The sequence below is a fragment of the Streptomyces sp. NPDC002817 genome (assembly GCF_053592055.1).
On sequence record NZ_JBSFUY010000002.1, the window covers coordinates 222,359 to 447,974 of the forward strand.

Genomic DNA, 225,616 nt, shown 5'->3' on the forward strand with positions numbered 1-225,616 from the left:
ACGTGAAGTAAGCAGAGCCCCTACGACACGCCGGTCCCGGAAGCCGTCCGGGGCCGGCGTTCGTGCTTGGTCATGCGGAGCCCAACGGATTCCCTCGGAATCTCTCCAAGATTCAAGCATTGTGCAGGCTAGGACAAAATCCGGACCCACTCGTACAACTCACCCCGGGTGTCACGGATCTGATCGCGTGGGTCAACAGACTCCTAGATCACTTCTCCCCCTGGGGAACGCACATGCGCAACAGAGCCACTCTGGCCGCCGTCTCCGCCGTGACCGGCGCCCTGGCCCTCACCGCCCTCGCCGTCCCGGCCGCGCAGGCCGCCACGACCGCCGGGCCCGCCGTCACCTTCTCCGAGCTCAAGGTGAACAGCGGCAAGAACATCGTGGTCGGCACCACGACCCAGGTCACGGTCTCCGCGACCTACACCGTGACCAAGCCCGCGACCCTGGCCGCGAGCTCCTTCCAGACCGGCCCCGTTCTCTACCGTGGCGACACCATCGGTGTGAACTCCGACGACCTCCTCCTCGGCGACGACCCCGGCACCTGCACGGCGTCCTCCTCGACGGTCCTGAAGTGCACGGCGAAGATCCAGTTCCGTCCGGACGGCTCCGAGGAGGACGGCGACCTCGTCAACGCCGAGGCGGGCAGCTGGAAACTGGGCGCCCTCGCGGCCGACGACAACGGCGGGCTCACCTGGCAGGGCGGCCTCGGCACCACCAAGCTCCAGCGCAAGTCCACCCTCACCGTCAACGCCTCGCCGGAGCCGGTGAAGAAGGGCAAGACCATCACGGTCACCGGCAAGCTGGCCCGCGCCAACTGGGACACCGCCAAGTACGCCGGCTACACCGGCCAGTCGGTGAAGCTCCAGTTCCGCAAGAAGGGAAGCACCACCTACACCACGGTCAAGACCATCAAGACCAACTCGACCGGCAACCTCAGCACCACGGTCACGGCCTCGACCGACGGCTACTACCGCTACAGCTTCGCGGGCACGACCACGACCCCGGCAGTGAGCGCAACGGGCGACTACATAGACGTCCAGTAGAGCGCCCCGTAGGGGGCGTGGGGAACTGCGCGACCAGCCACAACGGCGCCGCACCCGGCACACAGCAGCAGCCCCCACCCCCCTCGGCTCCAGCCCAGCGCTAAGCGGACACGCGGCGGTCGACCCACTTCCACGTCAACTCCAGGACGGCCGCCGCCACCACCGAGATGCCCACCGCGATCCACGGCATCGTCACCCCCACCAGCTTCAGCGCGAAGAAGTCCTGAAGCCACGGCACCACCAGCACCAGCAGGAACCCCGCACCCATCGACGCCACCAGCGCCACCCGCCACCAGGTGTAGGGCCGGGCGATGATGGCGAGCACCCACATCGAGATCAGGAACAGGGTCAGCGTGGCGACGCTCGTCTCCGCGTCCAACGCGCCCTTGCCGGTGTAGTGGTGACGGGCGATCAGATAGGTCACGAAGGTCGCGACCCCGGCCAGCAGCCCGCCGGGGATGGCGTACCGCATGACCCGCCGCACGAAGTGGGGCTTCGCCCGCTCCTTGTTGGGCGCGAGGGCGAGGAAGAAGGCCGGGACGCCGATCGTCAGGGTGGACAGCAGCGTCAGATGCCTCGGCAGGAAGGGGTACTCCACCTGCCAGCACACCACCAGCACCGCCAGCAGTACCGAGTACACCGTCTTCACCAGGAACAGCGTCGCCACCCGCGTGATGTTCCCGATGACCCGGCGCCCCTCCGCGACCACCGAGGGCAGCGTCGCGAAGCTGTTGTTGAGCAGCACGATCTGCGCCACCGCCCGGGTCGCCTCGGAGCCGGAGCCCATCGACACCCCGATGTCGGCGTCCTTCAACGCCAGCACGTCGTTGACCCCGTCGCCCGTCATCGCGACCGTGTGCCCGTGGGACTGGAGCGCGCCCACCATGTCCCGCTTCTGCTGCGGGGTGACCCGCCCGAACACCGTGCCCTCGTCGAGGGCCTTCGCCATGCCCTCCTTGTCGGCGGGCAGGGCGCGCGCGTCGACCGTCGCCCCGGTCAGCCCGAGCTTCCCGGCCACCGCGCCCACCGACACCGCGTTGTCACCGGAGATGACCTTGGCCCGGACGTTCTGCTCGGCGAAGTACCGCAGGGTGTCGGCCGCGTCGGGCCGCAGCCGCTGCTCCAGGACGACGAGGGCGGTGGCCCGAGAGCCCTGGGCCACCTCCGGCTCGTCCAGGTCCCGCACGGTCCGCGTCAGCAGCAGCACGCGCAGGCCCTGCTCGTTGAGCCGCTCGGTCTCGGCGAGGGCGGGGTCGTCCGCCGCGAGCAGCACGTCGGGCGCCCCCAGCAGCCATGTACTCGATTCCCCGTTGCCCTCGCTGAGGGTCGCCCCGCTGTACTTGCGGGCGGAGGAAAAGGGCAGCGACTCGGTGCAGCGCCAGTCCTCGGCGTCCGGGTAGGCGTCGATGATCGCCTTCAGGGACGCGTTCGGCCGCGGATCCGACTCGCCCAGGGCGCCCAGCACCTTGCGTACATACGACTCGTCGCTGCCGTTCAGCGGCCGCAGCTCCATGACGTCCATGCCGCCCTCGGTCAGCGTGCCCGTCTTGTCGAGGCAGACCGTGTCGACGCGGGCGAGACCCTCGATGGCCGGCAACTCCTGGACGAGGCACTGTTTTCGGCCAAGTCGGATGACTCCTATCGCGAAGGCGACCGACGTCAGCAGGACGAGCCCCTCGGGCACCATGGGGACGATGCCGCCGACCGTGCGGGCGATGGAGTCCTTGAGGTCGTTGCTCTTGACGACGAGTTGGGTGATGACCAGGCCGGTCGCGGCCGGGATCATCATCCAGGTCACGTACTTGAGGATCGTGGAGATGCCGGAGCGCAGCTCTGAGTGGACGAGGGTGAACCGGGAGGCCTCCTCGGCGAGTTGGGCGGCGTACGCCTCACGCCCCACCTTGGTCGCCCGGAACGCCCCGCCGCCCGCGACGACGAAGCTGCCGGACATGACCTCGTCCCCGGGCTGCTTGACCACGGGGTCGGCCTCGCCGGTGAGCAGCGACTCGTCGATCTCGAGACCGTCGGCCTCGACGCACACCCCGTCCACGACGGCCTTGTCGCCGGGGCCGATCTCGATGAGGTCGTCCAGCACGATGTCGGAGGTGCTGACCTCCAGGGCCACCCCGTCCCGCCGTACCGTCGGCTTGGCCTCGCCGATCACCGCGAGGGAGTCGAGGGTCTTCTTCGCCCGCCACTCCTGGATGATGCCGATACCGGTGTTGGCGATGATCACGTACCCGAACAGGCTGTCCTGGAACGGCGCGACGAACAGCATGATCAGCCAGAGCACACCGATGATCGCGTTGAACCGGGTGAAGACATTGGCGCGGACGATGTCGGCCATCGACCGGCTGCTGCGCACCGGGACGTCGTTGACCTGACCGTTCGCGATCCGCTCGGCCACCTCGGTGGCGGAGAGCCCGGTCGCCGCCGTGGCGGGGACGGGAACGGGATGCACAGGATCGAGTTCGGCGCCCGCGTCGATGTGCGTCATGCGTTCGACGGTACGTGCGGATTTACGGCTTCACACGCCGAGTGGCCGGAAGATCCGACCTGGGTAGGACGGACCGGCGGGGGAGTGGTGCCGTGGTTGTACGGGACGCCCCTCACTCCGCCGCAGGAGCCTCGGCGTCCTCGGCCGCTGCCGCCGCCCGCTTGATGGCGGTGTCGCGCCTCTTGACGAAGTAGACGCCGTACAGCCCCAGCCCGGTGCCGGCCAGGCAGGTCCACACCCACCAGGCGTGTCCGCGGTCGTCGAACCAGCCGTAGAAGGGGAGCTGGACGAGGAAGAGGACGAACCAGAGGATCGTGCCGCCGATGATGGTCGGCACGATGGGCCCCTCCAGGGGCTCCGGTGCCTCGTGCTTGGGGGTCCACTTCGCCATGGACCACAGCTTACGAGGTGATCAGTTCTACGCGCGGAGATGGTGGAGTGCCGCCTTATATGTTCATACTGAAACGGTTTGCCTCTGACCACTTCTCATCGTAGGAAACACCAAAACATGTCCACCTCGGCCCCCGCCAAGGTCCCCGCGCCCGATCAGCCGGGTGGTGCGCCCGCATACGGCGCCCTCGACCGTTACTTCAAGATCTCCGAGCGGGGCAGCACGCTCCCCCGCGAGGTCCGCGGCGGTTTCGCCACCTTCTTCGCGATGGCCTACATCATCGTGCTGAACCCGATCATCCTGGGCAGCGCGAAGGACATGTACGGCAACCAGCTCGACAACGGTCAGCTGGTGACGGCCACCTGTGTGACGGCGGCGTTCACCACGCTCCTCATGGGCGTCATCGGCAACGTCCCGATCGCGCTGGCCGCCGGCCTCGGTGTGAACTCGGTCGTCGCCCTCCAGCTCGCGCCCCGGATGTCCTGGCCGGACGCCATGGGCATGGTGGTGCTCGCCGGCTTCATCGTGATGCTGCTGGTCGCCACGGGTCTGCGCGAGCGCGTCATGAACGCGGTCCCCTTCGGTCTGCGCAAGGCCATCAGCATCGGTATCGGCCTGTTCATCATGCTGATCGGCCTCGTCGACTCCGGCTTCGTCTCCCGTATCCCGGACGCCGCCCAGACCACCGTCCCGCTCCAGCTCGGCGGTAACGGCCACCTCGACGGCTGGCCGGTCCTCGTCTTCATCCTGGGCGCCCTGCTCACCCTGGCGCTCATCGTCCGCAAGGTCTCCGGCGCGATCCTCATCTCGATCGTCGCCATGACCGTCGTAGCGATGATCATCGAGGCCGTCGCCAAGGTCCCGTCCTGGGGTCTGACGACGCCGAAGTGGCCCGGCAACCCGGTCGCCACCCCTGACTTCGGGCTGCTCGGCAAGGTCAGCCTGTTCGGCGGCTTCGACAAGGTCGGCGTGCTGACCGGCGTCCTCTTCGTCTTCACGGTCCTGCTGTCGTGCTTCTTCGACGCGATGGGCACGATCATGGGCGTCAGCGACGAGGCCAAGCTGACCGACGCCCAGGGCCAGATGCCCGGCATCAACAAGGTCCTGTTCGTCGACGGCCTCGCGGTCGCAGCGGGCGGCGCCAGCTCCTCCTCGGCCACCACCGCCTTCGTGGAGTCCACGGCAGGTGTCGGCGAGGGCGCGCGCACCGGTTTCGCGAACGTCGTCACCGGTGGCCTCTTCGCCGTGGCGCTGTTCCTGACCCCCGTGGCCACGATGGTCCCGTCCCAGGCGGCGACCCCGGCGCTGCTCGCGGTGGGCTTCCTGATCCTGTCCAACTCGGTCAAGGAGATCGACTGGGCGGACTACACGATCGCCATCCCGGCCTTCGTGACCATGGTGATGATGCCGTTCACGTACTCGATCACCAACGGCATCGGCATGGGCTTCATCACCTTCGTGGTGCTGCGGCTGGCGGCCGGGCGGGGCAAGGAGATCCCCGCCGCGATGTATGTCGTCGCCGCCGTCTTCGCCTTCTACTACCTGATGCCGGCCCTGGGCCTCACGTGATCCGCAGGGGTCACGTGACCCCGTAGAACTTCTCCGTCTCCTCGACGGCGGTCTGGAACCGCTCGTCGAAGTCATCCCGGATGAGCGTTCGGACGACATAGTCCTGGACGCTCATTCCCCTTTTCGCCGCATGGTCCCGGAGCCGTTCGAGCAGCTCCCCGTCTATCCGCAGGCTGAGCACGCTGGTCCCCATGTACACGAGGGTCGCGGGCGTCGGCGGGTGGCGTTCACATTCCGCTGCCGTCTCACTCGTACGGGTGATGATCCTGTTTTAGTGGCCCGCCTCACGGGAATCCTCGCGCGCGCCAGCTTGTTTAGCGAGAGTAATGAGTTACGCTAAAGAGATGCCGGACCTTACGCATGGCGACGACGCTGCCGCCGTGAACTCCCTACGCTCCGCCGTGATGCGACTCTCCCGTCGGCTCAAGCACCAGCGGGTCGACGAGTCGCTGAGCCCCACCGAGATGTCGGTCCTGGGCACCCTCTCCATCTGCGGCAAGGCCACCCCGGGCGAGCTCGCCCGCAAGGAACATGTGCAGCCGCCCTCGATGACCCGCATCGTGGCGCTGCTGGAGGGCAAGGGACTGGTCCGTCTCGAGCCGCACCCCGAGGACCGACGCCAGAAGGTCGTCACGAAGACGGAACAGGCCGAGGCGATGCTCGCCGAGAGCCGCGCCAAGCGCAACGCCTTCCTGGCCACCCTGGTCGACGGACTGGACGAGGACGAGTGGGCCAAACTGCGTGCCGCCGCCCCCGTGCTGGAGAAGCTCGCACACCTGTAATCCGTCCTGAGGAGGCGAATCCTTTTGAGTACGGGATCCGGAGCAGACTCCGCCCCCGCACCGTCCACCTCTACCCCCGAGGATCCCGTCAGGTCCTCGAAGTCCTCGATGTTCAGCTCCCTGAAGAGCCGGAACTACCGGCTCTTCTTCGCCGGTCAGGTCGTCTCCAACACCGGCACCTGGATGCAGCGCATCGCCCAGGACTGGCTGGTCCTCAGCCTCACCGGCTCCTCGACCGCCGTCGGCGTCACGACCGCGCTCCAGTTCCTGCCGATGCTGCTCTTCGGGCTCTACGGCGGCGTCCTCGTCGACCGTCTGCCCAAGCGGCCCACGCTGCTGGTCACCCAGTCCGCGATGGCCGTCACAGGTCTGGCGCTCGCCTTCCTGACCCTCTCCGGGCATGTGGAGGTCTGGCACGTCTATCTGGCGGCCTTCGCCGTCGGACTCGCGACCGTCGTCGACAACCCGGCCCGTCAGACCTTCGTCTCCGAGATGGTCGGCCCCGACCAGCTGCAGAACGCGGTCAGCCTGAACTCCGCGAACTTCCAGTCCGCCCGTCTGGTGGGCCCCGCCGTCGCGGGCCTCATGATCACCGGCGTCGGCACCGGCTGGGCGTTCCTCGCCAACGGCCTGTCGTTCGTCGCGCCCATCGCGGGCCTGCTGCTGATGCGCACCCGCGACCTGCACGTCGTCGAGCGGGCCCCGCGCGGCAAGGGCCAGCTGCGGGAGGGACTCCACTACGTCGCGGGCCGCCCGGACCTGATCTGGACCATCGTCCTGGTCGGGTTCGTCAGCACCTTCGGCTTCAACTTCCCCGTCTACCTCTCGGCCTTCGCCGACGACGTCTTCCACGCGGGCGCCGGCTCCTACAGCCTCTTCAACACCCTGATGGCGGTCGGCTCCCTCGCAGGCGCCCTGCTCGCCGCCCGGCGCGGCACCGCCCGGATGCGGGTGCTGGTCGCGGGCGCGGTGGCCTTCGGCACGCTGGAGATAGTGGCCGCGCTCGCCCCGTCCCTGTGGCTCTTCGCCCTGCTCATGGTCCCGATCGGCATGTTCGGCATGACGGTCAACGTGACCGCCAACAGCAGCGTCCAGCTGAGCACCGACCCGGCGATGCGGGGCCGGGTGATGTCCCTCTACATGATGGTGTTCATGGGCGGCGCTCCCCTGGGCGCCCCGATCGCCGGCTGGATCACCGACGCGTACGGCGTCCGGGCGGGCCTCGCGGTCGGCGGTGTGATCGCCGCCTCGGCGGCCGTGACGATCGGTCTGTTCCTGGCCCGCGTCGGCAACCTGCGCCTGTCGGTGGGCTGGCACCACGGGCATCCGCGGGTGGGCCTGGTCCCACGGGAGCGGGAGCAGCTGGCGACGGCCGCGTAAGGGGTTCCGGCTGGTCGGCCCGGAGGGCCGGAGTGCCTCGACGCGACTCCCTCCCTCCGGGCCGACGGCTGTCCGGGCCACCCCGACTCCGCGTTCCCTGCCTGGTGACAGGCTGGCCTCATGAGACTCTTCGCCGCCGTGCTGCCCCCGCAGGAAGTCGCTCGGGAACTCGCCGCGGAGGTGGACGAGCTGAGGAGGCTCCCGGGCGCGGACGGACTGCGCTGGACGGGTCGGACCGGATGGCACTTCACGCTCGCGTTCTACGGCGAGGTGGCGGACGACGTCGTGGCGGACCTGTCGGCGAGGCTGGAGCGGGCGGCCGCGCGCACCGCTCCCTTCGAACTGGCGGTGCGGGGCGGCGGGCAGTTCGGGCACGGGCGGGCGCTGTGGGCGGGTGCCTCGGGCGATGTCCCGGCGCTGCGGCTGCTGGCGGACCGTGCGGAGGCGGCGGCCCGGAAGGCGGGAGTGCCGATGGGGGAGCACCGGCGGTACAAGGCCCACCTGACGGTGGCGCGCAGCCGGTCGGACGTGGACGTAGGGCCGTACGTCTCCGCGCTCGAGGGGTTCACGAGCCGTGTGTGGACCGTGGGCGAGCTGGCGCTGGTCCGCAGCGACCTGCCGAGGTCGGGGGTGCCGGGGGAGCAGCCGCGGTACGAGGTGGTCGCCCGGTGGGCGCTCGGCAGGGCCGGTTAGGCTCGGGGGGTGGACCCGAAGAGCCGTAACCGGATCATGGCCGTTGTGCTGGTGCTGATGTTTGTCGTGGTGGCGGTGGCGTCGGTGCTCGGCAGGTAGGTGCTGAGCGGGGAGCCCGGGGAACTGCGGCCGGCTTTCGGCTGCGGGCCGTGTGCGGCTGGTCGCGCAGTTCCCCGCGTCCCTAAGGGCGCCTCGCCTCGGGGCGTTACCAGGCGAAGGCCTCCGGCGACGGGCCCGGGCCCGGGAAGATCTCGTCCAGGCCGGTCAGCAGTTCCTCGCTCAGCTCCAGCTCGACGGCCCTGATCGCCGACGCGAGCTGTTCTGCCGTACGCGGGCCGACGATCGGGCCGGTCACGCCGGGGCGGGTGAGGAGCCAGGCCAGGGCGGCCTCGCCGGGTTCGATGCCGTGCTTCTCCAGGAGATCCTCGTACGACTGGATCTGGGCGCGGATGGTGGTGTTGGCGAGGGAGTCGGCGGCCCGGCCACTCGCCCGGCGCCCGCCCTCGACCTCCTTCTTGATGACACCGCCGAGCAGTCCGCCGTGCAGCGGCGACCACGGGATGACGCCGAGCCCGTACTCCTGCGCGGCAGGGATGACCTCCATCTCGGCGCGGCGCTCGGCGAGGTTGTAGAGGCACTGCTCGCTGACGAGCCCGATGGTGCCGCCGCGCCGGGCGGCGATCTCGTTGGCCTGGGCGATCTTGTACCCGGGGAAGTTGCTGGACCCCACGTAGAGGATCTTGCCCTGCTGGACGAGGACGTCGATCGCCTGCCAGATCTCCTCGAAGGGGGTGGCGCGGTCGACGTGATGGAACTGGTAGACGTCGATGTAGTCGGTCTGGAGCCGCTTGAGGCTCGCGTCCACCGCCCGCCGGATGTTGAGGGCGGACAGCTTGTCGTGGTTCGGCCAGGAGGGGCCGTCGCCGGCCATGTTGCCGTAGACCTTGGTGGCGAGGACGGTCTTGTCGCGATGCGTGGGGCTCTTCGCGAACCAGTTGCCGATGATCTCCTCGGTACGGCCCTTGTTCTCGCCCCAGCCGTACACGTTGGCGGTGTCGAAGAAGTTGATGCCCGCGTCGAGGGCCGAATCCATGATCGCGTGGGAGTCGGCCTCATCGGTCTGCGGGCCGAAGTTCATGGTGCCGAGGACGAGTCGGCTGACCTTGAGTCCGGTGCGTCCGAGCTGCGTGTACTTCATGACTCCCTAGCCAACGGCGTGGAGTGCGCTCTAGGCAAGGGTGATCTTGCGCCTTGAAGGAGTGACGGGCGGGTGCGGGACGTGGAGTACCCGACCCGCTTCCTGCCGCCCCCGCACACCGCGACGCCCTTCGTGGCAGAGGAGTTGTTGTGCGACGTCGTGGGCACTATGACCGGCAACGCACAGTGATGAGTCGGTCGGGGGGCGGGCTTGCCGGGAAGTCGGGCGTGGGCGGCGGTCGTGGTGGTGGTCGTGTGGGTGCTGTTCTGCCCCGGTTCCGCGCGTGCGGCGGATGCGGCGGACCCCGCGTGCGTGAGCGCCGGCCTCGCCGAAGCCAGGGTGTCGGCCAGTCTCGAACTCCTCCACGATGACCGTACGTACACGAAGATCGTCACCAGGCAAACCGTCGACGTACCCGGTGACTGGGTCTTCGCGGAGGCCCTGCTGCTCGGTCGGCACAGCCCCGCACACACCACCGCGATGGCCTGCCTCACCCGGCAGGCGACGGGCTGGCAGGACCCGTTGCGCTGGTGGGAGTGGCGCCCCGGTGCGCCGGAGGTCACGGCGGAGAAGGGCGGCCGTGTCCGAGTCGTCTACGAGGCCCATTCCTGGGTCAGTCAGTACGACAAGGACCTCGACGTGGGGATCTGGCGGCTGCGGGCCGGAGCCGGCACCTGGTCCGTGACGCTCCGGCCACCGCTCGCGCTGAGCGGTGCCCGGTGGGACAGGATCACGGTGGACCCGGCCGCACCCGGGGTCGAGAGCGCGCAGCCGTGGCCGACAGCCGTGGAGGACGGCTCCCGGCTGGTGTGGCGTCCCGAGAACCGCATGACGGGGTCGCGCTCGGCTCCCGCCGTGAACGTCGTCGTCAGGCCGTCCTGGCAGCGTCTGTGGGCCGCACAGAACGAGCGCCTGACCGCCCAGGGCCTCGGCTGGGCCGGCGGGTTGCTGTGGACGGTGACGACGTCCGCCCTGCTGCTGTGGGCGGCGGCCCGCTATCGTCCGCGCCGCCGCAGGCCGGATCCCGTCCTGCACAACCTCGAATGCTGGGCCGTCATCGCCGTCGCCCTCTTCGTGTTGACGTACACGGACGATCTGATCCATGAGTACGACGAGAGGCGCAGCGCATGGTGGTTCGAGGACGCGCTGCTGCGGGGACATGTCTTCGCACTGGCCACCGGGGCTCTGCTGCTCGCCTTCGCGAAACCGCCCCGGCGCGTCCGGGTCGTCGGTGCCTTGTCGGCGATCCCGCCCGCGGTGACCATGAGCCTGCCCAAGGAGTTCGACCTGTACCAGTGGTGGGACGACCAGCCGATGACGTCGGATCTGGCACTCGCCGCCGAGACGACGGCCTCGTGCTGTCTGATGGCCCTGACAGTTCTCGGATTCGTCGCCGTCGCGTGGCGGCTCGGCGTCGACGGGGAGCTCATCCCGAAGACCCGTAGAGGTGTTCCTTCCGGTGGGCAACCGAGGGCCCGTGAGCTGCGGTTGCGGATCGTCGTACCCGCCATCGCCCTGTGGACTGCCGTGGTGGCCCTCTGCTACGCGCTCACGGAGGAACGCAACTGGCAGCGCGCCTCCTGGCTCAGCGACCGTGGCGACCCCTGGTACGGGATCCAGCATCAGAACGACTTCGTCTGGGAGGCGATGTGGTCCGCCTCCAACGGCCAGGAGTGGATCCTCACCTACTCCTGGATTCTGACCGCCCTCGCCATGCTCGCCGTACTGCACACCAGGCGGGCCCCGAAGCACTCGCCCTTGGAGGACCCGGCGGACCGTCTGCTGTTCCTCGCGTTCTTTCCGGTCGCCGTGTCCATCAGCGGTGGCCGTCTCGCCAACTCACTCGTTGAGGCCCTCTGGATCCCCGTCTACATGCTGGCCCTGTACGCGGCGGTGGCCTCCTTCCGGAGCCTCGCTGTCCTGGAGCAACGCTTCGAGGTCTCCGAGTGGCCCCTCGCGGCGGCCGCCGCCGCCCGCCGCGAGCTGATGGAGAAGTCACGGGTCTACCGTGAGACCCACGCGGAGCTGCGCCGCCTGGACCAGGGCCTGTTCGGCGACGAGCCGCCCGAACGGCAGGTACTGGAAGGGCGGTTGGACGCTCTGCACGACTGGCCCGCGGGTGGACCACTGCCGTTCCCCGACCGTCTTCCCGCACAAGTGTCCGTGGTCGACGCGGCCTTGGCGCTGGGGCCGAGGAACACCTGGTGGGACAACGGCATCCGTGGTGTCCGCTGCGCGCTGGTCCCCGGCCTCCTCGCCGCCGTCCTCTCCACCTGGGTGGGCTTCGTCCGGGGAGAGGCCTGGCGGGACACCCTGCTGGATCTGTTCGGCCTGCCCGGCATGGCGCTCGGCATCGTCTACTGGCTGTCCACCTGGGTCGGCGGCGGGTTCTTCCTGGGGGCGCTGTGGCGGGTGCTGCCCGGGCGGCGCGGGGCGGTCAAAGCGATCCCGGTCGTGCTCGCCTTCGCTGTTCCGCTGGCTCTGGACGCGCTGTTCGGTTGGTTCACCCAGGAGGGCGTCGCCAACCTTGCGCTGTACGCCGCGACGATGCTGCTCGTCCTCACCGTCACGGGTATCGCGCTGGACCTGGACACCTTCCGCGGTGAACGCCGGTACTGGCAGAGCCGCCTGGGGCTGCTGCTGTCCATCTACCAGATGCGCTACTACTCCTTGCAGGTCGCCTACCTCATCGGCCAGCTCATCGCCGTGATCACGATCTGGCAGTTCTTCGCGGAACCCGCGGCGACACCACCCGCCGGCGGCAAGTGACCCCCTGCCCGTCTCGGTCGCGGGGGAACCCGTCGGTCTTGAGAGTGAGGCCGACCACTGTGTCGGTGAGGTCGACGGCGCTGCCGAAGTCGACCCTCGTCTCGGTGGCGTAGTCGCCTTCCTTGGGATCGGTGAAGACGTGGCAGCGGCCCTGATAGGGATCCGCGATGAGGTAGACGGGGATCTCGGCGGTGGCGCAGGCGATCCGCTTGGGGCCGTGGTCGTTGGCGGCGGTGCCTCGGGAGATCACCTCGGCGACGAACTCCAGGTCCTGGTGGGACCAGAGATTCTTGGAATTCTTCGTGGCACCCTCACGGACCTTCGCCACATCGGGAGCGTAGCCGTTCAAGGCGCCCGGAAAGTCGATGCGAACGTCTGAGAGGACGTGACGCGAACAGTTTGTCCAGCGTCAGCTCGTCGTCTTCCTCAGCCATCGCGATCCTGTCTTCAATGACGGTCATCGTGGCGTTCCTCCCCCCCTCGGGGATGAGGAGACGTAGGGCTCCCCGACCCCCCACCCCTGATGCATCGCCTCCGCGAAAGCCGCCGCGATCTTGTGTTCGCCGCTCGCGTTCGGGTGGGTGCCGTCGTAGGTGTCGTGGTTGATGTCGTACGACTCCGGCGGCGAGGCCAGCAGCAGGGGGGAGCGGGGCTCGTCCAGGTCGGCCACCGCCTTGGCCAGGAGTTCGTTGAAGAGGGTGACCTGGGTGCCGAAGGGCGGGTCGTCCTGGGCCCGGACGTTCGGGATGACCGGGAGCAGGACCATGCGGATGCGGGACTTCACCGCGCGCGCCTCCGCGACGAAGGCGCGGACGTTCTCCGCCGTCTGTTCCGCGTTCGTGTAGAAGCCCAGGTCGATGAGGCCCAGCGACACCAGCAGGACGTCGGCCCGGCAGGAGCGGACCGCGTCACCGATCAGCGGAGCCATGTGCAGCCACCCCTCGCCCCAGCCGGCGAGGTGGGCGCGGGGGAAGTCCGGGTCGGCGTACTCGTACGACGTGGGGGTGTCCGTCGCCTTGTCGTGGAGAGCCTCCCGCGGGCCGACGAGGGCGAAGGGGCGGCCGTGGGTGTCGCGCAGGTGCTGCCACATCCGGTAACGCCATGTGTGTTCGCCCGCGCTTCCGATCGTCATGGAGTCGCCGACGGGCATGAACCTGAGCATCCGCTCATGATGAACGATCAGCGGGAGCGGTGGGGTGTGAGGCCGGACACGTGAACGCCCCGCGGGGGATGGCAAGCTTGGGCTCATGCGCGCGCTACTCGGTGTCGTCGGAGCCACTGCCCTGCTCGTTCTCACGGGCGCGAGCCCCGCGACCGCCGCCGACGGGGACGGCGACAACGGGTTCACCATCAAGGACTCCCGCATCATCGAGTCCAGCGGCCTCGCCGCCTCCCGCCAGCACCCCGGCATCTACTGGACCCACAACGACCAGGACAGCGGCAGCTATCTCTACGCCGTCGACAGCAGCACCGGCGAGACCGTCGCGCGGATCACCCTGAGCGGGGTGGGGCAGCAGCGGGACGTCGAGGCCGTCGCCATCGGCCCGGACAACCAGATCTACGTCGGTGACATCGGCGACAACGACGGCGTGACCTGGCCGTATGTCTGGATCTACCAGCTGCCGGAGCCGAAGAACCTCACCGACCAGACCATCCGCGCCAAGCAGTACGTCGTGAAGTACTCCGACGGCTCCCGTGACGCCGAGTCGATGATCGTCCACCCCAGGACCGGGCGCGTGTACATCATCGACAAGCAGGAGGACGGCGGGCATCTCTACGAAGGGCCCGCCAAGCTCTCCACCTCCGGCGCCAACGTCTTCAAGCCCGTCGCCCCCGTCGATCTGTGGGCCACCGACGCCGCCTTCTCGCCCGACGGGCAACAGCTCGCCGTACGCGGCTACTTCGGCGGTATCTGGTACGACTGGAACGGCGGCGACATCAAGCGGGAGGGCCGGCTCGACGTGCCCCTCCAGGGGCAGGGGGAGTCCGTCACGTACTCCGTCGACGGGACCAAGCTCATGTACGGCAGCGAGGGCTCCGGGAGTTCCGTGGAGGCCGAGGACGCGCCCGGCGACAGCGGGTCCAAGTCGCCCTCCGGCAGCGGGAGTTCGGCGCAGTCCGAGGACGGCGGCGACGGCGGCGGCAACAGCGACGTCAAGGTCGGTGCCTTCGCCGTGGCCGTCGTCGTCGCCGCCGTCCTCGGCTTCCGGCGACTGCTGCGCCGAAGGTGAACTACCGCGCCCAGTGACCCCGGATGTGCTCGTCCACCGCGCGCGTCCACGCCTCACGGTCGAGGTCCTTGGCGGACAGCGTCACCGGCGGATAGCCGCCCGGGTGCACGTCCAACTCGTCGTGGCGGGTGATGAGCACGGTCTCCAGCTCCCCCCTGCCCGGCCCGTAGGACGAGGGGAAGTGGAAGTCCAGCTCCTGCCAGTACGGGGCGGTACGGCGGTCCCGCATCCGCTCGGGCCAGGGCTGGGCCATCACCTTGACCTCCGACTCGTGGAAGCGGAAGCCGAGCTCCCCGTAGATCTCGAAGAGCAGGTCCTGCGCGGCCAGCGCGTGCACCTCGATCTCGTCGAAGTCGCCGCGGTCCACCGCGCCGTCGACGGCGAGCTCGGTACGGACGGCGACCCGGCTGCCCGCCAGCCGGACACCGTTCGCGTGCGTGAGCGGCATCTCCCACGGCACGTCGAGCGACACGGCCAGGTGCAGGGTCTCCCCGGCCGGCAGCGGGAAGGACTGGGCCGGTGAGACCGTGATGACGTACGGGTTGTTCCAGGCCGCCGAGCCGTCCGCCTCCATGTCCTCGGCGCGGACGACGAGTTCGAGGCGCAGTCGCTCGACGTGCAGGTCCACGGCCCCGCCCTGCACGGTGACCGTGCACTCGAGGGGTGCGCCAGGCTGGACGCGGGCCGTCCTGACGGCCGTGTCGACGGACGGCGCGCCGGAGCCGAGTGTGCGCAGGAACGTACGGAGTGCCATGTGCGGGTTCCCCTCCCTGGCGGCTCACCGCGAACCGCCCGGTGGAGCGTACGACGAAGATCAGTTGCCGGCGCCGCGCCGTGACACGATCACTTCCAGGCCGTCGAGGATCCGTTGCAGACCGAACTCGAAGTGGTCGAAGTCGGTGCCGAACGCGTCGTCCGAGAGGGCGGCCAGCACCGGGTAGCGGCCCGTCGCCATGACCTTCTCCAGCGTCGGCACCTGCGCCTGCCAGAACTCCGCGTCCGTCAGGCCCGTGCGGCGCTCCACCTCCTGCGCGTACAGCTGGGTGCGGGCGGCGCCGACGACGTAACCGTCGATCATGACGATCGCCGAGACCAGCTCGGGGTCGGTCAGGCCCATCGGTTTGATGAGGGTGAGGACCTTCTCCATGCCGTCCAGGGCGCTCGGGCCGAGGATCGGGCGGGACTGGTTGACCTGGATCAGCCAGGGGTGCCGGCGGTAGAGGGCGAGGGTCGCGCGGCCCATGGCCTCCAGGGCCGAGCGCCAGGTGCCGTCGCCGAGGTCGGCCGGGTTCTCGGACGGCCTCTGCACCCGGTCCAGCATCAGGTCGAGCAGCTCGGCCTTGCCCGGGACGTACCGGTACAGCGACATCGCGCCGGTGCCGAGCTCGCCGGCGACGCGGCGCATCGACACCGCGTCCAGACCGTCGGCGTCCGCCACCTGGACGGCCGCTTCCACGATCCGGTCCAGGGTCAGGGCCGGTTTGGGCCCGCGGCTGGGGCGCCGGCCCGTGTCCCACAGCAGCTCAAGGGTGCGGACGATGTCTCCGCCGCCGCTGGTCTCCGAACTGCTCGTCATGGGTGCAGCTTAGTTCCCCGAAAATTAATTGGGTACGACGTACGCGCAATCGGGTACGGTGTACTCAGTTAAGGAGACCAAGGGGGAACCCATGACCGACGGATACGCGGTGCGCGCCGAGGCACTGGAGAAGCGGTACGGCGAGAAGCGCGCCCTCGACGGATTCGACCTGGCCGTCCGCGAGGGCACGGTGCACGGACTGCTCGGACCGAACGGCGCAGGCAAGACCACGGCCGTCCGCATCCTGGCCACGCTCCTGCGGCTGGACGGCGGACATGCGACCGTGGCCGGCCTGGACGTGGCCCGGCACTCGCGCGAGGTGCGCGCCCGCATCGGGCTGACCGGGCAGTACGCGGCCGTGGACGAGGTGCTCACCGGCCGGCAGAACCTGGAGATGTTCGGCCGGCTCTTCCACCTCGGCGGCAGGCGGGCCAAGGCGCGCGCCACCGAGCTGCTGGAGCAGTTCGACCTCACCGACGCCGCGGACAAGGGCGTCGGCAAGTACAGCGGCGGCATGCGGCGCCGCCTCGACCTCGCCGCCTCGATGATCCTCGCCCCGGCCGTCCTCTTCCTGGACGAGCCGACCACCGGGCTCGACCCCCGCAGCCGGGGCGAAGTCTGGGACTCGGTGCGGGCGTTGGTGGCGAGCGGCACCACCGTGCTGCTGACCACGCAGTATCTGGAGGAGGCCGACAAGCTGGCCTCCCGCATCACCGTCATCGACCAGGGGCGCTCCATCGCCGACGACACCCCGGACGGACTGAAGAGCAGGGTCGGCGGCGACCGTATCGAGGTCGTGGTCGCCGAACGGGCCGACATCCCACAGGTGGTGAAGGTCGTCGCCCGCGTCTCGGACGGCGAACCCGAGGCGGAGGAAGGCGAGTTGCGCGTCCACGCCCCGGTCGTCGACCGCGTCTCGGCGCTCACCGAGGTGGCCCGCACCCTCCAGGACGAGGGCGTCCGCGTCGAGGACATCGGGCTGCGCAGGCCCAGCCTCGACGACGTGTTCCTGCGCCTGACCGGACACCGCACGGAGAAGGAGGAGTCAGCCGCATGAGCACCGTCGACCCGACCGGCCCGGCCACCCGCGGCCGCGCCTACTGGATCCTCGCCGACGTCTGGAACATCGTCCGCCGAGGCCTCACCCACTACCAGCGCCAGCCCATCAACATCGCCTGGCAGCTGGGCTTCCCGATCCTCTCCGTCCTCCTCTACGGCTATGTCTTCGGCAGCGCCATGCAGGTGCCCGGCGGCGGGGACTACAAGGACTTCCTGATGCCCGGGATGTTCGTGATGACGATGGCGTTCGGCTTCATCAACACCGCGACGCTCGTGGTGTACGACGCCACGAAGGGCGTGATCGACCGGTTCCGCTCCATGCCGATGGCGTCCTCGGCGGTCGTGGCCGGGCGCGGGGTCACCGATCTGCTGGTCGCCTGCGCCGAGTTGGCCATCATGATGCTGACCGCGATCGCCATGGGCTGGCGGCCGGACGGGGGTCTGGGCTTCCTCGCCGCGTTCGGGCTGCTGCTGTGGCTGCGGTTCTCGCTGATCTGGATCGGTGTGTGGCTGGGGCTGATCGTGCCCAACCCGGAGGCGGCGGGCGGGCTGTTCGCGGTGGCCTTCCCTCTCACGATGATCTCCAGCATCTTCGTCGCACCCCAGCTGATGCCCGACTGGCTCGGCGCGGTGGCCTCCTGGAACCCGATCTCCTCCACGGCCGCCGCCACCCGCGACCTGTTCGGCACCCCGGTCGGCGGCGGGGACTCCTGGGTCGAGCAGCACGCGCTGCTCATGGCGTACGTGTGGCCCGTGATCCTGACGGCGGTCTTCCTGCCCCTGGCGGTGCGTCGCTTCCAGAAGCTCAGCCGCTGATCCGGCTGGGGGCCCGGGGGGCGTCCCCCAGGAGACGCAGCTTGGCGTCGGCGGTGCGCGGGTTGGTGGTTCCAGAAGCTCAGTCGTTGACTTGCTCCTCGGGCTTCAGCCCGAGGATTCCGGCCTTCCCGACTCGATCCCGTGCCGTTACGCGGCACGGGATCGAGTCGGGAATCCGTGGCTTCCTGTTTCTGCACGCTGTGCCGGGGCTGCTCCTGGTCCTACCGGCGCTCCGCAGGCCGATACCGCCGGTCCGGCGGCCGTCTCGATGTTGAGTGCGGCGTTGGTGTCCCGGTCGTGGACGGTGCCGCAGGCGGTACAGGTCCACTCCCGGACGTCCAGGGGCTTGGGTCCGTCCTTGACGCCGCAGGTCCGACATCTCACGCCCGCCGATGATCGCCGTGCGCGTGTGGTGCGGGCCGGGAAGGAGACGGGCGAGGATGCTCCGCTCCGGCACCCCAGAGACCGCACCACCCTGCTCCGCAGGGCAGGGCAGCGCGACACTCCGCGTGGCGAACGTGCGATTCGCCTCATCATCGGGTTGAAGCCCGATGCGCTACGAATGAACTCCCGTAGCGTCCAGTGTCTTGACGTGTCCATGTGACCTGACTTCCATGGGAGGTGCGGGTGTGGGAGCGCTCCCAGCCAGTTCCGGGCCCGCGCCTCCCGAGAGGAAGCAGCGACATGTTCCGCAGCTTGCGAAGAGCGCTGTGTGCGGTGGCCGCGGCCCTTCTTTTACCGCTGGGTGCCCAGACGGCGCAGACCGCCCAGGCCGCCGAGGCCGCGGCCGGCGCCGGTTACTGGCACACCAGCGGCCGCCAGATCCTGGACGAGGCCGGGCAGCCGGTCCGAATCGCCGGCATCAACTGGTTCGGCTTCGAGACCGGCAACTACGTGCTCCACGGCCTCTGGTCACGCGACTACAAGAGCATGATCGACCAGATGAAGACGCTGGGCTACAACACGATCCGCATCCCGTTCAGCGACGACATCTTCAAGTCGGGGACCGTCCCCAACAGCATCGACTTCTCCAGCGGCAAGAACGCCGACCTGCAAGGACTCAACTCCCTCCAGATCCTGGACAAGATCGTCTCGTACGCCGGTCAGGACGGCCTCAAGGTCATCCTCGACCGGCACCGCCCGGACGCCGGCGGCCAGTCGGCGCTCTGGTACACCTCGGCGGTCCCGGAGTCGACCTGGATCGCCAACCTTCGTGCGCTGGCGACCCGTTACCTCGGCCAGGACACCGTCGTGGGCATCGACCTCCACAACGAGCCCCACGATCCCGCCTGCTGGGGCTGCGGTGACACGACGAGGGACTGGCGCCTGGCCGCCCAGCGGGCCGGCAACGCGATCCTCGCCGTCAACCCCGAGCTGCTGATCTTCGTCGAGGGCGTCCAGACGTACAACGGCGTCTCCGGCTGGTGGGGCGGCAACCTGATGGGAGTGGCAGACCACCCGGTCCAGCTGAACGTGGCGAACCGGGTCGTCTACTCGGCGCACGACTACGCCACGTCCGTGGCCCAGCAGAGCTGGTTCAGCGATCCCGCCTTCCCCGCCAACATGCCCGGTATCTGGGACAAGTACTGGGGCTACATCTTCAAGCAGAACATCGCGCCCGTGTGGGTGGGCGAGTTCGGCACGACCCTCCAGTCGACCGTGGACCAGCGGTGGCTGGCCGCGCTGGTGGACTATCTGCGGCCGACGTCGACGTACGGCTCGGACTCCTTCCACTGGACCTTCTGGTCCTGGAACCCCAACTCCGGTGACACGGGCGGGATCCTCAAGGACGACTGGCAGACCGTGGACACCGTGAAGGACGGCTACCTGGCGAGCGTCAAGGCGCCGGGCTTCCCGGCCGGCGGCGGCGACCCCGGTGATCCGGGCGACCCCGGCGGCGGTACGGCGGCCTGCACCGCGGCCTACACCATCAGCAGCGACTGGGGCGGCGGCTTCAACGCCGAGGTGAAGGTGACCAACACCGGTACGACCGCGATCAGTTCGTGGAAGGTGACCTGGACCTGGAGCGGCTCGCAGCGGGTGACGAGCATGTGGAACGCGTCGTACACGCAGACCGGGTCGACCGTGACCGCGTCCAACGCCGCGCACAACGGCTCGGTCGCCGCGGGCGGTTCGGCGAGCTTCGGGTTCGGCGGGGCGCCCGGGGGCGGGGGTGTGCCGAGTGTGAGCTGTACGGCCGCATAGGGGAAGGGCCGTATGCGAGAAGGGCGCCCGGGTGTTCACCCGGGCGCCCTTCGTCGTCGTACGACCTCAGGTGACTACAGCTTCTCGATCACGTGGTCGATGCACTTCGTCAGCGCCTCGACGTCCGCCGGGTCGATCGCCGGGAACATGGCGACGCGGAGCTGGTTGCGGCCGAGCTTGCGGTAGGGCTCGGTGTCGACGATGCCGTTGGCGCGCAGGACCTTGGCGACCGCGGCGGCGTCGATCTCGTCGGAGAAGTCGATCGTGCCGATGACCTGGGAGCGCTTGGCGGCGTCGGCGACGAACGGGCTCGCGTACTTGCTCTCCTCGGCCCAGCCGTAGAGGCGGGTCGACGAGTCCTTCGTACGGCCCGTGGACCAGGAGAGACCGCCCTGGCCGTTGAACCACTCCAGCTGCTGGTTGAGCAGGAAGAGGGTGGCGAGGGCCGGGGTGTTGTACGTCTGGTTCTTGCGGGAGTTGTCGATCGCCGTGGGGAGCGAGAAGAACTCCGGCACGTGGCGGCCGCTCGCGTGGACGCGCTCGGCGCGCTCGATCGCGGCGGGGGAGAAGACGGCGATCCACAGGCCGCCGTCGGAGGCGAAGGACTTCTGCGGGGCGAAGTAGTAGACGTCGGTCTCGGCGATGTCGACGGGCAGACCGCCGGCGCCGCTCGTCGCGTCCACGAGGACCAGGGCGCCCTCGTCGGCACCGGCCACGCGCTTGACGGGGGCGGCGACACCGGTGGAGGTCTCGTTGTGCGTGAGGGCGTACACGTCGACGCCCGCCTCGGCCTGCGGCTCCGGGTGGGTGCCCGGGTCGCTCGCGATGACCGTGGGCTCGGCCAGCCAGGGGGCGAGCTTGGCGGCCTTGGCGAACTTCGAGCTGAACTCGCCGAAGTTCAGGTGCTGGGACTTGTTCTCGATCAGGCCGTGGGTCGCCACGTCCCAGAACGCGGTCGAACCGCCGTTGCCGAGGACGACCTCGTACCCCTCGGGCAGGGAGAACAGTGCACTGATGCCCTCACGCACCTGGCCGACCAGGTTCTTGACCGGGGCCTGGCGGTGTGAGGTGCCCAGCAGGGACGTACCGGTTGCGGCCAGCGCGTCCAGCGCTTCCGTCCGCACCTTGGAGGGGCCCGCGCCGAATCGACCGTCGGCGGGCTTGATGTCAGCGGGAATCTGGATCTCAGCCACGGAGTGAGGTTAGCCGGTGCGGGAAACCTGGTCGAAACGCAGTCCGTCGGCTGAGACGCGGCGTTTGGTTTGCTGGACCCATGACGGATCTAGAGGCCGCTCTGCGTGAAGCCGTCCAGGGTGACGTCCGCTTCGACGTCACCTCCCGCGCGCTGACCACCATGGACGCGTCCAACTACCGGCGGGTCCCGCTCGGTGTCGTGGCCCCACGCCACGCCGATGACGTCGCCGCCGTCCTCGCCGTGTGCCGGGAGCACGCGGTACCGGTCGTCGCGCGGGGCGGCGGCACCTCCATCGCCGGGCAGGCGACCGGCGCCGGGGTGGTGCTGGACTTCACCCGGCACATGAACCGGCTGCTCTCCCTCGACCCCCTGACGCGCACCGCCGTCGTACAGCCCGGTCTCGTCCTCGACCGGCTCCAGGAGGCCGCCGCCCCGCACGGGCTGCGATTCGGCCCCGACCCCTCCACCCACAGCCGGTGCACGCTCGGCGGGATGATCGGGAACAACTCGTGCGGCTCGCACTCGGTGGCGTGGGGGACGACCGCGGACAGTGTGCGGGAGCTGGACGTGGTCACCGCGCGCGGGCGGCGGTCGCGGCTGGGCCAGGGGTGGGCGGGGGCGCCGGAGGGGCTGCGGGAGCTGGTGGAGGGGGACCTGGCGCGGCTGCGGACCGGTTTCCCCGAGCTGCCCCGCCGGATCTCCGGGTATGCGCTGGACGCGCTGCTGCCGGAGCGGGACGCGGATGTCGCCCGGTCCTTCTGCGGGAGCGAGGGCACGCTGGGGATCCTCACCGAAGCCGTCGTACGACTTGTCGAGTCACCACGCGCGCGTGCCCTCGCGGTGCTGGGATACCCGGACGAGGGCGCGGCCGCCGAGGCCGCGGCCGGACTGCTGCCGCACGGCCCGCTGACGGTGGAGGGCATGGCAGCCGACCTGGTGCCCGCGGCGGTCGCGCTGCCCCGTGGCGGGGCGTGGCTGTTCGTGGAGACGGGTGGCGACACGCAGGCCGAGGCACGCGCGCGTGCGGAGACGATCGTGCGGGCCGCCGATGTCATGGACGCGGTGGTCGTGACGGACCCGGCCGGTCAGCGGGCCCTGTGGCGTATCCGCGAGGACGCCAGCGGTACGGCGACCCGGATGCCGGACGGCTCGGAGGCCTGGCCCGGCTGGGAGGACTGCGCGGTGCCGCCGGCCCGGCTGGGCGCGTATCTGCGGGACTTCAGGGGGCTGCTGGGCGAGCACGGGCTGCGCGGGACGCCGTACGGCCATTTCGGGGACGGCTGCATCCACGTCCGTATCGACTTCGATCTGCTGACGGACGCGGGGGTCGGCCGCTTCCGGCGTTTCTCGGAGGAGCTCGCCGACCTGGTCGCGGCGCACGGCGGCTCACTGTCCGGCGAGCACGGGGACGGGCAGGCGCGGGCGGAGCTGCTGCCCCGGATGTACGGCGCGGAGCTGGTGGGGCTCTTCGAGCGGGCGAAGGGCGTGTGGGACCCGGACGGCCTGCTGAACCCCGGGATGCTGGTGCGCCCGGCACCGCTGGACTCGAACCTCCGCTTCTCCGTCCTGCCCCGCGAGCCGGTCGACGTGGCCTTCGGCTACCCCGCCGACGGCGGTGACTTCTCCTCGGCGGTGCGCAGGTGCGTCGGTGTGGCGAAGTGCCGTACGACGTCCGCGCCCGGGTCCTCCGTCATGTGCCCGTCCTTCCGCGCGACCGGCGAGGAGGAGCACTCCACGCGCGGGCGGGCCCGGCTGCTGCACGAGATGCTCGCGGGTGAACTGGTCACCGACGGCTGGCGGTCCGAGGAGGTACGGGACGCGCTGGATCTGTGCCTGTCCTGCAAGGGCTGCCGGTCGGACTGCCCGGTCGGGGTCGACATGGCCACGTACAAGGCGGAGTTCCTGCACCACCACTACGAGGGGCGGCGCCGTCCGGCCGCGCACTACGCGATGGGGTGGCTGCCGGTGTGGCTGCGGGCGGTGGCGCTTACGCGTGCGGCACGGGTGGTGAACGGCCTGGCTGCGGTGCGGCCGCTGGCGGCCGTCGCGAAGAGGCTCGGCGGGCTCGCTCCCGAGCGGGACATTCCGCGGGTGGCGACCAGCACGTTCAGCCGGTCGTTCGGGCCGCGGGGTGACGGGCCGCGCGGAAGGGTCGTGCTGTGGCCGGACACCTTCACCGAGCATCTGTCGCCCGAGGTGGGGCGGGCGGCGGTGCGGGTCCTGGCGGCGGCGGGGATCGGGACCGTGCTGCCGCCGACCCTGCGCACGGCGTCCGAGGGTTTCCATCCGTTCGCGGCGCGCCGCGGCCGGGTCTGCTGCGGTCTGACGTACGTCTCCACGGGCCAGCTCGACCGTGCCCGTACGGTGCTCCGCCGCACCCTCGACCTGATGGCACCGGTACTGGAGACGGACCTCCTGGTGGTGGTCCTTGAACCGAGCTGCGCGGCGGCACTCCGCACGGACCTGCCGGAACTGCTCCACGACGACGAGCGGGCCGCGCGCCTTGCCTCGCGGGTGGTGACCTTCGCGGAGGCGCTGGAGCGCCTGGCGCCGGATTGGCGGCCGCCCCGCGTGGACCGTCCGGTGGTCGGCCAGACCCACTGCCACCAGCACGCGGTCCTCGGTGACGCGGCCGAGCGGCGGCTGCGGGAAGCCGCGGGCCTGACCGGTGAGCCGGCGGGTGGCTGCTGCGGCCTCGCGGGCAACTTCGGCTTCGAGAAAGGCCACTTCGAGGTGTCGCGGGCCTGCGCCGAGGAGCAACTCCTGCCGGCGGTACGGGGAGCGGCCGACGGGACAGTGGTCCTGGCGGACGGCTTCTCCTGCCGGACCCAGCTGGAGCAGCTGGCGGGGGTGCGGGGGCGGCATCTGGCGGAGGTGCTGGCGGAGGGGTTGGGGGAGTGAGGGTCGCTGAAGCAACTCCTAGGTATTCCAAGGTTATTCACAGCGCCCCTTTGCTTTCCCTTTCGCTCCTCTTGATTCGGGCCGTGTAACTTCATCGCTGTCGGGAATTCCTCGCACCACCCGAAGCGTCATCTGAACGGCAATGAATCAATAGGAGTTGGCATGAGCTTCAAGAAGCTTGCCCCGCTGCCCCCCAAGCCCAAGTCGAAGCTTCTTCCGCCGCCGCCGAAGCCGAAGAAGAAGCACCAGCCGAAGCCGCTGCCCAAGCCGTTCGGCGACGAGAGCTGATTCGGTAATAGGAAAGGGGTCGGTGGTGCACAGCCGGCCCCCTTTTCTCATGGGAATTCGGGGCTGCAATTCATGCGTATCGTATTCCGCCGTTTCTGGCCCCTCACCAAAGGGCTGCGGCACCGGCTGCTGATCGTCTGGCTGTGCACGGTCGTCGCCGCGCTCGCCGAGACCGAGGCCATCCTGCTTTTCGGTGACCTCACCGACCATGCTCTGCGGCAGGGCTCGTTGAGCGCGTTCTGGGTGCCGGCGCTGAAGTGGCTGGGCGTCGCGATCGTCGGCGCGGTCGTCGCGTACGCCGGCAACTCCCTCGCCGCGTGGGCCACCGAACGCTTCGTGATGCGGCTGCGTGAGCATGTCTTCGACCACGTACAGCAGTTGCCGCCGCACTTCTTCCAACGCCACCGCCAGGGCGACCTGTTGTCCCGGCTGACCGGCGACATCGAGGCGATCGAGACGATGGTCGTCTCGGGCCTCGTCGGTGCCGCGTCCGCCGTCTTCTCCGCCCTCTTCTACGCGGCCGCCGCCTTCTGGCTGCGCTGGGACCTCGCCGCCGCCACCTTCGTCCTCGCCCCCCTGTTCTGGCTGGCCGCGAGAAGATTCTCCGGCTCCATCAGGGACGTCTCCCGTGACGGCCGGGTCGCCGACGGCGCCATCATCTCGGTCGTCGAGGAGTCCCTCGGCAACATCGTGCTCACGCAGGCCTACGACCGCCGGGACGCCGAGCGGCGCCGGCTGCACGAGGAGGCCATGGCCTGGTTCCGGGCCTCGGTGCGGTCCACCCGGCTCAACGAGGCGTACGAGCAGCTCGTCCAGGTCATCGAGACGGTGTGCGTGCTCGCCGTGATCGGTATCGGCGCCTGGGAGATCTCCACCGGCCGGATGACGCTGGGCCAGCTCCTCGCCTTCGCCGCGTTCCTCGGCTACCTCTACCCGCCCGTGCGCGGCCTGGCCCAGCTCGGCCTCACCGTCACCGCGGCCACCGCGGGTGCCGAACGGCTCATCGAGATCCTCGACGTCCGGCCCGCCGTCACCGACCCCCGGCGCCCCACCGACACCCGCCGCCCCGACGGCACCGTCGAGATCCGCGCCGCCTCCTTCCGCTACCCGGGCGCCGACACCCCCGCCCTGAGGGACCTGTCCTTCACCGTCCACCCCGGTGAGCTGGTGATCGTCACCGGCCCGAGCGGCGCGGGAAAGTCCACCGTCTCCAAACTCCTGCTCCGCTTCTACGACCCGGACGCGGGAGACGTCCTCCTGGACGGCGTACCCCTGCGCGACTTCCCGCTGGCCAGACTGCGGGAGTACGTGACGCTCCTCCCCCAGGAGACCCTCGTCCTGCACGACACGGTCCGCGCGAACATCGCCTGCGGCCGCCCCGGCGCCAGCGGCCACGCCATCGAGCAGGCGGCGAGGGCCGCCGACGCGCACGACTTCATCGTCGGACTCCCCGAGGGCTACGACACCCGGGTGGACCCCCACTCCGCACGCCTGTCCGGCGGCCAGCTCCAGCGCCTCGCCATCGCCCGGGCCGTGCTGCGCGACGCGCCGGTCCTGGTCCTCGACGAGCCGACGACCGGTCTGGACGCGATGGCCGCCCGCCGGGTCGTGAAGCCCCTCCGCCGGCTGATGGCAGGCCGTACGACCATCATGATCACCCACGACCTCAACCTCGCCCCCGACGCCGACCGCATCCTCGTCGTCGACCGCGGCCGCATCGTCGAAGCGGGCCGGCACGAGGAGCTGCTGGCGTGGGGCGGGGCGTACGCCCGGCTGCACGGTTCGCAGAACAACGCGGTCATGGACACGGGGGAGCTGCGGCTGCCGCTGTCGTACGACACGTACGCGTACCAGGGCCGCCCTCTCTTCCGGGACGAAAGCCCCTGGGGGTGATGCGGGTCATCCGGGACAGTTGCGTAAAGGGTTCACGAGCCTGACGAAGTCCATTACTCTGGACTTCGCAGTGCATCACGATGAACGAACCCTGCATCAACCCCTCTGGAAGGCCCCGTGACCACGCCCAGCCCCGCCGCCTCGCCCTCGGCAACCCCGGTTCCCGAGGTCTCCGTCCCCCGGGCCCCGGCAGATGCCCCGCGCCGCCGGGGCTCCCTCGGCTCCATCGGACTGGTGCTGTCCGCGGGTATCTCGGTGCAGTTCGGCGGCGCCCTCGCGGCGAGCCTGATGCCGCGGGCCGGGGCGTCCGGTGTGGTGACCCTGCGGCTGGTGGCGGCCGCGCTGGTCCTGCTCGTGGTCTGCCGGCCGCGGCTGCGCGGGTACACGCGTGCGGACTGGGGCACGGTCGTCGTCTTCGGCATCACGATGGCCGGGATGAACGGGCTCTTCTACCAGTCCATCGACCGGATCCCGCTGGGCCCGGCGGTCGCCCTGGAGGTGCTCGGCCCCCTGGCGCTCTCCGTCGTCGCCTCCCGCCGGGCGGTCAACCTCGTCTGGGCGGCTCTCGCCCTCGGCGGCGTCTTCCTCCTCAGCGGCGGAGGCTTCGGCGGCCTCGACCCCGTAGGTGTCCTGTTCGCCCTGGGCGCCGGTGCCATGTGGGCGGCGTACATCGTCTTCAGTGCCCGTACGGGCCGCCGCTTCCCGCAGGCCGACGGGCTCGCCCTCGCCATGGTGGTCGCGGCGCTGGTGTTCCTGCCGCTCGGCATCGCCGAATCCGGCTCGAAGCTCCTCGACCCCACGACGATCGCCCTCGGCTCGGCCGTGGCGGTCCTCTCCTCCGTCCTGCCCTACACCCTCGAACTCGTCGCCCTGCGCCGCCTCCCCGCCTCCACCTTCGCGATCATGATGAGCCTGGAACCGGCCATCGCCGCGACCGCCGGCTTCCTCATCCTGAACCAGGCCCTCTCCATGACCGAGGCCGCGGCGATCGCCCTGGTCATCGCGGCGAGCATGGGGGCGGTACGGACTCAGGTGGGGCGGGGGAAGGCCAAGGTTCCACCGGGCGGTTCCTGAGGGCCGCGGGAAGCCCGGGCCGCCTCCGAACAGTCGACTTCTCGTACATTCTGCGCATTGTCAGCAGCCGTCGGCAGCCTCACCCTGAGCTCTCATGGACAACGGAACACCGGGCGGGCACGTCGGCGAACCACCCCCGCCGGGGCCGATCGAACTGGTCGAACTGGTCATACCCGGCACCGGCGTTGTGGACCGCGAGGAGGTTCTCCGGCCGCCCGGTGTACGCCAGGTGAGCGGGGACGACAGCGCGGGCTGGTACCGGCCCGCAGAGGAGGACACGGACGGGCCGCGCACCCTGCGGGAGGTGTACGACTGGCCCCGGCTGCTGATCGGCGGGGCCGGCCGGGCCGCCTGGCTCTTCCTCCTGCCGTTTCTCGTGATCAACCTGGTGACGTGGATGCAGCCACGCTTACCGGAGCGCTCATGGCAGGGCTCCCTGTACAGCTTCGGAGCGCGGCTGCTCGGACTCTCCCTGACGGTGATGCTGGTCGGCGTCTTCGGACAGGCGGCCATGGACCAGGTCGTCTGGCAGTGCGGAGCCGAGACCGCCGAGTGCGTCTCGGGCAACTTCGCGGTGACCGCGGCCCGTGCGCCGGACACCGGAACGGGCCTGGCCCTTGCGGCCCTCGCACCTCTCGTCGTCGGGACCCTGATGGCGTTCAGCGCCCGGGACGCCAAACGCGAGTACCGCCCGGTGCTCAGGACCGCCTCGCGTGAGAACTACGAGCGGGCCGAGGAGGAGGACCGGCACCGGCGCAACGGACACCGCACCCGGCGGCCCCTGGAGGTCCGCGGCTTCTGGGAGCACAACACGCGGGCGAAGGGCCTGACCACACGGCACCTGTGCGCGGGACTGCTCACGGTGGCCATGCTGCTCATCGTCCCGCCGCTCCAGTACGACCTGCGCGAGGGCGACGCCACCCCGGCCCTGACCCTGTTCGTGCTGACCCTGGTGATCGCCGTCCTCGTGGTGATCGACGGCCCGTACTTCCGCGCCAGCTACGTCCAGCGCGCCGGAACCATGGGCGCTCCACGGCGCAGGCTCCGCTGGCCCCTGCGGTACGCGAAGGGCGCTGTCGGCGGCTGCCTGGCGGTGACGGTCGGCGCCATGGTGTGCTGCGCGGTGCCGCACCGGGACTGGGACGCCGCCCGCGAGCGCTCCACGATGCTGCCCGGCATGGGTGCGGAGGCGAACTACGTGGTGATCGCCCAGGGCGTCGGCCTCGTGCTCATGGTCATCGCCTGTCTCGCCATGGTCCGCGGGGAGACCGGTTCGGCGTCGAGGACGACCCTGTACGGGCTGCTGGGACCCGTGGTGGGCGTACTGGCCTGCTTCGTGGGCTGGCTGTACACCGCCGCGTTCTCCCTGTGGCTCCAGGGCTGGCTCACCCCCGACGGTGACCCGTACGCGGCCCTCATCCCGCGGGCCGTCCAGGTGGTCGCGGCGGCCTTCCCGCTGGTCGTGCTGATCGGTGTGGCGGTGGGCGCGATCGCCGCCGCCTGCACGGCCCTGCGTCACCCCTGGCGACGGGACCTCACGCCCCCCGACCCCGAACCCGGCACCGACCGCGACGACCACCTCGACAACCGACGCCAGTGGAGAAGGCTGCGGTTCGCGGATTACGCCGGAGTCCGCGCCCTGATCTGGTACGACCGCGGTCTGGCCACCCTCGCGGTCCTGGTCGCCCTCCTGACCTGCGCCATGTACGGGGCCTACTGGGTCGGCGACGGCTCCTGGCTGGCGGGCGTACGGGACGTCATGGTCGACGTACTCCAGCAGTTGACGACGCTCGGAGCCGTCATCCTCGTGGGTTTCGTCGCGGTGGCCGTGTTCGCCGTACGAGCCATCGTGCTGCGGCCGGAGATGCGCCGGAACGCGGGGCTGGCCTGGGCGTTCGGCGCGTTCTGGCCGCGTGCGGCGCACCCGTTCACCCCGGCGGCCTGGGCGGTGCGCACCGTCCCCGAACTCGTGCACCGGATCGAGTACCTGCTGGACGAGAACGACCGCCGCCGCCTGCTGATCCAGGCGCACTCCATGGGATCCGTGATCGCCGTGGCGGCCCTGTGGCAGGTACGGCCCGGACTGCGCCGGCACATCGCCCTGCTGACCACGGGCAGTCCGGTCGGTGTGGTGTTCCAGCGCCACTACCCCGGCTACGCGCCCGCCGACTCGATCCACGCCCTGGAGACCCTGCACGCCTGGATCAACATCCACCGCACGACCGACGTACTGGCGGGACCCGTCCTCGGGGCCGCTGCGCACAGCGGCACATTCGAGGACGTGGAGTGGAGGGACGGGGTGGACCCGACAGCCGAACCCGCCACGACGGAACCGGGACGCACCGAGGGCCAGCCCGTCTTCTGGCCCCTGGAACGCCACCTCGGCTACCGACGCGCACCACGGCTCCGCTCGATCCGCAGGGACCTTCTCGACAGCCTGGCAGGTACGCGGCCGCTGTCAGCTCCGGCCGTTCCGCCTTCACGCGCGCCGGACGGCGAGAACGGTGCGGCTGTGCTGCCCCGCGTCAGCGGATGAACCGCTCACGCGGACGCCACCCACTCCCCGAACCCCGGCCCCGCCAGCCGCGCCCCCGCCCCCGGCAGCAACCCCCCGTTCTCGAACAGCTCCCGGTCAGGGTTGCCCGGGTCGCTCGCCGCGACGACCGTCGCCGTGTCGCCGCGCGCCCGCAGCAGGAGTCGTACCGCCTCCTCGAGGCTCTCCTCGCGCGGCCCCGCCACCTCGGCGAACGGTGCCGAGGAGGACACGTCGTCCTCCGTCAGCGCAAGGTCGACGAGGGCCTCGGCGACCGCCCGGGCCGCCACGAGCTGCGTCCGCATCCTCGGGACGTACACGGTGTCGTCCTGCCGCCCCCACTGCGCCAGCTGCTCCACGAACTCGTGGAACTGCGCCGCCCGCAGCACCCGCGCCGGCACCGGCCCCGCCAGCACCGCCCGCTCGTGCGCGAGCTTGGCCGCGTTGTAGCCCGCCACCGAGCCGTCGATGCCGATGATCGAGACGACCACGAGTCGCCGTACCCCCGCCTTCGCCCCGGCCTCGTGCAGATTGCGGGCCGCCGCCGTGAAGAACTCCGTCGCCACCCGCTCGTCGGGCGAGGGTGTGCTCGCCGCGTCGATCACGATCTCCACCCCCTCCAGCGCCTCGGCGAGCCCGGCGCCGGACTCGATGTCCACGCCGGTGGAACGGGAGACGGGGACAACCCGGTGACCGCGCTCCGTCAGCACGTCCACCACATGCCGCCCGAGCCGTCCGGTCGCCCCGGCCACCGCGATCTTCCTGCCTGTGTTCATCGTCGTAGCTCCTTCGTGAGTCCCTCTTGTGTGCCGTCATCGGTCTGACGGAGGGGGAGGAGGAGATGTGACAGGCCCGGCGGCAGAACCTGCGGAATACGCCGGTCGTCCTCGGCGCAGATTTTCATGCAAGCACGCTTGCTTGTTTTTGTGCCCGCTGACATCCTCGCTCCATGGCAGACCCGACGCCCGTGATCGACGATCTCTGTGCGGAGAGCGAGGAACTCGACCTGCTCGTGGCCGAGTTGAGCCCCGAGCAGTGGCAGCTCGCGACGCCCGCCCCCGGCTGGAGCATCGCCCACCAGATCGCCCACCTCGCCTGGACCGACCACTCCTCCCTGCTGGCGGTGACCGATCAGGACGCCTTCTCCCGCGAGGTCGAGAAGGCGCTCGCCGCACCCGGGGACTTCGTGGACAACGGTGCCGAGGAGGGCGCCGGGAAGCCTCCGGCGCGGCTGCTCGCGTACTGGCGCGCGGGACGCGAGGACCTGGCCGACGCCCTGCGGACCGCCCCCGACGGCGCCCGTTTCCCCTGGTACGGCCCGCCCATGTCCACCGCCTCCATGGCCACCGCCCGTCTCATGGAGACCTGGGCCCACGGTCTGGACGTGGCGGACGCGCTGGGCGTGACCCGTATCCCCACCGACCGGCTGAGCCACATCGCCCGCCTCGGCGTCCGCACCCGCGACTACTCCTTCGGCGTGCACGGACTGACCCCGCCGTTCGAGGAGTTCCGCATCGAACTCACCGCCCCTTCCGGCAAGGTGTGGATCTACGGCCCCGAGAACGCCACCGACCGCGTCACCGGCCCCGCCCTCGACTTCTGCCTCCTCGTCACCCATCGGGCCCACCGCACCGACCTCGCCCTGCGCACCGAAGGCTCCGACGCCGACCGCTGGCTCGACATCGCCCAGGCCTTCGCGGGCCCACCCGGTGGCGGACGCCCGCCGAAGGGGGCGGCCGGGTGAGCACCCTGCGTATCGGCAACGCCTCCGGCTTCTACGGCGACCGGTTCGACGCCCTGCGCGAAATGCTCACCGGCGGCGAGCTCGACGTCCTCACCGGCGACTACCTCGCCGAACTGACCATGCTCATCCTCGGCCGCGACCGCCTGAAGGACCCCGGCGCCGGTTACGCCCGCACCTTCCTGCGCCAGCTCGAGGAATCCCTCGGCCTCGCCCACGAGCGGGGCGTCAAGCTCGTGACCAACGCCGGCGGCCTCAATCCCGCCGGACTCGCCGACCGGGTGAGGGAGTTGGCGGACCGGCTCGGCATCCCCGTCCGCGTCGCCCACGTCGAGGGCGACGACCTCACCGCACAGCACCCCGGCAGCCTCGCCGCCCACGCCTACCTCGGCGGCTTCGGCATCGCCGCCTGTCTGCGCGAGGGCGCCGACATCGTGGTCACCGGGCGCGTGACGGACGCGGCCCTGGTCACCGGGCCCGCCGCCGCGCACTTCGGGTGGGGGCCGGGGGAGTACGACCGGCTGGCGGGGGCCGTCGTCGCCGGGCATGTGCTGGAGTGCGGGACGCAGGCGACCGGCGGGAACTACTCGTTCTTCCGGGAGGGTGACGTCCGACGCCCCGGCTTCCCCCTCGCCGAGCTCCACGAGGACGGCACGGCGGTCATCACCAAGCACCCCGGCACCGGCGGCTTCGTCGACGTCGGCACGGTGACCGCGCAGCTCCTGTACGAGACGGGCGGTGCCCGGTACGCGGGCCCCGACGTCACCGCCCGCCTCGACACGGTCCGTCTCACCCAGGACGGTCCCGACCGTGTCCGCATCGACGGTGTCCACGGCGAACCCCCGTCCCCCACCCTCAAGGTCGGCCTCAACCGGCTCGGCGGCTTCCGCAACGAGGTCGCCTTCGTGCTGACCGGGCTCGACATCGAGGCCAAGGCCGCGCTGGTGGAGGCGCAGTTGGAGGCCGCCCTCGGCAAGGTGAGCGAGGCGCGCTGGGACCTCGTCCGCACCGACCGTCCCGACGCCGACACCGAGGAGACGGCGAGCGCGCTGCTGCGGCTCGTCGTACGGGACCCGGACCCGGAGGCCGTGGGGCGGGCCCTCAGCGGGGCCGCCATCGAGCTCGCGCTCGCGAGCTACCCCGGCTTCCATGTGCTGGCGCCACCTGGAAAGGGCGCGCCTTATGGGGTCTTCGAGGATGTGTACGTCCCCCATGGGGCCGTTCCCCATATGGCGGTCCTCCATGACGGGCGGCGGGTCCCTGTGGCACCGGCCCGGGAAACCGTCGTACTCGACGACGTGCCGGAGCCGTCCCTGCCCGAGCCCCTCCCGTCGGGGCCCACGCGCCGTGCCCCTCTCGGGCTCGTCGTCGGCGCCCGCAGCGGCGACAAGGGCGGGAACGCCAACGTGGGTGTCTGGGCCCGGACCGACGAGGCCTGGAGCTGGCTCGCGCACGCGCTGAGCGTCGACCGGTTCCGCGAACTCCTCCCGGAGACCGCCGGCCTGTCCGTCACCCGCCACACCCTCCCGGGCCTGCGCGCCCTCAACTTCGTCGTCGAGGGCATCCTCGGCGCCGGTGTCGCCGCCCAGCACCGCTTCGACCCGCAGGCCAAGGCCCTCGGCGAATGGCTGCGCTCCCGCCACCTGGACATCCCGGAGGAGCTGCTGTGACCGTCCTGTCGTCGGCGCTGGACACCAACGGCCCCGACCACCGCGCCCACCGCGAGACCATGCTCGCCAAGCTCACCGAACTGGACACCGAGCACGCCAAGGCCCTCGCGGGCGGCGGCGAGAAGTACGTCCAACGGCATCGGAAACGCGGCAAGCTGCTCGCCCGTGAGCGCATCGAGCTGCTCCTCGACCCCGACACGCCCTTCCTGGAACTGTCCCCGCTCGCCGCCTGGGGCAGCGACTACACCGTCGGTGCCTCCCTGGTCACCGGCATCGGGGTCGTCGAGGGCGTGGAGTGCCTGATCACCGCGAACGACCCGACCGTGCGCGGGGGTGCCAGCAACCCCTGGTCGCTGAAGAAGGCGTTGCGCGCGAACGACATCGCGCTCGCCAACCGGCTGCCCTGCATCAGCCTGGTGGAGTCCGGGGGCGCCGATCTGCCGTCCCAGAAGGAGATCTTCATCCCCGGCGGGGCCATCTTCCGGGATCTGACCCGCCTCTCCGCCGCCGGGATCCCGACGGTCGCCGTCGTCTTCGGGAACTCCACCGCCGGGGGCGCGTACATCCCGGGCATGTCCGACCACGTGATCATGGTCAAGGAGCGCGCGAAGGTGTTCCTGGGCGGTCCGCCGCTGGTGAAGATGGCCACGGGGGAGGAGAGCGACGACGAGTCCCTCGGCGGCGCGGAGATGCACGCGCGCCTGTCGGGCCTCGCCGACCACTTCGCCGTCGACGAGCAGGACGCGCTCCGACAGGCACGCCGGGTCGTGGCACGCCTCAACCACCGCAAGGCGTACGGCGATCCGGGCCCGGCCGAGCCGCCCAAGTACGACGCGGAGGAGCTGCTGGGGATCGTCCCCGGCGATCTGAAGGTGCCCTTCGATCCTCGCGAGGTCATCGCGCGGATCGTCGACGCCTCCGACTTCGACGAGTTCAAGCCGCTGTACGGAACCAGCCTGACGACGGGGTGGGCCTCGCTCCACGGCTATCCGGTCGGCGTGCTGGCGAACGCGCAGGGGGTCCTCTTCAGCGAGGAGTCGCAGAAGGCGGCCCAGTTCATCCAGTTGGCCAACCAGCGGGACATCCCGCTCCTGTTCCTGCACAACACCACCGGCTACATGGTCGGCAAGGAGTACGAGCAGGGCGGCATCATCAAGCACGGCGCGATGATGATCAACGCGGTGTCCAACTCCCGCGTCCCGCACCTGTCCGTGCTGATGGGGGCCTCGTACGGCGCCGGGCACTACGGCATGTGCGGGCGGGCCTACGACCCCCGCTTCCTCTTCGCCTGGCCCAGTGCCAAGTCGGCCGTCATGGGCCCGCAGCAGCTCGCAGGCGTCCTCTCGATCGTGGCCCGGCAGTCGGCGGCGGCGAAGGGGCTGCCGTACGACGAGGAGGGCGACGCGGCATTGCGGGCCCTGGTGGAGCAGCAGATCGAGTCCGAGTCGCTGCCGATGTTCCTGTCCGGGCGGCTCTACGACGACGGCGTCATCGACCCCCGCGACACCCGCACCGTCCTCGGCCTGTGCCTGTCGGCCATCCACACGGCGCCGTACGAGGGCACGCGCGGTGGCTTCGGCATCTTCCGGATGTGAGGAACCTTCCAGTGATCACTTCTGTCCTCGTCGCGAACCGCGGCGAGATCGCCTGCCGCGTCTTCCGCACCTGCCGTGAATCGGGAATCCGGACGGTCGCCGTGCACTCGGACGCCGACGCGAACGCCCTCCACGCGCGCGTGGCCGACACGGCGGTACGGCTGCCGGGGGCGACCCCCGCGGAGACGTATCTGCGCGGCGACCTGATCGTGAAGGCGGCGGTCGCGGCCGGCGCGGACGCCGTGCACCCCGGCTACGGCTTCCTCTCCGAGAACGCGGACTTCGCACGCGCCGTCCTGGACGCGGGGCTGGTGTGGATCGGGCCGAGCCCGTCGTCGATCGAGGCGATGGCGTCCAAGACGCGCGCGAAGGAGCTGATGGGCCTCGCGCCGCTGGGAGAGCCCACGGAGGCCGATCTGCCGCTGCTGGTGAAGGCGGCGGCGGGCGGCGGGGGGCGCGGGATGCGGGTCGTGCGCCGCATGGAGGAGCTGGGCGCCGCACTGGAGGGCGCCCGCGCCGAGGCCGCGAGCGCCTTCGGGGACGGTGAGGTCTTCCTGGAGCCGTACATCGAGAACGGCCGCCACGTCGAGGTTCAGATCCTCGCCGACACCCACGGCACGGTCTGGGCGCTCGGCAGCCGCGACTGCTCCCTCCAGCGCCGCCACCAGAAGGTCATCGAGGAGTCCCCGGCACCCGGACTCTCCGACGCGCTCGTGGCCGAGCTGCACGCGCTGTCCGTACGCGCCGCCCGCGCGGTCGACTACGTGGGCGCCGGCACGGTCGAGTTCCTGGTCGCCGACGGCAAGGCGCAGTTCCTGGAGATGAACACCCGCCTCCAGGTCGAACACCCGGTGACGGAGGCGGTGTTCGACGTGGACCTGGTGGCTCTCCAGATCGCGGTGGCGGAAGGCCGCGCGCTGGACGCGGACGAACCACCACACGCGCGTGGCCACGCCATCGAGGCCCGCCTCTACGCCGAGGACCCGTCGACCGACTGGACTCCCCAGACCGGCACCCTCCACCGCCTGACCGTCCCGGAAGCCGTCCGCCTCGACACCGGCTACGACGACGGCACCGAGATCGGCGTCCACTACGATCCCCTGCTCGCCAAGGTCATCGCCCACGCCCCCACACGCGCGGAGGCACTCCGCAAACTGGCGGGCGCGCTGGAACGGGCCACGATCCACGGCCCCACGACCAACAGGGACCTGCTGGTCCGCAGCCTGCGCCACGAGGAGTTCACGACGGCGGCGATGACCACCGCCTTCTACGACCGCCACCTCGCCTCTCTGACACCCCCGCCCCCCGACCCGTACGCCCCCCTGGCCGCCGCCCTCCGCGACGCCCACGGCCGCTCCCGCTTCGGCGGAGGCTGGCGCAACGTCCCCTCCCAGCCCCAGACCAGGCGCTACGAACTGGCAGGCGAGGAGCACGAGGTCCGCTACCGCCACACCCGGAACGGCCTGGAGGCGGACGGGGTGCGGGTCGTGCACGCGGACGCGGCTCTGGTCGTACTCGAAGTGGAGGGGGTGCAGCGCAAGTTCGAGGTGACGAGGTACGGCGACGAGGTGTACGTCAACGCGACCCGGCTCAGGGCGCTGCCCCGCTTCTCGGACCCCGCGGCCCAGCTGGCCCCGGGTTCCTTGGTGGCCCCGATGCCGGGAACGGTGGTCAGGGTCGCGGAGAACTTGGCCGTAGGAGCGCCGGTGAAGGCCGGAGAGCCCCTCCTGTGGCTGGAGGCAATGAAGATGGAACACAAGATCACGGCACCGGTCGCAGGAGTGCTGAGCGCTCTCCAGGTACTGCCCGGCCAACAGGTAACGGTCGGCTCTCTACTGGCGGTGGTCGAACCCGCCTGAGGGGCGCGGGGAACTGCGCGACCACCCACAGACAACTCGCACCCGGGAGGAGTCCCATGCCATCCACGATCGAATCCGACGAACACAAAGCCCTCCGAGCAGCGGTAGCCGCCCTCGGCAAACGCCACGGCCGCACCTACGACCGCGAACAACTCTGGTCCGAGGCGGCCAAACTCGGCTACCTCGGCGTCAACCTGCCGGAGGCATACGGCGGTGGAGGCGGCGGCATCTCCGAACTCTCCCTGGTCCTGGAGGAGTTGGGCGCCGCAGGATGCCCCCTCCTCATGATGGTCGTCTCCCCGGCCATCTGCGGCACAGTCATCGCCCGCTTCGGAACCGACGCCCAGAAGAGCGAGTGGCTCCCCGCCCTCGCGGACGGCACCCGCACCATGGCCTTCGGCATCACCGAACCCGACGCCGGCTCCAACAGCCACCGCATCACCACCACGGCCCGCAGAGACGGCACCGACTGGCTCCTCACCGGCCGCAAGGTCTTCATCTCCGGCGTCGACATGGCCGACGCCACCCTCATCGTCGGCCGCGCCGAGGACTCCCGAACCGGCCGCCTCAAGCCCTGCCTCTTCATCGTCCCCCGGGACGCGGAAGGCTTCACCCGCCGCCAGATCGACATGGAACTCCAGGCGGTGGAGAAGCAGTTCGAGCTGACCCTCGACGACGTACGCCTCCCCGCCGACGCACTCGTCGGAGACGAGGACGCGGGCCTGCTCCAGCTCTTCGCCGGCCTGAACCCCGAACGCATCATGACGGCCGCCTTCGCGATCGGCATGGGCCGGTACGCGCTCGCCAAAGCCATCGAGTACGCCCGCGACCGCACCGTCTGGAACGCCCCCATCGGCGCCCACCAGGCCATCGCGCACCCCTTGGCGCAGGCGCACATCGACCTCGAACTGGCCCGCCTGATGATGCAGAAGGCGGCCCATCTCTACGACACCGGCGACGACGTCGGCGCGGGCGAGGCCGCCAACATGGCGAAGTACGCGGCGGGGGAGGCCTGCGTGAAGGCGGTCGACCAGGCCGTGCACACCCTCGGCGGAAACGGCCTCACCCGGGAATTCGGGCTCGCCTCGTTGATAACGGCCTCGCGCGTGGCTCGTATTGCTCCGGTGAGCCGGGAGATGATTCTCAACTACGTCTCCCACCAGACCCTGGGCCTGCCCAAGTCGTACTAGGCCGTCTTGGAGGAACCGTGTTCCGCAGCGAGTACGCAGACGTCCCACCCGTCGAACTCCCCATCCACGAGGCCGTCCTGGGCCGGGCGGCCGAGTTCGGCGAGAACCCCGCGCTGATCGACGGCACGGACGGCACCACCCTCACGTACGCCCAACTGGACGTGTTCCACCGGCGCGTCGCCGCCGGTCTCGCCGAGGCGGGGGTGACCAAGGGGGACGTGCTCGCGCTGCACAGCCCCAACACGATCGCGTTCCCGACGGCGTTCTACGCCGCCACGCGCGCGGGGGCCACCGTCACCACCGTGCACCCGCTGGCCACGCCGGAGGAGTTCGCCAAGCAGCTCAAGGACTCCGCGGCCCGCTGGATCGTCACCGTCTCCCCGCTGCTGGGGACGGCCCGCCGGGCGGCCGAACTCGCGGGCGGCGTCGAGGAGATCTTCGTCTGCGACAGCGCGCCGGGACACCGCTCGCTCATCGACATGCTGGGCTCGACGGCCCCGGAACCGGTCATCGACATCGACCCCGTGGAGGACGTGGCGGCACTGCCGTACTCCTCGGGCACGACCGGCATCCCCAAGGGCGTCATGCTCACCCACCGCCAGCTGGCCACCAACCTCGCGCAGCTCTCGCCCGCCCTCGCGGTGGGCCCCGGCGACCGCATCCTGGCCGTGCTGCCCTTCTTCCACATCTACGGTCTGACGGCCCTCATGAACGGGCCCCTGCGCAACGGCGCCACCGTCGTCGTCCTGCCCCGCTTCGACCTGGAGACCTTCCTCGCGGCCATCCAGAACCACCGCATCACCGGCCTGTACGTCGCCCCGCCGATCGTCCTGGCCCTCGCCAAGCACCCGCTGGTCACCCAGTACGACCTGTCGACGCTGCAATACATCATCAGCGCCGCCGCCCCCCTGGACGCCAAGCTCGCCGAGGCCTGCTCGCAGCGCCTGAACCTGCCGCCCGTGGGCCAGGCGTACGGCATGACGGAACTCTCGCCCGGCACCCACGTCGTCCCCCTGGCCGCCATGCGCCACGCACCGCCCGGCACGGTCGGCCGCCTCGTCGCCGGCACCGAGATGCGCATCGTCTCCCTCGACGACCCCGACAAGGACGTCGGCGTCGCAGAGGACGGCGAGATCCTCATCCGCGGCCCCCAGGTCATGAAGGGCTACCTGGGCCGCCCCGACGCCACCGCCGCCATGATCGACCCCGACGGCTGGCTGCACACCGGCGACGTGGGCCATGCCGACGCCGACGGCTGGTTGTTCGTCGTCGACCGGGTCAAGGAGCTCATCAAGTACAAGGGCTTCCAGGTCGCCCCGGCCGAGCTCGAGGCCCTCCTCCTCACCCACCCCGGCATCGCCGACGCCGCCGTCATCGGCGTCTACAACGACGACGGCAACGAGGTCCCGCACGCGTACGTGGTCCGCCAGCCCACCGTCACCGACCTCTCCGAAGGAGAGGTCATGATGTACGTCGCCGAACGCGTCGCCCCCTACAAACGCGTCCGCCAGGTCACCTTCATCGACGGGGTACCGCGGGCCGCCTCCGGGAAGATCCTGCGCCGCCGACTGAGGGAGCTCCAGTGACACTGATCGGCCGCGCACGCGCGCGGGGAATCGAGACCCTCACCCTCGACTCGCCGCACAACCGCAACGCCCTGTCGGCCGCGCTGGTGGGCGGGCTGGCGACCGCCCTGGCCGAAGGGGAGAAGGACGGCGACGTACGCGCGATCGTCCTCACCCACACCGGGAACACGTTCAGCGCGGGCGCCGACCTGAAGGACCCACCGGATCCCCAGGCCCTGGTGGGACTGCTCCGGCAGATCGTCGGGCTCCCCAAACCGGTGCTCGCCCGGGTCACCGGTCACGTCCGTGCGGGCGGACTGGGCCTGCTGGCGGCCTGCGACATCGGGGTGGCGGCCACCGAGTCGAGCTTCGCCTTCACGGAGGTACGGATCGGGGTGGCCCCCGCGGTGATCTCCCTGCCGCTGCTGCCCCGCACCGACCCCCGCGCCCTCGCCCGCTACTACCTCACCGGCGAACGCTTCGACGCCGCCGAGGCCGCCCGCATCGGCCTCCTGACGGCGACCGGCGACGACGTGGACGACGTACTGGAACCCATCCTGGACGGCCTCCGCAAGGCGGCCCCCGAAGGCCTGGCGGAGACGAAACAGCTGCTCACCGCTAGGGTGCTGGAAGCCTTCGACCGGGACGCGGCCGACCTCAGCGCACTCTCGGCCCGCCTGTTCGCCTCCGCACAGGCCCGCGAGGGCATGACGGCCTTTCTGGAACGACGGGACCCCGCATGGGCGCTGTGAGCACGGTCGGCGACCGTGTGGAACGTACTCCCAAACAGGACCGCAGCCGGGCCACCCGGCAGCGGCTCCTGGAAGCCGCCGTGGCCTGCCTCGCCGAACACGGCTGGGCGGGCTCCACGGTGTCCGTCGTCGCCGAACGCGCGGGCGTCTCCCGAGGCGCCGCCCAGCACCACTTCCCGACCCGGGAGGACCTGTTCACGGCGGCGGTGGAGTACGTGGCGGAGGAACGCTCGACGGCTCTGCGGGCGCTCTTTCCGCAGGGCACGACGGCCGACCGGCGCACCGTGGTGGCAGCCCTCGTCGACCTCTACACCGGCCCTCTGTTCCGCGCGGCCCTGCATCTGTGGGTCGCCGCCTCCAACGAGGACCAGCTCCGCCCCAACGTGACGGAGCTGGAGGCCCGCGTCGGCCGCGACAGCCACCGCATCGCGGTGGAGCTCCTGGGCGCGGACGAGTCCAGGCCCGGGGTGCGGGAGACGGTCCAGGGCCTGTTGGACATGGCCCGGGGCCTGGGGCTGGCCAACCTGCTCACGGACGACGCGGGGCGCCGGGAACGGGTCGTCGCCCAGTGGGCCGTACTGCTGGACGACGCGCTGGGCTGAGCGCCCGCCGCGCTCAGGGACTGAGCCGCTCCACCCGCCAGCTCCCGTCCGGCTCCGCCACGTACCGCAGCCGGTCGTGCAGCCGGTTCTCCCGGCCCTGCCAGAACTCCACCGTCTGCGGAGCCACCCGGAAACCACCCCAGTTCGGCGGCACCGGCACCTGCTCGCCCTCCGGATAGCGGGCCTCGAGCTCGGCGTACGACGCCTCCAGGTCCGTCCGTGTGGCGATCACCGACGACTGGGCACTGGCCCACGCCCCGAGCTGCGAACCGTGCGGGCGGGTCCGGAAGTACGCGGCGGTCTCGTCCCGCCCGGTACGGCGCGCGACACCCGTGACGACGACCTGCCGGGCCATCGGGTGCCACGGAAAGAGCAGCGAGACGTACGGATTCTCGGAGAGGTCACGCGCCTTGCGGGAGCCGTAGTTCGTGTAGAACACGAACCCCTGCTCGTCGAACTGCTTCAGCAGCACCGTACGAGAGGTGGGCCGGCCCTCCGCGTCCGCCGTGGAGACCACCATGGCGTTCGGTTCGAACAGCTGGGCCTCCGTCGCGGCCTGCTTGAACCAGCGCGCGAACTGCCCCACGGGCGTGGCGGCGAGGTCGACCTCGGCGAGCCCTTCGGCCCGGTACTGCTTGCGCATGGCGGCGGGATCGGGGAAGGGTACGGGGTCGCGGGAGACGGCGTCTGCGTCGGTCACGCCGTCATCCTGCCGTATGGAATCCGCCGGAGAGCCGGTCGGGGCCCACCGCACAAGGGTGGCACTCAGTGCCGCAAGAGCTCCCCAAAGGTGGCACTCGGGGATATGGTGCAGATGTCCCCGCGGTGGGGTGACCACCTGCCGTACGGGGCATCACAGGGCCAACCGACCATCCGGAGCCGTCCCTTCCGCAGGTTGTCCCCGCACCGCCCCCGACAAGACCTGTCGCACACATCATGAGGAGCCGCCTGATGTCCGACCTCGACCCCGGCTTTGTACCTGGCCTCGAAGGAGTCGTCGCGTTCGAGACGGAGATCGCCGAACCGGACAAGGAAGGCGGCGCCCTGCGGTACCGGGGCGTCGACATCGAGGACCTGGTCGGCAACGTCTCGTTCGGCAACGTCTGGGGCCTGCTCGTCGACGGCGCCTTCCGCCCCGGCCTGCCGCCCGCCGAGCCGTTCCCGATCCCCGTGCACTCCGGCGACATCCGAGTGGACGTCCAGTCCGCGCTCGCGATGCTGGCCCCCGTCTGGGGCCTGAAACCCCTCCTCGACATCGACGAGGCCCAGGCCCGCGACGACCTCGCGAGGGCGGCCGTCATGGCCCTGTCGTACGTCGCCCAGTCCGCCCGCGGCCAGGGCCGCCCCATGGTCCCGCAGAACGAGATCGACAAGGCCCAGTCCGTCGTCGAACGCTTCATGATCCGCTGGCGCGGCGAACCCGACCCCAAGCACGTCGCCGCGGTCGACGCGTACTGGACGTCCGCCGCCGAGCACGGCATGAACGCGTCCACGTTCACGGCCCGGGTCATCGCCTCCACCGGCGCGGACGTCGCCGCCGCCCTCTCGGGCGCCGTGGGAGCCATGTCCGGCCCGCTGCACGGCGGCGCCCCCTCCCGCGTCCTGCACATGATCGAGGAGATCGAGCGCACCGGGGACGCCGACGCGTACGTCAAGCAGGCCCTCGACAAGGGCGAGCGCCTGATGGGCTTCGGCCACCGCGTCTACCGCGCCGAGGACCCCCGCGCGCGCGTGCTGCGACGTACGGCCCGTGAGCTGGGCGCGCCGCGCTTCGAGGTCGCCGAAGCCCTGGAGAAGGCGGCCCTGGCGGAGCTGCACGCCCGCCGTCCCGACCGGGTGCTCGCGACCAACGTCGAGTTCTGGGCGGCCATCGTCCTGGACTTCGCCGAGGTGCCGGCGCACATGTTCACGTCGATGTTCACGTGCGCGCGTACGGCGGGCTGGTCGGCGCACATCCTGGAGCAGAAGCGGACGGGACGGCTCGTGCGGCCGTCCGCGCGGTATGTGGGGCCGGGGTCGCGTAGTCCGCAGGATGTCTCGGGGTTCGAGGACATCGCCCACTGAGAGAGGTGCCTGAGGGGCGCGGGTGACTGCGGGTGCGATGCGGCTTGTCGCGCCCACGCGGCGGGAGCCGCAGATCGACACAGCCCCGCGCCCCCTCGGGGTGTTGAACTAGGCCGGAGCCAGCAGGCCGCCGTGGTGGCGCTCCGCCACCAGTGGATGCGCCCGGAGCTTGCCCTTCAGTTCGTTGTAGCCGTACTCCGCGAACAGCGGGTTGGTGGGGTCGTCGGAGACGCCCGGTGCGGCGGAGGCGTACGGGAAGGACAGCGGCTCCACGCGCGCGTCGAGGCGCGGGTTGTAGAAGAACGGGACGGAGAACCGCTCGGTCGCCCCGGGCGGGGAGACGACCCGGTGATTCGTGGCGACGAGATACCCGTTGGTGGCCACCTCCAGCAGCTCACCGAGATTCACGACGAACGCCCCGTCCAGCGGCGGCACATCGTGGAACTGCCCGTCCTCGCGCTGCACCTGGAGCCCGCCGACCTGGTCCTGGAGCAGCAGGGTCAGGAACCCGTAGTCCTTGTGGGCACCGACCCCCTGATCGGCGCCGTCCCCGGCACTCCCCGGGTACCGCACGAGCTTCAGATGCGGATGGGCGTGCGCCCCGAAGACCGGGTCGTAGAAGTCGGCCGGCGCTCCGATGGAAGCGAGCAGCTCGTGCAGCAGCCGCTCGGCGACGGAGCTGAGCCGTTCGACCCACCCCAGCGCGGCGGTCCGCAGCTCGGGCAGTGAGCCCGGCCACTGGTTGGGGCCCTGGAGCCACCAGTAGGCGGGCTCATCGGCACCCGGTATGCGAGCCTCCCGCTCGGCCCCGATGTCGAGCTGGTCCCGCCAGTCCCTGCTGCCCCCCGTCCGCTCGTCCCCGGTCCGTGTGTATCCACGGAAGTGCGGCGAGCGGACGTTGTCGATGGCGAGTCGCTCCGCTTCGGGAAGGTCGAAGAACCTCCGCATGGCGGAGAGCAGGGAACCGACCTCCTCACGGCTGACCCCATGCCCGACGAGCTGGAAGAACCCCACGTCATGGGCGGCACTGTGCAGCTGGGCACGGAGCAGCGCACGGGCTTGGGGGCCGCGATCGGCGGCGGAGAGATCGATGATCGGGAGCTGCTGGTACGACGGATTCGTCGGCACGTTCGTCATGGAGTTCGTCCACAGAAGGAGAAGAAGCAGGAAAGGAGGAAGCGGCAGCGGGTGGCTGCGTCAGAAGGGGCCGGAGGCTCAGATGGAGCGTCGACAGCCCATGCTCGTGACGCGGACGTAGTCCACGTGGCGGCGTCGAACGAGCGAAAGCATGAGGTCAGGGTACTGCGCGCCGGAAGAAACGCGGGTGTCGCAGATCACTCCCGGAAATCCTCCAGGAACGCAGACGACCCGCAAGCTCGGGTTCCCGCCGCCGGAGCGGGGGAGCCGGCCGGACGTACCGGCGAGCTTGCGGGTCGGGTGACTGCGTTGGATTGGCCGGCTGCGTGCGTCTCGCACACGCTGGTCCGGCACCGCACTTCGTGTGGTGGCAGGCCGCTAGCCCGCAGCCACCTCTCGCGCCCGGGTGTCACTCATTAACCCGATCACCTCCTTTCAGCGATACGCCACACCCTAGGAACCGGTCGGCCACCGATCAACCGGTTTTTCGGAAAGGAAGAGCAAGGCGAGCCGGGGCAGCCGTCGCCGCATCCCGTCATCGTCGTCGAAGTCGAAGTCCTCGCCCATGTCGGTCTCGGCGCGGGGGTCCGGATGATCCGCTGCGTACTGTCTCCAGGCCCCGTAGAAGGCCTCGCCGTCTCCGGTGATCCGCTCGTACGCGTCCGAGGCGCAGTAGTCGGCATCCTCGTGGAAGAGCGTCCGGTCCTCGAAGTCGGCGGCCGCGCCGATGACCTCGGCATGATCCGCGGAGGCTGTCCGGCACGGCGGCCGCCCGCTCGTACCCCTCGCGTCCCTGGGCGATCAGCCCCGCACGGAAGTCCATGAAGCTGTCGTCGGAGCAGCCGCCGCCGATGACGGCGAGGGAGCGGCTCACGGCGCCGGAATCGCCATGGACGGATCAACGGCGCGACTCCTAGCGTTCGCCCCATGACAGAGCGACTCGCGATTCTCAGTGGTTCGGTGTTCGAGGAACAGATCGGCTACGCCCGGGCCGTCGTCGACGGCGACCGGGTGCATGTGTCGGGGACGACCGGGTTCGACTACACGACGATGACGATCTCCGACGACGTCGTCGAACAGGCCGAGCAGTGCGTACGGAACATCGGTGCGGCACTGGCGGAGGCGGACTGCACCTTCGCCGATGTCGTCCGCGTGCGGTACCTCCTGCCCGACCGGGAGGACTTCGAGCCGTGCTGGCCGGTGCTGCGGCGGACGTTCGGGGAGGTGCGGCCGGCGGCGACGATGATGATGTGCGGGCTCGCGGATCCTCGTATGAAGATCGAGATTGAGGTGTACGCGCGGCGGGAAAGCGGATCTCGTGCCTGATGTTCGAATAGAGCCCGCCGTGGGCGACGCCATGCTCGAGCAGTGGCGATACGTCCACAACGTGATCATTCCGGCCGACGAGCTGGACCTCGCCACGGTGCGGGAGCGCGGCGCGCGGTACCGGCTGGAGAACGCGTACGTCGGTGACGTGCTCGTCGGCTGCTCCACGGTGCGGCCCCCGGAGGACGGGGCGGCGACGGTCATCGCGCGCGTGCTGCCCGAGCACCGGCGGCAGGGGTTCGGGACGGCGCTGTACGAGAACGGGCTCGCCCACGCACGCGTGCTGGGCGCCACCACGATCGAGACCTGTGTCCTGGCCGTCAACGAGGACGGTCTGCGCTTCGCCGAGAGACACGGATTCACCGAGGTCGAACGCTATGTGCTGCCGCCCGAGACCGACCTGTGGGTCGACCTCAGGCTGGATCGGGCACCGTAGAGACAGAAGCGGCGTACAACGATTCCCCCAACTTGCGGGAACCCGGTGTGTGCTGCGTCACGTTCCAGTTAGATGATTGCAAGTGAGCGAACCGACGTGCCGGACGGACGGACGCAGCCTGCAGGGGGTCCAGGTGAGTGCTTCGCGGCGTAGTGGGACCACCGACGAGCTGGGGCCCGACGAGCCCGAACAGCCCGACGGCGCGGATCTGCTCGCTGCCCTGCTCGACGGCATGGACGCGGCACTGTGTGCCTTCGACGCCGACGGCGTCGTCACCCACTGGAACCGCGAGGCCGAACGGATCCTGGGCTGGACCGCGGCGGAGGCGGTGGGGCGGCAGGGGTTCGCCGGGTGGGCGGTGCGCAGCGCGGACGCCCAGGAGGTCGAGGGGTGGCTGCTGTCCGCCATGCGGGCTCCCGGACGGCAGGTGCACGAGTTCGCCCTGCTGACCAAGGAGGGCGGGCGGGTCCTCGTACGGACCCAGTCGGCCGCCGTACGCGGATCCGACGGGAAGCCGGCCGGGGTGTACTGCGCCTTCAGCGAGGTGCACGCGCAGATCGACCTGGAGCGGTCCATCGCACTGAGCGAGGCCCTGTTCGAGGACGCCAGCTGGGGTGTCGTGCTCGTCGACGCCGATCTACGGCCGGCAGCGGTGAACGCGCACGCGGCCCGGGCCCTCGGCATCGGCCGTAGGTCCGTCCTGGGGCGGCCCCTCGGGGAGCTGCTCGCGCAGGGTGTGGAGGAGCTGGAGAGCGCGCTCACCCATGTGCTGGCCGAGGGCGCGCCGCCCGCACCCGCCGAGATCTGGGTGAGCGTGCGCACGCCCGAGGGCGAACAGCGGCGCTGCTGGCGCTGCGGCTTCGTACGCCTGGCCTCGCCGCTCGCCGAGGAGCCGGTGCCGCTGGGCGTCGGATGGCTCTTCAACGACGTCACCGAGGCCAAGCAGGCCGAGCAGGAGGCGTCCCTGCTGCGCTTCCGCACCAACCAGCTGCACCGGGCGGCCCGGGCCGCCGCCGAGTGCGAGGACCCGGCCGAGGCCGCGACGATCCACCTGGACTTCGCCCTCGCCGGCTTCGCCGACCACGCGCTGATCGACCGGGTCGCGGGGGAACCGGCCGCCGAGTCGGACACACCGGTACGGCTGGTACGGGTCGCCTCGACGCCTTCCGGGGCGCCGGGCCCGAGCCTGCTGACCGGACAGGCCGGGTTGCCCGTGCGCTACGCCGAGGGACATCCGGCGCTCCAGTGCGTGGACCGGACGGGCGCCGTACGGGCCAGCGTGGGGGCGGTACCGCCCGAGAAGGCACGCGAGTGGGCCGTGGCCCGGCAGTGGCCGGGGGACGCGGTACACGCGCTGTGCGCGGTCCTGCGGAGCCGGGGGCGGACGCTGGGGGTCGTGACGTTCCTGCGGGGGGCCGGGCGGAGCCAGTTCGAGCGGTCCGACGCGGTGTACGCGGAGGATGTGGCGGTGCGGATCGCCTCGGCGCTCGATCTGGCGGGGGTTCTACGACGGTGAGGTGACGGTCCGCCGTCCAGCCGCCCGCTAGTGCCGGTAGAAGATCCGGTCCCCGTACTCCTCGAACACCCGCGCGTTCCACGCCAGCCCCCCGTCCACGTTCCCCGACCGCAGCATCGGGGGCTCGATGCCCCGTGCCGCCAGGTCGGCCGCCGCCGTTGCCACGGCGGCCTGGAGGAGTGCCGAGGTGACGACCGTGGAGGCGGGGGCGAAGGGGGCGGGGACGGTGTCGAGGGTGAGTTCCGCGTCGCCGATGGCGATCTTGGAGTCGAGGACGACGTCGCAGTGGTCCTTGAGGTAGGTGCCGGAGGAGTGGCGGGGGGTCGTCTCCGAGGCGTACGCCACCGAGGTCACGCCGATGACCTTCACGCCGCGCGCGCGTGCGCTCATCGCCATCTCGACGGGGAGGGCGTTGCGGCCGGAGAGGGAGATGATCACGAGGGTGTCGCCCGCGCGGAGCGGGGAGGAGTCGAGGACGGCGGTCGCGAGGCCGTCGACGCGCTCCAGGGCGGAGCCGAGCGTGGCGGGCATGACGTCGACGCCGACGACACCGGGGACGGTGAGCAGGTTCATCAGTGCGAGACCGCCGGCGCGGTAGACGACGTCCTGCGCGGCGAGCGAGGAGTGCCCGGCGCCGAAGGCGAACAGCCGGCCCCCGGCGGCGACGGTGTCGGCGAGGAGCGCCCCGGCCGCGTCGATGTGCGCGGCCTCCTCCTCGCGGACCCGCTGGAGCAGGCCGATCGCAGCGTCGAAGAACCGGTCGGCGGGCGTGCCGTCGCTCATACGGGCCCCTTCGGGTCGGCTGTGTCGCGGATCACCGTGCGGTCTGGACCACTGCGGTGTCAATACGGCGGGGCCGAGCCGTGACGGCCCGTGCGCGAACCCGCCTGCGCCCGGCACCGACGCCACCGGAGCGCTGCCGAAACCAGCTCGTTTCACCGGCGCGGCACGGTTGTCAGTGCTATGCGTCAGAATTGAGGCCAGGGCCAGCGCACGCGCCGCGAAGTCGTTGCGCTTCCGGCAGATCTCATCGAGGGGCACGTATGTCCGGACTGATCGACACCACGGAGATGTATCTCCGCACCATCCTCGAGCTGGAGGAGGAAGGTGTGGTCCCCATGCGCGCCCGGATCGCCGAGCGGCTCGACCAGAGCGGGCCGACCGTCAGCCAGACGGTGGCGCGGATGGAGCGCGACGGGCTGGTGTCCGTGGCGAGCGACCGGCACCTGGAGCTGACCGACGAGGGGCGCCGGCTGGCGACGCGCGTGATGCGCAAGCACCGGCTCGCGGAGTGCCTGCTCGTCGACGTCATCGGGCTGGAGTGGGAGCAGGTGCACGCCGAGGCGTGTCGCTGGGAGCACGTGATGAGCGAGGCCGTGGAGCGGCGGGTGCTCGAGCTGCTCCGCCACCCCACCGAGTCGCCGTACGGCAACCCCATCCCCGGCCTGGAGGAGCTCGGCGAGAAGGACGGCGCCGACCCGTTCCTGGACGAGGGCATGGTGTCGCTGGCCGACCTGGACCCGGGTCCGGAGGGCAAGACGGTCGTCGTCCGGCGTATCGGCGAGCCGATCCAGACCGACGCCCAGCTGATGTACACGCTGCGCCGGGCGGGCGTGCAGCCCGGTTCGGTGGTGAGCGTGACGGAGTCGGCCGGCGGGGTGCTGGTGGGCAGCGGGGGTGAGGCGGCCGAGCTGGAGTCGGACGTCGCGTCGCATGTGTTCGTCGCCAAGCGCTGACCGTCGTACACCTTCTGTCGGGTGTTCAACTGCCGGGACGACAGAGGCAGTTGTGGCATCCCGATGATCTCGTCGATTCCAAGATTCACTGTGCCGAATCGCAGCGCTCGGACGCCCCGCGTGCGAGGCTGTCGCGTGAGGCATATGACCTGAGGGGGCGGGGAGGATGTGCCGCAGACGTGTGGAGGGCCCCGGCGCCATATGGCGCCGGGGCCTGTCCTCCCCTGTGCTGACCCGGAGCCCCGAGCTCCCAGGGTCATTCCCCTCGGACCGGTTTCCCCGACCGGTCCGCCTCCCGCTGAAGATCTCCCCTCGGCGGCGACGATCAATCCTTGAGCAAGGTCACTCAAACGAGGGGTGTTGTCGGCGGAAACCGCATTCTCGAATGGGCTTTCGATAGCCTTCGGGTGACACGTCGGGCGGAACGTGCGCTTCAGGGAGGGGGCGGCACGACAGCAGGCACGTCAGGCAGGGCAGACAGCACACGGTTCACAGGACCGACCGGCTCGGCGTCCTTCGGGGTGCGGTGCCGGAACGGACTTCGACGAACCCGTTGAGGGGGGTGCCAGGACCAATGGCGCGGCGCATCGACGTGACCGGGGCGGGCGGCGTACGTCTTGCCGCCTGGGAGTTCGGCGACCCTCCCAAGCCCGACCCGGCGAGGGACGCGACGGAGCACGGCGTCCGGGAGAACGGCGAGACAGCCGGGCGGCGCGTCGGTCAGCGGACCGCACAGGGCGCCCTCGATCCTTCGCCCGGCGTGCTCTTACTGCACGGCCTCATGGGCCGCGCCTCCCACTGGGCCTCCACCGCCCGCTGGCTCTCCGAACGCCACCGGGCCGTCGCCCTCGACCAGCGCGGCCACGGCCGCAGCGACAAGCCTCCACAGGCCTCCTTCACCCGCGAGGCCTACGTCGAGGACGCCGAAGCGGCCCTCGAACAGCTGGGCCTCGGCCCCGCCGTCCTCATCGGCCACGCCATGGGGGCGCTGACCGCCTGGCAGCTCGCCGCGAAGCGGCCGGACCTGGTGTCCGGAGTGATCATCTGCGACATGCGGGCCTCCGCGCTCGGCGCGGCCTCGCAGCGGGAGTGGGCGGACTGGTTCAAGGCCTGGCCCGTGCCCTTCGCCACCCTCGCCGACGTACGCAAGTGGTTCGGGGAGGACGATCCGTGGGTGGAGCGGCCCAATCCGGCGCGGGGGGAGTTCTACGCCGAGGTGATGGCCGAGTCGCCGGACGGATGGCGGCCGGTGTTCGAGCATGAGCAGATGCTGAAGTCCCGGGAACCGTGGGTGTTCGACGCGCACTGGGAGGAGTTGGCGCAGGTGCGGTGCCCCGCGTTGGTCGTGCGAGGGCTCGACGGGGAGTTGGGACGGGCGGAGGCGCAGGAGATGGTGCGGGTGCTGCCTCGGGGGGAGTACGCGGAGGTCGCTGATGCCGGGCATCTCGTTCATTACGACCAGCCGGATGCGTGGCGGGCGGCGATCGAGCCGTTCATCGACGGGCTCACGGAGTGATGAGCGCCCAGGAACTCGGGGGTCTGTCGTCGTGGGCGGGTGGTTCGTGGCTTGTCGCGCAGTTCCCCGCGCCCCTGAGGGCGTTGCGGGCACCCTGCGTCAGAAATGACCGGCCGAACAGCGGCCCGAAAGACGCTTCAGCCCTTGCTCACCGCCGCCAGGATCTCCGGGAGTCTTGCCGCCGTCCTCGGTGCCGCCAGGTGCAGGCCCGCCAGTGTGATGGCCGCCCCGTACGCGGCGCCCGTCGGCAGTAGTAGCCAGGTCCAGTCGTCCCCGCCCGCGCTGACGTTCAGCCAGATCGTCAGGACGATGACCGGGGCGCACAGCAGGGCCGCGCCGACCATGCCGCCGAAGATCGAGATCCAGGCGAGTCCGGCCTGGCCGGGGGCCACGTTCTTGTAGCCCTCCTGCGGGATGGAGTACGGGAAGCGGGCGGAGGCCCACGCGCCCGTCGCCAGCATCGCGCCGAGCAGGGCGAAGGACAGGCCGAGCGCCTCGGGAAGCCGCGCCCAGTCGCCGAGCATCGCCGTGGTCAGGACGGTCACGAGGGTGGCGTACGGCAGGGTGATCAGCAGCAGGGCCAGCGCACGGCCGCGCAGCTCGACGTAGGCGTCCCGGGTCGAGGAGATGGTCAGGGCGACCATCCAGAACGCCGAGGTGTCCTGGCCGAACTGGTTGTACATCTGGATGCCGAGCATCCCCGCGGCGAAGCAGGCGAAGTAGATCGAGCCGGTGCCCTGCAGCGCGTTGAACACGGGCACGATCAGGCCGATCGCGAGCGAGGTCACCCACGCCGCCTTGGTCTTCGGGTCGCGCCAGATGTACCGCAGGCTGCGCTCCACGACCGTCCCCGTGCGCCCGGTGGGCAGCAGCCGCCCGAGTCCGGTCGACGTCCGCTCGCGCGAGCCGGAATCGCCGGCGGACTGCAGGGTGGACCCGTCGGGGGCGGTCATCAGCCGGGTCAGATGCCGGGCCCATACGGCGATCAGGCCCGCCAGCGCCCCCGCGCTCAGCGCGAGTTGGACGACAGCGACCCCGTACGACCCCTCGCTCACCGACTCCACCGCCCCGATCGCGGAAGCAGGCGGCACCCACTTCAACACCTCGCCCGCCGGATCGAGCTCGGCAAGGCCGCTCGAACCCAGCCGCTGCGCACCGAAGTTGACGAGCTGCGCCCCGATCGCGATGACCAGCCCGCTCAGTACGGCCAGATCCCGGCCCTTACGGCTGGTCAGCAGCCGGACGTTGGCGGCGGCCACGGCCCGCGCGAGTGCCACGCACACCAACAGCGCCAGCACGACCGCGACGACGCCGACGACGTACGCGAGTCCGCCGTGCGCCACCGAGATCGCGGACCCGACGAGCAGGCACAGGGTGAACAGCGGCCCGATCCCCACCAGCGAGGCCGCGAGGAGCGCCCGCACCAGTGGCCGGGGGCGCAGCGGCAGCATCACCAGGCGCGTCGGATCGAGCGTCTCGTCCCCGCTGGGGAAGAAGAGCGGCATCACCGCCCACCCCAGCGCCAGCACCGCCACCAGCAGCACGACGACGGACACGGCGTGCTCGTTCCCGCGCAGGGCGATCAGCCCGAGGAGCTGGAGCGCGGCGAACAGCAGGGTGATGACCGCCGACGCGATGTACGCGGCGCGTCGCCCGCCGGACTGCTTCAGCCCGTTCCGCAACAGTGACAGCTTCAGCCGTACGACGACGGCGGTGACGTCGGCGCTCATCGTGCCGCCCCGCCGCCCAGCCAGTCGAGATCGGACCCGGTGTTCCGCGTGCCCGCCCCGACGAGTTCCAGGAAGGCGTGTTGCAGCGAGGGCGCGGTTCCGAGTACGTCGGCGAGAGGGCCGTGCGCCCGGATGCGTCCCGCGGCCATCACGGCCACCCAGTCGCACAGCGACTCGACGAGCTCCATGACGTGGGAGGAGAAGACGACGGTCGCGCCCGACCCCGTGTACCGCTCCAGCACCCCCCGGATGGTCTGTGCGGAGACGGGGTCGACGCCCTCGAACGGTTCGTCCAGGAACAGCACTTCGGGATTGTGGAGCAGGGCCGTCGCGAGTCCGATCTTCTTCCGCATGCCGGTCGAGTAGTCGACGACCAGTTTGTGCTGCGCGCCCGCCAGGTCGAGGACGTCGAGGAGCTGGGTGGCCCGCTTGTCGACCTCGGCGCCGGGCAGACCGCGCAACCGCCCGGAGTAGGCGAGCAGTTCCCGCCCGGAGAGGCGTTCGAAGAGGCGCAGTCCTTCGGGGAGGACGCCGATCCGGGCCTTCACCTCGACGGGATCCCGCCAGACGTCGTGCCCGACGACCTCGACAGAGCCATGATCGGGCCGCAACAGCCCGGTGATCATGGAGAGGGTGGTGGTCTTCCCGGCCCCGTTGGGTCCGACGAGCCCGATGAACTTCCCGGCGGGCAACTCCAGATCGATCCCGGCGACGGCGACCTGCTGGCCGAACCGCTTCCAGAGCCCACGCACACTCACTGCCGACGTCATGGAAGCCAACCTACGGGGCGCGGAGAACTTTTAGCGGTCCCGCCCGCACGCGTAGGCGAGCGGAGAGATCAACTCCTCCGCGTCCGGCAGCCACCGGTTCGCCGGCGTGGGCCTGCAGGCCCACTGCACGGCCCCGCTGGACCCGTACCGCGTGGGGGGCGCCGCCACGAACGCGCCCTCGCCCAGCGCGACCAGATCGAGCGACGACGGCGTCCAGCCGAGCTTGCGCACCAGGTCCGGCACCTTCACCGAAGCACCCGGCAGCACGAGGAAGTGCATCCGGCGATCCGGCGACAGGGTCACCGGCCCCAGCGTCAACTCCATCCGCTCCATCCGCGCCAGCGCCAGGAACCCGGCGGTCTCCGGAACGGAGATCGCGTCGAAGGTCCGACCGGTCGGCAGCAGGATCGACGCGAGCGGCTGCTTCGACCACAACCGGCGCGCGACGGTCGCACTGCCCGTGGCCTGCGTCGCCCAGTCCTCTCGCGAGGGGTGTGCGCCGGGCGCGGCGCACGCCGCGTCGCCGCAGGAGCAGTGCTGCACCCCGTCGACGGCTTCCAGCCAGGTGCCGGGGAACACGTCCCAGTGGCGCTCCTCGGCGTAGCGTACGGCGGTCTCCAGCAGCGATTCCCCGCGCTGCTTCGGAATCTGTGCGGCTTCGGTGCTCGCGATCGTCTCTTCCACGCCCAACACAACTCCCCCCGCCACCTCGGGTTACGGCCGTACCGCGCGCGGGGGAAGCGCATCGATTCCGCATCTGGGGCGCATGGATGCATGTGTGGGGGCGCGCAGGAGGATCTGCGGGGGGAGGTGGGTAGCCACATGCGGGGTGGCTTCCGTCTTTTACCCCGGCAATCCTCGCATGCTTCGCATTTTCGGTATGTCGGTGGGGCATTGATCTTCACGGCCGGAAATCTTCGCTCACCTCGGCGGGATCCGGTGGTGAAAGACACGTCAACTCGGTGCGTGGGCAGGCACCGCAGCCACAGGGGGTACGCCAATGGCCGCAAGGCCTCTCGTCGCGCGGCAGCCGAACGAACGGTTGCAGGCGCTCATCCAGGAAGCGGGTTGCTCGAACGCCGGGCTGGCCCGCCGGGTCAACATGTGCGGCGCCGAGCACGGTCTCGACCTGCGCTACGACAAGACGTCCGTGGCGCGCTGGCTGCGCGGGCAGCAGCCGAGGGGACGCGCCCCGGCGATCATCGCGGAGGCGCTGGGCCGCAAACTCGGCCGTACGGTCACGATCGACGAGATCGGCATGGCCAACGGCAAGAACCTCGCGTCGGGCGTCGGTCTCCAGTTCTCGCCGACCGTGCTGGGGGCCATCGAGCAGGTCTGCGAACTGTGGCGCAGTGACGTGGGGCGCCGGGACTTCCTGTCCGGCTCCTCGGTCGCCGCGTCCGCGCTCGTCGAACCGAGCCGCGACTGGCTGATCTCCTCGCCGGACTCGCAGGTCGCGCGGCAGGCGGGACCGCGGGTGGGCCAGTCCGACGTGGCGGCCGTGCGGGCGATGACCCAGGCGCTCGTCGACCTTGATCACCAGTACGGCAGCGGTCATGTGCGTCCGGTCGTCGTGCACTACCTCAACAGCGTCGTCAGCGGGCTGCTCGCCGGTTCGTACCGGGAGGCCGTGGGGCGTGAACTGTTCGCCGCGGTCGCGCGGTTGACCGAGCTCGCCGGGTACATGGCGATCGACACCGGCCAACCGGGTCTGGCGCAGCGGTACTACATCCAGGCGCTGCGGCTCGCGCAGGCGGCGGGGGACCGGGGCTACGGCGGATACGTGCTCGCCGCGTCCATGAGCCATCTCGCCGCGCAGCTCGGAAACCCGCGCGAGATCGCGCAGTTGGCGCGCGCGGCACAGGAAGGGGCGCGGGGGCGTGTGACGCCGCGCGCGGAGGCGATGTTCTACGCGGCCGAGGCGCGCGGGCACGCGTTGATGGGCGACGCGCGGGCGGCGCAGCTGGCGTCCGGGCGGGCGGTGGGCGCGCTGGAGGCGGCGGATCCTTCCTCCGGGGACGATCCGGCGTGGATCGCGCACTTCGACGAGGCCTATCTCGCCGACGAGTTGGCGCACTGCCACCGGGACCTCGGGCAGGCCGAGGCGGCGGCACGGCGGGCGCAGGAGTCGCTGGACGGGCTTCCCGAGACGAAGGCGCGGCGCCGGGCCATCGGCTATGTGCTGCTCGCCACCGCGCAGGTGCAGCAGCGCGAGATCGAACAGGCCTGCCACACCGGGCTGAAGGCCGTGGAGTTGCTGGAGACCGTCCGCTCCAACCGGGGCGCCGAATACCTGGAGGACTTCCAGCAGCGGCTGGAGCCGTTCCAGGACGAGGCCGTGGTACGGGAGTTCGGAGTGCGACTGGAGTTGCAGGCGGCGGCGTGAAACCCCGGGGTACGAGGGCGTGAACGCGCAGGAAACGAAGGCTCCGGAGGCGAAAGGAGCGTCTGTATAGCGGATGCGGGCCCGGTTTTGTTACCGCGGTCACAGGGACACCGGTCCAGTCCTGTGCTGCGTGGCACCGGGCTCGGGGGACCCGGTAGCGTGAGCCGACGATTCACAAGGTCCCCCATTCGTAGGAGTCCCGGTGACGCAGAGTGGACAGGGCGAGGAGCCCTCGCCGCGCGTGGCGCGCGAAGGCATCGTGCTGCCCTCCGACGGCGGCGAACCGCTGCTGCCGGGCCAGACGGGCGGACCCGGCGGCTACCAGTCCGCGCCGCACCCCCCGAACCCGACCCCCGCGCCCCCGCCCGGCGGTCAGGCCTGGGGCACCCCGTGGGGGCCCGAGCAGCAGACGCCCGCCCCGCAGCAGGGCGAGGGCTGGGGTGCGCCGCAGGAACAGCAGTGGGGTGCGCCCGACCCGTACCAGGCGCAGGCCCAGCAGTGGGGCGCCCAGGACGCGTCGCAGCCGCTGCCGCAGCCCGGCGGCTACGACAACGACCAGCCCACCTCGTACTACCTGCCGCCGGTGAACCAGAACCCCCAGCACGGCGCCGGCCCGGGTGCGCCTCCGCCGCTCGCCGGCCACGACAGCGACCAGCCGACCTCGTACTACCTGCCGCCGGTGAACCAGAACACCGCGGGAGGGTACGGCGCTCCCGGCGCCCCGCTGCCGCCCGCCACCGACGCGTACGGCACGCCCGCCGGACACGGCGGCCCCACCGGCATACCCCTGCCCCCGGCGGACGAGGGCGCCACGCAGTACATCCCGCCGGTCGCCGTGTCCCCGGACGAGGGTGTGACGCAGTACATCCCGCCGGTCGCGCCCGGGGCGCTGCCGCCCGAGATGCCCGCGCAGGGGGTCTCGGAGCAGACGCAGTTCCTGGGGCGTGCCCCGCAGGGCGGCGGACCGCTGCCGCCCGTGTCCGGGCCCGACGCCGAGGCCACGCAGTACATCGCGCCCGTGCCCGGCCAGCACGGTGGGGAGCGCCAGCCGCCCGCCGAGTTCGACAACCTCTTCCGCAGCGGGCCCGGCGGGGAGAGCCCGGCCGGGGCCACGCAGCAGTTGCCGCGCTTCGAGCAGGCGCAGCCGCCGCACGCGGGGCACCAGCAGCCGTCGTACGGACACCGCGACCACCACGACGACGGTGGTGGCCGCGGCGGCCGCAACCGTTCGCGCGTGCCGCTCATCGCCGCCGTCGGTATCGGGATCGCCGTCCTCGGCATCGGCGCGGGCGCGCTGCTGGCCAGTGGCGGCGGGGACGACGACGGTGACGGCAACAAGACCGTCGCCGCGACCGCGCCGGCGAGCGAGTCCGCCTCGCCGTCCGCCGACCCGGCCGAGGCGCAGGCCGTCGAGCTGGACAAGCTGCTGGCCGACAGCGGTGACAGCCGGGCGTCGGTGATCAGCGCGGTGGAGGACGTGAAGGCCTGCAAGAACCTCGGCCAGGCGGCCAAGGACCTGCGGGACGCGGCCACCCAGCGCAACGACCTCGTGACCCGACTGTCCGGCCTCTCCGTCGATCAGCTCCCGAACCACGCCCAGCTGACCACCGCCCTCACCAAGGCGTGGCAGGCGTCCGCGTCGGCCGACAACCACTACGCGGCGTGGGCCGACCAGACCGCCGGCAAGAAGGGCTGCAAGAAGGGCCAGGCGCGGACCACCGGCCAGACCCAGGCCGGCAATACCGCGAGCGGCGAGGCCAGCACGCAGAAGATCACGGCGGCCAAGCTGTGGAACGCGATCGCGAAGACGTACGGCCTGACCGAACGCAGCCGCACCCAGCTGTGACCGGCGGGGGCCGCCCCTCGCGGCCCCCGCTGCCGGGTCCCGGGCCTAGCTCACGTCGGCGTTCGCCAGCGTCTCGCGTACGTCCGTGAAGCCCTTGCGCGCCGCCACCAGCCGGCCCTTGCGTACGGCCTGCAGCGTCACCTCGGTGTTGACCAGGCGCGGCAGGCCGATGGCCCCGAGGCCGTTCTCGTAGTCCCAGTCGAGGGTCGGGGTCAGTCCGCCCGTGTTGACCTTCAGACCGTCGTCGAGCGCCTTGCGTACGGCGGTCGACGTCAGCTCGCCGTCGCCGAGCGAGTCGACGGCGGCCTTGAACACGGTGTACGCGAGCCAGGTGGTCTGCACTCCGGCGTCCGCGGGATCGATGCGGTTGTCGTCGAAGGCCTGCTCCTTGATGACCTTCTTCATCGGGTCCCAGCGCTGATCGGTCGCGACCGGGTACCAGCCGGTGATGTACGACCCCTCGTAGGGCCCCGCGGCCCCGCCGGAGGCGTCTATCACCGTCTGGTCGACGCTGCCGAGGACCGTGCCGGTGCGTACGTCGGGAAAGTCCTCGCGGGCGCGCCGGAAGGAGTCCATGAAGGTGCTGGTGCGGTCCCCGAGCGCGGGCAGCACACACCCCTTCTGCACCGGGTCGCCGGTCGTATGGGCGAGGGCGCGCTCGGACTGCGCCGAGTACTCGGTGGCGTCCTCCGCGGCCAGCTGGTCGTCCGCCGCGGCGTGGCCGGAGGCCTTCAGACCGGAGTCGAGCATGACGTGGAGTTCGTCGCCCGCGATGCTGTCGGGGCGGACCAGCGCCACGGGCCCGCAGCTGCCGCCGAGTTCCTTGCCGAGGCCGGCGAGCAGGCTGGGCTGGCCGCCGTTGACGGGGTAGGAGGCCACGCTGTCGAACTCGGCGTTGGTGATGCCGTAGCCGCCGATGTAGGGGATGTCGGCACCCTCGAGCGTCGGGAAGAACGCGTCGCCGTACTGACTGTAGGAGCCGACCACCGCGACGACCTTCTCGTCGACCGCGCGCTCGGCGCACTTGGCGGCGGAGACGGCGTCGTTGTGGTCGTTGCAGACCAGGACGGAGAGCTTGCGGCCGTCGATGCCGCCGTGCGAGTTGATCCAACGGGCGTACGCCTGCGCGAAGGCGGGCATACCGGGCTTGTTGGTGGCGCCGGTGTTCATCGGGGCCCAGGTCATGACCTTGATCGGGTCATCCCCGGAGCCCCCCGTGGCACCGGGGATGACCCCGCAACCGACGGTCAGCGACGCACACGCGGCCAGCGCCGTCGCCGCGAGGGCGGTGGCTCTGACGGGCGGGTGGATCTTGGGGAGGAAGGTGCTGCGGATGCGTCGCCTGCCGGTCATGGGCACACACGCTTCCGCCACATGACCAACCCGGGAGTGACTTACGGTCAACAGTCGGTGACGCGAAGGTGAATTGCGGGGGCCGGTGAGGCGCGTGTGACGAGGAACGTACGATCGATGACCGTGCAAGGTTCGGAGAACTCTTCCCGTCGCGGCCGTCGCTCATCCACCATGGGCGGCATGCCACTGAACGACATGCCGTGGTGGCGCTGGCGCAGCAATGTGCGCTCCGCGCTGCACATGCTCTCCGACCCAGGGTTCCAGCGGGACGTCTGGCTGGCCGGTGTCGAGGGGTACGGGGACGTCACCGACGCCGTGTACCGCCTCGTCGAGGACACCTGGCTCGACAACTGGTCCGCCGAGAAATACGTCGGCACGATCTTCCGGGACTCCCAGGAGTCGGCCCTCGTCGACACCGCGGTCCTGCGGGTGCTGCGGATCATGCACCAGGTCGGCCCGGACGCACCCGTCTCCGCCTACGTCGACCACCCCGCGTGGCCGGAGGCGGTACGGGCCGCGCGCGACGCCCATGTGCGGATGGCGACGGCCGACGGGGACGACCCGGACCAGCCGCCGAGTTCGCTGCACGTGCTGCAGATCATGACCCGGTCCGCGTGACGGACGCGTTCTCTGCGGTGCCGGTGGGTATGGGACCCTGTCCTGCATGAACGAGCAGTCCACCCGAGCCGCGGCGCCCGCCGAGCAGTACGTCCTCATCCTGTCCTGCCCCGACAAGCAGGGCATCGTGCACGCCGTGTCGAGCTACCTCTTCATGACCGGCTGCAACATCGAGGACAGCCAGCAGTTCGGCGACCACGACACGGGTCTGTTCTTCATGCGCGTCCACTTCTCGGCGGAGGCGCCGGTGACGGTGGAGAAGCTGCGGGCCAGCTTCGCGGCGATCGGTGACGCCTTCCACATGGACTGGCAGATCCACCAGCCCGAGGAGAAGATGCGGGTCGTCCTCATGGTCAGCAAGTTCGGGCACTGCCTGAACGACCTGCTGTTCCGGGCCCGTATCGGTGCGCTGCCGGTGGACATCGCCGCCGTGGTCTCCAACCACACCGACTTCGCCGAGCTCGTGGGGTCGTACGACGTTCCCTTCCACCACATCCCGGTGACGCGGGAGAACAAGGCCGAGGCCGAGGCGCGGCTGCTCGGGCTGGTGCGCGAGGAGGGCGTCGAGCTGGTCGTTCTCGCCCGGTACATGCAGGTGCTCTCGGACGACCTCTGCAAGCAGCTCAGTGGGCGGATCATCAACATCCACCACTCGTTCCTGCCGAGCTTCAAGGGTGCGAAGCCGTATCACCAGGCTCACGCCCGGGGGGTCAAGCTGATCGGTGCGACCGCGCACTATGTGACGGCCGACCTCGACGAGGGGCCGATCATCGAGCAGGAGGTCGAGCGGGTCGGGCATGACGTGACCCCGGACCAGCTGGTCGCGATCGGGCGGGATGTGGAGTGCCAGGCGCTGGCGCGGGCGGTGAAGTGGCATGCGGAGCGGCGGATTCTGCTGAACGGGCGCCGGACGGTCGTGTTCGCCTAGGAGCTCGGGGCCTTGTGACGTCGGGCGGCTGCGGACCGGTTGCGGCTGGTCGCGCAGTTCCCCGCGCCCCTGAAGGCCGGTTCCCTGCACATACCTCAGGGGCGCGGGGAACTGCGCGAGCGACCACGAACTACCCGCGGCCGCCGACGAATCCGCAACCCGCCCCTAGATCCGGCTCAGCGACGCGACCGCGAACAGTACGTCCCTGATCGCCTCCCGGTCACCCACCTGTCCCGCCGCCGCTTCCGCCGGAGGCACGTGGCCTGCGGCCAGCTGGCAGAACTCCACGCCGTCCAGAGCCACGTGCGCGACCTCGTACTCCGCGGAGCCCACCGCCGCCGGTGAGTCCAGCGGGATCAGCCACTCGCCGCCACCCGAACCCTCGATCTCCAGCCGCAGGCTGCGCCCCGGCTCGCCCGCGGGGACGAGGTGGCGCCCACGGAGCGGCCCGGCCAACCCGGTCCGGCGCCGCACGGCCAGCGCCGCGGGGAGCATGCGGGCGGCCAAATCGATCATGCGGTTCAGATGGCGGGGGGACGGAGGTCCGTACGGGTAGTCGACCGCCTCGGCGATGTCGTCGGCGTGGACCCAGCACTCGAAGGCCCGGTCCAGCATGGCGTCGTGCAGGGGGAGTTCGAAGTCGCCGTACGACACCGAGAGCTTGCCGGAGCCGCCTCCGGTGAAGGAGACCGTGCGCACCAGGTCGTGGCTCTGTTCGCGCCAGGGGCCCCGGACGGAGCGGGTCGGCGGGAAGTGGGAGCCGCGCCAGAACGCCTCGGTGCGGGCCGCGGGGGTCGGTGAGCCCGTGGTGATGTCGCCGAGCGGGTCGTCCAGGCCCAGCGCGAGGGCGACCAGGCCGTCGACCGTGAGCAGGTGGGCGATGACGCCGGCGACCGTCGTACGACGGCTCGTCGCCTCGTCGGCCTCGAACCAGCGCAGCCGCACGGGCGCGTGCCACTCGGCGTCGCCCATGTCCCGCAGCAGCGCGTCGAGGCGCGCGGTCTCGGCGTCGTAGGGCGCCGCCCAGTCGGGTACCGGGATGCGCGGCGGACGGCGGCCCAGGCAGCCCTCCAGAACACGGGTGCGCAGCCCGGGATCGAGGTCGAGGCTCTCCTGCGGATGGAGCAGGCCGACCGCCCCGCGCAGCCGCAGCGCCTCGTCCGCGCAGGAGCCGCAGTCGCCGAGGTGCTCCTCGACGGCCGCCGTCTCCGCGGGCGAGCAGGCGGCCAGCGCCCAGGCGCCGAGGAGCGCCTTCAGTACGGGGTGTTCCAGGACGAGGGGCGGCGGGGGCGGCGGTGTCTCCAGCGGGGGCAAGGGGTGCCCGGTGTCCTCGACGGACGCGCGCGGGAGCGGTATGCGGGGCGGCTCGGAGGAGGGGCCGTGGGTGGGGCCGTCGCCGTCGGTCGGGCCGCCGGTGCCGTCGCCGTCGCCGTCTCCCGGGGGCGGGAGCTCGCCCCGCCGGTCCGCGCGGCTGTGGGACTCGTACTCCCGGCCCTCCTGGCCGTCCTGCCCCTCCCGGTCCTCCTGGCCTTCGTGCTCGTCGTACGCCTCGAAGCGGTTCGCCTCGTTCACGCCGCACCTCCGTAGCCGGGAGGCGCTCCGGGGGCGGCGCCGGCGTCATGGGCCGTGGCCAGGAGCTGGAGGCCCAGACGGAGGCGGCGGCGGGCCTCGTCCTCGGTGACTCCGAGGTCGGCGGCGGTCTGGCGGTAGTCGCGGCGCTGGAAGTACGCCAGCTCGAGGGCGGCGCGCAGCGGGGACGGCATGGACTGGACGATGTAGTCGGCGCGGGCGGCGACGGAGGCGTGGCGGACCTTGCGCTCCAGTTCCTCGGTGGAGCCGCGGCCGCCCTGGGCGAGGGCCGCGGTCTCGGTGGCACGCAGGCGCTGCACGGCGAGGCGGTGGGTCAGTGTGGCGACCCAGGAGCGCAGGGGGCCCTGTTTGGGGTCGTAGGCGTCGGGGTGCTCCCAGACGTGGGCGAAGACCTCACGGGTGATGCCGTCGGCGGCGCGCTCGTCGCCGAGCACGCGGTGGGCGAGGCCGTGCACGAGCGAGGCGAACCGGTCGTAGAGCTCGCCGAGGGCGGCCGCCTCGCCGCGTGCGAGCCGCTGCTGCATCTTGCGGTCCCAGCGGGGAGGTGCGTCCTTCTTCGCCATGCCGCCCCCTCACCGTCGTTCGCGACTCGTCAAGCCTGGACCCACCGTCTCCTCGAATGTAGTCGGCACTCCTGACAGCGCACGCCCCTTTGTAGCAATGTGCGCCCCCGTGAGAGCAGTCGGTGATAGTGGACCTTCGTCTTCCTTCCACTCTGCGTCCATCCACGATCGAACAGGATCGAAGGCGACTAGAACAAGCCTCTTCTGATCGGTTTCCGTTTCCTGGCTTGTGTTTCAGGGAACCGCCGCTGGGCAGCCGCGCTGCAAGGAAGCGTAGGAACGGCTTCCGTTTGCGGGCCGTTCCGGGAAGTCCCGGCGAGCGAAGGGCGTGGTGGTGGGATTCAACGTGACCGGCGGCGAGCACGGCGACTGGGCCGTGCTCCATGTGTCGGGCGAACTGGATCTGGTGACGTCGCCGGTGCTGCGGCAGCGGGTGCACGACGTGGTGGCCGAGGGCCGCCACAGTCTTGTCCTCGACCTCTCCGAGGTCTTCTTCTGCGACTCCAGCGGCGTCGGCGTCCTCATCGCCTCCCGCCGCCTCATCCGCTCCTGCCAGGGGCAGCTGCGGCTGATACTGCCGGCCCAGGGCGCGGTGGACGGCTCCCACGTCAACAGGGTGCTGGGGGCGCTGGGGGTGCGGCGGCTGTTCGACGTCCACGTGGACGTGGATTCGGCGACGGAGGACGAAGCGGGGCCGCTGTCGGCGTGAACCGGAGGCACCGCCGCTTCTGCCACACCGTTGTCCCAAAATTCCCCCGGTCTTGGCACAACCGCCGCTTTCCCGCTCCCCGCCCCGCCCCGGCGTCGTACGCTCCGAACCAGATGCACCCCACGTGACGTAAGGCGGCCCGAGAAGACATGGTCAGCAGCGAGTACGAGCGCAGGATCGCCGGCCGGTTCGCCACCTTCGACCAGGACGGCAACGGCTACATCGACCGGGCGGACTTCAGCGTGGCGGCCAAGGCGCTGCTCGCGGAGTTCGGTACGGCGGCACGGTCCGACAAGGGACAGGCCCTGTATGTCGGCGCGGAGGCGTTCTGGCAGGGCATGGCGGGCATCGCGGACCGGGACGGCGACCAGCGGATCACCCGCGAGGAGTTCGTGAACGGCGCCGTGAAGCGGCTGCGTGACAATCCCGACCGGTTCGCCGAGATCGCCCGGCCCTTCCTGCACGCGGCCCTCGCCATCGCCGACCCGGACGGCGACGGAGCCGCCACCGTCGAGGACACCGCGCGCGTGCTCCGGATCCTCGGCGTCGCGCAGGAGATCGCCGGCACCGCCGCCACCGCGCTGGACACCGACGGCGACGGCAGGATCGGCGAGGAGGAGATCGTCTCCGCCTTCGCCCGCTACTTCACCGTCCCCGAATAGCGCTCCCGCAGCTTGTACTTGAGCACCTTCCTGAGCGTCTCGTTGCGCGGAAGGGCGTCCACCACCTCCAGCTGCTCCGGCAGCTTGTGGACCGAGAGCCCTTCCGCGCGGAGATAGGACGTCATCGCCGCCAGGGTCAACTCCTCGGCCCCGGCGCCCTGTTCCACCACCGCGCACACCCGCTCCCCGCGCTCCTCGTCCGGCAGCCCGATCACCGCCACGTCCCCGACCGCCGGGTGCGCGGCCAGCAGGTCCTCGATCTCCTTCGCCGAGATGTTCTCGCCCTTGCGGATGATCACGTCCTTGAGCCGCCCGGTGAGCACCAGATGCCCGGTGTCCGTGAGCATCCCCAGGTCACCGGTGCGCAGGAACCCGTCCTCGTCGAAGGCCTCCGCAGTCTGCCCCGCGTCCAGATACCCCTGGCACACGGCCTCCCCGCGCAGCCGCACCTCCCCGTCCACGATCCGTATCTCCATCCCCTCCGGCGGCCGCCCCTCGGTCGTCGCGAGGTTCTCCACGGTGTCGTCCGGCGACCCCATGGTGATCATCGGCACCTCGGTCATGCCGTACCCGTGCGTGAGCTGCACCCCCATCTCCCGGACGACCGCGTGGTACACCTCCGGCGGCTTGGGCGCACCGCCACCGGCCAGCAGCCGCAGGGTGGGTATCACCCTGGCCTCCGGCCGCTTGCGCTGCTCCGCCAGGAACATCGAGTAGAACGCCGTCGATCCGCCCGCCACCGTCACCCCGTGCCGGCGATACCCCTCCAGCGCGTCCGGCAGCGCGAACTGCTCGAACATCACCGCCGGGAAGCCGTACAGGAGCAGCATCACCGTGTAGTCGGGGCCGGCGATGTGGGCGTACGGGAAGGCCATCGAGCCCACGTCGTCGGGCGACAGACGCAGCGCGTGGGCGAGGCACGAGCCGCCCGCGATCAGTGAACGGTCCGTGTGCAGCACGCCCTTGGGGTCGGAGGTCGTGCCCGAGGTCCAGTAGATCCAGCGGACCGAGGTGCCCGAGGAAGGCGGCGCGGGCAGCAGACCGGGATCGCCGTCGGGCAGCCGGTCGTACGCCTCGAAGGCGCCCTTCGCGCCGAGCCGCCGCGCCATCCCCGAGTAGTCGAAGCCCCGCCACTCGCCGGGTACCGCGAAGTACTCGGCCTTCGACTCCCTTAGCGCGAAGCCGACTTCGCGGTCCCGGTAGAACGGGATGACCGGCGACTGGACCGCGCCGAGGCGGGCCAGCGCGAAGGACAGCACCGCCGTCTCGATCCGCGTGGGCAGCTGCCAGGCGACCACCGTGCCGGGCCGTACGCCCATGTCGTACAGCCCCGCCGCCACCCGCTCGGCGCGCGCGTGCAGCTCGCGGAAGCTCAGGGAGCGGTCGTCCTGGAGGAGGACCGGGCGGTCGGGGGTGAGATCGGCGCGGCGGGTGACCAGTTCCCAGAGGGTGCGGGAGGAGCTCAGGGAGTGCGGGGTCTCGTTCATGGGTGCCCCCTGCTTGGCTGACGACTCGTCAGGTGACATGCTATCTGACGCTCCATCAGATCGTGCCTGTCAGGTGAACACCGTCCGGCGGAGGAGATCATGCCGACCGAACTGCCCCGCATCATCAGCGTCGACGACCATGTGATCGAGCCCGCGCACCTGTTCAAGACCTGGCTGCCGGCCAAGTACCAGGACCGCGGGCCGCAGCCGCTCACCGCCGGGATCGGTGAACTCGCCTACGTCGGCGGCAAGTACCAGATCACGATGGACCCGGACGGCCCGCCCACCGACTGGTGGATCTACGAGGACCTGAAGTTCCCGTACAAGCGCAACATCGCCGCCGTCGGCTTCGACCGCGACGAGATGACCCTGGAGGGCATCACCCGCGAGGAGATGCGGCGCGGCTGCTGGGACCCCGTCGCGCGGCTCAAGGACATGGATCTCAACCACGTCGAGGGCAGCCTGTGCTTCCCGACCTTCCCGCGCTTCTGCGGGCAGACCTTCGCCGAGGCCCACGACAAAGAGGTCGCGCTGGCCTGTGTGCGGGCCTACAACGACTGGATGGTCGAGGAGTGGTGCGGGGACAGCGGCGGGCGGCTCATCCCGCTGTGCCTGATCCCCCTGTGGGACGTGGAACTGGCGGTCGCGGAGATCCGGCGCAACGCCGCGCGCGGTGTGCGGGCCGTGACCTTCTCCGAGATCCCCACCTACCTCGGCCTGCCCTCCATCCACTCCGGCCACTGGGACCCGTTCTTCGCGGTCTGCCAGGAGACCGGCACGGTCGTCAACATGCACATCGGCAGCAGCTCCCAGATGCCGGCCGCCTCCCCCGACGCCCCGCCCGCCGTCCAGGCAGCGCTCAGCTTCAACAACGCCATGGCCTCGATGATGGACTTCCTCTTCAGCGGCGTGCTGGTGAAGTTCCCGCGCCTCAAACTGGCCTACAGCGAGGGCCAGATGGGCTGGATCCCGTACGCCCTCGAACGCGCCGACGACGTGTGGGAGGAGCACCGCGCCTGGGGCGGGGTGCGCGACATCGTCCCGGAGCCGCCGTCGACGTACTACTACCGGCAGATCTTCTGCTGCTTCTTCCGCGACAAGCACGGCGTCGCCTCACTGGACGTGGTGGGCCGGGACAACGCCACCTTCGAGACCGACTACCCGCACGTCGACTCGACCTTCCCGCACACCAAGGAGGTCGCCCTCGACCATGTGAAGGGCCTCGACGACGAGACCGTCTACAAGCTGATGCGGGGTAACGCCATCCGCATGCTCGACCTCGATCTGGACCGGGACCGGTAGGCGGGCCCGTGGATCTCTCCCACTCTGCCGAAGAGGAGGAGTTCCGGGCGCGGTTGAGGCAGTGGCTCGGCCGGGTGCTGCCCACGCTCCCGCCCAAGCCGTCCCCGGACGACTGGCCCGGGCGCCGCGCCTACGACATGGGCTGGCAGCGGATGCTGTACGACGCCGGGTACGCGGACGTGCACTGGGACGCCTCGCCGACCACACGGCTGATCTTCCTGGAGGAGACGGAGAAGGCGGGGGCGCCCTATGTGGGCGCGGGGTTCGTCGGGCTGCTGCACGCCGGGCCCACGATCGCCGCGGAGGGCTCCGCCGAGCAGCGGGCGCGGTGGCTGCCGCCGATCCTGCGCGGGGAGGAGGTCTGGTGCCAGGGGTTCAGCGAGCCCGACGCCGGGTCCGACCTCGCCGCGTTGCGGACACGTGCGCGCAGGGACGGCGACGAGTACGTGGTGAGCGGGTCCAAGATCTGGACCTCGCACGCCGAAGTCGCCGACTGGTGCGAACTGCTGGTGCGCACCGACCCCGCGGCCGCGAAACACCGGGGCATCACGTGGCTCGCCCTGCCCATGGACGCTCCGGGGATCACCGTACGGCCGCTGAGGACCCTCGCCGGGTCCGCCGAGTTCGCCGAGGTGTTCCTCGACGAGGTCCGGGTGCCGGTCGGCAACCGGGTCGGGGACGAGAACGACGGCTGGCGCGTGACCATGGTGACGCTGTCCTTCGAGCGCGGCACCGCCTTCGTGGGCGAAGTCGTCTCGTGCAGGCGGGTGTTGCGTGAACTCGCCGGTGAGGCGCGCAAGAACGGGCGGTGGGACGAGCCGGAGCTCAGACGCCGGCTCGGGCGGCTCAATGCCGAGTTCCGGGCGCTGTGGCGGCTGACACAGTGGAACGTGAGCGAGGCGGAGGCCTCCGGGGGAGTCCCCGGTGTCGGGGGTTCGGTCTTCAAACTGAGGTATTCGCAGGCGCGGCAGGAGCTCTACGACGCCGCCGCCGACGTCCTGGGGCCCGACGCCCTCGACCTCGACCGGCCGTGGGTCCTGGACCGGCTGTCCTCGCTGTCGTACACCATCGCCGCCGGCACCTCGCAGATCCAGCAGAACATCGTGGCCGAACGGATCCTGGGGCTGCCGAAGGGGCGGTGACTGTTCCCGTGCGTTTCCAACTCACCGATGATCAACGCGCGTTGCGGGACGGCGTACGAGGGCTGCTGGCCCGGCGCTTCGACCGCGAGGCGCTGTGGGCCGCCGTCGACTCGCCCGGCCGCCTGGACCGGGCGCTGTGGCGGGAGCTGGGGGAGGCCGGGTTCTTCGCGCTACGGGTGCCGGAGGGCGACGGAGGGGTCGGACTCGGGCTGCCCGAGGCCGTGTTGGCCTTCGAGGAGGCGGGGCGGGCGCTGCTGCCCGGGCCGCTGGTGGCCACGCATCTCGCGGCGGGCGCGGTGCCCGGGGCGGCCGACGGGTCGGTGGTCGTGGCCGGCGTGGACGGCGGACTGGTGGAGTGGCTGGACGCCGCCGACGTCGTACGAGGCGATGCCGCCGGCGCCGTGGCGCTGCGGTCGGTCGATCCGTTGACGCCTCTGCATCGCACACCCCGGGCCGCCGTGACCGATCCCGTCGCCGTGCTCCTCACCGCCGCCGAGCAGCTCGGCACCGCCGCGCGCGTGTGCGAGCTGGCGGTGCAACACGCCCGGACGCGTGAGCAGTTCGGGCAGCCGATCGGGGCGTTCCAGGCCGTCAAGCATCTCTGCGCGCAGCTGCTGGTGCGGGCCGAGGTGGCCCGTGCGGCGGTCTACGCGGCCGCCGTCACCGAGGACCCGGCCGACATCGCCGCGGCCCGGCTGCTCGCCGACGAGGCCGCCGTACGCGGCGCCCGCGACTGCCTCCAGGTGCACGGCGGCATGGGCTTCACCTGGGAGTCCGAGGTGCATCTGCATCTGAAACGGGCCTGGGTGCGGGCACAGCGTGGCGGTGGACGCACGGAGAGTGAGGAGCTGCTCGCGGCCGAGCTGACGGCCTGACGGGGCGTGGGCTGGGGGATCGGCGGGAGCGCTCCCGTGAATGTCGCGGATTGTGGCATACCGGAATTACGGAGCGTTGATATCGGGTTGTGTCCTATGCGTGACCCGTCACGGCCTGGAGTCGGGGGGTCGCTCCGGTACCTTCTGTGGGATGCGAGTGGTTCCGAGCACGAGCCATGCCGGTGTTGCCTCTGTGGCGGCTCCGGATGCGGCGGTGCGCTCCGCTTCTCGCACGGTCGGCGGGCCTTTGGCCTCCACCTGTTCGACTCCCCGCAACGAGCGTCGCACAGTATGCCACCCGGGTACTCCTTCGCGCTGGAATATGCCCGAAGCGCTTGTTGAGGTGACTGTACGTCAACCATGCTGTCTCGTAAGGGATTCACGTTCTGTGATCCCGGCTGTGGCCATTGTTCTGGCCATGCAAAAAATGGCTACGATCGTGGCCCTCGTGAGGCGCGAGGCTATGTGTCTGCCGGTTCGGATGGTGTGAGCGGTGCAGGTGCTTCAAGTGCAGCTGGAGATCCGGCCCGACCCCGCAGAGGTGGGGCGAGCCCGGCGGTGGGCCCGCTCGCGGCTTGCCGGATCCGGGATAGGGGCCGACGAGGCGCTTGCCGAGACCCTGATCCTTCTCGTGTCCGAACTGGTCACCAACGCCGTGGTGCACACCGGCTGTCCGGCCGTCCTGCGCCTGTCGCTGCCCTGTACCGCGGCCGAACAGGCCACCGTCCGCCTCGAGGTGGCCGACGCCAGCGGCCGCGCCCCCGTGCCGCGCTGCGTCGACGGTGACGCTACGGGCGGACGCGGACTCGCCCTGGTCGACGGCCTCGCCGACCGGTGGGGCTGGAGCCCCGAAGGTGCCGGCAAGCGCATCTGGTGCGAACTCGACCGCTGTGCGGCCAAGGGCCGCGAGGGGACGGCGTCCTTCGGGGGCGGCGCCTCGGCGTTCGAGGGTTATGAGGGGCTGGCGTACGAGGCGGTCTGAGGCCGCTGTCCGAGGTGGCGCGGTCGGAGCGCGGTCGCAGAGCGCCCCGGTCCTCCCTGTCGATCGACAGGCGGTGCGCCGCGATGTGCTTCCGTGCGCGCCCGTAACAAATGGTGCGTAAGTAATAATTCCCCGAACAGGTGTTGACGCCTCGTGTCCGTTTGCTCACGCTTGTGGTCAGCGATTCGCCGCGAGGGGACGACGAGGGTTCCGGTGACGGGAGCCCTCGGCGAGCGTGGGTCGTGATGCGGCGCCGGTTCCCTCTGGGGCAAGAGGAACCGTTGGGGCCCCCGCTCGAGCGAAGCCGAGAGTGGGGGAGGGTGCGCCGAGTCGGACGGCGGGGCGCGATGCCGTGCTCGGGGCGGGCGTTGGGGCGCCGCCGTCCGACCTTGCCCGTGTCCGCCGTGTCAGAGAATGGCGACCGGAGCCACCGGAGTGCCCGTCGCGCCGACGAACGGCTCGGGCATCGCCGACAGCAGGAACGTGTAGCGGCCCGCTTCTCCACAGGCTGTGGACAACTTTTCGAGATTCCAGTTCTGGCCCTGCAGCATCCCCATCTCCACGAGGTCGAGCGCGTGCACGGGCAGCCACAGATCCTCGATCTCGGGCGGAAAGATCTCGAAGGTCAGCGTGTCGTTCGCGACCGCCGCGACATCGCGTGCGTGGAACCACTCCGGCGTACGGATCGACAGCCCCGGCGACGGATAGCCGTACGCGTGCTTGTCGCCCGCGAGATACGCCTGGATCTGCCCCGTCCGTACGAGCACGATGTCGCCGGCCCGCACGCGTGTGCCCGCGAGTTCCTCGGCGGCCTCCAGGTCCTCCGGCGTGACGGCGTACGAGCCGTCCAGCCGGGCCGTGCCGTGTGCGCGGGCCACGTCCAGCAGGACGCCGCGCGAGACGATGTGCCGCGCCTTGTCGATGCCGCTGAACCGGGCGCCGCCGTGTGCGGTGACGGTGTCGGCGGGGCGGCCGTTGTAGAGCACGCCCGAGTGCGAGACATGGGTGAGCGCGTCCCAGTGGGTGGCCGCCTGCAGGCCCATCGTCACGGCGTCGTCGCTGCACGCGACCGTGCCCGGGCCGAAGATCTCCTGGTTGATCTGCACCATCGTGTGCAGGGGGTTGACCCGGCCCGGTATCAGGCCCGTCTGCACGCCGTCCTCCTTCAGCGGCAGGGAGAGCGGGACGCGGCGGCCGGTCCTGACCTCCGTCGCGGCCTGGCGTACGACCTCGTCGGTGATCAGGTTGAGGGTGCCGATCTCGTCGTCGGCGCCCCAACGGCCCCAGTTGTTCACGCGCTTGGCGATGTCGTGAAACGCCGGATGCATCGCGGGCAGTGGCATCGGTGCTCCCCCGGGGCTTGTCTACGGGTGTCTGACGGGTCATAAAATCTAACGGTCCGTCAGAAACCGCGGGAAGGGGCCGGGCATGGGGAACTTCTTGGCAGGCAAGGTGGTCGCCGTGACGGGGGCCGGGCGCGGGATCGGGCGGGCGGTGGCGCTCTGCGCGGCGGCCGAGGGGGCGTCCGTCGTCGTCAACGACTACGGGGTGTCGGTGGACGGTGGGTCGCCGACGAGCGAGGTCGCCTCGGGCGTGGTCAAGGAGATCGAGGCGGCCGGCGGGGAGGCCGTCGCGGTCGCCGACGACGTGTCGACCATGGCGGGTGGGCAGCGGGTCGTCGACGTGGCCCTGTCGTCGTACGGGCGGCTGGACGGCGTCGTGTGTGTCGCCGGGATCCTGCGCGAGCGGATGCTGTTCAACATGACCGAGGAGGAGTGGGATCCGGTGGTCGCCACTCACCTCAAGGGCACGTTCACCGTGTTCCGTGCGGCCTCCGCCGTCATGCGGAAGCAGCGGTCCGGGACCCTGATCGGGTTCACCAGCGGGAACCATCAAGGGTCCGTCTCGCAGGCCAACTACAGCGCCGCGAAGGGCGGGATCATCTCGCTGGTCCGGAGTGCGGCGCTGGGTTTGGACAAGTACGGGGTGACCGCGAACGCGGTGGCGCCGGTGGCTCGTACGCGGATGTCCGCCGGTGTGCCCATGGAGCTGGCGGAGATCGGGGAGCCGGAGGATGTGGCCGCGCTCGTCGTGTATCTCCTGTCGGAGCGGGCTCGCGAGGTCACCGGGCAGGTGTACACGATCGCCGGGCCGAAGATCGCGGTGTGGGCTCAGCCGCGGGAGCTGCGCGCGGCGTATGCGGAGGGTTCCTGGACGCCGGAGCGGATCGCGGAGTTCTTGCCCGGTTCGGTGGGGGTGGATCCGATGCCGATGCTGTCGCGGGTGGCGGGGATGGAAAGGGCGGCGCGGGAAGGGGAGCGGCCGAACGCCTAGTGGGGTGGGTGGAGCTGTGGTTGGGCGGCTGCGGGTTCGTTGCGGCTGGTCGCGCAGTTCCCCGCGCCCCTAGGTGACTCCAGTCAGCGGCGTTCAGAGGAGAGGTCCATGGACTTCGGGTTCACTGACGAGGACGACTTGTTTCGTGCGGAGGCTCGGGCTTGGCTCACTGAACATGCCTGCGGTGGGCTCGATCGTCGGTCCTGGGAGCGGGCCCTCGGGAAAGCCGGGTGGATCGGGCTGGGATGGCCCGAGGGCGGGTACGGCAATCGGACCGCCACGCTCACCCAACAGGTCGCCTGGGCCGAGGAGTACGCGCGGTCCTGCGCGCCGCCGCGCTCCGGGCACATCGGGGAGAACCTGCTGGCGCCCACGCTGCTCGCGCATGGCTCGCCCGAGCAGAAGGCCCGCTTCCTCTCCCCGATCGCCGCTGGCGACGAACTGTGGTGTCAGGGGTACAGCGAACCCGGGGCGGGGTCCGATCTCGCGGGGATCCGTACGAAGGCCGAGCGCGCCGGGGACGGTACGTATCGCGTCACCGGGCAGAAGATCTGGACGTCCCTGGCGCGGGAAGCCGACTGGTGCTTCGTGCTGGCCCGCACCGACTCCGGGTCCAGCCGTCATCACGGCCTGTCCTTCCTGCTCGTTCCCATGGATCAGCCGGGGCGGATCGAGGTCCGGCCCATTCGGCAGATGACCGGCACCAGTGAGTTCAACGAGGTGTTCTTCGACGGTGCGCACGCGCGCGTGGAGCATGTCGTCGGAGGTGAGGGGGCGGGGTGGCGGGTCGCGATGAGTCTGCTCGGGTTCGAGCGGGGGGTGTCCACACTCGCCCAGCAGGTCGGGTTCGCCGCCGAGTTGGGGCGGGTGGTGCGGGCGGCCGTCGACAGCGGGGCGGTCGGTGATCCCGTCGTACGGGATCGGCTGGTCCGGCAGTGGGCCGAGCTGCGGGTGATGCGGTGGAACGCCCTGCGGACGCTGGGGGGTTCGGGAGATGCCGGCGCCTCCAGTGTCGCCAAGCTGCTGTGGGGCGGGTGGCATCAGCGGCTCGGGGAGCTGGCCATGCAGGTGCGGGGGGCGGCGGCGGGGGTCGGGCCCGCCGACTGGTCGGTCGCGGAGCCGTACGAACTCGACGCGTTTCAGCATCTGTTCCTGTTCTCCCGGGCCGACACGATCTACGGCGGCTCGGACCAGGTTCAGCGCACGATCATCGCCGAGCGGGTGCTCGGGCTGCCGAAGGAACCCAAGGGGGTTGAGTGATGCGCGGCGTGGTGTTCGACGGAAAGCGGGTCGAGGTCGTCGACGACCTGGAGGTGCGGGGGCCGGGGCCGGGAGAGGTGCTGGTCGCCATTGCGGCGGCGGGGCTGTGCCACAGCGATCTGTCCGTGGTGGACGGGACGATTCCCTTTCCGGTGCCCGTGGTGCTGGGGCATGAGGGGGCGGGGGTCGTCGAGGCCGTCGGGGAGGGCGTTTCGCATGTCTCGGCCGGGGACCATGTGTCCCTGTCCACACTGGCCAACTGCGGTACCTGCGCGGACTGTGACCGGGGGCGGCCGACCATGTGCCGCAAGGCGATCGGTCGGCCGGGTCAGCCGTTCGCGCGGGGTGGGCGGCCGGTCTTCCAGTTCGCGTCCAACTCCGCCTTCGCCGAGCGGACCGTGGTGAAGGCCGTGCAGGTGGTGCGTATCCCGAAGGACATCCCGCTGCCCTCCGCCGCGCTCATCGGCTGCGGGGTGCTGACCGGGGTCGGATCCGTGCTCAACCGGGCGAAGGTGGATCGCGGGGACAGCGTCGTCGTGATCGGCACCGGGGGCATCGGGCTCAACGTCCTCCAGGGGGCGCGGATCGCGGGGGCGCTGCGGATCGTCGCCGTCGACGCCAACCCCGCCAAGGAGGCGGTGGCACGGCAGTTCGGGGCGACCGACTTCCTGACCTCCACGGAGGGGGTGCGGGAGCTGCTGCCGACGGGGGCGGACCATGTCTTCGAGTGCGTCGGGCGGGTGGAGCTCGTCCGGCAGGCCGTCGATCTGCTGGACCGGCACGGTCAGGCCGTACTGCTCGGGATGCCGGCGGCCGGTGCCGAGGCGTCCTTCGTCGTGGCGTCCATGTTCCTGGACAAGTCGATCCTGGGGTGCCGGTACGGGTCGTCCAGGCCCCAGCGGGACATCGCGCTGTACGCCGAGCTGTATCGGGAAGGGCGGCTGCTGCTGGACGAGTTGGTGACGCAGACGTATCCGGTCGAGGAGTTCGAGCGGGCGGTGGCGGACGCGGAGGCGGGGAAGGTGGCGAGGGGGGTGCTGACCTTCTGAACGTGGGGCTCTGTGCCCTTGGTCACGGCGAGCGGGGCAGGTCTTCCTCCGGGTACGGGTAGGTGTCGTACTCGGCGTAGTGGATGACTGCCTCGCATGCCTCTCGAGGGGAGGGAACGGCTCCGTCACGGTGCGCGCTCCAGGTCTCCAGGACGTCGCGGATCAGGACGGTTTCCAGGAGGTAGGTGCGGCCCTCCGCGTCCGGTCGGCTCGAACCGTCCCGGTTGGGTACGGCCATCGCGTCGCTCCGCGCTGTCCAGGGCTCGGCGGCGAAGACGGTCAGGCCGTCATCGGTCTCGGCCAGCTGGTTGATCAGTTCCTCGAGTGTCACGGGTGCTCCCACTGGGTTCGTCTGCTGACGCAGAGTCCCATGTGCCGTGAGGGCCGGGCGCATTGCCCGGCGCTGTGGACATGCCAGGGGTTTTCCACAGGTGCCGGAAAACTCCTGGGGTGCTGTCGGTGCCGGGTCGTAGCGTCGACTCATGACCTACCGAGACGTCGCCACCAAACAGGCCCTCATCTGGGCCTGCACTGCCGTCGCCGCCCGTATGCCGGTTGCCATGGCCCCGTTGGCGCTGGTCTTCCTGGTGCGCGAGCGGCCCGGTGGCTACACGCTGGGGGCGGCGCTCGCGGCGGCGTATGTGATCGGCGAGATCGTGGGGGCGCCGGTGCTCGGGATGCGGATGGACCCGGCTCGGGGCCGTCGGCATCTGGTGCTCGGACTCGCGGGCGGGGCGGCCGGGTTCGCGGGGCTCGGGGTGCTGGCCGGGTCGCATCCCGTGGTGCTCGGGGTGTTCGCGTTCCTGGCCGGGGCGGCTCCGGCCGCGGCCGCCGGAGGGCAGCGGGCGCTGCTGACCTCGCTGATCCCGGAGCGGTCCGTGGCACAGGCGCTGTCCGCCGAGTCGATGCTGATGTCCGGGGTGTGGGCCGTCTCCCCGGTCGCGGTCGCGGGGCTCGCCCTCGGGGTCGCGCCGCGTCTCCCGCTGCTGCTCGGGGCCGCGTCGATGGCGCTGTCGATCGTGGGGCACCGGTGGCTGCCGGCCGGTTGGGACACGGGCGAGCGGGGCGGGGAGCCGGGCCGGATCAGAGTCCTGCTGCGCGCCTGGCCGGTGTATGTCACGGGCGCGGCGAGTCTCACGCTGCTCGGTCTGGCGGAACTGACGTTGCCCGCCTTGTTGGAACAGCGCGGCATCGGGGTCGGCTGGTCCGGGCCGATGCTTGCGGGGCTGGCGGTCGGCGCGGGGCTCGGGGCGTTCGTGTACGGGCTGCGGTCGTGGCCGGGGCGGCTCCGGGGGCGCAGTGCGGCGCTGATGTGCGGGATGTCGGTCTTCGTGAGCCTGGCCGCGCTGATACCGGGGGCGGCCGGGATCGCGGTCGCCCTCGTCCTGGCGGGCACGCTCCAGTCGGGTGCGCTGATCACCCGCAACCTGTCCCTGCGGGAGGCGGTGCCGCCGGGCGCGCTGGCCGCGGGGTACTCCGTGATGTACGCGGCCGCGGGCGCGGGGTACGCGGCGACCGGGTCCCTCGCCGGTGGGCTGCTCCAGGTGGTGACACCGTCCACGGCCATCCTGGCGGGCGTGGCGCTGACGTTGCTGCTGACGGCGCTCGGGTGGTGGGGAGAGGTACGGCGGGAGGGGGCCGCCGCCGACCTGTCCGTCGACGCCGTCCGCGATGGCTCAGGCCCCGCCGCGGACCTACCCGTTGATCCCGCTCCCCGTGCGGAAGGTGCGCCGATAGCTGGTGGGGGTGACGCCGAGCGCCGTCTGTAGGTGCTGGCGCATCGACTGGGCCGTGCCGAAGCCGGCGTCGCGGGCGATCTGGTCGACGGAGAGGTCGGTGGACTCCAGCAGGTGCCGGGCGTGCTCCACCCGCTGCTGGGTGAGCCACTGTCCGGGGCTGATGCCGACCTCTTCGCGGAAGCGGCGCGTGAAGGTCCGTACGGACATCGACTCCTGTTCGGCCATGTCCCGCAGCTGGATCGGCTCGTGGAGGCGGCCCAGCGCCCAGGCGCGGGCGGTGGTCGTGGTGGCCAGCTGGGGCTCCGGTACGGGGCGCCGGATGTACTGGGCCTGGCCGCCCTCGCGGTGCGGCGGTACGACCGTGCGCCGGGCCACCGCGTTGGCGACGGCGCTGCCGTGGTCGCGGCGGAGCATGTGCAGGCACAGGTCGATGCCGGCGGCGACGCCCGCGGAGGTGAGGACGTCGCCGTCGTCGACGTACAGGACGTTCGGGTCGACCTTGATCCGCGGGAAGAGCCGTTGGAGGCGCTCGGCGTCGGCCCAGTGCGTGGTGGCGGGGCGGCCGTCGAGGTAGCCCGCGGCGGCGAGGACGTAGACGCCGGTGCAGATGGAGGCGAGCCGGGTGCCGGGCCGGATGTGCGCGAGGGCGGCGGCCAGCTCGGGGGTGAGGACACCGTCCTCGTAGACCGGGCCGAACTCGTAGGACGCCGGGACGATCACGGTGTCGGCGGTGGCCAGGGTCTCCGGGCCGTTGGCGACCATGACGTCGAAGTCGGAGTCCGTGCGGACCGGTCCCGGCGGCCGGATCGAGCAGGTGACGACCTCGTACAGAGGCCGCCGCAGGGGGTCCTTGGGGCGGTCGAAGATGCGGTGCGGGATGCCCAGCTCGAAGGGGAGCAGGCCGTCCATGGCGAGGACGGCGACGCGGTGCGGGCGGATCGGTTCCTCGGACGCGGCCATGGCCCGATCCTAACGAATGCTGTCCCTCGGGCCAGTGGATCCGCGGGCGGCCAGGCCGGAAGCTCTATGTCGTGACCCAGACAACCGAAGCCGTTGAGGCGCCCCGCACGGGAAAGAAGCGCACCCCCATCCACCGCGCCTGGTTCGTCGCCGCCGTCACGTTCGTGACGATCATCGGCGCGGCCGCCTTCCGCTCGCTGCCCGGACTGCTCATCGACCCCTTGCACGAGGACTTCGGCTGGTCACGCGGCACGATCGGCGCGGCCGTCTCGATCAACCTCGCGTTGTACGGGCTCACCGCCCCCTTCGCGGCCGCGCTGATGGACCGCTACGGCATCCGCCGGGTCGTCGCCGTGGCGCTGACCGTGATCGCGGCCGGCTCGGGGCTGACGGTGTGGATGACGGCGGCCTGGCAGCTGCTGCTGTGCTGGGGCCTGCTGGTCGGTCTGGGCTCCGGCTCGATGGCGCTGGCGTTCGCGGCGACGGTCACCAACCGCTGGTTCACCGAGCGGCGCGGCCTGGTCACCGGCATCCTGACCGCCGCCTCCGCCTCCGGCCAGCTGATCTTCCTGCCCGTGCTGTCCTGGATGGTCGAGAAGCACGACTGGCGCCCGGCGGCCGTCACCGTGGCCCTGGCCGCCCTCGCGGTCGTCCCCTTCGTCTGGCTGCTGCTGCGCGACCACCCGGCCGACGTGGGTCTGAAGCCGTACGGCGCGAAGGAGTTCGTGCCCAAGCCGGAGCCCGTGCCCGGCGCCGCCCGCCGCGCGGTCACCGTGCTCTTCAAGGCCGCCCGCACCGGCCCGTTCTGGCTGCTCGCCGGCACCTTCGCGATCTGCGGCGCCTCCACCAACGGCCTGATCCAGACCCACTTCGTGCCCGCCGCCCACGACCACGGCATGCCCATCACGGCGGCGGCCTCGCTGCTCGCGGTCATCGGGGTGTTCGACGTGGTCGGCACCATCGCCTCGGGCTGGTTCACCGACCGCTTCGACGTCCGCCGGCTGCTCGCGGTGTACTACGCCCTGCGCGGCATCTCGCTGCTGTTCCTCCCCATGCTGCTCGGGCCGAGCGTCCACCCGCCGATGCTCTTCTTCATCGTCTTCTACGGCCTCGACTGGGTCGCCACCGTCCCGCCCACCGTCGCCCTGTGCCGCGAGCACTACGGCGACGACAGCGCGATCGTCTTCGGCTGGGTCCTCGCCTCGCACCAGGTCGGGGCGGCGCTCGTGGCCTTCGTCGGGGGTGTGGTGCGGGACGTCTTCGGTGAGTACGACATGATCTGGTACGCGTCCGGGGCGCTGTGCGCGGCGGCGGCCCTGATGGCGCTGGTGATCCGGCGGAGGCCGACCGCGCCGGTCCCGGCCGTGGCCTAGGGCCTGTCCGGCGGGTCAGGTCCTAGACGAACCGCCCCTTGTGGAACAGCAGGGGTGCCCGGTCCTCGTCGCCCGTCCCCAGCGCGTCCACCCGCCCCACCACGATGAGGTGGTCGCCGCCCGTGTGCACCGCGTGGATCGTGCAGTCGATCCACGCGAGCGTGTCCGCCAGGCGCGGTGAGCCGGACGCCGGCGCCGCGTCGAAGGCGACGTCCGCGAACTTGTCCGCACCGCTCACCGCGAACCCACGGCACAACTCGCCCTGGTGGGCCGCGAGGACGTTGACGCAGAAGACCCCGGCGCGGGCGATGCGGGGCCAGGTCGTCGACGTACGGCCGACCATGAAGGCGACGAGGGGCGGGTCGAGGGACAGGGCGGCGAAGGACTGGCAGGCGAAGCCGGCCGGGCCGTTCTCGCCCTCGGCGGCGGGTGAGGTGACGACGGCCACGCCGGACGCGAAGCTCCCGAGCACCCGCCGGAACTCGGTCGGTCCGACCGGCGCACGCTCGCCCTCGCGGACACAGCGCAGCTCGGGCCGCGGCAACGCCTCCACGGGCGCCGCGCCGGCCGACCGGAGATAGCGGACGGCGGCCTCGGCCATACCTGCTTGTCCCATCACACCTCCCATTGAAGCTGACGGTGCGTCAGATAGGAAGGGGTGCGCGAAGGCGGGGAAGGCCACTGCGTACGCTGCGCGCATGGGGTGGGGAGACATACGGCGGGAGCTCGGGCGGGCCCGGCGGGCCGGGGACCCGGTCGCGGTCAATGCGGCCGCGGCGGTGGGGGCGGCACAGCTGCCGGCGGCCCTTCTGATCGGGTACGTCGGCGTCACGACGGGCGACGACTACGGCGGATCGGGCTCCGCGTTCGGGCTGGTCTGCCTGTTCCTCCTCGCACCGCTGTGGATGCCGTTCCTGGGGCTGCTGCACGCGTGCGCGCAGACCCTGCCCGCCGCCGTGCTCGCCCGGTACACCGTCCGCCGCGTCCGCGGACCCGAGTGGGTGTGGCATCTGGCGTGGGCGGCGCTGCTCGGGGTGGTCTGGGCAGGCGTTGTCGCCGTGCCGGGCGGCCTGCCGTTCGCCGCCACGGCCGCCGTCCTCGCGGCTCTCGGGATCCTCCCGGTGCTCGGTGTGGCGTACTTCAGGCGCAGCGACCGGTCCCGCGAGCGGGCATGGGGGTGTGCGGGGACCTGGATCCTGTCGGCGGGCGTTTCCTTCGTGCTGTTCATGGTCGTCTTCGGAGGCGCCGTACTGGCCACCGAGACCGGGATCGTCAAGGAGTACGAGCCCCCGGAGCTGTCCGCCGGGCAGCTCGCCGGCGTATGGCGTGGCGAGGACGGATCGGTCCTGCGGCTGCACCCCGGCGGCCGGGCCGAACTCACCGCGCTGCCCACCGTGTCGGAGAACGACGACTGGTTCGCCGACCCGCCCTACACCGTGTGCGCGGGCACCGGCGCCTGGGAACTCGTGCGGGGGGACAAGGACGCGGACCGTGACGGCGTCGGACTGCGCATCGACGGTGGATGCGGGACGCCGACGCTCTGGACGATCGGCGGCACCGGGCGCGAGCCCGAACTGTTCGTCCTGTTCGGCGACCCGGACGCGGGGGCCCTGCGGATCCTCACGCGGGACTGAGTCACCGGCCCCGGAACTCCGCGCTCCGCCGCTCCACGAAGCTAGCCACCCCCTCCTGGGCGTCCTCGGTCGTCATGTTGATCTCCTGTGCGGCCGCCTCCGCGGCGAACGCGGTGGCGCGGTCGCTGTCGAGGGAGGCGTTGACGAGCTGCTTGGTGAGGACCAGGGCGCGGGTCGGCCCGGCGGCGAGTCGGGCCGCCCATTCGCGGGCCGTCTTGTCCAGCTCCCCGTCCGGCACGGCCCGGTTGACCAGGCCGAGGCGTTCGGCGTCGGCGGCGCTCAGCGCGTCGCCGAAGAACATCAGCTCCTTGGCGCGCTGCGGGCCGATCAGCCGGGTCAGCAGATACGCCCCGCCTCCGTCCGGTACGAGTCCCCGGCGCACGAACACCTCGATGAACCGGGCCGATTCGGCCGCGAGGACGAGGTCGCAGGCGAACGCGAGGTGCGCGCCGATACCCGCCGCCGTCCCGTTCACCGCGGCGATCACGGGCTTCTCGCAGTCGAGGACGGCCGCGATCAGCCGCTGGGCGCCGAGCCGGATCGTGCGGGCGACGTCACCGGCGACACGGTCGCCACCCGCGGGCGCCCCTCGCAGATCCGCGCCCGCACAGAACCCCCGCCCCGTGCCGGTCAGCACCACGGCCCGCACCTCCGGGTCGCCGGAGGCGTCGCCGAGCAACCGGATGACGTGGTCCCGCTGTTCGGGGGTGAGGGCGTTGAGGGCCTCGGGCCGGTCCAGTGTGATGTGCGAGACGTGGTCACGCGTCTCCTGCCGCACCCCTGCCGGCGGCATCAGCGGCACACCGCCAGCGCGTCGAGCGCCACGGCACCCTGCCCACGGGGCAGCACCATCAGCGGGTTGATGTCCAGTTCGGCCAGCTCGTCCCCGAGTTCCAGTGCCATGCGCTGCACCCGCAGGATGACCTCGACGAGCGCGTCGAGGTCCGCCGGGGGGCGCCCCCGGACCCCGTCCAGCAGGGCCCGCCCGCGCAGCTCACCGCACATGTCCTGTGCCTGTTCCTCCCCGAAGGGCGGTACGCGCACGGCGGTGTCGCGCAGGACCTCGACCAGCACCCCGCCGAGCCCGACCGTGACGGTCGGTCCGAAGAGGTCGTCGTGGGTGACGCCGACGACCATCTCGACACCCCGCTCGACCATCTGGCAGACCAGGACGCCGTCCAGGGAGACGCCCTCGTAGCGGGCGATGTCGGTCAACTCCCGGTAGGCGTCCCGGACCTGGCTGGCGGACGTGAGCTCGATCTTCACCAGGCCGAGCTCGGTCTTGTGGGCGATCTGCGCGCCGGACGCCTTCATCACCACCGGGTAGCCCACCTGGCCCGCCGCCCGTACGGCCGCCGCCGCGCTGGTCACCAACTGCTCGCGCGGTACGCGGATGCCGTACGCCCGCAGCAGTTGCTTCGCCGCGTGCTCGCTCAGCTGCTGACCTGGGCGCATCAGCGCCTGTGCCTTGCGGAAGGACGGGGACGTGGTGCGCGGGGCCTCGTCGAGGGGGGAGCGGTAGGCGGCGACGAAGCGGTGGTGGTCGAGGTAGGCGCGGACCGCGGTGATGCAGTTCCCGACCGTGCGGAAGGTGGCCACCCGGGAGGAGCCGAGGAGGACCTCGCGGTAGGCCGGCTCGGTGCCGACCGGCGAGCCCCACACCACGCAGACCAGCTTGTCCGTCCGCTCGGCCGCGTCCACCAGGTCCTGGACGAGCTTGTCGCTCAGGGGCGGGAAGGGGCCGGTGACCGGGCAGATCAGCACCCCGACCGCCGGGTCGTCGAGGATCGCGTCGATGATCTTCCGGCCGCGCCAGTCGCCGACGGGATGGCCGCCGTTGTCCACGGGGTTGGCCACGTTCAGGTACTCGGGTATCCACTGGTGCAGCTCGGTCTGCTTGGTGTCCGAGAGCGTGGGCAGCTTCAGCCCCGCCTCCGTCGCCAGGTCGGCGAAGTGCGCGCCCGTGCCGCCCGAGATCGAGTAGACGACGACCCCCTCGGCGTGCGGCGGGCGGGCGCGGGCCAACAGGGCGGCGGTGTCCTGCAGTTCGTCGAGACCGTCGACCCGGATCACCCCGTACTGCCGCATCGCCGCGTCCACCACCGCGTCCGCGCCGGTCAGCTTGCCGGTGTGGGAGGCGGCCGTGCGGGCGCCGGTCTCGGTGCGGCCCACCTTGACCGCGACCACCGGCACCTTGCGGCGGGCGGCCCGGTCGGCGGCGAGCAGGAAGGAGCGGCCGTCCTTCAGCCCCTCGACGTAGCAGGCGATCGCGCCCACCTCGGGCCGCTCGGCGAAGTAGGAGAGGAAGTCGGCGGTCTCCAGGTCGGCCTCGTTGCCGGTCGGCGCCCAGTGGGAGAGGCGGATGCCGAGTTCCTGGAGGGCGAAGACGGGGCGGCCCTGGTGTCCGGACTGGGTGATGAGGGCGATCGCCGGTCCGTCGAGGTCGTCGCGGAACCGCTCGAAGGCGTTGAGGTTGGTGTTGGGCCCGAGCAGCCGTATCCCCGACCGTCGCACGGCCGCGGAGAGCCGGGTCTGGGCGGCGGCGCCCTCCTCGCCGGTCTCCGCGAACCCGGAGGCGAAGACGACCGCGAACTTCACCTTGGCCTCGGCCAGTTCCTCGACCACGGGAAGGGGGTCGGCGACCAGCAGCACGGCGAGATCGACCTGCTCGGGCAGGTCGGCGACGGAAGGGGAGCAGGGGATGCCGAAGACGGACGGGCGAGTGGGATGCACCGGGTGCAGCCGGGCTCCGACCCGCTCGGACCAGGCCACCAACTGCCGGGTGACACCGGTGTTCGGGCGCCCCTCGGCGTCGGAGGCGCCGATCACGGCGACCGACTCCGGCCGGAAGAACCGGTCCAGATCGGGGACGTCGCAGTACAGCGGCCGACCGCTGACGTCGAGGTCGTCGACGTCGGCCGGCCTGCCGTGGACGGCGGGCCCGGGTTGCTCGCCGCAAGCGATGACCCGGGCCCGGCGGGAGTCGGTGGTGAGGGTGCCGTGGGTTGATCCAAGCATCGGTCCGCCCGCTCCTGTGTGACAGCGATTAACTGACGCAGTGTCAGATTAAAGGAACTGACGCTGTGTCAGGAATGGCTGTGCACACAAAGTTGGGCAGAGCGCGCCGACGGCATCGCTCACAGCACCGCCAGCACCTCCTTCGCCACCCGCTCGCCCGACCGCACCGCGCCGTCCATGAACCCCATCCAGTGGATGGAGGTCTCCGTGCCGGCCCAGTGGATGCCGCCGACGGGAGTGCGCAGGGAGGGGCCGTACTGGGTCAGGACGCCCGGGGCGGCGATGGAGACGGGGCCGCCGCGGGTGTAGGTCTCGTTGTTCCAGCGTTGCAGGACGAAGGAGGTGGGGGAGGCCGCTTTCGCGCCGAAGTAGGTCGTGTAGTCCTTCAGGACGGCCGCCTTGACCTCCGCCTCGCTCGCCGCGTCGTACTTGCGGGCCTCGTCGGCCTCGATGAAGCCCATCAGGGCGCCGTAGGAGGCGTCGGGCGGGGAGTTGTCGAAGGTGGAGCTGATCACCCCGGTGTCGCTGACGACCTGGCCGTTGAGGCCGTCGGCACGCCAGAAGGGGGTGTCGTAGATCGCGATGGCCTTGCCGACCGAGGCCATCGGCAGCCGCTGGGTGAGCTGGTCGCGGGAGGCCGGGAGCAGCGGGTCGTAGGTGATGCGGGCGGCGATCGGCGGGGGCACGGCGACGACGACCTTCTTGGCGGTGACGGTGGTGCCGTCGGCCGTCACGACGTACTTGCCGCCGGACTTGGCGATGGTGCGCACCGGGGCGTTCAGCACCACCCGGTCGCCGAGGGTGGCGGCGAGCTTGATCGGCACCAGCTGGGAGCCGCCGACGAAGCGCAGCTCCTGGGCGCCGTTCGCGGTCTCGGTGAGGCGTTCCAGGGTGCCGACGTTGGTCTCGTTGCCGGCGGCGGCGATGTAGAAGAGCACGAACAGGAAGGAGAGTTCGCGGGGTTCGGCCGAGAAGATCGAGGTGCAGGCCACGTCGAAGAGGAACTTGGCCGACGGGATGACGGCGTTGGCGCGCAGCCAGGTCTCGAAGGTCTGGCGGTCCCACTCGTCGGCCTTGGCGGCGGTCCAGGGCGCGTCGACCGGTATCTGCTTGGCCAGGTCGTCCAGGGTGGCCTGCACGATCGCGGCGTTGGCGAGGCCGGCCGCGTCGATGGGCGGGACCGAGCCGAGGAGACCGTCGGTGGCGTACGCGGTCTTCTTGCCGTCCTTGTAGAGGAGGTTCTTGCCGGTGTTGTAGGTGGCGAAGGTTCCCACGCCGAGGGAGTCCGCGAGGGCCTTGATGCGGTCCTGGGTGGGGCCGATGAACTCGCCGCCGCCCTCGGTGACCCCGCCGTTCGCGAGCGAGAGGTTCACGACCCGGCCGCCGACGCGGTCGCGGGCCTCCAGGACGATCACGGACTTGCCGGCCGCCACCAGGTCGCGGGCCGCGGTGAGGCCGGCGAGCCCGGCGCCTATGACGACCACGTCGGCCTCACGGGTGGCCGCGGCGGCGGGCGAGGCCGTGGCGCCGGCGAGGGCGGCGGCACCGGCTGTGGCGGCGGCACCGCCCAGCAGGGTGCGGCGGGAGAGCCGGGAGGCCTGGGGGAGTTGGGAGATCTGGGAGAGCTGTCTTTCGCGTGCCACGTGCATCCTCCGTCAGGTGCGAGAGGTTGGAGTGGAGCCAGAACATGAACAGTGCTCACATTCTGGCCCCATGCGGTGGCGCCGTACAGCTCTCTCGTCACTTCTGACCCAGGAGTAACGAAAGGAGTACGTCAGCGAGTTGAGGGTTCCTGCGTCAGACGGGAAGTCCGGAGACCTGCCGGGCACCGTCCTTGGCGATCGCCTTCGCGATCTTCACCGCGTCGATCGACAGTTCCCGGAAGGTGCCGCTGATGGGAGTGACGTAGCCGCTGAAGAAGAGACCCGGTGCGTCCTTCGGGCTACGGGCGCCGTTGACCACCGGCAACCCCCGCGGGTCGAGGACGTCGAGGTGGCCGACGAGGTCCTCCAGGGAACGGGCGTATCCGGTGGCCGCGATCACGGTGTCCGGGGTGATGCGGGTGCCGTCGGCGAGGAGCACCTCGTCCTTCTCGAAGCCGCCGACGGCGGCCACGACCTCGACCTTGCCCGTGCGCACGGCGTCGATGAGGCCGACGTCCTGGACGGGGATGGCGCCCTCGCGGACCCGGGTGTAGAGGCCGGTGTCGGGGCGGGGCAGGCCGTGCTCGGACAGGTCGGGCACGCTGAGCTTCGCCATGGGCCGGGCGAGCCGGTCGACGAGCCCGACCGGCAGCCGTCGTACGAGCACCCCCGTGTACTGGGCGGCCCAGCCCGCCGTCGAGCGGCGGACGATGTGCGGGGCGGTGCGCACGGACAGCCGGACGCGCTCGGCCCCGCCCTCCACCAGGTCCACGGCGATCTCGGCACCGGTGTTGCCGACACCGACGACCAGGACGTCCCGGCCCGCGTAGGGCGTGGGGTTGCGGTAGTCGGCGGCGTGCACGACCTCGCCGGGGTAGGTGGTGAGGCCCGGCCAGTCCGGCACCAGCGGCGTGTGGTTGTAGCCGGTCGCCACGACCACCGCGGCGCCGGTCAGCTCGCGGCCGCCGGTGGCGTGCAGGAGCCAGCCGGTGCCGTCGGGGGAGCGTTCGACGCGGGAGACCTCCACGCCGGTGACGATCTCCAGCTCATGGTGCTCGGCGTACTTCTCCAGATAGCGGACGACGTCGTCGCGTGACACCCAGCGCCCGAACCGGCGCGGCATCGCGAGCCCCGGGAGCGCCGAGAGGCGGCGGGTGGTGTGCAGGTGGAGCCGGTCGTAGTGGCGCCGCCAGGACGCCCCGACGCGGTCGGACTTCTCCAGCACCACGGCACGTATGCCCTGGGCCCGCAGCGCGTGGGCGACGGCGAGCCCGCCCGGACCGCCGCCGATGACGTACACGGGGCGGGCGGTGGAGGGCGCGGAGGGCGCTGCGGAGTCGGCCATGTGCGCGAGCGTAATCAGGGTTCCCGTTGATGGGTCTCGGTCAAGACCGGAATTGGTTTCGGATTGATCACGCCTGTAGGAGGAGTGGGTGGGGCTCGTGGCGTACGTCACCCGGTTGTGCTGGAGGAGTGCGGGAAAGCCGCGGCGCCGAGCCCGCATACGCGAGGGCTCGGCGCCGTGGTGGGCGGTGGCCGGGAACTTATGACGGGAAACCGGCACCGCGTCCTTGGGGGCCCGTACGGCCGGGGGCTACCGCTTCTTGTGGCCCGTCACCTTGGCGATCCACGTGATGAAGTCGCCCGGGTCGGTGTTCGCGCCGTGGCCCTGGTCCCAGTAGTAGAGGTGGTTGACGTCGTCCCCGAGGCCGTTCGCGGCGGCGGCGATGTTGGCGGCGACGACGTGCGAGGTGTCGGTGTCATTGGTGCCGAGGCGGATCCACCAGTGCTTCGAGCGGCCCGGGTTCCTCCGCTCCAGGTGGTACATCGGGTTCATCTGGTTCAGCTTCTCGGGGATGTCGCTCGCGACCCGCTTGCTGCTGAGGCCCGTGGAGTCGTTCTTGGCGCCGTACGCCGTGAAGTGGCGGCTCTCCGTGGTGCCCGCGCCGAACTCGTTGTTCTCGCCGGCCGACAGGTCGAAGGCGTCGAAGGCCGGGACGGTCTTCTTGCGGGCGCCGACGTGGGTGAGGAAGTCGGCCCAGGAGAAGGTCGCCTTGCCGCCGGACCAGGTGATGAAGGTGTTCTTGGCCAGGTACGTCTCACGGTCGGAGGCCGAGAGGGCGGCGAGGTAGGTCGTCGCGGACGGCTCCATGTACTGCTTGAGCAGGTACTCGTCGTAGTTCCGGGCGGTCAGCGTGCCGAAGCGGCCCAGGCCCTTGAGCTTCAGGGACGCCTGGTACTCGGCGAACTGCGCCTGGAGCTCCTTGGAGACCGTCTGGTCGACCTGCTTGCCGGTGCTGAGCTCGTTGGTGCCCCAGTTCCACTCGTAGGCGCCGTCGGCGTGCTCGAGGTCGGTGATCGGGCACCAGGCGCCGGTCGCGAAGATCGCGTCGGAGGTGTCGGCGGCGCCGAGCGCCTTGAGGTCCTTGTCGTAGAGCCTGCTGTCGCCGGAGGCGCCGAGCAGCGCGGAGACGGCACCGCCCGCGCTGGTGCCGGCGGAGACGATCCGGTCGACGTTGCCGGGGATGCGGCCCTTGTTGAAGCGGATGTACCGGACCGCCGCCTTGAGGTCGACGATCACGGTGGGGGCGGTGCCGTAGTACTCGCCGGAGGAGTTCTTGAGGGTACGGCCGCGGGCGCCGGGCTCGATGACGACGTAGCCGGCGGCGAGGGCGAGGAGCTGGTTGCTCGCGGTGGCACCGCCGGTGGCGTTGGTGTTCTCGTTCGCGTTGGGGGCGGTGCCGGTGGAGGCCGAGGCGCTGGGCGCACCGCTGGGTGCGCCGCCGCCGGTCATGCCGCCGCCGGTCATGCCCCCGGCCCCGACCCCGGTGGCGTCCGCCACGGAGGAGGGCATGTATCCGCCGACGGAGTTCGCGAACAGGATCGGCGCGTTCGAGGCGTCGACCGTCTTGCCGTCGATCTTGACGGGGACGCTGACGATCAGGCTCTGGTACTTCTCGTCCACCGGCTCGGCGACGTAGGTGATCGCCTTCCAGAAGTGGTAGGTCACCGAGTGCTCGGTGCCCTCCGTGTCGGTGACGGTCGTCGTCAGCTCCGTGTAGGCGTCCTTGTCGAAGACCAGGGTGTCCGAGGAGGACGAGCCGCTGCCGGTGTCCGACGCCTGCGCGTTCAGGGCGATGCCGCCGACGGCCGCGACACCGGCGGTCGCGCCGATGCCCAGTACGACGCTCCTGCGCTTGACTGCCCTGTGCTTCACGGTGGTGCCTCTCGCTCGCACGATCCCGAGATCGCTGTGAATTCTGCTTGCGTCTGCGAACGTAGGTGAGTGCCGACAAGATTGCCAACAATCTCGTCGTATTCATTGTGGACGCACAGCCTCGAGGGCGCCGCACAGGTTTCTCCCATGCGGAACACACGGTCTTCCCTGCGAGGCTTTATCTGACGTACCGTCAGATCCATGGACTCCATCTGGCTCACCGGCGCGCAATGGCTGGCCCTGCTGCGGATCGGGCTCGGGCTGTGGTGGCTGGAGAGCTGGCGGCACAAGGACAAGAAGGGCTGGTTCGAGCGGGGGACCGGCATCGCGTGGGCCGCGGACGTCGCCGCCAAGCACCGCTGGAACGCGGTCCGTTCGGGCTTCGAGGTGGTGGTCGCGCCACGGCCGCGGACGATGGCGTACGTCGTCGTGTACGCGGAGTTGGCGGTGGGGCTGGGGCTGGTGGCCGGCCTGCTGACACCGGTGGCTCTGGTGGGCGGGCTGCTGCTCAACCTCCTCTACTTCACGCTGATGATCCATGACTGGGCCGAGCAGGGGCAGAACGCCATGATGGGGCTGATATCGGTGGTCGCGCTGTTCGGGATGTCCTGGCAGAGCTGGTCGCTGGACGCGGCGCTGGGGCTTTTCTGAGGGAGGGGGCTCCTGATGGACGCGCGCTTCGATGTGCCGGAGGCCGACGCATTCACACGCACGTACTGGGACGCGGCCGAAGCGGGGCGGCTGCTCGTACGCCGCTGCGGGGCCTGCGGACGTACCCACCACTACCCCCGCGAGTTCTGCCCGCACTGCTGGAGCGAGGACGTGACATGGGAGCCGGCGAGCGGCCGGGCCGAGCTCTACACCTGGTCCGTCGTCCACCGCAACGACCTGCCGCCCTTCGGGGAGCGCACGCCCTATGTCGCCGCGGTCGTCCAACTCGCCGAAGGGCCACGGATGATGACGGAGCTGGTGGACGTCCCGCCGGAGACGCTGCGGGCCGGCATGGCGCTGGAGGTCGATTTCCGGCAGGGAATCCCGGTGTTCCGGCCGAGACGATGAGATGTTCCGGCGGAGAGGGGTGATCGGCGGCCCTCCTTCCGTATTCAATGGCCCGATGGCCCATACACGTGAACGGTCCCCGAGCCACCCCGCTCCCGAACTGCTCGGCCACGGGCTGCGCCTGCGCCACTGGGACGCGGACTCCGACGCCGATGCCGAGACCTGGCTGCGCGGCCGCTCCGACCCCGAGTTCCGGCGCTGGAACACCCCCCTGAAGGCGATCGCCGACCTCGACGACGCCCGCGCCTCGCTCCGCGCGGGCGCGGAGGCCGCGGCGGACGGTGTCAGCGTCGCCTTCCGTGTCACGGACGCGGTCAGCGATACGACGCTGGGGCACGTCGGCGTCCACGAGATCGACCACGTCGTACGCGTCGCCCGCATCGGCTACTGGGTCCTCCCCGAGGCCCGCGGCCACCGCGTCGCCGCCCGCGCCCTCAACCTCGTCGCCCGCTGGACCTTCAGCGACCTCCGCCTCCACCGCCTCGAACTCGGCCACGCCCTCGGCCACGACGCGTCCTGCCGGATAGCGGAGCGCTGCGGATTCCCCTACGAGGGGACGCTCCGGGGCGCGATGTTCGAGGCGGGGCGGCAGGACACCTTCCGGGATGTGCATCTGCATGCCCGGTTGGCCACGGATCCGGAGGTGGCGGGTCAGTGAGGGGGAGAGGCATGGCGAGGGGGAGCGGCGCGGTGAGCGGGGGTGCGCGATGAGGTGGGTGGTGATCGAGGATCTCGGTGAGTTTCTCGGCGTTGCCGGAACCTTCCTGCACTCGCGGCCGGTGCTGCACACCGTCCCGCTGACGGTGACCGAGACGCTGCGGGTGCGGGGGCCGCAGGCGTACGGGGCCGAGGCGCCGCTCTTCGGGGTGCTGGAGGGGGAGGGCGTGGTCCGGGGGGCGTGGTTCCGTACACCGCCGTATCGGCTGACCCTCACGCCGCTTGCCGTGACGGAGGCGGAAGCGGAGGTGGAGGCGTTGGCCGAGCAACTGGCGGGGCTGGGGCATGCGCTGCCGGGGGTGTCCGCCGAGAGGGCGACGGCCGGTGCCTTCGCGGAGGCGTGGCAGCGGCGCACGGGTGCCAAGGCCGAGCTCCATCAGCGCCAACGGCTCTATCGTCTCGGTGAGTTGAAGCCACCGTCGCCGATGCCGGAGGGGCGGGCCAGGGTCGCGGGGGCACGGGACCGCGAGCTACTGGTGCGCTGGCACGAGGAGTTCGCCGAGGCCGTCGGGAACGTCGCCGCCGGTGACGCCGAGTCCTGGGCCGACGCCCGGATCCGGTACGGGGGCGTGGTGCTGTGGGAGACCCCGGAGGGGGTGCCCGTGGCCATGGCCGGAACGCATCCCATGGTCGCCGGTCAGGTGCGGGTGGCGCCCGTCTACACGCCGGTCGGGTTCCGGGGGCGGGGGTACGCGGGAGCCGCGACGGTGGCGGCGAGCCGGGGGGCGTCGGCGGCCGGGGCGCAGGACGTGCTGCTGTTCGCGGATCTGGCGAACGCCACGAGCAACGGGCTGTACCGGAGGGTGGGGTACCGGGGGGTGGGGGAGTTCGAGGTGTACGACTTCCCGGGGTGAACGTCGGTCGGCCGGCCGACGACGGTGACCGCCAGATGTGGGCCCGTCCCGTCAGGGCCAGAGCAGCGTCGACGTCCACCCTTCCCCCGTACGGCGATACGCCAGCCGCACATGGCGCCGCTGGGCGTCCCCCTGGAAGAACTCCACCTCCTCCGGGGCCAGGCGGTACAGGGTCCACGTCGGGACCGGGGCGTCCGGTCGGGACTGGGCCTCGGTCCAGGCTGTCCCGGAGGCCTCGGCCAACTCCGCCAGTGAGCCCAGGACTTCGCTCTGACGGCCGGTGAGCGCGGCGGCCAGGGCGCCTGTCGAGCGGGCGTGGAGGTCGGCCTGGCCCTCCTGGGAGGGGGCCGCGGTGACCGGGCCCCGGACGCGGACCTGGCGGCCCAGGGCCGGCCAGTAGAAACCGAGGGCCGCGTAGGGGCGGACCGCGAGGTGGTGGCCCTTGCGGCTGGTGACGTGGGTGGCGAAGGTCCAGCCCGTGGTGTCGGCGCCGTGCAGCATCACCGTGCGTACGTCCGGGTGGCCGGCCTCGTCCGAGGTGGCCAGCGACATCGTGTGCGGTTCGGGCTGGCCGGCCGCCACCGCCTCCGCGAACCACTCCGTGAAGAGGGGGAGCGGTTCGGCGGGGGCCGTGGCCGGGTCGAAGGGGGGCAGGGTGGTGGACTCGGGGGCCCATACCCGCAGTGATCTCAGGAGTGCGTGAAGATCTGTTCCCATGCCCCGATTCTCACCCGAGGTGCCGTCTACAACGAACCGATGTCCGATGACACCCAGCGCTCCGGGCGCAGCCGGATGATCACCTGCTCACCGTGGTTCTTCCAGGCGAAGTCCACGTACGCCTCCACCTTCTCGGGCGGCAGGTAGCGCGCGGAGATCTCCCGGAGGAGTTCGACCGTGGCGGGGGTGGTGTCGAGGACCGGGCCCTCCACCGACACGTACTTCAGCTTCGGCTCGACCGTGTCCACCATGAGGGAGAAGCGGCCCGCCGCGTCGATCAGCCGTTGCTTGCGGGAGCCGAGGCCGGTGAGGATCCAGAGGTCACCGCCGGGCTCGTACTGGTACCAGATCGGCACGGAGAGCGGCGCCCGTCCCTCTCCGCCGTCCACCGACAGCGCGGCCACATGGGGTTCGGCCAGGAATTGCTCGCGTTCCAACCGGGTCAGGGCGGTCATACGGTCTCCTCCAGAGGTGTGCGGCTGCCTCACGAACTCACCGTTCCGGTACGCCACAACGTCGGCCGAGGGGGCGGATGTTCCCGTCCGGTGCGGGTACGTCGGAGGGCGCGATGGCGGTACGTTCTGATCTCCGGGCCGGAGCGGGAGAGCGGGGCAGCTGTGAACACCGAACTGACGTGGCGCCTGGCCGCGGCCGTCCTCCTCGCCGCCTCCCTCACCGCGTGCACCAGCGAAGGCGAGGAACCGCCGTCCCTCACCGCGCCCGCGGTCTTCTACCTCCGGCCCCAGGGCGACAAGGCCGGCGTGCAGGACAAGATGCCGTACGAGCTCAAGGCCGAGGACGGTGACGAGCCCGGCGTCCGGATGCTCGCCGCGGATGTGCCGAAGGGCGCGGAGGACACGGTCGTGATCCGCAAGTACGGCGGGTGCAAAGGGAGTTCCGCGCATGTGACGTGCGAGGTCGACGGCGACTACAGCAACTGGGCCGACGCGCCCCGCGCCAAGGTGGTGGCGGCCGAGGGGGCCGGGGTCGGGGACTCGGCGGTCGTGACCTACACGTACACCACGAAGGACGGGAAGAAGCTCACCGCGAAGACCCGGTTCGTCGTGGGGGAGCCGGTGGTGGAGGCGCTGGTGCCCGGGTACGCGAAGGACGGGCCGCGGCCCGGGCGCGAGCTGGCCGAATCCGTCGTCGTGCGGAACACCGGAGAGCTGCCGGTGAAGGGGCTGGGGGTGGAACTGAGCGCGAGTACCGCTGACTTCGCGGAAAAGTACTCCAACTGCCGTTATTCACCGCAGAGTCGAGGGCATGTCGCTGTCTGTGAGTTCCCGGGGCTGACGATCGACCCCGGGGAGACCGTCGTCCTGCGGCCCGCCGTGCGGCTGCGCACGACGAAGGAGGACATGTACGTCTCCTACGGCAAGGACGTCTGGGCGCTGGACATGGGGCCGGGTCACTACAAGACCTATCCGAAGGGCGGCGACTTCGGCGACGGCCCGGAACTCCGGCCCGAGACGACCAAGGCCGTGAAGGGGTCGTATGCCGGGGGCGGCGGCAGTACGTACGTCGTGCTCGACTCCCACGCCGACTACGGGGTCTCCGATGTGACCCTGGTCGGCGAGCCCGGCGACGAGCGCACCTTCGAGATCACGGTCCGCAACAACGGCCCCGCCGACGCCGGTGCCGCGGCCGAGGTGGTGTTCGGCCCGCCCCTCGGGACGACCATGGTGAAGCAGCCCATGGAGGAGATCGACGAAGACGTCTACCAGGAGTACTGCGAGAGCAACGGGTACGCGTACACCTGCCCCGTCGGATTCCTCGAGCCCGGCGAATCCCGCTCCTTCGAGTTCACCATGACCCTCGGCGAACCGGGCGAGGGCACCCTGTCCCTGGCGGAGACGGACCCGGCCGGCCCCTGGGACGTCGGCCGCCGGGACCCGGATCCGGACAATGACGAGGCCGTCATCAGGGTCCGGGGCGAACGGTAGGCCGTGTCCGGCGCCCGGCTCACCCCCGGCCCAGGACCACCGTCCCCGACGAACAGAACCAACCCCCCGTGCCGGACGCCACGGCCAGCCGGGGCAAGCCGCCGTCCCTGGCCCGCACTTGGCGCTCACCCGTCTCACCGCGCAGCTGTCGTACCGCCTCGACCAGGAGGAACAGGCCCCGCATCCCCGGGTGCTGGGCCGACAGGCCGCCCCCGTCGGTGTTCACCGGCAGCGTGCGGGACTGCACGAACGCTCCGCCTTCCCCCTTCTTGCAGAAGCCCAGGTCCTCCAGTGTCACCAGCGTCATGTACGTGAAAGCGTCGTAGACCTCGGCGAGGTCGATCTCCTCCGGGCGCACGCCCGCCCTCTCGAACGCCAGGCGTCCGCTCACCGCCGCCGGCGACACCGTGAAGTCCGGCCATTCCGACATCGTGGCGTGCGAGAGGTGTTCCCCGGTGCCGAGGACCCAGACGGGGGCGGTGCGGCAGTCGCGTACGTACTCCTCCGCCGCCAGCAGTACCGCCGCCCCGCCGTCCGAGCGGATGCAGCAGTGCAGCTTGGTGAAGGGGTCCGCGATCATCGGGCCGGACATCACGTCGTCCACGGTGATCGGGGTGCGGAACATCGCCTCCGGGTTCAGGGCCGCGTTCGCCCGTGCCTGGACCGCGACCTCCGCCAGCTGCTCGATCGTCGTGCCGTGTTCGATCATGTGGCGGCGGGCGGCCATCGCGTACTTGGCGATCAGCGTGTGGCCGTAGGGGACTTCGAACTGAAGAGGGCCGCGGGCGCCGAAGGAGAGGTTTCCGGTGCGCCGGCCCGCCTTGATGTCCGCCCGCGCCGTCGAGCCGTACACCAGGAGGACCGCGTTCGCGTGGCCCGCCGCTATCGCGTCCGTCGCGTGGGCCGCCATGACCTCCCAGGTCGAGCCGCCCACCGAGGTGGAGTCCAGCCAGGTGGGGCGCAGGCCCAGGTACTCCGCCACCTCCACCGGGGCCAGCACACCCGTGCCCGCCGAGGCGAAGCCGTCCACCAGCGACCTGTCGAGTCCCGCGTCCGCCAGGGCCCGGCGGGCGGCCTGGGCGTGCAGGGTGTACGGCGTCGCGTCGTCCACGCGGCCGCAGTCGGAGAGGGACACGCCGACCACTGCGACTTTCCGGGTACCGGCTGTCATGAAAGGTCTCTCCCTCTGTCTGTCCATATCGACCCGCCGCTCCTAATATGACGGACCGTCAGATCCGGAGGGAAGGGGTCGCCATGGACGCCGGCTTCACCACCGAGCAGGAGGAGATCCGCCGTACCTTGCGCGAACTCCTGCAGAAGCGGTGCGGGGCTCAGGAGGCGCGGGCCGCCGTCGACCGTCCGCAGGGGTACGACGCCGGGTTGTGGGCCACCCTCTCCGAGCAGCTCGGACTGCCCGGACTCGCCCTTCCCGAGGGGTACGGCGGTACGGGCTGCTCCGCCACCGAACTCGCCCTCGCGGGAGAGGAGACGGGACGGGTCCTCGCTCCCTCGCCCCTGCTCGCCACCGCCGTCCTCGCCGCCCCGCTCGTCCTCGCGATCGGGACCGAGGTCCAGCGGGCCGAACTGCTGCCCCGGATCGCCGACGGCTCCCTCACCGCCGCCCTCGCCGTGCCCGCCGCGGGTCTCGCGCTCACCGGGGACAACGGCGGGGACTGGGCGGGCGGCGGGCGTGCGGGGGGCGTACAGGCCCGACGGGCCGGGGGCGGAGGCGCTGACGGAGAGGGGGGCGGCTGGCGGTTGTACGGCGAGATCGATCACGTTCTCGACGGGCACTCCGCCGGGGCTCTGCTCGTCGCCGCGCACACCGGTGGGTTCGCCCGGTCCCGCACCCTTGTCTTCCTCGTCCCCGGGGACACCGACGGGCTCGTGCGCGTACGGCAGACCGCCCTCGACGCCACCCGTCCGCTCGCCCGGCTCCAACTGCGGAACGCGGAGGCCGAGTTGCTGGGCGACGAGAGTGCCGATGTGCTGGGCGCACTGGCCCGGCTCGGGGACTTTGCCGCAGTCTTCCTCGCCTGCGAGGCCGTCGGGGCCGCCGACCGGGTGCTGGAGCGGACCGTCGAGTACGTGAAGCAGCGGGAGCAGTTCGGGCGGGCGATCGGGTCGTTCCAGGCGGTCAAGCATCGGCTGGCCGATGTGTATGTGCAGGTGCAGGCGGCGCGTTCGGCGGCGTACTACGCGGCCTGGGCCACCGTGCACGGGGAGCGTGTGGGCGGGCTTGCCCTCGCTCAGGGGCTGGAGGCGCTGCGTGCCGCCGCCGGTGAGGCCGTCCAGTTGCACGGGGGTATCGGCTTCACCTGGGAGCACGACGTCCAGCTGTATTTCAAGCGGGCCGCCGGCGACGAGCTGCTGTTCGGGCCGGTGCACCGGCTGCGGGCGCACGCGGCCGACGCGGCGCGGCTCTTCGAGGTGGCCGGGCAGCCGGAGGTGGCGGTGTGATCGGGGTACGCGCGGTACAGAGGATCTCGTCCACGCGGGGGTTCGCCAAGGTCGCCCCGCATGTCATTCCGGCGCTGGACCGGGCCGTGCACCGGCTCACGCGCGGGAAGGTCATCCTCAGCGCGCAGATGCTGCCGGGCGTGATCCTGACGTCCGTCGGTGCGCGCAGTGGGCTGACACGTCGTACGCCCCTTGCCTGTATGCCCGAGGAGGGTGGCCGGAGCTGGATTCTCATCGGGTCCAACTTCGGACGGGACGGGCATCCCGCCTGGACCGCCAACCTGATGGCCCGTCCCGACGTCGAGATCAGCTGGAAGGGCGCCGACATCGCCGTGACGGCCCATCTGCTGGAAGGGGAGGAGCGGGCCGCCGTGTGGAAGGCGGCGCTGGCCTTCTGGCCGCCGTACGCGACGTATCAAGCCCGGATCGAGCGGGAGATACGGCTCTTCAGGATCGTACGGAAGTAACTTCTAGAGCGTCGCCAGGCGCTGGACCAGCAGGAACGCGCCGATTCCCAGCATCGCGGCGCCCGAGGTGCGGGTGACCGCGCGGGCCGCTGCCGGGCGGGCGCCCAGGACCGCGCGGGCTGCGAGGCCGACCGTCAGATAGACGGCGGCGCAGCACACCATGTGCAGGACGCCGAGGGTGGCGGTCTGGACGGGCACGGGGGCGCCCGTCGCGGTGAGGAACTGCGGCAGGACCGAGAGGTAGAGCAGCAGCCCCTTGGGGTTCAGGCCGCTGATCGTCGCGCCCCGCAGGAAGACGCGGGCGTCGGAGGTCACCACGGGCCCTTCCGCGGCGCCGGGGACGGCCGGCCTGCGCAGCACGCTCCACCCCAGCCACACCAGGTACCCGGCCCCGGCCACCGTCAGCGCGGTCAGCAGCCCGGGCTCCCCGGCCACCAGCACCGCGAGGCCCGCCACCGCGAGCACCGTGTGCAGCGCGTACCCGGACACCAGGCCGCCCACCGCCCACGCCACCGAGCGTCCGCGCAGACCCGCGGTTATCGCGTACGCCCAGTCGGCGCCCGGCACGCAGACCAGCAGAAGGTCCACGGCGAGGAAGGAGATGAGGGTTCCCGAGTGCATACCGGGGACATTAGGCGTGAATAGCCCGAAAGTGTTCCTGAAATTTGCCCATGATCCGATGTTCTGGGGGAAGATCTGCCCCATGGACGACGTGGACCGGAAAATTCTTGCCGAGCTCCAGCAGGACGGGCGGCTGACCGTGACCGAACTGGCGGCGCGGGTCCGGCTCAGCGTCTCGCCCTGCCATCGGCGGCTGCGGGAGCTGGAGCGGGCCGGCGCCATCAGCGGGTACCGGGCGGTCGTGGAGCCCTCGGCCGTCGGGCTGAACTTCGAGGCGCTCGTCTTCGTCACCATGCGGCAGGAGGACCGGGACACCGTCGCCGGGTTCGAGCGGGCGCTCGCGGAGGTGGAGGGCGTGCAGGAGGCGCAGCGGCTGTTCGGGGAGCCGGACTATCTGCTGCGGGTGGTCGCGGCGGACCTCACGGCCTACCAACGGCTGTACGACGAGCGGCTGGCCACGTTGCCGGGGGTGCAGCGGCTGACGTCCACGCTGGTGATGAAGCACGTCGTGAAGGACCGACCCCTACCGGCATAACACGGCAGGCGGCGGCTCACCCGTGTGAACCACCGCCCGCCAGACAGGACTTGGTGCCTGAAAAAAGACTCTCGGTTACTTGGTCGGCTTCTTCCCGGTCACGCCCAGATGCACCAACAGCGCCAGGTTCGGCTTGAGTTCAGCCTGCTTGACGCCCCACGTCTGGAAGCCCTTCTGGTGCGAGGCGACCGCCGCGAGCATCGCGACCAGTGAACCGGCGACCGCCGCCGGGTTCACGTCCTTGTCGACCTTGCCCTTGGACTGCAACTCGGCGACCGAGTCGGACAGGGAGTTGTTCACGGAGTTCAGGATCTTCATACGGAGCTTGTAGAACCGTTTGTCGCCCTCGGCGGCACCGAGGTCGACGACCCTGAGGATCGCGTCGTTCCTGCGCCAGAACTCGAGAAAACCGTCCACAAGTTCCTGCGCCGTCTGCCAGCCCGCCTTGCCGACCCATGACCTGCCCTCGAGCAGCTGGGTCAACTGGCCGCCCTCGGTGGCCATTTGCTCGGCGATCTCCAGGACGGCGCCCTCGACGTCCGGGAAGTACTGGTAGAAGGTCGCGGGCGAAGTGCCCGCTTTCCGGGCGACATCGATGACTTTGACGTCCCGGTAAGGGGAGGAGCTGAGCATCTCGCTGAGGCAGTCGAGCAGCTTCTGCCGGGTCGCCTGCCCACGCCGGCCGGCCACGCGGCCGTCGACGGTACGCACTTGTCCTGTCATGCCGTCAGCTTACCGAGGGGTGATCGGAGCGCGATTCGGCCGACTGCAAATGGGGTGCGAGGGCGCTTCGGGGCTGGTGCGCTGGTCTGCGCGCTGCGTGAGTCGCCGTTAGTTTGGCGGTATGGCCGAAAACAGGGCATCCACGTACGGAGAGGGCGTCCCGTGCTGGGTGGACGCGCAGCTTCCCGACGTGGAGGCGGGCAAGCGGTTCTACGGTGAGCTTTTCGGGTGGACCTTCGAGGAGCAGCGGTACGGCGGGGCCGTATGGGCCCTGAAGGAGGGCGAGCCCGTCGCCGCGCTCGCGCACAAGACGGACGGGCGGATGCCCACCGTCTGGACGGTGTACTTCGCCACCCCGGACATCGAGGGCCTCGCCGACCGTGTCTGGGCCGCCGGCGGACAGGTCGTCACCGCCCCCATGCCGGTCGGCGACCTGGGCACCAGCGCCCTGGTCACCGACCCGGACGGCGCAGTCTTCGGCCTGTGGGAGCCGGACTCCCACACCGGTTTCGGCGTACGGCACGAGCCGGGCACCTTCGTCTGGGCCGAGCTGTACGCCCGGGACACCGAGGGCGCCAACACCTTCTACGGCGGGCTGTTCCACGACGCCCTGTTCGGACCGGACGCCAGGCCCGATTTCGGCCGCGCCCCCGTCTCCGACGTCTTTGCGGCCGAGATGCCGCCCCACTTCCTCGTCCACTTCGGAGTCGGGGACTGTGAGGCCGTTCTCGGGACGGTGAACCGGCTCGGCGGGCGGGTCCAGGCTCCACCCTTCGAGACGTCGTACGGCAAAGTCGCCGTCGTCACCGACAATCAGGGGGCGTCGTTCGCCGTACTGGAACGTCTCGACGGCCGGCCGGAGCGTTGAAAAGCGACGGTTTGGCATGAGACATCCCGATTTGCAACCGGGTTCGCAACCTGCGCCTCGGCCAGGAAGAATCAGGGTGCGTGCCGCCATGGCGGTGCGGTGGTGAGACGCTGCACGGGGTCGCGTGCATAAGGGTGTGACGCGGCCCGTACGGGGAGGTGGCAGGCAAGTGGTGGATCAGCTGACACAGCACGATCCGCGGCGGATCGGGCCGTTCGAGGTGCTGGGACGGCTGGGCGCCGGCGGCATGGGGCTGGTCTATCTCGCGCGCTCGGCGTCCGGCCGGCGCGTGGCGATCAAGACGGTCCGTACGGAACTCGCCGAGGACCAGCTGTTCCGCGTCCGCTTCTCGCGCGAGGTGGAGGCGGCCCGAGCGGTCTCCGGTTTCTACACGGCGGCCGTCGTCGACGCCGACGCCCGCGCCGCCGTGCCCTGGCTGGCCACCGCGTACGTCCCCGCGCCCTCCCTCGAAGAGATAGTGAACGAGTGCGGGCCGATGCCGGCCCAGGCGGTGCGCTGGCTCGCGGCCGGCGTCGCGGAGGCCCTGCAGTCGATCCACGGGGCGGGCCTTGTCCACCGCGACCTCAAGCCGTCCAACGTGCTGGTCGTCGAGGACGGCCCCCGGGTGATCGACTTCGGTATCGCATCCGGCGTCTCGAACACGCGTCTGACCATGACCAATGTGGCGGTGGGCACCCCCGCCTACATGTCGCCGGAACAGGCCAAGGACTCCCGCAGCGTCACCGGCGCGAGCGACGTCTTCTCGCTCGGCTCCATGCTGGTCTTCGCCGCCACCGGCCACCCGCCCTTCCATGGTGCCAACCCGGTCGAGACGGTCTTCATGCTGCTCCGCGAGGGCCCGGACCTCGAAGGCCTCCCGGACGAACTCCGTCCGCTCATCGAGTCCTGTATGCAGATGGAGGCCACCGGCCGCCCCAACCCGGCCGACCTCCAGTCCCAGCTCGCCCCGCACCTCTTCGGCTCCGGCTCCGACGACAGCGGTACGGCGTCGGCCTGGCTGCCCGAGCGGGCCGTGGGCCTGATCGAGTCGCGCCGCAACGGGCGCCCGGCCGTCAAGCCGGGCCCGGGCGGCCGCAGCGGCGGAGGCCGGGTCGCCCCCGTACCCCCGCCGCCCTCGCACGACCCGGCCCCCGTGCCCGTCGGTGCCCCCGACACCGGCCCGGTGCGGCTGGCGGGCGCCCAGGTGCCCATCGGGCCCGGACCACGCGTCGCCGACGCCCGCGCCGCCGCCGTCAAGGCGCCGCCGCCGGAGGCCGGCCTCGTCGCCAGCTGGTCCAAGCCGCGCCCCGGCGTCAACGGCACGGACGCCGCCGTGGGCCCCGCCGTACCCGCACCGCCCGCACAGGAGCCGGGCGGCGGCTGGCGGCCGTGGCGTTTCCGCATGTCGAACGACGTGTGGGGGACCCCCTCCGTCGCCGACGACCTCGTCTACGTCACCTCCTTCGAGGTGCACGCCCTCGACGTCGCCACCGGCCGGCGCCGCTTCAAGACCCGGGACGTCGCCTGGTCGATGGCGGTCGCGGACGGCCGTATCCACGCCTCCGACGGCCCCACCCTGTTCGCCCTGGAGGCCCGCGAGGGCGCCGACCTGTGGCGGATCCAGACGGACGCCTGGGTGTACTCGCTCAAGGCCGACCGGGGCACGGTCGTCACCGGCAGCCGTGGCGGCGGCGTCCAGGGCTGGGAGGCCTCGGGCGGCCAGAAGCTGTGGGAGCTCACCGGGGCGCAGACGGACTTCGAGTCCCCGGAGGCCGGCCCGGCGCTGCACGACGGCACGGTGTACGTCTGGCAGGACGCCCGGCTGCGCGCCCTGGACGCCCGCACCGGCGACGAGCGCTGGTCGTACCCCATCGGCGACGCGGCCTCCTGCGGCGGCGTACCGGTCCGGGTGACGCAGGCGCCCGACGGCTACGTGTACATCTCGGCCGGCACCCGGGTACTCGCGCTGGACGTCGCGAGCGGCCATGTGAAGTGGCACTTCGAGGCCCCGGCGGTCTTCCTCTGCCCGCCCACCTTCGTGCCGGGCCCGGCCGTGACCGGCGGTGGCGTCTACCTGGCCGACTATCTCGGCACGGTCTACGCCCTCGACGCCGCCGACGGCCGCGACCGCTGGCGCATCGCCACCGAGGCCCGGGCCTCGATCGAGCCGGTGCTGGTGGTGGCGGGGCATGTGCACGTAGGCAGTGGCAAGGGGCTGTACACCCTGGACGCGGTCACCGGCACGCCCAAGTGGCGCTTCCAGGCGGGCGGCGACATCGTGGGCGTGCCCGCGGTGGCGGAGGGCCGCATCCACTTCGGCTCCACGGACCACCTGCTGTACACCCTGAAGGCCGACGACGGACGGCTGCGCTGGAAGCTGGCGACCGGCGGCGAGATCACCGGCGCCCCGGTGGTGAAGGACGGCGTCGTGTACGCGTGCAGCAAGGACCGCTGTGTGTACGCGCTGGACGCGGAGAAGGGAACGGGGACGGCCAGGACCGCGTAAGCGGCTGCCTGCGGCCGGGACGGCCGTCGTACCGGGCACTCGGAAGGGGTTCCAGACGGCGGCCGTCGATGCGGGGAGCGGGTTCCTTGTTCCTTCACCGCTCTCACACAGACGCTACGCCCGGGGCGGGACGGGCGCCATGTGACGGCTGTTAGCGTGACGTGCTCACGATCATGGCAGTGCCTTTCGGGGCTTTTGACAACGGGGGATCAGCAGTGAAGCTTCGCCATGTCCGTCAGGTGGCCGTCGTCGTCGGGGTGGTCGTCGCCCTGACCGGTGCCCGGCACTCGTCCGGCGGAGGCTGCTTCGGCGGCAGCTCGAACTCCAGCGGTTCTTCGAGCAGTTCGACCGGCGGCAGCGGCAGCCACCACGATGACGATGACGACGACTCCGGTTCGGTCTCCGGCGGTGGCGTCGAGGCGAGCTCCCTGGGTGAGGCGACCCAGGATCTGAGGATCGAGGAGTGCAAGGTCGAGGGCGAGACCCTCACCGCCGACGTCCGCGCCACCAACAGCAGCACGAGCGAGACGTACTCCTACATGTTCCAGGTGGCCTTCAAGGACGCCGCCGGTACGACGGTCGCGACCGGGAGCAGCGGGATCTTCTCCGTCGCCGCGGGCGCCACCGACTCCGCCCTCGTCACCGCGAGCACCACGGTGACCGACGGCAGCTGCGAGCTGGTGGACCCGCAGCGCGTGGCCGGATAGCTCAGCGCGTCCTGAACTCCGGGCGGCGGGCGGCGAACAGCTCCGCCTGCCGCTCGTCCGGCAGGTTCCCGAGCGAGATGAGATGCGGGGCCTGCGCGAAGCCGGCGGCGAGAGCGGCCTCCCTGGCCGCCCACAGGGCCCGGACGGTGCCCTGCACCCCCTCGGGCGGATACCCGGCGATGACGGTGGCGCACCGCACCGCGGTCTGCAACGCGGCGCCGGGCTCGGTGAGTTCGGAGACCAGCCCGGTCTCGTGGGCCCGCTGTGCGGAGATCCGCTCGGCGGTCCCCATGAGCATCATCCGGGCGACCTCGCCGTACGGCATCCGTTGCGCCATGAGGACCGACTCGTACGCGCTGACCATGCCGTACGACGTGTGCGGATCGAAGAACGCCGCAGTGGTGTCGGCGACGATGAACTCGCTCTCGCCGAGCAGGTAGAAGGCGCCTCCGCAGGCCATTCCCCGTACGGCGGCGACGACGGGCTTCCAGAGGTCGTTGGCCTTGGGGCCGACACGGAGGAGCGGATCGTCGGCCATATAGGGGGAGTGGGGCTGCGGAACCTCCGCATCCCGGTCCAGCCCGGTGCAGAAGGCGCGCTCACCCGCCCCGGTGAGGACGATCGCCCGCACGGAGTCGTTGAACCGCAACTCCCGCCACGCCTGGACGAGTTCGTCCCGCAGGCCGAGATCGATCGCGTTGAGCCTGTGCGGCCGGTCGAGGGTGACGACGGCGACGCCGGAGTCCTTGTCCATGGCGACCACCAGGCCGCTCACGACAGCACCCACTGCGGAAGCCCGTCGGAGAACACCACACGCACCCGGGCGCCGATACGGATCCGGCCCGGATCGAGGGAGTTGAGTGGCGCCCCGGCCGAGCTGACCAGGTTGCCGACGAGACGGATGCGGGGGTGTTCGGTGAGTTCGACGACGACCACGTTGTACGGCGCCTGCGCCGCGTAGTCCGCGAGGAGCGGCGGATGGGGGACGACGTAGGACCAGATACGGCCGTGACCGGACACGGGCCGCCACTCGGCCTCGAAGGACTGGCAGTGCGGGCAGCACGGCCGGGGCGGGAAGCGGGGTTCGCCGCAGTCGGCACAGGCCTGGACCCTGAGCTCGCCCTGGGCGGCGTAGCGCCAGAAGGGGGCGCCGTCGGGGTCGGTGACGGGGGTGAGCATGGGGGTTGCCTCCTCAGGTCCTCAGGAGCAGCGCGGAGGTGGGGACGCCCTCGCCGGCGGTGACCAGACAGGTCGCGGCGCCGGGGACCTGGGCGGTACTGGTCCCACGGAGCTGCTTGACGCCTTCGTTGATGAGGTTGAAGCCGTGGACGTAGGCCTCGCTGAGCCCGCCCCCGCCGGTGTTGAGGGGCAGCCGCCCGCCGATCTCGAGGGCGCCCTGCTCGGTGAAGGCGCCGCCCTCTCCCCGCCCGCAGAAGCCGTAGCCCTCCAGGGAGAGCGGAATGAGAGCGGTGAAGGCGTCATAGATCTGGGCGACGTCGACATCCTGCGGGGTGACGTCGGAGTGCTTCCACAGATGCCGGGCGGCGGTCCAGGCCGGGCCGGTGAGCGGGTCGTCGTTCCAGTAGTTGACCATGCCGTGGTGCTGGGCGGGGAGCCCCTGGGCGGCCGAGTGGACGTAGACGGGCGCGTGCCGGCAGTCCCGTGCCCGCTCCCTGCTGACGACGACACACGCCAACGCGCCATCGGTCTCCAGGCAGTTGTCGAAGAGACAGAGCGGCTCGCTGATCCAGCGGGAGGTCATGTACATCTCGCGGGTGAGGGGCCGTTCGTACATGACGGCCGCCGGATTCTGATTGGCCCTGTTCCGGCAGGCGAGGGCGACATTGAACAGATGGTCCCGGGTCGCGCCGTACTCGTGCATGTAGCGGCGGGTGAGCATGGCGATCTCGTCGACGGGCCGGAGGAGGCCGTAGGGCCGGGTCCACTGGGCGGGAGTCGGCAGCTGAACGTTCGTGTTCCGCCAGGGCCGGGGCCCGGACCCCCGCTTCCGCGACCGCCAGGCCACCCCCACGGTCGCCTGCCCGGTGGCTATGGCGGCGGCGAGATGGCCGACGGTGGCGCAGGAGCCGCCGCCCCCGTATCCGACCTTGCTGAAGAAGGTGAGGTCTCCGAACCCGACCGCCTTCGCGAGCTCCACCTCGTCGGTCTCCTCCATGGTGAAGGAGGCGAGGGCGTCGACCTCTGCCGGGGCGATACCGGCGTCGTCGAGGGCGGCGAGCACGGCACGGCAGGCGAGGGATCTCTCGTCCTCGGGGAGGTTCTTGGCGAAGGGCGTCTGGCCTATGCCGACGATGGCGGTGGCGTCCTTGAGTCCTGTCATGGGGCACCTCCGCGGGGCTGTCCTCCGGGCTGACAGTGCGTCAGGCTACAGCTAATCTGACGGGTAGTCAGCTACTGGGTTCTGGAGGCTGGTTGTGCGCGGAGACGTGGAGTGGGGCAGCGTTCCGGGTCTGGTCCGGTCGGCGACGGAGCGGTACGCGGACGTGGAGGCCGTGGTGGAGGGCCGTACACGGGTGACGTACGCCGAACTGGGCGCCCGAGTGGAACGCGCGGCGGCGGCGTGCGTGGCGAACGGGGTGGAGGCGGGCGACCGGGTCGCGATCTGGGCCCCCAACTCCCTGGACTGGATGGTCTCGGCGCTGGGCGCGGTGTCGGCCGGCGCGGTACTGGTCCCGCTGAACACACGGTTCAAGGGAACGGAGGCGGCGGACGTACTGCGCCGCAGCGGAGCACGGTTGTTGTTCGTGACGGGGACGTTCCTGGGGACGTCGTACGTGGCGTCGCTGCGGCGGGCGATGGCGGAAGGACCAGGGCTGCCGTCCCTGGCCCAGGTGGTGGTCCTGTCGGACGACGCCCCGGCCGACTACTGGACGTGGAAGGACTTCCTGGCGAGCGGCGAGGGAGTGGGCGAGGCGGAGGTACGGGCCCGGGCGGCCTCGGTACGCGGTTCGTGGCCCTCGGACATCGTCTTCACCTCGGGCACGACCGGCCGCCCGAAGGGCGCGGTGATCACGCATTCCCAGACGTTGCGGGCGTACGAGGTCTGGAGCGAGCTGGCGGGCCTGCGCCAGGGCGACCGCTACCTGATCGTGAACCCCTTCTTCCACACCTTCGGCTACAAGGCGGGCGTGATCGCCTGTCTGATGCGGGGCGCGACGATGATCCCCCAGCCGGTGTTCAACGTGGACACGGCTCTGGCGAACATCGCGTCGGAGCGCGTATCGGTCCTCCCGGGCCCGCCGACCCTTCACCAGTCCCTGCTGGACCACCCGTCTCGCGACGCGTACGACCTGTCGGCCCTGCGCCTGGTGGTGACGGGCGCGGCAGTGGTCCCCCTGACCCTGGTGGAGCGCCTGCGGACCGAACTGGGCGTGGAGACCGTCCTGACGGCGTACGGCCTGTCGGAGGCGAGTGGCGTGGTGACGATGTGCCGCCGCGGCGACGCGCCGACGGTGATCGCGTCGACGTCGGGCAGGGCGATCCCGGGAACGGAGGTACGGGTGGTGTCCGCCGGCGGCCGGGCGGTGGCGCCGGGGATCCCGGGCGAGGTGATGGTCCGGGGCTTCAACGTCATGCGGGGCTACTACGAGGACGAGACGGCGACGGCGGAGGTCCTGGACCCCGACGGCTGGTTGCGGACGGGCGACGTGGGCGTCCTGGACGAGGCGGGCAACCTCCGCATCACCGACCGCCTCAAGGACATGTTCATCGTCGGCGGCTTCAACGCCTACCCGGCGGAGATAGAGCAACTCCTGGGCCTGCACCCGGATGTGGCCGACGTGGCCGTGATCGGCGTCCCGGACCCCCGACTCGGGGAGGTGGGCAAGGCCTACGTCGTGCGCCGACCGGACGCGGTGACGACGGGGGACGACCTGATCGCGTGGGCGCGCCGGGAGATGGCGAACTACAAGGTGCCGAGGTCGGTGGAGTTCGTGGCCGAGTTGCCGCGCAACGCGAGCGGAAAGGTGGTCAAGGGGGAGCTGCGGGGGTGACCGGCAGATCTGTCCCGCCCGGGGCTACCCGGACACGCCTCGGCCGCGACGGCTCCCCCTCCGCGCCGCCGCGGCCGATCCCCGTGCGGGAAAAAAGGTCTGGTCAGGCGGGCTCTTCCGTGACATGTGTGTTGTCCGGGGTGGCCACGCCGCCGTCGTCGTCCACGTCGGTGACGTGGGTGTTGAGCGGCTTGATCGGGCTGCTCGTCACGTGGGTGTTGAGCGGCTTGATCTCCTCGCCGCTGTCCACGTCGGTGACGTGGGTGTTGTCCGGCTTGACGACCGGGTCGGTCTCGCTGCTGCTCATGTGCTGCCTCCCCTGGGGCTGATCACTGTGAACTGAGAGCCCACCCGGTCACTCCCCCGTGGGTGCCCGGGTGGGCTGCTCGGGCCGCCCACCCTAAACCGTGAGCGCTGCGGCCCTACCGGCGATCCGTCTGCCCCCCGACGCGACGGATCGACAACAGAGAGACTGCCGGGCCGCGATAAACGAACGATGAACGCCGACCGCGAACGCCCCGGGTGGCCTCAGGCGGCGGCGACAGGAGTGAGGAGCATGCGCACCTCGGCCGCCTCCGGCGAGTCCAGCCGCTCGTAGATCTCCAGTGCCTCGCGCCAGCAGACCTGTGCCCGGCCGGAGTGGCCGATGCCGTTCAGCGCCCGGCCGAGAACCGTGAGGACGTGCCCCCGGCGCCATTCGCCCCCGATGCCCCTCAGCACGGTGAGTGCCATCTCGGCATTGCTCGCCGCCAGGGCCGGTTTGCGCGCGTCCAGTTCGACTTCCGCCAGACGGCAGAGGGTCATCCCCTCCCACAGACGCTGACGGCTGTCGCGGAAGACGCGGAGCGCCTCCACCAGCTGCGCGGAGGCCTCGGTGTGCTGTCCGGTCTTGCCGAGAGCCATCCCCAGGGCGTAAAGACCGTTCGCGCCCCTGAGGGTGTGTCCCAGCCCCTGGTAGATGTCGGTTCCCTGGCGGGCGAGGGCGACAGCCGAGTCGGCCCGCCCGGTGGCGAGATGGAGCCGCGACAGGTTGCACAGCGAGCTGGCGGAACCCGCCATGTCACCGCAGCCGCGGAACTTGTCGAGCGCCTGGCTGAAGTAGCGTTCGGCCTCCGAGTGGCGGTTCTTGTAGAACGCGATGCTGCCGAGGATGTTCGCCGCCCAGCAGGAGGGCAGCGGGTCGTCCGTGGCCTCGGCGAGCCGGATGGCCTCCTGGGCCTCCGGGTACGCCAGGTCGAACAGACCGGAGAACAGTCGCGCGTTGCTCAGCACGACGGAGGCCCGGCCCTCGGCGCGGATGTCCCCGGCAGTGCGTGCGGCATCGCGCAGGGCCGTGGCGGAGGCCTCGTACTCCTTCGCGTTGGCACCCGACTCGGCGAGGTCGACGGATGCCCACAGGAGGTCGATCGCGCGTCCCAGTGTGCTTCCCCGGGCCGATTGCCGTGCACACGCGAGGAGCGGTACGGCTTCGGAGTACAGCCAGTCCCGGGCCGCCTGACGGTCGGGAAACGCCAGGCCCGCGGTACCGGTCGGGTACAGGTGATCCACCAGCCGGTCTCCCGGCCGCTCGATCGCATACCCCCCTGCCGCCGTGGCCAGATAGAAGTTCAGCAACCGTGACAGCGCCGCCCCCCTCTCACTGGGCGGCCACTCGTCCCGCTCCGCACAGGCACGCGCGTAGAGCCGGACCAGATCATGGAACCGGTACCGGCCGGGCGCCGCCGATTCCAGCAGTGACGTGTCGACCAGGGACTCCAGGAGGTCCTCGGTCTCCTCCACCTCCAGGTCCAGTACCGCGGCCGCCGCGGCGAGCGAGATGTCCGGGCCGTCGGCCAGGCCGAGCAGCCGGAAGGCGCGGGCCTGGGCCGGCTCCAGCTGGCCGTATCCCAGCTCGAACGTCGCCTTCACCGCGAGGTCGCCGGCCTGGAGTTCGTCCAGGCGCCGGCGCTCGTCCGCCAGCTTCGCCGCCAGGACGGACACCGTCCAGGTGCGGCGGGCCGCGAGGCGCGACGCGGCGATGCGGATCGCCAACGGCAGGAAGCCGCACGCCGCCACCACGTCCAGGGCGGCGTCCCGCTCGCTGCCCACCCGCTCCTCGCCCACGATCCTGGTGAAGAGCGCCAGCGCCTCGTCCGGCGACATCACGTCCAGGTCGACCAGGTGCGCCCCGGCGAGGTCCACCATCCGCACCCGGGAGGTCACCAGCGCCGCGCAGCCCTCCGTGCCGGGGAGCAGCGGACGTACCTGCGCCGCGTCCCGCGCGTTGTCCAACAGCACCAGCACCCGGCGCCCGTCCAGGACCGAGCGGTACAGCGCCGCCCGCTCCTCCAGGGAGTCCGGGATCGCCGAGTCCGCCGTGCCCAGCGCCCGCAGGAACGAGCCGAGTACGGTCTCCGGCTCGGCCGCCCGGGACCCCGCGCCCTGCAGATCGACGTACAGCTGACCGTCGGGGAAGGCCCCGCGCGCCTGGTGTGCCACGTGCACCGCCAGTGTCGTCTTGCCCACGCCGCCGATGCCCGCCAGCGCCGACACCGCCATCACGCGGCCCTCCGCCGACGCCAGGACCTCGCCCAGTTCGGAGACGAAGGACGCGCGGCCCGTGAAGTCCGGGACGGTCGCCGGGAGTTGTGCCGGGCGGACCGGTGCGGCCGCGGGCTCCGGCTGCGGGGACGGCGGTTCCGCCAGTCCCGGGTCCGCCTGGAGGATCCGCTGTTGCAGGTCCCGCAGGCCCGGGCGGGGGTCCACGCCCAGTTCGTCCGCCAGCAGACGGCGGGTGTCGGCGTAGACCGCCAGCGCCTCCGCCTGGCGCCCACTGCGATAGAGGGCGAGCATGAGGAGTTCCCTCAACCGCTCCCGGAGCGGGTGGGCGGCCGTCAGGGCCGTCAGTTCCGAGACGGCCTCCGCGTGGCAGCCCTGCTCCAGGTCCATGTCCAGGCGGGATTCCAGGAGTTGGAGCCGCCATTCCTCCAGCCTGACCCGCTGCGAGGACGCGTAAGGGCCCGGCACTCCCGCCAGTACCTCGCCGTCCCACAGGGCGAGCGCCCGGCCCAGCACCTCCCGTGCGTGGCACAGATCCCCGGCGCCCCGCGCCTTCTCCGCCTCCGTGGCCAGCTCCTGGGCCACCGCGAGGTCCAGCGCGCCCTCGCCCAGCGAGCGGATCGCGTACCCGCCCGACTCGCTCACCAGGACGTCGGGGTCCAGGACCTTGCGCAGCCGGGAGGCGTACGTCCGCAGCGCCGCCAGCGCCTGGGACGGTGACTCCTCGCCCCACAGGGCGTCGATCAGTTCGGCCGCCGTGGCCGTACGGCCCTCCCGCAGCAGCAGCGCGGCCAGCAGGGCCCGTTGCTGCGGGGAGCCCATGGGCAACGACTCCTCGCCGCGCCAGGCGCGGACCGGTCCGAGCACGCTGAAGCGCAGCGGCAGCTCCGGCTCCGCCGAGGAGCCGGGACGCCGCTGCTCAGGCACCCGCGGTACTCCGTCCATCGCCGTCCCCCTAGACACAGTGAGCAACGACGCCAGTTTGCCTTGTTCATGGCAGATGCGTCAGCCGTGGAGACCCCGATCACAGGTAGGCGCGCGGGATATCACAAGCCCCTCACGTGGTCTTCGCACACTTCCGCACAGAATGCGTCACGCTCGGTCGCTGTCGCCGTAGCTGACGGGTCGTCAGATCGGCGCTACCGTGACCCCCATGACCGAGACCACGGACACCACCCCGGCCTTTCCGTTGATCATCTCCGTCGACGACCACACCGTGGAGCCGGCGGATGTCTGGCAGAACCGGCTTCCGAAGAAGTACCTGGACACCGGGCCCCGCATAGTCCGCGCCCCGCTGAAGGAAATGACCTTCCTCGGCGGCCGCTTCAAGCCCGTGATGGGCGCCCCTGGCTCCGAAGGCCCCCTCGGCGACTGGTGGGTCTACGAGGACCTGCACCGGCCCCTCACCCGCCTCGACACCGCCGTCGGTTACAGCAGGGACGAGATCAAGCTCGAAGTCATCACTTACGAGCAGATGCGGCAGGGCTCGTACGACGTCCCTTCCCGCCTCGCCGACATGGACGTCAACCATGTCCAGTCCGCCCTCTGCTTCCCGACCTTCCCCCGCTTCTGCGGCCAGACCTTCACCGAGGCCGCGGACCGTGAGCTGGGTCTGCTGTGCGTCCAGGCCTACAACGACTGGATGGTGGAGGAGTGGTGCGGGCCCGACGCGCAGGGGCGGCTCATACCCCTGACCCTCATCCCGTTGTGGGACGCCGAGTCGGCCGCCGCGGAGGTACGGCGCAACGCCGCACGCGGTGTCCGGGCCGTCGCCTTCTCCGAGATACCCCCGCACCTCGGCCTGCCCTCCGTCCACACCGACGACTGGGACCCCTTCCTCGCCGCCTGCGACGAGACCGGCACCGTCATCGCCATGCACATCGGCTCGTCCAGCCGTATGCCGTCCACCTCCGCCGACGCCCCGCCCGCCGTCGGCTCCACCATCACCTTCGCCAACTGCTGCTTCTCGATGGTGGACTGGCTGATGAGCGGCAAGTTCGAGCGCTTCCCGCAGCTCAAGGTCATGTACGCCGAAGGGCAGATCGGCTGGATCCCCTACATCCTCGAACGCGCCGACGTGGTGTGGGAGGAGAACCGCGGCTGGGGCGGGGTCGCCGACAAGGTCCACCGGCCGCCGTCCGAGCTGTTCACCGAGCACGTCTACGGCTGCTTCTTCGACGACGCCTTCGGGCTGAGGAACCTCGACGCCATCGGGGTCGGCAACGTCCTCTACGAGACCGACTACCCGCACTCCGACTCCACCTGGCCGAAGTCCCGCGAGGTCGGCGAGGCCCAGATGGGACACCTGGCCCCCGACCTGGTCGAGCGGATCGTACGAGGCAACGCCATCGAGCTGCTCGGCCTCACCCCCGAGGGCCTGTGGAGCCGCACATGAAGCACATGCAGTACGGCATCCAGCTCCCCATCCAGTCCCAGAGCACCCTCTACACCGAGCCCTGGGAAGCCGCCGCCACACCCGCCGACCTCCTCGGCATCGCCCGGGCCGCCGACCGCGCCGGCTTCGCCTACATCGCCGGCTGCGACCACGTCGCCATCCCCCGCCGGCTCGCCCCCGCGATGAGCACGGTCTGGTACGACCCCGTCGCCACCCTCGCCTACCTCGCCGCCGCGACCGAGCGCGTACGACTGCTCAGCCATGTCGCCGTGGTCGGGCTGCGCCATCCGCTCCTCACCGCCAAGCAGTACGCCACCCTCGACCATCTCAGCGGCGGCCGGCTGATCCTCGGGGTCGGGGCCGGGCATGTGCAGGAGGAGTTCGAGGCGCTCGGGTTCGACTTCCGGCAGCGGGGCGCGGTGCTCGACGAGTGCCTCGACGCCCTGCGCGCATCCCTCGGGCCCGAGGAGTTCCCCGAACACCACGGCAAGTTCTACGACTTCGAGGGCCTCGGTCAGCGGCCCCGGCCCGCCCAGCCGCACGTCCCCCTCTGGGTCGGCGGCTCCTCGCCCGCGGCCGTCCGGCGCGCGGCGCTCAAAGGCGACGGCTGGCTGCCGCAGGGCGACCCGCGGGACCGGCTGCCCGCACAGATCGCCCGCATCCGGGAGCTGCGCCAGGAAAGACAAGGCCCCTTCACCATCGGCGCCATCGTCGAGCCCCTCTACGTCGGCCGGCCCGGGTGGGAGGTCGGGCGACGCACCCTCACCGGCGGCCCCGAGCAGCTCGCCGAATCCCTGCGGGCGTACGGCGAGATGGGCGTCGACCAGATCCAGGTCCGCTTCCGCAGCCGTGGCAGCGGCGAACTCGCCGACCAGATCGCCGCGTTCGGCACCGACGTAGCACCCCACCTCTGAGGAGTCACCGCATGGGCAAGCTGGACGGACGCGTCGTCATCGTCACCGGCGCGGCACGCGGACAAGGGGAGCAGGAGGCGCGGCTCTTCAGGGAGGAGGGGGCCGACGTCGTGGTCGCCGACGTGCTCGACGACCAGGGGGAGGCCCTCGCCAAGGAGATCGGGGCGTCGTACGTCCATCTCGACGTGGGCGAGGAGGAGCAGTGGCGGTCGGCCGTCACGGCCGCGAAGGACGCGTACGGTCACGTCGACGGGCTCGTCAACAACGCCGGCATCCTGCGCTTCAACTCCCTCCTCGACACCCCACTCGACGAGTTCATGCAGGTCGTCCAGGTGAACCAGGTCGGCTGCTTCCTCGGCATCAGGACCGTCGCCCCCGAGATGGCCGACGGGGGGACCATCGTCAACACCGCCTCCTACACGGCGGTCACGGGGATGGCGGCCGTCGGGTCGTACGCCGCCACCAAGCACGCCATCCTCGGCCTCACACGGGTCGCCGCGCTGGAGCTGGCGCGGCGCGGGATCCGGGTGAACGCCGTCTGCCCCGGGGCCATCGACACCGCCATGTCCAACCCCGCCTTCCTCGACCCCGGGGGCGATGCCGAGGAGACCTCGCGGGCGGTCGGCAAGCTCTACCGCAAGCTCGTGCCGCTGGGACGGATCGGGAAGCCGGAGGAGGTGGCGCGGCTCGCGCTCTTCCTGACCTCGGACGACTCCTCGTACATCACCGGGCAGCCCTTTGTGATCGACGGCGGGTGGCTGGCGGGAGTCAGTCTCAGCTGACGGCCCATCAGGTATTGACGCTCCATGCGGCCGGTGGAACAGTCTGGGCAGTGAATCTGACGATGCGTCAGGTAACGACTCGTGGGGACGGTGAACCTCCTTGGAATTCGGGCTCTTTGTACAGGGATACGTGGGCAAACGCGCCGAGACCGACCCGCTGGCCGAGCACAAGGCGCTGATGGAGGAGACCGAGTACGTCATCCAGGCGGACAAGTCCGGGTTCAAGTACGCCTGGGCCTCCGAACACCACTTCCTGGAGGAGTACTCGCACCTCTCCGCGAACGACGTCTTCCTGGGATACCTGGCGCACGCGACGGAACGGATCCATCTCGGATCGGGGATCTTCAACCCCCTCGCCCAGGTCAACCACCCGGTGAAGGTCGCCGAGAAGGTCGCCATGCTCGACCATCTCACCGAAAACCGCTTCGAGTTCGGCAGCGGACGGGGGGCCGGGTCGCACGAGATCCTCGGCTTCCTGCCCGGCATCACCGACATGAACTACACCAAGGAGATCTGGGAAGAGACCATCGCCGAGTTCCCCAAGATGTGGCTCCAGGACGAGTACGTCGGCTTCCAGGGCAAGCACTGGCAGCTGCCGCCGCGCAAGGTGCTGCCGAAGCCGTACGGGAAGTCGCACCCCGCGATGTGGTACGCCGCCGGGTCACCGCCGTCGTACGGGATGGCGGCGCGCAAGGGGCTCGGGGTGCTCGGCTTCAGCATCCAGAAGGTGTCCGACATGGAGTGGGTGCTGGAGAAGTACAAGACGGCGATCGTGAACGCGGAGCCGATCGGGGACTTCGTCAACGACAACGTGATGGTGACGACGACGGCGATCTGCGCGCCCACGCACGCGGAGGCGATCGAGGTCGCGGTCAACGGGGGCCTGCACTATCTGCCCTCGCTGGTGTTCCGGTACCACGACACGTTTCCTCGTCCCGAGGGGTTCCCGGTGTGGCCGGAGACGTTGCCGGAGTACACCGCGGAGTTCGTGGAGCTGCTCATCGAGGAGGAGCTGCTGATCTGCGGGGATCCGGACGAGGTGCTCACGCAGTGCAAGCGGTGGGAGCAGGCGGGGGCGGACCAGTTGAGCTTCGGGTTGCCGGTGGGGGTGCCGAAGGAGGAGACCCTTCAGACGATTCGGCTCATCGGTGAGCATGTGATTCCGAAGATCGATACGGATCCTGTGCATCGGACTTCCCGGTTCCGGGCGGCCTCCTAACCGCCGTTGCGGGGTGCGGGTCGTCTGTGGCTGGTCGCGCAGTTCCCCGCGCCCCTTAGGTGCATCACCGGACCGCACGCCAAGGAGGCAACCGGCATGTTCGATCACGTCATCAAGGGCGCGACCGTCGTGGACGGCACCGGGGCGCCCGGCTTCATCGCCGACGTCGGCATTCTCGACGGGCGTATCACCGCGATCGGAGAGAAGATCACCGGCGAAGCCCGCTCCACCGAGGACGCCTCCGGGCTCGTCCTCGCCCCGGGCTTCGTCGACCCTCACACGCACTACGACGCCCAGCTGTTCTGGGACCCGTACGCCACGCCCTCCCTCAACCACGGCGTCACCACCGTCGCCGCCGGGAACTGCGGGTTCACCCTTGCCCCGTTGAAGCCGGAGGACGCCGACTACATCCGTCGCATGATGTCCAAGGTCGAGGGGATGTCCCTCGTGGCCCTGGAGGAAGGAGCGCCCTGGAGCTGGCGGTCCTTCGGGGAGTACCTGGACGCGCTGGAGGGGCGGATCGCCGTCAACGCCGGCTTCATGGTGGGGCACTGCGCGCTGCGCCGGTACGTCATGGGACCGGACGCCATCGGCGGGCAGCCCACGGACCGGCAACTCGCTGAGATGCTGAGCCTCTTCCATGACGCCATGGACGCCGGGGCCTGGGGGTTGTCCACCACCCAGTCGTCCACGCACTCCGACGGTGACGGACAGCCCGTCGCCTCCCGGCATGCCGAGCCCGCCGAACTCATCGCTCTGGCCAAGGCGGTCGGCGAGCACGAGGGGACGCAGATCGAGGCGATCGTCGCCGGGTGTCTCGACCAGTTCAGTGACGCCGAGATCGATCTGTTCGTGGAGATGAGCGCGGCGGCGGGACGGCCCCTCAACTGGAACGTCCTCACCGTCGACGCCTCCGTGCCCGAACGCGTGCCCCGACAGCTGTTCGCCAGTGAGCAGGCGCGGAAGGCCGGCGGGCGGATCGTCGCGCTGACCATGCCGATCCTCACACCGATGAACATGTCTCTCGGCACCTTCTGCGCGCTCAACCTCATCCCCGGGTGGGGACCGGTCCTCGGGCTGCCCGTGCCCGAGCGGATCGCCAGGCTCCGGGACCCGGACGTACGCGCCGAGATGCTCCGGCGCGCCGACTCCAAGGAGGCGGGCGTCTTCCGGCGGCTCGCGAACTTCGGGCGGTACGTCATCGGCGACACGTACAGCGAGGCGAACCGCGGGCTCAGCGGGCGGGTCGTGCGGGACATCGCCGAGGAGCGAGGGCAGGACGCCTTCCACTGTCTCGTCGAGATCTGCGCCGCCGACGATCTGCGTACGGTCCTGTGGCCCATGCCCACCGACAACGACCCCGCCTCCTGGGCGCTGCGCGCCGAGACCTGGCAGCACGAGGACGTCATGCTCGGCGGGTCGGACGCCGGCGCGCATCTGGACCGGATGTGCGGGGCGCCGTACACCACCCGCTTCATCGGCGACTGTCTGCGCGGGCGGAAGCTCGCCACCCTGGAACAGGCGGTGAAGATGCTCACCGACGACCCGGCCCGGCTCTTCGGGCTCAAGGAGCGCGGCCGGATCCGGGAGGGCTTCCATGCGGACCTCGTGCTCTTCGACCCGGAGCGGATCGGCGCGGGCACGGCCACCCTGGTGCACGACCTGCCGGGTGACAGCCCGCGGCTGGACTCCAAGGCCCTCGGGATACGGGCCGTGTGGGTCAACGGGGTCGCGGCGATCCGGGACGACGTGGTGAGCGGGGCCGTGCCGGGCAAGGTGCTGCGGTCGGGGCGGGACACCCGGACGGTGGCGACCAAGTGACGGCCAAGCAGCGGCTGTTCGTCGGCGGCTCGTGGACCGAGCCGGAGAGCGGGCACTACGAGGTCGTCGATCCGGCGACCGAACGGACCGTCGGGTGGGCGCCGGAGGCCTCGCGGGATCAGGTGCACGCGGCCTGCGCCGCGGCCCGCGAGGCCTTCGGTCCGTGGTCGCGCACGGCGCCCGAGGAACGGGCGGCGATCCTCGCGCGGGCCGCCGATGTCATCCGGTCCCGGTTCGTGGAGTACGCCGAGCTCGCCCAGGCCGAGACCGGTGCCACGACCGGGACCGCGCGGGCGATGCAGGTCGGGGTCGCCGCCGCCCGTTTCCAGCGGTACGCGCGCGTGGAGCCCGCCGAGTGGGCGATCCCGCCGCAGATCAACGAGGCCGGGCCCATGGGCAGGGCGGGGGTGATGGGTGCGCTGGCCGTACGCCAGCCCGTCGGGGTCGTCACCTGCATCACCTCGTACAACAACCCCTGGGCCAACCCGGCCGGCAAGATCGCCCCCGCCCTCGCCATGGGCAACACGGTCGTCGTGAAGCCCGCCCCGCAGGACCCGCTGTCGGTGTACCGGATGGCCGAGGCGCTGGAGGCCGCCGGGGTGCCGAGGGGCGTGGTCAATGTGGTCTCCGGCCGGTCCGTCGAGGTCGGCGAGGCCGCCGTGGACTCGCCCGACGTCGACATGGTCTCCTTCACCGGCTCCACCGCCGTCGGCCAGCGCATCGGCGAGGTCTGCGGGCGCGGCATGAAACGGCAGCTGATGGAGCTGGGCGGGAAGGGGGCGGCCCTCGTCTTCGACGACGCGGACATCGCCTCCGCCGTGGCCGGGATCGGGACCACCTTCTCCTTCTACAGCGGCCAGATCTGCACCGCGCCGACCCGGGTGCTGGTGCAACGCGGGGTGTACCAGCGGCTCGTGGACGGCCTTGCCGCGTACGCCGGGTATCTGAAGGTGGGGGATCCGCGGGCGGCGGACACCGTCGTCGGGCCGGTGATCTCCGCCGAGCACCGGGAGCGGGTGGAGTCCTACGTCGACATCGGGCGCAAGGAGGGCGCGGTGGTGGTCGCGGGCGGCGAGAGGCCGTCGTACGACCATGGCTTCTACGTCGCTCCCACCCTCCTCGCCGACTGCACGAGCGGGATGCGGGTCGTCCGGGAGGAGATCTTCGGACCGGTCGTGTCCGTGGTGCCCTTCGACGACGAGGAGGAGGGCGTCGCCCTCGCCGGCGACTCCGACTACGGCCTCATCGACTACGTCTGGTCCGGGGACGTGGCCCGTGCCTTCCGCGTGGCGCGGCGGCTGCGGGCCGGCGGGGTGGGGGTGAACACCGTCGGGCGGAACATGGAGGCGCCGTTCGGGGGGTTCAAGAAGAGCGGGGTCGGGCGGGACGTCGGGTCGTACGCGCTGCACGCGTACAGCGAGGTGCAGGCCATCGTCTGGCCCGGGTGACGGGGGACAAGGGCCGATCCGCTCGACGGGACCGCATATCGGGCCACGCCGGTGCCCCGTTGGCCAGGACGGTGCTGTCTCCCGGCGCCCGATTCGGGCACAGTCGTCCCATGGAGACCATGGTGCAGCTCAAGGACGGCGAGGTCTGGGCCGAGGACACGGGCGGGGACGGGGTCCCGGTGGTGCTGCTGCATCCCGGGATCGCGGACTCCAGGTGCTGGGATCCCGTGCTGCCGGAGCTCGTCGCGCGCCGCCGCGTGATCCGCTACGACGCCCGGGGGTTCGGGCGTTCGCCGAGTCCGACCGCCTCCTACTCCCTCGCCGAGGATCTGCGGGCCGTGCTCGACCACTTCGGCGTGGGGCGCGCGGTGCTCGTCGGTACGAGCATGGGCGGGGTGACCGCGGTCAGCGGGGCGCTGAACGAGCCGTCGCGGGTGGCGGGGCTGGTGCTGCTCGTGCCAGGCATCACCGGATACCCGGATCTGGAGGATCCCGAACTGACCGCCCGCATCGCAGAGTTGGCCACCGCGGGAGACATGGGCGGCCTGCTCGCCCTGGCCCTGGAGACCTGGGCGGCGGCCGGCACACCCCCCGACACCCAGGCCGCGGAGTGGCTGCGGGCGGCGATCCCGGCCTGGTTCACGACGTACGGCCACCAGACCGAGGACCCCCCGGCCTTCCCCCGCCTCGGCGAACTGGCCATGCCCTGCGCCCTCCTCCTCGGCGAGAAGGACACGGCCAGGACGGTCCGCTGCAACGAGGACATGGCCGCCGCGATCCCGGACTGCCACCTCGTACGCCTGCCGGACTGCGACCATCTGCCGACGCTGCGGGCGCCCGAGGTGGTGCGCGACCTGGTGCTGGAGATGTGCGCCAAGTCCTAGCCGTCCAGGTCCACCCGCACCGTCAGCAGCCCCGACCCCATCGCCCGCACGGCCGTGCTGTTCATGCGCGGCAGACCCCGCAGCCGGGCGACCGGGTCGTCGTCGGGCAGGAGATGGGCCGTTCCGGTGTGCCAGCGGCCGCGGAGGCGGACCCGGACACGCGGGTCGGCCTTGATGTTGCGGACGTACTGGGAGCGTTCGCCGAACTCCGAGACCAGCCAGAAGGAGCCCTCGACCCGGCGGCCGCCGACCGGGGTCGGGCGAGGGAGGCCGGAGGTGCGGCCGGTCGTCTCCAGGAGGGTCTGGAAGGGGAGGCGGCGCAGGATCGGGTTGCCGATCCGGCGCTGGAGCGCGGACACGGCACGGTACTTGCGTTCGTTGTGGCGGGGCATGGTTACTGAGTCTCCTGGAGATTCCGGTGGTGGGCCATGCGTGTGGTGACGTGGAACCTGTGGTGGCGGTTCGGTCCGTGGGTCGAGCGGCAGAAGGCGATTGTCGCCGTCCTGCGGGAACTGCGCCCCGATGTCGTGGGCTTGCAGGAAGTGTGGGCCGACCGCCGCAGCGGGGAGAACCTCGCCGCCCGGCTCGCCGGGGAGCTCGGCCTGTACTGGACCTGGGCCGCCTCGACCGCGCCCGAGCGCTGGCAGCGGCGGATCGGGGACCCGACGGTGGACATCGGCAACGCGGTGCTGAGCCGCTGGCCGGTGCTGGAACAGGACGTCCTGCGACTGCCCGCCCCGGCCGACCTCGACGACGGCCGCCTCGCCCTCTACGCACGGCTGGCCGCCCCGGACCACCCCGTCCCCTTCTTCACGACCCACCTCGCCTCACCCCTGCACGCCTCGGCCGTACGCCGTGAACAGGTCGCCGCCCTCGCCGGGTTCGTCGCCGCACACCGGGACGGCACCGCCTTCCCGCCCGTCGTGACCGGCGACTTCAACGCCTGGCCCGACGCCGACGAGACCCGCCTGTTCGGCGGCCTGCGGACCGCCCCCGTCGTCCCCGGCCAGGTCTTCTTCGACGCCTGGGAGTACGCCGACCCGGCCGCCCCCGCCGCCACCTGGAGCCCGGCGAACCCGTACGTCCACCCGGGCCTGGGCCCGGGCGGCCGTATCGACTACATCCACGTCGGCGGTCCGGCCGGGCCGGCGGGGGAGGGCACGGTGCTGGGGGTGCGGCGGGCCGGGGACGGGCCGGTGGACGGGGTGTGGCCGTCCGATCACGCGGCGGTCGTCGCCGACCTCGCGTCCCGGCATCCCTGACCGGCGGGCTTCCCGCGCGGTCCTAGTGGACGCGGCCCAGGAAGATCGGGTTGGTGAACGCGGCCGGCGCGCCCGGCAGCGGTCCGGCCGCCGTCTCGTGCCGCAACTCCGCCCGCACGTACGCCGCGTAGGCAGGCGTGGTCCGCCACTCGAACACCCCCGACCCCGCCACCGGCAGGGGCCCGCCGGTGAACAGCACCCCCTGGTCGGTCACGAACCGGACGGTGCAGCGGGGCGCGCCCGACACCTCGAGGCGTACCGTCACCGGTGTGTCCGGGGCGGCCGCCAACCGCTCGCCGATGCCGGCGTGTTCGCCCTTGCCGCCGGTCGCCGTGAAGCTCAGGGACACGTGCTGCGACTCGGCGACGTACGACCGCCCCGCCCGGATCCCCTCCTGGATCGCCTCACGGGACAGGTCGTCGGCGAGGACGACGGTCTGGGGGAGGCCGACGATGTCCGGGTCCCGGTGGGCGTCGCTGTTGCCCATGGCCGGAATCCAGTCCCGTCCCTCGCGCACGGACGCCACGAGCATGCCGTCCCAGTCGGCCAGCGCCACCTCGTCGTCGGGCGTGTAGGGGCCGTTCCACACCTCGACCGCGTCCGCCTCGCCGAAGCCGAACTTCCAGTTGCAGCCGATGCAGGTGGCGTGCGGATGGGCGGGGACGACCAGCCCCCCGGCCTTGCGGATGCGGCGGGCGAAGCGGCCGAAGCGGTTGTCGCGGGCCCGGTAGCGCCAGTCGACGAAGGTGCCGGGGTCGGTGCCGAGCGCCACCACATGGCCGTTCCTCGTGGTGACCTCCTCGCCCAGCATGATCAGCAGGTCGTCGCCCGCCTCGGTGGCCCAATGGGGGTGTGCCGCGTGGGTGTTGTGCTCCGAGGTGTTGATGAAGTCCAGGCCCGCCGCCCGGGCGAGGGCCGCGATCTCGGCCGGGGTGCGGCGGCCGTCGGAGTACCAGGAGTGCAGATGGCAGTCGCCCCGGTACCAGGCACGGCCCCGCCCCTTCGCGCGCTCGGGCGGGTACGTCGGCTCGACGACGGCGCCCTGCTCGCCGTAGGTGAGCGTGACGGTGATCTCGTACGACAGGCCCTGCGGCGCCACCGTGTAGGGGCCGAGCGCGATGTGCCAGGTGCCCGCGCGCACCCGTCCCGGGAGGTATCCGGGCGTCGCGTCGTCGGCGCGGAGGAAGAACTCGGTGCGGGCCCCTCCCGACCAGCCCCGGAAGCCCTGCCCGCCCAGCTCCGTGCCCCGCTCGTCGAAGATGCCGATGTCGAGGGCGTTGCCGGCCGTGCCCGCCGGGACGGAGGGGCGGTCGTAGGTGTAGGAGACCTTGATCTCCCGCACGCCGGACGGGACTTCGACCGGCACGTACACGAAGTCGGGGGACCCGGTGGGCAGGGTGCCCCGGATCGTCCTGGTCTCCTGGTCACCGTCGGCGGCCGCGGCGAAGGTCACGCTTCCCAACGTAAGCGCGGCGGCGGTTCCCGTCACGAGGAGTGTGCGTCTTCCGATGCCGTGATGGAGCTCGTTGTCGTCACACATGCCTCAACTCTCCCGGACGTCCGTGAACTGCCGTGGAAAGACAGGGGAATTGAGGTGGCTGAGGAATCCGGCCGACAATGCCGACCAGTCGGTATGGACAGATGAAGCCCCTCCGGGTACAGATAGGCCATGCGTATCTCCGCCACGATCTTCCTCACCGACGAGACGATCACCCCGACCCGGCTCGCCCGCGAGCTGGAGCAGCGGGGGTTCGCCGGCCTGTACCTGCCCGAGCACACCCACATCCCGGTGGAGCGTGTGACGCCGTACCCGGCGGGCGGCGAGCTGCCCCCCGAGTACGGCCGCACCCTTGACCCCTTCGTCGCGCTCGGCCAGGCGGCGGCGGTGACCGAGCGGCTCGGCCTCGGCACCGGCATCACGTTGGTCGCGCAGCACGACCCGATCGACCTCGCCAAGCAGATCGCGACGCTGGACCATGTGTCGGGCGGCCGGTTCACCCTCGGCCTCGGCTTCGGCTGGAACGTCGAGGAGGCCGCCGACCACGGCGTCGAATGGCGCACCCGGCGGGAGCTGGTGCGGGACCGGATGCGGCTGATGCACGCCCTGTGGACGGACGAACCGACGTCCTACGAGGGCGAGTTCGGCAGCGTACGGGCCTCGCACGCGTACCCCAAGCCCGTACAGAAGCCGCGCGGCCCGGTCGTCGGCCCCCGCACCCTCATCGGCGGGGCCGCCGGTCCCAAGCTGTTCGCGCACATCTGCGAGTACGCCGACGGGTGGCTGCCGATCGGCGGGCGCGGTCTGACCGAGTCGCTGCCGGTGCTGCGCGCCGCCTGGGCGGACGCGGGCCGCGACCCGGAAGCCCTCCAGATCGTGCCGTACGCGGTCTTCCCCAGCCCGGGCAAGCTCGCGCACTACGCCGAGCTGGGCATCGAGGAGGTCGTCGTCCAGCTGCCGCCGGCGGGCGAGTCGGAGGTGCTGCGACTGCTGGACGGTTACGCCGCGCACGTGTGACCGAGGGCAGTGAAGCCTACCCAGGGGCGCGGGGCTGTGCCGATGTGCGGCTACCGCCGCGCGGGCGCGACCAGCCACAACGGACCCGCACCCGGCAACGCACCACAGCCCTCCAAGACAACCCCCGACCCTGCTGAACCGGCGGAGCCCCTCCGTATGCTCGAAGGATGACGACTTCCGCGACTCCCGGAACCGGCCCGACCGAGAACTCCATGCGTCGCGCCCTCAAACGCGCCCGTGACGGCGTGGCCCTCGATGTCGACGAGGCCGCGGTCCTCCTCCAGGCCCGCGGTGCGGCCCTCGACGATCTCACCGCCTCCGCGGCCCGCGTCCGTGACGTGGGCCTTCAGGCGGCGGGCCGCCCCGGCGTCATCACGTACTCGAAGAGCGTCTTCATCCCCCTGACCCGGCTGTGCCGGGACAAATGCCACTACTGCACGTTCGTGACGGTCCCCGGCAAGCTGCGCCGTGCCGGGCACGGAATGTTCATGTCCCCGGACGAGGTGCTCGACATAGCCAGGCGCGGCGCCGCGCTGGGTTGCAAGGAAGCGCTGATCACTCTGGGCGACAAACCGGAGGACCGCTGGCCGGAGGCTCGAGAGTGGCTCGACGCGCACGGCTACGACGACACCATCGCCTACGTCCGCGCCATCTCCATCCGCATCCTGGAGGAGACGGGCCTGCTGCCCCACCTGAATCCCGGCGTGATGTCGTGGACGGACTTCCAGCGTCTGAAGCCGGTGGCGCCGTCGATGGGCATGATGCTGGAGACGACGGCCACGCGCCTCTGGTCGGAGCCGGGCGGCCCGCACCACGGCTCCCCCGACAAGGAACCGGCCGTCCGGCTGCGGGTGCTGGAGGACGCGGGCCGCTCGTCGGTCCCCTTCACCAGCGGCGTCCTCATCGGGATCGGCGAGACGTACGAGGAGCGGGCGGAGTCCTTGTTCGCGCTGCGCCGCGTAGCCCGCTCCTACCACGGCATCCAGGAACTGATCATCCAGAACTTCCGCGCCAAGCCGGACACCGCGATGCGCGGCATGCCGGACGCGGAGCTGGACGAGCTGGTGGCGACCGTGGCGGTGGCGCGGCACATCATGGGCCCGTCGGCCTGTCTGCAGGCCCCGCCGAACCTGGTCGACTCCGAGTACGAACGTCTCATCGGCGCCGGCATCGACGACTGGGGCGGGGTCTCGCCGCTGACGATCGACCATGTGAACCCCGAGCGCCCCTGGCCCCAGATCGAGGAGCTGGCGGAGCGCTCGGCCGCCGTCGGCTTCTCCCTGCGTGAACGCCTCTGCGTGTACCCGGAGTTCGTGGGCCGCGGCGAGCCCTGGCTGGACCCGCGGCTGCTGCCGCACGTACGGGCGCTGGCGGACCCGGAGACGGGACTGGCACGTCCCGACGCCGTCGTGGAGGGCCATCCGTGGCAGGAGCCGGAGGAGGTGTTCGTGTCGTCGGGCCGTACGGACCTCCACACCACCATCGACACGGAGGGCCGTACGTCCGACCGCCGCGACGACTTCGACGAGGTGTACGGCGACTGGGGCGCCCTGCGGGAGGCGGCGGCTCCCGGGATGGTCCCGGAGCGGATCGACACGGATGTACGTCAGGCCCTGCGGGTGGCGGCCGACGACCCGACCCGTCTGACGGACGCGGAGGCGCTGGCGCTGCTGCACGCGGACGGGCCTGCCCTGGACGCGCTCTGCGGTGTCGCGGACGACGTCCGCAAGTCGGCGGTCGGCGACGACGTCACGTACATCGTCACGCGGAACATCAACTTCACCAACGTCTGCTACACCGGCTGCCGTTTCTGCGCGTTCGCGCAGCGCCGCACGGACGCGGACGCCTACACCCTGTCCCTGGACCAGGTGGCCGACCGTGCCCAGCAGGCGTGGGAGGTGGGCGCGGTGGAGGTCTGCATGCAGGGCGGCATCCACCCGGACCTGCCGGGGACGGCGTACTTCGACATCGCGAAGGCGGTGAAGGAACGGGTCCCGGGGATGCACGTCCACGCGTTCTCCCCGATGGAGGTGGTGAACGGCGCGACCCGTACCGGGATGTCGATCCGCGAGTGGCTGACGGCGGCGAAGGAGGCCGGGCTCGACTCCGTTCCCGGCACGGCGGCGGAGATCCTGGACGACGAGGTCCGCTGGGTCCTGACCAAGGGAAAGCTGCCGACGGCGACGTGGATCGAGGTGATCACGACGGCGCACGAGGTGGGCATCCGCTCCTCGTCGACGATGATGTACGGCCACGTGGACCAGCCACGGCACTGGCTGGGCCACCTGCGCACCCTGGCCGGCATCCAGCAACGCACGGGCGGCTTCACGGAGTTCGTGACGCTGCCGTTCATCCACACGAACGCGCCGGTGTACCTGGCGGGTATCGCGCGCCCCGGTCCGACGATGCGGGACAACAGGGCGGTGACGGCGATGGCCCGTCTCCTCCTGCACCCCCACATCCCCAACATCCAGACCAGCTGGGTGAAGCTGGGCTCGGAGGGGGCGGCGGAGATGCTGCGCTCGGGCGCGAACGACCTCGGCGGCACGCTGATGGAGGAGACGATCTCGCGGATGGCGGGCTCGTCGTACGGCTCCTACAAGTCGGTGCGTGACCTGGTGGCGGTGGCGGAGCTGGCGGGCCGCCCCGCGAGGCCGCGCACGACCCTCTACGGCGAGGTGCCGGAGGAACGGCAGCGGGCGGCGGCGGTGTCCGACGGCCATCTGCCGGAACTGCTGCCGGTGCTGGACTGAGGGCGGGGCGCGGGCGCGGGCGCTGGCCGGGCTGGGCCGGGGTGAGTGGGAAGGCGGGGGCTGGGCTTGGGGCTCGGGCTGGGCTGAGGGCGTGAGCGGGCCGGATCGGGGGCGGGGGCGCTGGCCGGGTTGGGCCGGGGTGAGTGGGAAGGCGGGGGCTGGGCTTGGGGCTCGGGCTGGGCTGAGGGCGTGAGCGGGCCGGGCCGGGCCGGGCTGGATCGGAGGCGGAGGCGCTGGCCGGGCTGGGCCGGGGCGATGGGGAAGGCGGGAGCCCGGGTTCGCGGTGTGGGCTCGGGCCGGGCTGGGCCGGAGGCGGGGGCGCTGGCCGGGTTGGGCTTGGGGTGTGGGCGAGGGCCGGGCTTGGGGCGGGAGCTCGGGCGGCTCACAGTACGATGATCGGACCCCTGTTTGTCCGGAGGGGGCCGTAGCTGAGGAGATGCGTGCCGTGCCTGCCCCGAAGGTCTGGGTGACCGGTCTGACGGTGGGGGCGATAGCCGCCGTCGCGGTCCTCGCCGTCAAGGCGGACGAGGGCGCGAAGCCCACGGCCACCGCCCCCCGCCCGAGCGCCTCCGCCTCGGCGCAGCCCTCGGCGTCCCCCACGAAATCGACGGCCGCCGCGGTGCCGGACGACTCCGGCACCGGCCGCCGTGTCGTCTACTCCCTCGCCGAGAAACGGGTCTGGCTGGTCGACGCGAGCGACGCGGCCCAGCGCACCTTCCCGGTCTGGCCGGGAACGGTGAGCCCCGACCCCGGCAGCTACAAGGTCGACGTGCGCCGCGACGCCACGACCGGCTCCGACGGCGTCCAGATCGAGCACATCGTCTACTTCGCCAGCAAGTCGGGCCTCTCCATCGCCTTCTCCAACGCGGTGGACGGCTCATCGCCCCCCGCGGTCGCCTCCGGCAGTCAGACGAGTGGCATCCGCATGGCGAAGGCGGACGGTTCGGCACTGTGGACGTTCGGGGAGACGGGGACGACGGTGGTGGTGGTCGCGTAGCCGGCGCCACAGCCGGATCCGCCACTCACCGTTCGACGGACGGCAACTGCACCACCACCAGCACGACCCCGCTCAGCAGGAACACCCGCAGCGCCGCGTCCAACCCGTTCCAGTCCTCCGACTGCCACATCGAGAACCACTCACCGCCGATCGCGATGAACCCGGCACCGAAGAGCAGCATCACCATGAGCAGGCCGTACGTCGAGAAGCGCCGGGCGCGGAGGTCGTCGCGCCGGGCCCACAGCCAGGTGCCGTAGACCAGCACCAGGGCCGCGATCACCTCCCACACGATGATCGCGACGTACGCCGCGTCCTGAAGCCCCTCGCTGGTCACGGCCCGCCACATCAGGTCGTCGTCCTCGAAGGTGGTGTCCATGGCGAGGACATGCTGGACGAACGCCTGATTGGTGCCGAAGTCGGTGATGTTCCCGAACGCGACGAGGGCCATGTAGAGGGCGACGGTCGCGGTGAGCAGGGTGCCGGCGAGGTGGAGCGCGCTGCGTGGGGATGTCGTGGCCATGGCGATCAGCTTTCCCCTCCGGCGCCCGCCGTACGCCGTACGCATCGAGGCAGAATGACGCCGTCACACGGATCGCCCCGAGCGCCGAGTGGTACGGGTGATACCTGACCACCCAGGACCATTTCCGACCACTCCGGCACATCCCCCATACCCCTACGCCCCCTGAACCGACCGTTCCCGGTCGATTACAGTGCTGAATCGTCGTGTACGCGGACGGTGCCGCTGGGGAGGTCTTGGTGGGTGCGACAGCCGGGGCCATATGGGGCCGTGTCGAGCAGCAGGACTTCCGGGGCCGGGTGCGGGGGACGTTGCTCGGAGCCGCCGTCGGGGACGCCCTCGGGGCGCCCGTCGACCAGCTCGATCTCGACGGGATACGGGAGGCCCACGGCGCCGAGGGCGTCGTCGATCTCGGTGCCGCCTACGGCAGACGCGGGGCCGTCACCCATCTCACCCAGCTCACGCTCTTCTCCGTCGACGGGCTCATACGGGCCCAGGTGAGACGGGACATCGGGGCCTGGCATCCGCCCAGCGATCTGCACCGGGCGTACCTCAGATGGGCCGCCACCCAGCGGGACTGGGGGCCCGACGAGCGGCGGAAGGACGACGGGTGGCTCGCCAGGGAGGAGTGGCTGTACGCCCGGCGTGACCCCGCCCGCTCCCTGCTCGTCGGGTTGGGCGACGAGAACATGGGGACCCTCGAGGTACCCAAGAACCCCGGTGAGGCGGGGCCCGAGGCGGCCGCGCGGTCCGCGCCCTTCGGGCTGCTCGTCGGATGGGAGCCACAGCTCGTCGCACAGCTCGCGGTGGAGTGCGCCGCGCAGACGCACGGGCACCCGGTCGCGTACCTCTGTGCCGGGGCGTACGCCGTCATCGTGCACGCGCTGGCCCGCGGGGAGAGCCTCGACGGGGCCGTGCAGCGGGCGCTGGCGCTGCTGGCCGCCCGGCCAGGGCATCAGGCCGTCTCGGACGCGTTGCAGCACGCGCTGGGCGCCGTACGCCAGGGCATGCCGACCCCGGAGCGGGTCGGGGAGCTCATGGGGGAGGGGACGGCCGAGGGGCTGCTCGCCGTCGCCGTGTACTGCGCCCTCGTCGGCGAGGACGTCCGTCACGGCCTCTGCCTCGCCGTCAACCACGACGGCCCCTCCGCCGCGGCCGGCGCCCTCACCGGCGGCCTCCTCGGCGCCCTGCACGGCGAAACGGCCCTCCCGCCGGCCTGGCTGGCCGAGCTGGAGGGCCGTCCCACGCTGCTGGAACTCGCCGACGACTTCGCCATGGAGATGACCCAGGGGCCCGCGCTCCACGGTCCGGCGGGGTCGTCCCCGGGGTGGCTGGCCAGGTACCCGAGGGGCTGACCGCCGTATTCCAACCTGTCCGGCGGGGGCGAGGAAACCCCCACCCGCACCGTCCGGGCCGGCCTAGTCCTTCGTCCGGACCACCTCGTCCATCGGCCCCGCCGGCACCGGCACCGCCGCGGCGGCCGCCCCGTCCCCGTCGGTGTTGATCTTCTCGATGATCGCGAGCCGTTCCGGGGTGTCCTCCGGCTTCACGAAGCCGATGAGGACGTAGAGGATCAGCGACACCGCGAGCGGGATCGAGACCTGGTACTGGAGCGGGACGCCGCCGTCGACGTTCCAGTTGATCGGGTAGTTGACCAGCCAGAAGGCGAGCAGACCCATCGACCAGCTGGTGAGCGCGGCCGTGGGGCCCGAGCGGCGGAAGGGGCGGAGAAGGCCGAGCATCATCGGGATCGCCATCGGGCCCATCAGACCGGCCACCCACTTGATGACGACCGTGATGATGTCCTTGAACGCGGGGGAGTTGACCTGCGTCGCCGCCGCCATCGACAGGCCCAGGAAGACGACGGTCGTGATGCGGGCGACCTTCAGACCCTGACCCTCGTTCCACGTCCGCGCCCTGCGCCACAGCACCGGCGCGCAGTCCCGGGTGAACACCGCGGCGATCGCGTTGGCGTCGGAGGAGCACATCGCCATGGTGTGGGAGAAGAAGCCGACGATGACCAGGCCCAACAGGCCGTGCGGGAGCAGCTGTTCGGTCATCAGGCCGTAGGAGTCGGAGCCGTCCTGCTTCTGGGACTCCACCAGCAGCGGCGACATCCACATGGGGAAGAAGAGGACGACCGGCCAGACCAGCCAGAGGATCGCGGACAGCCGGGCCGAGCGCTCGGCCTCGTACGCGTTGGCCGTGGCCATGTAGCGCTGGGCCTGGTTGAGCATGCCGCCGTTGTACTCGAAGAGCTTGATGAAGAGGAACGCGAGGAGGAAGACCGTGCCGTACGGGCCGACCAGCGGTTCGCCGTGGCCCTGGAGCTCCGGACGGTCCCAGGCCTCGAAGAAGCCGATGCCCTTGTCGTTGAGTTCGGCGACGACCGCGATGAACATCGCGACACCGGCGAGGAGTTGGATGACGAACTGGCCGAGCTCGGTCAGCGCGTCCGCCCACAGACCGCCGATCGTGCAGTAGACGGCGGTGATCGTGCCGGTGATGAGGATGCCCTGGTTCAGCGAGATGCCGGTGAAGACCGACAACAGGGTGGCGATCGCCGCCCACTTGGCGCCCACGTCCACGATCTTCAGGAGCATGCCGGACCAGGCCAGCGCCTGCTGGGTCTTGAGGTCGTAGCGGTTCTTCAGGTACTCCAGCGGGGAGGCCACATGGAGACGTGAGCGCAGCCGGTTGATGCGCGGCGCGAACAGCTTCGAACCGATCGCGATGCCGAGGGCGATGGGGAAGGACCACGTCACGAAGGACGTGACGCCGTAGGTGTAGGCGATGCCCGCGTACCCCGTGAACATCACCGCGCTGTAGCCCGACATGTGGTGCGAGATGCCGGAGAGCCACCAGGGCATCTTGCCGCCGGCGGTGAAGAAGTCGCTGACGTTGTCCACGCGCTTGTGCGACCACACGCCGATCGCGACCATCACGCCGAAATAGCCGATGAGCACGGCCCAGTCGAGACCGTTCATGTGCGCCCTCCCAGGGGATCGACCCGGCGCTCATCGTGGGCGCTGTCGCGTGAACACGACAAGTGAGCGTAAGGTCAAAGGGAGGTAAAAGTATTCGGCATGATGGCCTTGGTTCACCTATATGAACTCACCGCATCAGCTCCCCGGCGTTGACCAGCAGTGATTGTCCGGTGATCGCCCGCGCCCGATCCGACGCCAGGAACACCGCCGCGTCCGCCACATCCCCGTCCGTGGCGAGATCGGGCAGGGCCATGCGCTCGGTGAGCCTCACCAGCACCTCGGACTCCTCGATCCCTTCCGTGTGCGCGGTGAACTGGACGTACGCCTGCACCGGCGGCCCCCACATCCAGCCCGGCAGCACGGTGTTGACCCGGATCCGGTGCGGCCCCAGCTCCCGCGCGAGGGAGTACATCGCGCTGGTCAGCGCCCCCTTCGAGGCCGCGTACGCCGCCTGCCGCACCTGCGAGGGGGCGGCCACGGACGACTGCGTCCCGATGAAGACGACCGACCCGCCGCACCTCTTCAGTGCCGGCAGGCATGCCCGTGTCATCCGCAGCGACCCCAGCAGGTTCACGTCGATCACCGACTGCCAGGTGGTGAAGTCCGCGTCCTCGATGCCGCCGAAGTAGCTGTCCCAGGCCGCCACATGGACCACCGCGTCGATCCGCCCGAACCGCTCGCCCGCCAACTCCGCCAGCGCCACGCACTGTTGCTCGTCGGTGATGTCCGTGGGCCGGTACGCCGTGTGCGCCCCGTCCGGATCGATCTCGGCGGCGCTCTTGGCGAGGTTGGCCTCGGTGCGCGCCCCGAGCACGGCGTTCCCGCCGTCGCGCACGACGGCGGCGGCGACCTGATGGCCCAGTCCGGCACCGACGCCCGACACGACCACCGTCCTGCCTGTGAGCAGTGGCATGAGAGCCCTCCCCTTCGGTTCGCTCGCCCTGACCCTGGCGCAATATCTGACGGGGCGTCAGAGTATGGGCGAGCCATCCAGGAAGGGGAAGGGAATGAGCGAAGAGACCCGCAGCCGGACGTACGCCGAACTGGCCGCCGTGGGCCCGTACGGAGTCCGTCCCGGCCATGCGCTCATCACCATGGTCGAGCCGCATCCGGGCCACGAGTACGCGTACAACCGCTGGTACGAGGACGACCACTACTACGCCGGCGCGATGGCGATGCCCTGGATGTACGCCGGGCGCCGCTGGGTCGCCACCCGGGACCTCCAACTCCTGCGCTACCCCGAGAAGTCGGCCGTCGCCCAGCCGGTCACCGCCGGGTGCTACATCTCGACGTACTGGATCACCGACGGCCGCTACGACGACCACATGAAGTGGACCGTCGGCATCAACAAGCGCCTCAACCGGGACGCCCGGGTCTACCAGGACCGCACGCACGTCTTCACCGCGTTCCAGGACCACGAGGCGACGGTCTACCGTGACGGGGCGGCCGGGCCCCGCGACTTCCACGCCCTCGACCACCCGTACAAGGGCCTGGTCGTCGAGGTGATCGACGCCGAATCGGCCGCACAGCGCGAGGAGTTGCTGGAGTGGCTGCGGTCCCGGCAGCTGCCGAAGCGGCTCGCGGGGTCACCGGCGGCGATGGTGACGATCTTCAGGCCGACGCCGCTGCCGGGGGACCGGATGACGTATGTGAAGCAGGTGGAGGGCGTCGACACCCGGCTGACGCTGCTGTGGTTCCTGGAGGTGGATCCACGGGAGTGCTGGGAGGAGCACTTCACGGGCCTGGAGAGGCCGGTGGAGGAGGCCGGCCTGGGGAGGCTGGAGTTGGTGGCGCCGTTCATCCCGACCGTGCCGGGGACGGACACATACGTCGACCGCCTCCGGTAGACCCGCGTCGGGACACAAGCCGAGCCCCCTCGGCAAGGACGGCGATCTGGACGAGAGGGCTCTTCGGTGGTGCTTGTGTAGTTGTGTAGTGCTCGATCACTCGATCATTTACGCCTTGACCGAGCCGACGAAGGCGTTCCACGCGTCCGCGGGGAAGGCCAGCGTGGGGCCGTTCTGGATCTTCGAGTCCCGGACGGCCATCGCCGACACGACAGGGGACTTGATCTCGACGCACGCGCCATTGCCCTGGGAGTACGAAGACTTGACCCACTTGTCCGCGGCGCCTTGCTTGATTGCCATTTTCGCTCCGATAGCCAGTTGCTGAGTTGCTGTCGCCGTGGCGTGCGTTTGTCTCCGTCTGCACGGCACGGGTTTGCGCCAACGTTGTTATCCGATGGCGTGATCGACGCTACTCGCCAACATCGGGGAGCGGAGGAAGCATTCACCCGGGCGGGTGGCATATTCCATTGGGGTCTTCCGCTGCGACCGGGCGAAGGTGTACCTTACGGCGCTTCGCCATACAGAGTGGGTCAGCGTGCGTAGTCCTTGGCGATGCCTGAGATGAATTCCCTGCTTTGGTCCACGTTCAGGGCCTGTGCCCGCAGATGTTCGTACATGACGCTGTACTTCTGTACGTCCTGCGCCTTCTCCAGGTACAGGTCGCTCGTCACGCCCTCGATGTAGACCACGCTGGAATCGGCGGCGTCGGGGAACTCGAGGATCGCGTACTGCCCGCTCACCCCGGGATGGGCACCCATCGTGAACGGGATCATCTGCACCGTCACGTGCGGCAGTTGCGACATCTCGATCAGATGCTCCAACTGCTCGATCATCACCTGCCGGTTGCCGACCTCCCGGCGCAGGGCCGCCTCGTCCAGAACCGCCCACAGCCGGAGCGGGTTGTCGGCGGCAGAGATACGTTCCTGTCGGCGCAGCCGCACCTGGACACGCTTGTCGATGTCGGTCGGCGTCGCCTCGGGCAGCGCGCCGGAGATGAGGGACTCGGCGTAGGTGCGGGTCTGCAGGAGCCCGGGGACGACCTGGGGGTCGTAGACGCGCAGACTCGCCGCGTCCGTCTCCAGGCCGATGTAGACGCTGTAGGGGATGTCGCCGAAGGAGTGCCACCACCCCTGCTGGCGGCTGTCCTTGGCCATCTGCATCAGGGAGTCGACGATCCGGACGTCCTCCACCTCGTACACCCCGCACAGATCGCGGACGTCGCGCTGGCTGATGCTGCGCCGGCCGTTCTCCAGCCGGCTGATCTTCGACTGCGACACCAGAAGCCGTTCGGCGACTTCTTCGGCCGTCATGCCCTTGAGTTCACGGAGCCGGCGCAACTCCTGGCCGAGCCGGCGTCGCCTGACGGTGGGATTGACATTGGACGCCACGGGAACGTGCACCTCCGGCTGCGTGCCTTCGAAAATGGCCACTTTGCGTATCTGCTGTTGAGCAGACTGCCACCAAGGTGGTTTCTACCGCTGGGAAACGGTGGATATGCGCTGCGTACGCGCCAGTTCGCCATGATCACAAGGCAGTTGGCGCCTCCAGGGCCTGAATCGGCCATGATCCGGGGCACAAAAAGGCCGCGCGGGACGGCAGGACCGTGGTGTCGTCTCGGACACACGGTCCCGCCGCCCCGCGCGGACCAGCGGCTCCCGATACCGGGTCTGGGGTACGCCGGAGGTGCGTGTGGTGCGTGGTGCGGTTCTACGTCGGTCGTGTCGTGGGACTGCGGCTCAGTGGGCCACGACACGCGCCATGGAACCGCGGCGCGGTTGCACCGGAACACCGCGGGCGGGTTCCGGTGCCTGCCTGACACCTGGTCCGGCCGGACGGCCGGTCGGGGCCGGGCTGCGGCGTGGCTGTGCCGCCACACCGTTCTGGACGTCCATCACGGCGTGCGCGACGAGACCGCCCATGGGGTCGTGCCTGATCAGGTCCCGCAGCCGGGAGCGAGAGGAGCGTCCCTCGTTGCCCGGATACAGGTGCTTGCCGAGGCCGACCGCGTGCGCCAGGGCGGCGAGCGCCGCGGTCCGCGGGTCCGGCGGTACGCCGGTGCGGATCGCGGAGTCCAGTCGGGCTCTGATCTCCCGGCTGATCTCGGTCTGACTCGCCTGGTAGCGAGTCGTCGGCAGTACTCCGCACATCTGGCCCGCCACGGCATGCACCATGCCGCACCGCTCCAGATGCGAGAGGTAGGTCTGGCGTAGCCCGAGACGCGGCCCGCCAATCCAGTTGACCGCCCGGACCGGAGCGCCACGCCTTCGCAGCAACTCCAACGCGCAGTCGAGTGTCGGATCTCCAGTCGGCCGTGGGGACACCACGGCGATACGATCCCCGTCTGGGGCTATCCGTCCGGCCAGCGCCAGCTCCACTAGCTGTGCTCCGGCCAGACCAAGGTCGAGCGACTGCGGCTGTGCGGTGGTACCCGTGGCCGGGTCCAGCGCCAGCAGCAGAAGCTCCTCCGGAAGTGTTCTGCGGCTCCTGCCCATCCATGCCTCCCCGCGTGGATGAAAGACAGGGTGACCCCTCTCACATTGGTCTGTCGAGGGTGCGTGACCTGTTTGTAGTGGAACCGGTAGGTATGTCGTTCTCGTCTACCGCAGGAGCCAAGCCCTCACACAGGACACTGGTACATGGTTCGGACACCGTGGGGGAGCGGTGTCAGGGCGAGGCTGTTCAGACGCGTTCACGGTTTAGGAGGCATCGGTGGCGGGCGAGTCCCCCGACAGGTCGAAGCAGCGCGAGTCGTCGGCAGAACCGACGTCGGGGAGCGCGAGTCCGGTTCCCGAAGCCCGGGGTGAGGTGCGCGACCCGCGCCTGGCGGTGGCCCGCGACACCGAGCCGCCCGCGGCCCGCGGTGGCGTGGACACGGCGACGCGGGTCTTCTCGGCCCGGGACGTGGCGAAGGCGCGGTCCGCGGCGCAGGAGGCGAAGCCGACCGGCGCCGAGGAGCCTCCGGTCACGCCCGACGAGGCCGCCACGGCGACCGAGGGCCCCCAGGGCACCGGGAAGGCCGACGAGCAGCCGTCTGCGGCCGAGGACGTCCAGGACGCCGTGCCGGCCGACGGTGCCGAGGGCGCCGGAGGGCCCGAGGCGGCCGACGGCGGGCCCGTGAAGGGCGCAGCGGTCGCCGAGGACGTCCAAGACGCCCAGGACGCCGAGCCGGCCGAGGGCGCCGGAGGAGCTGTGGCGGCCGGTGCCGGGGTCTCGGAGGCCGCCGAGGGTGCGGAGGACGCACCGGCGGCCGAGGACGTCCAGGACGCCGTGCCGGCCGACGGTGCCGAGGGTTCGCGGGACGCGGAGGATTCGGCGGGGCCCGTCGAGCCGGCGCCTGCCGGGGCCGAGGGCGCCGCAGAGGCCGCGGACACCCGTGCCGGGGTCTCGGAGCGTGCGGAGGCCGCCGCGGTGGCCGACGACGGGCCTGTGAAGGGCGCGGAGGACGCAGCGGCCGCCGAGGACGTCCAGGACGCCGTGCCGGCCGACGGTGCCGAGGGTTCGCGGGACGCGGAGGATCCGGCGGGGCCCGACGAGACGGCGCCTGCCGGGGCCGAGGCCGCCGCAGGGGCTGCGGCGGCCGGTGCCGGAGCCTCGGAGGCTGCCGAGGGCCCGGAGGACGCCGCGGCGACCGACGGCGGGCCCGTGAAGGGTGCCGAGGACGCTGTGCCGGCCGATGGTGCCGAGGGTTCGCGGGACGTGAAGGCTTCGGCGGCAACCGCCGAGCCGGCGTCTGCCGGGGCTGAAGGCGCCGCGGAAGCAGCGGAGCCCGGTGCCGGGGTCTCGGAGGACGCACCGGCGGCCGAGGACGTCCAGGACGCCGTGCCGGCCGACAGTGCCGAGGGTTCGCGGGACGCGGAGGAGACGGCGCCTGCCGGCGCCGAGGGCGACCCCGGCGGTGGCGACGCCAGGCTGCGGGCTGCGGTGGCCGCATGGGTGCGGTCCGGGGATTCTCCGGATGCGACGGACTCGGCTGGCGAGGCCGGTGAGCGCCCGGCGAGCGACGCGAAGGCGGACGCCGCTGCGACCGACCCCCGCGCCACCGCGAACCCGAGCGACGCCGCGGACGCCCGTCAGGAGTCCGCGCAGGCGACCCGTGAGCCCGGGGAGAAGGCCGACAGGCCCGCACCCGGTGCGGGTGGGAACAACGCGAAGGCCGAAGGCGAAGCCGGGCCCCGCGTGGACCAGCCCACCACCATGCTCAAGCTGCCCAGCAAGTTCGTCGCGCTCAAGCCCGACGTCACCACCGCCATCCCGCAGGTCGGCCCCGAGCGCACCACCCAGCAGCCCCTCCCGCCCAAGCCCCCGCTGGACCTGTTGGCCGAGCTCACGAACACCCCGCCGCCCCCGCAGACACCGCTGCGGACCACCTTCCGCCGGGTCAAGATCTGGACCCCCCTCGTCCTGCTCCTCGCAGTCGTCTTTGCGGTCGCACAGTCAATGCGCCCACTGCCCACCCCCACCCTCGAACTCACCGCAGAGGACAGCTACTCCTTCGGCGGCAGCAAGGTCGACATCCCGTGGCCCGCGGACGGCCAGGCCGCCCTCGACGTCCAGGGCATCGGCAGCTTCGGCTCCTCCGGTGACCAGAAGCCCGTTCCGATCGCCAGTGTCGCCAAGGTCATGACGGCGTACGTCATCCTCCGCGACCACCCGCTCAAGAGCGGCGCCGCAGGCCCGAAGATCAAGATCGACCAGACCGCCGAGGACCAGTCCCAGGCCGGTCAGGAATCGACCGTGAACGTGACCGCCGGGGACTCCATCTCCCAGCGCGAGGCGTTGGAGAGCATTCTCATCGCATCCGCGAACAATGTGGCGAGGCTCCTCGCCCGCTGGGACGCCGGCTCGGAGAAGGCGTTCGTCGAGAAGATGAACGCCGCCGCCGAGGACCTCGGGATGACGAGCACGACGTACACCGACCCCTCGGGTCTGAACGACACCACCGTCTCCACCGCCGTGGACCAGGTGAAGCTGGGCAAGAAGGCGATGGAGGAGCCCGCGTTCCGCGAGGTCGCGGCGATGATGTCGTACGACGACTACAAGGGCGTCAACCACTCCAACTGGAACCAGATCGTCGGCAAGAACAACGTCGTCGGCATCAAGACCGGCACCACCACCTCCGCCCTCGGCAACCTCCTCTTCGCGGCGAAGAAGGAGCTCAACGGAGAGACCCGCACCATCGTCGGCGCCGTCGTCCGCCAGCCCGCCGGTGGTGTGGACAACACCATCCTCAGCGCCGCCCTCACCGCGGGCGACCAGCTGATCCGGGCGGCGCAGGGCGCGCTGGAGTCCGCGACGATCCTCAAGAAGGGCGATGTCGTCGGCTACGTCGACGACGGCCTCGGCGGCAGGACCCCGGTCGTCGCCACCAAGGACGTCACGGCCGTCGGCTGGTCCGGGCTCACCGTCGAGCTGACCTTCGCCGCCGACGACGTACCGCACACCGCGAAGGCCGGCACCAAGGTCGGCACGCTCACCGTGGGTGACGCCTCGGCGGGTGCGGTGAAGGTGCCGGTCGCGCTCCAGAAGGACCTCGTCGAACCGGGCTTCACGGACAAGCTGACGCGCATCGGCTGACCCGTAGAGCGGCTCGTACGGCAAAAGAGGAGCGAAGATCCTGTATGCACCCCGTCGACCGGGTACCCGTCAGGGCGCCCGTGGACGGGGTGCGTGCTAGCGTCACGAATCGGGGCAGGTCGCCGCTCCCGGAGACGCAGCCGTGAACATGGCCGGAACGGGACGGGGCCGAGAACAGAAGACGGGACACGGGGAGTGCCTGAAGGTGGCCACAGCCGAGCCGACACGCGCCGACGACGCCGATCCGGGCCCGGGAACGGGCCCGCGAATACGTGTGCCCGCGCCGCGTGACGGCGGGGAACGCAAGAACAGTCCTGCGGAGGAGCAGCCGTCGGCTGCGCACACCGCCTTTCTCGCTCTGCGTGAGCGGCTGCTGAGACACCCGGCCCTCTCGCTCACCGCGCTGTCCGGTGTGCTGCACATCGTCTGGTTCTTCACCTTCGCCAACAGCGGCGGCGACCTGGCCGCACAGGACGCCTGGGCCGAGTTCGTCGGCCGCCACCCGGACTCGGCGTACAACCTGGCCTGGTACGGCGGGATGCACCCGGTGTCGTACAGCGTGGTGTCGCCGTATCTGATGTCGGTTCTCGGTGTCCGTACGACGATGATGATCGCGGGGACGATCTCCGCCGGGCTGCTCACGATGATCCTCATCCGCAGCCGGTCGGTGCAGAACCCGCTGTGGGCGGCGCTCGCCGGGCTCGTCGCCTTCCTCTGCAACGCCGCCTCGGGGCGGGTCACCTTCGGTCTGGGCACGGTGTTCGCGCTCGGCGCGGTCGCCGTCGTGTTCTGCTGGCCGCACCGCTGGCGCTACAAGAGGTGGGCGAAGGCCCTCTGCGCGGCCCCGCTGGCCGCGCTCGCGACGATGGCCTCGCCGGTGGCGGGACTGTTCGTGGGGCTGGTGGCCGCGGCGCTGTTCCTGCAGAAGCGGCGGCCGGGCGCGTGGGCGCTGGGGCTCGCGCCGACCGCGGTGGTCGCGGTGTCGGCCTGGCTCTTCCCGTTCTCGGGTACGCAGCCGATGGGGTTCGGCTCGGTGATCCTGCCGTTCTCGTACGGCGTCCTCGTCTGCGTGCTCGTCCCCAAGGAGTGGAAGACGGTCCGGCTGACGGCCGGGGTGTACGCCCTCGGTGTCGTCCTCGTCTGGCTGATCAGCTCGCAGATCGGGACCAACATCTCGCGGCTGCCGATGCTGTTCGCGGGGGTCGTGCTGGTGGCGGCGCTGCCGTTCGCGGTGCCGCGCTCCCGCAAGTGGTACGCGATCGTCCTGTCCATCGCCGTGTTCACCGGCTGGATCGGGTTCAAGTCCGTCGACGACGTCGTCCACACCACCCCGGCCGCCTCCTGGGCCCGCGAACTCGCGCCGCTCGTCAACGAACTCCAGGGGGTCGGCGCGGAGAAGGGCCGCGTCGAAGTCGTGCCCGCACGCTCCCACCGCGAGGCCTCCGCGCTCGCCCCGTACGTCAACCTGGCCCGCGGCTGGAACCGCCAGGCCGACATGGAGCGCAACCCGCTCTTCTACGACGACACCCTGAACTCGGCGAACTACCACGAGTGGCTCGGGCGCTGGGCCGTGCACTTCGTGGTGCTGCCGAAGGACGCGCCCGACGGGGACGGCGGGGAGCGCGAGCGGGAGCTCGTGCAGCGCGGGATGCCGTACCTCAAGCAGGTCTGGGGCGACGCCAACTGGCAGTTGTTCAAGGTCACCGACCCGGCCCCGCTCGCCGAGCCCGACGCGATCGTCGAGCGCGCCGAGCAGGGCGAGTGGACCCTCCAGGTGACGAAGCCGGGCCGGATCCTCATCCGCATCCCCTACTCGCCGTGGCTGAGCATCGTCGACGCCGACGGCAAGAGCCTCACGGGCCCCCAGGAGACGGAGGCGTCCAAGGACCGGCCCGACGGCGAGCCGAAGTCGTACGACAACGTCAACGGCTGTCTGACGGAGACGGAGGAGGACGTCCACGGCGACAAGTGGACCGAACTGCTGGCGCCGAAGGCGGGGACGTACCGGCTGGCGGCGCCGTATCAGCTGCCGCGAGGGACGCCGTGCCCCGACGAGCTGAAGTGAGCGTGGCTCACTCGACCGGGAACGCCACGTCGCACACCGCGTCGTCCGGCCCCGCCGCGTCCCAGTCCGCGAAGTAGATCTCCCGGCAGGGTCCGGCCTGTTCCAGGCCCTGCGAGGTGATCCACTCCTCCACCGCCTCGAACGCGGCCAGGATCTGCGGATGGGCCACCTGGGCCTTGGTGATACGCGTGTACGCGAACCGCTGGGCCGGGTCGACGCGGACCTGGGTCTCCCGGCCCCGCCCGTGCTCCGCCGCCCACGCCCGCGCCGCGGCCTCGTCGGCGACCGGCACACAGGACTCGGCGGGGCCGTCGCTCTCCATGGAGACCTCGGAGTAGTAGACGACGAACGGCGCCGCCGTCACGCCCCCGCACTCCCGCGAGGCCGCCTCCAGCCGCCCCAGCGACGCGCCGATCCACGCCGGCAGTTCGTCCGCCAGCGTGTGCCGCTTCTCGGTGATCACCACCTGCTCCGGCAGCCGAACCGTCTCCACCACGAACTTCCCGTACATCTCGGAGCTCCTCCCCGACAGTCGTCCACGGAGGTACTCGGCGAGCGTCCGCTGCCCCGCCACCCGCGCCTCGACGTCCGCCCAGTACGCGGCCAGCACGTCCGCGCCCGCGGCCCCGCCCGCCTCGACCACCTCGGCGATCCGGGCGAGCGGCATGTCGAGTTGCCGCAGCATCGCGACGAGCCGGGCGCGTTCGACCTGGCCGGCGCGGTAGTAGCGGTAGCCGCTGGCCTCGTCCACATGGGACGGGGCCAGCAGGCCGAGCCGGTCGTACAGCCGCAGGGCCTTGGCCGAGAGGCGGGCCCGTGCGGCGAAGGCGCCGATGGTGAGCAGTTCGTCGGTCACCGGTTCATCCTCCGTCACCGGACGGCGACTTCCGCCCGGTGACGAGGAGGCTCGGCCCTGCCCCAGGGGCAAGGTCAACCGGCGAGCTGCGCCTCGACGGCGGCGACCAGGTCGTCCGACTCCGGCTCGGTCTGCGGCGAGAAACGGCCGACGACCGTGCCGTCACGGCCGATGAGGAACTTCTCGAAATTCCAGCGGATGTCCCCGGTGTGCCCCTCGGCGTCCGCGAACCCGACGAGCCGCTCGTACAGCGCGTGCCGGCCCTCGCCGTTCACCTCGACCTTCTCGGTCAGCGGGAAGGTCACGCCGTACGTCGCCGAGCAGAACTCCGCGATCTCCTCGGCGCTGCCGGGCTCCTGCCCGAGGAACTGGTTGCAGGGCACGCCGAGGACGGTGAAGCCGCGCTCGGCGTACCGCTCCTGGAGCTTCTCGAGCCCGTTGTACTGCGGGGTCAGCCCGCACTTGGAGGCCACGTTCACGACGAGAACGGCCTGGCCCGCGTACTGGGAGAGGTCGGCGGCGCCGCCCTGGAGGGTGTCGATGTCGACGGCGAGGGGGGAGGTGCTGTCAGAAAGCGTCATAAGCGGATGCTAACTCCGGTAAGTGTCGGGCCGACGTGAGGCCTCCACGAGCACGCTCCCCGCCGCTGTCCGCTCGTACAGCACCGACCGTCCCGCCCGCCGCCGCTCCACCAGCCCCGCGTCCAGCAGGATCCGCAGATGCCGGCCGACCGAGCCGAGACTCTGCCCGGTGACGGCGACCAGCTGGGTCGTGCTCATGGGGGAGCCGAGCAGCATCAGCGTGCCGGCCCGCGCGGTGCCGATGAGCGCCCCGAGCCCGGCCGGGACGGGCCGCCGGTCGTGGTCCTCGGCGAGCACCCCGGAACACGGGTAGACCACGGCGTACCGCTCCCGCCCCTCCCACGACACCCAGCCCCGTCCCGTCGTCACCGGGACGAAGGCCAGCTCCGCCCCGGAGGCGATCTCCCGCGGCGGATACTCGTGCAGGTTGACCTGGAACCGGCTCCCGCCGAGCCAGCGGGTCCAGGGCCGCAGCGAGTCCAGTACAGCGGCCCAGCCGCCCTGGCTCACCTGCGCGGTCCGTGCGACCACGTCGGCCTCCAGGACGCGCCGCCGACGGTCCCAGTACGGCCGTACGGTCTCCTCCCAGACGTAGGTGAGGAGCGCGGTCGCCCGCTCGGGCAGGTCGTCCCGCTCCAGGAGCGCGGGGAGCGGTCCGGCGAGGGACACCCGGAGGTTGGCGCGGGCCGCTTCGGGGGCGGCCGCCCGCACCCGGGCCACGGTCTCCTCGAACGTCTCCCCGGCGCACGGCGTGGGACAGATGAAGTCGGCGATCCACGACCTGAGCCCGGCGTCGACGAGTGGCCCCGCCACCGGGTCGGCCGCGAGGAGCGCGCGGTAGCCGGGCAGATGCGCGCGCAGCCAGGCCTCCTCGCCGGGGTGGGCGCCGACCCCCGCGTGCAAGAGCTTCAGGCTCGCGAAGGTCTCGGCGAACGGGGAGACCAGGAAGCGGCTGCGGGCGAGGGTGTCGGCGTCGATCAGCCACAAACCCATGCGTCGTACGACCTTTCGTGTGTGCGCGAAAGATTAACGACCGACCGGTGATCGCTCCGAGACTCCCGTCCATGCGCAGCTACCGCGACCTGTTCCGCACCCCGGAGTTCACCCCCTTCTTCCTCTCCTACGCTGCCTTCAACGCGGCCCTGACGATCGGCGGTCTCTCGCTCGCCACGCTGGTCTACCGGGCCACGGACTCGCCGCTGCTGGCGGCGATGAGCATGTTCGGCCCGCAGCTGGCACAGGTACTGGGCGCGACCTTCCTGCTCTCGGGCGCCGACCGGCTGCCCCCGCGGGCGACCCTGGCCGGAATGGGACTCGCCTTCGCGGCCCTCACGGCGGTGCTGGCCGTGCCCGGGCTGCCGGTCTGGGCGGTCTTCGCGGTGGTCCTGGTACAGGGCCTGATCGCGTCGCTGGGCGGCGGGGTGACCGGCGGGCTGCTGAACGAGATCCTCCCCAAGTCCGGTTTCGTGCTGGGGCGTTCGATGTTCAACATGGCCTCGGGCCTGATGCAGGTCCTGGGTTTCGCGATGGGCGGCGCGCTCCTGGCACTCCTGTCCCCGCGCACCTGTCTGCTCCTGGCGGCGGCGCTGTACCTGGCGGAGGCCCTGGGCTACCGCCTGGGCCTGACCGCTCGCCCGCCCCGCACCTCGGGTCGCCTCTCGGTCACGGCGACCTGGCGCAACAACGCCGTCCTGTGGTCCTCACGCCCCCGCCGCCTCACCTACCTGGGCCTGTGGATCCCCAACGGCCTGGTCGTGGGCTGCGATTCCCTCTACGTCTCCTACGCCCCGGAGGCGGCCGGCGCGCTGTTCGCGAGCGGGGCGCTGGGCATGTTCGCCGGTGACGTGTGGGTGGGCCGTTTCGTACGCCCCGCGCTGCGCCCCCGGTTGGCCACGCCGCTGCTCCTGCTGCTGGCGACGCCGTACCTGCTCTTCGCGTTCCAGCCACCGGTCGCTGTCGCGGCCGTGGCCGTGTGCCTCTCCAACGTCGGCTTCGCCGCGAGCCTGGTCCAGCAGGAACGCCTGATGTCCCTCACCCCGGACGACATGGCGGGGCACGCGCTCGGGCTGCGGTCCGCGGGGATGCTCACCATGCAGGGCGTGGCGGCGGCGCTGGCGGGCACGGTGGCCCAACTGACGTCCCCTGCTAAGGGGATGACGGTGATGGCCGCGTCGTCGGTGGCGGTGACGCTGGGGCTAGCGGTGGCGGGTCAGCGGGAGGAACGCGGTCCAGGTGTCGCGGCTGACGTTGAGGGTGGGGCCGGTGGTGTGCTTGGAGTCGCGGATGTAGATGGCGTGGGGTGAGGTGGCGACTTCGAGGCACGCGCCGCCCTGCTCGCTGCCACGATCGTCCGATCCCAGATCCGCGCGATCGTCCGCTCCGGATCGATCCCCCCACTCGCCTCGTCCAGCACCAATCCCAGTGACCGGCGATATTCGTCGAGCCCCGCCCCCGTCTCATGCGCATAGGCCCCCGCCTGCTCCAACGCCAGCGGCAGACACCCCAAGTCCCGCGCCAACTCCGTGGCCGCGCCCCACTCCTCACTCGTCGGAAACCGTTCGGGAAGCGCAAGCCGGGTCAACAGATCGACCGCGTCCTCCAAGGGCAGCACCCCCAGAGCCATGGTCCGAGTCGTCACCACATGCCACCCCGTCGCCTTGCGACCGGTCGCCAGATGATGTCCCCGGTGCAGCGTCCCCACATACGGCTTCAGCACCGCCGGATCCTCGACGTTGTCGAAGACCAGCAACCACCCCTCATGTTCCTGAAGCCACAGCACCGCCCAGGCCGCCCGCTCGTCCGACCCCACCGCTCCCGCCCGCTGCGGACACAAGGCCATGGCCAGCCCCGCCAGACCCGACACGATCGACTCGGCGCTCTCCGCGGTGATCCACCAGACCAGGGAGTACGACTCCCGGTACTCATGGGCGTAGTGCAGGGCCAGCGAGCTCTTCCCCACTCCGCCCAGCCCGTGGATCGCCCGCACGGCGACCGGCTGGGTCACCGCGGCCGAACCACCACCGGTCAACAGGGCCCGAAGCTCCCGGAGTTCACTCTCCCGCCCCACGAACACCCCGGACGCCGACCCCGGCAGAAACCCCGCCCCAACCGGCGCCACAACCGTCCGAGCCCAGTGCACGGCCTCCGCGGGCAGCACGACGACCCGCGCGTTGTCCCCGCTGACCGCGACCCCGATCGAATCACCCGCCGCGATCGCCCGTTCCCCGGACGCCTCGACGCCCTCCGTGCTCATGGCTTCGAGGAACCGTGACCGTCACCGGTGATCGCGACACCGATGTTCCCGCCCGCCGCGATCGACCGCGTTCCCGACGCGATGACGGTCGTCGTACCGCCACCCGCGCCCGCCAGCAGCGCGGCCAACTCCCCCTCCAGCTCAGGATGCTTCCGCAACGCCCGCCGGATCGCCTGCCGAAGCTCCCCCACCGCGTCCTCGTTCTCCGGCTCCGCCACGGCCTCCTGAACCGCCTCCACCAGCCCCTCGCGCCCCCGCTCGTCGACTCGCCGGTAGGTCGCCCGCAGCAACCCCCGCCCGACCTCCGCCGCCGCCGTACCCGAGGCGCCGGCCGCGACCCCACCCGTCAGCACCCCATCGCCGTACGCCCCCAGCGACTCCCGCAGGAACGGCGTCATCCCCTGCACGAACTCGGCGTCCGCCATCTCACGTACTCCCATTCCGCACCGCTCCGGGTATCTCCTCCTGCCGCGGCGGCCACCCCGGAATCACGTACGCCGCCCGGAAGTTGGCCACGAACCATTCGCGACCGACCTTCCTCATCAACAACGACCGCTCCGGCGACGGCGAGCCGCCGTCGGAGGAAGCCATCTCCACGATCGCGTGGTCGAGGCCGATCCGCCGCGGATTCCCGGCGGGACCCCATGAGGACGGGTTCACGGCGGCGTAGTGCCCACGCAGCACCTCCACCCTGCCCTCCAGCAGCAGCTCGGACAGTGCGTGCCGCGGTCGCTCCTCCGCCAGGGCGTTCGCCAGTTCGTCCCGGTCGTGCCCCCGGACCTCGGGATGACCGGAGTTGGCGGTGATCCAGTCCTGTGCGAGTGCGAGACGGAGATCGTGGTCGAGCCGCTTCCAGACCTCCCGCACGTTCCCCAGATACAGGTCGACCTGCCAGTCCCGGGCCGCGGCCTCCGGCAAGGAGCCGAGCGTCACGGGAACGGCCCCGGGGCTTCCTCGCAGGACCCGGAGCAGCGGAGCAAGGTCCCCGTCGCCGGTCTCGCCGACGACGTACGACGTCGTCAGGTTCAGTGGCACGGGGATCAGCGGCCGGTCCTCCTCCCGCAGCACGACCGGCAGGTACCGCGCCTTGTCCTGCCGCCCGTGATACAGCCCGGCGGTGATCAGCGCGCCCTCCCACCTGACCCCGGATCCGACGCCCTGCGGTGAGTCCCGGTTGAACCGCTCCAGATAGACCTCGGTGACCACCACCAGCACGAAGTCGGCCTTGGTGAGCTCCCGCCGCATCCAGTCCGGCCAGGACTCGGGCGGCTCGTGCTCCTCGAACTGGTCGATCCAGGCGTCGATGCCGGCGTGGCGGAGCCGGTTCGCGAGGTTGAGGACCGCCTTGCGGTGTGCGTCGCCGTCGTGCGAGTACGAGATGAGCACACGGACGAGGTCATCGGCGACATCGGGTACGGGCGCGGCCATGAGATCAATGTAGGGGTCGCTGAAACGCGGAGGGAACGGAACCTCCCACTCCGTACGGTTCCGTTACGACAGGCACTCTTGACAGTCTGCGTACTGTTTCGCGACGTTTGAGCCTCACCGCACACTGTGCGCGTGGCAGGACGCGGTAGGCGCGTCATTGGGGGGAACTGGGGGGAGCGGTCGCCCATGCGATCCATGAGCAACTCCATGAGAAACCGGATAACGATCCACAGACCCGAGGAGCTGGGCGGAGAGCTCCGCGAGGCCTGGCACCGGGTGACGGACGAGTCGCCCGACTTCGGAAACCCTTTCCTGGCACCGGAGTTCGCGGCCGGGGTCGGAAAGTACCGCGGCGGGGCCCGGGTGGCGGTCCTGCACGAGCACGGGGAGCCCGTCGGCTTCTTCCCGTACGAACGCAACGCCTTCGGTGTCGGCCGGGCCATCGGTCTCGGCCTCTCGGACTGCCAGGCGCTGGTCCACCGCCCCGGAGTCACCTGGGACACGGGAGAGCTGCTGCGGGCCTGCGGTCTCTCGGTCTTCGAGTTCGACCATCTGGTCGACGAGCAGAAACCTCTCGGCCGGTACGTCACCGGGACGTTCGCCTCCCCGGTCGTCGATCTGAAGACCGCAGAGGGTACGTATCCGGAGTGGCTGCGCGGCTCCTATCCGGGCCTGGCCAAGACGGTCCTGAAGAAGGAGCGCCGGCTGTCCCGCGACCTCGGTGAGATGCGGTTCGTCTTCGACGAGCGGGACCCGGGGATGCTGCGGCAGCTGATGCGGTGGAAGTCCGCCCAGTACCGCCGTACGGGCCGTATGGACCGCTTCGCCCGCCCCTGGATCGTCGGTCTCACCGATCACTTCTTCCAGGTGCGCGAGGAGCACTTCACCGGCGTCCTGTCGGTCGTCTACGCCGGTGACCGCCCGGTCGCGGCCCACTTCGGCCCCGCCTCGCGCACCGTGTTCGCGGCCTGGTTCACGGCGTACGACCCCGAACTCCGTTACTACTCGCCCGGGTTGATCATGCATCTGCGCATGGCGGAGGCGGCGGGCCGGCAGGGCGTACGGGTGATGGATCTGGGGCGCGGCGACAAGGAGTACAAGGACTGGCTCAAGACCCGTGAACTGCGCGTCGGTGAGGGCTTCGCGTACCGGCCCCACCCGGTCTCCGCGACCCATCGTCTGTGGCGCAGACCGGTCCGGGGCCTGCGGAACACGGTTCTGGCGCATCCGCGGTTGCGGGAGCCGGCGGACCGTCTGCTGAAGACGGTCGGCGGGCTGCGCGCGAAGACGCGCTGAGCCGTTCGTCCGGCCGGCATTCGAGAGCGTACGGCGCTCCCGGGTGCCCCTTCGGAGATCCCTCTCGCGGGACTCCGACCCCTTCATGACTCCTTGCGGGAAGAGGTGACGATGCCGTACGGATCGCGGCTCGCCGCGACGATGACACGGCGGCTCGGACGGGAATGCGTCTACACGCCCTCGGCGCGACTGGCCCTCTACCTGGCCCTGCGGCGCTGGTGCCGCCCGGGGGGCCGGATCCTGATGTCCCCGGTGAACGACGACGTGATCCTCTTCGTCGTCCTCGCGGCCGGCCTGCGCCCGGTCCAGGCCCCGGTGTCGCCGTGGGACGGCAACATCGACCCGGCGGCCGTACCGGAGTCCACCTGGCGCGGCGTGGACGCGGTGCTGACCACGAGCCTGTACGGGATGCCGGACCGGATCGTCGAACTGCGCGACCGCTGCGAGCAGTTGGGGATTCCGCTGATCGAGGACGCGGCGCACGCGATCGGCACGCACGTGGACGGGCAGCCGATCGGTACGTTCGGCAAGGCGGCCGCCTTCAGCCTCTCCAAGCACGTGGCGGGGATGGCGGGTGGCTTCCTTGCGGTCGAGGACGCGCGTGCGCGCAGGGAGCTGGAGCTTCTGCGGGACGACCTGCTGACACCGGCGAGGCTGACGGCGGACCTGTCGACGGCCCTGCGTCCGCTGGCGCGTTCGACGGTCCGCGCGCTGCATCTCGTACGCCCCACCTGGCGCACCATGCAACGCCTGGGCCTCCTGGAACGCGACGACTTCCGCATGGCCCTGCACGCACCGAGGCTGTCGCTCTGCGCCCACGATGCCCCGAGCCTGCTGCCGTACGACCCCTGGATCCGCGTGGACCTGCACGACTACCGTGCCCGCCACGGACGATTGGTGCGGGCGGGCCTGAACCTGCGCATGAACCTGCTGGACGAGAACCTCTCCCGCCGCAGAGAGGGCGTCACCCTGCTGTCAGGCACCCCCTGGGCCTCCCCGGCCCTGCACGACCGGGCGGCCCGCAACGGCCCCCTGCCCCTGTTCCGGGTCCCCCTGCTGGTCGAGGACCGCGACGCCCTCGTGGAACGGCTGGTCACCCACGGAATCGTCTCCGGCTACATCTACGACCCACCCCTGGACGACTACGCGGGACCAGAGTTCACCGACCCGTCCCCCGACCCCACCGCGGCCCGCTGGTTCGCCTCCCACGTCCTCCCGGCAGACCCCCTACTGGCCCGCAAGATCACAAAAGCCCTGACCAGGGAACGCACAAAAACAGCCCACCCACCGACCCCGGCACCCCCGAGGACCGTCCCGGACACCACACCACCGGCACCACTGGGCCAGTGAGCGGACGGGGCCCGGGCCGCGATCGGCCCGGGCCGCCGGCGACCACGGCCTCTCAGCCGCCGTCAGCACGCCTGGCTGCCGCCCTCGTCATCCAGGACTGGCAGCCCCACCGCACAAGAAGCCCCACTGCCAGGGACACGAGAATGGCGCCCCAGTCGATCACGTGCGGCAGCCCGGGAAAGAACGCGAAGAAGGCCAGCCCGGCCACAAGCCCCACGATGAACCCGACGATTCCGACTCTGCGCCGCCGCGTCTCGTCCACATGGTTCGCCTGCTGCCCCTGGTGCTCGATCATGACCGGCTCACTTCGTGATGTGATGGCACTGACTCACCCGCCGCACACCACTGACGTAAAGGTGCGCGCACGCCTTTCCATAACGAGGCAGCCTCTGCGGAGAGTTGTTCCGCATCGGGTCGATCTTGCATTCGCTGTGCGTCCTGCCGCGGGACGTGCGGTAGGTGCGATTGTTCGTGTCGGAGTAGGTGAAGTCGATGCGCCAGTTGCAGAAACCGCTGCTGAGCGCCGCGACGAAGGCACAGTCGACGCCTGCGTTCTGGTACGTGATCTTCTTGCCGCTTCCGCGGATGACGTGCGTGAACATGCATCCCGTCGGAACCTTCATCGTCGCGCCTCCCACGCTGTACTCAAAGGAATGCACGGGAGTTGATCCGATCGCCGTGGCGTGTGCACTCGTTGAGCCACTGAGGACGAGGCCGCCTGCAGCGGCGAGAGCGGTGATGAGGCGGGTCAAGTACGGCGTGACCAAGGCGGTCCCCTCCTGGCGTTCCGACAAGTACCAGGGACAACCGCCGCATGGCCGAACCAGTTGCAGTACTTGCGGGTGATTCACCTTCACCGGTGATCAAGGGAGTGGTGGGGTGACCTGCAGAAACGTTCAGTATCGGGTCCTGCGGTCGGTGTGTCAGGCGGGCCGTACCACGATGCTCACGGCGCGGTAGTCGTAGCCGTCCTGCTTGAAGCCCGGGGCCTCCCAGACGAGTTCGACCTGCTGGCCGGGGGTGAGGCTGCGGAAGCCGGGTCGTTGGATGTCGGCGTAGTGGCCGAAGCAGCCGCCGGGGGTCTCGGGGCTGTCGAGGACACCCCAGCCTTCTTCGTCGCGCCACTCGCGGACCGTCGCCATGACCATGAGGGGAACTCTACGAGCGGAGCTGCGGCTCGGGACATCGATTATCGCCGTACGGCCACCCCTCGCGCGGAGGGCCGGTTCGCAGGCCTTGACCTGTGAACCGGCCCTCGGCCGTGCGGGATACGGTCAGCGCACGTCGACGAAGTCGCCGGTGGCCTTGACCGCGGCGGTCGTGGTCGTGCCGCTGAAGCTCCAGCGCCAGTAGCCGTCCTGGGCGGCCTTGACGGTCGTCCTCAGCTTGCCGGTGCTGTCGCTCGTCACGGTCTTGACCGTGGTGTACGTGGCACTGTTCTTCGGGCGGAACTGCAGCTTGACCGGCTGCGAGGTGTAGCCGGCGTACACGTACTTGTCCCAGTTGGCGCGGGCCAGCTTGCCCGTGACCGTGATCGTCTTGCCCTTGGTGACGGGCTCGGGCGAGGCGTCGACGCCGAGCGTGGAACGCCGCTTCACGGGGTGGGTCTGGTAGACGCCCCCGTAGTAGTCACCGTCCTTGGCCTGGAACTGGACGTACACGTCCCAGGGTCCCGCGAGGGTGTTGCGGGGCAGGTCGATGTCCTTCTCCAGCTTGACGTTGAGCTTGCAGTTCGACGTCGTGGAGCTGGTGGCGGTGCACGTGGGCTCGCCGTGGAACGACCAGTAGTCGTCCCCCTTCTCGCGGTCGATCTGCAGGAACGCGAGGTCCTTGCTGATGCCGGAGTCGTCGGAGACGGTCACCGCGATCGTGAACGACTCCGTACGGGACGTGCCGAAGACGATGGACTTGCCACCGTTCACCGACACCTTCTCGATCACCACTCCTGTCTCGGCCGCGTACGCGACCGGCGCGGTGAGCGCGGAGCCGGCAAGGAGGAGGGCGCCGCCGAGAGCGACGCCCATGACTGCTGCACGCATGGATCCCCATTTGCTTCGAGCCGGCCGCGGACCCTGGAACCCCCCAGGTCACGGGCACGGCAGGTGCGGTGAGGATACGACATTCCGCGTACGGCGGTCGGTTGTCGCCCGGTCGGCTGCTAGCCCGGGGCCACGGCGCGGCCGGTCGAGGGGGAGATCATCCCCGAGCACAGCCCCTTGGCGGCCAGGGTCTGGGCGATGCGCGGGATCGCCGCGCGGGTGTTGGCGGGCCAGTCGTGCATGAGGATGACCTGCCCGTTGGTGAGCCGGCCGGCCGCCGCGACGATCGCGTCGGTACTGGCGTTGTTCCAGTCCTGCGAGTCGACGTTCCAGATGATCTCGGTCAGCCCGTATCTGGCCGCTACGGCCTTCACCGTCGCGTTGGTCTCGCCGTACGGCGGCCGGAACAGCCTCGGTGTGCCACCGCCCGCGTTCGCGATCGCCTGCTGGGTGCGGGAGATCTCCGAGTCGATCGTGGCCTGGCTCTGCTGGGTCAGATGCGGGTGCGTGTAGCTGTGGTTGCCGACCCACATGCCCGCGCTGACCTGGGCCCTGACCAGAGCCGGGGAGGCGGCGGCGTACTGGCCCTGGTTGAACATGGTGGCCCTGAGGCCGTTCTGCGTCAGGGAGTTGAGCAGGGCGGTGGTGCCACTGCCCGGGCCGTCGTCGAAGGTGAGTCCGACGTATCCGGTGCAGGCGGCGGTCTGAGCGGTGGCGGCGGTGGGGACGGTGAGGGTGCCTGCGGCGGCCAGAGCGGCGGCGGCCAGTAACGGTAGGTGCGCCCGGGTCCTCATCAGGCCATCGTGATGTTGGAGTTGCCGCTGCTCCGGTAGCCCTCGGTCGCCATGATCATGTAGTAGCGGAAGCTGCCGAGGGTCATCCCCGCGCGGGCCCACGCGTCGAAGTGGTTCCCGGTGGTGATGGAGCCACCCGTCCGCCTGGACTGCCGGACACTCCAGTACTGGTTGAAGGTGCGGGTGCCTTCGACGGACGGGGCGTTGTACCGGGTGGTCTGGTAGGTGTCGTACGTCCCACCGTCACTGGTGACGCTGCCCTTGTACGTCCCCGTCGGCCGGTACGTCCCCCAGTTGTCGACGATGTAGTACTCGACGAGCGGGTTCGACGTCCAGCCGTAGAGGCACAGGTAGGCGTTGCCGGACGGGTTGAAGGACCCCGAGTAGCTGACGGTCCTGCGACTGCCGTTGCTCCATCCCTTTCCCGCGACGAAGTTTCCGGTGTTGCTCCATGAGGTGCGGTAGTTCCCACCGGAGCTCAGCGTCATGGAGACGGTCCCCGGTGCGTCGGTCCAGAACGAGTAGTAGTACCCGTTGTTCGTGCCGGTCTGGTTGGTGGTGATCACCGTGTCCGCGTGAGCGGTCCCGGGCAGCGCCACTCCGGCCGCGACAGCCAGCGCGGTGGTGCCGACACCGCTGACGAATGTCCTGCGGCTCATGGGTGCGGGTGCGTCGTTCATGTGCCTGCTTCCTCTCGGCGAGTAGCTCGGACATCGACAGCTTTGGAGTGACCCTGACAACTGTCAATAGTTTCGGTAATTGTTTCGAAACGTTCGAGCGAGGAGAGGAAGGCTGGCGTGACTGTCTTGCCTGCTCAGTGCCCCTGTTTGAGGGGTCGCGCCGAGACTGATCGACAGTGCCTGCCTGGGCAAGATCAAGGCAGGGCTTCGACTTTACGAATGTTTCGGAGATTTTCCGATCAAGAGGAGGTCTGTGCGTCCTCGATCGGGAAGGTCTCGTCGTCCCCGAAGTCCGGGGCTTGGAAGGGGTTGTTCGCCGGGGGCGGCGATGCCGCGGCGGCGGAGCTGGGCGTCCCTTCCGGGGCGGAGAACAGCGAATTCACGTCGATGAGAGATGTTCCGTTCGGTGCGGAGCCATGAAGAGAGCCACGGTGCCCTGACCGGGCACCGTGGTCCTACAGCTTGCTCATCTTGGTGTACGGGCTCAGGATCCGCTGTCGCACGGAGCCGAAATCGACGAACGCCGCGATTCCGTCCTCGATGCCGATCACGCGGCCGAGGCCGTACATGTCGTGTGTGACCTGGTCGCCCACCGCGAACTCCTTGGGCGGTGGCGCCACCGGGGCCTTGAAGGGGCTGGTGGGCAAGTGACGCTTCGGTGCAGATGGCTTTGTCATTGTGCCTAGTATGCGCCCGCGCGACCTCGCGCGGGGCAGTCGTCCATATCGGAGTGACGACGCTTTGGTGACTCCTGTGAACGACCCGGTCGCCACCACGGCTCCCGAACCCCTCACAATCCCCTCTGTTCGCACCTTTCTGTAACCGTTCCTGTTCACACCGTTGACACCTCGTGCACCTCCCCTTACTGTCCTCGCCAATATTCCGATCATGCGACGACATTTCGAACGGCTTGAGTGAGGTCCGCCGGCTGATCACTCGCCCTTGACAGTCCCAGGACGCGAAGTGCCGCCATCTCCTCAACGACGAGAAGAACAAGGAACAATCACGATGCTCAATCGAAGAGCCGTCCTTGCCGGAGCCGCTTTACTCGCCTTCCCCTTGTCCGCCTGCGGCAAGGAGGGCGAAGGCAGCTCCAGCGGCACTTCCGGGGGCGGTTCCCAGGGCGGTACCGTCGGCATCGCCATGCCGACCCGCGCCTCCGAGCGCTGGCTCACCGACGGCAGGACCCTCGTCGCGGGCCTGAAGGCCATGGAGTACAAGTCCAAGCTGGTCTACGGCGACGACGACCCGAAGGCCCAGGTCTCCCAGATCGAGAAACTGATCCAGCAGGGTGTCGACGCACTGGTCATCGCGGCCATCGACAACACGTCGCTGAACGGCGTGCTGAAGAAGGCGGCCGCCGCGGAGATACCGGTGATCGCCTACGACCGGCTCATCCTCGGCACCAAGGACGTCGACTACTACGTCTCCTTCGACAACGAGATGGTCGGCCGGATGCAGGCCCACTTCATCATCGAGAAGCTCGGTCTGGAGGACGGCGAGGGCCCGTTCAACATCGAGCTGTTCGCCGGTTCGCCCGACGACAACAACACCAAGTACTTCTTCGACGGTTCGATGGCGCTCCTGCAGCCGTTCCTGGACAACAAGCAGTTGATCGTGCCGTCCGGCCAGACCGCGCTCGAAAAGATCACCACCCTGCGCTGGGACGGGCCCACCGCGCAGAAGCGCATGACCGACATCCTCAACGGGTCCTACGGCGCCAGGACGGTCGACGCGGTCCTGTCGCCCTACGACGGCATCTCCAGGGGTGTCCTGGCCGCGCTGACCCTGGACGGCTACGGCACCGGCGCCAAGCCCCTCCCCGTCGTCACCGGCCAGGACGCCGAACTGGCCTCGGTGAAGTCGATCATCGCGGGCGGACAGTCGCAGACCGTCTACAAGGACGTCCGCCGGCTCGCCGACGCCGCCGCGAACATGGTCGACGAGATACTCAACGACCGCGTGGTCTCGATCGACAACTCCGTGACCTACAAGAACGGCGTCAAGCCCGTCCCCGCCGTCCTCCTGCAGCCGACGAGCGTCGACAAGTCCAACTACGACGTGCTGATCTCGGACGAGTACTTCACCGCCGACGAGCTCAAATAGCGGCGCGACCTCGACGTGAACGGCCCCGGACCATGATCGGTCCGGGGCCTTCCGGTTGGTGCCCCCGGCAGCGGTGTTCGTTCCTGCCGGCTGCTGTCCACGCAGGTCGGAAGCGCCTGGCAGGATTCTTGATGCGGCTCGTGGCCGCGGACGTCCCCGAGTCGCGAAGGCGCGCGCGCCTTGCCTGCGTCGTGTGCTCGGCGCACGCTGGTCGTATGGGTGCTCACGACGGTGGCCCTACGCTCATCACTTCCGTGCGGCGGGCCCTCCGGCTGCTGGAGGCGGTGAGCGCGCACGAGAACGGCGCGCCGGCGAAGCAGCTGGCGCGTGAGACGGGACTGCCTCTGGCCACGGCCTATCACCTGCTGCGGACGCTGGTCCACGACGGATACGTACGGAAGCTGGACGACGGCGGATTCGTCCTGGGCGACAAACTGCAGACGCTGCACACCACGGGCCGCGGGCAGGCGCTGCTCAGCCGTGTCCGTCCCACGCTCGCCGCTCTGCGGGACGAACTCGCGACCGCCGCCTACCTCACCTTCTACGAGGAGGGCGAGATCCGGGTCGCCGAGATCGTCGACGGCCCTCAGGCGCCCCGTGTCGACCTCTGGGTGGGATTCGAGGACGCGGGACACGCGACCGCGCTGGGCAAGTCCGTGCTGCGAGAACTGGACGACGAGGCCCGCAAGGACTACCTCTCCCGGCACCACCTCGCCGACCTCACACCACGGACCATCACCAGCCCTCCGGAGCTGCTCCGGCGACTCGACTCCTCACCCGTGGCCCCGGCCGTCACGGACCTGGAGGAGTACGCCCTCGGTACGGTCTGTGTCGCCGTGCCCGTCTACAGCGGGGACACACTCGGCTCGCTCGGCGTCTCACTGCGGGCGGACCGGCTCTCCCGACTCGAGGAGATTCTGGAGCGGCTGATCCCGACCGCGAGTCGCGTGACCAGGGGCCTCTCGCTCACTATCTGAAAATCCTCTCCTTGTGGCGCCCGGACCGACCCTCTTTCCTGGATGAAAGAGACATTTCGGGAGTGCGCCCCGCGCGCAGGTGAGGACTACGGACGAAGCATGAGTCACGCCCGAGGCGACCACCGGCCGATACGGCCGTTCAGGAACCGAGCGGCCGGTGCCGGGTCGGCGGCCCGGAAACGTGCCGCCGTACGGCTGGCCGCCGGTACACCCGTACTGCCCGTGCTGATCGTCTCCGTCGTCGTGCTCATCGATGTCGCGTGCGGAGCAGGGACGATCTGGCTGCCGCTGCTCGCTGCCGGGCCCGCGCTGGCCGCCACCACCAGCGGGCCGCGCGGAGTCCTCTGTGTCGGCCTTCTCGCCGCGGTGCTGGGCGCGACGCTCGGAACCCGGGACGGCGTCCCGGGACAAGAACTGACGGCCGTACTGTCCGCCCTGGCGGCCGTCACGCTGGCAAGTGGCCTCGCCAGCGCGCTGCGCGGGCGTCGTGAACGGGTGCTCGCGGCCGTCCGCTCCGTCGCGGAGGCCGCCCAGCATGCGCTCCTCAAGCCCGTACCGGCGACCGTCGGCCCGTTCCAGGTGGCCGTCCGCTACAGCGCCGCGGCGGCGGAGGCCCGTATCGGCGGGGACCTCTACGCGCTGGTGCCCACCCCGTACGGGGTCAGGCTGATCGTCGGCGATGTGCGCGGCAAGGGGCTGCCGGCGGTGGGGACCGCCGCACTCGTACTCGGTGTCTTCCGTGAGGCCGCCTATGACGAGCCCGATCTCCTCGCCGTCGTCGACAGGATCGAGCGGAGCCTGGCGCGCAACCTCGGTTGCGACGACTTCGTCACCGCCGTGGTCGCCGGATACCCGCAGGAAGGCCACCTGGAGCTGGTCAACTGTGGACACGCGCCTCCGCTGCTGGTGCGTGAATCCGGCGCCGTCGTGGCGGTGGAGCCCGCCCATCCGGCCCCGCCCCTCGGGCTGCGCGCCCTCACGGACGAGACCCCCAGCCTCCAGGTGCTGCCCTTCGCAGACGGGGATCAACTGTTGCTCTACACCGATGGGGTCACCGAGGCCCGCAACCACGGCCGTGAGTTCTACCCGCTCGCCGAAGGGCTGGCCCGCCACCTGTCCGCCGACCCGGCCGGCACCCTCACCGCGCTCCATGACGAACTGCTGGCGCATGTGGGCGGCCGACTGCACGACGACGCGGCGCTGCTCCTGCTCCGCAAACCTGCCGTTTCCGAAGCGACAGTTCTCTGCCGCGGGCGCGGGCGACGGAAGTCGGGCTGCCGAGAGGCTCGGGTCCTGCCGATTCGTCCGCTCACGCAGACGGCCCCGGACGAGAAGTCCGAGGCCGGATAAAGCGTGGTGCCCTCGGCAGGATTCGAACCTGCGACACCGGCTTTAGGAGAGCCGTGCTCTATCCCCTGAGCTACGAAGGCATGGTGCGGGCCGGTAGGCCCGTGGCACCGCGGCCAGTGTAGCGGGTGGCGGGGCGGCGATCAGCGGGTCAGGGGAGGGCCGGAGTGCTCGACGACTCGGCCGTACGGGACCTCACGCCGTCGGCACGCGCGTGAACCTGCCCGCCGTGTGGAAGTCCCGCTCGATGGCCGTCGCCGTCGCCCGCAGTTCGGGCAGCAGGTCGCTCACGCACTCCGCGGGCGTACGCCGGGTCGTGTGCATCGCCGTGTTCAGAGCCGCGACCACCCGGCCGGTACGGTCCCGCACGGGAACAGCGATCGAGCGCAGGCCCTCCTCCAGTTCCTCGTCGACGAGGGCGTAGCCCTGGGTCCGTACGTCGGTGAGGACCTGCGCGAGGGCCCTGGGGTCCGTCAGGGTGCGGGACGTCAGCGGGCGCAGGTCGCCGAGTGTGCGCTGCGCCGCGGGGAGGCCGGCGAGGAGTACGCGGCCCATGGAGGTCGCGTAGGCCGGGAGCCGTGTGCCGACCGTGAGGTTCACGCTCATCACGCGGTTCGTCGCCACCCTCGCCGTGTACTGGATCTCCTCGCCGGGAGGTGTCAGCACCGCCAGCGACGCCGACTCGTGGATGCGGGAGGTCAGCCCCGCCAGATGGGGTGTCGCGATCTCCGGCAAGGACGTGCGGGACAGCGGCGGGAAGCCGAGCGACAGCACGCGCGGCGTCAGCGTGAACGTGCGGTGCGGGGTCGCCGTCACCAGGCCCAGGTGCTCGTAGGTGATCAGCGCCCTGCGTGCCGTCGCCCGCGCCAGGCCCGTCGCCTTCGCCACCTCCGTCAGGGTCAGGGAGGCCCGGCCCTCGCCGAAGGCGGTCAGGACCGTCAGACCGCGGGCCAGGGACTCGATGAACTCCCTGCCGAGTTCCTGCTTGGACGCGCCGGTCCAGGTCGCCAGCCCCGACGGGGTCCCGGTCACGGAGGGCTCCGTCTCCCGCAGCTCCCGCTCCATGTCCGCCACCGCCGCCCGCAGCCGCGGCAGCAGGGTGTCGCGCAGGTCCGCCGCGGTGTGCCGGCTGGTGTGGCTCACGACGCTCGCCGCGCACGCGATCCGTCCGGTACGGGGGTCGCGTACGGGGACCGAGACCGCCACCAGACCCGGTTCGATCAACTGGTCGTCCAGGGCCCAGCCCGTGGACTCCGTGTCGAGCGCCCGTCGCTCGAACTCCCCTTCCGGGTCGCCGTGTTCACGCGGGGGTACGGCCGGGAAGCCCTGGTCCCGCGGGTCCGCCGCCCGGCGGGCGCGCCAGACCTGCCACTCCGGCTCGTCCCACTCCGCCGCGAACAGGGCGCCGGGCGCGGTGCGTTCGGCCGGGAGCAGGTCGCCGATGCGGAAGCTGAGGGACATCGCGCGGCGACGGGTGGCCTGGTGGATGAAGCGGACGCCGTCGCGGTCGGCGACCGCCAGCGACACGGACTCGTCCAGCTCGTCGGCGAGCGCGTCCGCCCGCGAGGACAGGGACGCCGGCAGGCGCAGGGCGGCCAGATAGGCGTTGCCGAGTTCCATCAGACGGGGGGCCAGGAGCACGTCACGGCCGTCCAGGCGGACGTATCCCATGCGTGCCAGCGTCGAGGTGATGCGGTCGACCGTGGAGCGGGCGAGGCCCGTGGCGCGTTCCAGCGCGCTCGGGCTCAGCGTGCCGCCCGCCTCGGTGAGCTCCCGCAGCACGGCGACACCGCGGATCAGCGGCGTGACCGCCTCCGCGGGCACGGCGGCGGAGCCGGTCACAACGTCCATGGTCGTCTTCGCGGGCATCGGCTCTCCGTACGGCGGTCGCAGGACGCCTACCGTAATCCCGACCTGCCCGTCCTTACCGCCGCGTCACCCGCACCCGGTAGTCCCCGGCCGGATCCGCCCCCGCCACCGTGATCCGGATGCCCTTCCTGCGGTCCTCGAAGTCCTCGCCGGGCGTGAAGGGGGCGTCGGAGAGTTCCGCGTGGACGTTCGGGCTGCGGGTGCAGCCGCCGCTGTCGCGCTCGGAGTCGTAGACCGTCACCGGTCCCATGCCGGTGTCCACGTCCGCGTTGACCTTGTAGATCAGCAGGCCGGGCCGGCACACGGCCTCGTCGTTGCCCTCGCGGGTGCGCAGCTCGACGGCGTACCCGGTGCGGCCGCTGACCGGGACGAAGAGCAGCTTGGAGCCGCCCTCGCGGGCCAGCGGGGTCAGCGTGTACTCGGTGGTGCCCGGCGTCGTCACACAGCTGACCTGGGACGTGTCCAGCCATCCCAGCTTCCACTTGTGCCAGCCGAGGAGGTCGTTGTTGGCGCCCCAGTCCTCGCTCATGATGTCCCAGTGGCCGACCGAGCCGCCGCCGTTCGCCGTGTAGAGGTCGGGCAGGCCGAAGACATGGCCGTTCTCGTGGGGCAGGACGCGGTAGCCGGTCTGCGCGTAGGAGCCGGAGCCGTCGTCCTGGCGGGAGTAGACGAAGGACGCGTTGGCGACCGGGACGCCGTCGGCGACCGGGGCGTCGGGGTTGCCGGCGAAGGTCACCGACAGGACCGTGTCCAGCGCGGAGGGGCCGGCGTTTGGGGTGACCAGCACGTTCAGGAAGTCGTACGACCGGAAGTCCACCTTCGGGTCGGCGGCGGCCACGATGTCCTGGACCAGGTCCCGGTAGCCGGGGTCGAAGGGGGCGCCACGCTCTATGCCGTACGACGCGAAGGACTTCGGCATGCGCAGCCACCCGGGGATCGGTGTCTCGGCGCGGTAGTCGAGACGGCCGTAGGAACTGGTGCGGAACCAGTCCTGGGTCTGCGGGACGAACTCGTCGAAGCGGTCCAGAGCCCTGCCCCGGCCCGGCGCGTCCGAGAAGTCGATCATCAGGGTGAGGGCGCGGACGGTGCCGGTGGAGCGGGAGTAGCCGCCGGGGGTGGGGACGCCCTCCGACATCTGGACCGCGGTGCCGCCGCGGATCATGCAGGGGCCGTGGGCGGAGCTGCGGGCCAGCGCGACCGGTCCGGCCCCCGCCGGCGTGGGCAGCGCCCTGAGGTGTCCGGTGCCGGCCGAGGTGCACACCCCGAGCGTCAGCGCGGTCACGGACACGAGGGCGGCCAGGCGGCGCGGACGTATCCGACGGCTGGTCTGCTGCATGCACGGCCCTCTCCGTCCACGGCAGCCGCAGGTCCACGGGCTGCACCCTTTCGATCACCCTGTGTCGAAGGGATGCGGGGGCGCGCGCTGGAGGAGACCGAACGTGGGTTTCTTGGATCGGGGCTTGTGACTCAGGTCACATGAAATCTCTCCCTCAACCTGAAATAACCGGGGAGCGTCTCCCCGTTTAGACCTGTGTCCGCGTGAAACGGGGAGAGCTTCCCCGGATCGCCCACCACCTGCCCGAGGAGCACACCGTGACCGCGACCACTGTGCAGAAGAAGGTGACCCGGCCCCGTGCCGACGCCCTGCGCAACCGGGAGCGCATCGTCACCGCCGCCCAGGAGATGTTCACCGAGTTCGGCCCCGATGTGCCGCTCGACGAGATCGCCCGCCGCGCCGGCGTCGGAAACGCCACGGTGTACCGCAACTTCCCCGACCGCGACGCACTCGTCCGCGAGGTCGTCTGCACCGTCATGGACCGGACGACGGAGGCGGCCGAGCTCGCGCTCGCCGAGACCGGGGACGCCTTCGAGGCTCTGGAGCGCTTCGTGCACACCTCCGCCGACGAGCGGGTCAGCGCGCTGTGCCCGATGGTCCAGAGCACCTTCGACCAGAACCACCCGGACCTGGAGGCCGCGCGACTGCGGTGCGAGGAGCTGATCGTGGAGCTCATGGACCGCGCCAAGGCGGCCGGACAGCTCCGCACCGACGTGGAGTCCGGCGACCTCATGATCGTCGTGGCCCAGCTCAGCCGGCCCCCGTCCGGTGCCGCCTGCCACAGTGCCGACCGCTTCGTCCACCGCCATCTGCAGCTGTTCCTCGACGGACTGCGGGCCCCGGCCCGATCCGTCCTGCCGGGCACGGCCATGACCATGGAGGACCTGCGCCAGGCCTGACCGATCAGTTCAGAGCTTCACAGCAGTCAAGAAGACCGACGTTCACCGGCCGTCACCGACGACGGACCGTCCCCTTGCCAATCCTTTTTTCCGTCACGAAGTCCCGAAGTGGGTAACCCCATGTCTGAAACAGCCTCCAAGGCTCCCGGATCGGCCGCCGTCACCGGCGACCCCAACCGCTGGAAAGCGCTCATCTTCATCGCGCTCGCCCAGCTGATGGTCGTCCTCGACGCGACCATCGTGAACATCGCCCTGCCCTCCGCCCAGACCGACCTGGGCATCTCCGACGGCAACCGGCAGTGGGTCGTCACGGCCTATGCCCTCGCCTTCGGTGGTCTGCTCCTGTTCGGTGGCCGGATCGCCGACCTGTGGGGCCGCAAGAACGCCTTCGTCGTCGGTCTGATCGGTTTCGCCGCGGCCTCCGCGCTCGGTGGCGCCGCCACCAACGAGGCGATGATGTTCGGCGCCCGCGCCCTCCAGGGTGTCTTCGGTGCCCTGCTCGCGCCCGCCGCGCTCTCCCTGCTCGCCGTGATGTTCACGGACGCCAAGGAGCGTGCCAAGGCGTTCGGCATCTACGGTGCGATCGCCGGTGGCGGTGGCGCCGTGGGCTTCATCCTCGGCGGTGTGCTGACCGAGTACATGGACTGGCGCTGGACGTTCTTCGTCAACATCCCGTTCGCGATCGTCGCCGCGCTCGGCGCGTACTTCGTCATCCGTGAGCCCGAGGGCGGCCGCAACCGCAACCCGCTCGACATACCCGGCGTCCTGCTCTCCACCCTGGGCCTGGTCGCGCTGGTCTACGGCTTCACCCGCGCCGAGTCCAACGGCTGGGGCGACTCCACGACCGTGGGCATGTTCGTCGCCTCCGCGGTGCTGCTGATCGCCTTCGTCGTCACCGAGGCCAAGGTCAAGGCCCCGCTGCTGCCCCTGCGCGTCGTCACCGACCGCAACCGCGGTGGTGTCTACCTCTCGCTCGGTATCGCGATCATCGCGATGTTCGGCACGTTCCTCTTCCTGACCTACTACCTGCAGATCGTGAAGGGCTACACGCCGATCAAGACCGGCTTCGCCTTCATGCCGATGATCGTCGGCATGATGGTCGGCTCGACCCAGATCGGCACCCGCCTGATGACCCGGCTGCCGGCCCGCGCGCTGATGGGCCCCGGCTTCCTGGTCGCCGCGGTCGGCATGCTCTTCATGACGCAGCTGGAGATCGGCTCGTCGTACGCCTCGATCATCCTGCCCGCGATGCTGCTGCTCGGTCTCGGCATGGGTACGGCGTTCATGCCCGCCATGTCCCTGGCCACCCTGGGCGTCGAGCCCCGGGACGCCGGTGTCGCCTCCGCGATGGTCAACACCTCGCAGCAGGTGGGCGGCGCGATCGGTACGGCCCTGCTGAACACGATCGCCGCGTCGGCCACGACCTCCTACATCAGCGACCACATCGGCTCCGCGAGCACCCGCTCGCAGCAGCAGCTGGTCCAGCTCCAGGGCCAGGTGCACGGCTACACCAACGCGATCTGGTTCGCCGTCGGCATGCTGGCTCTCGCCGCGGTCATCGTGGTGGTCCTCGTCAACTCCGGCAAGCCCGACACCTCTGTGGTCACCGGCTCCGGCGAAGGCGCCGAGGACGAGCTGCCGATTCCGGTCGTGGCTCACTGAGTCACTGACGACGACCGCCAGGTCGTACCCCTTCGGGCCGTTCGTACGTACGGGGATGGGGACGCTCCGCACGTACGAACCCCAGGATCTGCCCTGGTTCTGCTGAGTGAGCGGCTCAGCGGAGCCAGGGCAGGTCCGCACCCGCTTCGTTGGGCTGGAGTCCCTCGGCGACGATCTGCATGATCTCGCCGAGGGACTTCTGCTGTTCCGGGGTGAGCCGGTCGAACACGGCGTTCCGTACGACGGCCACATGGCCCGGCGCGGCCTGCGCGAGCATCTCCCGGCCCTGCTCCGTCAGCACCGCGAACTGGCCGCGCTTGTCGGAGGGGCAGTCCTCACGCCGTACCCAGCCGTTCTTCTCCAGGCGGGCGACGGCGTGCGAGAGGCGGGAGCGGGTGATCTTCGCGTGCATGGCCAGCTCGGTCATGCGCAGCCGCTGCTCCGGGGACTCGGCGAGCTTGACGAGAAGGCCGTAGTAGATGTGCGGCATGCCCGCGTCACGCTGGAGCTGGCGGTCCATGTGGTCTTCGAGAAGGGTTGTCGCATGTACGTAGGAGCGCCAGACGAGCTGCTCCTCGGCGGTCAGCCAGCGCGGCTCTTCAGCGGTCGGGGATGGGGATGCCGTGTTCATGTTTCCCATCGTACGAGAGCTCTCCTTGAATGTTAAACAAGTTCGACGTACACTTTTTTCGTCAGACGTTTTAGACTTCAAGCAACACCGTCCGGAGGGAGCCGCCGTCATGTCCGCCGCCACCCAGGAACGCATGCCTGCGCTCTACCTCAGCCATGGCGCCCCACCCCTCGCCGACGACCCGGTCTGGCCCGGTGAGCTCGCAGCCTGGTCCGCGGACCTGCCACGCCCCAAGGCGATCCTCATGGTCTCCGCCCACTGGGAGGAGGCCCCCCTCGCGCTGGGCGCGGTGGAGACCGTCCCGCTCGTCTACGACTTCTGGGGCTTCCCCGAGCACTACTACAAGGTGAAGTACGAGGCTCCCGGCGCCCCGCGGCTCGCCGAGTCCGTACGCAAGCTGCTGCGCGCCCCGGGCGTCCCGGTGCAGGACATCCCGGACCGCGGCCTCGACCACGGCGCCTACGTCCCGCTCGTCGAGATGTTCCCCGAGGCCGACATCCCGGTCCTGCAGATCTCCATGCCCACCCTCGACCCCGTCAAGCTCATGGAGATCGGGCGCAAGCTCGCGCCGCTGCGCGACGAGGGCGTGCTGATCGTGGGCTCCGGGTTCTTCACCCACAACCTGGCCGCGCTGCGGCAGGGCGGCATCCCCGCGTGGTCGGCGGAGTTCGACGACTGGGGGCACCACGCGCTGGACAAGGGCGACGTGGACTCCCTGCTCGACTTCCTCCACAAGTCCCCGGCCGGCCGCCTCGCCCACCCGCGCACCGAGCACTTCGCGCCCCTGTTCGTGACGATGGGGGCCGCGGACGCGGCCGGTGAGCTGGGGGACCAGAAGTCGGTGATCGACGGGTTCTGGATGGGGCTGGCGAAGCGGTCGGTGCAGTTCGGCTGACGGTTGCGGGGAGAGGGCTTGGCTAGAGGTCCTTCTCGAACCAGGCTACGTCCCAGTAGCGGTCGAACTTCCGGCCCACTTCCCGGTACGTGCCGACGTACCGGAAGTCGAAGCGCTCGTGCAGCCGTTGCGAGGCCTCGTTGGGCTGGGCGATACCGGCATAGGCCCGATGGACGTCCTCGTCGGCCAGCGCCTCGAACAGGGCCTTGTAGAGAAGTGTGCCGATGCCGCGGCCGCCCGCGTGCGGGGCGAGATAGATCGTCACCTCCACCGAGGTCGCGTAGGCGGGCTTCGGGCGGAACGGGCTGGATGTGGCGTAGCCGAGAATTTCCTGTGAGTCCGCGTCCGCGGCAACTTTTAGGAGGTACGGACCGTCTTCAGGGTGGGAGAGCAGCCAAGGGCGGCGCTCCTCCGGGGTGAAGACGGATGTATCGAAGGTGATCGGCGTCTCACGCACGTAGTGGTTGTAGATGTCGGTGAGCGCTCTGAGGTCACCCTCGACTCCCGGCCTGACCTGCACCTCTGTACGCTCTGTCGTCATCCGACCTCCTCATGTGGCCGCACAGGGTACTGCATGATCAGAAAAATAGGGGAGCAGGTTGGGAATTCTGTCCTGATTCCAGTCGTTGTTTCCATCGGAAGCAGGGCACCCGAGGACAGTGCCAGGACGGTGCCAGGCTCCGACAGGACCACCCGCCAGCCCACCATCGCAAGGGAGCACGCATGGCAACCCGTGCCGTCGCCCGTCGTAAGTCCGCCAATGGCGGGACCGACGCGGCAAGCAGTGTTCGCGCCCATGGCGGCGAGATCGCCGATCGCGACCTGGTCGGCATGTACCTCGACGAGATCGCGCGTACACCGCTGCTCGACGCCGCCAAGGAGGTCGAGCTGTCACAGATCATCGAGGCGGGTGTGTTCGCCCGACAGCTTCTCGACGGATTCGAGGAGTCCAAGGCGGACGCCACCCGTGAGGAGCTCGAGGCGCTGGTCGACGAGTCCGAGCGGGCCAAGGACGTCTTCATCCGCTCGAACCTCCGCCTGGTCGTCGCCGTCGCGCGCCGCTACCCCCGTGCCGGTCTGCCTCTGCTCGACCTGATCCAGGAGGGCAACGCCGGTCTGGTGCGCGCGGTCGAGAAGTTCGACTACCGCAAGGGCTTCAAGTTCTCGACGTACGCGACCTGGTGGATCCGTCAGGCCATCACCCGCTCGATAGCGGACCAGTCCCGCACCATCCGCCTCCCCGTCCACCTGGTCGAGGAGCTGGGCCGGATCCGCCGTGTGCAGCGCGAGTTCAACCGCGAGCACGGCCGTGACCCGGAGCCCGCGGAGATCGCCGCCGAGCTCGGCTCGAACGCAGGCCGTGTAGTCGACGTCCTGGACTGGGCCCGCGACCCGGTCTCGCTGAACATGGCGGTGGACGACGACGGCGACACCCAGTTCGGCGACCTGCTCGAGGACACCTCCGCGGTCTCCCCGGAGCAGTCGGTGCTGACGCTGCTGCGCAGCGAGGAGCTGGACGACCTGATCGGCCGCCTCGACCAGCGCACGGCCTCCATCATCAAGATGCGCTACGGCATCGAGGACGGCCGGGAGCGCACGCTGACCGAGGTCGGCAAGGAGCACGGACTGACGCGCGAGCGCATCCGGCAGATCGAGAAGCACGCACTGCTGGAGCTGAAGAAGCTCGCCCGGGACACCGGGTTCGACGCGGCGGCGTAAGGGCTGGGACACGGCTTGCCTCAAGGGCCGTGTGCCCGCGTGCGCCGGGTCGTGAAAGGCGCAAACACGGCGGTGTCAGGCCGCTTCAACAGGCAGGACCCTGGGAAAAAGACTTCAGGGCCCATGAGTTCGGGTCCCGGGCGACAGTCCGGGCCCTCATGACCAAGTCCCGACGCACTCCCCCCGGCGCCGGGACTCTCCGCGAGCCGGACTTCGGCGCTCTCCCCCCGGGTGCCGGGGTCCGGCTCTGCCCTTTTCGGGGCGGGTGGCGCGCGGGTTCGGGACGGAGGGGTTCAGGCCGGAGGGGTTTGCGGCTCCTCGGTGGCCCACCCTGGAACCGGCGTCCGCGTGAACCCGCTCACACCGGCAAGCTATGCCCATGTGACACAATCTGCCATCCGGCGGGCATCCCCGGGGTTCAGGTACGGGGAAGCCCGCCGTCCAGCATGCCGCGAAGCCGTCCGGCCCCACCCGGGCGCGGCTCGGCCCGGCCGGGTCACCCACCCGCCGCCCGGCTCAGCCGCCCGCCCAGGTCCCTTACGCATCGCACGAGTTCCTCAGGCTCCCGTACCGTGAACTCGCAGTCCGCCATCGCCAGCCGGACCGCCATCCACTCCACGGGATCGCCCACGGTCGTCCGCAGCCGGCACCGCCCTTCCGTCAACTCCTCCGGCGCCCCGAGCCACTTCGGCAGCCGCGCCGCGATGTGGGAGGCCGGCGCCTCGAAGGTCACGTCGATCCCGTACGTCTCCTGCCGCCGGTACATCGACTGCCGCAGATACTCCGCCGCGCTCCCCGTCGGCAGCTCCCGCGGAGCGAACCGCGCCCCGGTCGCGAACGGCTCGCTCACCCGGTCGACCCGGAAGGTCCGCCAGTCGGTGCGATCGAGGTCGTAGGCGACGAGATACCACCGCTGCCCCGTCGACACCAGCCGATACGGCTCGACCACGCGCCGCGAGTCGACCCCGTCCTTCGCCCGGTAGGCGAACCGCAGCCGCTCGTGACCGGCCACGGTGGAGGCCATCACGGTCAGCGTCTCCGGCGCGATGCTCGCCCCGTCCCCGCTGGTCAGCGGTGTCGTCGCGGCCTGCAGGGTCGACACCCGGTGGCGCAGCCGGGACGGCAGCACCTGCTCCAGCTTCGCCAGCGCCCGTACCGATGCCTCGTCGACGCCCTCCAGCGCGTGCCCGGCCCCGGCCCGCAGCCCCACCGCGATCGCCACCGCCTCCTCGTCGTCCAGGACGAGCGGTGGCATCGCCTTCCCCGCGACCAGCCGATAGCCGCCGTCGGCCCCTTTCGTCGCCTGCACGGGATAGCCCAGCTCGCGCAGCCGGTCGATGTCCCGCCGCACGGTACGGCGGGAGACGCCGAGGCGGTCGGAGAGCTCGCCTCCCGGCCATTCCCGCGGGGTCTGGAGGAGGGAGAGGAGCTGGAGGAGCCGTGCCGGGGTGTCCGTCGTCATGAGTTCGAGGATGCCGTAGAAGTAGGACACGATCTGACCTAATGGGGTCGTAGCTTCGAGACATGACCTCCACCGAACCCTTTGTGGACAGCCAGACAGGCCAGACGTCCCAGCCCGACCGTCGTCGCTGGTTCGCCCTCGCGATCGTGATGACCGCGGCCTTCATGGACCTCGTCGACGTCACGATCGTCAACATCGCGATCCCGTCCATCCAGGCCGAGGCGGGCGCGTCCGTCAGCCAGATCCAGTGGATCACCGCCGGCTACGCGCTCGCCTTCGCCGCCGGCCTCATCACCGGTGGACGGCTCGGTGACATCCACGGCCGCAAGCGGCTGTTCCTCGTCGGCATCGGCGGCTTCACCGTCGCCTCCGCGCTGTGCGGCTTCGCCGCGAACCCGGAGATGCTGGTCGCCGCGCGGATCCTGCAGGGCGCCATGGCGGCACTGATGGTGCCGCAGGTGCTGTCGATCGTGCACGCGACGTTCCCGGCGCACGAGCGCGGCAAGGTGTTCGGGCTCTTCGGTGCGATCGTCGGCCTGGGCGCGGTGTCCGGGCCGCTGCTCGGCGCGCTGCTGACGGAGTGGAACCTGTTCGGTCTGGAGTGGCGCCCGATCTTCCTCATCAACCTGCCGGTCGGCATCGCGGGCCTGATCCTCGGCAGCCGCTACATCACCGAGTCCAGGGCGCCGCGCGCGCTGAAGCTGGACCTGGTGGGCGTCGCCCTGGTGACGCTGGGTCTGCTCATGCTGCTCTACCCGCTGACCCGCGGCCGTGAGCTGGACTGGCCGCTGTGGGGGCATCTGTCGATGGGCGGCGCGCTCGTCGTCTTCGGGGCGCTGGTGGCGTACGAGCGGCGCAAGAGCGCGCGGGACGGCTCCCCGCTGGTCGAACTGTCGCTGTTCAAGGTGAAGAGCTTCGCGGCGGGCATCGCGGTGCAGACCGTGTTCGGGATCGGGCTCGGCATCTTCTTCCTGGTGTGGACGCTCTACATGCAGACCGGTCTGGGCTGGCGTCCGCTGAAGGCGGGTCTGACCGGCGTCCCGTTCTCGATCGCGGTCTCCGTGGCGGCGGGCCTGTCCGTGCAGAAGCTGGTTCCGCGCTTCGGCCGCAAGGTGCTCCAGGCGGGTGCGCTCACCATGGCGGCGGGCGTCCTGCTCTACCTCTGGGAGGCCGACCGCTACGGCATGTCCATCGCCCCCTGGCAGATGGCCCTGCCCCTGGTCGTGATGGGCGTGGGCATGGGCCTGATCTTCGCCCCGCTGACCGACATGGTGCTCTCGGGCGTCCCGCGCGAGCACGCCGGCTCGGCGTCCGGCCTGATCAACACGGTGCAGCAGATGGGCAACGCGCTCGGACTCGGTCTGGTCTCGGTGGTCTTCTTCGGCACGATCGCCGACGATCTGCGGCCCGTCGACGTGGGACCGGCCTTCGTGAACGCCTTCCAGCACGCGCTGTGGTGGGTGGCCGCGGTGATGGGCGTGATCTTCCTGCTGATGTTCGCGCTGCCGAAGAGGGCGGTGCAGCATCTGGAGGGGGCCGAGGCGACGGAGGCGCCTGTGGGTCCGGTGGGGGAGAAGGAGCCGGAGCTCGTCTGAACGCGGAGGAAAAGGCCCGGCACCTGGGTTCCACCCGGGGCGCCGGGCCTTCCGTCTGCCGTGAGCAGGCCCGACGGACCGGCCTGGGGCGGGCGGAAGTCCGTTCCTGTCCGACCTTCAGGCCCGTTCATGTCCGAGTGATGCCCGAACCTGTTTACTTTCTGGAAATCCGGGCGTAGCCTCCGAGCGAAACCACAAGTTCGGGCATCGGTCGGGAACGACCGGACGGTGAGTCGGAGGCGAACGGACATGTACGCACCGGAGCGGCAGCAGGAGATCCTCCGGCTCGCGCGTGACGGCGGGCGGGTGGACGTGGTGTCGCTGGCCGAGGCGTTCCAGGTCACCGCGGAGACGATCCGCCGGGACCTCAAGGCCCTCGACCGCGCGGGCCTGCTCCGCCGGGTGCACGGCGGTGCCATCCCCGCCGGGCGCCTCGACTTCGAGCCGGACCTCGCCGAGCGCGAGACGACGGCGGCCGACGAGAAGGACCACATCGCCAAGGCCGCCCTCGCGGAACTGCCGACCGAGGGCACCCTGATCCTCGACGCCGGCACGACGGTGGCGCGCCTCGCCGCCGCCATCCCGCTGGAGGCCTCCCTCACCGTCGTCACGCACAGCCTGCCGATCGCGGCCCGCCTCGCGGACCACCCCGGCATCCAACTCCACCTCGTCGGGGGGCGCGTGCGGCACCGTACGCGCGCCGCCGTCGACGCCTGGGCGCTCCGCGCGTACGGCGAGATCCGGGCCGATGTCCTTTTTGTGGCGGCCAACGGCTTCTCCGCCGACCATGGCCTGACCACCCCCGACCTCGCCGAGGCCGCGGTGAAGCGGGCGGCTGTGGCCGCCGCCCGCCGCGTGGTGCTGCTCGCCGACTCCGCCAAGCACGGCCAGGAGCACTTCGCCCGCTTCGGCGACCTGGGCGACGTGGACCTGCTGATCACCGACAGCGGGCTGAGCCCCGAAGACGCCACCGCGATCGAACGCGGCGGCACGGAAGTAGTGCGCGCATGATCCTCACCGTCACCCCGAACCCGTCCCTGGACCGCACGTACGAGGTTCCGTCACTGGAGCGCGGCGAGGTCATCCGCGCGACCGGCGAGCGCATGGACCCCGGCGGCAAGGGCGTGAACGTCTCGCGCGCCGTGACGGCCGCCGGTCGGCGCACGGTCGCGGTACTGCCCCTGGGCGGTGCGCCGGGGGCGCTCGTGGCGGATCTGCTCCACGCGCAGGGCATCGAGGTCGCGCCGGTCCCGGTCGCGGGCGCCACCCGCTCGAACATCGCGCTCGCGGAGGCGGACGGGGTGCTCACGAAGATCAACGCGCCGGGTCCCGAGCTGTCGCCGGAGGAGCAGGAGCTGCTCCTGGAGACGGTGCGCGCGCAGTCGCGCGACGCGGACTGGATCGCGTGCTGCGGGAGCCTGCCGCGGGGGCTCGCGCCGTCGTGGTACGCCGAGGTGGTCGCGCGGGCACACGCCGGAGGTGCGCGGATCGCGCTGGACACCTCGGGGCGTGCGCTGCTGGAGGCGCTGCGCGAGCGGCCCGACGTGGTGAAGCCGAACGCGGAGGAGCTCGCGGAAGCCGTCGGGCGCCCCCTGTCGACCGTGGGCGACGCGGTGAAGGCGGCCGAGGAACTGCGCGAGATGGGCGCACGCGCCGTGCTCGCGAGCCTGGGCGCGGACGGACAACTGCTCGTGGACGGCGCGGGCGCCTGGTTCGCGAGCGCGCGGGTGGACGCCGTCCGCAGCAACGTGGGCGCCGGCGACTCCTCCCTGGCCGGCTTCCTGATCGCCGGCGGCAGCGGCCCGGCGGCCCTGGCCTCGGCGGTCGCACACGGCGCGGCGGCGGTACAGCTGCCGGGCAGCGTGATGCCGACGCCGGACGACCTGGACCCGGCGGCGGTCTCGGTGACGGCCGAGGTGCCGGTGGACCGTGCGCTGAAGGAGCCGGTGTCATGAGCGACCTGACGGCTGCTACGACGGTGTCGGCGCCGGTGGCGTGCGGCACAGGTACGACGGCGTCGGCGCCGATGGCGTGCGGCGCACTCCCCGATGAACCGGCCATGAAGCGGCGAGGCTCCCCGTTACTCGTCGCGGCCTGCGGGAGGCAGGGCCACCTGAGCCGCCCTGCCGCCCGGTGGGGGCGGGGCTTCCCCGGCTCCGCCCCCACCACCCCCTGTTTCCCCACCCGCACCCCCGTCCCCACCCCCGCCCTCGCCCACTTCTCCCCCCGGGCGACACGCGTGCGAAGGAGCCCGCGATGAGCGACATGATCACCGCGGACCTGGTCGATCTCGACCTGTCCGCCGACACCAAGGAAGCGGCGGCACGCGCCCTCGCCCAACGCATGGTGACCCTGGGCCGGGTGACCGACCTGGAGGGCTTCCTCGCCGACGTGGCCGCCCGCGAGGCACAGATGCCGACCGGTCTCGACGGCGGCATCGGCATCCCGCACTGCCGCAGCGAGCACGTCACCGAGCCGACGCTCGCCTTCGGCCGCAGCGCGGCCGGGATCGACTTCGGCGCACCGGACGGTCCCGCCGACCTGATCTTCCTGATCGCGGCGCCTGCCGGTGCCGACGACGCCCATCTGACGATCCTGTCCTCGCTGGCGCGACAGCTGATGAACGCCGAGTTCACCGACGCGCTGCGGTCGGTGGGGGAGGCGGCGGGTGCGGCGGCGCTGATCCGCGGGGATGCGCCGGCGGCGGACGCCGGGGGCGTGGACGCTTCCGAGGGTGGCGTCGAGGGCGCTGGCGCGGGCGGTGCTTCCGAGGGCGCGAAGAGCGCCGTGGGTGCCTCCGTGGGTGCCTCTGCAGACTCCGTGGCGGCGTCGGGGGCGGCCTCCGCCGATGCCGCCACGGGCAGCTCCTCCGGTGAGGGCGAGCGTCCCTTCCGGATCGTCGCCGTCACCTCCTGTCCGACCGGCATCGCCCACACGTACATGGCGGCCGAGTCGCTGGAGAAGGCGGGCCGCGAGGCGGGCGTCGAACTCGTCGTCGAGACGCAGGGCTCGGCCGGCTTCACCCGGCTCGACCCGGCCGTCATCGCGGCGGCGGACGGCGTGATCTTCGCCCATGACGTCCCCGTACGCGACAAGGACCGCTTCGCCGGCAAGCCGACCGTCGACGTCGGCGTGAAGGCGGGCATCAACCGTCCCGCGGAGCTGATCGGCGACGTGCGCGGCAAGGCGGCGCGTGGTGAGGTGACCGGGGCGCCCGGAACCGGCTCCACGCCCGTCGAGCGCGCGGGCGACGCCGGCGACGGCTACGGCACCAAGCTGCGCAAGTGGCTGATGACCGGCGTGAGCTACATGGTCCCGTTCGTCGCGGCCGGCGGTCTGCTGATCGCCCTCGGTTTCGCGATCGGCGGCTACCAGATCAACGAGGCCAAGCCGGTCATGGAGCACTTCGACTGGGGCCAGGTCGACAGCTGGGGCGCGCTGCTCTTCCAGATCGGCGGCGTCGCCTTCGGCTTCCTGATCCCCGTCCTCGCCGGCTACATCGCCTACGGCATGGCGGACCGGCCAGGGCTCGTGCCCGGTTTCGTCGGCGGCATGATCTCCGTCAACATCGCCGCGGGCTTCCTCGGCGGCCTGGTCGCCGGTCTGCTCGCCGGCGCGGTCGTCCTCGCCATCCAGCGGATCAAGATCCCGCCGGTGATGCGCGGCATCATGCCGGTGGTCGTGATCCCACTGGTCTCGTCGATCGCCGTCGGCTTCCTCATGTTCATCGTGATCGGCAAGCCGATCGCCGAGGCCCAGAAGGCGATGACGGACTGGCTCAACGGCCTCTCCGGCACCAACGCCATCCTCCTCGGTGTCCTCCTCGGCCTGATGATGTGCTTCGACCTGGGCGGCCCGGTCAACAAGGTCGCGTACGCCTTCGCCACCGCCGGCATCGCCGTGCAGGACCCGAGCGACTCCGCGATGAAGGTCATGGCCGCCGTGATGGCCGCCGGCATGGTGCCCCCGCTCGGCATGGCCCTCGCGACGACCGTCCGCAAGAAGCTGTTCACCACCACCGAGCGCGAGAACGGCAAGGCGGCCTGGGTCCTCGGCGCCTCCTTCATCTCCGAGGGCGCGATCCCGTTCGCCGCGGCCGACCCGTTGCGCGTCATCCCCGCCTCCATGGCGGGCGGCGCGGTCACCGGCGCGCTCACCATGGCGTTCGGCTCGACCCTGCGCGCTCCGCACGGCGGCATCTGGGTCACCTTCCTGATCGGCAAGCCGTTCCTGTACCTGCTGGCCATCGCCATCGGTACGGCGATCACGGCAGGCCTGGTCATCGTCCTCAAGGGCCTGCGCAAGACGGCCCCGGACGGCGCGGCCACCGGCTCCGACGAGTCCGCGGCGGCTCCGGCGGCGGCGAAGCAGCCCGTGGCGGCGTAAGCGGCGGGAGGCGGGGGCGGGCGTACAAGGCCTGCCCCGGCAAGGCCGGCCGGTCGCAACCCTGTCGAGACGGGGCTGCGACCGGCCGCAGCCGTTTCATCGGCCCTATGTCCCTTTGGGCGGCCGTGAGTTGTTCACGGCACCTGCGAGATACGTCACGGTCCGGGGTCAAAGTCCCCGACCGTGGTGTCTACTGGGGCGCATGCCTGAGCACGTCTCGATCTACCAGCTGACGGGCATGGCCGTCCTCGCCCTGGCGACCGTCGTCTGGGCGATCGGCCTGACCCGTGTCCTGCGCCGCAGCCGCGAGGCCGTCCTGTGGCGGACCTCCGCCGTCCTCCCGGCCCTCCCGTACCAGCGGCAGGCCGGCCCCGAGCTGGAGTCGGTCCAGCTGACTCCGGCGGAGCACGACGCGTTCGCGGGGCTGGTGCGACAGCTCAGCGACGGTCGCTGACCGAGCGCCCGGGGCGGGGCGGGAGCCTCAGGTGCGTGGAGTGCGTGACGCGACCCGCGCCGCGCGCCGCTCCATCGCATCGCGCGCCGCGTCCTCGGAGACGTACACCTCGCACATGTGCCGCCCGTCGGGCGTGGCCGTGTGCTCGACCTCCCACAGGGAGATCTCCTTGCCGTCGCGCAGCAGGAACGCGTGCTCGTAGAGCGAGAAGCACAGCCCGATCCGCCCCGCCCGGCACGGCCGTCCGAAAGCCTGCGTGATCTGGTGCGCGAACGCCGCCGTCAGCAGCGTGGCCGTCTCCGTGCCCGGCTGGTCCGGGTTCTCCGCGCGGCGCAGGAGCCGGCGCGCGTGATCCGCCGAGTCGTCGGGCACGTACGCGTGCCGGGGTGCGGGGATCGGCGACAGCTGCACCGTCACCGGCAGCTCGAAGTCCGGTGCGTCCGGCGGCAGCGGCAGCCGTGCCGTGGCGGCGCGCAGCTCCTCCTCGTCGACGTACACCTCGTGCTGCGGGACACTGCCCGGCGCGGTGTTGTGGACCAGCTCCCAGAGGGTGAGTGCCGAGCCGTCGGCGAGCAGCCAGGTGTGGCGGTACGTCTCGCGGTGCAGCCCCGCGCTGTGGTGCGCGGAGTGCAGCGAGCTGTCGTGCGCGAGCGCGCAGTCGAGTCGCCGTATCGTCTCGTCGGGCAGCTCGAAGGAGTTCAGCGCGCGGCCGAGGAGTCGCGCGAGGTGCTCCTCCGGAGACTCGGGCGACTCGCGTGGCTCGTACGCTGCTGTCTCGTACGGAACGCTCAAGGTTTCTCCCGGCGTTGCTGCATGTCACCTTGTGGGTGCATACCGTAGCCCCTCGGTCGGACATCATGTCCGGGAACCGAGAAAACGTGCGCACGGAAAACGCTCAGGCCGCGTGAGAAGTTCCCACGCGACCCGAAGATCCGTCAAAAACCGCCGGTCAGAAGGTACTTGCCGCGTCATGGCGCCCCGGGCGGCGCACCGCTTCCCGCGTGCGCCCCGGCGCTCAGCGGGCGCTCAGCGGGCGTTCATCCGGCACTTCCCGCGACCCACTCGGTCCACGACATGTTCCAGCCGTTGAGCCCGTTGTCCGGCGACACCGTCTTGTCGGGGGAGTTCTTGACGATCACGACGTCCCCGAGGACGGAGTTGTCGTAGAACCACTTGGCGTTCGTGTCGCCCTGCCCGCCCTGGACGTCCTGCAGCCCGACGCAGCCGTGACTGGTGGCCTGCCGGCCGAAGGGCGGGTTGCCCTTGTTGTACCAGTAGTTGCCGTGAATGAACGTTCCCGACTGCGTGAGCCGCATCGCGTGCGGCACATCCGGGATGTCGTAGGCGTTGGCGAGCCCGACCGTCCGGCTGTCCATACGCAGCTTCGGGAACTTCTCCGAGATCACCATCTGGCCGTTGTACGTGGTGTTCTGCGCGTCGCCCGTCGAGATCGGCACCTTCTTGAGGGTCTTCCCGTCCCGCACGACCGTCATGGTCTGGGTGTCGGCGTCGACCGTGGAGACCTGCGAGCGCCCGATCGTGAAGGTGACGGTCTTCTTCTGCACCCCGAAGACGTCGTTCGCGCCCTCGACGCCGTCCAGGTCGATCTTCATCGTGACCTTGGAGCCGGCCTTCCAGTACTCCTCGGGCCGGAAATCGATCCGCTGAGAGCCGAACCAGTGCCCGACGACCTTCTGCCCGCTGCTGGACGAGACCGTGATGTGCGACTGCACGGCCTTCTTGTCGCTGATCACCTTGTCGAAGTTGAACGACACCGGCATTCCGACGCCCACCGTCGTCCCGCTGTCCGGCGTGTACGTCCCGATGAAGCTGTTCGCCTCGCTGACCGTCGTGAAGGTCGAATCGGCTGCGGTGGTCCGCCCGTCGGAGTCCTTCGCGCTCGCCGATATCTCGTACTTCGTCCCGCGCTCCAACTGCTCCTTCGGCGTCCAACTGCCGCCGTTCGCCGAGATGAACCCCGGCACCGACTGCCCCGTCCCCGCCACGGTCATCTTCACTTCGGTCAGCTCACCGTCGCTGACCTTCACGTCCGTCGTGTTGATCGACGCCCCCGTCGAACCGTCCTTGGCCGATATGGCGATCTTCGCCTCGGACGTCTTGGCGGACTCCCCGCCCGCCTTGCCGTCGCCCTTCCCGGTGTCGGCGCCGCCCCCGCAGGCGGTGAGGGTGAGGGCGCCGACCGCCAGGACGGCACAGGCCCCGAGTGTGCGCCGCGCTGATATGTCCGGCGTTGTCACGAGCTACTCCAGGTTCGTGTGATGTGCGTGATCCGCTCCCATGCGTGGAGAAAGAGCGAATCCATGACCGGTCGGGTTCCCTCCGACAGCCATGAACGCCATCACGTGACACAACCGGGACAATCGTCCGTAGGAAATGCGCCACACCCGGGCCGGCGGGTGCCGGAGCCGCGCGCGGCGCGGTGTGTGTCCCGGGCGGGCGCGGCGGCCATGCCCTGCCTCCGCGCCCAGTGCTCCACCACCGGCCACGGACCCGACGTGCCGGTCGAGCCCCGTCACCGCCCCTCGTACAACTCCCCGTACGACGGCCACATCCCGCCCGGCCCGTCCACCGACTCGGCCGCGCGCACGGCCCGCACGATCGCGCGCGTCACCACGTCGGCGCCGGCCTCGAGCAGCGGGTTGAGCGCGAGCGGGTGCTCGTCGAGTGCCCGCTGCCCCGTCGCCAGCGTGAACACCGTGTCGCCGTCGTGCAGGAGGTGCACGGGCCGCACGGCGCGCGCGATGCCGTCGTGCGCGGTTCCGGCGAGCTTCTGCGCCTGCGCCTTCGACAGAACCGCGTCGGTGGCGACGACGGCGAGCGTGGTGTTCAGCGGAGGCGGCGCGTTCTTCGCCGTGGTCTCGGCGAGGCGCCGACGCGCGGCCTCGTGGACACGCGCCTCCGGAGAGTCGACGCGCCCCTGGAGCAACTCCCCGTAGAGGATGCCTGTTTCGGGCTCCACCACGGAGCCCGCGGCGTTGGCCACCACCAGCGCGGCGACCGTGATCCCCGAGTCGAGAACGGTGCTCGCGGTACCCACTCCGCCCTTCATCGCCCCGACCACGGCGCCCGTACCCGCGCCCACGCCCCCTTCCGGCACCACCGCACCGACCGCGCTCGCCGCGGCCGCCTCGACCGCGGCCCGGCCCGTGGCCGCATCGGGCCGGGCCCGGAAGTCGCCGCCCCGCGCCAGGTCGAAGACGCAGGCGGCGGGTACGACGGGAACGACGTGCGCCGGATCCACCCCGACGCGTACGCCGCGCCCCTGCTCCTCCAGCCACGCCATCACGCCGGACGCCGCGTCGAGCCCGTACGCGCTGCCGCCGGTCAGCACGATCGCCTCGACCTTCTGCACGACGTTGCGCGGGTCGAGGGCGTCGGTCTCCTTGGTGCCGGGGCCGCCGCCGCGCACATCCACGGCGGCGACAGCACCGCCCTCAGGGGCGAGCACAACGGTGGTACCGGTGAGCCAGCCGTCGCCGACGCGCGTCGCGTGTCCCACGCGCACGCCGGTGACGTCGGTCAGAGCGTCAACTGTCATGGGACCAGTCTCGTCCAGGCACCGGCACCGTCCCAGGAGGTCACACGACCGGAGTCGCCTCCTTGCTCTCCCGGGTCGCCCTGCGCGCCGTCAGCGTGACCCCGGTCGCCACCGCGAGCGCCGAGACGATGCCGGCCGCGAGCACGGCCCAGTCGCCCAGGAACGTGCAGAGGATCACGAGGAGTGCCGTGGTCGGCAGTACCAGTTGCTGGGCGATGCCCACCTTGAAGTGGCGCGAATGCAGGGCCCACACGGTGAGCAGGTAGAGCGCGGTCGGCAGGGTCACGGCGGCCGACGCGGCCAGCGTGGAGATGTGCGCCTTGCCCACCGCCTGCTCGACCGCGACCTCCAGGCCGGCGCCGATCGCGGCCGCCGAGGCGAAGATCACGTAGTGGCCGTAGCCCCACAGGAAGGCCTGCTTGTTGGAGCGCAGATGGCCGTGGATCGGCACGACGAAGTAGATCCACCACGCGGAGAAGATGATCAGCAGCCCACCCGCGGCGATCGGCAGCAGTTCCCCGAGCGCGTCGTTCTCGTCCACGCCCGACTTCACGGCGACGGTGGCCGCGGCGATCGTCTCGCCGAGCACGATGATGGTGAACAGGCCGTAGCGCTCGGAGATGTGGTGCGGATGCCAGGACGTGGGGAAGTCCTTCTCCGCGTACCGCGGCACGCACATCTCGAGGATCGCCATCACCAGGAACACCCAGGGCCGCCCGCCCTCGGGCAGGACCAGCAGCCCCAGCCAGCCGACGAGGCAGAGCAGTACGCCGCCGGCGTAGCGCAGAGCCATCGTTCTCTCCGGGCCCTCGCTCGATCTCGCCACGCGCAGCCACTGCGTCGACATGGCCAGCCGCATGATCACGTAGCCCAGCCAGACGACCAGGAAGTCGTGGTCCTCGAACGCCCTGGAGACGCCGGCCGCGAGCACCAGCACGCCGGCGATCTGGACCAGGGTGACGACCCGGTAGAGGACGTCGTCGTTGTCGTACGCCGAGGCGAACCAGGAGAAGTTCATCCAGGCCCACCAGATGGCGAAGAAGACCATCGCGTAGTTGAGGATCCCTTCGCCCGCGTGCGACTCGGCCACGGCGTGCACGAGTTGCACGCCCGCCTGGGCGATGGCCACGACGAAACACAGGTCGAAGAAGAGTTCCAGGGGTGAGGCGACCCGGTGGGCCTCGTCGCGGCCGCGGGCGGTGAGCCTGCCCAAGGGCGCCGGGGAGGGAGGGGAGCTGGACGACGTCATGAGTCCAAGCACAGCAGATGCGGAAGGCGCGGACCATGACCGCCGTCGGGAATGACCAGGACGGCGGTCGCCCCCCGGGGTCGTACCCTGGACGCATGAGCATCGCCCCCGACCCCGAGCCGCGCGCGCCGAAGCCGTCGCTGATCTTCGACGACCCGCTGGACCAGCAGTCCTCGGACGACACGGACCGCGGCTGGGGCGAACGACCCGGCGCCGACAGCGCGGCCGACCTGAAGCGCTTCCTCGACGAGAAGCCGCCCCACCACCTCTGACCGAGCCGCACGGCCGCCCGGCAGAGGAGGCGGGCCGTGGCCGTTACCGCTCGTCGTGCCCGGATCCCCGCTGCGCGACCAGCGCGTCGCGGATCTCCTTGAGGACCTCCAGCTCGGTCACCTCCATGACCTCCTGCGTGCCCTCCTTGGCCTTCCTGCGGGCCTCCTGCCGGGCCAGGTACTTCGACATCGGCAGGACCATCAGGAAGTAGACGACCGCCGCGGTGATCACGAAGCTGAGCGTCGCGCCGAGCACGGTGCCCCATCTGATCGGGATGCCGCTCACCACGGTGCCGTCCGCCGTCACCTTGCACGGGTCCTTCAGACACGAGCTGTAGCTGTCGAGGTTCTTGGTGCCGATCGCCCCGACCAGCGGGTTGATCACGCCTTTCACCACCGAGTTGACGACGTTGGTGAAGGCGGCGCCGATGACCACCGCTACTGCCAGATCGACGACGTTCCCGCGCATCAGGAAGGCCTTGAAGCCTTCCAAGAGGCTCGGCTTCTTCTCGCTCACCTAGGGGACTCTCCTCGCACGCACAGGTTGTGGAACAAACAGCTCCGCAACCTACGTCAACGCGAGGCGACCCTGTCCAATTGGGTAGCTCGAACGAGGGACTTGACAGCAATCCGCGCACCAGGCGGACCGCTCGGCTCAACACAGCGTCACCGCCAGTCGTGCTGTGGCGCTCGCGCCCGCGAGACGCACCGCGATCGGACGCGGCACCGAGAGCACGACCAGCGCCCCGCTCTCCACAGCACCCTCCAGGGGCTCCGGCACCTTCTTCACCCGCGCCCCGCGCGCGAGCACCTGGGCGTCGCCTCCCGTCGCCGTCGTCCCGGCGGCGATCACGTCCACCCGGTCACCGGGCCGCAACAGCAGCACCGTGGCCCCGTCGGCGATCCGCACCGGTGCCGTCACCATCTCCACGGCGCGGCGCTCCCGCACCGGCTCGACCACGGGATGTCCGCGCGCCCCGTCGGTATCGCCCGGACCGACGGCCACCAGCGCGGCCGCGGTGACCGCGAGGCCCGCCGCCACGGCCCGCCTGCGATGCCGTACGAGCCGGGCCAGTTGATACCGCCCGCCGCGTACCCGCACGGGAGCGAAGTGCGGCACCTCGCAGGTCGCGGGAGCGTCCGTGCCCGGCGGGCGCGGAGCAAGGGGGGAGAAGGGCGGGGGAGACGGAGCGAAGGACACGGGGAACCACCACCTGGCACGAGGGATCGGCTTGCAAGGCCACGATGAGGCCTCGCGCCGCCGCCCGCCGGGACAGGTGGATCACCTACCGGTTGTGGACAACTCCCTCACCCGAACGAGCAGTTCCGCCGGTGCGGGGGTGCTGTTCTCCACAGCGTCACGGCAGTTCGAACCCGGGATCCATGCCGCCCAGCGCCGTGGTGCACAGACAGTCCCGCTCCTCGTTCGCCGGCAGCGCGGCCACCGCGTCGAACAGCACTCCCCGCAGCCGGTCCACGTTCGCCGCGAACACCCGCAGCACCTCGTCGTGCGAGACGCCCTCACCGGTCTCGGCGCCCGCGTCGAGGTCCGTGACCAGGGTCAACGACGTGTAGCAGAGCTCGAGTTCACGGGCGAGCGCCGCCTCGGGGTGACCGGTCATGCCCACCACCGACCAGCCCTGCGCCCGGTGCCACAGCGATTCGGCACGCGTCGAGAAGCGCGGCCCCTCGATCACGACCAGGGTCCCGCCGTCCACCGCCTCCCAGTCCCGGCCGTGCGCGGCCTTCAGTGCGGCCGCACGCCCGACGGGGCAGTAGGGGTCGGCCAGCGACACGTGCACCACGTTGGGCACGCCGCCGCCCGGCAGCGCCAGCCCGTCGAAGTACGTCCCCACGCGGGACTTCGTACGGTCGACCAGCTGATCCGGCACGAGCAGCGTGCCCGGCCCGTACTCGGGGCGCAGCCCGCCCACCGCACACGGACCGAGGACCTGGCGTGCCCCGACCGACCGCAGCGCCCACAGGTTGGCGCGGTAGTTGATCCGGTGCGGCGGCAGATGGTGTCCGCGTCCGTGCCGGGGCAGGAAGGCGACCCGACGGCCCGCTATCTCACCGAGGAACAGGGAGTCACTGGGCGGTCCGTACGGGGTGTCCACCTGGATCTCGGTCACGTCGTCGAGGAACGAGTAGAAGCCCGAGCCGCCGATTACGCCGATCTCTGCGTTCGCCATGACCCGCACACTAGCTGGCCCCAGCAGCGGGCAGAGAAGAGCTCCGGAAACACCGAGAACCCTGTCGTCGTACGACGACAGGGTCCCGTGAGTGCGTCCTTAAGCGGCAGAGGTGCTGCTGGAGGAGGTGCCGGTGCTCGACGACTTCGAGTCCGAGGACGACGACGTCGAGGTGGACGGAGAGGACGTCGACGGCTTCGACGACGCCGGCGAGGTGCTCGACGAGGAGCCGCGGCTGTCGTTGCGGTAGAAGCCGGAGCCCTTGAAGACGATGCCGACTGCGGAGAACACCTTCTTGAGGCGGCCCTGGCAGTTGGGGCACTCGGTCAGAGCGTCGTCGGTGAACTTCTGCACCGCCTCGAGGCCCTCGCCGCACTCGGTGCACTGGTACTGGTAGGTCGGCACTGTCTTCCTCCTGGCACTCTCACTCAATGAGTGCTAACGAGGGTCCATAGTGACGTATTCCCGAGGATCAGTCCACCGCCACCGGCACGCGGTGACCGACGCCACGTGCGACGGTCCGGGTCCGGGGGCGCGTCGTCAGGCGTGATCGGAGGGCCAGCAGGGTCGCCAGGGCGAGCAGTGTGCCGACCATCGGGACGAGGAACCCTGCACCGTTCCAGAAGCGGTCCTCCAGCTGTCCGGCAGCCGTGACGGCGGCCGCCTGGCCGAGCGCCACCGCGCCGGTCAGCCAGGTGAAGGCCTCGGTACGGGCACCGGCCGGCACCAGGCTCTCCACCAGCGTGTAGCCGGTGATCAGCGCGGGCGCGATGCACATGCCGACCAGGAGGCCGAGCCCGGCGAGCGCGAGCACCGAGTGCGCGGCCCACAGTCCGGAGGCCACCAGCGCGAGCGCGCCGTACCCGACCACGAGTCGCTGCTGCGGAGCCACCCTCCACGCGATGGCGCCGCAGACGATCCCGGAGAGCATGTTGCCCGCGGCGAAGACGCCGTACAGGACACCGTTCAGACCGGGCTCACCGATCGACTCGGTGAACGCGGCCAGCGAGACCTGCATACCGCCGAAGACGGAGCCGATGCCGAGGAACGTCACGATGAGCACGCGCACGCCGGGCACACGCAGCGCGGAGCCGTGCTCCACGCGCGCGTGCCTGTCGAGGGTGACCAGCGGCTGCGTGCTCTTCTGTGCGGCGAACAGCAGACCGCCGAGCAGGGTCAGTGCCGACTCCGTCAGCAGGCCCGCGGCCGGGTCGACGGTGGTGCACAGAGCGGTGGCCACCAGCGGGCCGAAGACGAACGTCAGCTCGTCCGTGACGGACTCGAACGCCGCCGCGGTGGTCATGAGGGGCGAGCCCTGGAGCCTCACGCCCCAGCGGGCGCGCACCATCGGACCGACCTGCGGCACCGAGGCGCCGGTGGGGACGGCCGCCGCGAACAGCGCCCACAGGGGCGCGTGCGAGAGCGCGAGTGCCGTCAGTGTCAGACCCGACGCCGTGTGCACGAGTACACCGGGGATCAGTACGGCGCGCTGTCCGTGGCGGTCGGCGAGGCGCCCGCTGTAGGGCGCGAAGAGTGCCATGGAGACGCCGGTGACGGCCGCGGCGGCGCCCGCCGCGCCGTACGAGCCGGTGGTGTGCTGCACGAGCAGCACGATGGAGATCGTCAGCATCGCGAACGGCTGACGCGCCGCGAAGCCGGGGAGCAGGAACGTCCAGGCGCCGCGGGTGCGCAGCAGCTGCCCGTATCCCGGGCGTGCGGTGACCGTGGATGCCACGGCCCGTGCCTTTCTGCCGCCTGGTAGCGCGCCTGTGCGGGGGCGCCGAGAGCTGTCCTCTTGCGCGCACTGCGGTAGATACCGGGCCCACTGCGGAGGGGCGTTTCGGCCGCCATACGGTCGCGCCAGCAATGCGTCAGGCAGAGTTGGTTCGATCAGAATGCGCCTTCATCGTACAGGGATCAACGCCTGGTGCGCCTGTGAAAACGAGCACCATGAGCCTTGTTCACCTGCGATTATCGGGGGTGTGAACCGTGCGAAACGCGCCCTTAACGACATCCTTCAACGACACCGGGCGTCGTGGAGCGCGCGGCGCACATCGAGATCGTGCGCCCCTGTACAAGCCGCGCGCGCCCCCTTGGCACGCGCTGCCCGGCGCACCCGCGCCCCCACCTCCGGGGCCACGCCGCCCCGGTCAGCGCCGCGGTGTCTCCCCGTTCGTGCCCAGCCACCCGGCCAGCTTTCCGCCGTGCCCCACCGCACGCAGCCGCCGCTCCGCCGCGTCCCGCACGGGATCCGTGGCGACCACCAGCAGCTCGTCCCCGCGCCGCAGCACCGTCGTGGGCAGCGGAACGAACGATTTTCCATCGCGGACGACGAGGGTGACGGCGGCCCCGGCCGGCAGCCGCAGCTCGTTGACCTCGACGCCGTGCATCTTCGAGCCGTCGGGGATCGCGACGGACAGCAGGTGCCCGCGCAGCCGCTCCAGAGGCGCCGACTCGATGCCGAGGTCGGCCGCCTCCGTGTCTCCGCCCAGCCGCAGCTGGCGGGCGAGCCAGGGCAGCGTCGGCCCTTGGACCAGGGTGTAGACGACGACCAGGACGAAGACGATGTTGAAGATGCGGCGGCTGCCGTCGACGCCGTTCACCATGGGGATCGTCGCCAGGATGATGGGCACGGCGCCGCGCAGCCCGGCCCAGGACATGAGGGTCTGCTCCTGCCAGGGCACCCGGAACGGCGTCAGGCACAGCACGACGCTCAGCGGGCGCGCGACCATGGTCAGCACCAGGCCGATGACTAGGGCGGGCCACACGTCGTCGCCGAGCTCGTGCGGGGTGACGAGCAGGCCGAGCAGGACGAACATGCCGATCTGGGCGATCCAGCCGAGCCCTTCGGCGAAACCGCGTGTGGCGGGCCAGTGCGGCAGCTTGGCGTTGCCCAGCACCATCGAGGCGAGGTAGACGGCGAGGAAGCCGCTGCCGTGCGCCAGCGCGCCGGCCGCGTACGCCATCACGGCGATCGCCATGACGGCGATCGGGTAGAGGCCGGAGGCGGGCAAGGCCACGTGTCTGAGGCCCCAGGAGCCCAGCCAGCCGACCGCGATGCCGATGGCGGCGCCGATGGCCAGTTCCAGCGTTATCTCGCCGATCAGTGCGTACCAGTGCTCGACCGGTCCCGCCGTGGAGAAGGCGACGACCAGGATGACCACCGGGGCGTCGTTGAAGCCGGACTCGGCCTCCAGCGTGCCCGTCACGCGCGCGGGGAGGGGGAGCTTGCGCAGCACCGAGAAGACCGCCGCCGCGTCCGTCGAGGACACGACCGCCCCGATGATGAGCGCCTGGCGCCACTCCAGCCCGATGAGATAGTGCGCGGCTGACGCCGTGATCCCGACGCTCACCGCGACCCCGACCAGCGCCAGCGCGGTGGCGGACGGCAGCGCGGGCTTGATCTCCTTCCACTTCGTGCCCAGTCCGCCCTCGGCCAGGATCACGACCAGGGCCGCGTATCCGATGACCTGGGTCAGCTCGGCGTTGTCGAAGTGGATGTCGCCGACGCCGTCCTGGCCCATGGCGACGCCGATGCCCAGATATACGAGCAGGCTGGGGAGCCCGCTGCGCGAGGAGATCCGGACCGCTGCGACGGCGACCAAGAGGACGAGCGAGCAGACGAGCAGAAGCTGGTTGAGGTCGTGGACGGTCAGCGGCTGTTCCCTTCCCTGGCTCACGGGCATCACGCGCGCGTGGGCTCACGTACATAGGACACGAAGAGGTGGGCCTCCGCATCCAAGTACTTCGTTACCTTACCTAACTCTTGACGATTTCTTGACACTCCTGAGGCAAGATCGAACGTCCGTCCGCGCTGGTTCCCGACTCCGCGTCAAGTGGCGACGGGCCCTGCGCCTATGGTTGCTCCAGCGCTCATTCAAAGTCACAGCCCCGCCTGCCGCTCGCGTTAGGACAGCAAGGACAGCGATGCCCCCCAACACCACCGCCTCATCGGGTCAGAAGCCCGGCAAGTCCGGCAGGAAAAAGGGGCGCAAAGCCCGTCTGATCGTCCTCGTCCTGGTACTGGCCATCATCGGCGGCGTCGCCTACGGGGCGTACTGGTCGATCAGCACCGTCCGTGCCTCCTTCCCTCAGACCAAGGGTTCGATCACGCTCGAGGGCCTGTCCGGACCGGTCGACGTGAAGCGCGACGGCTACGGCATCCCGCAGATCTACGCCTCCTCCGACGAGGACCTGTTCATGGCGCAGGGCTACGTCCAGGCGCAGGACCGGTTCTACGAGATGGACGTGCGCCGCCACATGACCTCCGGGCGCCTGTCGGAGATGTTCGGCAAGAGCCAGGTCAAGAACGACGAGTTCCTGCGCACGCTCGGCTGGGACCGGGTCGCGAAGAAGGAGTACGACACCAAGCTGTCGGCCTCCACCAAGAAGTACCTCCAGGCGTACGCCAAGGGAGTCAACGCCTACCTGCAGGGCAAGGACGGCGAGGAGATCTCCCTCGAGTACGCGGCGCTGGGCTTCGTCAACGACTACAAGCCCGAGCAGTGGACCCCGGTCGACTCGGTGTCATGGCTCAAGGCGATGGCCTGGGACCTGCGCGGCAACATGCAGGACGAGATCGACCGCGCCCTGCTCACCAGCCGCCTCGGCCCCAAGCAGATCGAGGACCTGTACCCGGGCTACCCGTACGGCCGCAACAAGGCGATCGTCCAGGAGGGCCAGTACGACGAGCTGACGAAGACGTTCGAGCAGGGCAGCAGCACCTCGGGCACGGGGACAGCCACAGGCACCGGCACCGGAACTTCCACGAGCGGCACCGCGGGCACCGCGTCCGCCTCGGGCACCACCGCTCTCACGAGCCAGCTCTCGGGCCTCTACGGGGTCCTGGAGGACCTGCCCGCGGCCGTCGGCGTGAACGGCAACGGCATCGGCTCGAACTCCTGGGTCGTCGCGGGCTCGCACACCATCACCGGCAAGCCGCTGCTGGCCAACGACCCGCACCTGTCGGCCTCGCTGCCGTCCGTCTGGTACCAGATGGGCCTGCACTGCCGCACTGTCTCCAGCAAGTGCCAGTACGACGTCTCCGGCTACACCTTCGCGGGCATGCCCGGCGTCGTCATCGGCCACAACCAGGACATCTCCTGGGGCATGACCAACTCCGGCGTCGACGTCACCGACCTCTACCTGGAGAAGCTGAGCAGCAACGGCTACCTCTACGACGACAAGGTGAAGCCCTTCACCACGCGCGAGGAGACCATCAAGGTCGCCGGCGGCGAGTCCAAGACGATCGTCGTCCGTGAGACCAACAACGGCCCCCTGCTGTCCGACCGCAACGACGAACTGGTCAAGGTCGGCAAGAAGGCCACCGTCGACACCGCCGCACCCGACCGCGGCGATGGCTACGGCATCTCCCTGCGCTGGACCGCCCTGGACCCGGGCACCTCCATGGACGCCGTGTTCGCGATGGACAAGGCGACGAACTGGAACGACTTCCGTGCGGCCGCGACCCTGTTCGACGTGCCGTCGCAGAACCTGGTCTACGCCGACACCGAGAACCACATCGGCTACACCCTTCCCGGGAAGATCCCCACGCGCGCGCAGGGCGTGGACGGCTCGATCCCGCAGCCCGGCTGGGACTCCAAGTACCGCTGGACCGGTTACATCCCGCAGGACCAGCTCCCCTACGAGTACGACCCCGCGCGCGGGTACATCGTCACCGCCAACCAGGCCGTGATCGACAAGGACAAGTACCCCTACACGCTCACCACCGACTGGGGTTATGGCGCCCGCAGCCAGCGCATCACCGACCTGATCAAGTCGAAGATCGACGACGGCGGCAAGATCTCCACCGACGACATGCGCCAGATGCAGCTGGACAACAGCAGCGAGATCGCCAAGCTGCTCGTGCCCAAGCTGCTGAAGATCGACATCGAGGACAAGGACGTCCGCGAGGCGCAGAAGCTGCTGGAGGGCTGGGACTACACCCAGGACGCCGACTCGGCGGCCGCCGCCTACTTCAACTCGGTCTGGCGCAACATCCTCAAGCTCGCCTTCGGCAACAAGCTGCCCAAGGAGCTGCGGGTCAAGGGCCAGTGCCTGTGGGTCGACCCCGTCAGCACCACCGGCCCCGCCGACGAGACGGAGAAGGTCCGCGAGTGCGGCCAGCGTGACGCCGACGAGGCGCAGCCGGACGGCGGCGACCGCTGGTTCGAGGTGGTGCGCAACCTCATGGAGGACGAGAAGAGCGACTGGTGGAAGACGCCCGCCGGTGTGGGGGACCGCCCCAAGGCGGAGAACCGTGACCAGCTGTTCAAGCGCGCCATGATCGACGCCCGCTGGGAGCTCACCGCCAAGCTCGGCAAGGACATCGACACCTGGAGCTGGGGCCGGTTGCACCGCCTGTTCCTGAAGAACCAGACGCTCGGCACCGACGGCCCCGGCATCGTGCGATACGTCCTCAACCGCGGTCCCTGGAAGCTCAGCGGCGGCGAGGCCACCGTCAACGCGACCGGCTGGAACGCGGCCGGCGGCTACGGCGTCATCTGGGTGCCGTCGATGCGGATGGTGGTCAACCTCGGCGACCTCGACAAGTCCAAGTGGATCAACCTCACCGGAGCCTCCGGGCACGCCTACAGCGCCCACTACACCGACCAGACGGGCAAGTGGGTCAAGGGTGAACTGCTGGACTGGTCCTTCTCGAAGGACGCGGTCGACAAGAACACGAGCGACACACTGGTACTGAAACCGTGAGCCACTGACGGCGAATCGTCGAACGGGCCCTCCACGCACGCGTGGAGGGCCCGTTCGTGTGCGCTCACATGCCGTGGCTCACGTGTCGTCCCGGAAGCGGCGCACGCCCGACGGCGTCACCACCGCGTGCACCGCCTGGTCGTGCGCCTCCTCCGGGACGCGCTCGACGATCTCGGAGTCGTAGAGCAGCACGACCAGAGCGGGGTGCGCGCCCGCGCGCTCCAGGCGCGCGAGCACCCGGTCGTACGACCCACCGCCGCGCCCCAGCCGCATGCCGCGGGTGTCGACCGCCAGGCCGGGCAGCAGTACGACGTCGGCGCCGGTCACGGCCTCCGGGCCCAGGCGTTCCCCGGAGGGCTCGAAGAGGGCCATCTTTCCGCCGTGTTGGACGCGCGCGAGGGAGCCCGTCCCGGTGTACGCGCCCCAGTCCAGATCGTTGTCGGGCAGGAGCGCCGGGAGCAGGACGTGTACGCCCCGCGCGCGCAGCGCGTCCAGGAGCGCGAGGGTGCCGGGTTCGCTCCCCACCGAGACGTACGCCGCCACTGTGCGCGCCCGCGCGAGCTCGGGCAGTTCAAGCGCCCGCCCGGCCAGCGCGGTCGCGGATTCTCGCACGTCATCGGCCGTCAACCTGTTCCTCACCGCGAGGAACTCTCGCCGCAACATTCGCTTGTCAGGCTCTCCAGGACGTCCGATGTGACTCAAAGGTCGCTTCCGTACCCTTCCAATACGCTCATATCAGAGCTAATTAACCGGAGCCCCAGATTCCCTGCAAAGGCACCGGATAAGGTTGCGTGCATGACTCAGTCTCACCCTCGGATCAGCAAGGCTGTCATCCCCGCAGCAGGCCTCGGCACCCGGTTCCTGCCGGCCACCAAGGCCACTCCCAAGGAGATGCTGCCGGTCGTCGACAAGCCGGCGATCCAGTACGTGGTCGAGGAGGCCGCCTCCGCGGGTCTCGATGACGTCCTCATGATCACGGGCCGCAACAAGCGGCCGCTCGAGGACCACTTCGACCGCAACTACGAGCTGGAATCGGCGCTTCAGAAGAAGGGCGACGCCGGTCGGCTCGCGAAGGTGCAGGAGTCCAGCGACCTCGCCACCATGCACTACGTCCGCCAGGGCGACCCCAAGGGTCTCGGTCACGCAGTCCTGTGCGCGGCGCCGCACGTGGGCCGCGAGCCCTTCGCCGTCCTCCTCGGCGACGACCTGATCGACCCGCGCGACCCGCTGCTCAAGCGGATGGTCGAGGTCCAGGAGCGGCATGGCGGCAGTGTCATCGCGCTCATGGAGGTCGAGCCCGAGCAGATCCATCTCTACGGATGCGCGGCTGTCGACGCCACCGAGGAGGGTGACGTGGTCAAGGTGCACGACCTCGTCGAGAAGCCGTCCGCGGCCGACGCCCCGTCCAACTACGCGATCATCGGCCGCTACGTCCTCGACCCGCACATCTTCGACATACTGCGCAAGACCGAGCCCGGCCGTGGCGGCGAGATCCAGCTCACCGACGCCCTCCAGCAGCTCGCGGCGGACGAGAAGGTCGGCGGCCCGGTGCACGGCGTCGTCTTCAAGGGCCGCCGCTATGACACCGGCGACCGTGGTGACTATCTGCGTGCCATTGTCAGACTCGCGTGCGAACGTGAAGACCTGGGCCCGGACTTCCGGACCTGGCTTCGCAGTTACGTAGCCGAGGAGATGTAGCAACGTTGAGCAGCGCCGCGCCCCACACCACCGGCCAGGACCACCTCTGGTCGGTGGACGAACACCTGGAGGACATCCTCGCGACCGTCCGCCCCCTGGAACCCATCGAGCTGCAACTCCTCGACGCCCAGGGCTGCGTCCTGGTCGAGGACGTCACGGTGCCGGTCTCCCTGCCGCCGTTCGACAACAGCTCCATGGACGGGTACGCGGTGCGGGTCGCGGATGTCGCGGGCGCGAGCGAGGAGTTCCCCGCCGTCCTGGACGTCGTCGGGGACGTCGCGGCGGGTCAGGCCGAGCTGCTCCACGTGGGCCCCGGCCAGGCCGCCCGCATCATGACCGGCGCCCCGCTGCCGCCCGGAGCCGAGACCGTCGTCCCCGTCGAGTGGACCGACGGAGGCCTCGGCGAGGGGCCCGCGACCGGGATGCGCGCCCGCGCCCTGGCTCCCGAGGGCGCCGAGGGACACGTGCATGTGCACCGGCCGGCCGAGGCGCGCGCGCACGTACGCGCGAAGGGCAGCGACGTGAAAGCCGGCGATCGCGCCCTCGAGGCCGGCACCGTCCTCGGCCCGCCGCAGATCGCACTGCTCGCCGCGATCGGCCGCGGCACGGTACGGGTCCGCCCGCGCCCGCGCGTGGTCGTCATGTCCACCGGCAGCGAACTCGTCCAGCCCGACGAACAACTGGGCAACGGCCAGATCTACGACTCCAACAGCTTCGCCCTCACCGCCGCCGCCCGCGACGCCGGCGCCATCGCCTACCGCGTCGGGGCCGTCGCCGACGACGCCGAGACCCTCCGCGACACCATCGAGGACCAGCTCGTCCGCGCCGACCTCATGGTCACCACGGGCGGCGTGAGCGTGGGGGCGTACGACGTCGTCAAGGAGGCGCTGTCGTCCGTCGGCGATGAGGACGAGGCCGGCAGCGGCATCGACTTCCGCAAGCTCGCCATGCAGCCCGGCAAGCCCCAGGGCTTCGGCTCCATCGGCCCCGACCACACCCCGCTCCTCGCGCTGCCGGGCAACCCCGTCTCGTCGTACGTCTCCTTCGAACTGTTCGTCCGCCCCGCGATCCGCGCGCTCATGGGCCTGGAGGACGTGCACCGGCCGCGCGTGACCGCGAAGCTGACCGCCGGCAAGGCGCTGACCTCGCCGAAGAGGCGCAGGCAGTTCTTGCGCGGGACCTACTCCGACGGCACGGTGACCCCGGTCGGCGGTGCCGGGTCGCACCTGGTGGCGGCCCTCGCGCACGCGGACGCGCTGATCGTCGTCCCGGAGGACGTGGAATCCGTCGAGCCCGGCACCGAGGTCGAGGTGGTCCTGCTCGGCTGAGTGCTCCTGGTTGGCGGTACCGTGTCGCGCACAACAGGCCCGCGCGCCGTACCGCGAAGGGCCGGGACCGGGAGCGCCGCACAGCATGAGTACGCAGGACCGACTGACGCACATCGACGAGGCGGGCGCCGCCCGTATGGTCGACGTATCCGACAAGGACGTGACCGCGCGCACCGCCCGCGCCAGCGGTCGGGTCCTCGTCTCGCCCCGGGTGATCGAGCTGCTGCGCGGCGAGGGCGTCCCCAAGGGCGACGCCCTCGCCACCGCGCGGATCGCGGGCATCATGGGCGCCAAGCGCACCCCGGACCTGATCCCGCTGTGCCACCCGTTGTCGGTGTCGGGAGTGAAACTGGATCTGTCGGTCGTGGACGACGCCGTGGAGATCCTCGCCACGGTCAGGACGACGGACCGCACGGGTGTCGAGATGGAGGCCCTCACCGCGGTCTCGGTCGCCGCGCTCACCGTGATCGACATGGTCAAGGCGGTCGACAAGGGAGCGGTCATCACGGACGTTCGGGTGGAGGAGAAGACGGGCGGCAAGTCGGGCGACTGGAGCCGGGCATGACGTATCGCGCTCTTGTGGTCACCGCCTCCAACCGGGCCGCCGCCGGGGTCTACGAGGACAAGGGCGGCCCGTTGATCGCCGCGGGGCTGAAGGGCTTCGGCTTCGATGTCGAGGGGCCGCAGGTCGTGCCCGACGGGGACCCTGTCCGGGCGGCCCTGCGCGCCGCCGTCGACGCCGGATACGACGTCGTCGTCACCACCGGCGGCACCGGCATCTCGCCCACCGACCGAACCCCCGAGGCGACCCGCGAGGTGATCGACCACGAGGTGCCCGGCATCGCCGAGGCCATCAGGGCGTTCGGACGGGAGAAGGTGCCGACCGCCGTGCTCTCGCGGGGCCTGGCCGGAGTGGCGGGACGGACCCTGATCGTCAACCTGCCGGGTTCCACCGGCGGGGTGAAGGACGGGCTCGCCGTCCTGGAGCCCTTGTTGGTCCACGCCGTCGACCAGATCCGTGGCGGCGACCACCCCAGACCCGGGGCCGGCAGTGGGGGTGCGAGCTGAACAGCCCATCCTGGCCCGTCGTACTGGCGGACGGCGACGTCGTCCTCCGGCCCATAAAGGTGCGCGACCAGCGGGCCTGGCGCGAGGTCAACCGCCGCAACCGCGACTGGCTGCGGCCCTGGGAGGCGACCATCCCGCCGCCCACGCCCAGCGGGCCGATCACGCACCGGCCGACCTACCGGCAGATGGTGCGCCATCTGCGGGGCGAGGCGAACGCGGGCCGGATGCTGCCCTTCGTCATCGAGTACCAGGGACGGCTCGTCGGGCAGTTGACCGTCGCCGGGATCACCTGGGGCTCGATGTGCTCGGGGCACGTCGGCTACTGGGTGGACGAGTCGGTGGCCGGCCGTGGGGTGATGCCGACGGCCGTGGCGCTCGTCGTGGACCACTGTTTCCGGACCGTCGGGCTGCACCGCATCGAGGTCTGCATTCGCCCGGAGAACGGGCCCAGCCGCCGGGTCGTGGAGAAACTCGGATTCCGTGAGGAGGGGCTGCGGCCCCGTTATCTCCACATCGACGGGGCCTGGCGCGACCATCTCGTCTTCGCGCTCACCGCGGAAGAGGTGCCGGAAGGGTTGCTCGGGCGGTGGCGGAGGGCACGTTCACAGAAGGCGCCGCACACCACGCCCGGGAACCCGCAGAACACGCCGGGGAATCCCACCTAGCCAGGGAAGCGGCCGGAGAAGCGACTCGGGTAATTGAATAAATGTTCGAGAATGATCGAGTGGCGATCGCCTCAGGGCATTAAATTCGCGGCTCCGGCGACCTGCTGATCGCATCGGTCACAAAAAAGCTCGAAATATCAGCCAGATCGTGCGACACACCGGCCCAATTGGCGGATGGCCTCACGCGAATCCCTCTACCGTGTGAGGCGTGAGCAGCAGCGGCCTCATCTACGCAGTCATTGTCGGGGCCTGGGCCGCCTACTTGGTGCCGATGTGGCTCCGTAGGCAGGACGAGCTGAACGAGGCCCGTCCGACGGAACGCTTCAGCACCGCCATCCGGCTGCTGTCCGGACGGGCGGGAATGGAGCGCCGGTACGCCAAGGACCTGCGGGCGCGCTCCACCGAGGAGGGGGAGTCCGGCGCCGTCGATCCGGATGCCGTCACCGACTCGGTGGACGTCCGGGCCTTCGCCATGCCTCCGACGCGCCCGCAAGTGCGCGCGGACGTGCGCGCGGAGGCGCCGGCGCGCAGGGAAGCGGCGCGTGAGCCGGCACGCGAGAGAGCGGCCGATCCGGCAGCGCACGCCCCGGCATCCGGATCCGCACAGGCGCCCGCATCCGCTCCGGCGCGCAAGCAGGTGCCCGCAGCCCGGCGTACGCCCGCAGCGGAAGCCGCCGCGGCGCGCGCTCGGCGCACGAAGGCTCTCGCGCGCCGTAGGCGCACCACCGTGGTGCTCTTCATCGCTTTCACGCTCGGTGCGGTCGTCGCCGCCGTCGGAGGGCTCGCGTTCCTGTGGGCGCCCGGCGTGCCCGCCGTCCTGCTGAGCGGGTACATCGCCTACCTGCGTTCCCAGGAGCGTCGTCGCTTCACCTACCAGATGGACCGGCAGCGGGCCGAGGCGGCGGCGCAGCAGCTGAAGGAGCGTGCGCGCCAGCCGCGCCGGCGCCCGACGGCCGAAGCGATCGACGCGGACGAACCGGACGAAGGACCAGAGCCGGGCCAGGACCCCGGGCTGTCGGCGCTCGCCGCCGACCGGCGCGCCCTCGTCGAGCAGACCGACCACGCGGAGTGGGTCGACCAGCAGCGCGAGCGACAGCGCAGGCCGGGGCACGGGGACAGCTGGGAGCCGGTGCCGGTGCCGTTGCCGACGTATGTGACGGCCCCGGTCGCTCCGCGGGCCACGTCGGACGTGGACCTGGGCGCGCCGGACGCGTGGAGTTCGGCGCGGTCCAGCTCGGTCGCCGGGGAGCGGGAGGCGCGTGGCGCCGGTGCCGAGTCCGGTGCCGGGCAGGACGGAGCGGCGCAGGACGCCGAGGCGGGGGAGCCGTCCGACGCCGAGGACAAGGCGGACGACGACGAGCGCTGCGACGCCCGCCGGGCCGCGTCCGCGCGACGGGCGCGCGAGCGGGGACGTACGCCCCTCTTCGATCAGTACGAGGACGGGGAGCGGCCGCGCGCGGCCAACGAGTAGGCGCGGCGGTCCCGAGCGCCGCGCCCCCCGTCCCACCTGTGGCTGTTCCGCAGCAGGGGCAAGGAACGGATTTCCAAGCACCCCGATCGGGGTGCTAAGGTTTCACTCGTTGCAAGGGCCTGTGGCGCAGTCTGGTAGCGCACCTCGTTCGCATCGAGGGGGTCTGGGGTTCAAATCCCCACAGGTCCACGCAGCATAGGGGCCCGTTCCTGATATCAGGAACGGGCCCCTTGCCATGCGTACGGCAGTGACGCGAAGCAATCGCGTCGGCTGATCCCGCGTCAGGAGAACAGGCCGCGGCTATGGAGAGGTTCTCCGGCGCAGGGCATGAGCCGCCGGAAGCACCGCCGACACGACGGCGAGGAGCGCGCACGCGCCCGTGGCCGCGCCGAGTTCGGGCCAGGGGAGGCGGAGCGGGGAGCCTGCCGACTGCAGGTCCAGGGCGCCCCACATGCCGCCGAGGTTGAGAGCCGTCACCAGCAGGCCGAGGAGCGCGCCCACGGCCACCACCACCAGGGCCTCCGCGGCCACGAGACGCAGCACCTGCCCGGTCGTGGCGCCCGCCAGCCGCAGGGACGCGAACTCGCGCTTCCGGTCGGACGTCGCCATGAGCAGGGTGTTGGCGAGGGAGATGCCCGTGTACAGCAGCGCGATGCCCAGGACGAGGAGGAAGCCGAGACGGGTCTTCTCGTCGGCGTCCGTGAAGGTGGCCGTGGGGTAAGTGGTCCGCAGCCACTCGTCGCGGGTGAGGACGGAGACGTCCGTGGCACCCAGAACCCTCCGTAGCCCTGCCGCCGTTCCTCCCGTCACCTCGACCCGGTCCACAGCGGCCCCGCGCGCGTTGGCCGGCGTGACGTACACCCCGTTGTCGCCCGTGCCGACCGGCATCACCGCGGCGATGCGGAGCGACCTGCGGGTGCCGTCGCCGAGCCAGACGGTGACCCGGCGGCCGACTTCGTGCCGCTCCCACTCCTCGTTGACGATGATCGAGTCGTCGTCGAGACCGGTGACGCGGCCCGCCGTCAGGGGGAGGCGCGCGGTCGCCGCGAGCGCCCTCGGATCGGCCGCGCGCGCCTCGGACCTGATGAGGGCGACCCCCTCCTCGAGGACGTACACGGCGCTCGACGCGGTCGCCGAGACCTCGGTGTCCGGGATCGCGCGCAGGTGGCGGAGCGTGTCCGGGGCGAAGCCCGTCGGCGACGTCAGCACGAAGTCGGAGACCGTCCGCTCCCGCGCCTCCGTCGCCCTCGCCTCGTTCAGCGTCGCCGTGGCGCCGAGCAGCGAGCCCGTCAGGGCCACCATGATCAGGACGGGGGCGGCGACGGCGGCCGTACGGCGGACAGCGGTGCCCGCGTTCGAGCGGACCAGCATGCCGCACGGGGCGAGGACCCTGGTCAGGGGGCGGACCAGGGCCGGGGCCAGCAGGGCCGTCGCCGTGATGAGGAGCATCGGGCGGCTGACGTACGTCTTGCGGTGCAGCAGGTCGCCCGGGTCCGTCACCAGCGCGAGTGCGAGGGTGACCGCGGCGGTGATCAGCAGGGCCGCCCCGCACAGCAGGCGGCCGGGCGTCAGGGCGCGTTCGTCCACCGCCGCCTCGCGCAGCGCCTGCGTCGGCGCGGTTCGGCCGGCCCGCCAGGACGCGGCCACCGCCCCGCTCAGCGCCACCGCCAGACCGGTCCAGAAGGCGAGATGGTACGGCCACACATGGTCGCCGATCGCGAACCAGGCCGGTGCGACACCGCCGTCCACCACACGCTCCGCCAGCCACGGGGCGGCGTACGCCCCCAGCGCGCAGCCCGCCGCGGACGCCGGTCCGCCGACGAGCAGCGCCTCCGTCAGCACCGCACGCCGGATCTGGCCCGGCGTCGCGCCGGCCGTGCGCAGCAGACCGAACTCCCGGCGGCGCTGGGCCACCGCGAAGGCGAAGGTCGACGCGACGACGAACACCGACACGAACCCGGTCACCCCGCCCGCCGTGCCGAACAGGGCGTTCAGCGCGGTCAGCGCCTCGGCGTCCCGCTCGGGATCGGCGTCCGCGAGCCGGCGCTCGTCACCGGTCAGCACCCGCGCGCGGCCGTCCACCACGCGCCGTACCGCCGCCGCGTCCGCCTCCACCACGAGCTGTGTGCTCACCGGGGACAACGCGGCCGCCCGCGCATCCGTGTAGAACAGCGCGTTCTCGAAGCCGAGCGCGCCCACCGTGCCGACCACGCGCACCACCCCGTGCCCCGTGCGCAGACGCTGTCCCACCGTCGTCCGGTCGTCCGTGGCCACGACCTCGTCCGTGGCGCGGGGGGCGCGGCCCGCGGTCAGTTCGTACGGTGCGAAGGCCGCGGTCGACCATGGATGCCCCACCAGGTCGCCGTGCACGACGAACGAGCGGTCCTCCGTGACCCTGCCCAGCTTCCGCAGCGCCGCCACCGTCCCCGCCGGTACGGGCCGCGGCTGGGCCAGCCTCTGGGTGCGGTCGCCGATGGGCGTCGGTACGTGCAGCGTGTCCTGGCCCTTCACCACGACCGGGGCCCCGGCGAAGCGTTCCGGTGCGCGCTCGGGGGCGTCGAGGGAGGAGGCGAGGGCCGGGCCCATCACGGCGATCACGGCGACCCCGAGGGACAGAGCGACGAAGCTGCCGATGAAGGCGGTCCAACGGGAGCGCAGGGTACGCAGAGCGAGCATCAGCACGGGACGACCTCCGAAGCTCCGGTCCCCGAAGCACTGGTCACCGAGGCTCCGGCCTCCGCCGTACCGGCCTCCGAGCCATCCGCCGTCGCCCCCGTCTCCAGCGCCGTCATGCGCGCCGCGATCTCCCCCGCCGACGCCCCCACCACCTCGCCGTGCACGTGCCCGTCGACCAGGAAGACCACGCGGTCGGCGTACGAGGCGGCCACCGGATCATGCGTGACCATCACGATCGTGCGGCCCTCGGTGTCGACCAGTGAGCGCAGCAAGGACAGCACCTCACGTCCGGTGGCGGAGTCCAGCGCACCCGTCGGTTCGTCCGCGAACAGCACGTCGGGGCGGGTGATCAGCGCGCGGGCCAGGGCGACGCGCTGCTGCTGGCCGCCGGACAGCCGGGCGGGCCGGTGCCGGGCCCGTTCGCCGAGCCCCACCCGCCGCAACGCCTCACGCGCGCGTGCCTTCGGTACACGCCGACCGGCCAGCCGCAGCGGCAGGAGGACGTTCTGTTCGGCGGTCAGGGAGGGCAGGAGGTTGTACGACTGGAAGACGAAGCCGATGCGTTCGCGGCGCAGCAGGGTGAGCCGTCGTTCGCTCAGCCCGGTCAGTTCCGTGCCGCCGATCCGCACCGATCCCGATGTCGGCCGGTCCAGTCCGGCCGCGCACTGAAGCAGCGTCGACTTGCCGGAGCCGGACGGCCCCATGACGGCGGTGAAGGTGCCCTGTCCGAAGCCGAGCGAGACGCCGTCGAGCGCGGTCACGCCGCCGTCGCCCTCGCCGTACCGTCTGACGACGGAGGTCAGTCGGATCGCGTGGTCTGTCATCTGCCCTCATTAAGTCCGCAGAAGGCCGACGGCCCTCATCAAGTCGAAGAGAGCTCTACGAAACCGCGCCGCCACCCCGTGAATCAGTGCGGCAGGACCGAGACTTGGGGTAGGGCCAGGCATACCCCCTGATGTCTGTCCGAACGGATTACGTCCGCCCGTACCCGCCTTCTACCGTGATCTCCATGACGGTGTGGCAGGCGCTGAGCAGGCGTGGGTATCTGAGGTCGGCGTGGCCGTGGCGGTCGGTCGCGTTCCTGGCGAGCGGGGCGGTGTTCGGGGCGGTCGTGCTGGTGGCGATCGTCGCGGGGGCCGTCGTGGGCGGCGCCACGGCTGTCGTGCTCGTCGGACTGCCGCTGCTCGTGCTCACCGCGCTGTGCGGGATCCCCGTGGCCGCCGCCGAGCGGTGGCGGCTGCGGCTGGCGGGGGTGGGGCCGGTGCCGCTCGCGCAGCACCGGGTGCCCGACGCGCCCGGGCTCGCCAGGTGGCTCACCGTGCGGCTCAAAGAGGCCGCCACCTGGCGGGAGTTGGCGTACACCGTGCTGCTCGGCCTCGTGCTGTGGCCGCTGGACGCGCTCGTGGTCGCCTTCGCCGCCGGAGTGCCGCTGTTCCTGCTGGCCACGCCGCTGCTGGTCGCCGTCGACGGCGAGGCGAAGGTCGTCAAGCTGTGGACGGTCGACACCTGGCCGGCCGCCTTCGGGGTCGCGGCGGCCGGGGTGCCGCTGCTGGTCGTGGGGGCGTACGCCCTCGGGCTGGCCGCCGGGGCGCGCGGCGAGATCGCGAAGGCCCTGCTCGGCGCCTCCGGGGACAGCGACCGGGTCACCGAACTCGTCCGCTCCCGCGTCCGGTTGGTGGACGCCTTCGAGGCGGAACGCCGCCGTATCGAACGCGACCTGCACGACGGCGCCCAGCAGCGCCTCGTCGCCCTCACCATGACGCTCGGCCTGGCCCGCCTGGACGCCCCGCCCGGCCCGCTCGCCGACCAACTCGCCACAGCGCACGGGGAGGCCGAGAAGGTCCTCGCGGAACTGCGCGAACTCATCCACGGCATCCACCCCAAGGTCCTCGCCGACTACGGACTGGAAGCCGCCGTCGCGGATGCGGCGGACCGGAGCCCGGTCCCGGTGGACGTGGAGCTGGACATCGCCGGACGCCTGCCCCAACCCGTCGAGACCGCCGCGTACTTCGTCGTCTGCGAAGCCCTCGCCAACGTGGCCAGGCACAGCGGGGCGAGCCGGGCGACCGTCAGCGGCGGACATACGGACGGACGGCTGACGCTGGACATCCGCGACGACGGACGCGGCGGCGCCGCCAGCGCGAACGGCACCGGGCTCACCGGTCTCGCCGACCGGGTGTCAGTGCTCGATGGCAGACTTTCCCTGTCCAGCCCGCCGGGTGGACCGACCCTGCTGCGAGTGGAGATTCCTTGCCGGCCGACCGAGCCCTGCGCATAGTCCTCGCCGAGGACAGCGTGCTGCTGCGCGACGGACTCGTCGGGCTGCTCACGCGGTTCGGCTACGAGGTGGTCGCGGCCGTCGGCGACGCGGACGCGCTGCTCGCGGCGGCCGCCGAGCACGCGCCCGACGTGGTCGTGACGGACGTCCGGATGCCGCCCGGCTTCCAGGACGAGGGACTGCACGCTGCCGTGAAACTGCGCGAGGAGCGGCCCGGGCTGCCGGTCCTGGTCCTCAGTCAGTACGTGCAGCGGGCGTACGCCGCCGAGCTCCTCGACTCCGGCGACGGGACCGGTGTCGGCTATCTGCTCAAGGACCGGGTGGGCCAGGTCGAGGAGTTCGTGGACGCGCTGCGGGAGGTGGCGGCCGGTGGCACGGTCGTGGACCCCGAAGTCGTACGACAACTGCTGCGTCGCCGCCGGGATCCGCTCGCCCGGCTCAGCCCGCGCGAGCGGGAGGCGCTGGGGCTGATAGCCGAGGGCAAGTCGAACGGCGCGATCGCCAAGGCGCTGGTGGTGTCGGACGCGGCCGTGGGCAAGCACATCGGCTCGATCCTCACCAAGCTGGACCTGCCGCCGGCGGACGACACCCACCGGCGAGTGCTGGCGGTGCTCGCGTACCTCAGAAGCTGACCCCCGCGGGACTTCTCAGAGGGCCTTCGCGAAGCAGCGGCTCGACTCGTGGTGCCGGTAGTAGCCGAACTTCTCGCACGGCTCGTAGCCGCTGGAGGTGTACAGCGCGATGGCCTCCGGCTGCTTGTCGCCGGTCTCCAGGACCATGCGGACCCGGCCCGCCGCCCGGGCGTCCTCCTCCAGCGCCGCCAATATGCGCCGGGCGAGCCCTCTGCCCCGCGCCTGCTCCGTGACGTACATCCGCTTGACCTCGGCGTCGCCGTCGCGGTTGCCCTCCTCGTTGGCGTCCTGGACTCGCCAGCCGCCCGTGGCGACGGGGGAGTCGCTCTCGTCGTACGCGATGAGATATGCGCCGTTCGGTGGCTCGAAGTGGGCCGGGTCCATGTGCGTGGCGTCGCCGTCGTCGCCGTAGCGGACGGCGTACTCGGCCTGGACCTGGTCGTTGAGCTTCACGGCGTCGGGGTGGTCGAAGGAGACACGACGGATATTCATGCTGCCTACCGTATGTCAATACATTCCAGAACGGGATCCGGTCCAGTCTGCCGGTATCGTGCCGGAGTGCTCACTGTGACCTCTGTGAATGTGAACGGACTGCGCGCCGCCGCGAAGAAGGGCTTCGTGGAGTGGCTCGGGGACACCTCCGCCGATGTGCTGTGCCTCCAGGAGGTGCGCGCCGAGCCGCAGCAGCTGCCCGAGGAGGTCCGCACCCCCGACGGCTGGCACGTGGTGCACGCACCCGCCGCCGCCAAGGGCCGTGCCGGCGTCTCCCTCTACACCCGCCGGGAGCCGGACCGCGTCCGGATCGGCTTCGGTTCGTCGGAGTTCGACACCAGCGGCCGCTACGTCGAGGCCGACCTGCCGGGTGTGACGGTCGCCTCCCTCTATCTCCCCTCCGGCGAGGTCGGCACCGAGCGGCAGGACGAGAAGATCCGCTTCATGGACGAGTTCCTGACCTACCTGAAGGGCCTGCGCGAGCGCGCCGCCGCCGACGGCCGCGAGGTCGTCGTCTGCGGCGACTGGAACATCGCCCACCAGCCCGCCGACCTCAAGAACTGGCGCGCCAACCAGAAGAACTCCGGGTTCCTGCCGGAGGAGCGGGAGTGGCTGACGCGGGTCCTCGACGTCGCCGACGGGGGCTATGTCGATGTCGTGCGGGCGCTGCATCCGGATGTCGAGGGACCGTACTCGTGGTGGTCGTATCGCGGACGTGCGTTCGACAACGATTCGGGTTGGCGCATCGACTACCACGTCGCCACGCCCGGCCTGGCGGCCAAGGCCGTCAAGGGGTTCGTCGAGCGTGCCGCCACGCATGCCGAGCGCTGGTCGGATCACGCCCCCGTGACCGCGGTCTACGACCTCTAACTAGTCCCGCTTCCGCAACCGCCGGTCCAACGCCAGCGAAAGCTCCGCCTCCACCACGCTTCTCGCGAGGGGGCGCAGGCGTTGCATGTCGTTCTCCGTGGCGTGGCGGAGGACCAGTTCGGCGAACATCTCGGCGAGGTCGTCGACGTGTTCGCGGACGCGTTTGCCCGCTGCCAGGACCTCGGCGAGGGGGATGCCCTCGGCGACCAGGGCGGAGGAGACGTCGAGGAGGCGGCGGCTGATGTGGACGATCTCGTCGCCGTCGGTGCCGAGGTAGCCCAGCTCCAGTGCGGCGGCGAGGTTGTCCGTGGTGACCTGGCCCTCGAAGCGGGCGGCGAGTTCCTCGGGGGTGAGGCGGACCGGTTCCTCTTCCGTGGGGGTGGCCACGCCCAGGAGGTCGGCGACGTCCCGGCCGTGGTCGAGGGCTTCCGCCAGTTCCGCGATGCCGGTGAGGGTGTGGCCGCGTTCCAGGAGGGCGGCGATGGTGCGCAGCCGGGCCAGGTGGTGGTCGTCGTACCAGGCGATACGGCCCTCGCGGCGGGGCGGCGGGATCAGTTTGCGTTCGCGGTAGAAGCGCAGGGTGCGCGGCGTGATGCCGGCCAGGCGGGCCAACTCCTCCATGCGGTACTCGCGCTTCTCGGTCACGCCCGCAGCCTATGTTGTACCTCCGGTAACTTTCCTGGCCCCGCCCCCTACCCATCGGTAAGGAGCTGTCCTACCCTCCCATTGCGCCAGTGTTTACTGGCAGAGTCCGAAAGAGCGATGCGTGGAGGCTTCGGGATGACCGAGCACGAGCATGTGCGGGTGGCGGTGATCGGGTCCGGGTTCGGGGGGCTCGGGGCCGCCGTGCGGCTGCGGCGCGAAGGTGTCACCGACTTCGTCGTCCTGGAACGGGCCGGCAGTGTCGGGGGCACCTGGCGGGACAACAGTTACCCGGGGTGCGCCTGTGACGTACCGTCCCACCTCTACTCCTTCTCCTTCGCGCCCAACCCCGACTGGCCGCGCACCTTCTCCGGGCAGGAGCACATCCGGGCCTATCTGGAGCACGTCGCCGACGTCTTCCGGCTCCGGCCCCATCTCCGCTTCGACTCCGAGGTCAAGATGATGACCTGGGACGCGGACCGGCTTTGCTGGGACATCGAGACCAGCAGCGGGCGGCTCTCCGCCGACGTCGTCGTCTCCGCCACCGGGCCGCTGTCCGACCCGAAGACCCCCGACATCCCGGGGCTGGACTCCTTCCCCGGCAAGGTCTTCCACTCCGCCCGCTGGGACCACGACTACGACCTGCGCGGCAAGCGGGTCGCGATGGTCGGGACGGGGGCCTCCGCGATCCAGATCGTGCCCGCCATCCAGCCCGAAGTCGCCCAGCTGACCCTCTTCCAGCGCACCCCGCCCTGGGTCATGCCCCGCGTCGACCGGCCCATCACCGGCTTCGAGCGCCGGCTGCACCAGCAGCTGCCCTTCACCACCCACGCCCGGCGCGGACTCCTGTGGGGCATCCGGGAGTTGCAGGTCCAGGCCTTCACCAAGCGGCCCAACGAGCTCGGGCTGGTCGAGAAGCTGGCCAAGAGCAACATGGCCCGGGCCATCAAGGACCCCGCGCTGCGGGCCAGGCTGACCCCCGACTACCGCATCGGCTGCAAGCGGATCCTGCTGAGCAGTGCGTACTACCCGGCGCTCGCCCGGCCCAATGTCGACCTGGTGGCGAGCGGGCTCAGCGAGGTCCGCGGCTCCACCCTCGTCGCCGCCGACGGCAGCGAGGCCGAGGTCGACGCGATCATCTTCGGGACCGGCTTCCACGTCACCGACATGCCGATCGCCGACCGGGTCGTGGGGGCGGACGGGCGCACCCTGGCCGAGGCCTGGAAGGGCGGGATGGAGGCCCTGCGCGGCGCGTCCGCCGCCGGGTTCCCCAACTGGATGACGATCATCGGACCCAACACCGGGCTCGGGAACTCCTCGATGATCCTGATGATCGAGTCCCAGCTGAACTACCTGGCCGACTTCGTACGGCAGCTCGACGTCCTCGGCGGCCGCGCCGCCCTCGACGCCCGGCCGAGCGCCGTGCACGCCTGGAACCAGCGGGTGCAGGAGCGTATGAAGCGCACGGTGTGGAACACCGGCGGCTGCACCAGCTGGTACCTCGACGCCAACGGCCGCAACACCACCATCTGGCCGGGGACCACGACCGAGTTCCGGCGCGCGACGCGGCGCGTGGACCTCGCCGAGTACGAGGTGCTCCGTAGCAAGGGGCTCCGAGCGAGCGAGGCGACCGAGGAAGAGGTGAACGCGTGAGCCGGCTCCTGCACGTCTCCTCCGGGCCCTACGCCCCACCCGTCCCCGCCCGTGAGCTGACCGCGGTCTCCGCCGACGGCGCACGTCTGCACGTCGAGGTGCACGGGCCCGAGAACGCGCCCCCCGTCGTCCTCGCGCACGGCTGGACCTGCTCGACCGCCTTCTGGGCGGCGCAGATACGCGACCTCGCCGTCGACCACCGGGTCATCGCCTACGACCAGCGCGGCCACGGACGCAGCCCGGCGAGCCCGGCATGCAGCACCGATGCCCTCGCCGACGACTTCGAAGCCGTACTGAAGGCGACTCTCGCACCCGGCGAGAAGGCCGTGATCGCCGGTCACTCCATGGGTGGGATGACGGTGATGGCGGCGGCCGACGGGGCGGCCTTCCGGGAGCATGCCGCCGCCGTCCTGCTGTGCAGCACCGGTTCCTCGCGGCTGGTCGCCGAGTCGACCGTCGTACCGATGAGGCCCGGACGGCTGCGGACCTGGCTGACCAAGCACATCCTCGGCTCGCGGGCGCCGCTCGGGCCGGTCACTCCGCTCGCGCGGCGGATCCTCAAGTACGGGACGATGGGCCCCGGTTCGGCCCCGCACATGGTCGAGGCGTGCGCACGGATCGTGCACGCCTGCCCCCGCAAGGTGCGGTACTCCTGGTCGCACGTCCTCGATCTGCTCGACCTCGACCACGGGGTGCGGTCCCTGGACGTTCCCACGGCTGTCGTCGTCGGTACGGCCGACCGGTTGACGCCGCCCGTGCACGCGCGTTCGCTGGTGGCGGCGCTGCCCCGCTGCGTCGGGCTCACCGAACTGCCCGGGCTCGGGCACATGACGCCCGTGGAGGCGCCCGAGCTGGTCACCGGGAAGATCCGGGACCTCGTGACGACGTACGCAACGATCAAGGAGGGTGCATGAGCAGGGTCAGCCTCGAAGGACAGGTCGCCGTCGTCACCGGAGCGGCACGCGGTGTCGGTGAGCTGCTCGCCCGCAAGCTGTCCGCGCGCGGGGCGAAGGTGGCGCTGGTCGGCCTGGAGCCGGACGCCCTCAAGCAGGTCTGCGAGCGGCTGCACACCGACAGTGATCACTGGTATGCCGATGTCACCGACCACGAGGCGATGGCGCAGGTCGCGCGGGAGGTGAAGGAGCGGTTCGGGAAGGTCGACATCGTGGTGGCCAACGCCGGTGTGGCCAGCGGCGGTCCCTTCGTCGACTCCGATCCGGAGGCCTGGCGGCGGGTGATCGAGGTGAACCTCATCGGGTCCGCGGTGACCGCCCGCGCCTTCCTGCCCGTGCTGATGGAGAGCCGGGGGTATCTGCTGCAGATCGCCTCGCTGGCCGCCATCACTCCGGCGCCGATGATGACCGCGTACTGCGCGTCCAAGTCCGGCGTGGAGGCGTTCGCGCACAGTCTGCGGGCCGAGGTCGGGTACAAGGGCGTGCGGGTGGGCGTCGGTTATCTGTCGTGGACCGACACCGACATGGTGCGCGGGGCCGATCAGGACGACGTCATGCGGGAGTTGCGGCAGCGGCTGCTGTGGCCGGCCAACAAGACGTATCCGCTGGGCCCGGCGGTCGACCGGATCGTGGCCGGCATCGAGCGGCGGTCGAGCCATGTGTACGGGCAGGGGTGGCTGCGCGGGATGCAGGGGGTGCGCGGGTACCTGCCGGGGCTCATCGGGACGGTCGGGCAGCGGGAGATGCGGCGGTTCGGGGACCGGTTGGCGGGGGTCCGTTCGGGGCTCGTCGGTGCAGGTGGGGCGGCTGATGAGGAGGCGCGCGCTACGCGCCGTAACTGATCGAAATGCGCGCTCTGTCCTGGCGTGTGAATCTGGTCGAGGCCCCGGCTCGGGGCTCATCCCCTCACCCACTTCGGGAGTGAACCCACATGGGTATGAAGGACCAGTTCCAGGACAAGTCGGAGCAGTGGCAGGAGCAGGCCAAGCAGAAGGCCCAGCAGGCCAAGGAGCAGGGCCAGCGTGGCCAGGAGCGCGGCGAGCGCGGCAAGCCGCGGGACGAGGAGACGGAGCGGCTCCAGCGGGATGAGCAGGACCGTCTCGACCTGGACTACGACGCGTAGCACTGCGCTTGGCTTGAGCCGTTGAACGTGGGGTGCCCTGTGTGTCGGGGTGCCCCACGTTTGCGTTGCCGGGGCGAGGTGCGTTGTCGGGTGCGGGCCTGGTCGCGCAGTTCCCCGCGCCCCTGACGGCATCAGCGCATCCCCTGATTTCATGTTCGCGGCGGGAGTTTGGGGCGTGAACGGTCCGGTACGTTCGCGTAGTCCGGGGGTGTTGCCGGGGGTGTTGTCGTCAGTAGGTCGACTGCCAGTTGTACGGCGTCGTCGAGCTGTACGTGTCTGCCCTCCGCCCAGTCCAAGGGGGTTCGTAGGACCTCCAGGTCCGGGGTCACGCCCCGGTTCTCGACCGTCCAGCCGTATGCGTCGAACCAGGCCGCGTTCATCGGCACCGTGATCACCGTGCCGTCGCCCAGGGAGTGGCGGCCGGTCATGCCGACGACGCCGCCCCAGGTGCGTTGGCCCACCACGGGGCCGAGCTTCAGCAGCTTGAAGGCCGCCGTGATCATGTCGCCGTCCGAGGAGGTCGCCTCGTCGGCCAGGGCCACCACCGGGCCTCTCGGGGCGTTCGAGGCGTACGACACCGGCTGGGCGTTTCTCGTCAGGTCCCAGCCGAGGATCGTGCGGGTGAGTTTCTCCACGACCAGTTCGCTGATGTGGCCGCCCGCGTTGCCGCGTACGTCGACGATGAGGGCGGGGCGGGAGACCTCCAGGCGCAGGTCGCGGTTGAACTGGGCCCATCCCGAGCCGCCCATGTCGGGGATGTGGAGGTAGCCGCAGCGGCCACCGCTCAACTCCCGGACCACTTCACGGCGTTTGGCCACCCAGTCCTGGTAGCGCAGGGGGCGTTCGTCGGTGAGGGGGACCACCGCCACCCGTCTCGCCCGGCCCTCGCCCCCGGCCGGGGTGAACGTCAGCTCCACCGTCGTACCGCCCGCGCCCGCCAGCAGCGGATACGGACCCGTCACCTCGTCCACCGGGCGGCCGTCCACGTGGGTCAGGACCGCGCCCTCGCGGATGCCGGTGCCGGCCAGCGGGGAGCGGGCCTTGGAGTCGGAGGAGTCGCCGGGGAGGATGCGTTTCACCGTCCAACCAGCCTCCCGGCGTACGAAGTTGGCGCCCAGGAGACCTTGCCGGCGCTGGTAGTGGGGCGGGCCCTCGTTGCGGCGGGCCGCCGTCACGTAGGCGTGGGAGGTGCCCAGTTCGCCCAGGACCTCGCGGAGCAGATCCGCGAACTCGTCCGGGGTCGCGACCCGTTCGACCAGGGGGCGGTACTGCGCCAGCACCTCGTCCCAGTCGATGCCGCACATCTCCGGCTCCCAGAAGTACGCGCGGATCAGCCGGCCCGCCTCCTCGAACGACTGGCGCCACTCCGCCCCCGGGTCGACCTCGTGCAGGATGCGGCGGGCGTCGATCCAGACGGTGGAGTCGCTGTCGCCGGACTCGGTGGCCGGGACCGCGCGCAGCTCGCCCTCGTCGACGACGACCAGGCGGGAGCCGTCACCGCTCACCGCGAACCAGTCGAGGTGCTCGATCAGTTCGGACTTCTTCGCCTTGGTGATGTTGAAGTATTCGAGGGTGGGGCGGCCGGTCGTGTCGTCGGGGTTCGCGAACGTCTCGCCGAGCGCCCCCGAGATCGGCCAGCGCAGCCAGACCAGTCCGCCGCCCGCCACCGGGTACAGCGCCGAGTACTTCGAGGCGGTGACCGGGAAGGGGGTCACGCGGCTCTCCAGGCCCTCCACCTCGACCGTGACCGTGCTGCCGTCGTCCGGTTCGTCCTCCGCCGGGTCCAGGCCGCCCGCCGCCGGGCGGCCCTCGGGTGTCAGCGCGAACGGGGAGGGGGTCGCCGAGGACAGGGGGACCAGGTACGGGCGGCAGCCGAGCGGGAAGGACAGGTCCCCGGTGTGGACGTCGTAGACCGGGTCGAAGCCTCGCCAGGAGAGGAAGGCCAGATAGCGGCCGTCCCTCGTGAACACCGGGTTCTCGTCCTCGAAGCGGCCGTTGGTGACGTCGACGATCAGTGGGTCCGCCCCCGCCTTCGGGGAAATACGGGCCATCTTGATCTGGCGCAGCGATCTGCCGATGCCCGGGTGCGACCACGTCAGCCATGCCCCGTCCGGGGAGAAGGCGAGGTCGCGGACCGGGCCGTTGATCGAGTGGATCAGTTCGGTGACCTCACCGCCCGAGTCCTTCGTGCCCTCGGCGGCGGACGCGTCATCGGACACGGTGATGAGGAGGAGGCGGCCGTCGTGGGAGGCGATGGCCAGGCGCTCGCCCTGGGGGTCGGCGACCATCTCCAGGACCCGGCCCAGCTCGCCCGAGGCCAGCCGCCGGGGGGCCTTGTCGCCCGTCGCCCGGGGGAGGTAGGCGATCTCCACCGCGTCCTCGCCCTCCGCGTCCGTCACATAGGCGACCTGGCCGACCGAGCCGAGCATCTCCGGGAGCCGGACCCGTACGCCCGGAGTGTCGGTGATGGTGCGGGCGGGACCGTCGCGGTGGGTCAGCCAGTACAGGCTGCCGCGGACGACGACGGCGCTCGCGCGGCCGGTCTCGTCGACCGAGGCGCCGTCCACGTGCTGGGCGGCCGGCACCTGGTACGTACGCCGTCCCGTGCGTGGCCCGCTCAGTCGTACGTCGAGTTTCCGCGGCTCGCCGGCGAGGTCGTCGACGATCCACAGGTCGCCCGCGCACTGGTACACCACCCGGGTGCCGTCGCTCGCCGCGTGCCGGGCGTAGAAGGCGTCGTGGTCGGTGTGGCGGCGCAGGTCGGAGCCGTCGTGGGCGCAGGAGTAGAGGTTGCCGACGCCCTCGTGGTCGGAGAGGAAGGCGATGCGGCCGTCGACGAACATGGGGGAGTGGAGGTGGCCCTCCAGGCCTTCGAGGAGGCGGTGGCCGTGCAGCCACAGCCTTCCGGTGGCCCCGCCCCGGTAGCGCTTCCAGGCGGCCGGTTCGTGCGGCGGGGTGCCGGTGAGCAGGAGGGTTCTGCGCTCCCCTTCGAGGTCGGCCACCTGGAGGTCGGAGACCGGGCCCCAGGGGAGCTTGCGGCCGGGGTCGCCGTCGGTGGGGACCTTGTAGGCCCAGGTGAAGTAGGAGAAGGGTTCGCCGTGGGAGGCGACGGCCAGGATCTGGGCACCTCCCTTCCCTTCGGAGGGTGTCCAGCCGCAGACCTGGGTGTCCGCCGAGCCCCAGTACGTCAGCCGTCTGCCCGGGCCGCCCTCCACGTCCACCAGGTGGATCTCCGGGACCAGGCTCCGCCAGCTCGTGTAGGCGAGGTGGCGGCCGTCGGGTGAGAAACGGGGGTGGCCCACCTTGGTGCGGTCGACGGTGAGACGCCAGGCGCGTCCCTTCCCGTCGAGGGGGGCCAGCCACAGGTCGTCCTCGGCCACGAAGCACAGGAGGTCGCCGCTCAGATGCGGCAGGCGCAGATAGCTCACCTCCCCATGCTTTTCCGGGGGACGGACCGGAGCAACTTAGGAAAAATAGTCGAGACCTGATCCGGCGTGAGCCACGACACGTACGAAACGGTTTCGTTTCGCATGCGGATGCGCTACATTCGTCATGTACGAAACCGTGTCGTTCGGAGCAGGAGGCGGGAATCATGACTGAGATCGCGACGGTGCGTCGCAGTCGGATCACCCCGGAGCGCGAGGCCGAGTTGTACACGGCCGTGCTCGAACTGCTCCGCGAAGTCGGCTACGACGCCCTCACCATGGACGCCGTGGCGGCCCGCACCAAGTCCAGCAAGGCGACGCTCTACCGTCAGTGGGGCGGCAAGCCCGAGCTGGTCGTGAAGGCCATGCGGAGCCAGAAGCCAGGCGGCACCGCCGACGTCGACACCGGGAGCCTGCGGGGTGACCTCCTCACCCTCGTCTCCCGCGAGGACGACTGCACGATGGAGCGGAACTCCGACCTGATGCGGGCCCTGGCCATGGCCGTGCACGGAAATCCGGACCTGATGCAGGCCTTCCGGGAACTCCTCGTCGAACCCGAGATGGGCGAGTTCAAGAAGGTCATGCAGCGTTCGGTCGACCGCGGCGAGGTCCGCGCCGACTGCCCGGCGCTGGACTACATCGTCCACATGCTGGTCGGAGCGTTCGCGACCCGCACGATGATCGACCAGCTGCCTCCCACCCAGGCCTTCCTCACTTCGTACATCGACGCCGTGGTCCTCCCTGCCCTCGGCGTACCGGCCCCCTGAGTTCTCTCCCCGTAGTTAGCACCTGACGTCACCGCTCAAGTCGTCGGGACGATCACCCATGTCCCCATCGGGTCGATCACCCCTTCCCTGCACCGCCCCAACGACCTGACCGGGAGTACGCCCACGTGGCCACGTTCCTCTACAAACTCGGCCGGCTCGCCTTCCGGCGACGGCATTTCGTCGCCCTGATATGGGTCGCCCTGCTGACGCTCGCGGGCGTCGGCGCGGCCAGCGCCCCCAGTGCCGGATCCACCTCCTTCTCCATACCGGGGACCGAGGCGCAGAAGGCCTTCGACCTGCTGGAACAGCGCTTCCCCGGCGCCAGCGCCGACGGCGGGACCGGCCGCATCGTCTTCAAGGCCCCCGAGGGCGAGAAGATGACGGACGCCGCCAACAAGGCGACCGTCGCCAAGACCGTCAAGGAACTGAGCGACGGCTCCGAGGTCGTCTCCGTCACCGACCCGTTCACGACGAACGCCGTGAGCAAGGACGGCACGGTCGCCTACACGTCGGTCAAGTACGAGGCCCCCGGCATGGAGCTGGCGGACTCGACCAGGGAGGCCCTGGAGAAGGCCGGGGACGAGGCCCGCGCCACCGGACTGACCGTCGACATCGGCGGTGACGCGCTGCAGGCCGCGGCCGAGCCGGGAGCCGCCGGTGAGATCGTCGGCATCGCCCTCGCCGCGGTCGTCCTCGTCATCACGCTGGGCTCGCTGGTCGCGGCCGGACTGCCGCTGCTGACGGCGATCATCGGCGTCGGCATCGGTGTCTCCACCATCACCGCCCTCGCCAACGCGCTCGACCTCGGCGACACCACCTCCACGCTCGCGCTGATGATCGGCCTCGCGGTCGGCATCGACTACGCGCTGTTCATCGTCTCCCGCTACCGCGGCGAACTGGCCGAGGGCCGCGACCGCGAGGAAGCGGCCGGCCGGGCCACCGGCACCGCCGGCTCGGCCGTGGTCTTCGCCGGCCTCACCGTCGTGATCGCCCTGGCGGGCCTCTCGGTCGTCGGGGTCCCGATGCTCACCAAGATGGGCCTGGCCGCCGCGGGCACGGTCGTGGTCGCCGTCCTCATCGCGCTCACCATGGTCCCGGCGCTCCTCGGATACGCGGGCAGGAAGGTCCGTCCGGCGGGCGAGAAGCGCAAGGCGGACAAGGCAGGCAAGGCGAACAAGGCGAAGGCTCCCGAGGGGCAGGCCAAGCCCGGCCTCGGCGTCCGCTGGGCCGGCTTCGTCATCCGCCGCCCGGCCGCCGTGCTGCTGCTCGGTGTGCTCGGCCTCGGCGCGATCGCCGTCCCGGCCACCCAGCTGGAACTGGGCCTGCCCGACGACGGCTCCCAGCCGACGTCCACGACCCAGCGCCGCGCCTACGACCTGCTGTCGGAGGGCTTCGGCCCCGGTTTCAACGGCCCGCTGATGATCGTGGTCGACGCCAAGGACAGCGACGACCCGAAGGCCGCGGCCACCACGGTGGCCGACGGGATCAAGGACCTCGAGGACGTCGTGACGGTGACCCCGGCGACGTTCAACAAGGCCGGCGACACCGCGATGATCACCGTGATCCCGGACTCCAAGCCGTCCTCGACCCAGACCGAGGACCTGGTCCACGCCATCCGTGACCAGGGCGCCGACGTCAAGGCCGACACGGACGCGAACGTCCTGGTCACCGGCACCACCGCGATGAACATCGACTTCTCGCAGAAGCTCAACGACGCCCTGATCCCGTATCTGGGCCTGGTGGTCGGCCTCGCCTTCCTCCTCCTGATCGTGGTCTTCCGCTCGATCCTGGTCCCGCTGAAGGCGGCCCTCGGCTTCCTGCTCAGCGTGCTCGCCGCGCTCGGCGCCGTGGTCGCGGTCTTCCAGTGGGGCTGGCTGAGCGGCCTGATCGGTGTCGAGGAGACCGGGCCGATCATGTCGATGATGCCGATCTTCATGGTCGGCGTGGTCTTCGGTCTCGCGATGGACTACGAGGTGTTCCTCGTGACCCGGATGCGGGAGGCCTACGTCCACGGCGAGAGCCCGAGCCAGGCCATCGTGACCGGCTTCAGGCACAGCTCCCGGGTCGTGGTCGCCGCCGCGATCATCATGATGGCCGTCTTCGGCGGCTTCATCAGCTCCAGCGAGTCGATGATCAAGATGATCGGCTTCGGCCTCGCGATCGCCGTCTTCTTCGACGCGTTCGTGGTCCGTATGGCGATCGTCCCGGCGGTCCTCGCGCTGCTCGGCAAGAAGGCCTGGTGGCTGCCGAAGTGGCTGGACCGCGCCCTGCCCAACGTGGACGTCGAGGGCGAGGGGCTGCGCACCCTGGACGACGGCAAGGACGACAAGGACGACAAGAAGGACGAGGACCGGGAGCTCGTACGAGTCTGACGTACAGGTCCTGATCGTCTGATCCGAAGCCGTGGTGTAGCCCGCTACACCACGGCTTCGGCAGTTCACTCCCTCGTGGCGGCGAGCACGGGACGGGAGTGTGGAGGACAGCTGGAAAACCCCTCCACCCGCAAAGGAAACTCCCATGGCCGCTCCGTCTCCGCTCGCCGCCGTCAAGAAGTTCGTCGCCGACCTGATCCTCTGGCAGCTCTTCGTGGGCGGTCTCGCCGCCGGCGTGGCCGCGGGCGCCGTCTTCGACGGCACGCAGAAGGACCTGGTCACGGCCGTCGGCGGGGTCGTGGCCCTGATCACGGGCTCCCGTATCGCCAAGAAGCCGAAGATCAAGGCGTTCCTGTCGCGGCCCGGCACCCTGTGGTTCCTGTTCCTGTTCAACGGGGGCACCGCCGTCGCGATGTACTTCGCGATGGACGGCGTGAAGGGCATCATCGCCGCGGCGATGATGGGCCTGGTCTCGCTGGGCGCCGCCGGCGGCATCGTCGCGGGCCGCCGCATGCAGGCCGAGGCGCGGGCGGTGCGGGTCTGAGCCCGGACCGATTGTCAGTGGCCGGGTCCAGCCTTGCGACCATGACCACACTGCCTGACCGCTCCCGTACGGCACTGCTCGTCATCGACGTCCAGAACGGCGTCGTGGCCGAGGCCCACCGGCGTGACGAGGTCGTCGCCAACATCGCCGCCCTCGTCGACCGGGCCCGCGCCGAGGAGATACCGGTCGTCTGGGTCCAGCACTCCGACGAGGGTCTGCCCCGGGGCAGCGAGGACTGGGAGTACGTCGAGGAGTTGCCCCGCCTCGACTCCGAGCCGCTGGTCCACAAGAGCTACGGCGACTCCTTCGAGGGCACCGACCTGGAGGAGGTCCTCGCCGGGGCCGGTGTCGGACGCCTGGTCGTCAGCGGTGCGGAGAGCGACGCCTGTGTCCGCTCCACGATCCACGGGGCGTTCGTCCGCGGCTACGACGTGACGCTGGTCGCCGACGCCCACACCACCGGCGACCAGAGCGAGTGGGGCGCCCCGCCGCCGGAGCAGGTCATCGCCCACATGAACCTCTACTGGCGCCGGCAGGCGGCGCCGGGGCGCACGGCCGGGGTGACGGAGACGAAGGCGGTGACGTTCGAGGGGCCCGCACCGGCGGACAAGGCCTGAGCCGTCCCCGTGCCGGGAACTCGGTCGCATGCCCTCTACACCGACCGCTAGCGTGCCGTGCATGACGACCACCGACGGCCCGGACTCCGGAGCCCACCCCCTGTTCGCCGCAGCCCTCGACACCCTCGGCCTCGGTGAGCTGCGCGCCGAGATCCGCCGCTTCCCGGACGCCACACGTACCGCCGTAGAGGCGGCCGCGGCGATCGGCTGCGAGCTGAGCCAGATCTGCAAGTCCCTGATCTTCGCGGCGGACGGGGTGCCGGTCCTGGTGCTCATGGACGGGGCGTCCCGGGTGGACGTGGAGCGGGTGCGGCAGGAGCTCGGCGCCGGAAAGGTCACGCGGGCCAAGGCGGACGTCGTGCGGGAGACGACGGGGTACGCCATCGGCGGTGTACCGCCCTTCGGGCACCGGACCCGGACCCGGGTCCTCGCCGACCGTTCGCTGCTCGACCACGCCGTCGTGTGGGCGGCGGCCGGCACGCCGTACACCGTCTTCCCGATGGAGCCCAAGACACTGATCGCGCACGCGGGTGCCACGCTGGTGGACGTCCGGGAGCAGACCGCGTGACCCCGCTGGTCACCACGGCCGTCCTGCTCGCCGCGGTCACCCACGCCAGCTGGAACGCCATCGCGCACAAGATCACCGACAAGCTGGTCGGGTTCACGCTCATCGCGGGCGGCGGGATGCTGATCGGGCTGGCGATGGTGCCGTTCGCGGCGTTCCCGGCGGCCAAGGCGTGGCCGTATCTGCTCTCCTCGGCGTGCATCCACATCGCGTACTACGCGCTGCTGATGAAGTCCTTCCGGCTGGGCGACTTCGGCCAGGCGTACCCGATCGCGCGCGGCACCGCGCCGCTCGTGGTCACCGTGCTCGCCGCGGTGTTCGCGCACGAGGTGCCGGACGGCTGGGCGGCGGCCGGTATCGCGGTGTCCTGCGCCGGACTGACGGGCGTGGCCCTGTGGGGACTTCGCGGGAACCGGCCGAACTGGGCCGCGATCGGGGCGGCGCTGGCGACCGGTCTGACCATCGCGGCGTACACCGTCGTCGACGGGCTCGGCGTACGCGCCTCCGGGTCCTCGCTCGGGTACATCGCCTGGCTGATGGCGGTGCAGGGCGTGGTGCTCCCGGCGTACGCGGCCCACCGCTGGCGGGGGCAACTGGTGCCCACGCTCCGGCCGTTCGCGGTCCTGGGGCTCGTGGGCGCCGCCCTCTCGGTCGCCGCGTACGGGCTGGTCCTGTGGGCCCAGACCAAAGCGGAACTGGCACCCATCGCGGCGCTTCGCGAGTCGTCCATCATCGTCGGCGCGGCGATCGGGGCGGTGTTCTTCAAGGAGCGGTTCGGGATGCCGCGGATCGCCGCGGCGGGGCTGCTGGTGGTGGGGATCGGGCTGATGCTGCACTCCGGATAGGGCCCGTACGGGTGAACCGCGCACGTACGCCGCTGTTTCTCTGGTAGCAACGGCCCCATGGGCGGCGTATTCATCAACTACCGCAGAGGCGACCACTCGGAGACGGTGGAGCACCTCTACGCGGAACTCGACCGGCACTTCGGCAGGGGCCAGGCGTTCCTGGACCGGCCGTCCATCGTGCCGGGGCAGCGCTTCTCGGACACGCTGCGGGCGCGGGTCGACGACTGCGAGGTGCTGCTCGCCGTGATCCACCCGGGGTGGGCGGACGTCCGGGACGTGTCCGGGGCGCGGCGGCTGGACGACGAGGAGGACTGGGTCCGCCGGGAGATCGAGCAGGCCCTGGCGAGCGACAAGGTGCTGATCCCGGTGTTCCTGGACGGGGTCACCGCGCCGCGGCCCGCGGAGCTGCCGCCCTCGATCCGTGAACTCGTCGGCCGCAACGGCCAGCCGCTGCGCCGCACGCACTGGGAGTCGGACCTCGCGGAACTGATCGCCGTGCTGGAAGGGCTGGTGCGCCCGGACTGGCGGCCCGTGCCGGCGCCCGAGGAGCGCGGGATGCGCCCCGGACGGTGGCTCGGCGTCCTCACCGCGGTGCTCGCCTGCGCGGTGCTGGCCGGGGTGCCCGCCCTGCCGCAGGACGACAGCTGGGCCGGCACGGACGTCCTGCCGTACACCCTGAGCGCCGCCCTGATGTCCACCGCGCTGCTGTGCGCGCCGTTCGTCGCGGTCGCCACCGTCCGTCTCGTCCGGCGGTCCGTCGACGACCTGGAGCGTGAGCTGCACGCGGTCCGGCACCGGACGTACATCCGGCACACCTGGCCCATCGGCCTGGGGATCGTCCTCCTCGGCGGGTACGGAACGCTGCGCGGCGACCAGGGCATGGCGGTGGCCCTTCCGCTGCTGCTGGTCCTCGGGGTCGCCGTCGCCCGCGCGGCCGTCACCCACCTCCGCCTCAAGAAGCGGGACGACGACCTGTGGGCGCGCTGGCCCCACCGGCTGCCCGACCGTGTGAACCGGGCCGGGCTGCGCCGAGCGGTCGCCCGGCTCCACGTCCGCCTGGACCGGATGACGGCTCCGCTCTCGCTCGAGCAGCGGGAGAAGGCGGCCTGGGAGCTCGACGACATCGCCGACGCGGTGCGGCGGACGGAGCGTGAGGCGGGGCGGACGCGTCGCGCGTGGCTGAGCCAGGACCATCCCTGGCTGTTCGCCGGCTACGTCCTCTGGCTGGCGCTGACGGCCGCGCTGTTCGTGGCGTCGGGGCTCGCCTACGCCGCCGCGGGCGAGGGGACGGTCCGCCGGTACGTGGTGATGGGGGTCGTCGTCCTGATCGGCACCGCTCTGGCGCTGGCCACGCTGGAGACCGCCCACCGCTACCAGCGGCGCCAACGCCGTGAGCTGGCCCGACAGGTCACCGGCTTCCGGGACGGGCTGCTGCGACGGGTAGCGGAGATGAGCCTGCCCCCGCGCACCAAGCCGACCGCCCCCGCCCCGCGGCCCGAGGAGTACGCCGAACCCGACTAGGCGCGGCCACCCCCTGAGGAGCACTCTGGAAGGAGTTCTTCCGGAGGTGATCGTCATGATGCACACCGCTGTGGGATGGCACGTCGAGATGGAGTTCCAGGAGGACGACGAACACACGAGGGCGGTCGCGATGGTGCGCCTGCCCGACGGCTCCGAGGTACGGGCCCACGGACAGGCCAGCCGCCACCACACCGACTCCAACCAGCCGAGGGTGGGGGAGGAGATCGCGGGCGCTCGCGCGCTCAACAACCTCGCGACGCAGATGCTGGCCAAGGCGCACGGGGAGATCGACGCGGCGTCCGGGCGGACGTCGCATCCGATCCACGTCTAGTCACACCTGCAGAGCGGCACGCACCGCACGCACCAGCGCCTGCGCCCGCGGGTCAGCCGTCACCGTCTTGCGCAGGCCGTTGGTCACATAGCCGAACGCGATGCCCGTCTCCGGGTCGGCGAAGCCGAGGGCGCCGCCGCGGCCCGGGTGCCCGAAGGAGCCGGGGCCGAGGAACGGCGAGGCGCTGCCGTGCAGCATGTAGCCGAGGCCGAAACGGGTGTTGATCACCAGCACCCGGTCGGGCCCGGCGGACTCCTCCGCGCGGGCCAGTTCGACGCTCTCCGGCGTGAACAGCCGCACGCCGTCGACCTCGCCGATCAGCGCGGCGTAGACACGGGCCAGCCCGTCCGCCGTCGCGATGCCGTTCGTCGCGGGCAGGGCGCTCGCGCGGTACGCCGGGTCGTTCTGGTCCGGGAAGGGGGTGATCGCGCCGAACGCGCGGTTGGTGAGCGAGTCCGGGTCGCTGTAGGCCTCGGTGACCGAGCGCTTGGGACGGGCACGCAGGGCGTTGGCGGGCTCGGGCGTCTCGACGCGGCCGACCCGCCCCGTCCGGTACGCCTCCGCCTCGGGCAGCCCCAGCCACAGATCCGCCCCCAGCGGCCCGGCGATCTCCGCCGCGATCCACTCGCCGGTGCCGCGTCCCGTCACGCGCCGCACGAGCTCGTCCAGCAGCCAGCCGTACGTCAGCGCGTGATACCCGTGGTCCGTGCCGGGCTCCCAGACGGGCGCCTGGGCCGCGACCGCCTCCGGCCCCCTGCGCGGGTCCAGGGCCTCCTGGGGGGTGAGCGGACGGTCCAGCACCGGCAGCCCAGCCCGGTGGTTCAGCACCTGCCGGACCAGCACCCGCTCCTTGCCGTACGCCTTGAACTCCGGCCAGTACGCGGCCACCGGCGCGTCCAGGTCCAGCTGCCCGCGCTGGGCGAGCAGCAGGGGTACGGCGGCGGCGACGCCCTTGGTCGCCGAGCGCACGATCTGCGCGGTGCCGTGCTGCCAGGGCTCGGAGCCGGCGGTGCCGTCGACGTCCTTGGTACCGGCCCACAGGTCGACGACCTTGTGCCCGTCCCGGTACACGGCGACCGTCGCGCCCCGGTCCCCGAACGCCTCGAAGTTCCTGACGAACGCGTCCCTGACCGGCTCGAAACCCTCGGCGACCGTGCCGTTCACATCCACGTCCGTGCGCCCCGCTCTCGCTGTTCCCGCTGCTCCGTGCTCCCCCTCTACCCAAGCAGGACGGTCACGTCGATGTTCCCGCGGGTCGCGTTCGAGTACGGGCAGACCTCGTGGGCGGCGTCCACCAGCTTGGTGGCGACGTCCTGGTCGAGTACGGGGAGCGAGACGCTGAGGGCGACCGCCAGGCCGTAGCCGCGCTGTGCGTTGGGGCCGATGCCGACCTTCGCGGCGACCGTGGAACCGGTCAGGTCGAAGCCGGAACGGCGGCCCACCAGCACCAGCGCGTTGTGGAAGCAGGAGCTGTAGCCCGCCGCGAACAGCTGCTCCGGATTCGTGCCGTTGCCGTCGCCGCCCATCTGCGGCGGCATCGCGACCTTCAGCTCGATCTGGCCGTCCTGGCTGGTGACATAGCCGTCCCGGCCGCCGTGCGCGGTGGCCTCGGCGACGTACATGATCTTCGTCGGACGGGTGTCGACAGAGGTGTCGACGGCGGTGTCGACGGCGGTGTCCTCACTCATTACTGGCTCCCCCCAGAACAGGTGCGCACAAATACATCGTGCACAAGGTACCGACCGGTAGGCAGGGGTTGGATTACCAGGGGGTAGCAACCGTGGGTAACAGGAGCTCAGAGAGGGCGCTCGGTAGCGGTCCGCGCCCGGCGTGTGAGCTCCCACAACTCCTCGCGCAACCGCACGACCTCCGCGCCGCCCAGCCCGGTCGCCGATTGCAGCGCGCCCGGCACGCGTGCCGCGAGCTCCCGCAGTTCCTCTCCGCGCCGCGTGCACGCGACGAGCACCGAGCGCTCGTCGTGGGCCGCACGCTCCCGGCGTACCACCCCCGCGCTCTCCAGCCGCTTGAGCAACGGCGACACCGTGCCGTAGTCGAGCCGCAGCGCCTCCGCGAGCTCCTTCACCGTCGTCTCGCCGCGTTCCCAGAGCACCAGCAGGACGAGGTACTGCGGATAGGTGAGACCGAGCTCCTCCAGCAGCGGACGGTACGCGGCCGTCACCGCGCGCTGGGCGGCGTACAGCGCGAAGCACAGCTGCTCGTCCAGGAGCAGTGAGCCCTCACCGGCGTGGTCCTCGTTCGTCACGCGCCCATTGTCACGGACGCCCGGTCGCGCCGGACACCGAACGCGGATCGAAGCCGTAGGGCAGCTCGAGGCGGTGGGCGCGCATCAGGTCGTCGTCGCAGAGGAGCTCGGCCGTCCTGCCGTCGGCGGCGATGACGCCCTCGCTGAGGACGAGGGAGCGGGGGCAGAGCTCCAGGGCGTACGGGAGGTCGTGCGTGACCATCAGGACCGTGACGTCCAGGGAGCGCAGGATGTCGGCGAGTTCGCGGCGGGAGGCGGGGTCGAGGTTGGAGGAGGGCTCGTCGAGGACGAGGATCTCCGGCTCCATGGCGAGCACGGTCGCGACCGCCACCCGGCGCCGTTGTCCGAAGGAGAGGTGGTGCGGCGGCCGGTCCTTGAACTCGGCCATGCCGACCTGCGCCAGCGCACGGTCGACCCGCGCCTGGAGTTCCGCGCCCTGCACGCCCGCCGCCGCCGGACCGAACGCCACGTCCTCCCGGACCGACGGCATGAACAACTGGTCGTCCGGGTCCTGGAAGACGATGCCGACCTTGCGCCGGATCTCGGCCATGTGCCGCTTGCCGACGGGCAGCCCGGCGACCTTCACCGTGCCCGTGCCGCCGGACAGGATGCCGTTGAGATGCAGCACGAGGGTCGTCTTGCCGGCGCCGTTCGGGCCGAGCAGCGCGACCCGTTCACCGCGCGCGACGGACAGGTCCACGCCGAACAGGGCCTGGTGGCCGTCGGGGTAGGCGTAGGCGAGGCCGGAGACCTCGAGAGAAGCGGTCACAGCGTCCATCCCAGCAGACATACGACAAGAGCGGCGAAGGGGAGTGCGAACGCGTACGTCCACTGCGCCCGGGAGGCGGTCACCTCGTCGATGACCGGCATGGAACCGGCGTATCCACGGCTCACCATGGCGAGGTGGACGCGCTCACCGCGTTCGTAGGAGCGGATGAAGAGGGCGCCCGCCGACTTCGCGAGGACGCCCCAGTGGCGCACGCCGGACGCCTCGAACCCCCGCGACTCCCGCGCGATCCGCATCCGCCGCATCTCGTCCGTGATGACATCGCCGTAGCGGATCATGAAGGACGCGATCTGCACGAGCAGCGGCGGCAGCTTCAACCGCTGCAATCCCAGCAGGAGTTCACGCAGCTCGGTGGTGGAGGCGAGCAGCACGGAGGCGGCGACGCCCAGGGTGCCCTTGGCGAGCACGTTCCAGGCGCCCCACAGCCCGCTCACGCTGAGGGACATCCCCAGCACCTCGACCCGCTCGCCCTCGGCCACGAAGGGCAGCAGCACCGCGAACGCGACGAACGGCACCTCGATCAGCAGCCGCTTGAGGACGAAGGCGGCCGGCACGCGCGCGACGTACGCGACGACGCCCAGCAGCACGGCGTACAGCCCGAAGGCCCACATCGCCTCCCGCGGCGTCGAGACGACGACCAGCACGAAGGCGAAGACCGCGGCGAGCTTGGTGTGCGGCGGCAGACCGTGCACGGGCGAGTGCCCGTGCCGGTAGAGCTTGTGCGCGTGCCCGCCCCCCATGTCAGGCGACCGTCGTGCTCACCGGGGAGACGTCCTGCGTGCGGCGCCTGCGCACCGCCCAGAAGATCCCGCTGCCCGCGACGACCGTGACGCCCACGCCGATCACGCCCGCGAGACCGCCGGAGAGCCGGGCGTTGTCGACGTCCTTGACGCCGTAGTCGGCGAGCGGGGAGTCGGCGGCGGCGTGGTCCTCGACCTTCGCGTCGATGCCCTTGTCGGCGGCGACCTTCTCCAGGCCGTCCGGGTCGGCGGAGGCGTAGAAGCTGACGACGCCGGCGAGGGCGAGGGAGGTGGCGAGGCCGGCGAGCCACACCTTGCGGTGCGAGGAGCGGGCGGCGACCGGGACCGGGGCGGCCGGCACGGCTGGTACATCGACGAGCTCGCCGTTGACCCGCAGCTTGAGCTTCTGCTGGAGCCCGCGCGCCCCGTACACGAGGTCGGGGCGTACGGCGATGACGGCGCCGACGGTCAGCGCGGTGATCGCGGCCTCGCCGATGCCGATCAGCACATGCACGCCGACCATGGCGGTCGCGACCTTGCCGATGGCGACGTCGGTGGTGCCGCCGATCCAGTAGATGAGGGTGAAGGCGAGGGCCGCGGCCGGCACGGACAGCACGGCGGCCACGAAGGAGGCGGCGGTGACGGACCGGCGGGTGCGCGGCAGCACCTTCACCAGGCCGCGGAAGACGGCGTACGCCACGACCGTCGTCACACAGCCCATGACGGTGATGTTCACGCCGAGCGCGGTCAGACCGCCGTCCGCGAAGAGGATGCCCTGCATGAGCAGGACGACGGAGACACAGAGGACCCCGGTGTAGGGGCCGACGAGTATCGCCGCCAGCGCACCTCCCAGGAGATGGCCGCTCGTCCCCGCGGCGACGGGGAAGTTCAGCATCTGTACGGCGAAGATGAACGCCGCCACCAGGCCGGCCAGCGGCGCGGTGCGCTCGTCGAGCTCGCGGCGGGCACCGCGCAGGGACACCGCGACGGCCGCGGCGGCGACCGCTCCGGCGGCGGCGGAAGTGGGGGCGTCGATAAATCCGTCAGGCACATGCACGCATCGATGATGTGGCTTAATGCGAATGTTTTGCAAGAGCGAGTCTCTCGTGCATCGTGCATGTGAGATGTCCTACGCCCGGGGGCGCGATCCGAAAAATATGCGACATTGGAGAGGAAGCGGGTGCACAGCTTCCGCACAGGTCACGCAGCGTAAGGGGCCGAACCGATGTCCGTAGTCGAGCAGTACGCGCGAGCCCACATCGTCACGGACACGGACATCGCGGTGGCGGAACCCGAGGCCGTCCCGGTCGTGCTGCGCTACGACCCCGACACCGACCCGCGCGCGGTACGGGTCGGCCTTCCCGGCCCGCACGAGTGGACCTTCCAGCGCGAGCTGCTGGAACGGGGCCTGCGGGCGCCGGTCGAGGCCGGGGACGTCCGGGTGTGGCCGTGCGGCCGGGTGCAGGCCGTGGTGGAGTTCCACTCCGCGAGGGGCGTCTCCGTGGTGCAGTTCGAGTCGAAGGCCCTGCTCAGGTTCCTGCGCCGGACCTACACGGCCGCTCCCGTACGGGGCTAGCGGCCCAGCTTCAGCAGTGCCGCCACGATCGGGCCCGCCGTGTCACCGCCGTGCCCGCCCGCCTGGACCACACCGGCCGCCGCCAGGTCGCCGCGGTACGCCGTGAACCAGCCGTTGGGCTTCTTCTGACCGTCGACCTCCGCCGAGCCGGTCTTCGCGCCCACGGTGCCGTAGACACCCTGCATCGCCTCGGCCGCCGTGCCGTAGGCCGCCGTGTAGGACATGAGCTCACGCAGCTGGGAGAGCGTGCCCGACGACATCGTGCGTGAGGCCTTGGCCAGCGTCCGCCCGTCCACGTCCGGTGAGACCAGGTAGGGCTGCTTGAAGGCGCCCGACTCGACGGTCGCCGACACCGACGCCATGTTCAGCGGGTTCATCCGCACCCCGCCCTGACCGATCAGCGAGGCCGCCATCTGTGCCTGCGACTGCACCGGCACCGAGCCGTCGAAGGTGGGCACGCCGACCGCCCAGTTGTTCATGGACAGACCGAAGACCTGCTGGGCCTGCTTGGTCAGCGAGTCGTTGTCCAGCTCGGGCGCCTGGCTGATGAAGGCGGTGTTGCAGGAGCGGGCGAAGCTCGCCTTGAAGGTGCCGCCCTTGATCTGGAACTTGTCGTCGTTCTGGAACTTCCAGCCGCCGTACGTGAAGTACTTCGGGCACGGATGCGCCTTGTCCGCCGACGCGAGGTCCTTCTCGATCAGCAGCGACGAGGTGACGACCTTCATCGTCGAACCCGGGGCGAGCGAGCCCTGGAACGCCACGTTGAAGCCGTGGGAGGCGTTCGCGGCGGCGAGGATCTCCCCGGTCGACGGACGCAGCACCACCACGGACGACTTCGCCTTCTTCGCGACCTGTGTCTCGGCCGCCGCCTGCATGGTCGGGCTGAGCGTGGTCTTCACGGTGCCCGGCGTGCCCTTGCTCAGTGTCAGCAGCGTCTTGTCGGACAGCTCGTCCGCCTTGGACTCCTTGCCGCGCACCACCTGGAGCTCGACGCCCGCCTTGCCGCCGGCCTTCTTGCCGTACTTCTCCCGCAGCCCGTCCAGGACCGAGCCCAGCGACGGGTACTTCTTCTCGGTGATCTCCCCGCCGTCCCGGTCGAGCGCCTTGATCGGCGGGGTCCCGGACTCACCGGTGACCAGGGTGTCGCCGTCCTCGAGGTCGGGGTGGACGACGGAGGAGTGCCAGTCGACCTGCGGCTTGCCGGTGGCGGTGTCGCGCACGACGGTCAGCGAACTGTCGTACGTCAGCGGCTTGCTTGTGTCCTTGTACGACACCGTCGCCTTCACGGCGAAGGGGACCTTGTCGCCGGTGCGGGTGCCGGGGGTGAGGGTGACGTCCTTGAGGTGGGCGTCCTTGGGGTAGGCGGTGAGCAGCTTCGCGGCCGCCGCGGTGTCGTCCGTGACGGCCGCGGCCTGGGTGACCTTGCCCGACTGCCAGGACGTGAGGAAGGTCCGCGCCGCGGTGTCGACCTCTTTCGCGGACAGCGGGCCGGTCTTGACCTTCGGCTTCTGGTCGGCGACGGAGGACGTCCGGTCCTCGGCCGCCGCCCCGCCGCCGTACAGCGCGTACACGGCGAAGCCGGCGCCGCCGACGACCACGGCGATCATCCCGCCGATCACGGCGGGGCGATTCGTCTTCCGTCGCTCGGCGACGCGCCTTCTCTTGCCCACAGCTCTCTGTCCTCCGCGATTCCCCAGGGTCCCCGATGCCCTCGTCCCTCACCTCAACGACGGCAACCACCCTAGAGTCCCGTCCTGTGCCGGTGAGTTCAGCCACCCGCCGCCAGTACGGCCTTCACGATCGGGCCGGCCGCGTCGACGCCGTGGCCGCCCTGTTCGGTCATGGCCGCCGCGGCGACATCATTGCGGAACCCGGTGAACCAGCTGTTGGAGGTGGCCACATTGTCCACCTCGGCCGAACCGGTCTTCGCCCCGATGTCCCCGCCGAGCCCCTGCATGACCGGTTCCGCGGTGCCCTGGGTGGCCGTCAGCCACATCATCTGCTTCAGCTGGTCGGCCGTGCTCGACCGCAGCCCCTCGGCGGTGGCCAGCTTGCGGTCGTCCAGCTTCGGCGAGACCAGGTAGGGCTGGCGGAAGGTGCCGGTGATCGCGGTGGCCGTCACGGACGCCATGTTCAGCGGGTTCATGGTGACCTTGCCCTGGCCGATGGCGTTGGCCGCGCGGTCCGGGCCGCTCTCGGCGGGGACGCTGCCGTCGACCGAGGTGATGCCGGTCTTCCAGTTGTCCCGGCCGAGCCCGAACTTGGTCTGCGCCTCCGTGGTCAGCGACTCGTCGGTGACCGGGTCCTCGTCGATCAGCTTGATGAAGGCCGTGTTGCAGGACCGCATGAAGCTGTTGGCGAGCGTGGCGTTCGGATTGGGTTTCATGTCCTTCAGGTTCCTGAAGGTCTGCCCCTGCCACATCGCGTCGTCCGGGCAGGGCGCCGGGCCGTTCATCGAGGTCACGCCGTTGTCGATGAGCATCGCCGAGGTGAGGATCTTCATCGTGGAGCCGGGGGGCTGCGCACCCTCGAAGGCCGCGTTGAAGCCGTCGTCGCGGTGGTTGGCGACCGCCAGCACCTCGCCCGTGGTCGGCTTGACGGCCACCACCGAGGAGTTGGCGTACTTCGTCACCGCGGTCTCGGCAGCCGCCTGCGCGCTCGCGCTGATCGTCGTCTGAAGTCTGCCCGGCTTGCCCTTGGAGAGGGTCAGCAGCGGGGTCTCGGGGGCGTCGTCGCCGTCGTGCCGGACGAACAGCTCGACTCCCGGGGCGCCGCCCGCCTTCGCACCGTACTTGGCGCGCAGTGCGTCCAGGATCGGGCCCAGCGAGGGGTACTTGTCCTTCGTCAGCACCTTGCCGCCCCGGTCCACCGCCTCGATGGGCGGGGTCGCCGACGGGCCGGTGACGAGGTGGTCCTGAGCCGTCTTCAGCTCGGGATGGACCACGGCCGGCTTCCAGTCGACCAGCGCCTTGCCCGTGGTGAGGCCGCGCACGACGGTCAGACTGCTCTTGTACGACAAGGGCTCGGACGTCCCCTGGTACGTCACCTTCGCCTTCACGGTGAACGGAACGGTGGTCCCCTGAGCCGTACCGGGCGTGATCTCCACGCCGGTGATGTGCGCGTTCTCGTCGTACTCCGTCAACAGTGTCCGGGCGGCGGCGTTGTTGTTCGTGTACTGCGACGCCGACGCCGCGGAGCCCTTCTCCCAGGCCGCGAAGAACTTCCCCGACGTCTCCTCGACCTCGTCACCGCTCGGCGGCCCCGACTTCACCTCGGACCCACCGTCGTCCTTCAGTGCGGACACGATGTTGAACGCGCCATACCCGGCCCCACCCACCATCACGGCGAACACGCTGCCTATGACGGCGGCCTTGACCCCCTTGCCCATGGAACTGAACCCCTCCCCGTTATCAGTCCTCCGAACTGTAAGTGGCGTGGGGGAATCCTGTGAGACCTGTTTCCTTTTGTTGACCGAAGAGAGATCAGGTCAAGGGCCGACCGTAACCGGAATCACATAATTCTCTTGATCACTGCGGACTCGCGTGAGAGCCTGCGCGCTCCTTGAATCTCTCCAGATCGGAAAATCACCGAGATGAAAGCAATATCGAGGGGTCGTCTTTCGGCTGTCGCCGCCGCGGCGGCGTGCCTGGTGATCGGGACCGCCACGTCTGCGAGCGCGGGCACCAACTCGCCTATCTCCAACGCGAGCAACGGTGACGGCTACGCGTATTTCGTGGCCGACGGCGACAATTTCATCGTCTACGACGGCAAGTGCGACGGCGACACCGTCTGGGCCCAGCTGACCTGGTACAAGTCCGGTGAGGGCTGGCACTACCGGACGGTTCGCAACACGTCCGGGTGTCAGATCGAGGACACGCGGCACCCGTGGAACATCCCCGAGGGCGCGTCCGTGTGGGTGCGGGCCTGCGGCAGCGTGGAGGACGACTACTCCAACAGCGGCAACGGCTACCTCGGCGCCGGCCACGACTGCGACCTCACGCAGGGCGGCCAGCGCGGCGTGGCCTGACCCACCGGTGAGCCTGTCCCCCCGGTTCGCGGTGGCGCGTCGGGTGGGACAGGCCGGACCGCTAGACCCAGGTGTCCAGCCACATCCGTGACCGCCAGTCGTCGATCGGGATGGCGGTCCCGGTGTACAGGGGCCAGAAGTAGATGAAGTTCCAGGCGATCAGCAGCACCAGCACGCCGGCTCCCGTGGCTCCCGCCACGCGTCGGGTGTCGCTGGAGCCGGGTCGGCCGATGATCGCGCCGAGCATCATCGCGACGGCCAGGCACAGGAAGGGCAGGAAGACGACGGCGTAGAAGAAGAAGATCGTGCGTTCCTGGTACATGAACCAGGGGAGGTAGCCGGCGGCGATGCCGCAGGCGATCGCGCCCGCGCGCCAGTCGCGGCGGAAGAGCCAGCGCCACAGGACGTAGGCGATCGCGAAGGCGGCCGCCCACCACAGCAGCGGGGTGCCGATGGCGAGGACCTCGCGGGCGCACTTCTCGCCGGCGTCGACGGGGCAGCCGTCGTTGCCGGGCGTGGGGGACTCGTAGAAGAACGAGACCGGGCGGCCGTCGACGATCCAGCTCCACGGGTTGGACTGGTACGTGTGCGGGGAGTGCAGGCCGACGTGGAACTCGTAGACCTGGTGCTCGTAGTGCCACAGGCTGCGCCACCAGTCCGGGAACAGCCAGGACCAGTCGCTGTTCCTGCCGTCCGTCGCGGCCCAGTTGCGGTAGTAGCCGCCGGTGCCGTCGGTGGGGGAGAGGATCCAGCCGAGCCAGGAGAGCAGATACGTGGCGATCGCCACCGGCACCGTCGCCAGGAAGGCCAGGCCCAGGTCGCGCTTGAGGACCGCCTCGTACGGGTGGCGGGCACCCGCGACCTTGCGGGAGCCGACGTCCCACAGGACCGCCATGACGCAGAACGCGGCCAGGATGTAGAGGCCGTTCCACTTGGTGCCGATGGCCAGGCCCAGCATCAGACCGGCCAGCCAGCGCCAGGGGCGCCATCCGAAGCGGGTCGTCTCGGCGATGTGCGCGTCGGGGCGGGCCCGGCCGTCCGCGTCGAGCGGCAGCGCGGCCGCGAGTTTCTCCCGGGCCCGGTCGCGGTCGACGACCAGGCAGCCGAACGCGGCCAGCACGAAGAACATCAGCACGCCGTCGAGCAGCGAGGTGCGGGCCATCACGAAGGCCAGCCCGTCCACCGCCATCAGCGCGCCGGCCAGACAGCCCAGGAACGTCGAGCGGAAGATGCGGCGGCCGATACGGCACAGCATCAGCACCGAGAGGGTGCCGAGGAGGGCCGTCATGAACCGCCAGCCGAACGGGTCGAACCCGAACATCAGCTCGCCGAGTCCGATGACGTACTTGCCGACCGGCGGATGCACGACGTACGACGGGTCCGTCGGGATCGGCACCTTGCCGCCGA

Annotated in this window: 204 protein-coding genes, 2 tRNA genes and 2 pseudogenes (2 of these 208 cut by a window edge); 114 read left to right on the forward strand and 94 right to left on the reverse strand. The window is 70.8% G+C overall.

Going from position 1 to position 225,616, the window contains the following annotated elements:
• Positions 1-11, forward strand: partial view of a hypothetical protein gene (locus ACWD3I_RS04030; protein WP_365396952.1) — the 3' portion only. Its footprint begins 895 nt before the window's first position; the window shows 11 of its 906 coding nt (coding positions 896-906); the start codon falls outside the window, past its left edge; it ends in the stop codon at positions 9-11.
• A 222-nt stretch (positions 12-233) separates the two neighbouring features.
• On the forward strand, positions 234-1,046 hold the full coding sequence (locus ACWD3I_RS04035; RefSeq protein ID WP_365396949.1) for a hypothetical protein: 813 nt from the start codon (positions 234-236) through the stop codon (positions 1,044-1,046).
• Between the two features lie 100 nt (positions 1,047-1,146).
• Here ACWD3I_RS04035 and ACWD3I_RS04040 read toward each other — a convergent pair whose 3' ends face one another.
• Both ACWD3I_RS04040 and ACWD3I_RS04045 read right to left on the reverse strand, forming a co-directional pair.
• Positions 1,147-3,543: a cation-translocating P-type ATPase gene (locus ACWD3I_RS04040; protein ID WP_365396946.1), complete on the reverse strand. Its 2,397-nt coding sequence runs from the start codon at positions 3,541-3,543 to the stop codon at positions 1,147-1,149.
• 112 nt (positions 3,544-3,655) lie between these two features.
• The gene (locus tag ACWD3I_RS04045; protein ID WP_365396943.1) at positions 3,656-3,934 is read right to left on the reverse strand and encodes a DUF2530 domain-containing protein; all 279 of its coding nucleotides are present in this window, start codon (positions 3,932-3,934) and stop codon (positions 3,656-3,658) included.
• Between the two features lie 117 nt (positions 3,935-4,051).
• Here ACWD3I_RS04045 and ACWD3I_RS04050 point away from each other — a divergent pair, with 117 nt between their 5' ends.
• Positions 4,052-5,503, forward strand: coding sequence for an NCS2 family permease (locus ACWD3I_RS04050; RefSeq protein WP_365396940.1), 1,452 nt, complete (start codon positions 4,052-4,054; stop codon positions 5,501-5,503).
• Between the two features lie 10 nt (positions 5,504-5,513).
• On the opposite strand, the gene ACWD3I_RS04055 is transcribed toward ACWD3I_RS04050, so the two are convergent.
• Positions 5,514-5,702 carry a ribbon-helix-helix protein, CopG family gene (locus ACWD3I_RS04055; RefSeq protein ID WP_327717787.1) on the reverse strand — a complete coding sequence of 63 codons (189 nt, stop codon included), beginning with the start codon at positions 5,700-5,702 and terminating at the stop codon, positions 5,514-5,516.
• Positions 5,703-5,847: 145 nt separating this feature from the next.
• Between ACWD3I_RS04055 and ACWD3I_RS04060 the strand changes: the two genes are divergently transcribed.
• The 3 genes from ACWD3I_RS04060 (at position 5,848) to thpR (ending at position 8,358) form a co-directional block, all read left to right on the forward strand.
• A complete protein-coding gene (locus tag ACWD3I_RS04060; protein ID WP_046259087.1) occupies positions 5,848-6,285 on the forward strand; it encodes a MarR family winged helix-turn-helix transcriptional regulator in 438 nt (145 codons plus the stop codon).
• Positions 6,286-6,393: 108 nt separating this feature from the next.
• Complete coding sequence (locus ACWD3I_RS04065) at positions 6,394-7,665, forward strand: MFS transporter (protein WP_365396936.1); 1,272 nt, start codon at positions 6,394-6,396, stop codon at positions 7,663-7,665.
• 120 nt (positions 7,666-7,785) lie between these two features.
• A complete protein-coding gene (gene thpR, locus ACWD3I_RS04070) occupies positions 7,786-8,358 on the forward strand; it encodes an RNA 2',3'-cyclic phosphodiesterase (RefSeq protein ID WP_365396933.1) in 573 nt (190 codons plus the stop codon).
• A gap of 205 nt (positions 8,359-8,563) precedes the next feature.
• On the opposite strand, the gene ACWD3I_RS04075 is transcribed toward thpR, so the two are convergent.
• Entirely contained in the window at positions 8,564-9,556 is a 993-nt protein-coding gene (locus tag ACWD3I_RS04075) for an aldo/keto reductase (protein ID WP_365396930.1), read from the reverse strand.
• Positions 9,557-9,766: 210 nt separating this feature from the next.
• Here ACWD3I_RS04075 and ACWD3I_RS04080 point away from each other — a divergent pair, with 210 nt between their 5' ends.
• Complete coding sequence (locus tag ACWD3I_RS04080) at positions 9,767-12,325, forward strand: DUF6185 family protein (RefSeq protein ID WP_365396927.1); 2,559 nt, start codon at positions 9,767-9,769, stop codon at positions 12,323-12,325.
• Here the strand turns inward: ACWD3I_RS04080 and ACWD3I_RS04085 are convergent.
• Positions 12,267-12,674 (reverse strand): Uma2 family endonuclease, encoded by a 408-nt coding sequence (locus ACWD3I_RS04085; RefSeq protein ID WP_365396924.1) that lies wholly within the window; start codon positions 12,672-12,674, stop codon positions 12,267-12,269. The two genes, ACWD3I_RS04080 and ACWD3I_RS04085, sit on opposite strands and share 59 nt — an antisense overlap.
• A 108-nt stretch (positions 12,675-12,782) precedes the next feature.
• On the reverse strand, positions 12,783-13,487 hold the full coding sequence (locus tag ACWD3I_RS04090; RefSeq protein ID WP_365396921.1) for an SGNH/GDSL hydrolase family protein: 705 nt from the start codon (positions 13,485-13,487) through the stop codon (positions 12,783-12,785).
• Between the two features lie 85 nt (positions 13,488-13,572).
• On the opposite strand from ACWD3I_RS04090, the gene ACWD3I_RS04095 reads away from it, so the two are divergent.
• Entirely contained in the window at positions 13,573-14,556 is a 984-nt protein-coding gene (locus ACWD3I_RS04095; RefSeq protein ID WP_365396918.1) for a TolB-like translocation protein, read from the forward strand.
• Position 14,557: 1 nt separating this feature from the next.
• On the opposite strand, the gene ACWD3I_RS04100 is transcribed toward ACWD3I_RS04095, so the two are convergent.
• Entirely contained in the window at positions 14,558-15,310 is a 753-nt protein-coding gene (locus ACWD3I_RS04100; RefSeq protein WP_365396915.1) for a sporulation protein, read from the reverse strand.
• 60 nt (positions 15,311-15,370) lie between these two features.
• Positions 15,371-16,132 carry a TetR/AcrR family transcriptional regulator gene (locus ACWD3I_RS04105; protein WP_365396912.1) on the reverse strand — a complete coding sequence of 254 codons (762 nt, stop codon included), beginning with the start codon at positions 16,130-16,132 and terminating at the stop codon, positions 15,371-15,373.
• Between the two features lie 91 nt (positions 16,133-16,223).
• On the opposite strand from ACWD3I_RS04105, the gene ACWD3I_RS04110 reads away from it, so the two are divergent.
• Positions 16,224-17,189 (forward strand): ATP-binding cassette domain-containing protein, encoded by a 966-nt coding sequence (locus ACWD3I_RS04110; protein ID WP_365396909.1) that lies wholly within the window; start codon positions 16,224-16,226, stop codon positions 17,187-17,189.
• Complete coding sequence (locus ACWD3I_RS04115; RefSeq protein ID WP_365396906.1) at positions 17,186-18,007, forward strand: ABC transporter permease; 822 nt, start codon at positions 17,186-17,188, stop codon at positions 18,005-18,007. The genes ACWD3I_RS04110 and ACWD3I_RS04115 overlap by 4 nt, the downstream gene beginning before the upstream one ends.
• Before the next feature lie 147 nt (positions 18,008-18,154).
• Here the strand turns inward: ACWD3I_RS04115 and ACWD3I_RS04120 are convergent.
• A pseudogene (locus tag ACWD3I_RS04120) lies at positions 18,155-18,385 on the reverse strand (zinc ribbon domain-containing protein); the annotation flags it as partial.
• A 306-nt stretch (positions 18,386-18,691) separates the two neighbouring features.
• On the opposite strand from ACWD3I_RS04120, the gene ACWD3I_RS04125 reads away from it, so the two are divergent.
• Positions 18,692-20,212, forward strand: a complete 1,521-nt coding sequence (locus tag ACWD3I_RS04125; RefSeq protein WP_365414224.1) for a cellulase family glycosylhydrolase — start codon at positions 18,692-18,694, stop codon at positions 20,210-20,212.
• Positions 20,213-20,286: 74 nt separating this feature from the next.
• Here ACWD3I_RS04125 and serC read toward each other — a convergent pair whose 3' ends face one another.
• Positions 20,287-21,405, reverse strand: coding sequence for a phosphoserine transaminase (gene serC / locus ACWD3I_RS04130; protein ID WP_365408462.1), 1,119 nt, complete (start codon positions 21,403-21,405; stop codon positions 20,287-20,289).
• A gap of 80 nt (positions 21,406-21,485) precedes the next feature.
• Here serC and ACWD3I_RS04135 point away from each other — a divergent pair, with 80 nt between their 5' ends.
• The 5 genes from ACWD3I_RS04135 to ACWD3I_RS04155 all read left to right on the forward strand — a co-directional run bounded on the left by ACWD3I_RS04135 (position 21,486) and on the right by ACWD3I_RS04155 (position 30,099).
• Entirely contained in the window at positions 21,486-24,308 is a 2,823-nt protein-coding gene (locus ACWD3I_RS04135; RefSeq protein ID WP_365408465.1) for an FAD-binding and (Fe-S)-binding domain-containing protein, read from the forward strand.
• A gap of 162 nt (positions 24,309-24,470) precedes the next feature.
• Entirely contained in the window at positions 24,471-24,596 is a 126-nt protein-coding gene (locus tag ACWD3I_RS04140) for a hypothetical protein (protein WP_365408468.1), read from the forward strand.
• Positions 24,597-24,668: 72 nt separating this feature from the next.
• On the forward strand, positions 24,669-26,489 hold the full coding sequence (locus ACWD3I_RS04145; protein WP_365408471.1) for an ABC transporter ATP-binding protein: 1,821 nt from the start codon (positions 24,669-24,671) through the stop codon (positions 26,487-26,489).
• A gap of 117 nt (positions 26,490-26,606) precedes the next feature.
• Positions 26,607-27,563, forward strand: a complete 957-nt coding sequence (locus ACWD3I_RS04150; RefSeq protein WP_365408473.1) for an EamA family transporter — start codon at positions 26,607-26,609, stop codon at positions 27,561-27,563.
• Positions 27,564-27,657: 94 nt separating this feature from the next.
• Positions 27,658-30,099, forward strand: coding sequence for a hypothetical protein (locus ACWD3I_RS04155; RefSeq protein WP_365408476.1), 2,442 nt, complete (start codon positions 27,658-27,660; stop codon positions 30,097-30,099).
• 5 nt (positions 30,100-30,104) lie between these two features.
• Here ACWD3I_RS04155 and ACWD3I_RS04160 read toward each other — a convergent pair whose 3' ends face one another.
• Positions 30,105-30,872 (reverse strand): SDR family oxidoreductase, encoded by a 768-nt coding sequence (locus ACWD3I_RS04160; RefSeq protein WP_365408479.1) that lies wholly within the window; start codon positions 30,870-30,872, stop codon positions 30,105-30,107.
• A gap of 173 nt (positions 30,873-31,045) precedes the next feature.
• Here ACWD3I_RS04160 and ACWD3I_RS04165 point away from each other — a divergent pair, with 173 nt between their 5' ends.
• From ACWD3I_RS04165 to ACWD3I_RS04200, 8 genes are read left to right on the forward strand one after another with little or no spacing between them, the layout of a single operon-like run.
• Positions 31,046-31,840 carry a TIGR03084 family metal-binding protein gene (locus ACWD3I_RS04165; RefSeq protein ID WP_365408482.1) on the forward strand — a complete coding sequence of 265 codons (795 nt, stop codon included), beginning with the start codon at positions 31,046-31,048 and terminating at the stop codon, positions 31,838-31,840.
• Positions 31,837-33,507, forward strand: a complete 1,671-nt coding sequence (locus tag ACWD3I_RS04170; RefSeq protein ID WP_365408485.1) for an acyclic terpene utilization AtuA family protein — start codon at positions 31,837-31,839, stop codon at positions 33,505-33,507. Before ACWD3I_RS04165 ends, ACWD3I_RS04170 begins: the two co-directional genes overlap by 4 nt.
• Positions 33,504-35,102 (forward strand): acyl-CoA carboxylase subunit beta, encoded by a 1,599-nt coding sequence (locus ACWD3I_RS04175; protein WP_365408488.1) that lies wholly within the window; start codon positions 33,504-33,506, stop codon positions 35,100-35,102. Before ACWD3I_RS04170 ends, ACWD3I_RS04175 begins: the two co-directional genes overlap by 4 nt.
• An 11-nt stretch (positions 35,103-35,113) precedes the next feature.
• Positions 35,114-36,961, forward strand: coding sequence for an acetyl/propionyl/methylcrotonyl-CoA carboxylase subunit alpha (locus ACWD3I_RS04180; protein WP_365408491.1), 1,848 nt, complete (start codon positions 35,114-35,116; stop codon positions 36,959-36,961).
• 56 nt (positions 36,962-37,017) lie between these two features.
• Positions 37,018-38,151: an acyl-CoA dehydrogenase family protein gene (locus tag ACWD3I_RS04185; RefSeq protein ID WP_365408494.1), complete on the forward strand. Its 1,134-nt coding sequence runs from the start codon at positions 37,018-37,020 to the stop codon at positions 38,149-38,151.
• A 17-nt stretch (positions 38,152-38,168) separates the two neighbouring features.
• Entirely contained in the window at positions 38,169-39,737 is a 1,569-nt protein-coding gene (locus ACWD3I_RS04190; protein WP_365408497.1) for a 4-coumarate--CoA ligase family protein, read from the forward strand.
• A complete protein-coding gene (locus tag ACWD3I_RS04195; RefSeq protein WP_365408500.1) occupies positions 39,734-40,468 on the forward strand; it encodes an enoyl-CoA hydratase family protein in 735 nt (244 codons plus the stop codon). The genes ACWD3I_RS04190 and ACWD3I_RS04195 overlap by 4 nt, the downstream gene beginning before the upstream one ends.
• Positions 40,456-41,070 carry a TetR/AcrR family transcriptional regulator gene (locus ACWD3I_RS04200; protein ID WP_365408503.1) on the forward strand — a complete coding sequence of 205 codons (615 nt, stop codon included), beginning with the start codon at positions 40,456-40,458 and terminating at the stop codon, positions 41,068-41,070. Before ACWD3I_RS04195 ends, ACWD3I_RS04200 begins: the two co-directional genes overlap by 13 nt.
• Before the next feature lie 13 nt (positions 41,071-41,083).
• On the opposite strand, the gene pdxH is transcribed toward ACWD3I_RS04200, so the two are convergent.
• A complete protein-coding gene (gene pdxH, locus ACWD3I_RS04205) occupies positions 41,084-41,713 on the reverse strand; it encodes a pyridoxamine 5'-phosphate oxidase (protein WP_365408546.1) in 630 nt (209 codons plus the stop codon).
• Between the two features lie 308 nt (positions 41,714-42,021).
• On the opposite strand from pdxH, the gene ACWD3I_RS04210 reads away from it, so the two are divergent.
• Positions 42,022-43,134 (forward strand): citrate synthase 2, encoded by a 1,113-nt coding sequence (locus ACWD3I_RS04210; protein ID WP_365408506.1) that lies wholly within the window; start codon positions 42,022-42,024, stop codon positions 43,132-43,134.
• Between the two features lie 108 nt (positions 43,135-43,242).
• Here the strand turns inward: ACWD3I_RS04210 and ACWD3I_RS04215 are convergent, their stop codons facing one another.
• Positions 43,243-44,271, reverse strand: a complete 1,029-nt coding sequence (locus ACWD3I_RS04215; protein WP_365408509.1) for an isopenicillin N synthase family dioxygenase — start codon at positions 44,269-44,271, stop codon at positions 43,243-43,245.
• Positions 44,272-44,806: 535 nt separating this feature from the next.
• Positions 44,807-45,094, reverse strand: coding sequence for a hypothetical protein (locus ACWD3I_RS04220; RefSeq protein ID WP_365408549.1), 288 nt, complete (start codon positions 45,092-45,094; stop codon positions 44,807-44,809).
• A 104-nt stretch (positions 45,095-45,198) separates the two neighbouring features.
• On the opposite strand from ACWD3I_RS04220, the gene ACWD3I_RS04225 reads away from it, so the two are divergent.
• The 3 genes from ACWD3I_RS04225 to ACWD3I_RS04235 all read left to right on the forward strand — a co-directional run bounded on the left by ACWD3I_RS04225 (position 45,199) and on the right by ACWD3I_RS04235 (position 47,549).
• A complete protein-coding gene (locus ACWD3I_RS04225; RefSeq protein WP_365408512.1) occupies positions 45,199-45,597 on the forward strand; it encodes a RidA family protein in 399 nt (132 codons plus the stop codon).
• Positions 45,598-45,628: 31 nt separating this feature from the next.
• On the forward strand, positions 45,629-46,033 hold the full coding sequence (locus tag ACWD3I_RS04230; protein WP_451084035.1) for a GNAT family N-acetyltransferase: 405 nt from the start codon (positions 45,629-45,631) through the stop codon (positions 46,031-46,033).
• A gap of 133 nt (positions 46,034-46,166) precedes the next feature.
• Positions 46,167-47,549 (forward strand): PAS domain-containing protein, encoded by a 1,383-nt coding sequence (locus ACWD3I_RS04235; RefSeq protein WP_365408518.1) that lies wholly within the window; start codon positions 46,167-46,169, stop codon positions 47,547-47,549.
• 27 nt (positions 47,550-47,576) lie between these two features.
• Here ACWD3I_RS04235 and ACWD3I_RS04240 read toward each other — a convergent pair whose 3' ends face one another.
• On the reverse strand, positions 47,577-48,332 hold the full coding sequence (locus ACWD3I_RS04240) for an SIS domain-containing protein (protein WP_365408520.1): 756 nt from the start codon (positions 48,330-48,332) through the stop codon (positions 47,577-47,579).
• A 260-nt stretch (positions 48,333-48,592) separates the two neighbouring features.
• On the opposite strand from ACWD3I_RS04240, the gene ACWD3I_RS04245 reads away from it, so the two are divergent.
• Both ACWD3I_RS04245 and ACWD3I_RS04250 read left to right on the forward strand, forming a co-directional pair.
• Positions 48,593-49,285, forward strand: a complete 693-nt coding sequence (locus tag ACWD3I_RS04245) for a metal-dependent transcriptional regulator (RefSeq protein ID WP_351683104.1) — start codon at positions 48,593-48,595, stop codon at positions 49,283-49,285.
• A gap of 574 nt (positions 49,286-49,859) precedes the next feature.
• Positions 49,860-50,801 carry an alpha/beta fold hydrolase gene (locus tag ACWD3I_RS04250; protein ID WP_266890906.1) on the forward strand — a complete coding sequence of 314 codons (942 nt, stop codon included), beginning with the start codon at positions 49,860-49,862 and terminating at the stop codon, positions 50,799-50,801.
• Between the two features lie 137 nt (positions 50,802-50,938).
• Here the strand turns inward: ACWD3I_RS04250 and ACWD3I_RS04255 are convergent, their stop codons facing one another.
• From ACWD3I_RS04255 to ACWD3I_RS04265, 3 genes are read right to left on the reverse strand one after another with little or no spacing between them, the layout of a single operon-like run.
• The gene (locus ACWD3I_RS04255; protein WP_365408524.1) at positions 50,939-52,531 is read right to left on the reverse strand and encodes a transporter; all 1,593 of its coding nucleotides are present in this window, start codon (positions 52,529-52,531) and stop codon (positions 50,939-50,941) included.
• Positions 52,528-53,301 (reverse strand): ABC transporter ATP-binding protein, encoded by a 774-nt coding sequence (locus ACWD3I_RS04260; RefSeq protein WP_365408527.1) that lies wholly within the window; start codon positions 53,299-53,301, stop codon positions 52,528-52,530. Before ACWD3I_RS04260 ends, ACWD3I_RS04255 begins: the two co-directional genes overlap by 4 nt.
• Before the next feature lie 30 nt (positions 53,302-53,331).
• Positions 53,332-53,994: a bifunctional DNA primase/polymerase gene (locus ACWD3I_RS04265; RefSeq protein WP_095046508.1), complete on the reverse strand. Its 663-nt coding sequence runs from the start codon at positions 53,992-53,994 to the stop codon at positions 53,332-53,334.
• Between the two features lie 307 nt (positions 53,995-54,301).
• Between ACWD3I_RS04265 and ACWD3I_RS04270 the strand changes: the two genes are divergently transcribed.
• Both ACWD3I_RS04270 and ACWD3I_RS04275 read left to right on the forward strand, forming a co-directional pair.
• On the forward strand, positions 54,302-55,687 hold the full coding sequence (locus tag ACWD3I_RS04270; RefSeq protein WP_365408531.1) for a transcriptional regulator: 1,386 nt from the start codon (positions 54,302-54,304) through the stop codon (positions 55,685-55,687).
• Between the two features lie 202 nt (positions 55,688-55,889).
• Positions 55,890-57,533, forward strand: coding sequence for a hypothetical protein (locus tag ACWD3I_RS04275; protein WP_365408534.1), 1,644 nt, complete (start codon positions 55,890-55,892; stop codon positions 57,531-57,533).
• Between the two features lie 45 nt (positions 57,534-57,578).
• Here ACWD3I_RS04275 and ACWD3I_RS04280 read toward each other — a convergent pair whose 3' ends face one another.
• Positions 57,579-58,886, reverse strand: a complete 1,308-nt coding sequence (locus ACWD3I_RS04280; RefSeq protein WP_365408537.1) for an ABC transporter substrate-binding protein — start codon at positions 58,884-58,886, stop codon at positions 57,579-57,581.
• Between the two features lie 117 nt (positions 58,887-59,003).
• On the opposite strand from ACWD3I_RS04280, the gene ACWD3I_RS04285 reads away from it, so the two are divergent.
• Both ACWD3I_RS04285 and purU read left to right on the forward strand, forming a co-directional pair.
• The gene (locus tag ACWD3I_RS04285) at positions 59,004-59,504 is read left to right on the forward strand and encodes an SCO4402 family protein (protein WP_365408540.1); all 501 of its coding nucleotides are present in this window, start codon (positions 59,004-59,006) and stop codon (positions 59,502-59,504) included.
• A gap of 46 nt (positions 59,505-59,550) precedes the next feature.
• Positions 59,551-60,432, forward strand: coding sequence for a formyltetrahydrofolate deformylase (purU, locus tag ACWD3I_RS04290; protein ID WP_365408543.1), 882 nt, complete (start codon positions 59,551-59,553; stop codon positions 60,430-60,432).
• Between the two features lie 165 nt (positions 60,433-60,597).
• Here purU and ACWD3I_RS04295 read toward each other — a convergent pair whose 3' ends face one another.
• Together ACWD3I_RS04295 and ACWD3I_RS04300 are read right to left on the reverse strand one after the other, a co-directional pair.
• A complete protein-coding gene (locus ACWD3I_RS04295) occupies positions 60,598-62,004 on the reverse strand; it encodes a zf-HC2 domain-containing protein (protein ID WP_365394247.1) in 1,407 nt (468 codons plus the stop codon).
• The gene (locus ACWD3I_RS04300; RefSeq protein WP_365394246.1) at positions 62,001-62,585 is read right to left on the reverse strand and encodes a sigma-70 family RNA polymerase sigma factor; all 585 of its coding nucleotides are present in this window, start codon (positions 62,583-62,585) and stop codon (positions 62,001-62,003) included. Before ACWD3I_RS04300 ends, ACWD3I_RS04295 begins: the two co-directional genes overlap by 4 nt.
• 328 nt (positions 62,586-62,913) lie before the next feature.
• On the opposite strand from ACWD3I_RS04300, the gene ACWD3I_RS04305 reads away from it, so the two are divergent.
• Positions 62,914-63,294 (forward strand): STAS domain-containing protein, encoded by a 381-nt coding sequence (locus ACWD3I_RS04305; protein ID WP_046259043.1) that lies wholly within the window; start codon positions 62,914-62,916, stop codon positions 63,292-63,294.
• 149 nt (positions 63,295-63,443) lie between these two features.
• On the forward strand, positions 63,444-63,956 hold the full coding sequence (locus ACWD3I_RS04310; RefSeq protein ID WP_365394245.1) for an EF-hand domain-containing protein: 513 nt from the start codon (positions 63,444-63,446) through the stop codon (positions 63,954-63,956).
• On the opposite strand, the gene ACWD3I_RS04315 is transcribed toward ACWD3I_RS04310, so the two are convergent.
• The gene (locus ACWD3I_RS04315) at positions 63,935-65,443 is read right to left on the reverse strand and encodes a class I adenylate-forming enzyme family protein (protein ID WP_365394244.1); all 1,509 of its coding nucleotides are present in this window, start codon (positions 65,441-65,443) and stop codon (positions 63,935-63,937) included. The two genes, ACWD3I_RS04310 and ACWD3I_RS04315, sit on opposite strands and share 22 nt — an antisense overlap.
• 99 nt (positions 65,444-65,542) lie before the next feature.
• Between ACWD3I_RS04315 and ACWD3I_RS04320 the strand changes: the two genes are divergently transcribed.
• From ACWD3I_RS04320 to ACWD3I_RS04335, 4 genes are all read left to right on the forward strand, one after another.
• Positions 65,543-66,745: an amidohydrolase family protein gene (locus ACWD3I_RS04320; RefSeq protein ID WP_365394243.1), complete on the forward strand. Its 1,203-nt coding sequence runs from the start codon at positions 65,543-65,545 to the stop codon at positions 66,743-66,745.
• An 8-nt stretch (positions 66,746-66,753) separates the two neighbouring features.
• Positions 66,754-67,887, forward strand: coding sequence for an acyl-CoA dehydrogenase family protein (locus tag ACWD3I_RS04325; protein WP_365394242.1), 1,134 nt, complete (start codon positions 66,754-66,756; stop codon positions 67,885-67,887).
• Between the two features lie 8 nt (positions 67,888-67,895).
• Complete coding sequence (locus tag ACWD3I_RS04330; protein ID WP_365394254.1) at positions 67,896-68,762, forward strand: acyl-CoA dehydrogenase family protein; 867 nt, start codon at positions 67,896-67,898, stop codon at positions 68,760-68,762.
• A gap of 508 nt (positions 68,763-69,270) precedes the next feature.
• Positions 69,271-69,744 carry an ATP-binding protein gene (locus ACWD3I_RS04335; RefSeq protein ID WP_365394253.1) on the forward strand — a complete coding sequence of 158 codons (474 nt, stop codon included), beginning with the start codon at positions 69,271-69,273 and terminating at the stop codon, positions 69,742-69,744.
• A gap of 407 nt (positions 69,745-70,151) precedes the next feature.
• On the opposite strand, the gene ACWD3I_RS04340 is transcribed toward ACWD3I_RS04335, so the two are convergent.
• On the reverse strand, positions 70,152-71,087 hold the full coding sequence (locus ACWD3I_RS04340) for a cyclase family protein (protein ID WP_365394241.1): 936 nt from the start codon (positions 71,085-71,087) through the stop codon (positions 70,152-70,154).
• Positions 71,088-71,172: 85 nt separating this feature from the next.
• Here ACWD3I_RS04340 and ACWD3I_RS04345 point away from each other — a divergent pair, with 85 nt between their 5' ends.
• The 3 genes from ACWD3I_RS04345 (at position 71,173) to ACWD3I_RS04355 (ending at position 74,387) form a co-directional block, all read left to right on the forward strand.
• Positions 71,173-72,078 (forward strand): SDR family oxidoreductase, encoded by a 906-nt coding sequence (locus ACWD3I_RS04345; RefSeq protein ID WP_365394240.1) that lies wholly within the window; start codon positions 71,173-71,175, stop codon positions 72,076-72,078.
• A gap of 108 nt (positions 72,079-72,186) precedes the next feature.
• Positions 72,187-73,338, forward strand: a complete 1,152-nt coding sequence (locus tag ACWD3I_RS04350; RefSeq protein ID WP_365394239.1) for an acyl-CoA dehydrogenase family protein — start codon at positions 72,187-72,189, stop codon at positions 73,336-73,338.
• Positions 73,338-74,387, forward strand: coding sequence for a Zn-dependent alcohol dehydrogenase (locus ACWD3I_RS04355; protein ID WP_365394238.1), 1,050 nt, complete (start codon positions 73,338-73,340; stop codon positions 74,385-74,387). Before ACWD3I_RS04350 ends, ACWD3I_RS04355 begins: the two co-directional genes overlap by 1 nt.
• Positions 74,388-74,409: 22 nt before the next feature.
• Here the strand turns inward: ACWD3I_RS04355 and ACWD3I_RS04360 are convergent, their stop codons facing one another.
• Positions 74,410-74,718 carry a hypothetical protein gene (locus tag ACWD3I_RS04360; protein WP_365394237.1) on the reverse strand — a complete coding sequence of 103 codons (309 nt, stop codon included), beginning with the start codon at positions 74,716-74,718 and terminating at the stop codon, positions 74,410-74,412.
• Positions 74,719-74,869: 151 nt separating this feature from the next.
• Between ACWD3I_RS04360 and ACWD3I_RS04365 the strand changes: the two genes are divergently transcribed.
• Complete coding sequence (locus ACWD3I_RS04365) at positions 74,870-76,156, forward strand: MFS transporter (protein ID WP_365394236.1); 1,287 nt, start codon at positions 74,870-74,872, stop codon at positions 76,154-76,156.
• On the opposite strand, the gene ACWD3I_RS04370 is transcribed toward ACWD3I_RS04365, so the two are convergent.
• Entirely contained in the window at positions 76,082-77,086 is a 1,005-nt protein-coding gene (locus ACWD3I_RS04370) for a GlxA family transcriptional regulator (protein ID WP_365394235.1), read from the reverse strand. The genes ACWD3I_RS04365 and ACWD3I_RS04370 overlap by 75 nt on opposite strands.
• A 71-nt stretch (positions 77,087-77,157) precedes the next feature.
• Between ACWD3I_RS04370 and ACWD3I_RS04375 the strand changes: the two genes are divergently transcribed.
• Complete coding sequence (locus ACWD3I_RS04375) at positions 77,158-78,459, forward strand: MFS transporter (protein ID WP_365394234.1); 1,302 nt, start codon at positions 77,158-77,160, stop codon at positions 78,457-78,459.
• A gap of 22 nt (positions 78,460-78,481) precedes the next feature.
• Here ACWD3I_RS04375 and ACWD3I_RS04380 read toward each other — a convergent pair whose 3' ends face one another.
• A complete protein-coding gene (locus ACWD3I_RS04380) occupies positions 78,482-79,075 on the reverse strand; it encodes a flavin reductase family protein (RefSeq protein ID WP_365394233.1) in 594 nt (197 codons plus the stop codon).
• A gap of 82 nt (positions 79,076-79,157) precedes the next feature.
• Here ACWD3I_RS04380 and ACWD3I_RS04385 point away from each other — a divergent pair, with 82 nt between their 5' ends.
• Positions 79,158-80,093 (forward strand): hypothetical protein, encoded by a 936-nt coding sequence (locus tag ACWD3I_RS04385; protein WP_365394232.1) that lies wholly within the window; start codon positions 79,158-79,160, stop codon positions 80,091-80,093.
• Between the two features lies 1 nt (position 80,094).
• Here the strand turns inward: ACWD3I_RS04385 and ACWD3I_RS04390 are convergent, their stop codons facing one another.
• The 5 genes from ACWD3I_RS04390 to ACWD3I_RS04410 form a co-directional block, all read right to left on the reverse strand.
• The gene (locus ACWD3I_RS04390) at positions 80,095-80,886 is read right to left on the reverse strand and encodes an enoyl-CoA hydratase/isomerase family protein (RefSeq protein ID WP_365394231.1); all 792 of its coding nucleotides are present in this window, start codon (positions 80,884-80,886) and stop codon (positions 80,095-80,097) included.
• Positions 80,886-83,111 carry an acetate--CoA ligase family protein gene (locus ACWD3I_RS04395; RefSeq protein ID WP_365394230.1) on the reverse strand — a complete coding sequence of 742 codons (2,226 nt, stop codon included), beginning with the start codon at positions 83,109-83,111 and terminating at the stop codon, positions 80,886-80,888. Before ACWD3I_RS04395 ends, ACWD3I_RS04390 begins: the two co-directional genes overlap by 1 nt.
• Positions 83,112-83,230: 119 nt before the next feature.
• On the reverse strand, positions 83,231-84,754 hold the full coding sequence (locus ACWD3I_RS04400; protein WP_451084030.1) for a flavin monoamine oxidase family protein: 1,524 nt from the start codon (positions 84,752-84,754) through the stop codon (positions 83,231-83,233).
• Positions 84,755-84,908: 154 nt separating this feature from the next.
• Positions 84,909-86,099: a flavin-containing monooxygenase gene (locus ACWD3I_RS04405; RefSeq protein WP_365394228.1), complete on the reverse strand. Its 1,191-nt coding sequence runs from the start codon at positions 86,097-86,099 to the stop codon at positions 84,909-84,911.
• 249 nt (positions 86,100-86,348) lie between these two features.
• On the reverse strand, positions 86,349-87,971 hold the full coding sequence (locus ACWD3I_RS04410; RefSeq protein WP_365394227.1) for a subtype B tannase: 1,623 nt from the start codon (positions 87,969-87,971) through the stop codon (positions 86,349-86,351).
• 201 nt (positions 87,972-88,172) lie between these two features.
• Here ACWD3I_RS04410 and ACWD3I_RS04415 point away from each other — a divergent pair, with 201 nt between their 5' ends.
• Genes ACWD3I_RS04415 through ACWD3I_RS04430 form a run of 4 tightly spaced genes read left to right on the forward strand, consistent with a single transcriptional unit; the run spans position 88,173 to position 90,601 of the window.
• The gene (locus ACWD3I_RS04415) at positions 88,173-88,622 is read left to right on the forward strand and encodes a DoxX family protein (RefSeq protein ID WP_365394226.1); all 450 of its coding nucleotides are present in this window, start codon (positions 88,173-88,175) and stop codon (positions 88,620-88,622) included.
• Positions 88,623-88,637: 15 nt separating this feature from the next.
• Positions 88,638-89,030: a Zn-ribbon domain-containing OB-fold protein gene (locus ACWD3I_RS04420; protein ID WP_365394225.1), complete on the forward strand. Its 393-nt coding sequence runs from the start codon at positions 88,638-88,640 to the stop codon at positions 89,028-89,030.
• Positions 89,031-89,085: 55 nt separating this feature from the next.
• Positions 89,086-89,688, forward strand: a complete 603-nt coding sequence (locus ACWD3I_RS04425) for a GNAT family N-acetyltransferase (RefSeq protein WP_365394224.1) — start codon at positions 89,086-89,088, stop codon at positions 89,686-89,688.
• A gap of 49 nt (positions 89,689-89,737) precedes the next feature.
• Positions 89,738-90,601 carry a GNAT family N-acetyltransferase gene (locus ACWD3I_RS04430; protein ID WP_365394223.1) on the forward strand — a complete coding sequence of 288 codons (864 nt, stop codon included), beginning with the start codon at positions 89,738-89,740 and terminating at the stop codon, positions 90,599-90,601.
• Between the two features lie 51 nt (positions 90,602-90,652).
• Here ACWD3I_RS04430 and ACWD3I_RS04435 read toward each other — a convergent pair whose 3' ends face one another.
• The gene (locus ACWD3I_RS04435) at positions 90,653-91,318 is read right to left on the reverse strand and encodes a pyridoxine/pyridoxamine 5'-phosphate oxidase (RefSeq protein ID WP_365394222.1); all 666 of its coding nucleotides are present in this window, start codon (positions 91,316-91,318) and stop codon (positions 90,653-90,655) included.
• Positions 91,319-91,344: 26 nt separating this feature from the next.
• Positions 91,345-91,773 (reverse strand): pyridoxamine 5'-phosphate oxidase family protein, encoded by a 429-nt coding sequence (locus tag ACWD3I_RS04440; RefSeq protein WP_365394221.1) that lies wholly within the window; start codon positions 91,771-91,773, stop codon positions 91,345-91,347.
• Positions 91,774-91,935: 162 nt separating this feature from the next.
• Here ACWD3I_RS04440 and ACWD3I_RS04445 point away from each other — a divergent pair, with 162 nt between their 5' ends.
• Positions 91,936-93,264, forward strand: a complete 1,329-nt coding sequence (locus ACWD3I_RS04445) for a hypothetical protein (protein WP_365394220.1) — start codon at positions 91,936-91,938, stop codon at positions 93,262-93,264.
• A gap of 19 nt (positions 93,265-93,283) precedes the next feature.
• Here ACWD3I_RS04445 and ACWD3I_RS04450 read toward each other — a convergent pair whose 3' ends face one another.
• A complete protein-coding gene (locus ACWD3I_RS04450; RefSeq protein ID WP_365394219.1) occupies positions 93,284-94,435 on the reverse strand; it encodes a thiolase C-terminal domain-containing protein in 1,152 nt (383 codons plus the stop codon).
• An 83-nt stretch (positions 94,436-94,518) separates the two neighbouring features.
• Here ACWD3I_RS04450 and ACWD3I_RS04455 point away from each other — a divergent pair, with 83 nt between their 5' ends.
• Positions 94,519-95,724, forward strand: coding sequence for an acyl-CoA dehydrogenase family protein (locus ACWD3I_RS04455; RefSeq protein ID WP_365394218.1), 1,206 nt, complete (start codon positions 94,519-94,521; stop codon positions 95,722-95,724).
• Positions 95,721-96,191 carry a nitroreductase/quinone reductase family protein gene (locus tag ACWD3I_RS04460; RefSeq protein ID WP_365394217.1) on the forward strand — a complete coding sequence of 157 codons (471 nt, stop codon included), beginning with the start codon at positions 95,721-95,723 and terminating at the stop codon, positions 96,189-96,191. Before ACWD3I_RS04455 ends, ACWD3I_RS04460 begins: the two co-directional genes overlap by 4 nt.
• A gap of 3 nt (positions 96,192-96,194) precedes the next feature.
• On the opposite strand, the gene ACWD3I_RS04465 is transcribed toward ACWD3I_RS04460, so the two are convergent.
• Positions 96,195-96,812 carry a LysE family translocator gene (locus ACWD3I_RS04465; RefSeq protein WP_365394216.1) on the reverse strand — a complete coding sequence of 206 codons (618 nt, stop codon included), beginning with the start codon at positions 96,810-96,812 and terminating at the stop codon, positions 96,195-96,197.
• Positions 96,813-96,894: 82 nt separating this feature from the next.
• Here ACWD3I_RS04465 and ACWD3I_RS04470 point away from each other — a divergent pair, with 82 nt between their 5' ends.
• Positions 96,895-97,347: an Lrp/AsnC family transcriptional regulator gene (locus ACWD3I_RS04470; protein ID WP_046262935.1), complete on the forward strand. Its 453-nt coding sequence runs from the start codon at positions 96,895-96,897 to the stop codon at positions 97,345-97,347.
• A 75-nt stretch (positions 97,348-97,422) separates the two neighbouring features.
• Here the strand turns inward: ACWD3I_RS04470 and ACWD3I_RS04475 are convergent, their stop codons facing one another.
• On the reverse strand, positions 97,423-98,058 hold the full coding sequence (locus tag ACWD3I_RS04475) for a TetR family transcriptional regulator (RefSeq protein WP_171147642.1): 636 nt from the start codon (positions 98,056-98,058) through the stop codon (positions 97,423-97,425).
• A 133-nt stretch (positions 98,059-98,191) separates the two neighbouring features.
• Between ACWD3I_RS04475 and ACWD3I_RS04480 the strand changes: the two genes are divergently transcribed.
• The 3 genes from ACWD3I_RS04480 to ACWD3I_RS04490 all read left to right on the forward strand — a co-directional run bounded on the left by ACWD3I_RS04480 (position 98,192) and on the right by ACWD3I_RS04490 (position 102,151).
• On the forward strand, positions 98,192-98,938 hold the full coding sequence (locus ACWD3I_RS04480; protein ID WP_365394215.1) for a VOC family protein: 747 nt from the start codon (positions 98,192-98,194) through the stop codon (positions 98,936-98,938).
• Positions 98,939-99,107: 169 nt separating this feature from the next.
• Positions 99,108-101,444: a serine/threonine-protein kinase gene (locus ACWD3I_RS04485; protein ID WP_365394214.1), complete on the forward strand. Its 2,337-nt coding sequence runs from the start codon at positions 99,108-99,110 to the stop codon at positions 101,442-101,444.
• Positions 101,445-101,659: 215 nt separating this feature from the next.
• Positions 101,660-102,151, forward strand: coding sequence for a hypothetical protein (locus ACWD3I_RS04490; RefSeq protein WP_365394213.1), 492 nt, complete (start codon positions 101,660-101,662; stop codon positions 102,149-102,151).
• Position 102,152: 1 nt separating this feature from the next.
• Here ACWD3I_RS04490 and ACWD3I_RS04495 read toward each other — a convergent pair whose 3' ends face one another.
• Genes ACWD3I_RS04495 through ACWD3I_RS04505 form a run of 3 tightly spaced genes read right to left on the reverse strand, consistent with a single transcriptional unit; the run spans position 102,153 to position 104,492 of the window.
• Positions 102,153-102,905: an enoyl-CoA hydratase/isomerase family protein gene (locus ACWD3I_RS04495; protein WP_365394252.1), complete on the reverse strand. Its 753-nt coding sequence runs from the start codon at positions 102,903-102,905 to the stop codon at positions 102,153-102,155.
• 17 nt (positions 102,906-102,922) lie between these two features.
• On the reverse strand, positions 102,923-103,330 hold the full coding sequence (locus ACWD3I_RS04500) for a Zn-ribbon domain-containing OB-fold protein (RefSeq protein ID WP_365394212.1): 408 nt from the start codon (positions 103,328-103,330) through the stop codon (positions 102,923-102,925).
• Between the two features lie 13 nt (positions 103,331-103,343).
• Positions 103,344-104,492: a lipid-transfer protein gene (locus tag ACWD3I_RS04505; protein ID WP_365394211.1), complete on the reverse strand. Its 1,149-nt coding sequence runs from the start codon at positions 104,490-104,492 to the stop codon at positions 103,344-103,346.
• A 94-nt stretch (positions 104,493-104,586) separates the two neighbouring features.
• Here ACWD3I_RS04505 and ACWD3I_RS04510 point away from each other — a divergent pair, with 94 nt between their 5' ends.
• Positions 104,587-106,164: a FadD3 family acyl-CoA ligase gene (locus tag ACWD3I_RS04510; RefSeq protein WP_365394210.1), complete on the forward strand. Its 1,578-nt coding sequence runs from the start codon at positions 104,587-104,589 to the stop codon at positions 106,162-106,164.
• A gap of 103 nt (positions 106,165-106,267) precedes the next feature.
• Here ACWD3I_RS04510 and ACWD3I_RS04515 read toward each other — a convergent pair whose 3' ends face one another.
• Positions 106,268-106,471 (reverse strand): hypothetical protein, encoded by a 204-nt coding sequence (locus tag ACWD3I_RS04515; RefSeq protein WP_266890992.1) that lies wholly within the window; start codon positions 106,469-106,471, stop codon positions 106,268-106,270.
• Positions 106,472-106,692: 221 nt separating this feature from the next.
• Positions 106,693-109,647, reverse strand: a complete 2,955-nt coding sequence (locus ACWD3I_RS04520; RefSeq protein WP_365394209.1) for an AfsR/SARP family transcriptional regulator — start codon at positions 109,645-109,647, stop codon at positions 106,693-106,695.
• 208 nt (positions 109,648-109,855) lie between these two features.
• On the opposite strand from ACWD3I_RS04520, the gene ACWD3I_RS04525 reads away from it, so the two are divergent.
• The 7 genes from ACWD3I_RS04525 (at position 109,856) to ACWD3I_RS04555 (ending at position 118,165) form a co-directional block, all read left to right on the forward strand.
• Positions 109,856-111,097 (forward strand): amidohydrolase family protein, encoded by a 1,242-nt coding sequence (locus ACWD3I_RS04525; RefSeq protein WP_365394208.1) that lies wholly within the window; start codon positions 109,856-109,858, stop codon positions 111,095-111,097.
• A 5-nt stretch (positions 111,098-111,102) separates the two neighbouring features.
• Complete coding sequence (locus tag ACWD3I_RS04530; RefSeq protein WP_365394251.1) at positions 111,103-112,011, forward strand: TIGR03619 family F420-dependent LLM class oxidoreductase; 909 nt, start codon at positions 111,103-111,105, stop codon at positions 112,009-112,011.
• Positions 112,012-112,022: 11 nt separating this feature from the next.
• On the forward strand, positions 112,023-112,793 hold the full coding sequence (locus ACWD3I_RS04535; RefSeq protein ID WP_365394207.1) for an SDR family NAD(P)-dependent oxidoreductase: 771 nt from the start codon (positions 112,023-112,025) through the stop codon (positions 112,791-112,793).
• 100 nt (positions 112,794-112,893) lie between these two features.
• Positions 112,894-114,012, forward strand: coding sequence for an LLM class flavin-dependent oxidoreductase (locus ACWD3I_RS04540; RefSeq protein WP_327717693.1), 1,119 nt, complete (start codon positions 112,894-112,896; stop codon positions 114,010-114,012).
• A gap of 96 nt (positions 114,013-114,108) precedes the next feature.
• Complete coding sequence (locus tag ACWD3I_RS04545; protein WP_365394206.1) at positions 114,109-115,833, forward strand: N-acyl-D-amino-acid deacylase family protein; 1,725 nt, start codon at positions 114,109-114,111, stop codon at positions 115,831-115,833.
• On the forward strand, positions 115,830-117,281 hold the full coding sequence (locus tag ACWD3I_RS04550; RefSeq protein ID WP_365394205.1) for an aldehyde dehydrogenase family protein: 1,452 nt from the start codon (positions 115,830-115,832) through the stop codon (positions 117,279-117,281). Before ACWD3I_RS04545 ends, ACWD3I_RS04550 begins: the two co-directional genes overlap by 4 nt.
• Positions 117,282-117,391: 110 nt before the next feature.
• A complete protein-coding gene (locus tag ACWD3I_RS04555) occupies positions 117,392-118,165 on the forward strand; it encodes an alpha/beta fold hydrolase (RefSeq protein WP_365394204.1) in 774 nt (257 codons plus the stop codon).
• Here the strand turns inward: ACWD3I_RS04555 and ACWD3I_RS04560 are convergent.
• Positions 118,162-118,557 (reverse strand): nitroreductase/quinone reductase family protein, encoded by a 396-nt coding sequence (locus ACWD3I_RS04560; RefSeq protein WP_365394203.1) that lies wholly within the window; start codon positions 118,555-118,557, stop codon positions 118,162-118,164. The two genes, ACWD3I_RS04555 and ACWD3I_RS04560, sit on opposite strands and share 4 nt — an antisense overlap.
• A gap of 36 nt (positions 118,558-118,593) precedes the next feature.
• Between ACWD3I_RS04560 and ACWD3I_RS04565 the strand changes: the two genes are divergently transcribed.
• Positions 118,594-119,427 carry an endonuclease/exonuclease/phosphatase family protein gene (locus ACWD3I_RS04565; RefSeq protein ID WP_365394202.1) on the forward strand — a complete coding sequence of 278 codons (834 nt, stop codon included), beginning with the start codon at positions 118,594-118,596 and terminating at the stop codon, positions 119,425-119,427.
• A 22-nt stretch (positions 119,428-119,449) separates the two neighbouring features.
• Here ACWD3I_RS04565 and ACWD3I_RS04570 read toward each other — a convergent pair whose 3' ends face one another.
• Positions 119,450-120,967 (reverse strand): CehA/McbA family metallohydrolase, encoded by a 1,518-nt coding sequence (locus ACWD3I_RS04570; RefSeq protein ID WP_365394201.1) that lies wholly within the window; start codon positions 120,965-120,967, stop codon positions 119,450-119,452.
• A gap of 129 nt (positions 120,968-121,096) precedes the next feature.
• On the opposite strand from ACWD3I_RS04570, the gene ACWD3I_RS04575 reads away from it, so the two are divergent.
• The 3 genes from ACWD3I_RS04575 (at position 121,097) to ACWD3I_RS04585 (ending at position 125,692) form a co-directional block, all read left to right on the forward strand.
• The gene (locus ACWD3I_RS04575; RefSeq protein ID WP_365394200.1) at positions 121,097-121,942 is read left to right on the forward strand and encodes an LLM class F420-dependent oxidoreductase; all 846 of its coding nucleotides are present in this window, start codon (positions 121,097-121,099) and stop codon (positions 121,940-121,942) included.
• 167 nt (positions 121,943-122,109) lie between these two features.
• On the forward strand, positions 122,110-124,695 hold the full coding sequence (locus ACWD3I_RS04580) for a bifunctional FO biosynthesis protein CofGH (RefSeq protein WP_365394199.1): 2,586 nt from the start codon (positions 122,110-122,112) through the stop codon (positions 124,693-124,695).
• A gap of 436 nt (positions 124,696-125,131) precedes the next feature.
• Complete coding sequence (locus tag ACWD3I_RS04585) at positions 125,132-125,692, forward strand: hypothetical protein (protein ID WP_365394198.1); 561 nt, start codon at positions 125,132-125,134, stop codon at positions 125,690-125,692.
• Between the two features lie 25 nt (positions 125,693-125,717).
• Here the strand turns inward: ACWD3I_RS04585 and ACWD3I_RS04590 are convergent, their stop codons facing one another.
• Entirely contained in the window at positions 125,718-126,212 is a 495-nt protein-coding gene (locus ACWD3I_RS04590) for a DUF2165 domain-containing protein (RefSeq protein ID WP_365394197.1), read from the reverse strand.
• A gap of 236 nt (positions 126,213-126,448) precedes the next feature.
• On the opposite strand from ACWD3I_RS04590, the gene ACWD3I_RS04595 reads away from it, so the two are divergent.
• A complete protein-coding gene (locus ACWD3I_RS04595; protein ID WP_365394196.1) occupies positions 126,449-127,564 on the forward strand; it encodes an ADP-ribosylglycohydrolase family protein in 1,116 nt (371 codons plus the stop codon).
• A gap of 63 nt (positions 127,565-127,627) precedes the next feature.
• On the opposite strand, the gene ACWD3I_RS04600 is transcribed toward ACWD3I_RS04595, so the two are convergent.
• A complete protein-coding gene (locus tag ACWD3I_RS04600; RefSeq protein ID WP_365394195.1) occupies positions 127,628-129,196 on the reverse strand; it encodes a sodium:solute symporter family protein in 1,569 nt (522 codons plus the stop codon).
• Positions 129,197-129,323: 127 nt separating this feature from the next.
• Positions 129,324-130,109, reverse strand: coding sequence for an SDR family oxidoreductase (locus tag ACWD3I_RS04605; RefSeq protein WP_365394194.1), 786 nt, complete (start codon positions 130,107-130,109; stop codon positions 129,324-129,326).
• A gap of 94 nt (positions 130,110-130,203) precedes the next feature.
• Between ACWD3I_RS04605 and ACWD3I_RS04610 the strand changes: the two genes are divergently transcribed.
• A complete protein-coding gene (locus ACWD3I_RS04610) occupies positions 130,204-131,043 on the forward strand; it encodes a hypothetical protein (RefSeq protein ID WP_365394193.1) in 840 nt (279 codons plus the stop codon).
• Between the two features lie 108 nt (positions 131,044-131,151).
• Here the strand turns inward: ACWD3I_RS04610 and ACWD3I_RS04615 are convergent, their stop codons facing one another.
• From ACWD3I_RS04615 to ACWD3I_RS04625, 3 genes are all read right to left on the reverse strand, one after another.
• The gene (locus ACWD3I_RS04615; RefSeq protein ID WP_266825761.1) at positions 131,152-131,343 is read right to left on the reverse strand and encodes a DUF397 domain-containing protein; all 192 of its coding nucleotides are present in this window, start codon (positions 131,341-131,343) and stop codon (positions 131,152-131,154) included.
• Positions 131,344-131,573: 230 nt separating this feature from the next.
• Complete coding sequence (locus ACWD3I_RS04620) at positions 131,574-132,431, reverse strand: helix-turn-helix domain-containing protein (RefSeq protein ID WP_266891043.1); 858 nt, start codon at positions 132,429-132,431, stop codon at positions 131,574-131,576.
• Positions 132,432-132,779: 348 nt separating this feature from the next.
• Positions 132,780-133,535 carry a GOLPH3/VPS74 family protein gene (locus ACWD3I_RS04625; RefSeq protein WP_365394192.1) on the reverse strand — a complete coding sequence of 252 codons (756 nt, stop codon included), beginning with the start codon at positions 133,533-133,535 and terminating at the stop codon, positions 132,780-132,782.
• Between the two features lie 217 nt (positions 133,536-133,752).
• On the opposite strand from ACWD3I_RS04625, the gene ACWD3I_RS04630 reads away from it, so the two are divergent.
• Both ACWD3I_RS04630 and ACWD3I_RS04635 read left to right on the forward strand, forming a co-directional pair.
• Entirely contained in the window at positions 133,753-136,617 is a 2,865-nt protein-coding gene (locus tag ACWD3I_RS04630; RefSeq protein ID WP_365394191.1) for a serine hydrolase, read from the forward strand.
• Between the two features lie 205 nt (positions 136,618-136,822).
• Entirely contained in the window at positions 136,823-138,682 is a 1,860-nt protein-coding gene (locus ACWD3I_RS04635; RefSeq protein ID WP_365394190.1) for an MFS transporter, read from the forward strand.
• Positions 138,683-138,689: 7 nt separating this feature from the next.
• Here ACWD3I_RS04635 and ACWD3I_RS04640 read toward each other — a convergent pair whose 3' ends face one another.
• The 3 genes from ACWD3I_RS04640 to ACWD3I_RS04650 all read right to left on the reverse strand — a co-directional run bounded on the left by ACWD3I_RS04640 (position 138,690) and on the right by ACWD3I_RS04650 (position 141,112).
• Positions 138,690-139,538 carry a MerR family transcriptional regulator gene (locus ACWD3I_RS04640; RefSeq protein WP_365394189.1) on the reverse strand — a complete coding sequence of 283 codons (849 nt, stop codon included), beginning with the start codon at positions 139,536-139,538 and terminating at the stop codon, positions 138,690-138,692.
• A 74-nt stretch (positions 139,539-139,612) separates the two neighbouring features.
• Entirely contained in the window at positions 139,613-140,119 is a 507-nt protein-coding gene (locus ACWD3I_RS04645) for a glutathione peroxidase (RefSeq protein ID WP_365394188.1), read from the reverse strand.
• A gap of 9 nt (positions 140,120-140,128) precedes the next feature.
• On the reverse strand, positions 140,129-141,112 hold the full coding sequence (locus ACWD3I_RS04650) for a helix-turn-helix domain-containing protein (protein WP_365394187.1): 984 nt from the start codon (positions 141,110-141,112) through the stop codon (positions 140,129-140,131).
• Between the two features lie 71 nt (positions 141,113-141,183).
• On the opposite strand from ACWD3I_RS04650, the gene ACWD3I_RS04655 reads away from it, so the two are divergent.
• Positions 141,184-142,422 (forward strand): MFS transporter, encoded by a 1,239-nt coding sequence (locus ACWD3I_RS04655; protein ID WP_365394186.1) that lies wholly within the window; start codon positions 141,184-141,186, stop codon positions 142,420-142,422.
• Here ACWD3I_RS04655 and ACWD3I_RS04660 read toward each other — a convergent pair.
• The 4 genes and pseudogenes from ACWD3I_RS04660 to ACWD3I_RS04675 all read right to left on the reverse strand — a co-directional run bounded on the left by ACWD3I_RS04660 (position 142,315) and on the right by ACWD3I_RS04675 (position 144,800).
• Positions 142,315-142,554, reverse strand: coding sequence for a DUF397 domain-containing protein (locus ACWD3I_RS04660; protein ID WP_451084036.1), 240 nt, complete (start codon positions 142,552-142,554; stop codon positions 142,315-142,317). The genes ACWD3I_RS04655 and ACWD3I_RS04660 overlap by 108 nt on opposite strands.
• A 38-nt stretch (positions 142,555-142,592) precedes the next feature.
• Positions 142,593-143,372, reverse strand: a pseudogene (locus tag ACWD3I_RS04665) (tetratricopeptide repeat protein); the annotation flags it as partial.
• The gene (locus ACWD3I_RS04670; protein WP_365394185.1) at positions 143,369-143,797 is read right to left on the reverse strand and encodes a hypothetical protein; all 429 of its coding nucleotides are present in this window, start codon (positions 143,795-143,797) and stop codon (positions 143,369-143,371) included. The gene ACWD3I_RS04670 and the pseudogene ACWD3I_RS04665, both read right to left, overlap by 4 nt.
• Before the next feature lies 1 nt (position 143,798).
• Positions 143,799-144,800: a toll/interleukin-1 receptor domain-containing protein gene (locus ACWD3I_RS04675; protein WP_365394184.1), complete on the reverse strand. Its 1,002-nt coding sequence runs from the start codon at positions 144,798-144,800 to the stop codon at positions 143,799-143,801.
• 186 nt (positions 144,801-144,986) lie between these two features.
• Between ACWD3I_RS04675 and ACWD3I_RS04680 the strand changes: the two genes are divergently transcribed.
• On the forward strand, positions 144,987-146,096 hold the full coding sequence (locus ACWD3I_RS04680) for a GNAT family N-acetyltransferase (protein ID WP_365394183.1): 1,110 nt from the start codon (positions 144,987-144,989) through the stop codon (positions 146,094-146,096).
• A 111-nt stretch (positions 146,097-146,207) separates the two neighbouring features.
• Positions 146,208-147,446, forward strand: a complete 1,239-nt coding sequence (locus tag ACWD3I_RS04685) for a DegT/DnrJ/EryC1/StrS family aminotransferase (protein ID WP_365394182.1) — start codon at positions 146,208-146,210, stop codon at positions 147,444-147,446.
• 52 nt (positions 147,447-147,498) lie between these two features.
• On the opposite strand, the gene ACWD3I_RS04690 is transcribed toward ACWD3I_RS04685, so the two are convergent.
• The 7 genes from ACWD3I_RS04690 to ACWD3I_RS04720 all read right to left on the reverse strand — a co-directional run bounded on the left by ACWD3I_RS04690 (position 147,499) and on the right by ACWD3I_RS04720 (position 151,636).
• Entirely contained in the window at positions 147,499-147,741 is a 243-nt protein-coding gene (locus ACWD3I_RS04690; RefSeq protein WP_365394181.1) for a hypothetical protein, read from the reverse strand.
• Between the two features lie 7 nt (positions 147,742-147,748).
• Positions 147,749-148,213, reverse strand: a complete 465-nt coding sequence (locus ACWD3I_RS04695) for a hypothetical protein (RefSeq protein WP_365394180.1) — start codon at positions 148,211-148,213, stop codon at positions 147,749-147,751.
• A 156-nt stretch (positions 148,214-148,369) separates the two neighbouring features.
• Entirely contained in the window at positions 148,370-148,594 is a 225-nt protein-coding gene (locus ACWD3I_RS04700; protein WP_365394179.1) for a cold-shock protein, read from the reverse strand.
• Between the two features lie 126 nt (positions 148,595-148,720).
• Positions 148,721-149,485 carry a hypothetical protein gene (locus tag ACWD3I_RS04705; protein WP_365394178.1) on the reverse strand — a complete coding sequence of 255 codons (765 nt, stop codon included), beginning with the start codon at positions 149,483-149,485 and terminating at the stop codon, positions 148,721-148,723.
• Between the two features lie 119 nt (positions 149,486-149,604).
• Entirely contained in the window at positions 149,605-150,279 is a 675-nt protein-coding gene (locus ACWD3I_RS04710) for a polysaccharide deacetylase family protein (RefSeq protein WP_365394177.1), read from the reverse strand.
• A complete protein-coding gene (locus tag ACWD3I_RS04715) occupies positions 150,279-150,959 on the reverse strand; it encodes a glycoside hydrolase family 11 protein (RefSeq protein WP_365394176.1) in 681 nt (226 codons plus the stop codon). Before ACWD3I_RS04715 ends, ACWD3I_RS04710 begins: the two co-directional genes overlap by 1 nt.
• 455 nt (positions 150,960-151,414) lie before the next feature.
• Entirely contained in the window at positions 151,415-151,636 is a 222-nt protein-coding gene (locus tag ACWD3I_RS04720; protein ID WP_266891077.1) for a hypothetical protein, read from the reverse strand.
• Positions 151,637-151,967: 331 nt separating this feature from the next.
• On the opposite strand from ACWD3I_RS04720, the gene chvE reads away from it, so the two are divergent.
• The 3 genes from chvE to ACWD3I_RS04735 all read left to right on the forward strand — a co-directional run bounded on the left by chvE (position 151,968) and on the right by ACWD3I_RS04735 (position 155,392).
• On the forward strand, positions 151,968-153,065 hold the full coding sequence (chvE, locus tag ACWD3I_RS04725; RefSeq protein ID WP_365394175.1) for a multiple monosaccharide ABC transporter substrate-binding protein: 1,098 nt from the start codon (positions 151,968-151,970) through the stop codon (positions 153,063-153,065).
• 215 nt (positions 153,066-153,280) lie between these two features.
• Positions 153,281-154,042 carry an IclR family transcriptional regulator gene (locus ACWD3I_RS04730; protein ID WP_266891081.1) on the forward strand — a complete coding sequence of 254 codons (762 nt, stop codon included), beginning with the start codon at positions 153,281-153,283 and terminating at the stop codon, positions 154,040-154,042.
• 99 nt (positions 154,043-154,141) lie between these two features.
• The gene (locus tag ACWD3I_RS04735; RefSeq protein WP_365394174.1) at positions 154,142-155,392 is read left to right on the forward strand and encodes a PP2C family protein-serine/threonine phosphatase; all 1,251 of its coding nucleotides are present in this window, start codon (positions 154,142-154,144) and stop codon (positions 155,390-155,392) included.
• A 4-nt stretch (positions 155,393-155,396) separates the two neighbouring features.
• On the opposite strand, the gene ACWD3I_RS04740 is transcribed toward ACWD3I_RS04735, so the two are convergent.
• The 3 genes from ACWD3I_RS04740 to ACWD3I_RS04750 form a co-directional block, all read right to left on the reverse strand.
• Positions 155,397-155,472, reverse strand: a tRNA-Arg gene (locus ACWD3I_RS04740).
• Positions 155,473-155,584: 112 nt separating this feature from the next.
• Complete coding sequence (locus ACWD3I_RS04745; protein WP_365394173.1) at positions 155,585-157,258, reverse strand: IclR family transcriptional regulator domain-containing protein; 1,674 nt, start codon at positions 157,256-157,258, stop codon at positions 155,585-155,587.
• 55 nt (positions 157,259-157,313) lie between these two features.
• The gene (locus tag ACWD3I_RS04750) at positions 157,314-158,594 is read right to left on the reverse strand and encodes a M6 family metalloprotease domain-containing protein (protein WP_365394172.1); all 1,281 of its coding nucleotides are present in this window, start codon (positions 158,592-158,594) and stop codon (positions 157,314-157,316) included.
• Positions 158,595-158,851: 257 nt separating this feature from the next.
• Between ACWD3I_RS04750 and ACWD3I_RS04755 the strand changes: the two genes are divergently transcribed.
• Together ACWD3I_RS04755 and ACWD3I_RS04760 are read left to right on the forward strand one after the other, a co-directional pair.
• On the forward strand, positions 158,852-159,493 hold the full coding sequence (locus ACWD3I_RS04755) for a TetR/AcrR family transcriptional regulator (RefSeq protein ID WP_365394171.1): 642 nt from the start codon (positions 158,852-158,854) through the stop codon (positions 159,491-159,493).
• A gap of 120 nt (positions 159,494-159,613) precedes the next feature.
• Complete coding sequence (locus ACWD3I_RS04760) at positions 159,614-161,155, forward strand: MFS transporter (protein WP_365394170.1); 1,542 nt, start codon at positions 159,614-159,616, stop codon at positions 161,153-161,155.
• 115 nt (positions 161,156-161,270) lie between these two features.
• Here ACWD3I_RS04760 and ACWD3I_RS04765 read toward each other — a convergent pair whose 3' ends face one another.
• Positions 161,271-161,786: a MarR family winged helix-turn-helix transcriptional regulator gene (locus tag ACWD3I_RS04765; protein ID WP_365394169.1), complete on the reverse strand. Its 516-nt coding sequence runs from the start codon at positions 161,784-161,786 to the stop codon at positions 161,271-161,273.
• Between the two features lie 109 nt (positions 161,787-161,895).
• On the opposite strand from ACWD3I_RS04765, the gene ACWD3I_RS04770 reads away from it, so the two are divergent.
• On the forward strand, positions 161,896-162,681 hold the full coding sequence (locus ACWD3I_RS04770; RefSeq protein ID WP_365394168.1) for a dioxygenase family protein: 786 nt from the start codon (positions 161,896-161,898) through the stop codon (positions 162,679-162,681).
• Between the two features lie 22 nt (positions 162,682-162,703).
• Here the strand turns inward: ACWD3I_RS04770 and ACWD3I_RS04775 are convergent, their stop codons facing one another.
• The gene (locus ACWD3I_RS04775; RefSeq protein ID WP_365394167.1) at positions 162,704-163,222 is read right to left on the reverse strand and encodes a GNAT family N-acetyltransferase; all 519 of its coding nucleotides are present in this window, start codon (positions 163,220-163,222) and stop codon (positions 162,704-162,706) included.
• Positions 163,223-163,404: 182 nt separating this feature from the next.
• Between ACWD3I_RS04775 and ACWD3I_RS04780 the strand changes: the two genes are divergently transcribed.
• Positions 163,405-164,400 (forward strand): sigma-70 family RNA polymerase sigma factor, encoded by a 996-nt coding sequence (locus ACWD3I_RS04780; protein ID WP_365394166.1) that lies wholly within the window; start codon positions 163,405-163,407, stop codon positions 164,398-164,400.
• Between the two features lie 496 nt (positions 164,401-164,896).
• Here ACWD3I_RS04780 and ACWD3I_RS04785 read toward each other — a convergent pair whose 3' ends face one another.
• On the reverse strand, positions 164,897-165,862 hold the full coding sequence (locus ACWD3I_RS04785; protein WP_365394249.1) for a helix-turn-helix transcriptional regulator: 966 nt from the start codon (positions 165,860-165,862) through the stop codon (positions 164,897-164,899).
• Between the two features lie 62 nt (positions 165,863-165,924).
• Here ACWD3I_RS04785 and ACWD3I_RS04790 point away from each other — a divergent pair, with 62 nt between their 5' ends.
• The 5 genes from ACWD3I_RS04790 to ACWD3I_RS04810 all read left to right on the forward strand — a co-directional run bounded on the left by ACWD3I_RS04790 (position 165,925) and on the right by ACWD3I_RS04810 (position 172,297).
• The gene (locus ACWD3I_RS04790; protein WP_365394165.1) at positions 165,925-167,457 is read left to right on the forward strand and encodes an MFS transporter; all 1,533 of its coding nucleotides are present in this window, start codon (positions 165,925-165,927) and stop codon (positions 167,455-167,457) included.
• A 249-nt stretch (positions 167,458-167,706) separates the two neighbouring features.
• The gene (locus tag ACWD3I_RS04795; RefSeq protein WP_365394164.1) at positions 167,707-168,468 is read left to right on the forward strand and encodes a DeoR/GlpR family DNA-binding transcription regulator; all 762 of its coding nucleotides are present in this window, start codon (positions 167,707-167,709) and stop codon (positions 168,466-168,468) included.
• Positions 168,465-169,412: a 1-phosphofructokinase gene (gene pfkB, locus ACWD3I_RS04800; RefSeq protein ID WP_365394163.1), complete on the forward strand. Its 948-nt coding sequence runs from the start codon at positions 168,465-168,467 to the stop codon at positions 169,410-169,412. The genes ACWD3I_RS04795 and pfkB overlap by 4 nt, the downstream gene beginning before the upstream one ends.
• Positions 169,413-169,713: 301 nt before the next feature.
• On the forward strand, positions 169,714-171,843 hold the full coding sequence (locus ACWD3I_RS04805; protein ID WP_365394162.1) for a PTS fructose transporter subunit IIABC: 2,130 nt from the start codon (positions 169,714-169,716) through the stop codon (positions 171,841-171,843).
• Between the two features lie 202 nt (positions 171,844-172,045).
• Positions 172,046-172,297 carry a hypothetical protein gene (locus ACWD3I_RS04810; protein ID WP_365394161.1) on the forward strand — a complete coding sequence of 84 codons (252 nt, stop codon included), beginning with the start codon at positions 172,046-172,048 and terminating at the stop codon, positions 172,295-172,297.
• 27 nt (positions 172,298-172,324) lie between these two features.
• On the opposite strand, the gene ACWD3I_RS04815 is transcribed toward ACWD3I_RS04810, so the two are convergent.
• The 4 genes from ACWD3I_RS04815 to ACWD3I_RS04830 form a co-directional block, all read right to left on the reverse strand.
• Positions 172,325-173,089: a DUF6227 family protein gene (locus tag ACWD3I_RS04815; protein ID WP_365394160.1), complete on the reverse strand. Its 765-nt coding sequence runs from the start codon at positions 173,087-173,089 to the stop codon at positions 172,325-172,327.
• Between the two features lie 245 nt (positions 173,090-173,334).
• Positions 173,335-174,555, reverse strand: coding sequence for a L,D-transpeptidase (locus ACWD3I_RS04820; RefSeq protein ID WP_365394159.1), 1,221 nt, complete (start codon positions 174,553-174,555; stop codon positions 173,335-173,337).
• 275 nt (positions 174,556-174,830) lie between these two features.
• Positions 174,831-175,856, reverse strand: a complete 1,026-nt coding sequence (locus ACWD3I_RS04825) for a P1 family peptidase (RefSeq protein WP_365394158.1) — start codon at positions 175,854-175,856, stop codon at positions 174,831-174,833.
• A 40-nt stretch (positions 175,857-175,896) separates the two neighbouring features.
• Positions 175,897-177,105, reverse strand: coding sequence for a low temperature requirement protein A (locus ACWD3I_RS04830; protein WP_365394157.1), 1,209 nt, complete (start codon positions 177,103-177,105; stop codon positions 175,897-175,899).
• 95 nt (positions 177,106-177,200) lie between these two features.
• Here ACWD3I_RS04830 and ACWD3I_RS04835 point away from each other — a divergent pair, with 95 nt between their 5' ends.
• Entirely contained in the window at positions 177,201-177,377 is a 177-nt protein-coding gene (locus tag ACWD3I_RS04835; protein ID WP_365394156.1) for a hypothetical protein, read from the forward strand.
• A 43-nt stretch (positions 177,378-177,420) separates the two neighbouring features.
• Here the strand turns inward: ACWD3I_RS04835 and mscL are convergent, their stop codons facing one another.
• The 6 genes from mscL to ACWD3I_RS04865 all read right to left on the reverse strand — a co-directional run bounded on the left by mscL (position 177,421) and on the right by ACWD3I_RS04865 (position 183,255).
• The gene (mscL, locus tag ACWD3I_RS04840) at positions 177,421-177,894 is read right to left on the reverse strand and encodes a large conductance mechanosensitive channel protein MscL (RefSeq protein WP_365394155.1); all 474 of its coding nucleotides are present in this window, start codon (positions 177,892-177,894) and stop codon (positions 177,421-177,423) included.
• 138 nt (positions 177,895-178,032) lie between these two features.
• Positions 178,033-178,578 (reverse strand): CpaB family protein, encoded by a 546-nt coding sequence (locus ACWD3I_RS04845; protein ID WP_365394154.1) that lies wholly within the window; start codon positions 178,576-178,578, stop codon positions 178,033-178,035.
• A 157-nt stretch (positions 178,579-178,735) separates the two neighbouring features.
• Positions 178,736-179,569 (reverse strand): S-methyl-5'-thioadenosine phosphorylase, encoded by an 834-nt coding sequence (locus ACWD3I_RS04850; RefSeq protein WP_365394153.1) that lies wholly within the window; start codon positions 179,567-179,569, stop codon positions 178,736-178,738.
• A gap of 99 nt (positions 179,570-179,668) precedes the next feature.
• Positions 179,669-179,974, reverse strand: a complete 306-nt coding sequence (locus tag ACWD3I_RS04855; RefSeq protein WP_365394152.1) for an FmdB family zinc ribbon protein — start codon at positions 179,972-179,974, stop codon at positions 179,669-179,671.
• A 67-nt stretch (positions 179,975-180,041) separates the two neighbouring features.
• Positions 180,042-181,304: an MFS transporter gene (locus ACWD3I_RS04860; RefSeq protein WP_365394151.1), complete on the reverse strand. Its 1,263-nt coding sequence runs from the start codon at positions 181,302-181,304 to the stop codon at positions 180,042-180,044.
• Between the two features lie 415 nt (positions 181,305-181,719).
• The gene (locus ACWD3I_RS04865; RefSeq protein ID WP_365394150.1) at positions 181,720-183,255 is read right to left on the reverse strand and encodes a potassium/proton antiporter; all 1,536 of its coding nucleotides are present in this window, start codon (positions 183,253-183,255) and stop codon (positions 181,720-181,722) included.
• Between the two features lie 241 nt (positions 183,256-183,496).
• Here ACWD3I_RS04865 and ACWD3I_RS04870 point away from each other — a divergent pair, with 241 nt between their 5' ends.
• Positions 183,497-186,280, forward strand: coding sequence for a penicillin acylase family protein (locus ACWD3I_RS04870; RefSeq protein ID WP_365394149.1), 2,784 nt, complete (start codon positions 183,497-183,499; stop codon positions 186,278-186,280).
• 78 nt (positions 186,281-186,358) lie between these two features.
• On the opposite strand, the gene ACWD3I_RS04875 is transcribed toward ACWD3I_RS04870, so the two are convergent.
• Positions 186,359-186,943 (reverse strand): 5-formyltetrahydrofolate cyclo-ligase, encoded by a 585-nt coding sequence (locus ACWD3I_RS04875; RefSeq protein WP_365394148.1) that lies wholly within the window; start codon positions 186,941-186,943, stop codon positions 186,359-186,361.
• A gap of 132 nt (positions 186,944-187,075) precedes the next feature.
• On the opposite strand from ACWD3I_RS04875, the gene galU reads away from it, so the two are divergent.
• The 7 genes from galU (at position 187,076) to ACWD3I_RS04910 (ending at position 192,699) form a co-directional block, all read left to right on the forward strand.
• The gene (galU, locus tag ACWD3I_RS04880; protein ID WP_365394147.1) at positions 187,076-187,978 is read left to right on the forward strand and encodes a UTP--glucose-1-phosphate uridylyltransferase GalU; all 903 of its coding nucleotides are present in this window, start codon (positions 187,076-187,078) and stop codon (positions 187,976-187,978) included.
• A 5-nt stretch (positions 187,979-187,983) separates the two neighbouring features.
• The gene (gene glp, locus ACWD3I_RS04885) at positions 187,984-189,306 is read left to right on the forward strand and encodes a molybdotransferase-like divisome protein Glp (RefSeq protein ID WP_365394146.1); all 1,323 of its coding nucleotides are present in this window, start codon (positions 187,984-187,986) and stop codon (positions 189,304-189,306) included.
• Positions 189,307-189,391: 85 nt separating this feature from the next.
• Entirely contained in the window at positions 189,392-189,871 is a 480-nt protein-coding gene (gene moaC / locus ACWD3I_RS04890; protein ID WP_046261452.1) for a cyclic pyranopterin monophosphate synthase MoaC, read from the forward strand.
• Entirely contained in the window at positions 189,868-190,374 is a 507-nt protein-coding gene (locus ACWD3I_RS04895) for a MogA/MoaB family molybdenum cofactor biosynthesis protein (protein ID WP_365394145.1), read from the forward strand. The genes moaC and ACWD3I_RS04895 overlap by 4 nt, the downstream gene beginning before the upstream one ends.
• Positions 190,371-191,039: a GNAT family N-acetyltransferase gene (locus ACWD3I_RS04900; protein ID WP_365394248.1), complete on the forward strand. Its 669-nt coding sequence runs from the start codon at positions 190,371-190,373 to the stop codon at positions 191,037-191,039. Before ACWD3I_RS04895 ends, ACWD3I_RS04900 begins: the two co-directional genes overlap by 4 nt.
• 208 nt (positions 191,040-191,247) lie before the next feature.
• Positions 191,248-192,510: a divisome protein SepX/GlpR gene (gene sepX / locus ACWD3I_RS04905; protein WP_365394144.1), complete on the forward strand. Its 1,263-nt coding sequence runs from the start codon at positions 191,248-191,250 to the stop codon at positions 192,508-192,510.
• A 115-nt stretch (positions 192,511-192,625) separates the two neighbouring features.
• Positions 192,626-192,699: transfer RNA gene (locus ACWD3I_RS04910), tRNA-Ala, on the forward strand.
• 111 nt (positions 192,700-192,810) lie between these two features.
• Here the strand turns inward: ACWD3I_RS04910 and ACWD3I_RS04915 are convergent.
• Both ACWD3I_RS04915 and ACWD3I_RS04920 read right to left on the reverse strand, forming a co-directional pair.
• Positions 192,811-195,192 carry an ABC transporter permease gene (locus ACWD3I_RS04915; protein WP_365394143.1) on the reverse strand — a complete coding sequence of 794 codons (2,382 nt, stop codon included), beginning with the start codon at positions 195,190-195,192 and terminating at the stop codon, positions 192,811-192,813.
• Positions 195,186-196,010, reverse strand: coding sequence for an ABC transporter ATP-binding protein (locus tag ACWD3I_RS04920; RefSeq protein ID WP_365394142.1), 825 nt, complete (start codon positions 196,008-196,010; stop codon positions 195,186-195,188). The genes ACWD3I_RS04915 and ACWD3I_RS04920 overlap by 7 nt, the downstream gene beginning before the upstream one ends.
• Before the next feature lie 185 nt (positions 196,011-196,195).
• On the opposite strand from ACWD3I_RS04920, the gene ACWD3I_RS04925 reads away from it, so the two are divergent.
• Complete coding sequence (locus ACWD3I_RS04925; protein ID WP_365394141.1) at positions 196,196-197,464, forward strand: sensor histidine kinase; 1,269 nt, start codon at positions 196,196-196,198, stop codon at positions 197,462-197,464.
• Positions 197,437-198,096 (forward strand): response regulator transcription factor, encoded by a 660-nt coding sequence (locus ACWD3I_RS04930; RefSeq protein WP_365394140.1) that lies wholly within the window; start codon positions 197,437-197,439, stop codon positions 198,094-198,096. The genes ACWD3I_RS04925 and ACWD3I_RS04930 overlap by 28 nt, the downstream gene beginning before the upstream one ends.
• 15 nt (positions 198,097-198,111) lie before the next feature.
• On the opposite strand, the gene ACWD3I_RS04935 is transcribed toward ACWD3I_RS04930, so the two are convergent.
• Positions 198,112-198,588 (reverse strand): GNAT family N-acetyltransferase, encoded by a 477-nt coding sequence (locus ACWD3I_RS04935; RefSeq protein ID WP_365394139.1) that lies wholly within the window; start codon positions 198,586-198,588, stop codon positions 198,112-198,114.
• 66 nt (positions 198,589-198,654) lie between these two features.
• Here ACWD3I_RS04935 and ACWD3I_RS04940 point away from each other — a divergent pair, with 66 nt between their 5' ends.
• Entirely contained in the window at positions 198,655-199,458 is an 804-nt protein-coding gene (locus ACWD3I_RS04940) for an exodeoxyribonuclease III (RefSeq protein WP_365394138.1), read from the forward strand.
• Here ACWD3I_RS04940 and ACWD3I_RS04945 read toward each other — a convergent pair whose 3' ends face one another.
• Complete coding sequence (locus tag ACWD3I_RS04945) at positions 199,459-200,103, reverse strand: MerR family transcriptional regulator (RefSeq protein ID WP_307029536.1); 645 nt, start codon at positions 200,101-200,103, stop codon at positions 199,459-199,461.
• Between the two features lie 135 nt (positions 200,104-200,238).
• Here ACWD3I_RS04945 and ACWD3I_RS04950 point away from each other — a divergent pair, with 135 nt between their 5' ends.
• The 4 genes from ACWD3I_RS04950 (at position 200,239) to ACWD3I_RS04965 (ending at position 203,829) form a co-directional block, all read left to right on the forward strand.
• A complete protein-coding gene (locus tag ACWD3I_RS04950; protein ID WP_365394137.1) occupies positions 200,239-201,753 on the forward strand; it encodes a flavin-containing monooxygenase in 1,515 nt (504 codons plus the stop codon).
• On the forward strand, positions 201,750-202,667 hold the full coding sequence (locus tag ACWD3I_RS04955) for an alpha/beta fold hydrolase (protein WP_365394136.1): 918 nt from the start codon (positions 201,750-201,752) through the stop codon (positions 202,665-202,667). The genes ACWD3I_RS04950 and ACWD3I_RS04955 overlap by 4 nt, the downstream gene beginning before the upstream one ends.
• Positions 202,664-203,548 carry an SDR family oxidoreductase gene (locus ACWD3I_RS04960; protein WP_365394135.1) on the forward strand — a complete coding sequence of 295 codons (885 nt, stop codon included), beginning with the start codon at positions 202,664-202,666 and terminating at the stop codon, positions 203,546-203,548. The genes ACWD3I_RS04955 and ACWD3I_RS04960 overlap by 4 nt, the downstream gene beginning before the upstream one ends.
• 89 nt (positions 203,549-203,637) lie before the next feature.
• The gene (locus ACWD3I_RS04965) at positions 203,638-203,829 is read left to right on the forward strand and encodes a hypothetical protein (RefSeq protein WP_365394134.1); all 192 of its coding nucleotides are present in this window, start codon (positions 203,638-203,640) and stop codon (positions 203,827-203,829) included.
• Between the two features lie 149 nt (positions 203,830-203,978).
• Here the strand turns inward: ACWD3I_RS04965 and ACWD3I_RS04970 are convergent, their stop codons facing one another.
• A complete protein-coding gene (locus tag ACWD3I_RS04970; RefSeq protein WP_365394133.1) occupies positions 203,979-207,257 on the reverse strand; it encodes a S41 family peptidase in 3,279 nt (1,092 codons plus the stop codon).
• Between the two features lie 164 nt (positions 207,258-207,421).
• On the opposite strand from ACWD3I_RS04970, the gene ACWD3I_RS04975 reads away from it, so the two are divergent.
• The 8 genes from ACWD3I_RS04975 (at position 207,422) to ACWD3I_RS05010 (ending at position 214,816) form a co-directional block, all read left to right on the forward strand.
• The gene (locus tag ACWD3I_RS04975) at positions 207,422-208,021 is read left to right on the forward strand and encodes a TetR/AcrR family transcriptional regulator (protein ID WP_365394132.1); all 600 of its coding nucleotides are present in this window, start codon (positions 207,422-207,424) and stop codon (positions 208,019-208,021) included.
• A gap of 125 nt (positions 208,022-208,146) precedes the next feature.
• Positions 208,147-210,393: an MMPL family transporter gene (locus ACWD3I_RS04980; protein ID WP_365394131.1), complete on the forward strand. Its 2,247-nt coding sequence runs from the start codon at positions 208,147-208,149 to the stop codon at positions 210,391-210,393.
• A gap of 145 nt (positions 210,394-210,538) precedes the next feature.
• The gene (locus ACWD3I_RS04985) at positions 210,539-210,937 is read left to right on the forward strand and encodes a hypothetical protein (protein ID WP_365394130.1); all 399 of its coding nucleotides are present in this window, start codon (positions 210,539-210,541) and stop codon (positions 210,935-210,937) included.
• A 41-nt stretch (positions 210,938-210,978) separates the two neighbouring features.
• On the forward strand, positions 210,979-211,554 hold the full coding sequence (locus tag ACWD3I_RS04990; RefSeq protein ID WP_365394129.1) for a cysteine hydrolase family protein: 576 nt from the start codon (positions 210,979-210,981) through the stop codon (positions 211,552-211,554).
• Positions 211,555-211,582: 28 nt separating this feature from the next.
• Entirely contained in the window at positions 211,583-212,122 is a 540-nt protein-coding gene (locus ACWD3I_RS04995; RefSeq protein ID WP_451084031.1) for a YbaK/EbsC family protein, read from the forward strand.
• Entirely contained in the window at positions 212,119-212,964 is an 846-nt protein-coding gene (locus tag ACWD3I_RS05000) for a DMT family transporter (RefSeq protein WP_365394127.1), read from the forward strand. The genes ACWD3I_RS04995 and ACWD3I_RS05000 overlap by 4 nt, the downstream gene beginning before the upstream one ends.
• 57 nt (positions 212,965-213,021) lie before the next feature.
• Complete coding sequence (locus tag ACWD3I_RS05005; protein ID WP_365394126.1) at positions 213,022-214,485, forward strand: toll/interleukin-1 receptor domain-containing protein; 1,464 nt, start codon at positions 213,022-213,024, stop codon at positions 214,483-214,485.
• Between the two features lie 55 nt (positions 214,486-214,540).
• Positions 214,541-214,816: a DUF1876 domain-containing protein gene (locus ACWD3I_RS05010; RefSeq protein WP_365394125.1), complete on the forward strand. Its 276-nt coding sequence runs from the start codon at positions 214,541-214,543 to the stop codon at positions 214,814-214,816.
• On the opposite strand, the gene ACWD3I_RS05015 is transcribed toward ACWD3I_RS05010, so the two are convergent.
• The 6 genes from ACWD3I_RS05015 to ACWD3I_RS05040 form a co-directional block, all read right to left on the reverse strand.
• Entirely contained in the window at positions 214,817-215,986 is a 1,170-nt protein-coding gene (locus tag ACWD3I_RS05015) for a serine hydrolase domain-containing protein (protein ID WP_365394124.1), read from the reverse strand. It abuts the gene before it with no gap.
• Positions 215,987-216,033: 47 nt separating this feature from the next.
• Positions 216,034-216,504 (reverse strand): organic hydroperoxide resistance protein, encoded by a 471-nt coding sequence (locus tag ACWD3I_RS05020; RefSeq protein WP_267015653.1) that lies wholly within the window; start codon positions 216,502-216,504, stop codon positions 216,034-216,036.
• Between the two features lie 107 nt (positions 216,505-216,611).
• Complete coding sequence (locus tag ACWD3I_RS05025; protein ID WP_365394123.1) at positions 216,612-217,079, reverse strand: MarR family winged helix-turn-helix transcriptional regulator; 468 nt, start codon at positions 217,077-217,079, stop codon at positions 216,612-216,614.
• Positions 217,080-217,089: 10 nt separating this feature from the next.
• Positions 217,090-217,857, reverse strand: a complete 768-nt coding sequence (locus ACWD3I_RS05030) for an energy-coupling factor ABC transporter ATP-binding protein (protein ID WP_365394122.1) — start codon at positions 217,855-217,857, stop codon at positions 217,090-217,092.
• Positions 217,845-218,606, reverse strand: coding sequence for a cobalt ECF transporter T component CbiQ (cbiQ, locus tag ACWD3I_RS05035; RefSeq protein ID WP_365394121.1), 762 nt, complete (start codon positions 218,604-218,606; stop codon positions 217,845-217,847). Before cbiQ ends, ACWD3I_RS05030 begins: the two co-directional genes overlap by 13 nt.
• Position 218,607: 1 nt before the next feature.
• On the reverse strand, positions 218,608-219,663 hold the full coding sequence (locus ACWD3I_RS05040) for an energy-coupling factor ABC transporter permease (protein WP_365394120.1): 1,056 nt from the start codon (positions 219,661-219,663) through the stop codon (positions 218,608-218,610).
• Between the two features lie 168 nt (positions 219,664-219,831).
• Between ACWD3I_RS05040 and ACWD3I_RS05045 the strand changes: the two genes are divergently transcribed.
• Positions 219,832-220,182, forward strand: a complete 351-nt coding sequence (locus tag ACWD3I_RS05045) for an SsgA family sporulation/cell division regulator (protein ID WP_365394119.1) — start codon at positions 219,832-219,834, stop codon at positions 220,180-220,182.
• On the opposite strand, the gene ACWD3I_RS05050 is transcribed toward ACWD3I_RS05045, so the two are convergent.
• The gene (locus ACWD3I_RS05050) at positions 220,179-221,852 is read right to left on the reverse strand and encodes a penicillin-binding transpeptidase domain-containing protein (protein WP_365394118.1); all 1,674 of its coding nucleotides are present in this window, start codon (positions 221,850-221,852) and stop codon (positions 220,179-220,181) included. The two genes, ACWD3I_RS05045 and ACWD3I_RS05050, sit on opposite strands and share 4 nt — an antisense overlap.
• Before the next feature lie 98 nt (positions 221,853-221,950).
• Positions 221,951-223,570 carry a penicillin-binding transpeptidase domain-containing protein gene (locus ACWD3I_RS05055; RefSeq protein ID WP_365394117.1) on the reverse strand — a complete coding sequence of 540 codons (1,620 nt, stop codon included), beginning with the start codon at positions 223,568-223,570 and terminating at the stop codon, positions 221,951-221,953.
• Between the two features lie 204 nt (positions 223,571-223,774).
• On the opposite strand from ACWD3I_RS05055, the gene ACWD3I_RS05060 reads away from it, so the two are divergent.
• Positions 223,775-224,209: a hypothetical protein gene (locus ACWD3I_RS05060; RefSeq protein ID WP_365394116.1), complete on the forward strand. Its 435-nt coding sequence runs from the start codon at positions 223,775-223,777 to the stop codon at positions 224,207-224,209.
• A 61-nt stretch (positions 224,210-224,270) separates the two neighbouring features.
• On the opposite strand, the gene ACWD3I_RS05065 is transcribed toward ACWD3I_RS05060, so the two are convergent.
• Positions 224,271-225,616 carry the 3' portion of a dolichyl-phosphate-mannose--protein mannosyltransferase gene (locus ACWD3I_RS05065; protein WP_365394115.1) on the reverse strand. The gene runs 406 nt beyond the window's last position, so only the last 1,346 of its 1,752 coding nucleotides appear in the window; the start codon falls outside the window, past its right edge — the gene reads right to left on this strand; the stop codon is at positions 224,271-224,273.

What these genes read in the sequence shown, in the direction of transcription:
- ACWD3I_RS04505 (WP_365394211.1), bottom strand. Translation starts at nt 104,492, where the DNA reads ATGACAGGACTCAAGGACGCCACCGCCATCGTCGGCATAGGCCAGACG.
- ACWD3I_RS04140 (WP_365408468.1), top strand. Translation starts at nt 24,471, where the DNA reads ATGAGCTTCAAGAAGCTTGCCCCGCTGCCCCCCAAGCCCAAGTCGAAG.
- ACWD3I_RS04250 (WP_266890906.1), top strand. Translation starts at nt 49,860, where the DNA reads ATGGCGCGGCGCATCGACGTGACCGGGGCGGGCGGCGTACGTCTTGCC.
- ACWD3I_RS04145 (WP_365408471.1), top strand. Translation starts at nt 24,669, where the DNA reads ATGCGTATCGTATTCCGCCGTTTCTGGCCCCTCACCAAAGGGCTGCGG.
- ACWD3I_RS04110 (WP_365396909.1), top strand. Translation starts at nt 16,224, where the DNA reads ATGACCGACGGATACGCGGTGCGCGCCGAGGCACTGGAGAAGCGGTAC.
- ACWD3I_RS04525 (WP_365394208.1), top strand. Translation starts at nt 109,856, where the DNA reads ATGACCGAGACCACGGACACCACCCCGGCCTTTCCGTTGATCATCTCC.
- ACWD3I_RS04405 (WP_365394228.1), bottom strand. Translation starts at nt 86,099, where the DNA reads ATGGCCGACTCCGCAGCGCCCTCCGCGCCCTCCACCGCCCGCCCCGTG.
- ACWD3I_RS04165 (WP_365408482.1), top strand. Translation starts at nt 31,046, where the DNA reads ATGGCAGACCCGACGCCCGTGATCGACGATCTCTGTGCGGAGAGCGAG.
- ACWD3I_RS04435 (WP_365394222.1), bottom strand. Translation starts at nt 91,318, where the DNA reads ATGGGAACAGATCTTCACGCACTCCTGAGATCACTGCGGGTATGGGCC.
- ACWD3I_RS04355 (WP_365394238.1), top strand. Translation starts at nt 73,338, where the DNA reads ATGCGCGGCGTGGTGTTCGACGGAAAGCGGGTCGAGGTCGTCGACGAC.
- ACWD3I_RS05060 (WP_365394116.1), top strand. Translation starts at nt 223,775, where the DNA reads ATGAAAGCAATATCGAGGGGTCGTCTTTCGGCTGTCGCCGCCGCGGCG.
- ACWD3I_RS04040 (WP_365396946.1), bottom strand. Translation starts at nt 3,543, where the DNA reads ATGACGCACATCGACGCGGGCGCCGAACTCGATCCTGTGCATCCCGTT.
- ACWD3I_RS04950 (WP_365394137.1), top strand. Translation starts at nt 200,239, where the DNA reads ATGACCGAGCACGAGCATGTGCGGGTGGCGGTGATCGGGTCCGGGTTC.
- ACWD3I_RS04215 (WP_365408509.1), bottom strand. Translation starts at nt 44,271, where the DNA reads ATGACGAACGTGCCGACGAATCCGTCGTACCAGCAGCTCCCGATCATC.
- ACWD3I_RS04380 (WP_365394233.1), bottom strand. Translation starts at nt 79,075, where the DNA reads ATGGGACAAGCAGGTATGGCCGAGGCCGCCGTCCGCTATCTCCGGTCG.
- pfkB (WP_365394163.1), top strand. Translation starts at nt 168,465, where the DNA reads ATGATCCTCACCGTCACCCCGAACCCGTCCCTGGACCGCACGTACGAG.
- ACWD3I_RS04260 (WP_365408527.1), bottom strand. Translation starts at nt 53,301, where the DNA reads ATGACGTCGGCAGTGAGTGTGCGTGGGCTCTGGAAGCGGTTCGGCCAG.
- ACWD3I_RS04865 (WP_365394150.1), bottom strand. Translation starts at nt 183,255, where the DNA reads ATGCCCGTGAGCCAGGGAAGGGAACAGCCGCTGACCGTCCACGACCTC.
- ACWD3I_RS04095 (WP_365396918.1), top strand. Translation starts at nt 13,573, where the DNA reads ATGCGCGCGCTACTCGGTGTCGTCGGAGCCACTGCCCTGCTCGTTCTC.
- ACWD3I_RS04830 (WP_365394157.1), bottom strand. Translation starts at nt 177,105, where the DNA reads ATGACGTCGTCCAGCTCCCCTCCCTCCCCGGCGCCCTTGGGCAGGCTC.
- ACWD3I_RS04185 (WP_365408494.1), top strand. Translation starts at nt 37,018, where the DNA reads ATGCCATCCACGATCGAATCCGACGAACACAAAGCCCTCCGAGCAGCG.
- ACWD3I_RS04425 (WP_365394224.1), top strand. Translation starts at nt 89,086, where the DNA reads ATGGCCCATACACGTGAACGGTCCCCGAGCCACCCCGCTCCCGAACTG.
- ACWD3I_RS04495 (WP_365394252.1), bottom strand. Translation starts at nt 102,905, where the DNA reads ATGGACAAGGACTCCGGCGTCGCCGTCGTCACCCTCGACCGGCCGCAC.
- ACWD3I_RS04210 (WP_365408506.1), top strand. Translation starts at nt 42,022, where the DNA reads ATGTCCGACCTCGACCCCGGCTTTGTACCTGGCCTCGAAGGAGTCGTC.
- ACWD3I_RS04230 (WP_451084035.1), top strand. Translation starts at nt 45,629, where the DNA reads ATGCTCGAGCAGTGGCGATACGTCCACAACGTGATCATTCCGGCCGAC.
- ACWD3I_RS04520 (WP_365394209.1), bottom strand. Translation starts at nt 109,647, where the DNA reads ATGGACGGAGTACCGCGGGTGCCTGAGCAGCGGCGTCCCGGCTCCTCG.
- ACWD3I_RS04790 (WP_365394165.1), top strand. Translation starts at nt 165,925, where the DNA reads ATGACCTCCACCGAACCCTTTGTGGACAGCCAGACAGGCCAGACGTCC.
- ACWD3I_RS04420 (WP_365394225.1), top strand. Translation starts at nt 88,638, where the DNA reads ATGGACGCGCGCTTCGATGTGCCGGAGGCCGACGCATTCACACGCACG.
- ACWD3I_RS04650 (WP_365394187.1), bottom strand. Translation starts at nt 141,112, where the DNA reads ATGGGTTTGTGGCTGATCGACGCCGACACCCTCGCCCGCAGCCGCTTC.
- ACWD3I_RS04605 (WP_365394194.1), bottom strand. Translation starts at nt 130,109, where the DNA reads ATGCCACTGCTCACAGGCAGGACGGTGGTCGTGTCGGGCGTCGGTGCC.
- ACWD3I_RS04135 (WP_365408465.1), top strand. Translation starts at nt 21,486, where the DNA reads ATGACGGATCTAGAGGCCGCTCTGCGTGAAGCCGTCCAGGGTGACGTC.
- ACWD3I_RS04480 (WP_365394215.1), top strand. Translation starts at nt 98,192, where the DNA reads ATGGCCGAAAACAGGGCATCCACGTACGGAGAGGGCGTCCCGTGCTGG.
- ACWD3I_RS04270 (WP_365408531.1), top strand. Translation starts at nt 54,302, where the DNA reads ATGGCCGCAAGGCCTCTCGTCGCGCGGCAGCCGAACGAACGGTTGCAG.
- ACWD3I_RS04590 (WP_365394197.1), bottom strand. Translation starts at nt 126,212, where the DNA reads ATGGCCACGACATCCCCACGCAGCGCGCTCCACCTCGCCGGCACCCTG.
- ACWD3I_RS04720 (WP_266891077.1), bottom strand. Translation starts at nt 151,636, where the DNA reads ATGACAAAGCCATCTGCACCGAAGCGTCACTTGCCCACCAGCCCCTTC.
- ACWD3I_RS04225 (WP_365408512.1), top strand. Translation starts at nt 45,199, where the DNA reads ATGACAGAGCGACTCGCGATTCTCAGTGGTTCGGTGTTCGAGGAACAG.
- ACWD3I_RS04060 (WP_046259087.1), top strand. Translation starts at nt 5,848, where the DNA reads ATGCCGGACCTTACGCATGGCGACGACGCTGCCGCCGTGAACTCCCTA.
- ACWD3I_RS04515 (WP_266890992.1), bottom strand. Translation starts at nt 106,471, where the DNA reads ATGAGCAGCAGCGAGACCGACCCGGTCGTCAAGCCGGACAACACCCAC.
- ACWD3I_RS04315 (WP_365394244.1), bottom strand. Translation starts at nt 65,443, where the DNA reads ATGAACGAGACCCCGCACTCCCTGAGCTCCTCCCGCACCCTCTGGGAA.
- ACWD3I_RS05030 (WP_365394122.1), bottom strand. Translation starts at nt 217,857, where the DNA reads ATGGACGCTGTGACCGCTTCTCTCGAGGTCTCCGGCCTCGCCTACGCC.
- ACWD3I_RS04735 (WP_365394174.1), top strand. Translation starts at nt 154,142, where the DNA reads ATGAGTCACGCCCGAGGCGACCACCGGCCGATACGGCCGTTCAGGAAC.
- ACWD3I_RS04415 (WP_365394226.1), top strand. Translation starts at nt 88,173, where the DNA reads ATGGACTCCATCTGGCTCACCGGCGCGCAATGGCTGGCCCTGCTGCGG.
- ACWD3I_RS04050 (WP_365396940.1), top strand. Translation starts at nt 4,052, where the DNA reads ATGTCCACCTCGGCCCCCGCCAAGGTCCCCGCGCCCGATCAGCCGGGT.
- ACWD3I_RS04035 (WP_365396949.1), top strand. Translation starts at nt 234, where the DNA reads ATGCGCAACAGAGCCACTCTGGCCGCCGTCTCCGCCGTGACCGGCGCC.
- ACWD3I_RS04500 (WP_365394212.1), bottom strand. Translation starts at nt 103,330, where the DNA reads ATGCTCACCCCCGTCACCGACCCCGACGGCGCCCCCTTCTGGCGCTAC.
- ACWD3I_RS04600 (WP_365394195.1), bottom strand. Translation starts at nt 129,196, where the DNA reads ATGAACGGTCTCGACTGGGCCGTGCTCATCGGCTATTTCGGCGTGATG.
- ACWD3I_RS04090 (WP_365396921.1), bottom strand. Translation starts at nt 13,487, where the DNA reads ATGCTCAGGTTCATGCCCGTCGGCGACTCCATGACGATCGGAAGCGCG.
- ACWD3I_RS04685 (WP_365394182.1), top strand. Translation starts at nt 146,208, where the DNA reads ATGCCGTACGGATCGCGGCTCGCCGCGACGATGACACGGCGGCTCGGA.
- ACWD3I_RS04615 (WP_266825761.1), bottom strand. Translation starts at nt 131,343, where the DNA reads ATGGCAATCAAGCAAGGCGCCGCGGACAAGTGGGTCAAGTCTTCGTAC.
- ACWD3I_RS04770 (WP_365394168.1), top strand. Translation starts at nt 161,896, where the DNA reads ATGTCCGCCGCCACCCAGGAACGCATGCCTGCGCTCTACCTCAGCCAT.
- ACWD3I_RS05010 (WP_365394125.1), top strand. Translation starts at nt 214,541, where the DNA reads ATGATGCACACCGCTGTGGGATGGCACGTCGAGATGGAGTTCCAGGAG.
- ACWD3I_RS04810 (WP_365394161.1), top strand. Translation starts at nt 172,046, where the DNA reads ATGCCTGAGCACGTCTCGATCTACCAGCTGACGGGCATGGCCGTCCTC.
- ACWD3I_RS04690 (WP_365394181.1), bottom strand. Translation starts at nt 147,741, where the DNA reads ATGATCGAGCACCAGGGGCAGCAGGCGAACCATGTGGACGAGACGCGG.
- ACWD3I_RS04995 (WP_451084031.1), top strand. Translation starts at nt 211,583, where the DNA reads ATGCCCTCTACACCGACCGCTAGCGTGCCGTGCATGACGACCACCGAC.
- ACWD3I_RS04115 (WP_365396906.1), top strand. Translation starts at nt 17,186, where the DNA reads ATGAGCACCGTCGACCCGACCGGCCCGGCCACCCGCGGCCGCGCCTAC.
- ACWD3I_RS04715 (WP_365394176.1), bottom strand. Translation starts at nt 150,959, where the DNA reads ATGAACGACGCACCCGCACCCATGAGCCGCAGGACATTCGTCAGCGGT.
- ACWD3I_RS04395 (WP_365394230.1), bottom strand. Translation starts at nt 83,111, where the DNA reads ATGCTTGGATCAACCCACGGCACCCTCACCACCGACTCCCGCCGGGCC.
- ACWD3I_RS04795 (WP_365394164.1), top strand. Translation starts at nt 167,707, where the DNA reads ATGTACGCACCGGAGCGGCAGCAGGAGATCCTCCGGCTCGCGCGTGAC.
- ACWD3I_RS04310 (WP_365394245.1), top strand. Translation starts at nt 63,444, where the DNA reads ATGGTCAGCAGCGAGTACGAGCGCAGGATCGCCGGCCGGTTCGCCACC.
- ACWD3I_RS04300 (WP_365394246.1), bottom strand. Translation starts at nt 62,585, where the DNA reads ATGGCGAAGAAGGACGCACCTCCCCGCTGGGACCGCAAGATGCAGCAG.
- ACWD3I_RS04965 (WP_365394134.1), top strand. Translation starts at nt 203,638, where the DNA reads ATGGGTATGAAGGACCAGTTCCAGGACAAGTCGGAGCAGTGGCAGGAG.
- ACWD3I_RS04705 (WP_365394178.1), bottom strand. Translation starts at nt 149,485, where the DNA reads ATGCGTGCAGCAGTCATGGGCGTCGCTCTCGGCGGCGCCCTCCTCCTT.
- ACWD3I_RS04610 (WP_365394193.1), top strand. Translation starts at nt 130,204, where the DNA reads ATGAGCGAAGAGACCCGCAGCCGGACGTACGCCGAACTGGCCGCCGTG.
- chvE (WP_365394175.1), top strand. Translation starts at nt 151,968, where the DNA reads ATGCTCAATCGAAGAGCCGTCCTTGCCGGAGCCGCTTTACTCGCCTTC.
- ACWD3I_RS04990 (WP_365394129.1), top strand. Translation starts at nt 210,979, where the DNA reads ATGACCACACTGCCTGACCGCTCCCGTACGGCACTGCTCGTCATCGAC.
- ACWD3I_RS04125 (WP_365414224.1), top strand. Translation starts at nt 18,692, where the DNA reads ATGTTCCGCAGCTTGCGAAGAGCGCTGTGTGCGGTGGCCGCGGCCCTT.
- ACWD3I_RS04760 (WP_365394170.1), top strand. Translation starts at nt 159,614, where the DNA reads ATGTCTGAAACAGCCTCCAAGGCTCCCGGATCGGCCGCCGTCACCGGC.
- ACWD3I_RS04350 (WP_365394239.1), top strand. Translation starts at nt 72,187, where the DNA reads ATGGACTTCGGGTTCACTGACGAGGACGACTTGTTTCGTGCGGAGGCT.
- ACWD3I_RS04345 (WP_365394240.1), top strand. Translation starts at nt 71,173, where the DNA reads ATGGGGAACTTCTTGGCAGGCAAGGTGGTCGCCGTGACGGGGGCCGGG.
- ACWD3I_RS04555 (WP_365394204.1), top strand. Translation starts at nt 117,392, where the DNA reads ATGGAGACCATGGTGCAGCTCAAGGACGGCGAGGTCTGGGCCGAGGAC.
- ACWD3I_RS04700 (WP_365394179.1), bottom strand. Translation starts at nt 148,594, where the DNA reads ATGGTCATGGCGACGGTCCGCGAGTGGCGCGACGAAGAAGGCTGGGGT.
- ACWD3I_RS05005 (WP_365394126.1), top strand. Translation starts at nt 213,022, where the DNA reads ATGGGCGGCGTATTCATCAACTACCGCAGAGGCGACCACTCGGAGACG.
- ACWD3I_RS04565 (WP_365394202.1), top strand. Translation starts at nt 118,594, where the DNA reads ATGCGTGTGGTGACGTGGAACCTGTGGTGGCGGTTCGGTCCGTGGGTC.
- thpR (WP_365396933.1), top strand. Translation starts at nt 7,786, where the DNA reads ATGAGACTCTTCGCCGCCGTGCTGCCCCCGCAGGAAGTCGCTCGGGAA.
- ACWD3I_RS04850 (WP_365394153.1), bottom strand. Translation starts at nt 179,569, where the DNA reads ATGGCGAACGCAGAGATCGGCGTAATCGGCGGCTCGGGCTTCTACTCG.
- ACWD3I_RS04065 (WP_365396936.1), top strand. Translation starts at nt 6,394, where the DNA reads ATGTTCAGCTCCCTGAAGAGCCGGAACTACCGGCTCTTCTTCGCCGGT.
- ACWD3I_RS04430 (WP_365394223.1), top strand. Translation starts at nt 89,738, where the DNA reads ATGAGGTGGGTGGTGATCGAGGATCTCGGTGAGTTTCTCGGCGTTGCC.
- ACWD3I_RS04155 (WP_365408476.1), top strand. Translation starts at nt 27,658, where the DNA reads ATGGACAACGGAACACCGGGCGGGCACGTCGGCGAACCACCCCCGCCG.
- ACWD3I_RS04365 (WP_365394236.1), top strand. Translation starts at nt 74,870, where the DNA reads ATGACCTACCGAGACGTCGCCACCAAACAGGCCCTCATCTGGGCCTGC.
- ACWD3I_RS04450 (WP_365394219.1), bottom strand. Translation starts at nt 94,435, where the DNA reads ATGACAGCCGGTACCCGGAAAGTCGCAGTGGTCGGCGTGTCCCTCTCC.
- galU (WP_365394147.1), top strand. Translation starts at nt 187,076, where the DNA reads ATGACTCAGTCTCACCCTCGGATCAGCAAGGCTGTCATCCCCGCAGCA.
- ACWD3I_RS04875 (WP_365394148.1), bottom strand. Translation starts at nt 186,943, where the DNA reads ATGTTGCGGCGAGAGTTCCTCGCGGTGAGGAACAGGTTGACGGCCGAT.
- ACWD3I_RS04985 (WP_365394130.1), top strand. Translation starts at nt 210,539, where the DNA reads ATGGCCGCTCCGTCTCCGCTCGCCGCCGTCAAGAAGTTCGTCGCCGAC.
- ACWD3I_RS04245 (WP_351683104.1), top strand. Translation starts at nt 48,593, where the DNA reads ATGTCCGGACTGATCGACACCACGGAGATGTATCTCCGCACCATCCTC.
- ACWD3I_RS04160 (WP_365408479.1), bottom strand. Translation starts at nt 30,872, where the DNA reads ATGAACACAGGCAGGAAGATCGCGGTGGCCGGGGCGACCGGACGGCTC.
- ACWD3I_RS04575 (WP_365394200.1), top strand. Translation starts at nt 121,097, where the DNA reads ATGCGTATCTCCGCCACGATCTTCCTCACCGACGAGACGATCACCCCG.
- ACWD3I_RS04925 (WP_365394141.1), top strand. Translation starts at nt 196,196, where the DNA reads ATGACGGTGTGGCAGGCGCTGAGCAGGCGTGGGTATCTGAGGTCGGCG.
- ACWD3I_RS04805 (WP_365394162.1), top strand. Translation starts at nt 169,714, where the DNA reads ATGAGCGACATGATCACCGCGGACCTGGTCGATCTCGACCTGTCCGCC.
- pdxH (WP_365408546.1), bottom strand. Translation starts at nt 41,713, where the DNA reads ATGCGCAAGCAGTACCGGGCCGAAGGGCTCGCCGAGGTCGACCTCGCC.
- ACWD3I_RS04870 (WP_365394149.1), top strand. Translation starts at nt 183,497, where the DNA reads ATGCCCCCCAACACCACCGCCTCATCGGGTCAGAAGCCCGGCAAGTCC.
- ACWD3I_RS04075 (WP_365396930.1), bottom strand. Translation starts at nt 9,556, where the DNA reads ATGAAGTACACGCAGCTCGGACGCACCGGACTCAAGGTCAGCCGACTC.
- ACWD3I_RS04545 (WP_365394206.1), top strand. Translation starts at nt 114,109, where the DNA reads ATGTTCGATCACGTCATCAAGGGCGCGACCGTCGTGGACGGCACCGGG.
- ACWD3I_RS04895 (WP_365394145.1), top strand. Translation starts at nt 189,868, where the DNA reads ATGACGTATCGCGCTCTTGTGGTCACCGCCTCCAACCGGGCCGCCGCC.
- ACWD3I_RS04710 (WP_365394177.1), bottom strand. Translation starts at nt 150,279, where the DNA reads ATGAGGACCCGGGCGCACCTACCGTTACTGGCCGCCGCCGCTCTGGCC.
- ACWD3I_RS04465 (WP_365394216.1), bottom strand. Translation starts at nt 96,812, where the DNA reads ATGCACTCGGGAACCCTCATCTCCTTCCTCGCCGTGGACCTTCTGCTG.
- ACWD3I_RS04680 (WP_365394183.1), top strand. Translation starts at nt 144,987, where the DNA reads ATGCGATCCATGAGCAACTCCATGAGAAACCGGATAACGATCCACAGA.
- ACWD3I_RS05055 (WP_365394117.1), bottom strand. Translation starts at nt 223,570, where the DNA reads ATGGGCAAGGGGGTCAAGGCCGCCGTCATAGGCAGCGTGTTCGCCGTG.
- ACWD3I_RS04730 (WP_266891081.1), top strand. Translation starts at nt 153,281, where the DNA reads ATGGGTGCTCACGACGGTGGCCCTACGCTCATCACTTCCGTGCGGCGG.
- ACWD3I_RS04765 (WP_365394169.1), bottom strand. Translation starts at nt 161,786, where the DNA reads ATGAACACGGCATCCCCATCCCCGACCGCTGAAGAGCCGCGCTGGCTG.
- ACWD3I_RS04220 (WP_365408549.1), bottom strand. Translation starts at nt 45,094, where the DNA reads ATGGACTTCCGTGCGGGGCTGATCGCCCAGGGACGCGAGGGGTACGAG.
- ACWD3I_RS04320 (WP_365394243.1), top strand. Translation starts at nt 65,543, where the DNA reads ATGCCGACCGAACTGCCCCGCATCATCAGCGTCGACGACCATGTGATC.
- ACWD3I_RS04280 (WP_365408537.1), bottom strand. Translation starts at nt 58,886, where the DNA reads ATGACCGGCAGGCGACGCATCCGCAGCACCTTCCTCCCCAAGATCCAC.
- ACWD3I_RS04255 (WP_365408524.1), bottom strand. Translation starts at nt 52,531, where the DNA reads ATGAGCGCCGACGTCACCGCCGTCGTCGTACGGCTGAAGCTGTCACTG.
- moaC (WP_046261452.1), top strand. Translation starts at nt 189,392, where the DNA reads ATGAGTACGCAGGACCGACTGACGCACATCGACGAGGCGGGCGCCGCC.
- ACWD3I_RS04975 (WP_365394132.1), top strand. Translation starts at nt 207,422, where the DNA reads ATGACTGAGATCGCGACGGTGCGTCGCAGTCGGATCACCCCGGAGCGC.
- ACWD3I_RS04625 (WP_365394192.1), bottom strand. Translation starts at nt 133,535, where the DNA reads ATGGGCAGGAGCCGCAGAACACTTCCGGAGGAGCTTCTGCTGCTGGCG.
- ACWD3I_RS04920 (WP_365394142.1), bottom strand. Translation starts at nt 196,010, where the DNA reads ATGACAGACCACGCGATCCGACTGACCTCCGTCGTCAGACGGTACGGC.
- ACWD3I_RS04835 (WP_365394156.1), top strand. Translation starts at nt 177,201, where the DNA reads ATGAGCATCGCCCCCGACCCCGAGCCGCGCGCGCCGAAGCCGTCGCTG.
- ACWD3I_RS04645 (WP_365394188.1), bottom strand. Translation starts at nt 140,119, where the DNA reads ATGACGCTTTCTGACAGCACCTCCCCCCTCGCCGTCGACATCGACACC.
- ACWD3I_RS05020 (WP_267015653.1), bottom strand. Translation starts at nt 216,504, where the DNA reads ATGAGTGAGGACACCGCCGTCGACACCGCCGTCGACACCTCTGTCGAC.
- ACWD3I_RS04570 (WP_365394201.1), bottom strand. Translation starts at nt 120,967, where the DNA reads ATGTGTGACGACAACGAGCTCCATCACGGCATCGGAAGACGCACACTC.
- ACWD3I_RS04655 (WP_365394186.1), top strand. Translation starts at nt 141,184, where the DNA reads ATGCGCAGCTACCGCGACCTGTTCCGCACCCCGGAGTTCACCCCCTTC.
- ACWD3I_RS04675 (WP_365394184.1), bottom strand. Translation starts at nt 144,800, where the DNA reads ATGGCCGCGCCCGTACCCGATGTCGCCGATGACCTCGTCCGTGTGCTC.
- ACWD3I_RS04440 (WP_365394221.1), bottom strand. Translation starts at nt 91,773, where the DNA reads ATGACCGCCCTGACCCGGTTGGAACGCGAGCAATTCCTGGCCGAACCC.
- ACWD3I_RS04530 (WP_365394251.1), top strand. Translation starts at nt 111,103, where the DNA reads ATGCAGTACGGCATCCAGCTCCCCATCCAGTCCCAGAGCACCCTCTAC.
- ACWD3I_RS04585 (WP_365394198.1), top strand. Translation starts at nt 125,132, where the DNA reads ATGCGTGCCGTGCCTGCCCCGAAGGTCTGGGTGACCGGTCTGACGGTG.
- ACWD3I_RS04775 (WP_365394167.1), bottom strand. Translation starts at nt 163,222, where the DNA reads ATGACGACAGAGCGTACAGAGGTGCAGGTCAGGCCGGGAGTCGAGGGT.
- ACWD3I_RS04240 (WP_365408520.1), bottom strand. Translation starts at nt 48,332, where the DNA reads ATGAGCGACGGCACGCCCGCCGACCGGTTCTTCGACGCTGCGATCGGC.
- ACWD3I_RS04580 (WP_365394199.1), top strand. Translation starts at nt 122,110, where the DNA reads ATGACGACTTCCGCGACTCCCGGAACCGGCCCGACCGAGAACTCCATG.
- ACWD3I_RS04470 (WP_046262935.1), top strand. Translation starts at nt 96,895, where the DNA reads ATGGACGACGTGGACCGGAAAATTCTTGCCGAGCTCCAGCAGGACGGG.
- ACWD3I_RS04285 (WP_365408540.1), top strand. Translation starts at nt 59,004, where the DNA reads ATGACCGTGCAAGGTTCGGAGAACTCTTCCCGTCGCGGCCGTCGCTCA.
- ACWD3I_RS04750 (WP_365394172.1), bottom strand. Translation starts at nt 158,594, where the DNA reads ATGCAGCAGACCAGCCGTCGGATACGTCCGCGCCGCCTGGCCGCCCTC.
- ACWD3I_RS04200 (WP_365408503.1), top strand. Translation starts at nt 40,456, where the DNA reads ATGGGCGCTGTGAGCACGGTCGGCGACCGTGTGGAACGTACTCCCAAA.
- ACWD3I_RS04935 (WP_365394139.1), bottom strand. Translation starts at nt 198,588, where the DNA reads ATGAATATCCGTCGTGTCTCCTTCGACCACCCCGACGCCGTGAAGCTC.
- ACWD3I_RS04370 (WP_365394235.1), bottom strand. Translation starts at nt 77,086, where the DNA reads ATGGCCGCGTCCGAGGAACCGATCCGCCCGCACCGCGTCGCCGTCCTC.
- ACWD3I_RS04100 (WP_365396915.1), bottom strand. Translation starts at nt 15,310, where the DNA reads ATGGCACTCCGTACGTTCCTGCGCACACTCGGCTCCGGCGCGCCGTCC.
- ACWD3I_RS04535 (WP_365394207.1), top strand. Translation starts at nt 112,023, where the DNA reads ATGGGCAAGCTGGACGGACGCGTCGTCATCGTCACCGGCGCGGCACGC.
- ACWD3I_RS04340 (WP_365394241.1), bottom strand. Translation starts at nt 71,087, where the DNA reads ATGCCACTGCCCGCGATGCATCCGGCGTTTCACGACATCGCCAAGCGC.
- ACWD3I_RS04960 (WP_365394135.1), top strand. Translation starts at nt 202,664, where the DNA reads ATGAGCAGGGTCAGCCTCGAAGGACAGGTCGCCGTCGTCACCGGAGCG.
- ACWD3I_RS05045 (WP_365394119.1), top strand. Translation starts at nt 219,832, where the DNA reads ATGTCCGTAGTCGAGCAGTACGCGCGAGCCCACATCGTCACGGACACG.
- ACWD3I_RS04785 (WP_365394249.1), bottom strand. Translation starts at nt 165,862, where the DNA reads ATGACGACGGACACCCCGGCACGGCTCCTCCAGCTCCTCTCCCTCCTC.
- ACWD3I_RS04045 (WP_365396943.1), bottom strand. Translation starts at nt 3,934, where the DNA reads ATGGCGAAGTGGACCCCCAAGCACGAGGCACCGGAGCCCCTGGAGGGG.
- ACWD3I_RS04825 (WP_365394158.1), bottom strand. Translation starts at nt 175,856, where the DNA reads ATGACAGTTGACGCTCTGACCGACGTCACCGGCGTGCGCGTGGGACAC.
- cbiQ (WP_365394121.1), bottom strand. Translation starts at nt 218,606, where the DNA reads ATGGGGGGCGGGCACGCGCACAAGCTCTACCGGCACGGGCACTCGCCC.
- ACWD3I_RS04385 (WP_365394232.1), top strand. Translation starts at nt 79,158, where the DNA reads ATGGGGTGGGGAGACATACGGCGGGAGCTCGGGCGGGCCCGGCGGGCC.
- ACWD3I_RS04780 (WP_365394166.1), top strand. Translation starts at nt 163,405, where the DNA reads ATGGCAACCCGTGCCGTCGCCCGTCGTAAGTCCGCCAATGGCGGGACC.
- ACWD3I_RS04105 (WP_365396912.1), bottom strand. Translation starts at nt 16,132, where the DNA reads ATGACGAGCAGTTCGGAGACCAGCGGCGGCGGAGACATCGTCCGCACC.
- ACWD3I_RS04670 (WP_365394185.1), bottom strand. Translation starts at nt 143,797, where the DNA reads ATGGCGGACGCCGAGTTCGTGCAGGGGATGACGCCGTTCCTGCGGGAG.
- ACWD3I_RS04455 (WP_365394218.1), top strand. Translation starts at nt 94,519, where the DNA reads ATGGACGCCGGCTTCACCACCGAGCAGGAGGAGATCCGCCGTACCTTG.
- ACWD3I_RS04390 (WP_365394231.1), bottom strand. Translation starts at nt 80,886, where the DNA reads ATGCCGCCGGCAGGGGTGCGGCAGGAGACGCGTGACCACGTCTCGCAC.
- ACWD3I_RS04560 (WP_365394203.1), bottom strand. Translation starts at nt 118,557, where the DNA reads ATGCCCCGCCACAACGAACGCAAGTACCGTGCCGTGTCCGCGCTCCAG.
- ACWD3I_RS04745 (WP_365394173.1), bottom strand. Translation starts at nt 157,258, where the DNA reads ATGCCCGCGAAGACGACCATGGACGTTGTGACCGGCTCCGCCGCCGTG.
- purU (WP_365408543.1), top strand. Translation starts at nt 59,551, where the DNA reads ATGAACGAGCAGTCCACCCGAGCCGCGGCGCCCGCCGAGCAGTACGTC.